The 227,931-nt window shown below is 62.5% G+C and carries 207 protein-coding genes, 1 tRNA gene and 1 pseudogene (1 of these 209 only partly in view); 105 read left to right on the forward strand and 104 right to left on the reverse strand.

Annotated elements, in window-relative coordinates; translation table 11 throughout:
- Positions 1 to 162 precede the first annotated feature (162 nt).
- A complete protein-coding gene (locus tag IC232_RS05570; RefSeq protein WP_190843944.1) occupies positions 163 to 420 on the forward strand; it encodes a hypothetical protein in 258 nt (85 codons plus the stop codon).
- Positions 421 to 753: 333 nt separating this feature from the next.
- Here the strand turns inward: IC232_RS05570 and IC232_RS05575 are convergent, their stop codons facing one another.
- The gene (locus tag IC232_RS05575; RefSeq protein ID WP_190843945.1) at positions 754 to 1,488 is read right to left on the reverse strand and encodes a LuxR C-terminal-related transcriptional regulator; all 735 of its coding nucleotides are present in this window, start codon (positions 1,486 to 1,488) and stop codon (positions 754 to 756) included.
- Positions 1,489 to 2,106: 618 nt separating this feature from the next.
- On the opposite strand from IC232_RS05575, the gene rnhA reads away from it, so the two are divergent.
- Positions 2,107 to 2,547 carry a ribonuclease HI gene (gene rnhA, locus IC232_RS05580; RefSeq protein WP_190843946.1) on the forward strand — a complete coding sequence of 147 codons (441 nt, stop codon included), beginning with the start codon at positions 2,107 to 2,109 and terminating at the stop codon, positions 2,545 to 2,547.
- 848 nt (positions 2,548 to 3,395) lie between these two features.
- Here rnhA and IC232_RS05585 read toward each other — a convergent pair.
- The 3 genes from IC232_RS05585 to IC232_RS05595 form a co-directional block, all read right to left on the reverse strand.
- Positions 3,396 to 3,911 carry a hypothetical protein gene (locus tag IC232_RS05585; RefSeq protein ID WP_190843947.1) on the reverse strand — a complete coding sequence of 172 codons (516 nt, stop codon included), beginning with the start codon at positions 3,909 to 3,911 and terminating at the stop codon, positions 3,396 to 3,398.
- Positions 3,912 to 4,791: 880 nt separating this feature from the next.
- Positions 4,792 to 5,052, reverse strand: a complete 261-nt coding sequence (locus tag IC232_RS05590) for an HNH endonuclease signature motif containing protein (RefSeq protein WP_190843948.1) — start codon at positions 5,050 to 5,052, stop codon at positions 4,792 to 4,794.
- 409 nt (positions 5,053 to 5,461) lie between these two features.
- The gene (locus IC232_RS05595; RefSeq protein ID WP_190843949.1) at positions 5,462 to 5,815 is read right to left on the reverse strand and encodes a hypothetical protein; all 354 of its coding nucleotides are present in this window, start codon (positions 5,813 to 5,815) and stop codon (positions 5,462 to 5,464) included.
- Positions 5,816 to 6,008: 193 nt separating this feature from the next.
- Here IC232_RS05595 and IC232_RS05600 point away from each other — a divergent pair, with 193 nt between their 5' ends.
- Complete coding sequence (locus IC232_RS05600; protein ID WP_190843950.1) at positions 6,009 to 6,485, forward strand: MarR family winged helix-turn-helix transcriptional regulator; 477 nt, start codon at positions 6,009 to 6,011, stop codon at positions 6,483 to 6,485.
- 540 nt (positions 6,486 to 7,025) lie between these two features.
- The gene (locus tag IC232_RS05605) at positions 7,026 to 7,178 is read left to right on the forward strand and encodes a hypothetical protein (protein ID WP_190843951.1); all 153 of its coding nucleotides are present in this window, start codon (positions 7,026 to 7,028) and stop codon (positions 7,176 to 7,178) included.
- Positions 7,179 to 7,246: 68 nt separating this feature from the next.
- On the opposite strand, the gene IC232_RS05610 is transcribed toward IC232_RS05605, so the two are convergent.
- A complete protein-coding gene (locus IC232_RS05610; protein WP_190843952.1) occupies positions 7,247 to 7,423 on the reverse strand; it encodes a hypothetical protein in 177 nt (58 codons plus the stop codon).
- A 164-nt stretch (positions 7,424 to 7,587) separates the two neighbouring features.
- Between IC232_RS05610 and IC232_RS05615 the strand changes: the two genes are divergently transcribed.
- Positions 7,588 to 8,391, forward strand: a complete 804-nt coding sequence (locus IC232_RS05615) for a TrmH family RNA methyltransferase (RefSeq protein ID WP_190843953.1) — start codon at positions 7,588 to 7,590, stop codon at positions 8,389 to 8,391.
- A gap of 92 nt (positions 8,392 to 8,483) precedes the next feature.
- Positions 8,484 to 9,470 (forward strand): MBL fold metallo-hydrolase, encoded by a 987-nt coding sequence (locus IC232_RS05620; RefSeq protein ID WP_190843954.1) that lies wholly within the window; start codon positions 8,484 to 8,486, stop codon positions 9,468 to 9,470.
- Here the strand turns inward: IC232_RS05620 and cutA are convergent.
- Positions 9,467 to 9,796 (reverse strand): divalent-cation tolerance protein CutA, encoded by a 330-nt coding sequence (gene cutA / locus IC232_RS05625; RefSeq protein WP_190843955.1) that lies wholly within the window; start codon positions 9,794 to 9,796, stop codon positions 9,467 to 9,469. The genes IC232_RS05620 and cutA overlap by 4 nt on opposite strands.
- Before the next feature lie 49 nt (positions 9,797 to 9,845).
- On the opposite strand from cutA, the gene IC232_RS05630 reads away from it, so the two are divergent.
- Genes IC232_RS05630 through IC232_RS05640 form a run of 3 tightly spaced genes read left to right on the forward strand, consistent with a single transcriptional unit; the run spans position 9,846 to position 12,026 of the window.
- Positions 9,846 to 10,619 carry an NAD kinase gene (locus tag IC232_RS05630; RefSeq protein WP_190843956.1) on the forward strand — a complete coding sequence of 258 codons (774 nt, stop codon included), beginning with the start codon at positions 9,846 to 9,848 and terminating at the stop codon, positions 10,617 to 10,619.
- Between the two features lie 55 nt (positions 10,620 to 10,674).
- The gene (locus IC232_RS05635; RefSeq protein ID WP_190843957.1) at positions 10,675 to 11,154 is read left to right on the forward strand and encodes a MaoC family dehydratase; all 480 of its coding nucleotides are present in this window, start codon (positions 10,675 to 10,677) and stop codon (positions 11,152 to 11,154) included.
- On the forward strand, positions 11,154 to 12,026 hold the full coding sequence (locus IC232_RS05640) for an HpcH/HpaI aldolase/citrate lyase family protein (protein WP_190843958.1): 873 nt from the start codon (positions 11,154 to 11,156) through the stop codon (positions 12,024 to 12,026). Before IC232_RS05635 ends, IC232_RS05640 begins: the two co-directional genes overlap by 1 nt.
- A gap of 918 nt (positions 12,027 to 12,944) precedes the next feature.
- Here the strand turns inward: IC232_RS05640 and IC232_RS05645 are convergent.
- Both IC232_RS05645 and IC232_RS05650 read right to left on the reverse strand, forming a co-directional pair.
- Positions 12,945 to 13,553 (reverse strand): flavin reductase family protein, encoded by a 609-nt coding sequence (locus IC232_RS05645; RefSeq protein WP_190843959.1) that lies wholly within the window; start codon positions 13,551 to 13,553, stop codon positions 12,945 to 12,947.
- 4 nt (positions 13,554 to 13,557) lie between these two features.
- Positions 13,558 to 14,121: a nitroreductase gene (locus IC232_RS05650; RefSeq protein WP_190843960.1), complete on the reverse strand. Its 564-nt coding sequence runs from the start codon at positions 14,119 to 14,121 to the stop codon at positions 13,558 to 13,560.
- Positions 14,122 to 14,413: 292 nt separating this feature from the next.
- Here IC232_RS05650 and IC232_RS05655 point away from each other — a divergent pair, with 292 nt between their 5' ends.
- The 3 genes from IC232_RS05655 (at position 14,414) to IC232_RS32245 (ending at position 19,248) form a co-directional block, all read left to right on the forward strand.
- Positions 14,414 to 16,858, forward strand: coding sequence for a YfhO family protein (locus IC232_RS05655; protein ID WP_190843961.1), 2,445 nt, complete (start codon positions 14,414 to 14,416; stop codon positions 16,856 to 16,858).
- A 31-nt stretch (positions 16,859 to 16,889) separates the two neighbouring features.
- Entirely contained in the window at positions 16,890 to 17,759 is an 870-nt protein-coding gene (locus IC232_RS05660) for a hypothetical protein (protein ID WP_312895111.1), read from the forward strand.
- A 106-nt stretch (positions 17,760 to 17,865) separates the two neighbouring features.
- Entirely contained in the window at positions 17,866 to 19,248 is a 1,383-nt protein-coding gene (locus tag IC232_RS32245) for a CBS domain-containing protein (RefSeq protein ID WP_246812061.1), read from the forward strand.
- A 104-nt stretch (positions 19,249 to 19,352) separates the two neighbouring features.
- Here the strand turns inward: IC232_RS32245 and thrS are convergent, their stop codons facing one another.
- The 3 genes from thrS to IC232_RS05685 all read right to left on the reverse strand — a co-directional run bounded on the left by thrS (position 19,353) and on the right by IC232_RS05685 (position 22,253).
- Entirely contained in the window at positions 19,353 to 21,398 is a 2,046-nt protein-coding gene (gene thrS / locus IC232_RS05675) for a threonine--tRNA ligase (RefSeq protein ID WP_190843963.1), read from the reverse strand.
- 78 nt (positions 21,399 to 21,476) lie between these two features.
- Positions 21,477 to 21,806, reverse strand: coding sequence for a membrane protein insertion efficiency factor YidD (gene yidD / locus IC232_RS05680; protein ID WP_190843964.1), 330 nt, complete (start codon positions 21,804 to 21,806; stop codon positions 21,477 to 21,479).
- On the reverse strand, positions 21,807 to 22,253 hold the full coding sequence (locus tag IC232_RS05685; protein WP_190843965.1) for an iron-sulfur cluster assembly scaffold protein: 447 nt from the start codon (positions 22,251 to 22,253) through the stop codon (positions 21,807 to 21,809).
- A 194-nt stretch (positions 22,254 to 22,447) separates the two neighbouring features.
- Between IC232_RS05685 and folE the strand changes: the two genes are divergently transcribed.
- The 4 genes from folE to IC232_RS05705 all read left to right on the forward strand — a co-directional run bounded on the left by folE (position 22,448) and on the right by IC232_RS05705 (position 25,839).
- Complete coding sequence (gene folE, locus IC232_RS05690; RefSeq protein WP_190843966.1) at positions 22,448 to 23,083, forward strand: GTP cyclohydrolase I FolE; 636 nt, start codon at positions 22,448 to 22,450, stop codon at positions 23,081 to 23,083.
- A gap of 10 nt (positions 23,084 to 23,093) precedes the next feature.
- A complete protein-coding gene (hisI, locus tag IC232_RS05695) occupies positions 23,094 to 23,504 on the forward strand; it encodes a phosphoribosyl-AMP cyclohydrolase (RefSeq protein ID WP_190843967.1) in 411 nt (136 codons plus the stop codon).
- A gap of 83 nt (positions 23,505 to 23,587) precedes the next feature.
- Positions 23,588 to 24,742 carry an MFS transporter gene (locus IC232_RS05700; protein WP_190843968.1) on the forward strand — a complete coding sequence of 385 codons (1,155 nt, stop codon included), beginning with the start codon at positions 23,588 to 23,590 and terminating at the stop codon, positions 24,740 to 24,742.
- An 86-nt stretch (positions 24,743 to 24,828) separates the two neighbouring features.
- The gene (locus IC232_RS05705; protein WP_190843969.1) at positions 24,829 to 25,839 is read left to right on the forward strand and encodes a patatin-like phospholipase family protein; all 1,011 of its coding nucleotides are present in this window, start codon (positions 24,829 to 24,831) and stop codon (positions 25,837 to 25,839) included.
- Here the strand turns inward: IC232_RS05705 and IC232_RS05710 are convergent, their stop codons facing one another.
- Both IC232_RS05710 and IC232_RS05715 read right to left on the reverse strand, forming a co-directional pair.
- On the reverse strand, positions 25,840 to 26,271 hold the full coding sequence (locus IC232_RS05710; RefSeq protein WP_190843970.1) for a CBS domain-containing protein: 432 nt from the start codon (positions 26,269 to 26,271) through the stop codon (positions 25,840 to 25,842).
- A 137-nt stretch (positions 26,272 to 26,408) separates the two neighbouring features.
- Positions 26,409 to 27,224 carry a rhomboid family intramembrane serine protease gene (locus IC232_RS05715; RefSeq protein WP_190843971.1) on the reverse strand — a complete coding sequence of 272 codons (816 nt, stop codon included), beginning with the start codon at positions 27,222 to 27,224 and terminating at the stop codon, positions 26,409 to 26,411.
- A 283-nt stretch (positions 27,225 to 27,507) separates the two neighbouring features.
- Here IC232_RS05715 and IC232_RS05720 point away from each other — a divergent pair, with 283 nt between their 5' ends.
- Positions 27,508 to 28,191, forward strand: a complete 684-nt coding sequence (locus IC232_RS05720) for a transglutaminase-like cysteine peptidase (RefSeq protein WP_190843972.1) — start codon at positions 27,508 to 27,510, stop codon at positions 28,189 to 28,191.
- Positions 28,192 to 28,265: 74 nt separating this feature from the next.
- On the opposite strand, the gene IC232_RS05725 is transcribed toward IC232_RS05720, so the two are convergent.
- The 3 genes from IC232_RS05725 to cysE form a co-directional block, all read right to left on the reverse strand.
- Positions 28,266 to 28,796 (reverse strand): gamma carbonic anhydrase family protein, encoded by a 531-nt coding sequence (locus IC232_RS05725; RefSeq protein WP_190843973.1) that lies wholly within the window; start codon positions 28,794 to 28,796, stop codon positions 28,266 to 28,268.
- A 59-nt stretch (positions 28,797 to 28,855) separates the two neighbouring features.
- The gene (locus tag IC232_RS05730) at positions 28,856 to 29,068 is read right to left on the reverse strand and encodes a DUF3126 family protein (RefSeq protein ID WP_190843974.1); all 213 of its coding nucleotides are present in this window, start codon (positions 29,066 to 29,068) and stop codon (positions 28,856 to 28,858) included.
- Between the two features lie 90 nt (positions 29,069 to 29,158).
- On the reverse strand, positions 29,159 to 29,995 hold the full coding sequence (cysE, locus tag IC232_RS05735; RefSeq protein ID WP_190843975.1) for a serine O-acetyltransferase: 837 nt from the start codon (positions 29,993 to 29,995) through the stop codon (positions 29,159 to 29,161).
- A 124-nt stretch (positions 29,996 to 30,119) separates the two neighbouring features.
- On the opposite strand from cysE, the gene IC232_RS05740 reads away from it, so the two are divergent.
- The gene (locus IC232_RS05740; RefSeq protein WP_190843976.1) at positions 30,120 to 30,920 is read left to right on the forward strand and encodes an enoyl-CoA hydratase; all 801 of its coding nucleotides are present in this window, start codon (positions 30,120 to 30,122) and stop codon (positions 30,918 to 30,920) included.
- Between the two features lie 2 nt (positions 30,921 to 30,922).
- Here IC232_RS05740 and IC232_RS05745 read toward each other — a convergent pair whose 3' ends face one another.
- The gene (locus tag IC232_RS05745; RefSeq protein WP_190843977.1) at positions 30,923 to 31,414 is read right to left on the reverse strand and encodes a class I SAM-dependent methyltransferase; all 492 of its coding nucleotides are present in this window, start codon (positions 31,412 to 31,414) and stop codon (positions 30,923 to 30,925) included.
- A gap of 59 nt (positions 31,415 to 31,473) precedes the next feature.
- A complete protein-coding gene (locus IC232_RS05750; protein WP_190843978.1) occupies positions 31,474 to 32,238 on the reverse strand; it encodes an alpha/beta fold hydrolase in 765 nt (254 codons plus the stop codon).
- A gap of 148 nt (positions 32,239 to 32,386) precedes the next feature.
- On the opposite strand from IC232_RS05750, the gene IC232_RS05755 reads away from it, so the two are divergent.
- From IC232_RS05755 to IC232_RS05770, 4 genes are all read left to right on the forward strand, one after another.
- Positions 32,387 to 32,650, forward strand: coding sequence for a zinc-finger domain-containing protein (locus IC232_RS05755; RefSeq protein ID WP_190843979.1), 264 nt, complete (start codon positions 32,387 to 32,389; stop codon positions 32,648 to 32,650).
- Complete coding sequence (locus IC232_RS05760; protein ID WP_190843980.1) at positions 32,651 to 33,838, forward strand: FAD-dependent oxidoreductase; 1,188 nt, start codon at positions 32,651 to 32,653, stop codon at positions 33,836 to 33,838.
- A gap of 66 nt (positions 33,839 to 33,904) precedes the next feature.
- A tRNA-Leu gene (locus IC232_RS05765) sits at positions 33,905 to 33,990 on the forward strand.
- 204 nt (positions 33,991 to 34,194) lie between these two features.
- Positions 34,195 to 35,322, forward strand: a complete 1,128-nt coding sequence (locus tag IC232_RS05770) for a calcium-binding protein (RefSeq protein ID WP_190843981.1) — start codon at positions 34,195 to 34,197, stop codon at positions 35,320 to 35,322.
- Between the two features lie 508 nt (positions 35,323 to 35,830).
- Here IC232_RS05770 and IC232_RS05775 read toward each other — a convergent pair.
- A complete protein-coding gene (locus IC232_RS05775; protein ID WP_190843982.1) occupies positions 35,831 to 35,998 on the reverse strand; it encodes a hypothetical protein in 168 nt (55 codons plus the stop codon).
- Between the two features lie 252 nt (positions 35,999 to 36,250).
- Between IC232_RS05775 and IC232_RS05780 the strand changes: the two genes are divergently transcribed.
- Positions 36,251 to 36,475, forward strand: a complete 225-nt coding sequence (locus IC232_RS05780) for a NepR family anti-sigma factor (RefSeq protein ID WP_190843983.1) — start codon at positions 36,251 to 36,253, stop codon at positions 36,473 to 36,475.
- Between the two features lie 45 nt (positions 36,476 to 36,520).
- Here the strand turns inward: IC232_RS05780 and IC232_RS05785 are convergent, their stop codons facing one another.
- Entirely contained in the window at positions 36,521 to 36,895 is a 375-nt protein-coding gene (locus IC232_RS05785; protein ID WP_190843984.1) for a hypothetical protein, read from the reverse strand.
- A gap of 101 nt (positions 36,896 to 36,996) precedes the next feature.
- A complete protein-coding gene (locus IC232_RS05790) occupies positions 36,997 to 37,392 on the reverse strand; it encodes a response regulator (protein ID WP_190843985.1) in 396 nt (131 codons plus the stop codon).
- A gap of 428 nt (positions 37,393 to 37,820) precedes the next feature.
- On the opposite strand from IC232_RS05790, the gene IC232_RS05795 reads away from it, so the two are divergent.
- Together IC232_RS05795 and IC232_RS05800 are read left to right on the forward strand one after the other, a co-directional pair.
- Entirely contained in the window at positions 37,821 to 38,009 is a 189-nt protein-coding gene (locus IC232_RS05795) for a hypothetical protein (protein WP_190843986.1), read from the forward strand.
- 101 nt (positions 38,010 to 38,110) lie between these two features.
- The gene (locus IC232_RS05800) at positions 38,111 to 38,263 is read left to right on the forward strand and encodes a hypothetical protein (RefSeq protein WP_190843987.1); all 153 of its coding nucleotides are present in this window, start codon (positions 38,111 to 38,113) and stop codon (positions 38,261 to 38,263) included.
- 649 nt (positions 38,264 to 38,912) lie between these two features.
- On the opposite strand, the gene IC232_RS05805 is transcribed toward IC232_RS05800, so the two are convergent.
- From IC232_RS05805 to IC232_RS05825, 5 genes are all read right to left on the reverse strand, one after another.
- Entirely contained in the window at positions 38,913 to 40,142 is a 1,230-nt protein-coding gene (locus IC232_RS05805; protein WP_190843988.1) for a porin, read from the reverse strand.
- A gap of 204 nt (positions 40,143 to 40,346) precedes the next feature.
- A complete protein-coding gene (locus IC232_RS05810; RefSeq protein WP_190843989.1) occupies positions 40,347 to 40,640 on the reverse strand; it encodes a hypothetical protein in 294 nt (97 codons plus the stop codon).
- A 110-nt stretch (positions 40,641 to 40,750) separates the two neighbouring features.
- Positions 40,751 to 42,307, reverse strand: coding sequence for an AMP-binding protein (locus IC232_RS05815; RefSeq protein ID WP_190843990.1), 1,557 nt, complete (start codon positions 42,305 to 42,307; stop codon positions 40,751 to 40,753).
- Positions 42,308 to 42,325: 18 nt separating this feature from the next.
- Complete coding sequence (gpt, locus tag IC232_RS05820) at positions 42,326 to 42,832, reverse strand: xanthine phosphoribosyltransferase (RefSeq protein WP_190843991.1); 507 nt, start codon at positions 42,830 to 42,832, stop codon at positions 42,326 to 42,328.
- 37 nt (positions 42,833 to 42,869) lie between these two features.
- Positions 42,870 to 43,616 carry a competence/damage-inducible protein A gene (locus IC232_RS05825; RefSeq protein WP_190843992.1) on the reverse strand — a complete coding sequence of 249 codons (747 nt, stop codon included), beginning with the start codon at positions 43,614 to 43,616 and terminating at the stop codon, positions 42,870 to 42,872.
- A gap of 962 nt (positions 43,617 to 44,578) precedes the next feature.
- Between IC232_RS05825 and sfsA the strand changes: the two genes are divergently transcribed.
- On the forward strand, positions 44,579 to 45,298 hold the full coding sequence (gene sfsA / locus IC232_RS05830; protein ID WP_190843993.1) for a DNA/RNA nuclease SfsA: 720 nt from the start codon (positions 44,579 to 44,581) through the stop codon (positions 45,296 to 45,298).
- 158 nt (positions 45,299 to 45,456) lie between these two features.
- On the opposite strand, the gene IC232_RS05835 is transcribed toward sfsA, so the two are convergent.
- Positions 45,457 to 46,287, reverse strand: a complete 831-nt coding sequence (locus tag IC232_RS05835; protein ID WP_190843994.1) for an FkbM family methyltransferase — start codon at positions 46,285 to 46,287, stop codon at positions 45,457 to 45,459.
- Between the two features lie 244 nt (positions 46,288 to 46,531).
- Here IC232_RS05835 and map point away from each other — a divergent pair, with 244 nt between their 5' ends.
- The 3 genes from map (at position 46,532) to IC232_RS05850 (ending at position 48,669) form a co-directional block, all read left to right on the forward strand.
- Complete coding sequence (gene map, locus IC232_RS05840) at positions 46,532 to 47,341, forward strand: type I methionyl aminopeptidase (RefSeq protein WP_190843995.1); 810 nt, start codon at positions 46,532 to 46,534, stop codon at positions 47,339 to 47,341.
- 104 nt (positions 47,342 to 47,445) lie between these two features.
- Positions 47,446 to 48,129 (forward strand): RadC family protein, encoded by a 684-nt coding sequence (gene radC / locus IC232_RS05845; protein ID WP_190843996.1) that lies wholly within the window; start codon positions 47,446 to 47,448, stop codon positions 48,127 to 48,129.
- A gap of 69 nt (positions 48,130 to 48,198) precedes the next feature.
- Entirely contained in the window at positions 48,199 to 48,669 is a 471-nt protein-coding gene (locus tag IC232_RS05850; protein ID WP_190843997.1) for a PRC-barrel domain-containing protein, read from the forward strand.
- A gap of 45 nt (positions 48,670 to 48,714) precedes the next feature.
- Here the strand turns inward: IC232_RS05850 and IC232_RS05855 are convergent, their stop codons facing one another.
- Both IC232_RS05855 and IC232_RS05860 read right to left on the reverse strand, forming a co-directional pair.
- Positions 48,715 to 49,311: an exopolysaccharide biosynthesis protein gene (locus IC232_RS05855; RefSeq protein WP_190843998.1), complete on the reverse strand. Its 597-nt coding sequence runs from the start codon at positions 49,309 to 49,311 to the stop codon at positions 48,715 to 48,717.
- Positions 49,312 to 49,381: 70 nt separating this feature from the next.
- Positions 49,382 to 49,651: an usg protein gene (locus tag IC232_RS05860; protein WP_190843999.1), complete on the reverse strand. Its 270-nt coding sequence runs from the start codon at positions 49,649 to 49,651 to the stop codon at positions 49,382 to 49,384.
- 334 nt (positions 49,652 to 49,985) lie between these two features.
- Here IC232_RS05860 and IC232_RS05865 point away from each other — a divergent pair, with 334 nt between their 5' ends.
- Complete coding sequence (locus IC232_RS05865; RefSeq protein WP_190844000.1) at positions 49,986 to 50,834, forward strand: methionyl-tRNA formyltransferase; 849 nt, start codon at positions 49,986 to 49,988, stop codon at positions 50,832 to 50,834.
- Between the two features lie 173 nt (positions 50,835 to 51,007).
- Here the strand turns inward: IC232_RS05865 and IC232_RS05870 are convergent, their stop codons facing one another.
- Together IC232_RS05870 and IC232_RS05875 are read right to left on the reverse strand one after the other, a co-directional pair.
- Positions 51,008 to 52,483 carry a sensor histidine kinase gene (locus tag IC232_RS05870; RefSeq protein WP_190844001.1) on the reverse strand — a complete coding sequence of 492 codons (1,476 nt, stop codon included), beginning with the start codon at positions 52,481 to 52,483 and terminating at the stop codon, positions 51,008 to 51,010.
- A 1,134-nt stretch (positions 52,484 to 53,617) separates the two neighbouring features.
- Positions 53,618 to 54,136 carry a flavin reductase family protein gene (locus IC232_RS05875; RefSeq protein ID WP_210335235.1) on the reverse strand — a complete coding sequence of 173 codons (519 nt, stop codon included), beginning with the start codon at positions 54,134 to 54,136 and terminating at the stop codon, positions 53,618 to 53,620.
- Between the two features lie 298 nt (positions 54,137 to 54,434).
- Here IC232_RS05875 and IC232_RS05880 point away from each other — a divergent pair, with 298 nt between their 5' ends.
- The 7 genes from IC232_RS05880 to IC232_RS05910 all read left to right on the forward strand — a co-directional run bounded on the left by IC232_RS05880 (position 54,435) and on the right by IC232_RS05910 (position 60,487).
- Complete coding sequence (locus IC232_RS05880; protein WP_190844002.1) at positions 54,435 to 55,355, forward strand: branched-chain amino acid ABC transporter permease; 921 nt, start codon at positions 54,435 to 54,437, stop codon at positions 55,353 to 55,355.
- A gap of 14 nt (positions 55,356 to 55,369) precedes the next feature.
- Complete coding sequence (gene livM / locus IC232_RS05885; protein WP_210335236.1) at positions 55,370 to 56,782, forward strand: high-affinity branched-chain amino acid ABC transporter permease LivM; 1,413 nt, start codon at positions 55,370 to 55,372, stop codon at positions 56,780 to 56,782.
- Positions 56,782 to 57,624, forward strand: coding sequence for an ABC transporter ATP-binding protein (locus tag IC232_RS05890; RefSeq protein WP_190844003.1), 843 nt, complete (start codon positions 56,782 to 56,784; stop codon positions 57,622 to 57,624). Before livM ends, IC232_RS05890 begins: the two co-directional genes overlap by 1 nt.
- On the forward strand, positions 57,621 to 58,397 hold the full coding sequence (locus tag IC232_RS05895; protein ID WP_409564866.1) for an ABC transporter ATP-binding protein: 777 nt from the start codon (positions 57,621 to 57,623) through the stop codon (positions 58,395 to 58,397). The genes IC232_RS05890 and IC232_RS05895 overlap by 4 nt, the downstream gene beginning before the upstream one ends.
- Complete coding sequence (locus IC232_RS05900; protein WP_190844004.1) at positions 58,397 to 58,759, forward strand: DUF6867 family protein; 363 nt, start codon at positions 58,397 to 58,399, stop codon at positions 58,757 to 58,759. Before IC232_RS05895 ends, IC232_RS05900 begins: the two co-directional genes overlap by 1 nt.
- 127 nt (positions 58,760 to 58,886) lie before the next feature.
- The gene (locus IC232_RS05905) at positions 58,887 to 60,014 is read left to right on the forward strand and encodes a branched-chain amino acid ABC transporter substrate-binding protein (RefSeq protein ID WP_190844005.1); all 1,128 of its coding nucleotides are present in this window, start codon (positions 58,887 to 58,889) and stop codon (positions 60,012 to 60,014) included.
- Positions 60,015 to 60,106: 92 nt separating this feature from the next.
- Positions 60,107 to 60,487 (forward strand): ACT domain-containing protein, encoded by a 381-nt coding sequence (locus tag IC232_RS05910; RefSeq protein ID WP_312895112.1) that lies wholly within the window; start codon positions 60,107 to 60,109, stop codon positions 60,485 to 60,487.
- Positions 60,488 to 60,489: 2 nt separating this feature from the next.
- Here IC232_RS05910 and IC232_RS05915 read toward each other — a convergent pair whose 3' ends face one another.
- Both IC232_RS05915 and IC232_RS05920 read right to left on the reverse strand, forming a co-directional pair.
- Positions 60,490 to 60,957, reverse strand: coding sequence for a DUF1203 domain-containing protein (locus tag IC232_RS05915; RefSeq protein WP_190844007.1), 468 nt, complete (start codon positions 60,955 to 60,957; stop codon positions 60,490 to 60,492).
- Positions 60,958 to 61,504: 547 nt separating this feature from the next.
- The gene (locus tag IC232_RS05920; protein WP_190844008.1) at positions 61,505 to 62,233 is read right to left on the reverse strand and encodes a cytochrome c biogenesis CcdA family protein; all 729 of its coding nucleotides are present in this window, start codon (positions 62,231 to 62,233) and stop codon (positions 61,505 to 61,507) included.
- Positions 62,234 to 62,330: 97 nt separating this feature from the next.
- Between IC232_RS05920 and IC232_RS05925 the strand changes: the two genes are divergently transcribed.
- On the forward strand, positions 62,331 to 63,341 hold the full coding sequence (locus IC232_RS05925) for a P1 family peptidase (RefSeq protein ID WP_190844009.1): 1,011 nt from the start codon (positions 62,331 to 62,333) through the stop codon (positions 63,339 to 63,341).
- Here IC232_RS05925 and IC232_RS05930 read toward each other — a convergent pair.
- Entirely contained in the window at positions 63,338 to 63,976 is a 639-nt protein-coding gene (locus tag IC232_RS05930; protein WP_190844010.1) for a hypothetical protein, read from the reverse strand. The two genes, IC232_RS05925 and IC232_RS05930, sit on opposite strands and share 4 nt — an antisense overlap.
- A 496-nt stretch (positions 63,977 to 64,472) precedes the next feature.
- On the opposite strand from IC232_RS05930, the pseudogene IC232_RS05935 reads away from it, so the two are divergent.
- Positions 64,473 to 65,665, forward strand: a pseudogene (locus IC232_RS05935) (IS256 family transposase).
- A gap of 38 nt (positions 65,666 to 65,703) precedes the next feature.
- On the opposite strand, the gene IC232_RS05940 reads toward IC232_RS05935, so the two are convergent.
- Together IC232_RS05940 and IC232_RS05945 are read right to left on the reverse strand one after the other, a co-directional pair.
- The gene (locus IC232_RS05940; protein WP_190844011.1) at positions 65,704 to 65,889 is read right to left on the reverse strand and encodes a hypothetical protein; all 186 of its coding nucleotides are present in this window, start codon (positions 65,887 to 65,889) and stop codon (positions 65,704 to 65,706) included.
- Positions 65,890 to 66,018: 129 nt separating this feature from the next.
- Positions 66,019 to 67,260, reverse strand: a complete 1,242-nt coding sequence (locus IC232_RS05945; protein WP_190844012.1) for an NAD(P)/FAD-dependent oxidoreductase — start codon at positions 67,258 to 67,260, stop codon at positions 66,019 to 66,021.
- Positions 67,261 to 67,473: 213 nt separating this feature from the next.
- Between IC232_RS05945 and rpe the strand changes: the two genes are divergently transcribed.
- Positions 67,474 to 68,145 carry a ribulose-phosphate 3-epimerase gene (gene rpe, locus IC232_RS05950; RefSeq protein WP_190844013.1) on the forward strand — a complete coding sequence of 224 codons (672 nt, stop codon included), beginning with the start codon at positions 67,474 to 67,476 and terminating at the stop codon, positions 68,143 to 68,145.
- A gap of 22 nt (positions 68,146 to 68,167) precedes the next feature.
- Here rpe and IC232_RS05955 read toward each other — a convergent pair whose 3' ends face one another.
- Positions 68,168 to 69,748: a calcium-binding protein gene (locus IC232_RS05955; protein WP_190844014.1), complete on the reverse strand. Its 1,581-nt coding sequence runs from the start codon at positions 69,746 to 69,748 to the stop codon at positions 68,168 to 68,170.
- A gap of 257 nt (positions 69,749 to 70,005) precedes the next feature.
- Here IC232_RS05955 and purB point away from each other — a divergent pair, with 257 nt between their 5' ends.
- From purB to IC232_RS05970, 3 genes are all read left to right on the forward strand, one after another.
- Positions 70,006 to 71,319, forward strand: coding sequence for an adenylosuccinate lyase (gene purB / locus IC232_RS05960; protein WP_190844015.1), 1,314 nt, complete (start codon positions 70,006 to 70,008; stop codon positions 71,317 to 71,319).
- 43 nt (positions 71,320 to 71,362) lie between these two features.
- Positions 71,363 to 71,914, forward strand: coding sequence for an RBBP9/YdeN family alpha/beta hydrolase (locus IC232_RS05965; protein ID WP_190844016.1), 552 nt, complete (start codon positions 71,363 to 71,365; stop codon positions 71,912 to 71,914).
- A 281-nt stretch (positions 71,915 to 72,195) separates the two neighbouring features.
- Entirely contained in the window at positions 72,196 to 72,798 is a 603-nt protein-coding gene (locus tag IC232_RS05970; RefSeq protein WP_190844017.1) for a Spy/CpxP family protein refolding chaperone, read from the forward strand.
- A gap of 64 nt (positions 72,799 to 72,862) precedes the next feature.
- Here the strand turns inward: IC232_RS05970 and rpsD are convergent, their stop codons facing one another.
- The 5 genes from rpsD to IC232_RS05995 all read right to left on the reverse strand — a co-directional run bounded on the left by rpsD (position 72,863) and on the right by IC232_RS05995 (position 77,206).
- The gene (gene rpsD / locus IC232_RS05975; RefSeq protein ID WP_190844018.1) at positions 72,863 to 73,480 is read right to left on the reverse strand and encodes a 30S ribosomal protein S4; all 618 of its coding nucleotides are present in this window, start codon (positions 73,478 to 73,480) and stop codon (positions 72,863 to 72,865) included.
- 405 nt (positions 73,481 to 73,885) lie between these two features.
- Positions 73,886 to 74,758, reverse strand: coding sequence for a glutamate racemase (gene murI, locus IC232_RS05980; protein ID WP_190844019.1), 873 nt, complete (start codon positions 74,756 to 74,758; stop codon positions 73,886 to 73,888).
- Between the two features lie 9 nt (positions 74,759 to 74,767).
- A complete protein-coding gene (locus IC232_RS05985) occupies positions 74,768 to 75,970 on the reverse strand; it encodes a chlorophyllase/cutinase-like alpha/beta fold protein (protein ID WP_190844020.1) in 1,203 nt (400 codons plus the stop codon).
- Positions 75,971 to 76,034: 64 nt separating this feature from the next.
- The gene (locus tag IC232_RS05990; RefSeq protein ID WP_190844021.1) at positions 76,035 to 76,769 is read right to left on the reverse strand and encodes an RNA methyltransferase; all 735 of its coding nucleotides are present in this window, start codon (positions 76,767 to 76,769) and stop codon (positions 76,035 to 76,037) included.
- A gap of 149 nt (positions 76,770 to 76,918) precedes the next feature.
- Complete coding sequence (locus tag IC232_RS05995; protein ID WP_190844022.1) at positions 76,919 to 77,206, reverse strand: hypothetical protein; 288 nt, start codon at positions 77,204 to 77,206, stop codon at positions 76,919 to 76,921.
- Positions 77,207 to 77,453: 247 nt separating this feature from the next.
- Between IC232_RS05995 and IC232_RS06000 the strand changes: the two genes are divergently transcribed.
- The 5 genes from IC232_RS06000 (at position 77,454) to IC232_RS06020 (ending at position 81,578) form a co-directional block, all read left to right on the forward strand.
- Complete coding sequence (locus tag IC232_RS06000; protein ID WP_210335238.1) at positions 77,454 to 77,837, forward strand: phospholipase A2 family protein; 384 nt, start codon at positions 77,454 to 77,456, stop codon at positions 77,835 to 77,837.
- 107 nt (positions 77,838 to 77,944) lie between these two features.
- On the forward strand, positions 77,945 to 79,159 hold the full coding sequence (locus IC232_RS06005; protein ID WP_190844023.1) for an NADP-dependent isocitrate dehydrogenase: 1,215 nt from the start codon (positions 77,945 to 77,947) through the stop codon (positions 79,157 to 79,159).
- 65 nt (positions 79,160 to 79,224) lie between these two features.
- Positions 79,225 to 79,689, forward strand: a complete 465-nt coding sequence (locus IC232_RS06010) for a GFA family protein (protein WP_190844024.1) — start codon at positions 79,225 to 79,227, stop codon at positions 79,687 to 79,689.
- Between the two features lie 177 nt (positions 79,690 to 79,866).
- Entirely contained in the window at positions 79,867 to 80,298 is a 432-nt protein-coding gene (locus tag IC232_RS06015; protein ID WP_312895113.1) for a DUF2231 domain-containing protein, read from the forward strand.
- Positions 80,295 to 81,578 (forward strand): PQQ-dependent sugar dehydrogenase, encoded by a 1,284-nt coding sequence (locus tag IC232_RS06020; RefSeq protein WP_190844026.1) that lies wholly within the window; start codon positions 80,295 to 80,297, stop codon positions 81,576 to 81,578. The genes IC232_RS06015 and IC232_RS06020 overlap by 4 nt, the downstream gene beginning before the upstream one ends.
- A gap of 59 nt (positions 81,579 to 81,637) precedes the next feature.
- Here IC232_RS06020 and alaS read toward each other — a convergent pair whose 3' ends face one another.
- From alaS to cckA, 3 genes are all read right to left on the reverse strand, one after another.
- Entirely contained in the window at positions 81,638 to 84,304 is a 2,667-nt protein-coding gene (gene alaS / locus IC232_RS06025) for an alanine--tRNA ligase (RefSeq protein WP_190844027.1), read from the reverse strand.
- Between the two features lie 192 nt (positions 84,305 to 84,496).
- Positions 84,497 to 85,591: a recombinase RecA gene (recA, locus tag IC232_RS06030; RefSeq protein ID WP_190844028.1), complete on the reverse strand. Its 1,095-nt coding sequence runs from the start codon at positions 85,589 to 85,591 to the stop codon at positions 84,497 to 84,499.
- Between the two features lie 171 nt (positions 85,592 to 85,762).
- Positions 85,763 to 88,294 (reverse strand): cell cycle histidine kinase CckA, encoded by a 2,532-nt coding sequence (gene cckA / locus IC232_RS06035; RefSeq protein ID WP_190844029.1) that lies wholly within the window; start codon positions 88,292 to 88,294, stop codon positions 85,763 to 85,765.
- 388 nt (positions 88,295 to 88,682) lie between these two features.
- On the opposite strand from cckA, the gene IC232_RS06040 reads away from it, so the two are divergent.
- Positions 88,683 to 89,930, forward strand: a complete 1,248-nt coding sequence (locus tag IC232_RS06040; RefSeq protein WP_190844030.1) for a hypothetical protein — start codon at positions 88,683 to 88,685, stop codon at positions 89,928 to 89,930.
- 79 nt (positions 89,931 to 90,009) lie between these two features.
- Here the strand turns inward: IC232_RS06040 and dksA are convergent, their stop codons facing one another.
- From dksA to IC232_RS06075, 7 genes are all read right to left on the reverse strand, one after another.
- The gene (gene dksA, locus IC232_RS06045) at positions 90,010 to 90,429 is read right to left on the reverse strand and encodes an RNA polymerase-binding protein DksA (protein WP_036350657.1); all 420 of its coding nucleotides are present in this window, start codon (positions 90,427 to 90,429) and stop codon (positions 90,010 to 90,012) included.
- 151 nt (positions 90,430 to 90,580) lie between these two features.
- Positions 90,581 to 91,570 carry a YcjF family protein gene (locus tag IC232_RS06050; RefSeq protein WP_190844031.1) on the reverse strand — a complete coding sequence of 330 codons (990 nt, stop codon included), beginning with the start codon at positions 91,568 to 91,570 and terminating at the stop codon, positions 90,581 to 90,583.
- Positions 91,567 to 93,015, reverse strand: a complete 1,449-nt coding sequence (locus tag IC232_RS06055) for a YcjX family protein (protein WP_190844032.1) — start codon at positions 93,013 to 93,015, stop codon at positions 91,567 to 91,569. The genes IC232_RS06050 and IC232_RS06055 overlap by 4 nt, the downstream gene beginning before the upstream one ends.
- A 157-nt stretch (positions 93,016 to 93,172) precedes the next feature.
- A complete protein-coding gene (locus tag IC232_RS32040) occupies positions 93,173 to 95,041 on the reverse strand; it encodes a M10 family metallopeptidase C-terminal domain-containing protein (RefSeq protein WP_210335239.1) in 1,869 nt (622 codons plus the stop codon).
- Positions 95,042 to 95,442: 401 nt separating this feature from the next.
- A complete protein-coding gene (locus tag IC232_RS32835; protein ID WP_190844033.1) occupies positions 95,443 to 96,795 on the reverse strand; it encodes a calcium-binding protein in 1,353 nt (450 codons plus the stop codon).
- Complete coding sequence (locus tag IC232_RS06070) at positions 96,792 to 97,691, reverse strand: hypothetical protein (RefSeq protein ID WP_190844034.1); 900 nt, start codon at positions 97,689 to 97,691, stop codon at positions 96,792 to 96,794. The genes IC232_RS32835 and IC232_RS06070 overlap by 4 nt, the downstream gene beginning before the upstream one ends.
- Positions 97,692 to 97,922: 231 nt before the next feature.
- A complete protein-coding gene (locus IC232_RS06075) occupies positions 97,923 to 98,951 on the reverse strand; it encodes a hypothetical protein (RefSeq protein ID WP_190844035.1) in 1,029 nt (342 codons plus the stop codon).
- 149 nt (positions 98,952 to 99,100) lie between these two features.
- On the opposite strand from IC232_RS06075, the gene IC232_RS06080 reads away from it, so the two are divergent.
- Positions 99,101 to 99,622 carry a GNAT family N-acetyltransferase gene (locus IC232_RS06080; protein ID WP_190844036.1) on the forward strand — a complete coding sequence of 174 codons (522 nt, stop codon included), beginning with the start codon at positions 99,101 to 99,103 and terminating at the stop codon, positions 99,620 to 99,622.
- Here IC232_RS06080 and IC232_RS06085 read toward each other — a convergent pair.
- Positions 99,619 to 100,143: a SixA phosphatase family protein gene (locus IC232_RS06085; protein ID WP_190844037.1), complete on the reverse strand. Its 525-nt coding sequence runs from the start codon at positions 100,141 to 100,143 to the stop codon at positions 99,619 to 99,621. The genes IC232_RS06080 and IC232_RS06085 overlap by 4 nt on opposite strands.
- On the reverse strand, positions 100,143 to 100,991 hold the full coding sequence (locus IC232_RS06090; protein ID WP_190844038.1) for an AAA family ATPase: 849 nt from the start codon (positions 100,989 to 100,991) through the stop codon (positions 100,143 to 100,145). Before IC232_RS06090 ends, IC232_RS06085 begins: the two co-directional genes overlap by 1 nt.
- Before the next feature lie 102 nt (positions 100,992 to 101,093).
- On the opposite strand from IC232_RS06090, the gene IC232_RS06095 reads away from it, so the two are divergent.
- The 4 genes from IC232_RS06095 (at position 101,094) to IC232_RS06110 (ending at position 106,264) form a co-directional block, all read left to right on the forward strand.
- The gene (locus IC232_RS06095) at positions 101,094 to 102,380 is read left to right on the forward strand and encodes a cystathionine gamma-synthase family protein (protein ID WP_190844039.1); all 1,287 of its coding nucleotides are present in this window, start codon (positions 101,094 to 101,096) and stop codon (positions 102,378 to 102,380) included.
- A gap of 226 nt (positions 102,381 to 102,606) precedes the next feature.
- Positions 102,607 to 104,397 (forward strand): cation:proton antiporter, encoded by a 1,791-nt coding sequence (locus IC232_RS06100; RefSeq protein ID WP_190844040.1) that lies wholly within the window; start codon positions 102,607 to 102,609, stop codon positions 104,395 to 104,397.
- Between the two features lie 61 nt (positions 104,398 to 104,458).
- Positions 104,459 to 105,634: a vWA domain-containing protein gene (locus IC232_RS06105; protein WP_190844041.1), complete on the forward strand. Its 1,176-nt coding sequence runs from the start codon at positions 104,459 to 104,461 to the stop codon at positions 105,632 to 105,634.
- A gap of 60 nt (positions 105,635 to 105,694) precedes the next feature.
- A complete protein-coding gene (locus IC232_RS06110) occupies positions 105,695 to 106,264 on the forward strand; it encodes a hypothetical protein (protein WP_190844042.1) in 570 nt (189 codons plus the stop codon).
- Between the two features lie 162 nt (positions 106,265 to 106,426).
- Here the strand turns inward: IC232_RS06110 and IC232_RS06115 are convergent, their stop codons facing one another.
- Complete coding sequence (locus IC232_RS06115) at positions 106,427 to 106,852, reverse strand: universal stress protein (protein ID WP_190844043.1); 426 nt, start codon at positions 106,850 to 106,852, stop codon at positions 106,427 to 106,429.
- A 16-nt stretch (positions 106,853 to 106,868) separates the two neighbouring features.
- On the reverse strand, positions 106,869 to 107,189 hold the full coding sequence (locus tag IC232_RS06120; RefSeq protein ID WP_036350677.1) for a 2Fe-2S iron-sulfur cluster-binding protein: 321 nt from the start codon (positions 107,187 to 107,189) through the stop codon (positions 106,869 to 106,871).
- A 315-nt stretch (positions 107,190 to 107,504) separates the two neighbouring features.
- Between IC232_RS06120 and IC232_RS06125 the strand changes: the two genes are divergently transcribed.
- From IC232_RS06125 to IC232_RS06135, 3 genes are all read left to right on the forward strand, one after another.
- A complete protein-coding gene (locus IC232_RS06125) occupies positions 107,505 to 112,289 on the forward strand; it encodes a hypothetical protein (protein WP_190844044.1) in 4,785 nt (1,594 codons plus the stop codon).
- A 383-nt stretch (positions 112,290 to 112,672) separates the two neighbouring features.
- A complete protein-coding gene (locus IC232_RS06130; RefSeq protein ID WP_190844045.1) occupies positions 112,673 to 115,120 on the forward strand; it encodes a calcium-binding protein in 2,448 nt (815 codons plus the stop codon).
- Entirely contained in the window at positions 115,015 to 115,437 is a 423-nt protein-coding gene (locus IC232_RS06135) for a hypothetical protein (RefSeq protein ID WP_190844046.1), read from the forward strand. The genes IC232_RS06130 and IC232_RS06135 overlap by 106 nt, the downstream gene beginning before the upstream one ends.
- Before the next feature lie 351 nt (positions 115,438 to 115,788).
- On the opposite strand, the gene IC232_RS06140 is transcribed toward IC232_RS06135, so the two are convergent.
- The 4 genes from IC232_RS06140 to IC232_RS06155 are packed head-to-tail and all read right to left on the reverse strand — an operon-like array spanning position 115,789 to position 119,973.
- Complete coding sequence (locus IC232_RS06140) at positions 115,789 to 116,448, reverse strand: ABC-type transport auxiliary lipoprotein family protein (RefSeq protein ID WP_246812063.1); 660 nt, start codon at positions 116,446 to 116,448, stop codon at positions 115,789 to 115,791.
- A 24-nt stretch (positions 116,449 to 116,472) separates the two neighbouring features.
- Positions 116,473 to 118,050, reverse strand: a complete 1,578-nt coding sequence (locus IC232_RS06145; protein ID WP_190844048.1) for an MlaD family protein — start codon at positions 118,048 to 118,050, stop codon at positions 116,473 to 116,475.
- An 8-nt stretch (positions 118,051 to 118,058) separates the two neighbouring features.
- On the reverse strand, positions 118,059 to 118,859 hold the full coding sequence (locus IC232_RS06150; protein WP_409564881.1) for an ABC transporter ATP-binding protein: 801 nt from the start codon (positions 118,857 to 118,859) through the stop codon (positions 118,059 to 118,061).
- 4 nt (positions 118,860 to 118,863) lie between these two features.
- Positions 118,864 to 119,973, reverse strand: coding sequence for an ABC transporter permease (locus IC232_RS06155; RefSeq protein ID WP_190844050.1), 1,110 nt, complete (start codon positions 119,971 to 119,973; stop codon positions 118,864 to 118,866).
- Between the two features lie 141 nt (positions 119,974 to 120,114).
- On the opposite strand from IC232_RS06155, the gene dgcA reads away from it, so the two are divergent.
- Positions 120,115 to 121,098 carry an N-acetyl-D-Glu racemase DgcA gene (gene dgcA, locus IC232_RS06160; protein WP_190844051.1) on the forward strand — a complete coding sequence of 328 codons (984 nt, stop codon included), beginning with the start codon at positions 120,115 to 120,117 and terminating at the stop codon, positions 121,096 to 121,098.
- Here the strand turns inward: dgcA and IC232_RS06165 are convergent.
- Positions 121,068 to 122,249 carry an MFS transporter gene (locus tag IC232_RS06165; RefSeq protein ID WP_190844052.1) on the reverse strand — a complete coding sequence of 394 codons (1,182 nt, stop codon included), beginning with the start codon at positions 122,247 to 122,249 and terminating at the stop codon, positions 121,068 to 121,070. The two genes, dgcA and IC232_RS06165, sit on opposite strands and share 31 nt — an antisense overlap.
- A 113-nt stretch (positions 122,250 to 122,362) precedes the next feature.
- On the opposite strand from IC232_RS06165, the gene IC232_RS06170 reads away from it, so the two are divergent.
- Complete coding sequence (locus IC232_RS06170; RefSeq protein ID WP_190844053.1) at positions 122,363 to 122,896, forward strand: hypothetical protein; 534 nt, start codon at positions 122,363 to 122,365, stop codon at positions 122,894 to 122,896.
- Positions 122,897 to 122,905: 9 nt separating this feature from the next.
- On the opposite strand, the gene IC232_RS06175 is transcribed toward IC232_RS06170, so the two are convergent.
- On the reverse strand, positions 122,906 to 123,910 hold the full coding sequence (locus IC232_RS06175; RefSeq protein WP_281413353.1) for a glycosyltransferase family 1 protein: 1,005 nt from the start codon (positions 123,908 to 123,910) through the stop codon (positions 122,906 to 122,908).
- Positions 123,910 to 124,722 (reverse strand): UDP-2,3-diacylglucosamine diphosphatase, encoded by an 813-nt coding sequence (locus tag IC232_RS06180; RefSeq protein ID WP_190844054.1) that lies wholly within the window; start codon positions 124,720 to 124,722, stop codon positions 123,910 to 123,912. Before IC232_RS06180 ends, IC232_RS06175 begins: the two co-directional genes overlap by 1 nt.
- A gap of 290 nt (positions 124,723 to 125,012) precedes the next feature.
- On the opposite strand from IC232_RS06180, the gene IC232_RS06185 reads away from it, so the two are divergent.
- From IC232_RS06185 to IC232_RS06195, 3 genes are all read left to right on the forward strand, one after another.
- Positions 125,013 to 125,261, forward strand: coding sequence for a CBU_0592 family membrane protein (locus IC232_RS06185; protein WP_190844055.1), 249 nt, complete (start codon positions 125,013 to 125,015; stop codon positions 125,259 to 125,261).
- A 123-nt stretch (positions 125,262 to 125,384) separates the two neighbouring features.
- A complete protein-coding gene (locus IC232_RS06190) occupies positions 125,385 to 126,317 on the forward strand; it encodes a DMT family transporter (protein WP_190844056.1) in 933 nt (310 codons plus the stop codon).
- A 117-nt stretch (positions 126,318 to 126,434) separates the two neighbouring features.
- Positions 126,435 to 127,052, forward strand: coding sequence for a helix-turn-helix domain-containing protein (locus IC232_RS06195; RefSeq protein WP_190844057.1), 618 nt, complete (start codon positions 126,435 to 126,437; stop codon positions 127,050 to 127,052).
- A 32-nt stretch (positions 127,053 to 127,084) separates the two neighbouring features.
- Here IC232_RS06195 and IC232_RS06200 read toward each other — a convergent pair whose 3' ends face one another.
- From IC232_RS06200 to uraH, 6 genes are all read right to left on the reverse strand, one after another.
- The gene (locus tag IC232_RS06200) at positions 127,085 to 128,017 is read right to left on the reverse strand and encodes a c-type cytochrome (RefSeq protein WP_190844058.1); all 933 of its coding nucleotides are present in this window, start codon (positions 128,015 to 128,017) and stop codon (positions 127,085 to 127,087) included.
- 60 nt (positions 128,018 to 128,077) lie between these two features.
- Entirely contained in the window at positions 128,078 to 128,515 is a 438-nt protein-coding gene (locus tag IC232_RS06205; RefSeq protein ID WP_190844059.1) for a c-type cytochrome, read from the reverse strand.
- A gap of 137 nt (positions 128,516 to 128,652) precedes the next feature.
- A complete protein-coding gene (locus tag IC232_RS06210; protein WP_190844060.1) occupies positions 128,653 to 128,970 on the reverse strand; it encodes a rhodanese-like domain-containing protein in 318 nt (105 codons plus the stop codon).
- A gap of 64 nt (positions 128,971 to 129,034) precedes the next feature.
- Positions 129,035 to 129,481 carry a peptidoglycan-binding protein LysM gene (gene lysM / locus IC232_RS06215; RefSeq protein ID WP_190844061.1) on the reverse strand — a complete coding sequence of 149 codons (447 nt, stop codon included), beginning with the start codon at positions 129,479 to 129,481 and terminating at the stop codon, positions 129,035 to 129,037.
- Between the two features lie 78 nt (positions 129,482 to 129,559).
- The gene (puuE, locus tag IC232_RS06220; protein WP_190844062.1) at positions 129,560 to 130,999 is read right to left on the reverse strand and encodes an allantoinase PuuE; all 1,440 of its coding nucleotides are present in this window, start codon (positions 130,997 to 130,999) and stop codon (positions 129,560 to 129,562) included.
- Positions 131,000 to 131,001: 2 nt separating this feature from the next.
- The gene (uraH, locus tag IC232_RS06225) at positions 131,002 to 131,355 is read right to left on the reverse strand and encodes a hydroxyisourate hydrolase (RefSeq protein WP_190844063.1); all 354 of its coding nucleotides are present in this window, start codon (positions 131,353 to 131,355) and stop codon (positions 131,002 to 131,004) included.
- Positions 131,356 to 131,561: 206 nt separating this feature from the next.
- On the opposite strand from uraH, the gene IC232_RS06230 reads away from it, so the two are divergent.
- The 7 genes from IC232_RS06230 (at position 131,562) to ligD (ending at position 140,525) form a co-directional block, all read left to right on the forward strand.
- Positions 131,562 to 132,788: a urate hydroxylase PuuD gene (locus IC232_RS06230; protein WP_190844064.1), complete on the forward strand. Its 1,227-nt coding sequence runs from the start codon at positions 131,562 to 131,564 to the stop codon at positions 132,786 to 132,788.
- A 43-nt stretch (positions 132,789 to 132,831) separates the two neighbouring features.
- A complete protein-coding gene (locus tag IC232_RS06235; RefSeq protein WP_190844065.1) occupies positions 132,832 to 133,266 on the forward strand; it encodes a GlcG/HbpS family heme-binding protein in 435 nt (144 codons plus the stop codon).
- Positions 133,267 to 133,435: 169 nt separating this feature from the next.
- Positions 133,436 to 135,028, forward strand: a complete 1,593-nt coding sequence (locus IC232_RS06240; protein ID WP_190844066.1) for a peptide ABC transporter substrate-binding protein — start codon at positions 133,436 to 133,438, stop codon at positions 135,026 to 135,028.
- 111 nt (positions 135,029 to 135,139) lie between these two features.
- Positions 135,140 to 136,060, forward strand: a complete 921-nt coding sequence (locus IC232_RS06245; protein WP_190844067.1) for an ABC transporter permease subunit — start codon at positions 135,140 to 135,142, stop codon at positions 136,058 to 136,060.
- Between the two features lie 9 nt (positions 136,061 to 136,069).
- Complete coding sequence (locus IC232_RS06250; RefSeq protein WP_190844068.1) at positions 136,070 to 137,212, forward strand: ABC transporter permease subunit; 1,143 nt, start codon at positions 136,070 to 136,072, stop codon at positions 137,210 to 137,212.
- A 1-nt stretch (position 137,213) separates the two neighbouring features.
- Entirely contained in the window at positions 137,214 to 138,848 is a 1,635-nt protein-coding gene (locus tag IC232_RS06255; RefSeq protein WP_190844069.1) for an ABC transporter ATP-binding protein, read from the forward strand.
- A 99-nt stretch (positions 138,849 to 138,947) separates the two neighbouring features.
- On the forward strand, positions 138,948 to 140,525 hold the full coding sequence (ligD, locus tag IC232_RS06260; protein WP_190844070.1) for a non-homologous end-joining DNA ligase: 1,578 nt from the start codon (positions 138,948 to 138,950) through the stop codon (positions 140,523 to 140,525).
- A gap of 3 nt (positions 140,526 to 140,528) precedes the next feature.
- On the opposite strand, the gene IC232_RS06265 is transcribed toward ligD, so the two are convergent.
- Positions 140,529 to 141,164: a glutathione S-transferase family protein gene (locus tag IC232_RS06265; protein WP_190844071.1), complete on the reverse strand. Its 636-nt coding sequence runs from the start codon at positions 141,162 to 141,164 to the stop codon at positions 140,529 to 140,531.
- A gap of 140 nt (positions 141,165 to 141,304) precedes the next feature.
- Between IC232_RS06265 and IC232_RS06270 the strand changes: the two genes are divergently transcribed.
- From IC232_RS06270 to greA, 11 genes are all read left to right on the forward strand, one after another.
- Positions 141,305 to 142,129, forward strand: a complete 825-nt coding sequence (locus IC232_RS06270) for a polyphosphate kinase 2 family protein (RefSeq protein ID WP_210335242.1) — start codon at positions 141,305 to 141,307, stop codon at positions 142,127 to 142,129.
- Between the two features lie 45 nt (positions 142,130 to 142,174).
- Entirely contained in the window at positions 142,175 to 142,978 is an 804-nt protein-coding gene (locus IC232_RS06275) for a GNAT family N-acetyltransferase (protein ID WP_190844073.1), read from the forward strand.
- A gap of 45 nt (positions 142,979 to 143,023) precedes the next feature.
- Complete coding sequence (locus tag IC232_RS06280) at positions 143,024 to 143,860, forward strand: universal stress protein (RefSeq protein WP_190844074.1); 837 nt, start codon at positions 143,024 to 143,026, stop codon at positions 143,858 to 143,860.
- An 18-nt stretch (positions 143,861 to 143,878) separates the two neighbouring features.
- Positions 143,879 to 144,793, forward strand: a complete 915-nt coding sequence (locus tag IC232_RS06285) for an SMP-30/gluconolactonase/LRE family protein (RefSeq protein WP_190844075.1) — start codon at positions 143,879 to 143,881, stop codon at positions 144,791 to 144,793.
- 77 nt (positions 144,794 to 144,870) lie between these two features.
- Complete coding sequence (locus tag IC232_RS06290) at positions 144,871 to 145,806, forward strand: DMT family transporter (RefSeq protein WP_190844076.1); 936 nt, start codon at positions 144,871 to 144,873, stop codon at positions 145,804 to 145,806.
- A 107-nt stretch (positions 145,807 to 145,913) separates the two neighbouring features.
- Positions 145,914 to 147,104 (forward strand): substrate-binding domain-containing protein, encoded by a 1,191-nt coding sequence (locus tag IC232_RS06295; protein WP_190844077.1) that lies wholly within the window; start codon positions 145,914 to 145,916, stop codon positions 147,102 to 147,104.
- An 8-nt stretch (positions 147,105 to 147,112) separates the two neighbouring features.
- Positions 147,113 to 147,892, forward strand: a complete 780-nt coding sequence (locus IC232_RS06300) for an ABC transporter ATP-binding protein (RefSeq protein ID WP_190844078.1) — start codon at positions 147,113 to 147,115, stop codon at positions 147,890 to 147,892.
- A complete protein-coding gene (locus tag IC232_RS06305; protein ID WP_190844079.1) occupies positions 147,885 to 148,610 on the forward strand; it encodes an ABC transporter ATP-binding protein in 726 nt (241 codons plus the stop codon). The genes IC232_RS06300 and IC232_RS06305 overlap by 8 nt, the downstream gene beginning before the upstream one ends.
- The gene (locus tag IC232_RS06310) at positions 148,607 to 149,629 is read left to right on the forward strand and encodes a branched-chain amino acid ABC transporter permease (RefSeq protein ID WP_190844080.1); all 1,023 of its coding nucleotides are present in this window, start codon (positions 148,607 to 148,609) and stop codon (positions 149,627 to 149,629) included. Before IC232_RS06305 ends, IC232_RS06310 begins: the two co-directional genes overlap by 4 nt.
- Entirely contained in the window at positions 149,626 to 150,744 is a 1,119-nt protein-coding gene (locus IC232_RS06315) for a branched-chain amino acid ABC transporter permease (protein ID WP_190844081.1), read from the forward strand. Before IC232_RS06310 ends, IC232_RS06315 begins: the two co-directional genes overlap by 4 nt.
- Before the next feature lie 60 nt (positions 150,745 to 150,804).
- Positions 150,805 to 151,272, forward strand: a complete 468-nt coding sequence (gene greA / locus IC232_RS06320) for a transcription elongation factor GreA (RefSeq protein ID WP_190844082.1) — start codon at positions 150,805 to 150,807, stop codon at positions 151,270 to 151,272.
- 17 nt (positions 151,273 to 151,289) lie between these two features.
- On the opposite strand, the gene IC232_RS06325 is transcribed toward greA, so the two are convergent.
- The 8 genes from IC232_RS06325 to IC232_RS06360 all read right to left on the reverse strand — a co-directional run bounded on the left by IC232_RS06325 (position 151,290) and on the right by IC232_RS06360 (position 160,969).
- Positions 151,290 to 153,026, reverse strand: coding sequence for a mechanosensitive ion channel family protein (locus IC232_RS06325; protein ID WP_190844083.1), 1,737 nt, complete (start codon positions 153,024 to 153,026; stop codon positions 151,290 to 151,292).
- Between the two features lie 86 nt (positions 153,027 to 153,112).
- A complete protein-coding gene (locus IC232_RS06330) occupies positions 153,113 to 153,562 on the reverse strand; it encodes a RidA family protein (protein ID WP_190844084.1) in 450 nt (149 codons plus the stop codon).
- A 14-nt stretch (positions 153,563 to 153,576) separates the two neighbouring features.
- The gene (locus tag IC232_RS06335; protein ID WP_190844085.1) at positions 153,577 to 154,761 is read right to left on the reverse strand and encodes an acyl-CoA dehydrogenase family protein; all 1,185 of its coding nucleotides are present in this window, start codon (positions 154,759 to 154,761) and stop codon (positions 153,577 to 153,579) included.
- Position 154,762: 1 nt separating this feature from the next.
- On the reverse strand, positions 154,763 to 155,596 hold the full coding sequence (locus tag IC232_RS06340) for an enoyl-CoA hydratase family protein (protein ID WP_210335264.1): 834 nt from the start codon (positions 155,594 to 155,596) through the stop codon (positions 154,763 to 154,765).
- Positions 155,596 to 156,105 carry a MarR family winged helix-turn-helix transcriptional regulator gene (locus tag IC232_RS06345; RefSeq protein ID WP_190844087.1) on the reverse strand — a complete coding sequence of 170 codons (510 nt, stop codon included), beginning with the start codon at positions 156,103 to 156,105 and terminating at the stop codon, positions 155,596 to 155,598. Before IC232_RS06345 ends, IC232_RS06340 begins: the two co-directional genes overlap by 1 nt.
- Position 156,106: 1 nt before the next feature.
- Positions 156,107 to 156,868 carry an SDR family NAD(P)-dependent oxidoreductase gene (locus IC232_RS06350; RefSeq protein ID WP_190844088.1) on the reverse strand — a complete coding sequence of 254 codons (762 nt, stop codon included), beginning with the start codon at positions 156,866 to 156,868 and terminating at the stop codon, positions 156,107 to 156,109.
- A 7-nt stretch (positions 156,869 to 156,875) separates the two neighbouring features.
- On the reverse strand, positions 156,876 to 159,230 hold the full coding sequence (locus IC232_RS06355) for a bifunctional salicylyl-CoA 5-hydroxylase/oxidoreductase (RefSeq protein ID WP_190844089.1): 2,355 nt from the start codon (positions 159,228 to 159,230) through the stop codon (positions 156,876 to 156,878).
- A gap of 89 nt (positions 159,231 to 159,319) precedes the next feature.
- On the reverse strand, positions 159,320 to 160,969 hold the full coding sequence (locus IC232_RS06360) for a benzoate-CoA ligase family protein (RefSeq protein WP_190844090.1): 1,650 nt from the start codon (positions 160,967 to 160,969) through the stop codon (positions 159,320 to 159,322).
- 379 nt (positions 160,970 to 161,348) lie between these two features.
- Here IC232_RS06360 and IC232_RS06365 point away from each other — a divergent pair, with 379 nt between their 5' ends.
- The 6 genes from IC232_RS06365 to IC232_RS06390 all read left to right on the forward strand — a co-directional run bounded on the left by IC232_RS06365 (position 161,349) and on the right by IC232_RS06390 (position 166,903).
- Complete coding sequence (locus tag IC232_RS06365) at positions 161,349 to 162,524, forward strand: ABC transporter substrate-binding protein (RefSeq protein ID WP_190844091.1); 1,176 nt, start codon at positions 161,349 to 161,351, stop codon at positions 162,522 to 162,524.
- A 137-nt stretch (positions 162,525 to 162,661) separates the two neighbouring features.
- Positions 162,662 to 163,582 (forward strand): branched-chain amino acid ABC transporter permease, encoded by a 921-nt coding sequence (locus IC232_RS06370; protein WP_190844092.1) that lies wholly within the window; start codon positions 162,662 to 162,664, stop codon positions 163,580 to 163,582.
- A gap of 10 nt (positions 163,583 to 163,592) precedes the next feature.
- A complete protein-coding gene (locus tag IC232_RS06375; protein ID WP_190844093.1) occupies positions 163,593 to 164,624 on the forward strand; it encodes a branched-chain amino acid ABC transporter permease in 1,032 nt (343 codons plus the stop codon).
- Positions 164,617 to 165,372 carry an ABC transporter ATP-binding protein gene (locus tag IC232_RS06380; protein ID WP_190844094.1) on the forward strand — a complete coding sequence of 252 codons (756 nt, stop codon included), beginning with the start codon at positions 164,617 to 164,619 and terminating at the stop codon, positions 165,370 to 165,372. Before IC232_RS06375 ends, IC232_RS06380 begins: the two co-directional genes overlap by 8 nt.
- Positions 165,372 to 166,070, forward strand: a complete 699-nt coding sequence (locus tag IC232_RS06385) for an ABC transporter ATP-binding protein (RefSeq protein WP_190844095.1) — start codon at positions 165,372 to 165,374, stop codon at positions 166,068 to 166,070. Before IC232_RS06380 ends, IC232_RS06385 begins: the two co-directional genes overlap by 1 nt.
- 11 nt (positions 166,071 to 166,081) lie before the next feature.
- On the forward strand, positions 166,082 to 166,903 hold the full coding sequence (locus IC232_RS06390) for an alpha/beta hydrolase (protein WP_190844096.1): 822 nt from the start codon (positions 166,082 to 166,084) through the stop codon (positions 166,901 to 166,903).
- A gap of 18 nt (positions 166,904 to 166,921) precedes the next feature.
- Here IC232_RS06390 and IC232_RS06395 read toward each other — a convergent pair whose 3' ends face one another.
- Positions 166,922 to 167,461, reverse strand: coding sequence for a transglutaminase-like cysteine peptidase (locus tag IC232_RS06395; RefSeq protein WP_190844097.1), 540 nt, complete (start codon positions 167,459 to 167,461; stop codon positions 166,922 to 166,924).
- 138 nt (positions 167,462 to 167,599) lie between these two features.
- Between IC232_RS06395 and IC232_RS06400 the strand changes: the two genes are divergently transcribed.
- Positions 167,600 to 168,157: a histidine phosphatase family protein gene (locus tag IC232_RS06400; protein WP_190844098.1), complete on the forward strand. Its 558-nt coding sequence runs from the start codon at positions 167,600 to 167,602 to the stop codon at positions 168,155 to 168,157.
- Positions 168,158 to 168,160: 3 nt separating this feature from the next.
- Here IC232_RS06400 and IC232_RS06405 read toward each other — a convergent pair whose 3' ends face one another.
- Positions 168,161 to 168,388, reverse strand: a complete 228-nt coding sequence (locus IC232_RS06405; RefSeq protein ID WP_190844099.1) for a hypothetical protein — start codon at positions 168,386 to 168,388, stop codon at positions 168,161 to 168,163.
- Positions 168,389 to 168,472: 84 nt separating this feature from the next.
- The gene (locus IC232_RS06410) at positions 168,473 to 171,805 is read right to left on the reverse strand and encodes a DEAD/DEAH box helicase (protein ID WP_190844100.1); all 3,333 of its coding nucleotides are present in this window, start codon (positions 171,803 to 171,805) and stop codon (positions 168,473 to 168,475) included.
- Between the two features lie 359 nt (positions 171,806 to 172,164).
- On the opposite strand from IC232_RS06410, the gene IC232_RS06415 reads away from it, so the two are divergent.
- The gene (locus IC232_RS06415) at positions 172,165 to 173,322 is read left to right on the forward strand and encodes a murein L,D-transpeptidase (protein WP_312895115.1); all 1,158 of its coding nucleotides are present in this window, start codon (positions 172,165 to 172,167) and stop codon (positions 173,320 to 173,322) included.
- Positions 173,323 to 173,350: 28 nt separating this feature from the next.
- Here IC232_RS06415 and IC232_RS06420 read toward each other — a convergent pair whose 3' ends face one another.
- The gene (locus IC232_RS06420) at positions 173,351 to 173,725 is read right to left on the reverse strand and encodes a hypothetical protein (RefSeq protein WP_190844102.1); all 375 of its coding nucleotides are present in this window, start codon (positions 173,723 to 173,725) and stop codon (positions 173,351 to 173,353) included.
- Positions 173,726 to 174,373: 648 nt separating this feature from the next.
- Here IC232_RS06420 and IC232_RS06425 point away from each other — a divergent pair.
- On the forward strand, positions 174,374 to 175,795 hold the full coding sequence (locus IC232_RS06425; protein ID WP_190844103.1) for a protein adenylyltransferase SelO: 1,422 nt from the start codon (positions 174,374 to 174,376) through the stop codon (positions 175,793 to 175,795).
- A gap of 555 nt (positions 175,796 to 176,350) precedes the next feature.
- Positions 176,351 to 176,860 (forward strand): hypothetical protein, encoded by a 510-nt coding sequence (locus tag IC232_RS32265; RefSeq protein ID WP_190844104.1) that lies wholly within the window; start codon positions 176,351 to 176,353, stop codon positions 176,858 to 176,860.
- Positions 176,861 to 177,319: 459 nt separating this feature from the next.
- Here IC232_RS32265 and glgA (IC232_RS06435) read toward each other — a convergent pair whose 3' ends face one another.
- Positions 177,320 to 178,846 carry a glycogen synthase GlgA gene (glgA, locus tag IC232_RS06435; RefSeq protein WP_190844105.1) on the reverse strand — a complete coding sequence of 509 codons (1,527 nt, stop codon included), beginning with the start codon at positions 178,844 to 178,846 and terminating at the stop codon, positions 177,320 to 177,322.
- A 250-nt stretch (positions 178,847 to 179,096) separates the two neighbouring features.
- Here glgA (IC232_RS06435) and treZ point away from each other — a divergent pair, with 250 nt between their 5' ends.
- From treZ to glgX, 3 genes are all read left to right on the forward strand, one after another.
- Entirely contained in the window at positions 179,097 to 180,917 is a 1,821-nt protein-coding gene (gene treZ / locus IC232_RS06440; RefSeq protein ID WP_190844106.1) for a malto-oligosyltrehalose trehalohydrolase, read from the forward strand.
- On the forward strand, positions 180,914 to 185,767 hold the full coding sequence (locus IC232_RS06445) for a malto-oligosyltrehalose synthase (RefSeq protein WP_190844107.1): 4,854 nt from the start codon (positions 180,914 to 180,916) through the stop codon (positions 185,765 to 185,767). Before treZ ends, IC232_RS06445 begins: the two co-directional genes overlap by 4 nt.
- 124 nt (positions 185,768 to 185,891) lie before the next feature.
- A complete protein-coding gene (glgX, locus tag IC232_RS06450; RefSeq protein ID WP_190844108.1) occupies positions 185,892 to 188,099 on the forward strand; it encodes a glycogen debranching protein GlgX in 2,208 nt (735 codons plus the stop codon).
- Positions 188,100 to 188,121: 22 nt separating this feature from the next.
- Here glgX and glgA (IC232_RS06455) read toward each other — a convergent pair whose 3' ends face one another.
- The 4 genes from glgA (IC232_RS06455) to IC232_RS06470 all read right to left on the reverse strand — a co-directional run bounded on the left by glgA (IC232_RS06455) (position 188,122) and on the right by IC232_RS06470 (position 192,126).
- Complete coding sequence (glgA, locus tag IC232_RS06455) at positions 188,122 to 189,570, reverse strand: glycogen synthase GlgA (protein WP_190844109.1); 1,449 nt, start codon at positions 189,568 to 189,570, stop codon at positions 188,122 to 188,124.
- Positions 189,567 to 190,850, reverse strand: a complete 1,284-nt coding sequence (gene glgC, locus IC232_RS06460; RefSeq protein ID WP_190844110.1) for a glucose-1-phosphate adenylyltransferase — start codon at positions 190,848 to 190,850, stop codon at positions 189,567 to 189,569. Before glgC ends, glgA (IC232_RS06455) begins: the two co-directional genes overlap by 4 nt.
- Positions 190,851 to 190,991: 141 nt before the next feature.
- Positions 190,992 to 191,315, reverse strand: a complete 324-nt coding sequence (locus IC232_RS06465; protein WP_190844111.1) for a DUF2934 domain-containing protein — start codon at positions 191,313 to 191,315, stop codon at positions 190,992 to 190,994.
- A gap of 196 nt (positions 191,316 to 191,511) precedes the next feature.
- The gene (locus IC232_RS06470) at positions 191,512 to 192,126 is read right to left on the reverse strand and encodes a DedA family protein (RefSeq protein ID WP_190844112.1); all 615 of its coding nucleotides are present in this window, start codon (positions 192,124 to 192,126) and stop codon (positions 191,512 to 191,514) included.
- A 161-nt stretch (positions 192,127 to 192,287) separates the two neighbouring features.
- Here IC232_RS06470 and IC232_RS06475 point away from each other — a divergent pair, with 161 nt between their 5' ends.
- A complete protein-coding gene (locus IC232_RS06475) occupies positions 192,288 to 193,787 on the forward strand; it encodes a phospholipase D-like domain-containing protein (RefSeq protein ID WP_312895116.1) in 1,500 nt (499 codons plus the stop codon).
- Positions 193,788 to 193,790: 3 nt separating this feature from the next.
- Here IC232_RS06475 and IC232_RS06480 read toward each other — a convergent pair whose 3' ends face one another.
- Both IC232_RS06480 and IC232_RS06485 read right to left on the reverse strand, forming a co-directional pair.
- Entirely contained in the window at positions 193,791 to 194,735 is a 945-nt protein-coding gene (locus tag IC232_RS06480) for a lysylphosphatidylglycerol synthase domain-containing protein (RefSeq protein WP_190844113.1), read from the reverse strand.
- Positions 194,736 to 194,839: 104 nt separating this feature from the next.
- Positions 194,840 to 195,613, reverse strand: coding sequence for an endonuclease/exonuclease/phosphatase family protein (locus tag IC232_RS06485; RefSeq protein ID WP_190844114.1), 774 nt, complete (start codon positions 195,611 to 195,613; stop codon positions 194,840 to 194,842).
- 463 nt (positions 195,614 to 196,076) lie between these two features.
- On the opposite strand from IC232_RS06485, the gene serA reads away from it, so the two are divergent.
- The 3 genes from serA (at position 196,077) to IC232_RS06500 (ending at position 198,878) form a co-directional block, all read left to right on the forward strand.
- Complete coding sequence (gene serA, locus IC232_RS06490) at positions 196,077 to 197,324, forward strand: phosphoglycerate dehydrogenase (protein WP_190844115.1); 1,248 nt, start codon at positions 196,077 to 196,079, stop codon at positions 197,322 to 197,324.
- Between the two features lie 403 nt (positions 197,325 to 197,727).
- Positions 197,728 to 198,033: a hypothetical protein gene (locus IC232_RS06495; protein WP_190844116.1), complete on the forward strand. Its 306-nt coding sequence runs from the start codon at positions 197,728 to 197,730 to the stop codon at positions 198,031 to 198,033.
- Positions 198,034 to 198,230: 197 nt separating this feature from the next.
- Entirely contained in the window at positions 198,231 to 198,878 is a 648-nt protein-coding gene (locus IC232_RS06500; RefSeq protein ID WP_190844117.1) for a hypothetical protein, read from the forward strand.
- On the opposite strand, the gene IC232_RS06505 is transcribed toward IC232_RS06500, so the two are convergent.
- From IC232_RS06505 to IC232_RS06520, 4 genes are read right to left on the reverse strand one after another with little or no spacing between them, the layout of a single operon-like run.
- Positions 198,836 to 199,795: an ornithine cyclodeaminase family protein gene (locus tag IC232_RS06505; RefSeq protein ID WP_190844118.1), complete on the reverse strand. Its 960-nt coding sequence runs from the start codon at positions 199,793 to 199,795 to the stop codon at positions 198,836 to 198,838. The two genes, IC232_RS06500 and IC232_RS06505, sit on opposite strands and share 43 nt — an antisense overlap.
- A gap of 5 nt (positions 199,796 to 199,800) precedes the next feature.
- Positions 199,801 to 200,769 (reverse strand): pyridoxal-phosphate dependent enzyme, encoded by a 969-nt coding sequence (locus tag IC232_RS06510; protein WP_190844119.1) that lies wholly within the window; start codon positions 200,767 to 200,769, stop codon positions 199,801 to 199,803.
- Positions 200,766 to 202,157, reverse strand: a complete 1,392-nt coding sequence (locus IC232_RS06515) for a M20/M25/M40 family metallo-hydrolase (RefSeq protein ID WP_190844120.1) — start codon at positions 202,155 to 202,157, stop codon at positions 200,766 to 200,768. Before IC232_RS06515 ends, IC232_RS06510 begins: the two co-directional genes overlap by 4 nt.
- 15 nt (positions 202,158 to 202,172) lie before the next feature.
- Positions 202,173 to 203,288: an aminotransferase class I/II-fold pyridoxal phosphate-dependent enzyme gene (locus IC232_RS06520; RefSeq protein ID WP_190844121.1), complete on the reverse strand. Its 1,116-nt coding sequence runs from the start codon at positions 203,286 to 203,288 to the stop codon at positions 202,173 to 202,175.
- 155 nt (positions 203,289 to 203,443) lie between these two features.
- On the opposite strand from IC232_RS06520, the gene IC232_RS06525 reads away from it, so the two are divergent.
- Both IC232_RS06525 and IC232_RS06530 read left to right on the forward strand, forming a co-directional pair.
- On the forward strand, positions 203,444 to 204,559 hold the full coding sequence (locus IC232_RS06525) for an aminotransferase class I/II-fold pyridoxal phosphate-dependent enzyme (protein WP_190844122.1): 1,116 nt from the start codon (positions 203,444 to 203,446) through the stop codon (positions 204,557 to 204,559).
- Positions 204,556 to 205,200 carry a transcriptional regulator gene (locus IC232_RS06530; protein WP_190844123.1) on the forward strand — a complete coding sequence of 215 codons (645 nt, stop codon included), beginning with the start codon at positions 204,556 to 204,558 and terminating at the stop codon, positions 205,198 to 205,200. The genes IC232_RS06525 and IC232_RS06530 overlap by 4 nt, the downstream gene beginning before the upstream one ends.
- On the opposite strand, the gene IC232_RS06535 is transcribed toward IC232_RS06530, so the two are convergent.
- The 5 genes from IC232_RS06535 to IC232_RS06555 all read right to left on the reverse strand — a co-directional run bounded on the left by IC232_RS06535 (position 205,191) and on the right by IC232_RS06555 (position 209,851).
- Complete coding sequence (locus IC232_RS06535) at positions 205,191 to 206,024, reverse strand: inositol monophosphatase family protein (RefSeq protein ID WP_190844124.1); 834 nt, start codon at positions 206,022 to 206,024, stop codon at positions 205,191 to 205,193. The two genes, IC232_RS06530 and IC232_RS06535, sit on opposite strands and share 10 nt — an antisense overlap.
- 12 nt (positions 206,025 to 206,036) lie before the next feature.
- Positions 206,037 to 206,873, reverse strand: a complete 837-nt coding sequence (locus IC232_RS06540; RefSeq protein ID WP_190844125.1) for an aldo/keto reductase — start codon at positions 206,871 to 206,873, stop codon at positions 206,037 to 206,039.
- A gap of 96 nt (positions 206,874 to 206,969) precedes the next feature.
- Positions 206,970 to 207,950, reverse strand: coding sequence for a S1C family serine protease (locus IC232_RS06545; protein ID WP_190844126.1), 981 nt, complete (start codon positions 207,948 to 207,950; stop codon positions 206,970 to 206,972).
- Positions 207,951 to 208,144: 194 nt separating this feature from the next.
- Positions 208,145 to 208,357, reverse strand: a complete 213-nt coding sequence (locus IC232_RS06550) for a hypothetical protein (protein WP_190844127.1) — start codon at positions 208,355 to 208,357, stop codon at positions 208,145 to 208,147.
- A gap of 159 nt (positions 208,358 to 208,516) precedes the next feature.
- A complete protein-coding gene (locus tag IC232_RS06555) occupies positions 208,517 to 209,851 on the reverse strand; it encodes a globin-coupled sensor protein (RefSeq protein ID WP_246812065.1) in 1,335 nt (444 codons plus the stop codon).
- Positions 209,852 to 210,025: 174 nt separating this feature from the next.
- Between IC232_RS06555 and IC232_RS06560 the strand changes: the two genes are divergently transcribed.
- Positions 210,026 to 210,325 carry a hypothetical protein gene (locus tag IC232_RS06560; protein ID WP_190844129.1) on the forward strand — a complete coding sequence of 100 codons (300 nt, stop codon included), beginning with the start codon at positions 210,026 to 210,028 and terminating at the stop codon, positions 210,323 to 210,325.
- Positions 210,326 to 210,563: 238 nt separating this feature from the next.
- Positions 210,564 to 210,830, forward strand: coding sequence for a hypothetical protein (locus IC232_RS06565; protein WP_312895117.1), 267 nt, complete (start codon positions 210,564 to 210,566; stop codon positions 210,828 to 210,830).
- 30 nt (positions 210,831 to 210,860) lie between these two features.
- Here IC232_RS06565 and denD read toward each other — a convergent pair whose 3' ends face one another.
- From denD to IC232_RS06585, 4 genes are all read right to left on the reverse strand, one after another.
- Positions 210,861 to 211,844: a D-erythronate dehydrogenase gene (gene denD / locus IC232_RS06570; RefSeq protein WP_190844131.1), complete on the reverse strand. Its 984-nt coding sequence runs from the start codon at positions 211,842 to 211,844 to the stop codon at positions 210,861 to 210,863.
- 109 nt (positions 211,845 to 211,953) lie between these two features.
- Positions 211,954 to 212,964 carry a TRAP transporter substrate-binding protein gene (locus IC232_RS06575; protein WP_190844132.1) on the reverse strand — a complete coding sequence of 337 codons (1,011 nt, stop codon included), beginning with the start codon at positions 212,962 to 212,964 and terminating at the stop codon, positions 211,954 to 211,956.
- A 34-nt stretch (positions 212,965 to 212,998) separates the two neighbouring features.
- Entirely contained in the window at positions 212,999 to 214,282 is a 1,284-nt protein-coding gene (locus IC232_RS06580; protein WP_190844133.1) for a TRAP transporter large permease subunit, read from the reverse strand.
- A complete protein-coding gene (locus IC232_RS06585; protein WP_190844134.1) occupies positions 214,279 to 214,821 on the reverse strand; it encodes a TRAP transporter small permease in 543 nt (180 codons plus the stop codon). The genes IC232_RS06580 and IC232_RS06585 overlap by 4 nt, the downstream gene beginning before the upstream one ends.
- A 331-nt stretch (positions 214,822 to 215,152) precedes the next feature.
- Between IC232_RS06585 and IC232_RS06590 the strand changes: the two genes are divergently transcribed.
- The 3 genes from IC232_RS06590 to IC232_RS06600 are packed head-to-tail and all read left to right on the forward strand — an operon-like array spanning position 215,153 to position 218,566.
- Entirely contained in the window at positions 215,153 to 216,352 is a 1,200-nt protein-coding gene (locus IC232_RS06590) for a mandelate racemase/muconate lactonizing enzyme family protein (RefSeq protein ID WP_190844135.1), read from the forward strand.
- Between the two features lie 39 nt (positions 216,353 to 216,391).
- Positions 216,392 to 217,765, forward strand: a complete 1,374-nt coding sequence (locus IC232_RS06595) for an FAD-binding oxidoreductase (RefSeq protein ID WP_190844341.1) — start codon at positions 216,392 to 216,394, stop codon at positions 217,763 to 217,765.
- A 30-nt stretch (positions 217,766 to 217,795) separates the two neighbouring features.
- Positions 217,796 to 218,566, forward strand: coding sequence for an SDR family oxidoreductase (locus tag IC232_RS06600; RefSeq protein WP_190844136.1), 771 nt, complete (start codon positions 217,796 to 217,798; stop codon positions 218,564 to 218,566).
- Positions 218,567 to 219,102: 536 nt separating this feature from the next.
- On the opposite strand, the gene IC232_RS06605 is transcribed toward IC232_RS06600, so the two are convergent.
- Together IC232_RS06605 and IC232_RS06610 are read right to left on the reverse strand one after the other, a co-directional pair.
- Positions 219,103 to 221,214 (reverse strand): response regulator, encoded by a 2,112-nt coding sequence (locus IC232_RS06605; RefSeq protein WP_190844137.1) that lies wholly within the window; start codon positions 221,212 to 221,214, stop codon positions 219,103 to 219,105.
- A complete protein-coding gene (locus IC232_RS06610; protein WP_190844138.1) occupies positions 221,211 to 227,060 on the reverse strand; it encodes a HAMP domain-containing protein in 5,850 nt (1,949 codons plus the stop codon). Before IC232_RS06610 ends, IC232_RS06605 begins: the two co-directional genes overlap by 4 nt.
- Before the next feature lie 313 nt (positions 227,061 to 227,373).
- Between IC232_RS06610 and IC232_RS06615 the strand changes: the two genes are divergently transcribed.
- Positions 227,374 to 227,931: the 5' portion of a Bug family tripartite tricarboxylate transporter substrate binding protein gene (locus IC232_RS06615; protein WP_190844139.1), read on the forward strand. It continues 444 nt past the right edge of the window; 558 of the gene's 1,002 nt are visible here — the first part of the coding sequence; it begins with the start codon at positions 227,374 to 227,376; its stop codon lies beyond the right edge, outside the window.

The following is a 227,931-nucleotide window of genomic DNA, read 5'->3' on the forward strand; positions in this document are numbered from 1 at the left end:
CTCCCGTTCCAGACAGTGAATCACAGATCGGGCTGGCCCAAAACCCCGGGAGTCAGATTTCCAGTCCGGTGCTCTAGGAAGCCTCTCAAGGGTGCTCGATATTCCAGGAAGGATTGCTGAATACCTAACAACGCCAAGGCGACGAACGACCACAGGCATAAGATGTCACTGGCCTATCTCTGCAACGTGTTCCACAACCCGCTCATCAAAGGCTACTTCGAGGATCGGGGGATCACGGTCTACGAGGAGCTTCATGCCCTATCTGAAATGATCCAGTGGGTGTGGCGCAGTCAGATTAGGGACAGCAAGCCTATCAAGGCCTTCATCCCATCAGAGCGAATGAGGAGCCTGTTCATCAGATGGCTGCACAGCACAAGTGTCTTTGATTTGATTGAACCTGATCATAGGCAAGCAGCCTAAGCGCTCCTCAACCTGCTAACAACTGCCCTCTCGGAGGCTAATCAAGGCAACTGGGAGGGCTTCACCAATCTGCCCATTCCCTAAATGTTCTATAGGTCTGCTCAATTGCTAGATCCGCAAGAACTCAGGGGAACATCAAGCCTGAGGCCAACACACTTGCAACGTAGGAAAAGCCCAGCAGGATTGGAGAAACCAAGGCAGCTTCAAGATGAGATCGCCTCATTGATCCACATCCCAAAGTCCCTCGTGAATCGCTATGCGAAGACACAGGCGCAGCAACGGGGCTTCCACCAGAGAAGCAAGGCGACTTGATCAATGAGAGTCGTGGTGGGGCTAGGGATCTCGCCTCCGTGGCATATGCTCCGTAGCCCACATGGCAGCCTGGGTGCGATTAGCGGCACCGATCTTGCGTAAGATGGCCTTCACATGAACTTTAATCGTTGCCTCGGTAATATCGAGCTTTCTCGCGATGACCTTGTTAGCGTCACCACTCATAAGGGAATGCAAGATAACGGCTTCTCTGGGGGAGAGCTTCGTCACTCTATGGTCGGGTTCTCTCTGCGCAGAGGCTAATGAGGGCTGATGCTCTTGGTTGAGAATAGCTTGGAGCGCTGCTCCAGGCACAAACTTCTCACCCATCATTGTGAGTTCAAGGACGTTGATCAAAACCTCCGGTGCGCTGGTTGCGAGACAGAAGCTATCAACACCTGCCTCGTAACCCAATCGCAGCAAGCTAAGATCAAGCTGATCAACTAAAGCGACGATCCGAGCGCTCGGGCATTGTTGACGGACACTCTGAACAGCTTCGAGGACCTGCATAGGGGACTGAGTTGCATCGACAACAAAGAGGGCAGCGTTCAAAGCCCGAGGCCAATGCCGCTCTGGTGTTAGAACAGAGCCCTCCTCCACAATGGAGAAGTGGGTCCCCTCCAAAGCTCGCCGCAGTCCATTGCGAATGAGAAAGCTGCCACTGATCAAGGCTGTGGCAATGATGGGCTGACAGTTGCTTGAGTGATCACCACTGTGCGATGCCCGGCCGATAATTGCCGGATGAGTTGCTGTAGCCATTTCTGCCCCTGCCTGCCTTCACATCTTAACCAAAGGTAAACAACAAAGGGAATGCTGTCTGTCTGAATCCCGACAGTTTGGACAAATTCTAAAGTTCTAATTAGCACCTACTTCAAAGCTTAGCAGGAAGATCAAGAGCCGTTCCGCTAAGGAACACAGCCTCAACAGATAACGGAATAGCCTCAGCTAACAAAAGAGGCCCCAGAAATGGGACCTCAGTTTACTAAAGGGAGTGACCGATGCCATCGATCAAACCCAGTGTCCGCTCCATAGAACCGCCGGTCAATTCACGTATCGTTACTGATTGTGAGTGGGTCCCTATGGGGCACCCATTGCAGCGGCCACGATAGTGGCTGCATAGTCTGAAACCGTGACGATAGGGCCAAGCACCGCGACTGCCGCAAAGAGGCTAAGGTGGTCTTGAGGGTACGCACCATTAAGCTCCTGTGATGTTCACGGCGAACCTGACCTTGAAGAGTTAACCAAGGGTTAACCCTTGGCAGTACGGGTGGGTGACCTTGAGGTCACTGGATATTAAGCCCTATCCTGCTTTAAGCCCCTCCCCGTTTCGCTCCTCATTGAGCAATCCCATTCCACAACTGACTGATTGAGAATCCTATGTCGAATGAAGCCATGATCTTCACGGACGGCGCTTGCCTGGGCAACCCTGGTCCGGGTGGTTACGCAGCCGTGGTCACCATCGCTGGAGAAGAGCAGATCATCGTGGGACGGGACCGCTCCACCACGAACAACAAGATGGAGATGACAGCTGCCATCAAGGCGCTTGAGGCTGTGCCTCAGGGTCTCCCCATCGTGATCCACAGTGACAGCCAGTACGTGATCAAAGGCGCAACCGAGTGGCTGCGTGGATGGAAGGCCAGAGGGTGGCGCAAGGCAGACGGCAAGCCTGTTCTGAATCAGGATCTATGGATGCAGATGGACGCCGCTATGGTGGGCCGGAAGATCACTTGGAAGTGGGTGAAGGGGCATGCAGGGCACCCTGAGAATGAGCGGGTGGATGGGCTGGCCAACGGTGAGGCTCAGCAAGCAGCCAAGTAGCTCGTGCCATCGTCCACAGGTTCGTTTGCCTAACCGATGACGGCAACTGAGCCGTTCAGATGCCGTTCAAGGGTTTCAGCCGACCCTCCCTGCCGGTGCTGGACGATGCCTGTCGGTGTCGCCAACGTACACAGGGAGGCTCTCATGTTGAGTTGGTCCAAACGAGCAGGTCCCACTGCCGCCTTGATCGCTGTTGCAACACTGCTAGGTGGGTGCGTTACAGGCACGGAGGTTTCCTACAGCGAGTATCAGTATGACCGCTATGGCGGAACTGAGCGCACCTATGAGCGCAACCTCTATGCAGACCCCTCCCGTGGCATTGAGGTTGAGAGATGTAGAACTGTCGCCAGACAGCACATCAACAGGTTTGGCGAGGAGGTTGTCAGACGAGATCGAGTTTGTGGGCCTAGTGGTGAGATAGAAACGGCGGAACCCTGGGAGCGCCGAGCACCTCGCCGGAACCTTTATCCGAGCCCGATTGAGCCGCCCGAGGATGTCCCCTACGTCGAGTGACACACGCATGACCGACTCTACAGTCCCCTCGGAGGCGGCAACAGCAACCGAGGGGGGCCGTGTTCTCAGACAATCCTTTCAACCGACTGCAAGTCTAGGTCACGAGTCAGAACGTTGAATGTGATTTGATACTCACTTACGCCACTGACTGGGAACCCGGTATCTAGAGGAGCATCATCCGCTTCACCGAAGTCAACGGCGTCGTTCAAGGCGTTCAATGCTAAGTACTCAACAAATTCCTGTCTAACTGAGGTAGTCTCAACCTCGAAGTCGAACGCAAACACCCCCGTTTCGGGAGTCGGCTCGAACAGGGCACCGAGTGCTACTATCAGTTCCTACTGGGGCAGGTTCTCAAGCCCATATTGGATGTCGCCCACAACATCCTCAACGGCTGTGATCAGCACCTTGGGTGAGAGTAAATGTAGTTTATCATTGATAGCGAGCCGCCCGATCATCGCGAGGGTTGTGCCGCCAGCATAGGAGCTGGCTTCAGGATCATAACTGGCATCTAGCTTAATGAGCGATTTGACCAAGGATGCGTCTGCTCTAGCCTGTGCTCGGTTATAGGCCTCCCCAACATCGTTGGAGACCACATCGTGCCTGTAGAAGAGGTAGTCTAGGAGGTCTAACGGATCCTGAGCATCAGATCCTACCTTCGTAAGACGCGCTTGACTGAGTGGTTTGCCCGTATAGGTTGTAAGAAGCTTCTCTCCAGAATCCCCAACAGAATAACCGCCACCTCCATAGTTCCCATAGGTTGGCAGGTCTAAGGCCTCCTCCGTGCCGACCGGCAGGACCTCGCCTGTTGAAGGGTCTACGGGAAACGTCCTCTCCCAATTGATTAAAGCCATCGTACCCTCTCATGAAAAGTATCACGTGCACTACGGGGACAGCACAGCGGAGCAATATGGCTCGACCGTGTCAGCTTGGGTGGAGGAGCGGCGGGGCATAGGTAGCAACCCTGCCGAGGTGCACCTGTGCCTGTGAACAGGATTTTAACCTTGGCTGTTTGATAAGAGAATGATCGGGCGCGTTGTGTATCAGCCCGTGCCAGTGTCTGAGACACTTCAGCGCCCTAGCCGAGGATAGCCCCCTCCCCAGCTGGGGCGTTTGCTTTTGGGAACAGACCGAAGCCAACCAATGCCCTCCTGTCGTGTGGGAGCGCACTTCAACAGCAAGGCTCCGAGTCCATCTTGCTTTACTCTGCACTATCTCACCGTGGGCTTTGCCCAGACATGCTCGCTAACGAGGGTCGCAATGAAATCGGTGAAGGTGATCTACTCTGCCATTGCTCTTGTGAGCATGAGTTCCAGTGCATTGGCCCAGAGCAACCCTCTGACCCTACGGATGTCCTGCAATGGGGCGCGAGCACTGGTAGCCACCCAGGGTGCTATCGTCCTCAACACTGGTCCCACAACATACGACCGCTACGTCGCTGGCTATGGCCGGTGTGTCTTGGGTGAGGTACCAGATCCTGCTTGGGTGCCAACATCAGACAACCCTCAGTGCCCTATCGGGTACCGCTGCGTGGAACGCACAAGACCATCAGGACGCTGAGGCCAAAGCTTTTTTGCCGTCGCTAGTGGCTATCGAGGCGCTTGAGACGGTCGCCCGGGCGAAGATGACCCAGCCCATGTCTTTAGGCTCTTTATTGATGTCCAATCCCGCGAACTGACCCGATGATGACCCCGGCGAGCACGAACTTGCCGGGGCCTCTTTCATGGAGATTGATTAGGCTCGGCTCAGGATACCGCCAAGAATGCCGCCCATCGTGGAGTTAGCGCGGTGATGGAGAGGCCGAAGGTTTGAGAGAAGGCCGCTACCGCCGAGGGCTTTGGGGTGTCTGTGGTCGATCTCCCATCCATAGGGAGACTGGCGATTACCGTAGTCGGAAAACCGGATCAGGTTTCCGAACTCATCATGACGCCACTCGTTTTTATCGAGGCCAAACACTTCGATACCATGCATCCAGACAAAGAACTTATCAGCCATAATCTTCTGTACTCCTAAGTTACTATCAGCCGAATTTGAAAAACTGATTCGACCAACAACAATTCTACTTTTGTTCTCCCTAGGAATCAATAGCTTGGCTTTAGGAATCCTCGCTTTTGACAAGGACTTAGATGGTTAAATAAAGCCCCATAACCTAGAAGCCTCTGGACGGCTTGACGTTCTCACACGGAAGTCTCACGCATTGAGAGGCAAGACGCTTTCTAAGTCATTGTTTCTGAAAGATCATGCTTGTCGAGCGGAGTTTTCGATCCTCTCCACCGGCACCATTCCTTCCGCGTCGAAGGCAGAAATCCGGGATAAGGCAATCAGCCGACGGCCGGCCCGCTTTCACGGACGAGACGCGCACCCCCCCGACACCAATCGTAGCTCCCCTGCAGGGCTTCGCCGATCACTGCAAGCTGGTCAGCCGTGTGTAGGCCGAGAGCACAAGCTCTACAGCGGCATCGAGCTCGTCTTCATCGAACTCATAGCAGCCGCAATAAGCGACGACCGAGCTGCTCTCAGGAGAGTAGAGCTCCACCCACAATGGTGGGAAAGTCGGCAAGTCGAAATTCTGGAGATGCTCTGTCAGTCGTACATCAAGAGTGCCGACACGCATGATAGTGATGGTCCGAGAACCGGTGCCCTGCTCGGGGGCAAACATGAGCCGTACGTAGGCACGGATAATCTTTTGTTCAACGGAATCGCGACAGGGGGTCGTTTGCGCTTCGGCATCGCCAAGCGCCGTACAAGGCTGCGACATAATATTCTCCATGATCCAAATGGCGCCCTGTGGTCCCGGTTCATGTCATGAGAGCTTCGGGAGAGCGGCGGTCTAAAACTGACGCAACCAACATCACCTTGATAGCCGACAATTATATTGTGCACAATACAACTATTGAACAATTATTTTGCACACAATATAAGATCGGTAACGCTGCGATGTGAGAATTGTCATGACAACAGAGATCCCGCCGGTCCCTGAGCCGGCTACGATTCTAGAGCTTTCAAGCCAGTTGTGCTTCGCCACCTATGCGACGGCCCACGCCTTCAACCGTGTCTATAAACCTTTGCTTGATCCTCTTGGGTTGACCTACCCGCAGTATCTTGTGCTGCTTGTCCTTTGGCAGGGAGACAACATAACAGTCAAAGAAATTGGTCAGCACCTTCACCTCGATTCTGGAACGCTCACTCCGTTGCTAAAGAGGCTGGAGAGCGCCGGGATCGTCCGGAGAACACGCGACTCCCATGATGAGCGACAGGTCCGGGTAAGCCTAACCAAACAAGGGAATGATCTTAAGGCGCCTGCGCTGAAAGTCTGGAATGAGGTCGTCTGCGCAACTGGCCTGGAGACTGAAAAGTTTCGGTACCTTATGGATCAACTCAACACGCTTCGCGAAAGTCTCAACGCCTATCCCGAACAGCGGAAGTGATCGCCCCCTTGTTGGGCAAGCGCTTTCTTAAAGGGCAGGATCGCACCTGGGCCTCTCGCACTTCGGCCGATTTCGCCCCACGTTCGCGACGATCTCAAAGAAACTAGCTATGACCAATAAGGACTTCTACATCATCTGAAGCATCCACTTCAGCTTGATGAGCGTCGCCTGGAGCAATTCAGGGACGCTTGTCTGTTCGACGCGACATAAACAGCTTCATTCACGAAGTTAGCCCTAAGCTTCTATTACATAGTGCATGCTTTGAAAAAGCCCCGGCCGGCTGCCGGGGCTTTTTCCTTCATCGAAGATCAAGTCCTGCTCAGCCGCCGCTGCCGGAGCCACTTGAGGAGCCGCCACTGCTTCCACGGGATCCGCTCCCCTGTCCGCCGGTGGTTCCCGTTGTATTAGGCTGCGGAAGGTTGGTGCTCGGTTGACCGATCCTTGTGAGACACCAAGTGCCCGCCGGGGTAGTCCGTCTTCTCATGCGGCGTTTTTCGTAGCCAAACCTAAGCTGCCTCTCGAACATGGCTGGAGGCATTCATGGAGATGGTCCTGCTGAACCTGATGGGCTCGGCGGCAGTCGCCTCTGGGGTGCTTGTCGGAATCATCACGACGCGGCTGTCACGGGAGATCGCGCAAGGATCCGACAGCCGTCTGGAGCATCCTGGGTCGAACCAAAACGCAAACGATTGAACAGCACACCGCCCCCGTGCGCCGAGGCAGCACTGGCTGGAGCGTCATACTTGTTGAGGCTCCGGTCTCTAGCGGATCTGCTCCTTGCCCCAGTTCTTGTGCGCAACCTCGTCGGATACCTTCTGCTCGGTTCGGCTAAGTCTGCGGCGTCGGCTGCTGGCAACGGCCATGAAGATGCCGATCAGCAACGGGCCGCCGATGATCACCAATCCCCAGACCCAACCATCGGCTATATCCCACATCATCCTGCTCCTTGCGAAAAGCCGCCTAAAACGGACTCGACTGTCCTTGCAGGGCTAACCGGCATGCAAAGTCGTTGTTCCGCTCGAACACCATGCATAGGCAAAGCCACGATCCGGCATTAGACAGGCAGAATGCTGAAAACACCTGGAAGCCTCGATTCACGCCCATGCTGATTGCCATCTCGGACCCAGACGACGCGCGGATCGAAGCCTACCGGGCCGTGAAGGAGCGGGATCTCCTGGGGCGCCAGCACCGCTTCATCGCGGAAGGCGAAGTCGTCCTACGGGTGCTGCTGAAGCAGCCACGCTTTGAGATCGAATCGGTTTTGTTGGGCGAAGGACGCGCGGAGGGCCTGAACGATGCACTCCGCCTCTTGCCATCCGAGGTGCCTGTCTATGTGGCAAACCGACCGGTGATGGATGCGATTGTCGGCTTTCCGATCCACCGGGGCATTCTCGCCGTCGCCCGACGTCCGATGCTGCCCCCGGTGGACGCCCTCTTGGCCAACTTGCCGGAGGCTGCCCTTGTGGTTGGGCTGATCGGCCTTGCCAACCACGACAATGTCGGCGGGATCTTCAGAAATGCGGCCGCCTTCGGGGCGAGTGTGGTTCTGCTCGATCATGAGACCTGCGATCCGCTCTACCGCAAAGCGATCCGCGTTTCGGTCGGCGGGGCTTTGGTCGTCCCCTTCACGCGAGCTCCATCAGCCGATGCCTTGGTGCAGGCGCTGGCGGAAGCCTCCTTCGACGTGATCACCCTCTCCCCATCCGGAGCGGAAACGCTCTCAAGGGTCCAGCCCTCCCGGCGCACGGCCTTGCTCCTGGGAGCGGAGGGGCCCGGCCTGCCGACGGAACTGCTGGCGCGGACCCGCAACGTATCCATTCCGATGAGCGGCGGGTTCGATTCCCTCAATGTCGCCACCACCAGCGGCATCGCCCTGCATCACCTCACCCAGGTAAATAAGGGTTGAAGCCCCGTCCCGCTCGCTGACTTGTGAAAGCCTGTGCCCTTGCATGCAAGCGAGGCCGTTCTAGGGTCTTGCTCTCAAGCCTGGAGACGCTCATGCCCATCACACGCCGCACCATTCTTGCCAGCACCGCTCTTGCCGCCACTCCGATCGTCGGGCCTGCCCTGGCTCAGACCGCTCCTTCCGCGACAGCTCCCGCTCAAGGAGCAGGCTCGCGCCAAGCTCCGGGCTTCTATCGCTACAAGGTCGGCGACATCGAGGTAACGGCGATCAATGACGGCTTTGCCCAGCGCCCCCTCGAAGGCTTCGTCCGCAATGCGGAGCTGTCACAGGTGCAGCAGGCGATGCAGGAGGCTTTCCTCCCTGGCAACGCGCTGCCGATCACCTTCAACACGCTTGTGCTCAACAATGGCGGGCGCCTGACCCTGATCGACACGGGCAACGGCGACATGGGAGCACCGACCTCCGGCCGCTGGATGGCGAATTTCCGCGCCGCCGGCTTCGACCCGGCCCAGGTGAACACGGTCGTAATCAGTCACTTCCACGGCGACCACATCAATGGCCTGCGCCTGAAGGACGGCACCGCCGTCTTCCCGAACGCCGAGGTGATGGTTCCGTCCGCCGAGTGGACCTTCTGGATGGACGATGCGCGCATGAACCAGGCGCCCGAGGGCATGAAGGGTGCCTTCCAGGGCGTTCGCCGCGTCTTCGGCCCCATCGCCAACAACGTGAAGCGCTACGAGATGGACAAGGAAGTCGTACCGGGCCTGACGGCCGTGGCAGCCCCGGGTCACACGCCCGGCCACACGGTCTACATGCTCTCTTCCGGCAACGGCAAGCTGATGATCATGTCGGACACGACGAACCACCCGGCCCTGTTCGTGCGCAATCCCGATTGGTCAGCAGTGTTCGACATGGATGCGGACCAGGCCCGCGCCACCCGCCGCCGGTTGCTGGACATGGCCGCCTCCGAGCGGGCGCAGGTTGCCTTCTACCACGCCCCCTTCCCGGGCACGGGTCACATCGCCAAGGAAGGCAACGGCTTCCGCTTTGTGCCGGTTCAGTGGAATCCGGCCGTCTAAGGCTGTCCGCCAGCGGTCTCCGAAACGAGCCACTCCAGGGTGGCCACGTCCCCGCCGGTCGGCTCGATGAAGAGAACGACCGGCGTCTCATAAGGATGGCGCTCCTTAAGCGCCCGATGCACCGCATCCTGAAGGCCTTTGCAGGTCTTCAGGATGGCAACGGCCTCTTGGCTCCGCTCGACGGACCCTTTCCAGGCATAGACGGACCGCATCCCCGGCAACACGTTGATGCAGGCGATCAGCCGGTCGCGAACAAGCCCCTCCCCGATCGACAAGGCGATGTCCACATCGGGAAAGGTCGTATAGACGAGAAGCGGGCGATCCATGCTATGCCTTTCCTCCGCATCCGATTGGACGCAGCGAGGGTAACTGGGCATGGCCCGTCGTTTCAACAACATCGCATTCGTAGCCAGTGCTGCGCCCGACGCGCAGACCGCGCTCAAGATTCTGCAGGATCGTTACACCAACGTTGCGCCCGAGCAGGCCGACGTCATCGTGGCCCTCGGTGGCGACGGCCTGATGCTGCAGAGCCTCCACCAGTTCATGGGCACCGCCAAGCCCATCTACGGCATGAACAAGGGTACCGTCGGCTTCCTGATGAACGACTTCAAGGAGGAGGACCTGTTCGACCGTCTCGAAGCAGCCGGACGGAGTGTGGTCCACCCGCTTCTGATGGTAGCCTGGGACGTGCACGGAGTGGCCCACACGGCGCGCGCCATCAACGAGGTCTCGATGCTGCGCCAGACCTATCAGGCGGGCAAGCTGCGGGTGAGCGTCGACAACCGGGTGCGCATTCCCGAACTCAGTGCCGACGGCATCCTGGTGGCGACACCGGCCGGCTCGACTGCCTACAACCTTTCTGTGGGCGGGCCCATTCTGCCGCTGAATGCCCCCTTGCTCGCTCTCACGCCGATTTCCGCCTTCCGCCCGCGCCGCTGGCGCGGCGCCCTGCTGCCGGATTATGCCAAGATTCAGATCGAGGTTCTGGAGCCCGGAAACCGGCCCGTGAGCGCGGTCGCCGACCACACCGAGTTCCGCAATGTCTCCCGGGTGGATGTATCCATGGACCGCAGCGTGGATCTGGTGATGCTGCACGATCCGGGCCACAGTCTGGACGAGCGCATCCTGCGGGAGCAGTTCGGCTATTGACGACGAAGGAAGGCACAAGCTTCAACGTGCCAGCTGAGAATCAGAGGTCACCATCATGAACGATGAAAGCAGGCACCCGCGGGGCGGCCTCTATTTCGAGGATTTCACGGTCGGCACCACCATCCATCATCGCCTGACCCGGACGGTGACGCAGATGGACAACATGCTGTTCTCCAACATGACCCTGAACCCGCAGCCGCTGCACATCGATGCGCATTTCTGCGCCACCGAGACGGAATGGGGCAAGCCGCTCATGAACTCCCTGTTCACGCTCGGTCTGCTCATCGGTATCTCCGTCAACGACACGACGGTGGGCACGACCATCGCCAATCTCGGCATGACGGACGTGAAATTCCCGGCGCCGCTCTTCGAGGGCGACACGATCAACGCCACAACGGAGATCGTGGCCAAGCGCGAGTCAAAATCGCGTTCTGACGCCGGAATAGTGGAGTTCATCCACCGCGCCTACAAGCAGGATGGCACTCTCGTAGCCGAATGCCGCCGGCAGGCCTTCATGCGCAAGAGGAGCGCCTGATGCGCTCCCTGCTCTTCGTGCCGGGCGACAGCGCCAGGAAGCTCGAAAAAGGCCTGACCTCCGGAGCCGATGTCCTTCTCATCGATCTCGAGGATTCGGTGGCTCTCTCCGCCAAGGAAGAGGCACGACGCGCCACGGCGGAGTTTCTGAACCAGCAGCGCACGAAGGCCGATCGCCCGCGCCTCTTCGTGCGCGTCAACGGATTGACCACAGGCCTCATTGATGCGGACCTCGACGGCGTGATGCAGGCAGGCCCCGATGGAGTCGTGCTGCCGAAGACGGTCGGCGGCACCGACGTGGCGCATCTCGGCGCCAAGCTCGCCGTGCGCGAGGCGGAGTTCGGCCTTGAGGATGGCGCCACCCGTATCCTTGCAATCACCACGGAGAACGCCGCCGGCGTCTTTGCGCTCGGCACCTTCGCAGGCGCAAGTCATCGCCTTATGGGCATGACGTGGGGCGGCGAGGATCTGTCGGCCGATCTGGGCGCCGAGACGAACCGCGGCCCTGATGGCGGCTACACGGACCCTTACCGGCTCGCCCGCTCTCTGACCCTGCTGGGCGCTACGGCCGCTGGTGTGGATGCGGTGGATTCCGTTTTCACCAACTTCCGCGACATGGCGGGCTTGGAGGCAGAATGCCGTGAGGCTCGGCGTGACGGCTTCGTGGCCAAGATGGCGATCCATCCGGCTCAGGTGCTGATCATCAACGAAGCCTTCACTCCATCGCAGGAGGCAATCGAAAAGGCTCAAGCGGTGATTGACGCCTTTAAAGCCAATCCAGGAGCCGGCGTCGTCGGCGTCAACGGAGAAATGCTGGATCGACCACACCTTTTGCGAGCCGAACGGCTCCTGAGGCGCACCGGCAAAAACTAACGAGCCTTGCCCGGTTGCTTCGATAATCACGCATAATCACTTTACTACTTATAAGAATACATAAGCGCACATTCAACCTATAGTTAAATAATCACAAATTGTTCTGCAGTATAGGAAGCCGATATGGCGCCACCCTCTTTAAACGGATAGTCGACAACTATCCCATTCCCCAGCGATATGAGGGGGGTCTTCACTCCTCAGCTACATCGCCGACGGCCAGCGAGCGGACTGTTCCTGACATCCCCACGGGATGCGACGCGCAGACAGGCATAGGGATTTGTGATGTCCGATGCGAATGTTGCAGCTTTCAATGATGCAGCCACATGGGACGAAGTCTTGGCCCCCATCACAGACAATGCTGCGGTACTGCTCGATGAGACTCGAAGCGAGAGACTCGCTTTCCTGCAGGACGATGCAGATCGCGAGCTGGCAACGACACGCTATGGGGCGAAAAGGGCAAAGACGTCTTCGTCTTCGACTCGGAGCTTGGCACGTCGAGCACAGACCGCAAGGTCAACTTCGACACGATCAAGGACTTCTCGGTCAAGGACGACAGCGTCTATCTGGATAACGCCATCTTCAATAAGCTTGGCTCAGGTACGCCCACGAGCCCCAAGCAGCTGAGCAAGTCCTTCTTCACAATTGGCGACAAGGCCAAAGACAAGAATGACTACGTCATCTACAACGACAAGACGGGCGTGCTGTCCTACGATGCGGACGGTTCGGGCAGAGGCAAGGCGATTGAGTTCGCTCAGCTCTCCAAGAAGCTCGCCATGACCCACAAGGACTTCTTCGTCATCTAAGCTTCGATGACGAGCGAAACCTAAAATGAACCGGCCCGCGATGGGAAACCATCGCGGGCCGTTTTCTTGTTACCGACCTTGATTCCGTCGGCTCTGAAGCCTCTGGTCGGATGCGTCAGCCTCCAGGTCTCGTGATCGAGAATTTCGTTTCCGGGGTGGCCACGAAGTAGTCGCGGTAGCCGGAGCGGGCGATGGGGCGCATGGCGGCCGTGTCGACGAGGCCGTCGATGATGTAGCGGTCGTCGATGTGGATCCCGACCACCTGGCCGATCACGAGATGGTAGGATGGATCACCTCCGCCCAAGGGCTTGAGCGGCACGGTCTGGAGCCACCTGCATTCGAGCGCCGCCGGAGCCTCGGCGACCCGGGGCGGCCTCACCAGCCGGGACGGCGCGGCCCTGAGGCCCGCATGCTCCATCTCGTTCTCGCCGCGAGGGAGGGGCGCCGAGGTGAGGTTCATCTTGTCCCGCAGGTCATAGGTCGCGAGGCTGCAGACAAACTCACCCGTCTCCTCAATGAAGGTGAGCGCATCCTTTTTGCCGGCCGAGGAGAAGGCCACCATGGGCGGGCGCTCGGACACGGCGTTAAAGAACGAATAGGGTGAGAGGTTCACCTCCCCCTTTGCGCTCATGGCAGTAATCCAGCCGATGGGCCGGGGCGTGACGATGGCCTTGAAAGGGTCGTGTGGCAGGCCGTGGGCGTTGGTCGAGGTTTCGTAGAACATCACATTAGAACCGCGTCACGATGTCGTTGAGGCTGGGCCGGTCCCGGTCACCCGGCGTTTCCTTGGCCGTGCCGATATGGATGAAGCCGGCAATCCGCTCCTCGGGCTTCAGCCCCAGCGCGTCGAGCACCCGCCTGTCGAATGCGGCCCAGCCGGTGAGCCAGGAGGCACCGTAGCCGAGCGCGGTGGCGGCGTTGAGCAGGTTCATGCAGACCGCACCCGCCGAGAGAACCTGCTCCCACTCCGGGATTTTCACATGCGGCACCACGCGAGACACCACCGCGACGACCAGGGGTGCCTGGGAAAAGCGCTCCCGTTCGGTGGCGACTTTGTCCGCTCCGGCTTCGGGATTGTCCGCCTGGAAGGCCACCGCCAACACCTGCCCAATGCGCTGACGGGCCTCACTCTGGATGAGGATGAAGCGCCAGGGAACCAGCTTGCCATGATCCGGCACCCGGGACGCTACCCTCAGGAGGGTCTCGACGTCCTGCTCGCTCGGCCCTGGTTCGCCCAGCCAGCGCGGCGGGACGGAGCGGCGTTGCAGAAGGCGGGAAAGGCTATCGTTCATGGGCTCTTCATCCGGCGTGGATAATGTGGAACAATGAAGGCGGATGCTCACGAAGGCTGCGAGCAGGATGGGGCTTGAGCCCGCCATCGTCTCGCCGTCTTGATGCGCTTGAGAAGCGCGGGCGTCCCAAGGGCGGGCCGCTGCCACAGAAGAAACAGCAGCGGATGTATAGGGGGAGTGCGGTCAGACGCCAAGCAGGTTTCAACCCTGGCGGACCCGGCAGCCTGCGCAAGCAGGCTTAAAGGGCAGCGCCGGAGGGTGAGGTAGGCCGGCGGGACGCCGCTGATGAGCAATGCAGACATCCATTTTCGGATCCGAGAGTTCCGCTTCCCCCGTCGCTTGGTCGAGGCGCGAGACGCTCATCGCCTTCGGCCTCATCCTGGCCGCATGGGCGCTCGCCGTCTCGGTCTGGCCCCTGACCGGAACGGTCGTTCCGTGGGACTCCAAGAACCAGTTCTACCCGACCCTGCGTTACCTGGGCACCGCCCTGGCCCATGGGGAACTGCCCCTCTGGAACCCCTACCATTTCGGCGGCCACCCATCGGCGGCGGACCCTCAGTCCCTTCTCTTCACGCCCACCATGCTGCTGTTCGGATGGCTCGTGCCCGAGCCCTCCATGCAGCTCTTCGACGTGGTGGTGTTCGCCCACTTCCTCCCCGGTGCCCTCGCCTTCGTGCCGATCTTCCGCCGGCGCGGCTGGCACTCGGCTGGCGCCGTGGTGGCCGCGCTCGTCTTCATGCTCGGAGGTTCCGCCACGGCGCGGCTCCAGCATACGGGCATGATCTTCAGCTACGGGTTCTTCCCCCTGGCCTTCTGGCTCCTGGAGGAGGCGCTCGACCGCCGCTCCTACCGCTATGGCGTGCTGTTCGCCTTGAGCGCGGTCCTGATGGTCATCGGGCGGGATCAGGTCGCTTTCCTGTGTGCCTTGACCCTCATTGCCGTCGCCGTTCACCGCGTCTGGACCTCTCCACGTCCCCTCGCCTATCTCCGGTCCCGCCTGGGGCTCATGATGGCCATGGGCGCCATCGGCGCCGCGCTTCTGGCGGTGCCGATCGTCCTGACGATGCAGTTCCTCGCCACCTCGACGCGCCCCTCCTTCGGCTTCGGCGTGGCCGCCATGGGGTCCCTGCCGCCGGAAAGCCTGGCGACAGTGCTCTTCGGCAACGTCTTCGGCTCCCTGCGCTGGACCTACGATTACTGGGGGCCCGACTGGCACAGCCTCGCGGAAGGAACCTGGACCGATCGGGCCACGAACTACCTGTTCATCGGCACGATCCCGGCTCTCCTGATGATCTGGCACGGCATTGCCGGCGGGCGCCTGTTCGCCCGCGAGTTCCGGTTCTTCCTCGTGCTCGGCATCGCCGCCCTGCTCTACGCCCTTGGACGCTACACTCCCGGCTTCGAGGTGATCTTCGACCACATGCCGGGCGTGAACCTCTACCGCAGGCCGGCGGACGCCACGTTCCTCATCAACATCGCTCTCGCCTTTGCAGCCGGTTACCTCGTGCACCGCTATGCGGCAGAGGGTCTCCCGAATTGGAACCGCGCCTCCCTTGGCCGCTTCTGGGCCTTCCAACCGCTGCTCGCCCTGGGCCTCGCGATCGCGGCCATTGCCAGCGCTCTGTCCTTTGCGGTCAAGGGTGGGCACGTCTCCCCGGCGCTCATCGAAATCGGCATGAGCCTGGCTGCAGCGGCTGCAGCGGTTCTGGTCATTGCAAAGGTGAGCGGCACTCCGCGCTGGCGTGGGGCCATGGCGCTTGTGCTGGTGACGCTCACGGGCGCCGAGCTGATCGGCCGCCATGCGGCCTCGGCTCTCAACGCGGAGCCCGCCGAGCGCTACACGGTCTTCACCAAGCTGCCGCCCGAGCAACTGCAGGGTCTCCAGATACTCAAGCGGGAACTCGCCGAGCGGAATGCCCGCGGTGAGTATCCGCGCGTCGAGATTCTCGGCTTGAAGGGCGCATGGCAGAACGCCTCCATGGTGCTCGGAATCGAGGATATCATCGGCTACAACCCCTTGCGTCTCGCCGACTACGAGCGGGCCATCGGTCCTGGGGAGAATGCGGAAGACCCGAACCTGCGCCAGTTCCCAACCAGCTTCCGCGGTTATGAATGCGAACTCGCGAGCCTGTTGGGGCTCGACTACATCGTCCTCGACCGCCCTGCCGACAAGCTGCCGCGTCACTTTCCACGCCTGACCGATGCCGAGGTCGTCTACGGCACCGGGCGGATGTGGATCTACCGCCTGAACACCTCCGGACCCCGCGCCTATGTGGCGCATCATGTAAGCCCGGTGGATTCCGAGGCCGTGCTCGGGGAGGAAGAACTGCCGGAGTTCAACCGCGAAACGGAGGCCCTGATCGATCATGAGAGCCTGCCGCTCCTCAAGGCTCGGTACTCCCCGGCTGGATCGAAGCCGGAGCAGGCAAAAGGTGAGGCCCGGATCATCAGCTATCAGCGGAATTCGGTCACGATCGAGGTTGAAAGCAGCGCCAATGGCGTGCTGGTGCTGCACGACATCTATTATCCGGGCTGGGAAGCCTGGGTGGACGGCGAGCGCCGTCCGATCCTGAGGACCAACCTCCTGTTCCGCGGGGTCGAGGTCGGTCCGGGGCGGCACCGGATCGAGTTCCAGTTCCGCCCCATGTCCCTGGAAAATCTTGTTGCAGCCGCCTCCGATATCGTGAAGAGCGAGGACGAGCCGATTCAAACGGCCATTGCCACTCCGCTTCGGTAACGGGCGCTATTTCAAGACGATGCTTCTTTTCGTGAACCCACGCTCTTCCCTCTTCGGTATTCTGGCTCTCCTGGCGGCGTGCCCGGCTTCGGCTCAGTCTCCCGCCGTGCCGTCCATGTCGCAGAACCAGCCTCCGATCTCCATCGGACAGGTGACGGTGAATGCGGGCGCAACCTTTGCCGGAGGCAACGAGCCGATCCGGTCAGGCCTCGTCTGGCGGATCTACGAGGATCGCGGAGACGCCTCCCAGCCGGTGATCGTCGCCCGCTCCACCAGCCCGGCGCCGAGCTTCACCCTCTCGCCCGGCAACTACATCATCCATGTGGCCTATGGGTTTGCGAGCGCCTCAAAACGCATCAGCGTGCAGCGCGGCAACCTGAACGAGCGTCTCGCGATCAATGCGGGCGCCCTTCAGCTCAAAGGGGCGGTCAGCGGGAGCCCCATCCCGGCGAACCGCCTCACCTTCTCGGTCTATGTGCCGGAGGCGCAGAACTCGGAAGGAAGGCTCGTAATCGCCGAGGCCAAGGCGAACGACATGATCCGCCTGCCCGAAGGCACCTACCATATCGTGTCCACCTACGGCGACGCCAACGCCATCATGCGCAGCGACCTGAAGGTGGAATCGGGCCGCGTCACCGAGGCGACCCTCAACCACCGGGCCGCGACCGTGACCATGAAGCTGGTTGCATCCGCAGGCGGAGAAGCCTTTGCCGGCACGGCCTTCAGCGTGCTCACCCCCGGCGGCGACGTGATCCGCGAGGCCATCGGGGCATTCCCGTCCGTGACGCTGGCCGAGGGCGAATATGTCTTGATCGCCCGCCATGAGGGCAAGGTCTACACCCGCGAGTTCAAGATCGAGAGCGGACTCGACCGCGATATCGAGGTTCTCGCCAAACCCTGACGTCCTGAACCTTTCCGGCCCCGCGGCATTGACCGAACACCAAGGACAGGTCGCGCCGCGCATGAGCCCGCACTCCCAAGGCGTGACCTTGCAGGAGAAAAAGCCCATGAAAGTCGCAGAGATCATGACCCGCAACGTGCGCGTGGTGAGTCCGGACCGGACCATCCAGGAAGCGGCACGGCTCATGGATGAAATGAATGTCGGCGTCCTGCCCGTCTGTGACGGGCGGCGGCTGCGCGGCATGGTGACGGACCGCGACATCACCGTCCGGGCAACCGCAGCCGGCCTCGCACCCGACACCACCCGCGTGCGGGACATCATGTCCGACAATGTATGGTGGTGCTTCGACGATGACGACGTGAACCACATCGTTCAGCTGATGAGCGACCACCAGATCCGCCGCCTGCCCGTAGTCGACCACGACAAGCACCTGGTCGGCATCGTGGCGCTCGGCGATCTGGCGACCGACGCCGAGGGCGAGGCCACCCGCGCCCTGCATCGCATTTCCACCCCGTCCGAACCTGACCGCTCCGGCACGCCATCGAGCGCCCGCGCCGACCAGACGCGGGGCGGCGGACAGGCTCGCCTGACGGCCGATGAGCGCCGTGAGCTGGAGCGGCGCATGAACGACGCCAGCCGCGACGACACTTACCGGCACCGCCCCAACGATTACCACGACAAGGGCAATCGTGGATCGGCGGACAACACCCGCAGGCCGGGACGCGATCAGTTCCGGTTCCGCGAAGAGGACGACGTGCGCGCCGCCTTCGGCAGCTTCGGCTATCCCGGCCAGGAAGGCGCCCGCAACTCCCGCATGCGTGGCGGCTTTGGCGGCGACGGCTATCAGAGCTACGGCGACGAGTTAGCAGGCCGCGGCTCCGCCGGCAGAGGCTTTCACCCACCGCGCTATGGCGCCTCCACCATCACGGGTGAGCGTGCGCGTCCAGGTGACGACAGCAGCGATGATGATCGCCGCATGCAGGATCGCGAGCGCACCTGGAGCCTCGTGAATGAACGGCGCGACCACAGCAATTACGGCATGGGCCCCGGAAACACCCGCTTCGGAAACGATGCCACGGCCAGCCGTGGCGAGGTCCGCCGGGGCGAGCACCAGGGCCGTGGCCCGAAAGGCTACCAGCGCTCGGACGAGCGGATCCGCGAGGACATCAGCGAACGCCTGATGGATGACGCGATGATCGACGCCTCCGAGATCGAGGTGCAGGTCCAGAACCGCGAGGTGACCCTCACCGGAACGGTGCGCGGCCGCAACGAGCGGCGCCGGGCTGAAGACCTTGCGGAGTCCGTGTCCGGTGTGACCCATGTGCAGAACAACCTGCGGGTCGGACAGCGCCAGGGCACGCACGCCACCGGCACCGAAGCCGGCGATGCGGGGGCTGCCACGGGCAATCCCGGCAGCGGAACAGCGGGAACGACAGCCGACGCCGCAGCTGGTGGCCGAACCGGCGGACGGCAGCGCCAGACGAGCTGAGGCTCCTTCTTCTAACTCCGTCCTCAGAATGAGTTTGAGTTCATAAAAATAGGAAAGGCGGTGCTTCCAAAAGAAAGCACCGCCTTCATCCATTCAGATGAAGTTTAAGCGACCGTCCGCTCGACCACGTGATGCCCGTCGAGGGTTGCATGACCTTCCGGCTCGGATGTCACCTTCGCCGGAGGCCTGCGATCCGGCGTCACGGCCTCGGCGGCGAGCGCCTTCAAGGCTTCGTCGAGGGTCATGGTCTTCTGCTCGGGGCTGCCCAGCCGGCGGATGGAGACCGTCCGTTCCGCCGCCTCCTTGCGGCCCACCACGAGAAGAACCGGCACCTTCACGAGCGAGTGCTCGCGGACCTTATAGTTGATCTTCTCGTTGCGCAGGTCGGCCTCGACGCGAAGGCCTGCGGCCTCAGCGGCGCGCACCACTTCCATCGCGTATTCATCGCCCTCGGACGTGATGGTGGCAACCACCGCCTGTGTTGGCGCGAGCCAGAGCGGGAAGTGACCGGCGAAGTGCTCGATCAGGATGCCCGTGAAGCGCTCCATGGAGCCGCAGATCGCGCGGTGGACCATGACGGGTGTCTTCTTCTGGCCATCGGCATCGACATAGAACGCGCCGAACCGCTCCGGCAGGTTGAAGTCCACCTGCGTGGTGCCACACTGCCAGTCACGGCCGATGGCATCGCGCAGCACGTACTCGAACTTGGGCCCATAGAAAGCGCCCTCGCCCGGGTTGATCGCAGTCTTGATGCGCCCGCCAGACTGATCCTCGATTTGCTTGAGCACGTGGGTCATCACGTCCTCCGCATGATCCCACATCTCGTCCGTGCCGACGCGCTTCTCAGGACGCGTGGAGAGCTTCACGACGATCTCGTCGAAGCCGAAATCACCATAGGTGGAGAGGATCAGATCGTTGATCTTCAAGCACTCGTCGGCGAGTTGATCCTCGGTGCAGAAGATATGCGCGTCATCTTGCGTGAAGCCGCGCACACGCATGAGGCCGTGCAGCGCGCCGGACGGCTCGTAGCGGTGCACGTTGCCGAACTCGGCCAGCCGCAGCGGCAGGTCGCGATAGGACTTCAGCCCGTGCTTGAAGATTTGCACGTGACCCGGGCAGTTCATCGGCTTGAGGGCGAACAGGCGCTGGTCCGCCTCCGGATCGTTCGGCCGCAGGAAAGCCGATGCCGACTTTACGGCGAACATGTTGTCTGAGTACCAGCCCCAGTGACCGGAGGTCTCCCACAAGGCCTTGTCGAGGATCTGCGGCGCATTGACTTCCTGGTACGTGCCCTTCAGGCGGCGGCGCATGTAGGAGATCAGCTCCTGGAACACCGTCCAGCCCTTCGGGTGCCAGAAGACGACGCCCGGCCCCTCTTCCTGGAAGTGGAACAGGTCCATCTCACGGCCCAGGCGGCGATGGTCGCGCTTCTCGGCTTCCTCGAGCTGGCGGATGTAGTTGTCCAGCTCCTCCTGAGAGGCCCAGGCGGTCGCGTAGATGCGCGTCAGCATCGCGTTGTTCGAGTCGCCCCGCCAATAGGCGCCCGCCACCTTCATGAGCTTGAAGGCGTTGCCGATCTTGCCCGTCGAGGTCATGTGCGGACCGCGGCAGAGATCGAACCAGTCGCCCTGGGAGTAGATCTTGAGATCCTGGCCTGCCGGAATCGCATCGACGAGCTCGACCTTGTAGGCTTCGCCCTTGTCGGCAAACACCTGCTTGGCCTTTTCGCGGCTCCACACTTCCTTGGTGAAGGGCTTATCGCGCGCGATGATCTCGCGCATTTTCGCCTCGATGGCCGGGAAGTCCTCCGGGGTGAAGGGCTCGTTGCGGGCGAAGTCGTAATAGAACCCGTTCTCGATCACAGGACCGATGGTCACCTGCGTTCCCGGAAACAGCTCCTGCACGGCTTCCGCGAGCACGTGCGCGCAATCGTGCCGGATCAGCTCCAGGGCGCGCGGGTCCTCACGGTTGAGAAATTCGATCTTGGAATCCCGAGTGATCGGATCGGCGAGATCGGCGACCGTGCCGTCCAGCGCCATGGCGACAGTGCGCTTGGCGAGCGACTTGGCGATGCCTTCCACGATCTCGCGGCCGGTGATGCCGGATTCAAACTGGCGCTGGGCGCCATCGGGGAATGTCAGGGTAATCATGTCAAAATGTCTCCTGGCTCACTCCTGCCAACGGAGCAGGTAAGCGGGGGCCGACGGTTTGCTGGATGGAAGGCGATGTCAGCCGCCGTCAGGTTCGGCTGCCTCGCAGATGATCGGGGGAGAATTGACGCCCCGCCAGCGACCATAAGCCCAGGGCTTATACCAGGAGGCAGCCTCGGGCAACGTCTCAGGCACGAGATCAAGCCCCGAGGTACCGAACGGCCCGCAACGGCAAATCCGCGCGAAGCCCATCCAGCCCCCCGGCCAGAACCCGTGCCGCTGGATCGCTTCATCCGTGTATTCGGAGCACGAGGGCAGATGGCGGCACTGGCGGCCGATAAGTCCGGACAGGCTCAGCTGATAGCCTCGGATGGCCCAGTGAGCGGCCCTCTGGACGGGGCTCGGCATCTATTCCGCACCCTGAGCCCGCCGCGCTTCGATCTGATTGATCGCATCCACGACGGCATCGAAGGTGAGCAGGATGGATGCATGCCGGGCCTTGTAATCCCGCAAGGGCTCCAGGACCTTCAAATCCTCCCACTTGCCCTGAGGCGCCTCGCCGCCAGCTTTGAGCAGGTGCGCTGTTCTCTCGCGAAGGTCACGGAGTTCCTCGACCGTCGAGCCGATAACATGCCGCCCCATGATCGAGGACGACGCCTGACCCAAGGCACAGGCCTTCACGTCATGGGCGAAGGCCGTCACCACGTTTCCGTCGAGCTTCACGTCGACCGTAACCGTCGATCCGCAAAGCTTCGACCGCGCTGTCGCGGATGCGTCGGCATTGGGCAGGCGCCCAAGATGCGGAATATCGGCGGCAAGCTCGAGAATGCGTCGGCTGTAAATCTCGTTAAGCATGGAAGCCTGTGACATTACGTTTGGGAATATACCCTTTAACTCTGCGGAGGTATCTAATACACAAAATGGGTATCTCACCCATATAAGGGTAGCTGACCTCCGGGCGGGCCTCTGACGAGTGGCGTGCGGAGAACAAGCTGAGTTTTAGAACCACGTCGTTTCCTGACTGGAAGAGTGACTATAGGGGCCCCTGCGTGAATGATGTCGTCAAGTCCTTGTCCGCGCGGCTGAATCCAGCCACTGAAAAGCCCGTTGCGGCTCCCACTCGGGAAGAGGCCGAGGCGGCCGTCCGCACACTGCTCCGCTGGGCCGGAGACGACCCGACGCGCGAGGGTCTCCAGGATACGCCCAAGCGTGTGGCCAAGGCCTTCCGGGAACTCTATTCGGGATACGGCCAGGATCCGGCCGAAATCCTCGACAAGGTCTTCAGCGAGGTCGAAGGCTACGACGATATCGTGCTCGTGCGCGACATCCCGTTCTACTCCCATTGCGAGCACCACATGGTGCCGTTCTTCGGCGTGGCGCATGTGGCCTATTATCCCACCAAGGGCGTGGTCGGCCTCTCCAAGCTCGCCCGCCTTGTGGACGCCTATGCGCGCCGCCTGCAGACGCAGGAGACCATGACGGCTCAGATCGCCTCGGCCATGGTCAAGGCGCTCGAGCCGCGCGGCGTGGCGGTGATGATCGAAGCCGAGCACATGTGCATGTCCATGCGCGGCATTCAGAAGGCCGGCGCGCTGACCTTGACGACCCAGTTCACAGGTGTCTTCAAGGAAGACCCGGCCGAACAGGTGCGCTTCCTCACCCTGGTGCGCAACGGCCGGGGCTGAGGCCCCTTGCATGACCGCATCTCTTCCGTTTCCACCTCCCGGCTCCAAGGCTGAGCTCGAGGAAGGCAGCATCCTGTCTCCCCGCTTCGGAGCGGACGGGCTGGTCACCTGCATCACCATGGATGCCGCGACGGGCGACATCCTCATGGTCGCGCACATGAATGCGGAAGCCCTGGCGAAGACCCTGGAGACCGGCGAGGCCTGGTACTGGTCCCGCTCCCGCGGTGAGCTCTGGCACAAGGGTGCGACCAGCGGGCAAGTCCAGACGGTTCTGGAACTACGGGTCGACTGCGATCAGGATGCCCTTCTGCTGAAGGTGACGGTCGCGGGCGACGGTGGGTGCTGCCATACGGGGCGCCGCTCCTGTTTCTACCGGAAGGTCGAACTCTCCAGCGGCGGGCCGCGCCTCATCATAGACTGAGCACACCAGCCCTCCTGGAACGCAGGGCTGCCCTCCGCCAGGAAACGGGTGCACGGTTGCGGCATCCGCGATAGGTACGCCGCATGACACGACGTGATCTTCTCCTCGCGCGGGTGGCGGCGAGCGCCATCTTCTTCGGCAACGGTTTCGGCATCGGCACCTGGGCGGCGCAGCTCCCCCGGTTCAAGGCGTCGCTCGGCTTGTCCGATGGTCAACTCAGCCTCGGGCTTCTGGCCTTCTCGCTCGGCGCCGTCGCCCTCATGCCGGTGATCGGCTGGGCTGTTGCCGTCGTCGGCAGCCGGACGATGAGCCTCGTCGCGGCCTTCTCCTTCGCAGCCGCCCTGCTCCTGCCGGGTCTCGCGCCGAGCCTGCCGCTCTTCGTCGCCGCGTCCCTTGTGGCCGGGGCCTGCAACGGCACCATGGACATCGCCATGAACACCAACGCCACGGTGGTGGAGCGGGCTTGGGGCTCGGCGATCATGTCGTCCTTCCATGCCTTCTTCAGCCTCGGCGGGCTAGCTGGGGCAGCAGCGTCCGGTCTCCTCATCAGGCTCGACGTCGGGATTGTCCCGACTCTGCTGATCTCCTGCTCCGGCATGGGGTTGCTCTTCCTCGCGACGGGCTTCTGGACCATGGGCGAGACGGAGAAAGCGTCGGAGGGCCACGGCTTCGCCTGGCCCCGCGGCCCGGTCGTTCTCCTCGCGGTGCTGGCCATGTTCTGCTTCATCGTCGAGGGCGCCATCGTCGACTGGTCGGCGATTTACCTGCAGACGGTGGCCGGTGCGAGCCTGGAGGCTGCCGTGTCGGGCTTTGCCGCCTTCTCCCTCACCATGACGATCTGCCGGTTCATGGGTGACTTTGCCGTCCGCCATCTCGGCCGCGTGCGCACCCTTCAACTCGGCGGTCTGTTGTCGGCTCTTGGCCTTGCCCTGGCGATGATCCTGCCCTCGCCCCTGCCGGCCTCCATCGGCTTTGCCCTGGTGGGCATCGGCCTGGCCAACACGGTGCCGGTCCTGTTCAGCACGGCCGGCCAGATGAAGGGCATTCCGCCCAGCATGGGCGTCGCCATGGTGGCGACGCTCGGTTATGGCGGGTTGCTGATGGGCCCGCCGCTGATCGGATTCGGCGGCGAACTCCTCGGCCTGCGCGCGATGCTCGGCCTGCTGATCGTCTTCACCTTTGTCATCATCATGATGTCGCAGCGGGCTCTTCAGCGTTCCACTGTTCAGTTTTCATGAACCAGTCCTAATTGAAACTTGAGGGCATGTTCACGCGGGTTTCATGGGAAGCCGGCATAATGGACAAGGTGCCTTGGAGTTGATCAATGTTGTGGGACGGGATTGCCCGGCGCAGCGCCGGTTCAGGGGGCGGAGGCGGAGTGACGGAGATCAAGGCACCTGTCGAGCGCGATCCTCGGGCCAAGACCCGAATCGGCCTGGCACTCGGCGGAGGCGCGGCACGGGGTTGGTCCCATATCGGTGTCCTGCGGGTTCTTGAGGAAGCCGGCATCGTTCCGGACGTGATCGCCGGATGCTCCATCGGCGCGGTGGTCGGCGGCTGCTATGCGGCCGGCAAGCTCGACGAGCTGGAGGCCTTCGCCCTTTCGCTGACCAAGCGGCGCGTCATGGGCCTCCTCGACTTCCATTTCAGCGGCGCCGGCCTCATCGCCGGCGGACGCCTGCAGAGCCTCCTCGACCGGGACCTGACCGACAAACGGGTCGAAGCCCTCCCGATGAAGTTCTGCACTATCGCGACCGAACTCGTGAGTGGCCACGAGATCTGGCTGACGCGCGGCCCCCTCGTCCAGGCCATGCGCGCCTCCTATGCCCTTCCCGGCGTGTTCGATCCGGTTCTGATCGGCGGGCGCTGGCTCATGGACGGCGCTCTGGTCAACCCGATCCCGATCACCGCCGCCCGCGCCCTGGGGGCCGACATCGTCATCTGCGTGAACCTCAACGGCGAGGTTCGCGTGCGCGGCACGGTCATCCAGTCGTACGATGCCGGGTCGAGTGACGAGAAGGAAATCGAAGAGGTGATCGAGGCAGCCCCGCGGCGCTGGGGCATCTTTCCGGGCAGCCGGAGCGAGAAGCAGAGCAAGCCCAATGCGCCCGGGATGGCCACCGTGATGGTGGACGCCTTCAACATCACCCAGGACCGCATCGCCCGCTCACGTTTGGCCGGCGATCCGCCGGACATCATGGTCGCGCCGAAGCTCGCCAAGATGGGGCTGTTCGAGTTCCACAGAGCCCAGGAATGCATCACCCTGGGCCGGCAGGCCACGGAGCGCGCCCTGCCGGATATCCTTGAACTGCTGCAGGAATCGCAGCCGCGTTAACTAGGCCGTGGCGATGTATTCCTTGATCGCCGTCGCCTCTGCCTCGACTTCTTCGAGCCGTTCCTTCACCACGTCGCCGATCGACACGATGCCGACGAGGCGGCCGCCCTCGACGACGGGGACGTGCCGAAACTTCTGCTGGGTCATCAGCTCCATCACGTGGGGGATCGGGGTTTCCCCCGTGCAGGTCAAAACCTTCTCCGTCATGAAGCGGGAGACGGGCTCCTCCAGGGCCTTGGCGCCATGGTTTGCCACCGCCCGCACAATATCCCGTTCGGAAATGATGCCCGCCACGGGCCTTTGACCATCGACGATGAGAAGGGCACCTATCCTGCGCTCGGCAAGAACCTTGGCCGCCTCACTGAGAGTCCGGCTTGGTTCGATGGTCGCAACGTCGCGGCCCTTGAGCGAAAGAATACGATTGACGATCATTGATTCCCTCCCGTTGCGCGAACGGCAAAGGACCGTCAGCCCTCGCATCCGCTAGGCTGAAGTCGGGTTCCGCACCCATGACTTTGGGTGCGAACCCTACGTCAGCTACCGGATGATCAGCGCAAACGGCATCTGTTTCAAGCCGAGATGCGCTTGGCTCGAGCGGGGAGCGGGTCGATCAGAGGGAAAAGGACGAGACCCGCGAGGAAACCGCCAAGATGCGCCTCCCAGGCAATGCTCGCATCCGTGATCCCCAACGGCTGGACGAAGGCGAACACGTAATTGGCCGCGAACCAGATCCCGAGGAAGATCAGAACCTGCCGGTTGCGGACCATGTGCCCCAGGGTTTCCCGGGGCCGCTCGTGGGGCTGCGTCAGGCGCCCCTCCCAATGCCACGAGGCCGGGGCGAACATGAACCAGGAGGCCGCGGCCATGAGACCCGACACGGCTCCGGAGGCGCCGATCATCGGCAGAACCTGCAAGGGGTTCATAACCGCGTAGAGAACCGCTCCAGCGATCGCGGACACGGCCGAGAGGATGAAAAACCGCCCGGCGCCGCAACGGCGGACGATCGGCGTCCCGAAGGCAGCCAGCCAGACGCTGTTGATCAGCACATGGGCCCAGGACCCATGCAGGAAGGCATAGGTCAAAGCCGTCCAGGGCCTGCCCTCCTGGCCTTCGAGAACATACTGCGCCAGGGCCATCAGCGGCGTGATCGTGTCGTCCGCCACGCCCTCCCGCAGGGGCCTCATCACGTCCTCGACCTCAACGCTTCCAAAGGCCGCGGACAAGCGGGCCGGAATCACCGACCAGTCGATGATCAGCATGAAGTCCGATTCGTCGGACAGGAGCAGCCGGACGGCATGGATGCCGATCAGCGCCACGAGGCAGAGACCGATGACGGCAGGGAGGTTGAGGATCGGCTCACGAGCACGGGTCGGGTGTGGAGACATGCAATACTTTTGTACGAGACGGCTGCCGGGGGATTTCCGGAGGGGTGGTGGCGCGACCTAACCTCTATTTGGCCTCTCAGTCGAGAAAAACCAACTACTTAGCGGCAGAAGAGCTTAACGAAGAGGAAGGCTGATTGCCTCCAACCTGTGCCCCTGATAATTTTTATTAACCATAACGGAACCGGTCGAAGCGCGACGCGTTAACTCACCTTTTACTTTCCGCTTGAGCCCCAAATGTAACCATGTCAGTTTGGTTAAAAGAACGTTAACCGGCTGGTGGGGCATGCGGCAGGATTATTTCAAGAACGGCCTTTTCTGTGGCTTAAATGAGAAGTCGGCGTTTTCCGGCACATTCATCAAAACAGTTCTCCTTGGACTTTCCCTCCTGTTTTCCGGTGCTGCCGCTCAGGCCCAAACCCTTGCGTCCCTGCCCGTCAACAGCGCCCCGATCTCGAGCGTCGGCGCTGCCAAGCCGCTCCTCGGCTGGTCCCAGTTTTGCGAGAAGTTCCGTTCCGAATGCACCGTCGATGTGACGGAAGCCGACAGGATCGAGCTGACGCCTCAGGCGTGGAAGACCATCGTGTCGATCAATCAGCGCGTGAACTCGAGCATCAAGGCCGTGACGGACGCGGATCACTTCGGTGTCGTGGACACCTGGGGCTTCCCGGATGACGGCAAGGGCGACTGCGAGGACTTCCAGCTTCTGAAGCGCCGCCTGCTCGTGGAGGCCGGCCTGCCCCGCCGGGCCATGCGCATGACGGTGGTGATCGACGAACTCGGCGAAGGCCATGCGGTGCTGATGGTTCGCACCAACCGCGGCGACTTCGTCCTCGATAACAAGATTTCCTCGGTTCTGCCCTGGCACCGCACCGGCTATGTCTACATCAAGCGCGAGAGCCAGGACGCGACCGGCTGGGTTTCGCTGGGCGGCATCGTCTCGTCGCCGACCACCACGGCAAATCGCTAAGATTTCAAAGCCGGCGTTTTCAAGCGCCGGCTTGTTCATTTCCCCACAATCGATGTCAGAAGACTTCAGGCGGATCAGTCGATCCGCCTTATTTTTTGGGCGAAGCGCTGCCAGTTCTCCACATAGCTCCTGGCAGACGCGCGAAGCCGCTCGATGGCCTCGGCATCCAGCACCCGGATTGCCTTCGCCGGAGCGCCGACAATCAGAGAATTATCGGGAAAGACCTTGCCTTCGGTGACGAGCGCATTGGCACCCACCAGGCAATTGGCGCCGATGCGCGCGTAGTTGAGCACCGTGGCGCCCATGCCGATCAGGGAGTTCTCCCCGAGAGTGCAGCCGTGGAGGATGGCCCTGTGCCCGATGGTACATCCTGCACCGACGCTCAGCGGCGCGCCCATGTCCGTGTGAAGCAGCGCGCCTTCCTGAATGTTGGTCGCCTCGCCGATATCGATAAGCTCGTTGTCGCCCCGCAGCACGGCGCCGAACCAGACGCCGACATCCTGCCCCAGCCGGACCTTGCCGATCACATGGGCATCCGGAGCGATCCAGAAGCGACCGGGTTCAGGAAGGATCGGAGCGGTGTCGTCGAGGCTGTAGATCGGCATCGATGGTCCAGCAGAGAAAAGCAGCAGGACCTCGAGGGAGGCCTGCTGCGAAAAAGCGCCTAATCCTCGAGATCCGTGTCGAGGATCGCCATGGTGAAGTTGAAGGAGCGGTCCCCATCCTCGTCGTCGACGAACAGAACGCCGACGAATTCCTCACCGATGTAAACTTCCGCTGAATCGGCCTTCTTCGGCCGCCCGACGACGCGGATCGAGTGGTTCGCAAAGGTCTGGCGCAGGTAGCGCTCGACTTTAGCCATCTCGGTTTTATCCACTACAGGTCCTTTCTTAACTCTACGGTTGCTGCACTTGCCATGCCCGGCAAACGCGAGCAAGCGGCGTTAGGTCCCGGACGGATCCCGTCCTCAGATTCCGTCGGTGTCGGAGAAACAATGATTCATGGACCGGGCCGGCTCCGCGCATCCGGCTGTACCAACGACCTTGGCGGGAACACCGGCCACCGTGGCATTATGGGGCACGGGCTTGAGCACGACAGAGCCTGCGGCGATTCTCGCGCAATGGCCGACCTCGATATTGCCGAGGATCTTGGCGCCGGCCCCGATGAGCACGCCCTGGCGGATCTTGGGATGACGGTCGCCCCGCTCCTTGCCGGTTCCGCCCAGCGTCACGTCCTGGAGCATCGAGACATTGTCCTCGATGACCGCGGTGGCGCCCACCACGAGCCCCGTCGCGTGATCGAGGAAGATGCCGCGTCCGATGCGGGCTGCCGGATGAATGTCGGTCTGGAAAGCCTCGGACGAGCGGCTCTGAAGGTAGAGGGCGAAATCCTGCCGCCCCCTCTTCCAGAGCCAGTGAGCCAGCCGATGGGTTTGTATGGCGTGGAAACCCTTGAAGTAGAGCACGGGCTCGACGGCCCGGGTGACCACGGGATCCCGGTCGAGCACGGCGCTGATGTCCGCCCTCATGGCCGCCCCGATGCTGCGGTCGTTCTCCACGGCCTCGAGGAAAACCTGCTCGATAATGTCGGACGGCAAAGCCGCATGGCCCAGCCGTGAGGCGACCCGGTGAATCACCGCAGCCTCCAGGCTTGGCTGGTGCAGAATGGCGCTCAGCACGAAGCCAGCCATCGCCGGCTCCGCCTGGACGATGGCCTCGGCCTCGGAGCGGAGACGGTCCCAGACCGGATCGACCTTTCCGGCCACCGCATCGGGGGCTCCCGGCTTCAGGCGGGTTTGTGTCATGATCGTCTCCTGCCGGCTATGCTGGCCCATCCTGCGGAAAACCAGGGCTGGTTTTCCGCAGGATGGGCTATTGCCTCAAACATAGATAAGAAGCCGAGGCCCTTACTACAGATCCAAACGAGCCATGACCTACTCTTTTTCGTCAGCGACATCCAAGCTTGGCGTTTCGCCCAGCGGCGGCATTGCCACCTTGTCCATCGACAACGTTGCTAAGCACAATGCGGTGGACCTGGAGATGTGGAAGGCCTTCCCGTCGCTCATGCAGGCTCTCGACCGGGATCCGGATATCCGGGTGATCATCCTGAGGGGCGCCGGACAAGCCTCCTTCGCCTCTGGTGCCGATATCGCCGAGTTCGCGACGGTGCGCGCTAACGCCGAGGGCGGCCGCCTCTACGAGGCCGCCAACGAGGCGGCCTTCTGGGCCGTCGCCCACTGCTCCAAACCCGTGATCGCCATGATTCGTGGCTTCTGCCTCGGCGGCGGCTTCGGCCTTGCCCTTTCCTGCGACCTGCGGGTTGCCTCGGAGAGTGCCGTCTTCGGCATTCCGGCCGCACGGCTCGGGGTCGGATATCCTCCCGGTGCCATGAAGCTCGTGACCGCTGCCGTCGGCGCGCCCGCCGCGAAGGACCTGTTCTTCACGGCACGGCGGCTTGACGCCAAAGAGGCACATCGCCTCGGCGTCGTGCAGCGGCTGGTTCAGGATGACGAACTCGAATCGGTCACGCGGGCGCTTGCCGAGGGGATTGCGGAGAACGCGCCCCTGACGATCAGGGCTGCCAAGGCGGCTATCGACGAAGCCGCCGGCGTGGCGCACCCGAATGCCGATTCCGTGGCTCTTGCCGACATATGCTTCGATAGCGCCGATGCCGTGGAGGGCCGCGAGGCCTTCCTGCAAAAGCGCAGGCCGGTCTTCACAGGCCGGTAAGCTCAGGTATTCCGGCGATACACGAAATAACGGCCCTCCGGCACGCTCGTCTGGGACGAGATGTCGGTGCAGGATGGCATCTCGAAGGCACGGTCCGCGATCAGGAGCCCACCGGGCTGGAGCAGGGAATCGAGCAGGGGCGACAGCCGCAGAGCAAGCTGGCGGTTGGCCGTCTCGTCGCCGGTGCCGATATCAGTATGGATCAGCGCCGCCGAGCCCTGTCCCAATCGCTTGATGAAGGCCGGCAAGGTCTCGAAGATGTCCCCAACGATCAGGTAGCCTTCGGGCGGATAGCAATCCGGATGGGCCGCCGGGGAGCGCTCGAAGGCGTAGATCTCACGGCCGGGCAATCTGGTCCGCAGATGATCGTAGGTGCGGCCGTTGCCGAGGCCGAGTTCGAGAACCAGCCCTGTCGGACCGATTTCCTGAGCCGCCCAATTCAGGAGGTCGCGCTGGGCGGTCAGCCGCCGGATGACAGAATCAAGTCGGGTCATTCGTCACTCCTGCCGGGACGGGCTACGGGAAGGTCTTTTTCAAAGGAAAGGCGAGCGCCTCAAGGACGCTGCGCCAAGAAGTCGAGCACGCCCTGCTTGTGCACCTTGTCGCCCACGGCGAGGTTGTGGTCGCGCCCCGGAATGTCGAGTGCAGTCGCGTTCGGGATCAGCCTGGCGAGTTCCGGCCCCGAGCCCGACACATCGTCCTTGGTGCCGACCGAGACCAGGGCCGGCAGCGTGATGGTGGCGACCTCCTCCCGGGTCAGCACCTGCCGCGACCCGCGGATGCAGGCGGCCAAGGCCTTGAGGTCGCTGCCCGTCTGCTCGGCAAAGGCCCGGAACATGCGCTGCATGGGATCGGTGAGGTCGGCGAGGGAGGGCACCTCCATGGCATCGGCGATGCCGAGCGGCAGGCCGACACCCTCAACGAGGTGAATCCCTAAACCACCGAGGAGCATGGAGCGCATCCGCTCCGGGGCGGTGAGCGCCATATGGGCGGTGATCCGCGCGCCCATGGAATAGCCCATCACGTCGGCCCGTTCGATGCCGAGATGATCGAGCAGGCGCAGGCCGTCCTCCGCCATGCGATAGGAATTATAGGCCTCTGGATCGTAGAGCTTCTCGCTCTCCCCATGCCCCCGGTTGTCGAAAGCGACGACCCGGTATCCGGCCCGCGTGAGGGTCTTCACCCAGAGGGTGTTGACCCAGTTCACCGCATGGTTCGACGCGAAGCCGTGGATGAGCAGGATCGGATCGCCCTGCCCCTCATGAGGCGGAACGTCGACATAGGCGATGCTGACGCCGTTGGAATTGAAGTAGCGCATCGGACCGGTGGGTGTTGGAACCTGAGGAGGAAGCTCGGCGCACCCTAAGCACCCCCGGCGTCGGACGCAACGCTTGGAAATTTGCTCTAGGCGCATGGCCGATCGGCCATTATGGTGCGCCAAATTTCAACGCTTCAGGGCAACGGCAATGGCTGACAAAGGCACTCCCCACTTCCACAACGATCCGGGCGTTCCCGTCATTCACGTGGGCTCGAAGGAGTTCATGTGCATCGGAGCGACGCCTCCTTTCGATCATCCCCATGTGTTCATCGACATGGGCTATGACACAGAGACGATCTGCTCCTACTGCTCGACCCTGTTCAAATACGATCCCTCTCTGAAGTTTGACGAGGCCCGCCCGGCCGAATGCGTCTGGGAGCCCGATTTCGCCGGCTCGGCCGCTTCGCGCTAAGTGCAGCATCTCTCGATTGCGGTCGTCGGCGCCGGCATCGGCGGCCTGACGGCGGCTCTGGCCTTGGCCCGGCAGGGGCACTCGGTCACGCTCGTCGAACGCAGGACCGGATTCAGCGAGGTCGGAGCCGGCCTTCAGCTGTCACCCAATGCCAGCCGCATCCTCATCAAGCTCGGGCTTGGGCCGGCGCTTCGTCGGGCGGCGACGGAGCCGGAGCGCGTGGTCGTGCGCGCGATCCGCTCGGGCAAGCGCATCGGCGAGGTAGCCCTTGGCGCCTTCATGCGCGAGCGGTTCGAGGCACCCTACTGGGTCGTGCACCGCGCCGATCTCCAGACGATCCTGCTCGATGCCGTCCGCTCCGAATCATCGATCCGGCTTGTCATGGGACGAACGGTGGAGAGCGTCGAGACTGCCTCCTCACAAGCCTCCGTCACCTGGATCTCCGCCGGCGGAGCGCAGGAGACTCTCACGGCCGATCTGATCGTCGGCGCCGATGGCGTCTGGTCGAAGGTCCGCCAGCAACTCGACGACAGGGGGCAGCCCGCCTATCGCGGTTATGTCGCCTGGCGCGCCACCTTTGAGCGCAGCGCTGCTCCCGCCGAACTCGCAGGGGACGAAACGGGCCTCTGGCTCGGGTCACGGGGCCATGTGGTGCATTACCCGATTGCCGCAGGCCGGTTGATCAATGTTGTCGCCATCGAGAGAAGCCCCACGCCGGTGGAGGGCTGGGCCGCTCCAGGCCGGCGGGAGGATCTGCTCGCCCGCTATGCTTCGGCCGCCCCTGCCCTGCGCGACCTTCTCTCACGGCCGCAAGAATGGCTGCGCTGGTCGCTCTTCGATCATCCGGCCGGGCGCCTTGCCAAGGGCCGGACCGGCCTTCTCGGCGATGCCGCCCACCCGGTTCTGCCGTTCCTCGCCCAGGGAGCCGCAATGGCGATCGAAGAGGCGGCGACTCTTGCCTCTATGCTGCGCGAGAGCCCGACCGATATACCGCAGGCTCTCTCGGCTTATGAGAAGCAGCGCCTCGGGCGCGCCACCCGTGTCCAGAAGGAGGCCTACACCAACGGGCGCATCTACCATGCGGGTGCCCTGATTGCCTTCGGGCGTGATCAGGTCATGCGCCGTCTCGGCGCTGAGGGCATGACGAAGCGCTACGACTGGCTCTACGGCTTCCGCACCCCGGACTGAGGAAGATCCGGCGCGCACGGTTGGGCTTGCGCTCAAGCCCGCAGCCCGATAACCCTCTTCCCCGAAGCGGACGTGGCGAAACCGGTAGACGCAAGGGACTTAAAATCCCTCGGGCTATGCCCGTGCGGGTTCGACCCCCGCCGTCCGCACCAAATACATGATCCCACTCATTACCGGCACCATCTTAAGCGGCGCAGATTCCGAGAGCCGACCTTTGCCTGCGCTAAATTCAGGCGGCTGCGACAATCAAAACGCCGAATTCCAAGGATTTTGCCGGAACGGCAAAGCCATCAGCAAAGTCTCTCAAGGAGAAATGAAGTGCCCGGGGCGACCCGAGCCATTGTAGGAGTCTGCCCATGCCCACCGTGATTGCCATCGAGGCCAAGCCCGTTGAATTCGAGGGAATCGATAGCGGCTTCGTCCACCTCTACCTCGTCAAGACCGTCACGGATGAACAGGGACGTGTCATCTCGGAGAAGGTGATCCGAGGCACCGCGGGGTCGAACGGCGACCTTGAGACTCTGGTCGATGCCAATCTGGCGACCTCCGTCGACAGGAGAGGCTCGGACACCCCCGAGGAGAGGCACCGCGAAGTTCTCGATCTCGGCACCAGAGACGCCAACGATGTCTGGAAGGTCATGGTCCAGCATGCCAACAACATCGAGAAAGCGGATCTGGACTACAGCATCGACATCTTTCGCGAAGCTCCCGGAGGAGACCTGAACAGCAATTCCGTTGTCGCATCGGTGCTCCATTCGGTCGGCCTGAACTTGACCACGAGCTTTCCGGATAGTGTCAGCAGGTCCGATGCCCCTCTCTATGGGCAACTCCAGTATATGGACGTGGACGATGCCCTCTTTGGAACGGATAACACTGACCGGATCATGGGTGGTATTGGGAGCGACCGGATCATCGGCGGAAGGGAGAATGACCGTCTCTACGGGGAACCCGGAAATGACCGGATGAGTGGTAGTTCCGGTAATGATGTTTTGTTTGGTGGCGATGGCAACGATATGTTGACCGGCGCATCCGGCAGCGATGCTCTCAATGGCGATAGTGGCAACGACACTTTGGACAGCGGCTCCGGCACTGATGCTCTCAATGGCGGTAGCGGTGACGATCGTCTTTATTGCCAATCGGGCGCGGACATTCTTCGGAGCGGCTCGGGAATGGACGTCTTCGTCTATCATGCAGTCCCGAAAGGCTTGCCAGACGTAGATAATATTCGGGACTTCTCGGTCGCCGGGGATACATTCTTGCTGAACGACAAGGCGTTTACAGGTCTAGGACGTGAGGGTCAGTTGAGGTCTTCGGCTTTCTGGACTGGAACGGAAGCACATGACGCGAGCGATCGTATTATCTATGATCGGACCAATGGTTTTCTCTATTATGATCAGGACGGCACCGGCGCGACTGAACAGGTTGCGTTCGCGAAACTCGCGGTGGGACTGAGAATGACATCGCTGGATTTCCAGGTGTTCTAGTAAAAACCTCATCGAATCCAGGGAACACCGGTGCTGTGATCGCAAGCGCTTGGTGTGCATGCCAGCACACCAAGCGATGCAGCCATTAGATATGGTCAAACGCGCCTCCGATCAGCACTTCTGGAGATGAACGATGCTCCCCGGCTCCTTCTTGCCTCGTTGGATCAACGCAGCGGCTATTTTGCTTTTTGTATCGGCGAGTGCCGATGCATGGGCGCAGAGCCGCCCGCTGACCCTGAGAATGTCCTGTGCTCAGGCGCAGGGCCTTGTCGCCTCGCAGAGAGCCATTGTTCTTAGCACAGGGCCTTTCACCTATGATCGCTATGTCGGGTCCTCTGGATCCTGCGCCATCGGCGAGACCCTGGATCCGGCATGGGTGCCCACGGCCGATTCAGCTCAATGTCCCATCGGGTATCGTTGTACCCCGCGTTCTTCACTCTCACGCAATTAGCTATCTTCCGGGTCCTCAGGACACCCCTGTCTGCGGTACCCATACATCGCGTGAATCTTAGCGGCTGTGCCAGGCCCGAAGGGCCAGCAGCGGCGTCAGAATTGGCCAGCCGAACCCGGCGATCAGGATGTGATCGAGGCCAATATCTTCCTCGTCATTGATCATGGTCGACACTGCGAGAAGCAGAATCACGCCGCACAGATAGATCATCAGAACTTCACGCATCCCGCAGCCCCCAGCCACCTCGAAGCTGAGCTTTGACGTATGACCGAGTTCAAGCCAATGCGACCGGCAGTCGCCTGCCCTTGGGAGAAGCCCACACAAAGGTAGTCCGGAAGCCATAGGGCATCAGCCCCGGAGTAGACACAGAAATCTGGGTGGCATTGAAAAACTATTCTTTGTCAGAAACTTAGCCGCAACCCAACTGACACTTGCCCGTTCTTCGGTCATGATGGACAAAGGCCAGGGAGGTCATCAATGCCGAAACCGCACCACCCTTATGCCGCAGCAGGCAACACGGGCTGGAGCATCGGTTCCAATGGCCTGACGGCAACTGGGCAATCCGATCTGTTGAAGGATCTTGGGCATCACCTTCAGCACAGTTATCAGAGCATCCTGAAGGAGCCTGCTCCGGATCGTATCAGGCAGTTACTGGAGAGGCTTGAAAGAGCGCATTTGCGCGAAGGAAATGAAAACCACTGAGCCGCATCGGCTCAGTGGTTCATATCTCTCAAAAGGTGCTTAGCCTCAGCGCCTGCGACGGTTTCGCGGTTGCGGATGACTCGACGAGGCCGCCTCCTTCGGAACGAGGCTGTAGATCAGAAACCCTGCCAGAATTCCGGCTCCGAGCAGAACGAAAGGATAGGACTTGGCAGTCTGGACGACCCCGGAGGCCGTCTGACGCACGGCGTAGAGCGGCATGGAAGCGTCGTGGATCAGGCGCTCGGCCCGTCTGACGTTCTCCTGTCGCGTGTGGATCTCCAGGTCATAGCCTTCATCATCATCGTGGCGATGAAGCTCGATACTGTTGCGAGCGAACCCGGCCGAGACAAGGCGCTGGACCGCTTGATTGGCCTCACTGCGGGACTGGAAAGATCCGGTGGCGATAGACGTGTTCGGCATTAGTCAATCCTTTTCGAACTGCTGACGCCAATTCCCGGCAAGCGCCTAGGTTCCACGCCGCCCTGCCACACCATGTGGAAAGGCTATCAAGCCGGCCGCCGTCAGTTTCTCCGATACGTTTGGGAAGCTCTCTCCGCTTCCATCAAAACCTCAAGCGCTCTCCAGGGCTTGGGCATGAACCGGACGTCGCGGGGAACATCACCGGTCTCATCGTCCAAAGGCCTGCCGGAGGTCAGCACCGTGCGGACCCAGGGCCATTTAAGCCGCACGGTTCGCACCAGATCCATTCCATCCATCAGGCAAGGGAGGCGAAGATCGGCAAAAAGGAAGGCCACTTCCTCGGAGTGGCGGGTCAAATAATCCAGCGCCTCCTCGGCGCTGGAGGTTTCGACGACCTTGAGATCCGTTTCCTCGAGAAGAGCTGCCGCCAAGCCCCTGACTTCGAAATCATCCTCGACGATCAAGGCCACGCGATGAGGCTCAATTCTCTGTCCCATAAGTCGTCTCCTCTTCCAGTCTGAGTGTGCTGAAGCCCAGTGATGAGGGATCAACAACCCTCAGGCTTTCTGTTGGATGGGAAAAATCCGGCTCCGGAAACGCCATGCGGACAGCCGGTACGATACAGCCAGAACTCAGCATGCGGTCGGAAGCGGCAAGGCTTTCGAGCGCATCCTCTACAGGGCTGCGAATAATCAACGTGCCCGAGCGCAGGGCGCGATCAGGCGAATACCCTCATCACAGAACGGTGAACACAGGCGTCTGTTTCAGCTTGGCTTTAGAGAATTTTTCTCATATGGCTTTATTGCCCTAGAGGAACCGCCTTCCAGGCTGTAGCTTAAGCTTGAACCGACTGTTCTCACGTGAGATCCCCGCCGTGTTCAAGGAGACCCAGCTTCACCAGGAATTTCTGGACTTGGAGCATCACATGCGGCTTCTCGACCGCAAGCTGGCTGATGCTCTGCACAGGATCCGGCATGGCTCCTCGCAGGAAGCGGTCGAGGAGGCCCGCCGGGACGAGAAGCTGCTCCTCTCCGAACTGGACCGCCTGATGACAAGGATGCGGGCGATCGAAGGGCAACTCCTCCAAATCCAGAAGAGTGCGACGCGCCACTGACTCTTCCGACGATGGCTTGTGTGAAACCGCACGTCGAAAGCGCCGAACTGGGCTCATTGTGCCTGACCTAACGCAAGGTAAGCCCAAGGAGCGAACGGGGGATGACCTTCAGGAACTCTTATTCGGAGCCGGACGTCGAAGATGGGGGCAGCGCTGGAGTCTTGCGCAGGCGGTACATTCCGCTGTTCACGGTCTTGATCGGCCTCTTGGCCACCATGAATGTCGTGTCAGTCGTGTTCGTTCTTCTGGAGTGAACGGCTGACCTGCCGTTAGGTCAGTGACATCATTGCACGTGACCTGACATGAGGAGAACTGCAGGACAGCGCATGGCATGCGAAACTCTGTCCTGCAGGTTCAAAATTCGACTTCAGCGCAGTCCGAGGAACGACAGAATCGCGAGGACCACAACGATTGCACCGATAAGCCAGATGATGTTGTTCATGAGGATTTTCTCCCGAAGTGGAATTGACCTCATGCCAACGGTCAAGGTGAAGGTTCGTTCCTTCGGTCCGCGCACTCGGCTAGTTGGACCGGCAGGCTCTCAGATCGGCTTCCGTGACTTCCCCCGATGCAGCAATCTGCCGTCTGCGCACGCTCGTACAGGCCTCATGCGTGAGGCCCTGGGATGCATCGACCTGAATCCGGTTTCCCTGCGCGCGTGAGGTCTCATAGCCAGGGCCTGATTGGTACTCCCAGGTGGAGATCCCGGCCGCACCAACGCATCCGCAAAGCCCAACCACAAGCGATGCGGCAATGAAGGTTCTGAGCATTGTCGGCATTGTCTCTTCCATTGGCTGCGGAGCCCGTTTTGAACGGCGGAAGGAGCCTTCACAAGGAAGATGACCAGAATGAGAAAACCCCGGTGTCGCCACCGGGGTTTTCCACAAAACCGGAGTAAACCGATCAGAAGTCGCGCTGAATGCGCAGACGGCCTTCCCAAGCATCATCGTCATCTTCGCCGAGAATGCCGCGCGGGTTGAGGTTCGAGTAGAGAGCCTCCACACCGATATCGAGGCCGGAAACCGGCGACCAGATCAGGTTCGAACCGACGCGCCACTCGGTAAAGTCGGCCGACGGAGCAGTTGTGCCGTACTCGACCCGAGCGTAGGAGCCGAACAGGCTCTGACGGATGGTCGGCGTCCAGTAGTGGTTCAGGCCAGCGGCGAGCGACCAGCCGCGACCGGTCTCGATCTCACCATCGGGGCCGATATATGCGTCGAAGACGGTTCCCGAAGCACTGCCGACCGCGACATCCGGATCGAAGCCGAGATAGCCGAGGGCACCGTCGGCATAGGTCGCGGCAAGCCACAGGGCATCGCCCTCAGCCAGCATCGGCAGGTTCACGTTGACCATGCCCGACACGGCCCAGCCGAGTTCGCTGTCAACGTATTCGCCGCCGACGATTGCGTTGCTGCGGGACTGGTGCAGAGCGCCGGAGAGCTGAGCCGAACCCCAGGTGCCGGAATACTTCACGTTGCCGACAAGATCGGGCAGCCTCTGGCCGCCAGCAAGCGTAACGGGGAGGCCTGTGACCGGATTGATGACCTCTCGGGTGAGTTCGTTGGTGGCAAACGAGCCCTCTTCCAGCGACAGGGTGGCCGAGAAGCCGTTGCCGAAGGAGAAGGTGTAGGCCAGCAGGTTCACATCCGGATAGTCGTAGAAGCGGAGCGTACCCCAGTTCTCGTTCGCAATGTCCCCGTTGGTGAAGAACGAGGTCGTGCGACCGGCTGTCAGGCCGCCGAACTGGATGTAGGCTTGAGCGATGTTCGTCGAGGTGCCGGTGCCGTACACGCCGGACCGACGGTCCATCTCCATACGCACGAAGGCGCGGAGCAGGCCATAAGCGGTGGCGGTGCGGGCGTCGAGCTGAACGCGGCCACGAGCGAGGAAGCCTATCGAGGCATCCTCTCGGGCCTGCGGCTCGAGGTATTGGTACTCGGCGCGGACGCGGCCACCAACCCGGAGGCAGGTTTCCGTGCCCGGGATGTAGAAGAAGCCTGAGCCGTAGGTGGAGCAGACGCGAACATATTCGACAGCAGCAGACTTGGCAACCGGCAGGTCGGCGGCTTGTGCCCCCGCGACAGCCGCAAGCCCTGCGACCGTTCCAAGAAAGAGGCTCTTAGCGAGCTTCATGGGTTTCTCCAAAGAAGTCTGGGTCCGAGACCCATTTACAAACGTGACCATACTCACGCTCACGTCCTGCGCAATACGGACTCGCTTCAGATCCGCTCACGCGACGGGCAATCTGCTGAAAAGATAAGCATTCCAGGCAGGCCGGCACGCATATTTTCAGGGGTGTGGCCCAAACTCAACATATGGACACACTCATCCACCGCGTCAGTCTCCGAAGAAATCCAGTTCGAACTCACGGCACGTATACCCGACCGGGCATTGGAGCGTGTCCCGGGTCGGCACGAAAGCCGGTTCGATCATCTCGTTGCGCAGGCAGAACCGCCTGTCGGCGACGTAGCGATCGTAGGTATGGGTGCCGGTCCCGAGAACGACCTGACCCCGCGAGAGGACGAGACCGCGGGCCTGGCTGCAGGTCAGGCTGGGAGTCAGCGGCCGGGGCTGGGCCTGGACACTCGATGCCATGACCAGGAGGGCCAGAACACAAGCAATCTTCTGCATCGTCATAACCTTCATAAGGGGCGTTCCAGGGGAACACATCCCGAGAATGACAACGCCTCAAGCGGAGCTTTGTTACCGTGAGCCCCCGGCCCAAAGGAGGCCTGAAGCCGCTAAAGCATGGGCTGCAGGCGCTTCGCCAGGTCGACCGCGGCACTGTAATCGGTTTTCCCCGAGCCCAGCACGGGAATGCTCGACACGAGGATCGAGCGGGGCACCCAAAGCTCGGGAAAACCATGGTCCTTGGCATGGGCCAGGAGCACGTCGCGATCAGCGTCCGGCCTGTCGGTGATGAGGACGATCTGCTCGCCCTTGCGCGGGTCCGGGATCGCCACCACCACATGATTGCTGTCGGGCCAGAGAGACTGGACGGTTGCCTCGATGGCCGCGAGCGACACCATCTCGCCGGCGATTTTGGCAAAGCGCTTCGCCCGCCCCCGGATCGTCACGATCCCGTCATCGACGGTGACGATATCGCCGGTGTCGTGCCAGCCCTCGACCGGCGTCAGGATGCCGCCCGGCGCGGCCGGGTCGAGATAGCCCCTCATCACGTTCGGACCGCGCACATGCAGGCGTCCGCCCTCGTGAATTCCTTCGACAGGCTCAAGCCGCCATTCGATGCCCGGCAGCACGTGCCCCACCGTGCCCGGATGATTGCTATCGGGAAGGTTGCAGGCGATCACCGGCGAGCATTCGGTGGCGCCGTATCCTTCCACGATGACGGTGCCGTGCCGGTCCCAGAGCCGGCGCGTCTCGTCCTTCACCCGCTCGGCGCCTGCAATCACGAAGCGCACACTCGCCAGATCGTTCTCGCCGGCCGCGCGGGCATAGCCCTGAAGGAAAGTATCGGTGGCGAGCATCACCGTGGCGCGCGTTCCCGCCACGAGCTTCGGGATCTGCCGGTAGTGCAGCGGGCTCGGATAGAGCACCGACTTCATGCCGTTGAGCACGGCCGTCAGCAGACCGGCCGAAAGGCCGAAGGAATGGAAGATCGGCAGCGGATCGAAGAAGACGTCGTCGTCCCTCAGCACGTCGCCCGCCAGGGCCTTGACCTGGTAGGCATTCGCCACGAGGTTCGCGTTCGAGAGAACCACTCCCTTCGGCACGCCTTCCGACCCGGAGGTGAAGAGCAGCACGGCCGGATCGTCGGGCTGGATGTTCGCACCGGCATGGACCCGCCGCGCCATCCATGAATCCACGAGCCCGCGCATCTTGTCGAAGCTGGTGAGCTCGGCGCGGACGTCCTCGAGCCAGAGGATCCTGCGCCCTTCTCCCAGAGCCTCGATGATGTCGTCGAGCTTGCCCTGCTCGATGAAGCGGCGGGAGGTGACGATGGTCCCGATGCCGGCCAATTCACAGGCGGCTTTCAGGTTCTTGAGGCCGGCCGTGAAGTTCAGGAAGGCCGGGACACGCCCGACAGCATTGAGCCCGAACAGGGTGACGGCGATGGCCTGCACGTTCGGCAGCAGCACGCCGACGTTCTCGCGCTCTTTCGTCAGGCTCGCGAGCTTGCGCCCGAGCACCAGCGAGCCCAGAACGAGGCGGCCGAAGGTGATCGGCTGGCGCTCCAGATCCTCGAGGGCGACCTTGTTGCGGCCAAAGCGATCCCTCGCGTCGAGGAGCGCTCCGAACAGGGTCTTGCGCGTCCGCGCGATGTCGAACTCAGCCACGGGCGCGCTCCTGACAGGTTAACCGGCCGAGCCTTCGCGGATCGGCGCCTGGTAGGCCAGGCCCATATCCCAGGGGAAGTAGATCCAGGTGTCCTGGCTGACTTCCGTCACGAAGGTGTCGATGAGCGGGCGTCCGGCGGGCTTGGCATAGACGGCGGCGAAATGCGCGTTGGGGAGCATGTCGCGCACGATCTTCGCCGTCTTGCCGGTATCGGTCAGGTCGTCGATCACGAGCACGCCCTTGCCCGTCCCATCGCCCAGCGCCTTGATGGCAGGCGCGATGTCCTTGAGCACCTGAAGCTCGCCCTGGTTCTTGTAGTCGTGATAGCTCGCGATGCAGACGCTCTCGATGAGGCGGACATCGAGTTCGCGCGCCACGATGGCGGCCGGCACCAAGCCGCCGCGGGTGATGCAGACGATCGCCTCGAACGGGCCAGCCGCGGCCAGGCGCCAGGCAAGGGCGCGGCAATCGCGGTGGAACTGGTCCCAGGAGACAGGGAAGGCTTTGGGAGAGGTCGGGGACATCGGTTGGCTCTTTGTGACGGTGGTGGCGAGGTAACTCTTAAAGGGGGGCTTGGTCGCCCTTCAGGCGTCCGAGATGATCGCGCACGGCAGCGGCCGCCTGAGCGACTGTCTCAGGCTCCTTGCCCCGCACGACGATCTGGTTGCGGAAGCCGCTGTTGGAAAACGACGGATACGACCCGATCGAGACGCTCGGGAACGACGAGGCGATCTGGCTCAAGCCATCGGCATAGATGCCCTCGGCCAGCCCTTCCGCCTCGATGGTCTCGATGATCATGCGCGCGCCTGTCTCCAGGGCCGGGGCGATGTTGTCGAGCATCGCCTGCATGATCGACGGCACGCCCGCCATGACGAAGACATTGCCGATGCGGAAGCCCGGCGCCTTGGAAATCGGGTTCTCGATCAGGCTGGCCCCATCGGGGATCCGGGCCATGCGCATCCGGGCTTCATTGAGCTCTTCGGGGGTGTAGCGCTCCCGCAGCATCGCGACGGCTCTGGGATCATGGTCGATCCCGACGCCGAAGGCCTTGGCGATGCAGTCGGCCGTGATGTCGTCGTGGGTGGGGCCGATGCCGCCGGTGGTGAAGAGGTAGGTGTAGCGGCTGCGGAGCGCATTGACCGCCGCCACGATCTCCTCCTCCACGTCCGGCACGACGCGAACCTCGCGCAGGTCCACGCCGATCCCGGTCAGGTACTCGGCGATATAGCCGATGTTCTTGTCCTTGGTACGGCCCGTGAGGATCTCATCGCCGATGATGAGAAGGGCGGCTGTAACGGAGACGGCCATGCGCAGCGATCCTTTTGTGGGCGTTTAGCCTTACAAGCGGCAATTCTCAAGCGCAGGCAAGAGTTCACCCCCAGGGTCTTTCCTGGGCGCCCCGTGACGGCATGCTGACGGGCGGTTCTTCGGCTGTCAAAGAGCCAGCACCTTCAGGCTCGCAGCGTGAGCTGCGAGCCTGAAGGTTGATCGAGGGTGGCGCGAATGGCAGCCCGGCTCGATGATGGATGGTGAAAGGGAAGAGCCGAACTGTCTCTTCGCGCACGGCTTCTTTAGGCGTTCACACGGTGCCAGCCCGGTGACCGCCTCAGGCGGGGTCCGCCTGCTCGGCGGGGGCCTTGAACCGATTCCGACCACCGGCACACAGCGTGGGCCTCCTGTCGGTGCCGCTTGCGAGGCTGCACCACAGGACCGTGCCTGCTCCCACACTGCGACGCCTCGCGAGCGCGCGCCTCGACAGGAGCAGGTCTACACAACGATATAGCCGAGCTTAGAGCAATTGTCAAGAACAAAATAGGAACAGACGCCTTACCACCCCTGTCATTCCGGGGCGCCGAAGGCGAGCCCGGAATCCATAACCGCTAACGTTGTGGAAGGAGGCGCAACGCCGCTCGTCCTTTATTGAGACGTTGTGTTTATGGATTCCGGGCTCCGCTGCGCGGCCCCGGAATGACAGCGCGTGTCATTCCCGCGCCGTCATGGCCGGGCTCATCCTGGCCATCCACGTCTGCAAGCGCCACGAAGACGTGGATCCCCGGAACAAGTCCGGGGATGACGTGGAGGGTAGCAGGACGGGCGTGTCATTCCCGGCCGGAGCGCAGCGGAGGGGAAGGGAGTCCATAGCGCTGAGCGTGTGAGTAGATCCCCTTCCCTCGCCTGCGGCTCACCGGGGATGACACCAGGCGGCATGGGTTGAACACCGGTCCTCTCCCCTGCTACCAGAGGTTTTTACAGCCGAATGTTGGTTTTGGATGCGTTTTCAGGAAACCCTGCTCGAGGGTCGTCTCATCGAGCGTTACAAGCGATTTCTGGCGGACGTGGAGCTCGACACGGGCGAGATGGTCACCGCCCATTGCGCCAACCCGGGGGCCATGATGGGCCTCAAAGAGCCCGGCAGCCGGGTTTATTTGTCTCGGGCCGCGAACCCCAACCGCAAGCTCAAGTACAACTGGGAGTTTGTGGAGGTGTCGGCCGGCGGCGGGCCGCTCCAGCTCATCGGGATCAACACCTCCCGGCCCAACCTGCTGGTGGCCGAGGCCCTGCGGGAGGGGCGGCTCGCGCCGTTTGCCCGCTATGATCGGGTGCGGCCCGAGGTGAAGTACGGCAAGAACAGCCGGGTGGATTTCCTGCTGGAGAAGGACGGCGAGCCGCCCTGCTACCTGGAGGTCAAGAACTGCCACCTCATGCGGGAGGCGGGCTTTGCCGAGTTCCCGGATTGCGTCGCCGCCCGCAGCGCCAAGCACCTCTACGAGCTGGCCGACATGAAGGCGCAAGGAGCGAGGGCCGCCCTCGTCTACGTCATCCAGATGGATGCCGAGCGCTTCGACGTCGCCCGCGACATCGACCCGGCCTATGACAAGGCCTTCCGGCACGCCCTCGCGGCGGGGGTGGAATCCTACGCCTATGTCTGCCGCATCACCCCGCAGGAGGTGACCATCGACCGGCCGGTGGAGATCGTGACGCCGCGGTAACGCGCCCCGCTGTCAGCCCCGCGAAGGCGGGGATCCATAACCACTACGTTGCAGAATGAGGAACTGAAGCTGCAGTGCTCTGACGAACAGCGACGTGTTTATGGATTCCGGGCTCGGCTGCGCCGCCCCGGAATGACAGTGAGCGAGAGCGAGCGGGTTCAGACTCGCTCGAAAACCAGGTTCATCTTGGTTTCGAGAATCGGCCGGTAGCCCTTGCCCTTGAGGAGCCCGATCACATCGGCCTGCCAGCGCTCCGGCACGTTCGCCACGATGAAGATGGCCGGGTAAAGCGAGGCTGGCGCGTCCCGGAAGAACGGCCCGAGGACCAGGTCCTCTGCCCCCTCCACATCGAGCTTGATGGCGTCGACGCGGGTGAGGCCCTCCCGGCTCAGGAGATCGAGCAGGGTCACGGCCGGGACGCGGATCGCATCCGTCTGGCTCGAGTTCACGATCTTGAGGCTGGCCTCGCCCCGGTTGTGTGGGTCGAGGAACAGGGTGAGTTCGCCCGTCTTGTCCGCCACGGCGCAATCGACGGCCTTGATGGTGCAGGCGGGGTTCTGGCGGATGTTGTAGATCAGCCGGTCGAAAATCTCCGGCTGCGGCTCCACGGCCAGGATGCGGGTGGAGACGGCGGTGCCGGCCTCGCGCGCCAGGAACAGGGCATACCAGCCCACATTCGAGCCCACATCGATGAAGGTGAAGCCGTCCTTGATGCGCGAAGCCAGGATCTTGAGCTCATCGGCATCGAAATATTGCGGCGTGAACAGGAGCCGGCGCTCACAGACGTTTTTGTATGGGTAAAGCCGCATCCTGACGCCGAAGGTCTCGAGGTCGAGCGGCGGACCTTTGAGCATCTTCATGGCCAGATGACGCAGCATCAGGGCGAGCCTGCGGCCCGCCCAGCCTTCGGGCAACCCGCGCGTGCGGTCAATCACCCAGCGGGTGAGACCTGAAGGCGCAAAGTCCCCGAAGGGGCGGGCATCATTCATTACCGAGAAATCCAAAGCCGCGAACTGGATGAACAGGGTTGCTCATGACACCCTCACGCGCCAATCGCAAGCGGGGCACGGGGACATTAGCGCATGCGCGGCCCATTCTGGGCCGCGCATGCGCTCGTTCACGGAGAAGCATCGGACGGATCCCAAAAGTGCAAATCCACTTTTGGATCCGATGCTTTAGCTTGCTTCGCGCGTGGCGATCCTTACATTCCGGGCAGCAGATCAAGGATTGAGAATGACCGAGACCGATGTTGTGGAGCGCAGGCGCGCGCCCGAGATCCCGCTCCACGGCCCTGCGGACTTCGAAGGAATGCGCCGCGCCGGCCGCATGGTGGCCGAGTGCCTGGACATGCTCTCGGAGCACGTGAAGCCCGGCGTCACGACCGAGTTCCTGGACAAGCTGGCCTTCGACTTCATCCGCCAGCATGGCGCCTTGCCGGCCTGCCTGCACTACCGCGGCTACACCAAGACGATCTGCACCTCGATCAACCACGTGGTCTGCCACGGCATCCCCAACGACAAGCCCCTGCGCGACGGGGACATCATGAATGTCGACGTGACCCTGATCCTCGACGGATGGCACGGGGATTCGAGCCGCATGTACTATGTGGGCGAGGTGCCGCGCCGGGCGCAGCGGCTCTGCGAAATCACCTATGAGTGCCTCCTGCGCGGCATCGCGGTGGTCAAGCCGGGCGCCACCACCAACGACATCGGCGCGGCGATCCAGTCCTATGCGGAAGCCGAGCGCTGCTCCGTGGTGCGCGACTTCTGCGGCCACGGCATCGGCAAGGTCTTCCACGACTCGCCCACGATCCTCCACTATGTGGAGCCGGCCTACAACGTGGAGCTGAAGGCCGGCATGTTCTTCACCATCGAGCCCATGATCAATCTCGGGCGGCCGCAGGTGAAGGTCCTGGCCGACGGCTGGACCGCCGTGACCCGCGACCGCTCCCTCTCGGCCCAGTTCGAGCATATGGTGGGCGTGACCGAGACAGGCGCGGAGGTCTTCACTTACTCGCCGAAGGGTCTGGACAAGCCGTCTTAAAGATAGCTCGACACTAGCCTGCCGCATCGCTTCTGGCCTACAAGGTAACAATGATGCTTCGGAAACCTGCCGAAGTCTCTTGAGGGCACGCAGCGACAGCCGGCGTGAGCGACGACCGTCCCCATTATCACGGCCATCGCGACCGGTTGCGCGCCCGCTTCATGGAGGTGGGCGGCGATGCGGTGCCGGATTACGAGCTTTTGGAACTCGTGCTCTTCCGCTCGATCCCGCGCCGGGACGTGAAGCCCGTCGCCAAGGAGCTGCTCAAGCGCTTCGGCTCCTTCGCCGAGGTGCTGGCCGCCGCCCCTGCCCGGCTCATGGAAGTGGACGGGATCGGCGAGAGCGTGGTCACGGATCTGAAGATTGTGGAGGCCTCCGCCCGCCGGCTCGCCAAGGGCGAGGTGGCGAAGCGCCCCGTCCTGTCCTCCTGGACCTCCGTCATCGATTATTGCCGCACCGCCATGGCGCTCATGGACAAGGAGCAGTTCCGCCTGCTTTTCCTCGACAAGCGCAACGCGCTCATCGCCGACGAGGTGCAGCAATCGGGCACGGTCGACCACACGCCGGTTTATCCGCGCGAGGTGGTCAAGCGCGCCCTCGAACTCTCGGCGTCAGCCCTGATCCTCGTGCACAACCACCCCTCGGGAGACCCAACCCCGTCCTCCGCCGACGTCACGATGACCCGCGAGATCATCGAGGTGGCGAAGCCCTTAGGCATCACCGTTCACGACCACATCATCGTGGGCCGCGAGGGCCATGCCAGCCTCAAGGGACTGCGCCTGATCTGAGCTTGGCCACAGAACCAACCCCTCCCGACAGCGTTACACCACCACGAACAACGCTCATGGGAGATGATGATGAAAAAGCTTCTGCTGACGGCCGGCCTGCTCGGCTCCACCCTCCTGGCCCCGGCCGCCATGGCCCAGTCCACCCCCGCCCAGCCCTCCTCCGGCGCCACGGCTCCCGCAGGCGTGAACTTCATGACGCGCCTTGAGGCCGGCCAGATGCTTGCCTCCAAGATCATGGATGAAGACGTGGTCGGCGCCGACAACAAGGACATCGGCGACATCGAAGATCTGGTGCTCGACCGCAGCGGCAAGGTTGTCGCCGTTGTCGTCGAGGTGGATGCGGGCCTTGGCGACCGCACCGTGGCCCTGCCCCTGAGCGCAGTCCAGATGAATGCCGCGGACGCGGCGACCACCGGCTCCGTTCAGGGCTCCGGACAGACGGGTTCGACCACGACCCGCAGCAGTGACGACATGCGGATCGTCGTGAACATGCCTCTCGATCAGCTCAAGTCGGCTCCCGAGTTCGAGGAAGACGACTAAGCAATTCCGATCCTGCGGCCGCCCTCCGGGTGGCCGCAGGCCCTTTCAGATCAGCGTGTCGATCCCGGTGAAGATCGCGTAGACGAAGCCGAGGCTCAGGGTCAGGCCGATGGAGCCGATCAGGAGCCCGCCCACCACGACGAAGCCATCCCGCTCCACGAGCCCCAGGCCGACGAGGCAAACAGCAAGGCCCAGCGGGATCTGCCCCACGAACGGGGGCGCAAAAAGAAGCCCCACCGACAGGATCAGGATGACCGCGCCCATGAGGCGCATGGCGAAGGGCGTGTCCAGGAATGTCATGCGGGGGCGGGAAATGCGTTCGAGCCGGCGAAACACCGGGACCGCACGCCCGACGGCCCGCTCCACGTCGCTGCGGGCCATGGAGCGATTCAGGAGCTGACGCGGAAGCCAGGGCGCCTCGCGTCCGAAAACGATCTGAACGGCGACGAGCGCCAGCAGCAGGCCGCAGACCAGGGGAATCGGCGGCGGCATGGGAAGGCAGTTGGGCAGGCCCAGAAGAACGATCAGCAGCGCGAAGGCCCTGTCCTGGAGCACGGCCATGATCTCGCGCACGGTAAGGCGCTCGCCCGGCTGGGACGCGAGGGCGAGCAGAATTTGGGACGTGCGCGCGTTGGAAAACAAGGAGCCCTGACAGGTTCGGGGATGCTCAGGGCGCCTCTCTACCTGACTTAAGGTCCGGGGCCAAGGCGTATCAATGAATGTTGATCTCTCCCTCGACTGCCCGGAACTCGGCGGGACGGATCAGTTGCGAATGGGTAACGGTGACGGAGTGCAGCGGCCCTGCGAGTTCCCGCTTCCAGAAATCGAGGAAGTCGATGAGCACGGGAAACCGGGGAGCCAGATCATATTCCTGCCAGACGTAAGTTTGAAGGAAGGACGGGTGATCCGGCATGCGGTACAGGATCTTGGCGGTCGTCAGCCCGTAGCCTTCCATCTGGCGAATGAAATCTTTTGAGACCATGCGAACTCCTTCTCAAGCCCGAACGAGCCTTTGCGACAGGAATCCACCCGGAAAGCGCAGGCGGTCTCCTGCCCTATGCTCAAGGCTAAATCTTGAGTGCGTTTCTCGGTTCCCGCAAGCGCATCGGACCCAAAAGTGGAAGGCACTTTTGGGATCCATCCGATGCGCATTCCTCTAAACGCATCGTTCGACGCGGAAAACCGGAGCCACTTTTCACAAACGTGGCCCTTCGGGTCCGCACGATGCGCAAACGGGCTTGCACATCCACGCGATCTTGCGTTGAGTGCTCGGGCCAGAGCCTGAACGGAAGCATTGGGGAAGGAGATCACCGGGAATGCGCTTCGCCTTCGCGGGAATCGATTTTCTGGGGGATGTTTTCGAGGCGCTCCTCGCCAGAGGCTTGGAGCCCGTCAAACTCTTCAGCCGCCCGTGCGACAGCATCTACGACTTCAACGATGTGACCCTGTCCCGCGCCCGCTCGTTGCGCCTGCCGGTGCAGATGTCACGCATTCTCCCGGCCGATCTCGCCGGGCTCAAGGCCATGGGCTGCGAAGCCCTGGTGGTCGCAGGCTATCCGTGGCTGATCACCGGCTGGGAGCAGCACATCCCCTATGCCGTCAACTTCCACCCCTCACCCCTGCCTTTGGGCCGAGGGCCATATCCGCTCTTCCAGGCGATCCTCGACGGATTGTCCGAGTGGGGCATGACGGTCCACGCCCTGGAGCCTGCCTTCGACACCGGCGCCATCGTGGCGCAGAAGCGCTTTACCTTAAGCGGCGGGGAATCTCACGACACCCTGCTGTCCAAATGCCAGATCGCCGCAAAGGAGCTTGCGGCGGACGTGGCCTCAGACCTGCCCCGTCTCTGGACTGAGGCCAAGCCACAGGGTCCGGGAACCTATTGGCCCCGTGTCACCCAGGCGCAGAGAACCGTCTCCTGGAACGGCGGTGTGCAGTACGCGCTGCGCACCATCCGCGCCTTCGGGTCCATCGAAGCCTTTGCCCAGATCGATTCCCGCTACGTCTACGTGTGGGAGGCCTCGGGTTGGGAGGAGCCGCACCGTTACCGGCCCGGCACCCTCGTCCATCGCCATCGCAAACAGATGGTGGTCGCCGTCCGCGATGGCTTCGTGCAGATCAGCGGATGGAGCCCCTACGCGCCGGGGCCCGCGAGACAAGGGTAGACGGCCGACGTTTAGCGCCGGCGCTTGATCATCTTCCAGGCCTGACGGAGGACGAAAAGATTGCGAAGAAGCTTGAACATCGGATCACCTTTGAAAAACCACGTGCTGGTCAAGGGTCTTTCCGGTGTATGGTTCCAATCCGGCCACAGGCTTAGGGTCGTATAGCAAACGCGCTATGCCAGCGGGGCATCCACGGTGCACAGGACCCCGTCGGGGTGGAATGTGATCTGGACGTCGCCATTGAGCTCGCGTGCGAGGCTGCGTTCGATGAGCCGGGAGCCGAAGCCCTGCCGTGTCGGCGGCTGGACCGGCGGTCCGCCGCTCTCCTGCCATCGCAGGTGAAGCCGGCTGCCGGGCTCCGCTCGTGAAACGTCCCAGGCGATATCGACCTTTCCGGTCGCATTCGACAGGGCGCCATGCTTTACGGCATTCGTGGTCAGTTCTTGGAGCGCCATGGACAGGGCCAAGGCGATGCGGGGCGACAGGCGAACCTCGGGGCCTTCGATCGTCAGCCGATCCTCACTGAGCGACCTGTAGGGCGCCACGGCTTGAGCCACGATGTTCCTGAGCTCAGCCCCTTCCCAGTTCTCCGTCGTCAAAACGTCGTGGGCGCGCGCCAGGGCCATCAGGCGGCCCTCGAAAGCCTCCTTGGCCTCGGGCATCGTCGTGGCATTGCGCAGGGTCTGAGAAGCGATCGACTGCACCGTGGCCAGGGTGTTCTTCACCCGGTGATTCAGCTCGTTGATCAGGAGCGTGCGCTGCTCCTCGGCCCTTTTGCGCTCGGTGATGTCGCGCTGGATCGCCCAGAGCCGCTTCAGCTGCCCATCCTCGATGACCGGGATCATGCTGTTGTCGAAATACTTGAAACTGCCAGCAGCATCCTGCTCGACGGATTCAACGCCGCTGACGCTGTAAGCGGAATGAACGATTCCGGTCAGATAGGCTCTGGCCTCGGGGTCGGATGATGGCAGCGGGAAATCCAGAGTTTTGCCGATCAGGTCCTCGGCCCGGTCAAGCCCATACATGCGCGCCATGGCGTCGTTGCAGTCCACGAAGCGGCCGTTGCGGTAGGCCAGCTCGAGCTGATCCGCCACGGGCAACGTCGTGTCGAGCGGGGGCACGAACTCCAGGAGCCAGATGCCCTCGGAACTATGAGCAATGAACGAGCGATAGCGTTCCTCGCTTTCGCGCAGAGCCGCCTCGGCCCCCTTAGCGGCGGTGATATCCCACTGAGCGCCAAGGGAGCGGATGAAGCGTCCCTCCGGGTCCCGGATCAGCTTGGTGCGCGCCGTGACCCACCGCATCTCACCGGTATCGGCGCGGATGATCCGAAAATCGTATTCGATCTGGTCACAGGCGGGGTCGGTGACCGCTCTGTGCGTTTCGGCCTCGATCCATGATCGATCCTCGGGATGCACGAGGCTGAACCATTGCTCATACGAGAAGCTGTCGGAACGATCACCCGGCAGTCCATACAGCTCCAGATACTCAGGTGACGCGATGGCTTTGCCCGTTATGCGATCGAATTCGAAGCTGCCGATTCGAGCCGCTTGCTTCACCTGCCTGAGCCGCTCCTCCATCGGCGCGCGACTGGTCGCTTCGTTTCCCGCGCAGTAGAACCCCGCGACCTTGCCCGTTTCATCCCTCACGGGCATCCAAGCGAATGTGAGCCCCCCAATCGACGAGCCCAGCTGCCCGGTCGGCGAAGCCGGATTTTCGGCGTCATCCTGCGCCTTCCCCGACAAGGTCGATTCGATGATCGTTCGCTGCCGGTCCCAGGTCTCGGGCCACACCTCGCGGAAAGGCTTGCCGAGCGCTGCGGGATGCCTTGGGCCGAGGAGTGTCCCGGGCTGTCGTTGTAGAGAAGCGTGAGATCGGGTCCCCAGAGGACGAAGACCGGTTGCGGGGAGTTGAGCATTAGATCGGCAATGGTGCGAAGGCACTGGGGCCATGACGGCAGAGGACCAAGCGCGGTTGCCGCCCAATCATGAGCCCGGATGCGCCTGCACATCTCGCCCCTGCCCTGCAGCCAGGAAGCAGCACCGGAGTCCGCAGGAACTCTGAGGTCATCGGGCGTGGGGAGCGGGGGCGATTGCCCTTCCAAAAGCCCCTCGCTCATGGAGGTGCCATTCCAAGTGCCCGCCTGCAGGGTGTTTTGGCCGCAGCAAGATGGGATGTGTTCCAGGTGCTCAACATCCCTTGCTCACGGCCCTGCGGATCTTGGTTGCGATGTGACAAAGGGACATAAGCTCCGGGGGCTCTGGTTCAAGGGATGCCGCGAGATCTGCACAGGCTTGATCTGAGCTTTGAAGGCATCGGGTTCTGGGCCCATCCTTCATGATCGGACAACCAGCCTGCCTGATGACGGAAATTACCCGGAACCAAGCTTCCGTAAGGGCATTGCCTCTCCACGAAGGCCAAGTGCCCCCAGGTCTTCGAGACCCTCAAAGCCCTTCACGCTCCCCCCGTGAGGGGCTTACCTTTAAATATTCCCAGATTTTCTGGTGCAGCGGCGAACCACGCACACCTCTTTAGGGTTACCCCTATGGAGGTACTGTTCACCTACAGCCCTTCAGAACTCAGGGCCGCTCCGCTTAATCCCGGCAGGCAGGCCCTCTTTTTTGGTCATCGCGCCTTCTCACCGAAGTTTCCTGCGAGGCTGAAACCGCATCCTGGTCAGATCATTGAAGCCGTGAGGGCTCCTGGAGCCTTCGGGACCGGGAGGCCTCCTCAGTTGCCGGCAACGGCGGGTGGGGAGGCCTTTTTCCATTGCCCCAGAGGGCTCAAAGCTCGTGATAGTGCCGTCCCTGATAGACGAGGGGCGGCCTCTGCTCGCCTAGCCTGATGCCGATGATCTCGCCGATGATCACGTGGTGGGTGGCCACCACCCTGGCATCGCTGATCCGGCAGTCGAAGGAAGCGAGGCTCGTCGTCAGGGCGGGGGATCCCGTCTCCAGGGCCTCCCAGTTCCCTCTGCTGAAACGCTCCGGGCCCTGCAGGCCGGCGCGACCGGCGAAGATGTCCGCCAGTTCTACGTCAGCCGCCGCGAGGGTGTTCACGCAGAAGACCCGGTTCGACAGCAGACACTGAGCCGACCGGGAGCCCGTGTTGACGCAGACCAGGAGCGAGGCGGGGCTGTCGGTGACGGGCGTCACGGCCGTGGCCGTGAACCCTCCGCGCCCGGAAGTGCCGTCCGTCGTGACCACATGGACGGCACCGGCGACCCGACTCATGCCCTCGCGAAAGAGCAGGGCGTCCGAGCCGGAGGTGGAATGCACAGAGGCTTGTGTCTTCAAGATCATGATCCAAGCAAGCCTCTTCCACTCTTTTGGGCTGAGCACAAGGCCGTTAAAGCCATATGGTCTCTCCGCCCCGGCAAGGGAAGCGGCCGCCATTCGGGCGCCGTGCCGCACATTCAGTCAGGGTCTGGCACGATTTCCATCATTTAGCGTGATAGGAATCTTAACAGTACGTTGTGGAATGAAAATCGTTTTGCTAGAGACACCCGCACCTTACGTCAGGCTTGGCGATGTTAACGCATCGTGCTTTCCTGCATCGTTTCCCAACAATGACCCCGTTCCAGAGGGGCAAGGGTAGGACATGGAAATCTTTGTGCAGCAGCTCATCAACGGGCTGACTCTCGGGTCGATCTACGGCCTCATCGCCATCGGCTACACGATGGTCTTCGGCATCATCGGCATGGTGAACTTCGCCCACGGCGACGTCTTCATGCTCTCCGCTTTCATCTCGCTCATCTTCTTCCTGATCCTGACTACGTGGCTCGGGATATCCTCCATCGCCCTGGCGCTGCTCATCGTGCTGGTGATCGCGATGGTGCTCACCTCCCTGTGGGGCTGGGCCATCGAGCGGATCGCCTACCGGCCCCTGCGCGGCTCCTTCCGCCTCGCACCGCTGATCTCGGCCATCGGCGTGTCGATCTTCCTGTCCAACTTCGTTCAGGTCGCTCAGGGCGCGCGCAACAAGCCCACGCCTCCCATGGTCCAGGACGTGGTCGTCCTGTTCCAGGGTGAAAGCGGCTACAATGTTGCCCTCTCCTACAAGCAGATCATCATCATGGTCGTGACGGCCGTTCTGCTGACGATCTTCTGGTACCTGGTCCAGAAGACCTCCCTCGGGCGCGCCCAGCGCGCCTGCGAGCAGGACCGGAAGATGGCGGCGCTCCTCGGGATCAACGTCGACCGGACGATCTCGCTGACCTTCGTCATCGGCGCGGCCCTCGCGTCGGTCGCCGGCACCATGTACCTGCTGTATTATGGCGTCGTGAGCTTCAACGACGGCTTCGTGCCGGGCGTGAAGGCCTTCACGGCGGCGGTTCTGGGCGGCATCGGCTCGCTTCCGGGCGCCGTTCTGGGCGGGCTGATCATCGGCCTCATCGAGACCTTCTGGTCTGCCTATTTCTCGATCGAGTACAAGGATGTGGCCGCGTTCTCGATCCTCGCCATCGTGTTGATCTTCATGCCCTCCGGCATTCTCGGACGGCCTGAAGTCGAGAAGGTCTAAGGAGCTTAAACAGCATGACCGCTCCTGCCATCACAACCACGGCTCAGACCCAGGCCGTGACGCGAAGCTTCGACTTCAGCGCCGCTCTTAAGGACGCCCTCAAGACGGCCCTGATCACCCTGGGTCTCTCGATCCCGATCCTGTCCTACAAGACGGATCAATCCGGCGCCGACCTGTTCCTCACGCCTCGCTGGGGACTGGTGGCGATCGTCTGCGCCATCGTTTTCGGGCTTCGCCTCGTGCTGCATGCCTATACGGCGTCGCGGAACTACGCCAAGGCAACCCCGAGCCCCCGCCAGGCCACTGAACTGGTTCACGCGGAGCCGAGCGCCTTCCAGAAGGCATCCCGTTTCGGCGTGCCCTTCTTCCTCGGCGTGGCGCTGACCTTTCCGATCCTGATCTACCTGATCCAGGGCGGATTGAACGAGTCGCGCTACTGGGTGGATCTGGGCATCCTGATCCTCACCTACGTGATGCTCGGCTGGGGACTGAACATCGTGGTGGGCCTCGCCGGCCTTCTCGATCTCGGCTACGTCGCCTTCTACGCGGTCGGTGCCTATTCCTACGCCCTGCTCTCGACCACCTTCGGCCTGTCGTTCTGGATCTGCCTGCCGCTGGCCGGCATCCTGGCAGCCTTCTGGGGCATGATCCTCGGCTTCCCGGTGCTGCGCCTCCGGGGCGACTATCTCGCGATCGTGACCCTCGCCTTCGGTGAGATCATCCGCCTCGTGCTCATCAACTGGGTGGACCTGACCAACGGCGGCGCCGGCATCTCGTCGATCCCGCGGGCGACCTTCTTCGGCCTGCCCTTCACGGCGGGAGAAGGCGGGTTTGCTGCGACCTTCGGGCTCGAGTTCCACGGCATGCACCGGATGATCTTCCTCTATTACCTCATCCTGGCGCTGGCTCTGCTCACCAACTTCGTGACCATGCGCCTGCGCAAGCTGCCCGTCGGCCGCGCCTGGGAAGCCCTGCGTGAGGACGAGATCGCCTGCCGGTCGCTCGGCATCAACACCACCAACACGAAGCTCACGGCCTTCTCCATCGGCGCCATGTTCGGCGGCTTTGCCGGCTCGTTCTTCGCGGTCCGCCAGGGCTTCGTCTCTCCGGAAAGCTTCAACTTCCTGGAATCGGCGATCATCCTGGCCATCGTGGTGCTCGGCGGCATGGGCTCGCAGATCGGCGTGGCGATTGCCGCCATCGTGCTGGTCGGCGGCCCCGAGGTGCTGCGCAACCTGACCTTCCTCCAGTCCATCTTCGGTGCGGGCTTCGACCCGAACGAATACCGCCTGCTGCTGTTCGGCGTGGGCATGGTGGCCATGATGGTCTGGCGCCCGCGCGGCCTGATTTCGGAACGTGAACCCTCGGTGATCTTGAAAGAGCGCAAGGCCATCTCCGGCTCGCTCGTGAAGGAAGGACACGGCTAATGCGCTGGCTGCAGGATCCCATCCTCGACGTACAGCATCTCACGATGCGCTTCGGCGGCCTCGTGGCCGTCAACGACCTTTCCTTTAAGGCCGGGCGCGGCGACATCACGGCGCTCATCGGCCCCAACGGTGCGGGCAAGACCACGGTCTTCAACTGCATCACCGGCTTCTACAAGCCGACGGAAGGCATGGTGGCATTGCGCAAGCCCGACGGCTCGCACCTCCTGCTGGAGCGGCTGCCGGGCTTCGACATCAACTGGAAGGGCAAGGTTGCCCGTACCTTCCAGAACATCCGCCTGTTCTCCGGCATGACCCTGCTCGAGAACCTGCTGGTGGCCCAGCACAACCCGCTGATGATCGCCTCGGGCTTCACCTTCATGGGCGTCCTCGGCATCGGCGGCTATCGCAAGGCCGAGAAGGAGGCCATCGAGAAGGCCAAGTTCTGGCTGGAGAAGACCCGTCTGATCCACCGGGCCGACGAACCCGCCGGCGACCTGCCCTACGGCGATCAGCGTCGTCTGGAGATCGCCCGCGCCATGTGCACGGATCCGCTCCTGCTCTGCCTCGACGAGCCGGCGGCCGGCCTCAACCCGCGCGAGTCCCTGGAGCTCAACCAGCTCCTGCTGTCGATCCGCAAGGATCACGGCACCTCCATCCTGCTGATCGAGCACGACATGTCGGTGGTGATGGAGATCTCGGACCACGTGGTGGTGCTGGATTACGGCGTCAAGATTTCGGACGGCTCGCCCTCCGAAGTGAGAAACGATCCCAAGGTCATCGCCGCCTACCTCGGCGTGGCCGACGATGAGATCGAGAAGGTCGAAGCGGAGATCGGCGCATGAGCACCGCTGGAGCAAACATCGCGATGCAGAGCCCCCAAGCTGCCGCTTCCCGCCAGCCGCTTCTCAGCGTGCGCGGCGTGAAGACCTATTACGGCAACATCATCGCCCTCAAGGGCGTGGACATGGACGTCAACGAGGGCGAGATCGTCACGCTGATCGGCGCCAACGGCGCCGGCAAGTCGACGCTGATGATGACGATCTTCGGCAACCCGCGGTGCCGCGAGGGCACGATCACCTATTCGGGTCAGGACATCACCAAGATGCCCACCCATGAGATCGCCCGCATGTCGATCGCCCAGTCCCCCGAGGGCCGGCGCATCTTCCCGCGCATGACCGTCTACGAGAACCTCCAGATGGGGGCCTCGATGAACGGGCTCGCCCATTTCGACCAGGATCTGGAGCGGGTCTGCACCCTGTTCCCGCGCCTGAAGGAGCGCCTGCAGCAGCGCGGCGGCACCCTGTCGGGCGGCGAGCAGCAGATGCTGGCCATCGCTCGCGCGCTCATGAGCCGCCCGAAGCTCCTCCTCCTGGATGAGCCTTCCCTGGGCCTCGCCCCCCTGATCGTGAAGCAGATCTTCGAGATCATCAAAGAGCTCAACGAGAAGGACGGCATGACCGTCTTCCTCGTGGAGCAGAACGCCTACCACGCCCTCAAGCTGGCCCATCGCGGCTACGTGATGGTGACGGGCAACATCACCATGAGCGGCACCGGCAAGGATCTCCTCAACGATCCGCAGGTCAGGGCAGCCTATCTCGAAGGGGGACATCACTGATGCAGGGCATCCTCTACGAAGAGCCGTCCTTCTGGCTCTTCCTTCTCATCACTGTGATCATGGGCGGCTGGGCGGCGTGGATGACCGGCCGGGCCATTGCGCTCACCTGGCGCCCCTTCTGGACACTGATCCTCTACCTGTTCATCCTGGGCGCGGCGGTGCGGTTCATCCACTTCGCCCTGTTCGGCGGAACCCTGCTGTCGATCCACTACTATGCGGTCGACACGATCGTGCTGCTGATCATCGGAGCCCTGGGTTTCCAGTACCGCCGGGCCCGCATGATGACCACGCAGTACCGCTGGCTCTACGAGCGCACCGGGCCGTTTTCCTGGCGGGAAAAGGCTTCTGCTACCAAGGGCTAAGCTAAAAAGATTCCCAGGTGACATCCGCTGAAAAACCAGCATGATGCTACCCGGATGGTGGGGAGAACCCGCCAAACCGGCCCCACGAGGAAGAGGGGCCTATAAAACCACCCAGAGGAGTGACCTCATGAAGAAATTGCTGTTGACCGGCGTGGCGCTTGGTCTTGGCCTCGCCTTCTCCAGCGCTGCCAGCGCCCAGATCAAGATCGGCGTTGCTGGCCCCATCACCGGCCCGAACGCGGCCTTCGGCGCCCAGCTGAAGAACGGCGTCGAGCAGGCTGTCGAGGACATCAATGCCGCTGGCGGCATCAATGGCCAGAAGCTGCAGATCGTCGTCGGCGACGACGTCTCCGACCCCAAGCAGGGCGTGTCGGTGGCCAACAAGTTCGCCGCTGAAGGCGTGAAGTTCGTCGTCGGCCACTTCAACTCCGGCGTGTCGATCCCGGCCTCGCAGGTCTACGAGGAAGCCGGCATCGTCCAGGTCACCCCGGCCTCGACGAACCCGCAGTTCACCGAGCGCGGCATGTGGAACACCTTCCGCACCTGCGGTCGTGACGACCAGCAGGGCCTCGTTGCCGGCGGCTACCTCGCCGACAAGTTCAAGGGCAAGAAGGTTGCCGTCGTTCACGACAAGACCCCGTACGGAAAGGGCCTTGCCGACGAGACCCAGAAGGCCATGAACGCAAAGGGCCTGAAGGAAGTCGTCTATGAAGGCGTGAACCCGGGCGAGAAGGACTACTCCGCGCTCGTGTCGAAGCTGAAGCAGGCTGGCGTGGACGTGGTTTACTTCGGTGGCCTCCACACGGAAGCCGGCCTCATCATCCGCCAGATGCGCGACCAGGGCCTCCAGGCCCCGATGATGTCGGGCGACGGCATCGTGTCGGCCGAGTTCACCTCGATCGCCGGCCCGGGCGCCGAAGGCACCCTGATGACCTTCTCGCCGGATCCGCGCAAGAACCCGAACGCGAAGGACGTCGTGGCCAAGTTCAAGGCCAAGAACTTCGAGCCGGAAGCCTACACCCTGTACTCCTACGCTGCGGCCCAGATCCTGGCCGAAGCTGCGAAGCAGGCTGGCGGCACCGATGGCAAGAAGGTCTCGGATGCCATGAAGTCCGGCAAGCCGTTCAAGACCGTCATCGGCGACATCTCTTTCGACAAGAAGGGCGACATCACCCGTCCGGACTACATCATGTACGTCTGGAAGAAGGGCGCCGACGGCAAGATCGACTACTCCGGCAACGAGCTCGGCATGTAATCGACCGGCCTAAAAGCCAAACGATCGGAAACCCGCCCTGGCAACAGGGCGGGTTTTCTTATGAATGCCCCCTTCTCTCAATGGTCTGGATCGTGCCCACACTCACCCTCTCATTGCTTGCAGACGTTTACGCCGTCTGCCGCCTCCCAGCCGGTACGCCCGCCGGCTCCCCGAAGCCGGGTGCCTTTTCGCTCCTGGTGCAGGCTGTCGAGGAAACGACACTCGTCTGCCCTCTCCAGCAGGCACCATCCGACGCGGAAATCGATGCGGGCTGGCGATGCTTTCGGATTATGCAGAACTTCGATTTCAGTGTGCCTGGGATCCTCGCCTCCGTGCTCGAACCCCTGGCCAAGGCGGGCATCGGCATCTTCGCCACCTCGACCTTCAGCACCGACTATGTGCTGGTGAAGGAGCAGGACGCGGCTCACGCGATGGCGGCCCTGCGGTCAGCAGGGCACCAGGTCGACCTCTGACGTCAGGCCCGCTCGATCCGCGCCGCGAAGCATCCGCGTCGGGCAAAGTGGGCGTCCACATGCGCAACTTCCGGGTTGGCGAGGAAGCGCTCGATCAGGCTCACCACCTCCCCGCCCTCGGCCACCTCGGCATCGACGATGAAGGCATTGGCATCATAGGCCCGCAGGGACAGAAGCCGGTCCCGCAGCATCGGCGGCAGCTCGCCCTGGTAGCTGCCGGTCGCAGCGGAGCGGCTGACGAAAATCGGTCCGGCCGAGCGATACGGCGAGCCCGGATTGGTCTGGTGGGCATGGTTGAGCAGCAGAAGCTCCTCGCCCTCTGCGACACGCTTCAAGGCGATCCGGCAGGGATACATGTCAGGGGCATCGGCGACGACCCGCTTGGCCCCGAGGTCCGTGAGGGTGGCCTCGTCGAGCTGGAAGAGCTTTGCGAAGGGTTCGGCATCAAGGCCGCGGATGTGAAACGTCATGGGTGATCTCCTGTAAGAGATCGCCAGAATGATGGGCCAAGCCTAGGCGGACGACCCGATTCCTGTGAACGTCTAAGTTCGTGCTACTATGTACCAAACGCATGGTGCATCACATGAAGAAAATATGGGCTTCGATTGCGCTCCTCGCTTTCGCGATTTTACTCTCCACAGCTACTCAAGACGTCATCGCCCGTACAAAAACAGCAAACATCGTAGGGTGTTGGGAAAGGACAACCGCTCCTCCAAGTGCTCTGTGGCCCTCGTCGATCCAGTCCGTATGTTTCAAACGAGACGGCGACGTGCATGGTGTTTACATTGATGCAGGGCATGGAGCGGATTGGGGAGCAAGATGGCGCTACAAGCAGGCTGGCAGAGTATCCCTCTTGTTCTATTCTGAAGAGAGTCAGCAGCAGCAGCTTGTCTGCTCATTTTGGGTCGATGACCCTAAAAACATCCTGGTCACGAGCGGGTGCGACGATTCGGATTGGAATGGTGTTTGGCACCGGGACCGGAGCGTGGACCGTGCTGTAAAACCTTAGTGCCTATCTTAGCCTAGCCGTCCCAGTGCCGGGAACGTCTCCAGCAGCCAGAACGACATGTTGGTGATCCAGCCGGTGAGGAACGCGATGCCGGTCAGGACGAGGAGGACGCCCATGGTCTTCTCGATCAGAGCGAAGCGGGAGCGTACGCGCTTGAGAAGCGCCACGAAGGGCTTCATGGCGAAGGCCGCGAGCAGGAACGGAATGCCTAAGCCCGCCGAATAGGCGGCCAGCAGCAGGGCGCCCTGGGACACGCTGTCCTCCGAGCCTGCAACGGTGAGGATCGCCGCCAGCACCGGACCGATGCAGGGCGTCCAGCCGAAGGCGAAGGCCAATCCCATCAGATAGGCGCCCCAGAGCCCGACAGGCCTGTTCACGCTGAACCGCGCCTCCCGGTAGAACAGGCCGATCCGGAACAGCCCAAGGAAGTGCATGCCCATGACGATGATGGCAATGCCTGCCACGGTGCTCAGGACATCGAGGTATTGCCGGATCACCTGACCGAGAGCCGAGGCCGTGGCGCCGAGCAGCACGAACACGGTCGAGAAGCCCGCTACGAACAGCAGCGCCGCCAGAACTGCCCTCCTCCGCACGGCGCGATCATCGCCCGCACTCAGCTGGTCGAACGTGGTGCCGGCGAGAAACGACAGGTAAGGCGGCACCAGCGGCAGCACGCAGGGACTCAAGAAACTGATGAGGCCCCCAAGGGCCGCGGCCGGAAAGGAAACGCTGAGCATGACGAGCCTTCTATCCCGTCGCCCTCGTCTTAGAAAGCCGCTGAAACGCCGCTTCGCCAGCTTGTGAAGAGACCCGGTTTCCGGTTTGCTTACGGCCATGACCCAAACCCGCAATCTCATCACCGATGTGGCAGGCCTTCGCGTCGGCAATGCCCATGACGCGGCTCTCGGCTCCGGCGTCACGGTGGCGCTCTTCGACGAGCCTGCCGTCGCCTCCTGCTTTGCCATGGGCGGGGCGCCCGCCACCCGTGAGACCGATCTGCTCGATCCCGACAAGATGGTGCCCAGCATCCACGGAGTCGTGCTCTCCGGCGGCTCCGCCTTCGGGCTCGATGCCGCGAGCGGTGTTCAGGCGTACTTAAGAGAACGGGAAATCGGCTTCGCGATCCGCGAGGCCCTCGTGCCCATCGTCTGCCAAGCCTCCAGCTTCGATCTCCTGAACGGCGGCAACAAGGATTGGGGTCGCTATCCGCCCTATCGGGACCTCGGCTTCCAGGCAGCGGAGCAGGCCAGCCTCAACTTCGACCTCGGCACCGCAGGGGGCGGCTATGGCGCGACCACGGCCAACCTGAAGGGCGGGCTCGGCTCGACGAGTGCGACCACATCGTCAGGTCACAGGGTTGGCGCGCTCGTGATCGTGAATGCCATCGCTTCTGCCGTGATCGGCGACGGTCCCCATTTCTGGGCCGGAGCTTATGAGGAGGGCAGCGAGTTCGGCGGGCTGGGACTTCCCTCGCAGGTCAGCCCGAAGATGCGGTCGCTCGTCTGGAAGGGCGGACCCCAGCTGGCCACCACCATTGCCCTGGTTGCCACCGATGCGGTGCTGACGAAGGCGCAGGCCAGGCGCCTCGCCATCGCGTCCCATGCGGGCCTCGCTCGGGCCTTACGCTTCTCGCATGCCCTGTTCGACGGGGACACGATCTTCGCAGCAGCCACGGGCCGCAAACCGCTTCGGGACGAGGCGGCGGAGTTCACGGAAATTACGGCTCTGGCCGCCGACTGCCTGACCCGCGCCATCGCCCGCGGCGTCTACGAGGCCACAGCCCTGCCTTATCCGGGTGCGCAGCCGGCTTGGCGGGACCTGTTCGGGGAAATTGCCCGAGACTAGTGCAGCACCGCTCGCCCTGCGGCGGAGCCATATTCAGGATCGTCGCTGAGCCGCTGCAGGAAACCCGCCATGCGGGCTTCGAGACCGTTCTGGGCTCTCCCGAGCGTACGATCAAAAACGGCCTGAACGTTCTCGGCTGAAGCCAGAAGAGCGGCAGCCAAGCGCGGAGATGCGGCTGCGACGAGCCTTGTCCAATGCTGAGCCTCGCCGGCATCGATAGCGAACCGGGTCCGCACCAGATCCATCAGCCTGTTGTCGGAAGGAGCCGGCTGGATCATGAGCAACGTGCTGTTGCAGCCGAACAGATCCTGAGCCGCGCCACGCATCGGAATCAGATAAGCGACTGCTGGCCCCTGTTCACTCGTGGCCGGGAGAGGGATCGGGCCGCGGAGCTGATCGAACAGGCCGGCCGTGATGCGTTCAAGGCTCTCGCTCAAGGCTTGGTGTGCGTGCCGGTCCGTGAAGACAATCCGATCGCCCGCTCTGACGCCGACCTGGGTCAGCCGGGTCTCCATGGCCGCATTGCAGGCCAGGAGTTTGCCGCTTTGGGTAACCACGGCTGCCGGAACTTTCATGAACTGCAAGGCCGATACCGTTGACCGCGCCTGTCTCAATCCGAGGTTCGTGAGAAGCATGGCCGAGCGTGCCAAGTGAGGGCGGAGCCGGTTCAGTCTGACCCTCAGTGCCTGGTCCATTGGACCGTCATGGTAGGGACGCTCGAAACGGAAGGAAACGATGCCGCTCCCCGGAAGCTGCATGAGGGCGCCGGCAGACCAACCACCGCCCCGTGGACGGATGAAATCCCGGTACATCGGGATCGATTCGAGTTCGGCGGGCGCGAACAGATCCGTCTCGCTGATGAATTGACGATGTTTCTTCTGACTGGCCCGTTCAGCCCAGGTATTCCGAAGGTGCCAGCCTTCGGCATACCATTCTCCCAGGATCGAGTGGCAGCGCCCCGAAGCAAGCCAGGGGATAGGTCCCAGTGCGTGGTGTAGCTCGACGGGAGCCCAGCGGTCGGCCCGCGCGCCCTCAGTAGCGCCGTAGCGGGCCGGGCGCTGGGCAGGTGGTCATCGGCGATTTCCGGTTAGGGTTGGGTTGCGACATCCACCTGCAACCGAGAGACCCCCGATGACCAACCCCATGATGGACCTCAAGAGCCTGGTCGAGAAGACCCCGGACGCCGATCTGCTGCGCGAGATGGTCAGCTTCGCGGCCGAGCGGCTGATGGAGCTGGAGGTCGGTGCCCTCACCGGCGCTGCCTATGGCGAGAAGAGCCCGGAGCGCCTGGCCCAGCGCAACGGCTACCGCGAACGCGACTGGCACACCCGTGCCGGCACGGTGGAACTGCGCATCCCGAAGCTGCGCACCGGCTCCTACTTTCCGGGCTTTCTCGAGCCCCGCCGCATGGCCGAGAAGGCGCTCACGGCTGTGATCCACGAGGCCTACATCCAGGGCATCTCCACCCGCTCAGTCGACGATCTCGTCAAGGCGCTGGGCATGACCGGCATCTCCAAAAGCCAGGTGAGCCGCCTGTGCGAGGAGATCGACGACCGGGTGAACGCCTTCCTGGAACGGCCGATCGAGGGTGAGTGGCCCTACCTGTGGGTCGATGCCACCTACGTGAAGGTGCGCCAGAACGGCCGCATCGTCTCGGTGGCGGTGATTGTGGCGGTGGGCGTCAACAGCGATGGCCGGCGCGAGGTGCTGGGCCTGGACATCGGCCCCTCGGAGGCGGAGCCGTTCTGGACGGCTTTCCTGCGCCAACTCACCCGGCGGGGTTTGCGCGGCGTGAAGCTGGTGATCTCGGACGCGCATGAGGGGATCAAGGCCGCCGTGTCCAAGGTGCTCTGTGCCACCTGGCAGAGGTGTCGGGTGCACTTCATGAGGAATGCCCTGGCGCATGCCGGCAAGAATGGCCGGCGTCAGCCTTCATGGCCACGGCTTTTGCCCAGAACACGCCCGAGGCGGCTCGCCAGCAGTGGCGGCAAGTCGCCGACCAACTGCGTCCTAAGCTGCCGAAGCTGTCCGCCCTGATGGATGAGGCCGAGACAGATGTGCTGGCCTACATGGGCTTTCCGGCTCCGCACCGGACCAAGCTGCATTCGACCAATCCTCTGGAGCGGCTCAATGGCGAGATCAAGCGCCGGACGGATGTGGTGGGCATCTTTCCGAACGAGGCGGCGATCCGGCGGCTGGTGGGCGCGATCCTTTTGGAGCAGAACGACGAATGGGTGGTGCAGCGGGCCCGCTATCTGACGCTGGAAACCATGGCGCCGATGAGCGATGATCTCTTGGTCAGCTTGCCTGCCGTGGCGATCTGATCATTCCGGCTCTGGCCGGTGATCGTGGTGATCCGCCGTCAGTTACACCACGCCAAGGGACACGATCCAAGCCAGGACCTCTCGCCTTCTCCCAGGATGGTGGTCATGGAGCCACCATCCTTCCCTGCAAAGCCGGAAATCTGCTCCAGAACCTTCAGCCATCTCTCCGGAATGACCGCAGCTTCATAGACTTGGTTGATTAAGGCCCGGTCGTCCCCCAGCATCCACTTCCCCTGCAACGCTGGGGTGGATCATAAACGCTCCAACATCTCATTCAAGAATTTTCCCCTCTAAACGGATAGTATTGCACTCTACCTTAGAAGGGCACGATCAGCGCGGCAGGCAGAGGCAGTCTAAAACCGATCCGCCCGATAAGGATTCGGATCAACGGCAGGCGTCTCGCCCGTGATCATCTCGGCGAGCAGCCGGCCCGTGACCGGACCCAGGGTCAGGCCGTGATGGGCATGGCCGAAGCCGAACCAGAGGTTCTTGTGCTTGGGTGCCGGGCCGATGATCGGCATCATGTCCGGCGTGCAGGGGCGCATGCCCATCCAGGGCTCCGGATCGACCCGCTCGCCCAGGGGGAAGAACTCCTTGGCGATCGGCTCGGCGCGCCCGAGCTGCACGGGGGTCTTGGGCGCATCGCGGTGGGCGAATTCCGCCCCTGTCGTGAGGCGGATGCCTTTCGACATCGGCGCAAGGAAATAGCCGCGGTCGAAGTCGAGGGTCGGGCGGTTGAGCACCGCATTGCCCTGCGGCTTGTAGTGCATGTGGTAGCCGCGCTTGACCGCCAGCGGCAGGTTATAGCCGAGCTGCCTCGTGACCACATCGGCCCAGGCACCGAGCGCCACCACGACATCGCCGGCCTCCACCGGCCCCCTCTCGGTCTGGACGCGCCAGCCAGTCTGGGTTTCCTCCAGCGTCCTGGCATCGGCCGCCGCCAGTTCGCCGCCGAGGCGCTCGAACAGGCTCACATAGCCCATGGTGAGCAGGTGAGGGTCCGACACGGAAGCCGGATCGGTCCAGTGGATGCCGCCCTTCGTCTCCACCTTCAGGTGCGGCTCACGCTCGGCCACGGCTCTGGTGTCGAGGGCATCGAAGTTGACGCCGAAATCGCGCCTCACCTCTTCCGCGTCGCGAAACTGCTCGTCGCGGCTCTTCTCGTCGCGAAAAACCTTCATCCAGCCGGTCGGGCGGATCAGGTGCGTGGAGCCGGATTCCTCGGCCAGCGCCATGTGCTCGGTGACGCTGCGCTCGATCAGGGGCGCGTACATCCGGGCGATCGCCTTGTGCTGGGCGGGGCGCGAATGCATCCAGTACTGCCACAGGAAGGGCGCGAGCCTTGGGATCGCGGCCCAATGGTAGTGGGCGTCGATGGTGTTGTTCAGCGCATAGCGCAGGAGCGCGCCGAAATCGTGCGGGAAGCCGTAAGGATAGACGCCCTCGCGCTGGATCAGGCCGGCATTGCCGAAGGACGTCTCCTCGCCGGGCTTGCGCTTGTCGACCAGCAGCACCGACCGCCCGCGCTTCTGAAGGTGCACGGCAATGGACACGCCGACGATTCCGGCCCCGAGAACAACCACATCCTTACGCATGAAGGCCCTGCCCCATCTCAGCCGCCCCTCGAGGACGAAAGGCGCGCTCGTATCGTTCAAACGAGGCCTTCTTTACTCCTGTTGGATCGAGCCCGTCCACGGATTTCCTGCGGCAGACGGGCCTCTCCCCAGGTGAGTGGTATTGGATTGGTTCATGCCTTGAGCGCCAACGTCCCGTTGCCGTGCGGGCAGGCTCGTGCTACCGGCGCGGCCATGACACGTCCCCTGCTCATCGCCCCCTCCATCCTGGCCGCCGATTTTTCCAAACTCGGCGAGGAGATCCGCGCCGTCGACGCCGCCGGCGCCGACTGGATCCACATCGACGTGATGGACGGCCACTTCGTGCCGAACATCACCATCGGACCCGACGTGGTGAAGGCCCTGCGCCCCCACACCCAAAAGGTCTTCGACGTGCACCTGATGATCGCGCCGGTCGATCCGTATTTGAAAGCCTTCGCCAAGGCAGGCGCGGACATCATCAGCATCCATGCGGAAGCAGGCCCGCACCTGCACCGGTCACTTCAGACGATCCGGGCGCTCGGCAAGAAGGCCGGCGTGGTGCTCAATCCGGGCACCCATGAGTCCGCCATCGAGCCCGTGCTCGACATGGTCGATCTCGTCCTGCTGATGACCGTCAATCCCGGGTTCGGCGGGCAAGCCTTCATCGGGTCGGTCTGCGACAAGGTCCGCCGGATCAAGGCCATGATCGGCGACCGCGACATCGACATCGAGATCGACGGCGGCGTGACGACAGAGACGGCCCCTCTCGTGGCTGCCGCCGGCGCCAACGCGCTGGTCGCCGGCTCCGCCACCTTCAAGGGCGGGCCTTCCGCTTATGCCGCCAACATGGCGGCCATTCGCGAGGCGGCGGCAAAGGCCCGTTGAGCACTCTGCCGCCGCGGCAATGCTAGTACACGCTGAAATCGCTATGCGTCATCTTCAGGTTTTTCGTGAGGGTGGCGAATTTGATCTGCGCCCCTGAGCCGGTGCCATCCGCGTCATAGTAAAGGGCGCCGGCCTTCTTATCGTAGATGATGCGGTCGCTCTTATCCTGGGCCTTTGACCCGGTGTGGAAAGCAGAGGCCGAAAGCCAACCGCGCTTGAGCTTCACGAAAGCCGCATCATCCAGATAGATGGTGTCGTTCTTGACCGAGTAATCCATGATCCGGTCGACATTGGTTTTCTTGTTCGGCGCCGCGTCGAAAACGAAACCGTCCCGTCCGGTACCGCCTGTCAGCCTGTCGTTTCCGTCTCCGCCATAGAGCCAGTCGTTACCGCCGCGTGCATTCAGCACATCGGACCCGAGATTGCCCCGCAGCGTGTTGGTCACGGCGCTTCCATCGATCCTGTCGCCGAACTGGCCGCCAGAGACGCTCTCGATGTCCGTGAAGCGGTCGGTGGTTCCGCATCCGTCCCGGGCCACACCGCTGACGAGATCGATCGTCACGCCGCCGAGGCCGCCGCGGGTCTTGTCGACTGAATACGAAATGGTGTCCGTGCCGGCTCCCCCGGCGATGATGTCGTCACCGCCCATGCCTTGGAAGTTCTCATCACGGGATGAACCGGTGAGGGTGTTGGCATTGCCCGTTCCACGGATTCCTTCGACATTGATGACGACGTCCGTCCGACCCCAGGGATCCCTGACCCATTCCGCCGAGAGGTCTGCGACGATCCCGCCCGGCCCGGCATAATCGACATAGGTGAGCGTATCGAAACCCTCTCCGCCGTCCAGGGTGTCGGCCCCCTCGCCACCGGAGAGGAAGTCGTTGCCGCCAAGCCCGGAGATCCTGTCATTTCCCCTCAGGCCATAGAGCGTGTTGTCGAAGTTGTTGCCGGTCAGGGTGTCCGCATAAGAGGTGCCCTCAAGCCCCTCGACGGAGATCAAACGATCAACACCGCCCCAAGGATCGGCAACACTTCCCTGACGGAGGTCGATGACGGCTCCCAGACTGTTCTCGTCCCCACCGGCAATCTCGTAGTTCCAATAGGAAACGAGATCGAAACCGGCCCCGCCATCGATCACGTCGCTGCCGGAGCCCGGCGTCACGTCGTCGTCTCCGGCGCCGCTGGTGACGGTGTCGTTCCCGTCATAGCCATAAAACGAGTCCCGGCTGGCGCTGCCGATCAGCACATCCGAGCCGCTGAACAGATGGCTGACCAGGCCGATCTCGCTGTACATGTCGACGCCGAACTTGGGGCCGACCTCGCTCAGGGCGATGTTCAACCCGCTGATTTCCGCGACCTTTTTATCGTATGCGGAATCCCACAGAGCGATGCTCGTGATCGTGCCGCCCATCCAGGGATTGTCCTGGCTGCGGTCATATTGAAAACCGTAACCTGTCAGGACGACGCGGTTCAGATCCGACGTTCCGAGTACGATGACGGTCGGCGACGTATAGCGGACCGATCCCTGCCCGACCCCGTTGAAGAAGGAGTTGATACGGAAAGTCTCCTCCGGGTAGTTCGGGGTCGTTGTCAGCACGCTCATGGGATCCACTCGTATTTTATATCATTTCAATTATTGCCTTTCCGGAAACGGTTGTCCAGCTACAATGTGGAGTTGTCTTTACTGTTTTGAGGGTCCTGATGGGATCTTGGCTTGCGTTGGAACCGGTCATCCAATAGCGATCACCGCACTGTTTTCAGACAAATCCCGCAGACCTGCGTGACAGGCGTGTCCGCTCGCCCCGAGCCAACAGGTCCATGGGAACTTGGCGGCTCGTGCCGCTTGCAGGAGAGACCAACGTGATCCCTCGCTACAGCCGTCCCGAGATGGTGGCCATCTGGTCGCCGGAAACCAAGTTCCGCATCTGGTTCGAGATCGAGGCCCATGCCACCACGGCGCTCGCCAATCTCGGCGTCGTGCCCAAGGAAGCAGCGGAGACGGTGTGGGAGAAGGGCTCGAAGGCCACCTTCGACGTGGAGCGGATCGACGCCATTGAGCGTGAGGTCAAGCATGACGTCATCGCCTTCCTCACGCACCTCTCCGAGATCGTCGGCCCCGAAGCGCGCTTCGTCCACCAGGGCATGACCTCGTCCGACGTGCTCGACACCACCTTCAACGTGCAGCTCGCCCGCGCCACCGACATCCTGCTGCGCGACATGGACGAGCTGCTCGCGGCCATCAAGCGCCGCGCCCTCGAGCACAAGATGACGCCGACCATCGGCCGCTCGCACGGCATCCATGCGGAGCCCACCACCTTCGGCCTCAAGCTCGCCCAGGCTTATGCGGAGTTCGAGCGCTGCAAGCTGCGGCTCATCGAAGCCCAGCGGGAGATCTCCACCTGCGCCATTTCCGGCGCCGTCGGCACCTTCGCCAACATCGATCCTTCCGTCGAGGACTACGTGGCCGAGCAGATGGGTCTGTCGGTCGAGCCGGTCTCGACCCAGGTCATCCCCCGCGACCGGCACGCCATGTATTTCGCGACGCTCGGCGTCATCGCCTCCTCCATCGAGCGGCTGGCGACGGAAGTGCGCCACCTGCAGCGCAGCGAGGTTCTGGAGGCGGAAGAGTTCTTCTCGGCGGGCCAGAAGGGCTCGTCCGCCATGCCGCACAAGCGCAACCCGGTGCTCACCGAGAACCTGACCGGCCTCGCCCGCATGGTGCGCGCCTATGCGATGCCGGCCATGGAGAACGTGGCCCTTTGGCACGAGCGGGACATCTCCCACTCGTCCGTCGAGCGCATGATCGGGCCGGACGCCACCGTGACCCTGGACTTCGCGCTCGCGCGCCTCACCAACGTGATCGACAAGCTCGTGGTCTATCCGGAGAACATGCAGAAGAACCTGGACCGCCTCGGCGGCCTCGTGCATTCGCAGCGCGTTCTCCTGGCGCTCACCCAGAAGGGCGCCTCCCGTGAGGACGCCTACCGGCTCGTCCAGCGCAACGCCATGCCGGTCTGGCGCGGCGAAGGCGACTTCCTCACCCTGCTGAAGGGTGATGCCGACGTGACGAAGTACCTGTCGGCAGAGGAAATCGAGACCTGCTTCGATCTCGGCTACCACTTCAAGCATGTGGATACGATCTTCACGCGGGTCTTTGGCGCTGGTGGCGCATAGCTGAGCGCTTGAACGGGGCTTGAGCCGTCTTTATCTCCGGAGCATGAAAAGCTCCGATTGCGACATCCTCATCGTCCCAGGCTACACGAATTCTGGCGCGGACCATTGGCAGAGCCGCTGGGAGCGCCAGCTCTCGACCGCGTGGCGGGTCGAGCAGGAGAACTGGGACGCTCCCAGCAAGGACGCCTGGGTCGAGCGCATCGCCCAGGACGTGAAGCGCGCCAAAAAGCCCGTCGTGCTGGTCGGCCACAGCCTCGGCGTGCTTGCCATTGCCCATGCGGCCCCGCTCTTGGCAGGGGGCAAGGTGCAGGGCGCCTTCCTGGTCAGCATGCCGGACGTGGAGCGGCCCGACTTCATTCCGGCCATCGACCGCGCCTTCGCGCCGATTCCGCGCGATCCCTTCCCGTTTCCGTCGATCCTGGTTGCGAGCCGCACCGATCCGCATTGCGACTACGCCAAGGCGGAGGACGTCGCCTATGCCTGGGGCGCGGCCGTGGTCGATGCGGGCGATGCCGGCCACCTCAACACGGAAAGCGGCCATGGCCCCTGGCCCGAGGGGCTCATGCGGTTCGCGGGATTTTTGAAGCGGTTGTGAGGGGCTTGCCTCTGCCGATGTCATTCCGAGGCCGCGCAGCGGAGCCCGGAATCCATAACCGCTAACGTTGCAAGAAGAGGCTAAACGCTGCTCACCTTTCTAGATACGTGGTGTTTATGGATTCCGGGCTCGCCTCCGGCGCCCCGGAATGGCAGTGAGCGGCAAGGATTGGTGTTGTGCCACCCCTTCATCGACATGACGAAAAGTTCATGCGGCAGCCACTTCGGGGTGAACAGGATGGGAGCAATCTTGTCCTTATCGTCACCACGGAGGATGTCCGCATGAAAACAACCGCCACCCTCGCCCTCGCAGCCCTGCTGGCCGGCTCCGGCACCTATGCCCTGGCGCAGCCGGCGCCCGCACCGGATGCGCCGGCGGCCGCGCAGGATCAGGGCCGGCAGGATCGCCGTCCGCGCCTGAGCCAGGACGATTACAACCGCCTCGTCGATGCCCGCATCGCCTCGATCAAGGCCGGACTGAAGCTCACCCCCGATCAGGAGCGGCTCTGGGCGCCTGCGGAGACCGCCATCCGCACGTCAGCCGGCGAGCGTTTCACCCGCATGCAGGAGCGTCCCGACCGCGACGAACGCCGGTCGATGGATTTCATGCAGCGCCTCGAGCGGCGTAGCGCCATGGCCTCGGAACGGGCGCAGCGCTCGACGGCCGTCGCAACGGCTCTTCGCCCGCTCTGGGATACGCTCAGCGAGGACCAGAAGCGGATCGCTCCCCGCCTCCTGCGCGAGGCTGTCGACGACGACGGCCCGCGCTGGCATGAGCGCGGCGGACGCCGCGGACGCGGCGACCATCACCGCATGGGCATGATGGAGCACGGTCACGGCGGGATGGGTCATGGAGGCCCCCGCGCTCCGGCTCAGCAGCAGTAAGCCCAACAGCAAAAAGGCCGCCCACTGGGCGGCCTTCCTGTTTTCGAAACCGGCTGTTCGCGGATTAGCGCGAATAGAACTCGATCACGAGGTTCGGTTCCATCTGGACCGGGTACGGCACTTCCGACAGGGTCGGGATGCGCGTGACGCGGGCCGTCATCTTGGAGTGATCGACCTCGATGTAGTCCGGAACGTCGCGCTCGGCGAGCTGGCTCGCCACCACGACGACTTCGAGCTGCTTCGACTTGTCCTTCACCTCGATCACGTCACCCGCCTTCACGAGGAAGCTCGGGATGTTCACGCGGCGGCCGTTGACCTTCACGTGACCATGGTTGACGAACTGACGGGCGGCGAAGGGGGTCGCGACGAACTTCGCGCGGTACACGACCGCGTCGAGACGGCGCTCGAGCAGGCCGACCAGGTTCTCACCGGAGTCGCCCTTCTGGCGGATCGCCTCTGCGTAGTAGCGGCGGAACTGCTTCTCGGTGATGTTCGCGTAGTAGCCCTTGAGCTTCTGCTTGGCGCGCAGCTGCGTGCCGAAGTCGGACATCTTGCCCTTGCGGCGCTGGCCGTGCTGGCCGGGGCCATATTCGCGGCGGTTCACAGGGCTCTTCGGGCGGCCCCAGATATTCTGACCCATACGGCGGTCAAGCTTATGCTTGGCCTGGATGCGCTTCGACATCGCTGTTCCTCTTTGTTGTCGAATTTGCGAGGAACGCGCCCTCCTCTTCCCCTCATGCCGAGAAGCCAAAAGGCTGTCTCGGGGGACGGGACGACAGGCCGACTGAGAGCCGGGCCACGGGAGCGTAAAAAGTTACGCGGCCCCGTTAAGGACCGCGCGAACGGGTGGGTTTTAGGCGGAAAGGGCGGGAAAGTCAATCGATGTTGGGCGCTGTCCGGCATCAAAACATACAATAGACGACAACACGCGAGTCAATATCAGGATTGGCTCGTTCCCTCCCCCTTGTGGGGAGGGATTAAGGGTGGGGGTGTCAGCGCCTGACCTTCATAGGCTATCGCTCACACCCCCACCTCCAACTCCTCCCCACAAGGGGGAGGAGGGCTAGAATATGCACTTAAACAAACTCTACCCCACCAGCAGCGGCATGTCCTCGATGGCCACAGCCGGCAGGCCCTTATCCTGCAAAGCACCCCGCAGGGCAGCGCTGATCCCGGCCCCGCTGGTGAACACCGCCACGGCTTCGTTCTCATCCGCTTCGTGGCCGGGCACCGGCTGCCCGATGAGCTGGGTCACCCGGCGGGCGATGGCCGGCGCCGGGTCGATCCAGGTGACGGGCCAAGGCGCCAGGGCCTCGAAGCGCGGCAGGAGCAGCGGGTAATGGGTGCATGCCAGGGCCACCACGTCGGTGCGCCCACCCTCGTCCGCGACGAAGCAGGGCTGCAGTTCGGCGAGCACTTCATCATCGGAAACCGGTTCGCCGGCCATCTCGGCCTCGGCAATGCCCGCAAGACGGCGGGATCCCACCAGGTTGACCTTGCAGCCTGCCGCATAGGTTTCGATGAGGTCGCGGGTATAGTCCCGCGCCACAGTACCGGGGGTCGCGAGCACCGTGACGTAGCCTGTCTGCGTTGTCCGAGCAGCCGGTTTGATCGCCGGAACGGTGCCCACGAAGGGCACGGAAAAGCGCTCGCGCAGATGCGGCAGCACGATTGTGGACGCCGTGTTGCAGGCCACCACCACAAGGTCCGGATCGTGCAGGGCGATCAGCCGTTCCATGACGCTCACGACCCGCTCCGCCAGCACCGCCTCGCTCAAGCGCCCGTAGGGAAAGCCCGCATCGTCGGCCGCATAGACATAGCGGGCATCCGGACGGACCTTCAGGACCTCCGAGAAGACCGTGAGGCCGCCGAGGCCTGAATCGAAGACGAGGATGGTGGGAACGGGAGACGGCATGACGGCAGGATTATAGGTCGCCCCTGCCAGAAGATCGACACGCATGACACACCCTTACGAACGCAACTTACCGATGAAGTCCGACAACCCCTGCTGGGTTTCCGAAGGCGCCATGTTCAGCCGGCGGCGCGGCCCCGGCTCTTCCTTCTTCTCCTGCCCCTCGGCCTTGGGCATCTGCGCGGAGAGGCGCCGCACCGGCCAGCCGTCGCTCCAGGTGCCCATGTCGACGAATTTCGGGTCGCGGGTGAGAGCCGCGGCGTCCTTGCCGGCGAATGCCGCCTCAAGGGCGATGTCGAAGGTCTTCCAGTAGGCGAGGTAGTCGATGGTGTCGGTGCCGTTGCTGCCGAGCTGCTGGGTCAGGATGGTCTGCGGACCGGAGAGCGCCATGTCGGCGCTCCAGCGCCAGGTGTTCTTCTGCTTCGGGTCGCGGGGCGGATCGGGCGGCATCTTGATGGCGGCGGCATCGTAGTCGGCCTTGGGCGCGCCCGGAGAGGCGAGCGTTGCGGTGATCGCCGGGAAGCCGTGATCGTCCGAACCGGCCCGCATGAAAAGCTTGCGGTTAATTGGTACGGCGCTGGCCTGCTGAAGAATGAGTTTCGAGGCGCGGTCGGCAGGCAGGTAGTCCCGGTCGCCGCTCATGGTGATGATCAGGGTCTGCGGATCAACCGTCGAGAGGTCTCGCAGGACAATGCCGCGCTCCTTCTCGTTGGCGGCGATCCCGCCCGGCATCAGGCCGAAGATCAGCTTCGGAGCTGGCACCTTGCCCGCGCCAGCGCCGGCCGCGAGGTTGAGCGCGAGCGGCACGCCCGCCGAGTGGCCGATGAGGGCGACCCGTTCCCGGTCCGGCTTGGCATTCGGATCATTGGCCAGCTCCGCCAAGGCGGCTTCGATCAGGGTCTCGGCCAGGTTCGTGGCATCTGCCGGCCGTGAGCGGTTGACCTCTTGGAAGCGTGGGAAGAGCACGAGATGGCCCTTGCGGGCGAGATGGTCGATCCAGCCGCCGTAAAGAGCCGGGTTCACGGCCCCCCAGGAATGGAGAAAGATCACGACCGGGCGCGGTTTTGCCGGGGTATCGCTGCCGTGGAACACGAAGGTCCCGGCGCTTGCGGTGCCGACCGCGCGCTTGACGACGTCGGTCACCTTATAGTCGCGCCCGCCCGGCCCCTGCTCGGGCTGCTGCGGCGGGGTGGCCGCCTGCGCCCAGGGGCTAGCCAGGGAGACGCCAAGGACCAGAACAGGCAGCAGGAAGCGGCTCATCGTCGTCTCGAACTTAAATACACTCGGGCAGATAGAGCCCGGGCGTTATAAAGCCACGATTTGCTTAAGGTTTTCTCAACCTGCGACCTTCCGCAAGGGCACGAATCGCCCCACGCAGGGTGCGCACCTCCTGCTCGGTCATCTCAAGGCGATGGAAGATGTCCCGCATGTTGCGGGTCATGATCGGCTTCTTGTCCTCGGGATAGAAGTTCACCGCGTCGAGCTCGGCCTCGATGTAGTCGAAGAACGACGTCACCGACTCCCGGGTTGCCGGCCGAGAAATTCGGCCGCCCTTGAAGGGCAACGCACCGCCGGTGGCGAGCTTGTACCATTCGTACGAGACGAGAAGGACCGCCTGCGCCAGGTTGAGCGAGGAGAATTTCGGGTCCACCGGAAAGGTGATGATGGCATCGGCCAGCGACACCTCGTCGTTCTCGAGCCCGGTGCGCTCGCGCCCGAACAGGATGCCGATCCCCTGCCCTGTGCCCAATCGCCCCTGCGCCTCCTTCATGGCGTCGTCGGGCGCGAAAACCCGCTTCATCTGCCCCCGCTCGCGGGCCGTGGTGGCGAAGACGAAGTTCAGATCGGCGATGGCCTCCCGGACCGTGTCGTAGAGCCTGGCGCCCTCGAGCACATGGGTTGCGCCGGAGGCCGCGGAATGCGCGCCCTTCTTCGGCCAGCCGTTGCGCGGCGAGACCAGGCGCAGTTCCGCCAAGCCGAAATTGGCCATAGCCCGCGCCACCATGCCGATGTTTTCGGCGAGCTGCGGTTCCACGAGGATGATGATCGGTCGGGTCATGGGGTTCGGGAGAAGCCAATCGATGTCAGTTGCCCTCCCATACAGCGAAAGGCGCTCCCGCGCCTAGGCGTGCCACCACGATGCCCTCACACAAAGCAAAAGCCTCCCCGACATGGTCGAGGAGGCCCTGCACACGCGGGATAGACGGCCTACCAGCAGCCCCAGCCGCAATAGTAGCTCGGGCGGGCCACTGCGGCGCCGAGCACGGCACCGCCGACGACGCCGACGGCCGCGCCGGCCGCAGCCTGGTTGGCGGCGGCGTTCGACTGGGCGACGTTGTTGCGGTAGCCCGCATTCACGCAGCGGGTGTAGGTGGCAGTCCCGGGCTTCAGCCCCGTTTCCCGGCAGACGGATTCGGCACTGCTCATGGATTGTTCGGCCGTCTGGCAGCCGGCCAGAACCAAGGCCGTCGCTCCGAGAATAATTGCAAGACGCATGTCAGCTCCCTTTGTATTGAACCATGTCTCCGACGGCATTGTGGTTTCGGCTTTGCACCGGATGCCCCTGAGAAACCCGTCGGAACGGAATGATCTGAACTACGGTTAAGCTTGGCTTTCCGTGCGGCAGCACACGCGGCGCGGCAAATCTTCTTCCTGCGGGAACTTGAACCCACAGATATCTCTTAATTCCTGCATGCATTACGTTAGTTCATCACATCGCCAGCCCAGACCTCGGGGCCATCAGGTGCCGCTTACGCGTCTCCTTGCCCTGATCTGCCTGATGCTCTGGTCGGCGGGCCCGGCCGCGGCGACACCTCTGGGTGCCGGATCGTCGGGGGCTCCTACGCCCCTGTTCCATGGGAACTGGTGCGGCGCGGGCGACGTGAACCGGGCCTCTCCCGTCGATGCTCTCGACGCAGCCTGCCGCGCCCACGATCTCTGCTATGAGCGGGTCGGCCGCGGGGCCTGCCAATGCGACAAGGCCCTCCTCCGGGCGACCGCTGCCCTGGTCAAAAGCTCCAGAACGCCCGAGATGGTCCGCAGCAAGGCCGCCACCGTGAATTCGCTCTTCAGCGCGACGCTCTGCACCGAACCCGAGAAAATGCCACGCCGGGCGGGACAGGGCTGAATCCTTTAATCGCCCCACCTTCCCCCCCGGCCTCAACCGCGCTATAGCCCCGGCAACAGCCTGCCACAGGGCAGGTCCGTTCCAGCCCTTTAGCGCAAGGTGAGATCATGGCGAAGATCAAGGTTGCCAATCCGGTCGTCGAACTCGACGGCGACGAGATGACCCGCATCATTTGGCAGTTCATCAAGGACAAGCTGATCCACCCCTACCTCGACATCGACCTGAAGTACTATGACCTGGGCGTCGAGCACCGCGACGCTACCAATGACAAGGTCACGGTCGAGGCCGCCGAGGCGATCAAGAAGTACGGCGTCGGCGTGAAGTGCGCCACCATCACGCCGGACGAGGCCCGCGTCGAGGAGTTCAAGCTCAAGGAGATGTGGAAGTCGCCCAACGGCACGATCCGCAACATCCTCGGCGGCGTGATCTTCCGCGAGCCCATCATCTGCAAGAACGTTCCGCGCCTCGTGCCCGGCTGGACCCAGCCGATCATCGTCGGCCGCCACGCCTTCGGCGACCAGTACAAGGCCACGGATTTCAAGGTGCCCGGCAAGGGCCGCCTGACGATCAAGTTCGAGGGCGAGGACGGCACGGTGATCGAGAAGGAAATCTTCAAGTTCCCGGACGCCGGCGTCGCCATGGGCATGTACAACCTGGACGAGTCGATCCGCGACTTCGCCCGCGCCTCGCTGAACTACGGCCTGAACCGCAAGTACCCGGTCTATCTCTCCACGAAGAACACGATCCTCAAGGCCTATGACGGCCGCTTCAAGGACATCTTCCAGGAGATCTACGACAACGAGTTCAAGGCGAAGTTCGACGCCGCCGGCATCCACTACGAGCACCGTCTCATCGACGACATGGTGGCCTCGGCCCTCAAGTGGTCGGGCGGCTATGTGTGGGCGTGCAAGAACTACGACGGCGACGTGCAGTCCGACACGGTGGCCCAAGGCTTCGGCTCGCTCGGCCTCATGACCTCCGTGCTGATGACGCCGGACGGCCAGACCGTCGAGGCGGAAGCCGCCCACGGCACCGTGACACGCCACTACCGCGAGCACCAGAAGGGCAAGGAGACCTCGACGAACTCCATCGCGTCGATCTTCGCCTGGACCCGCGGCCTTAGCCACCGCGCCAAGCTCGACAGCAACGAGGACCTCGCCCGCTTCGCCCAGACCCTCGAGAAGGTCTGCGTCGACACGGTCGAGGCCGGCTACATGACCAAGGACCTCGCACTCCTCGTCGGCGCCGAGCAGAAGTGGCTCTCCACCACCGGCTTCCTCGACAAGATCGACGAGAACCTCAAGAAGGCGATGGCGGCTTAATCGAAGCTCCCTTTATCGCTAAGATGAGAGCCCGGCCCTGTGCCGGGCTTTTTCTTGGAGGGAGCATGACTGAAGAACGGAAATCCACGATGACCGGCGGCTGCCAGTGCGGCTCGGTGCGGTATGCGCTTATGTCCGAGCCGACCCATGCCAGCATCTGCCATTGCCGCATGTGCCAGAAGGCGTTCGGCAATTACTTCGCCCCGCTCACCGGTGTGCCGCGCGAGGATCTGGTCTGGACGAAGGGTCAGCCCGGCATCTTCAAGAGTTCGGAGGCGGTGGAGCGCGGGTTCTGCCGGGATTGCGGCACGCCGCTGACCTTCGCTTACGTGGAGCGCGACCGGATCACCGTCTCCATCGGAAGCCTCGACGAGCCGGGCCGGATCACGCCCGAGATTCAGTATGGCATCGAGAGCAGGCTTCCATTCTTCGAGATGCTTCACACCCTGCCGGGCAAGCGGACGGAGGATGACGCCTCGCCGGAGGAGCTGAGGAAGATGGCCTCGCGGCAGCACCCGGACCACGATTGAGGACTTGTGGCCCCATATAGCTCGGGTGCAGGCCTCCAGAGCAGCCAGCGAACGATCCCGTAGACCACATCAGGAGGATCAGGACTCTTTTCGCAACCGAGTGACCGCTCATGCATTGATCCATCGAACCTTTGCAGGACGCGCACGCGGCCGGGTTCAGGCATGGGAGGAGACGCTGTGGTTGCCCTATCCCACCCGGGTGGTCTGAGGCCCCTCCACCCCCTTCACGCCATCCTTCTCGCCTTTCCGCTGCCTCTGTTTGCAGGCGCGCTGGCGAGCGACTTCGCCTATCGGGCGAGCTTCCACATCCAATGGGCCAATTTCTCGTCCTGGCTCATTGCCGGCGGGCTGCTCGTTGGCGGCTTCGCCCTTCTCTGGGCGCTGATCAACCTGTTCCGCCGAGGCCCCGCCAGCAAAGGCCGGCTCGCGATCTACTTTGTCGTCCTGCTCATCATGTGGGGCCTCGGCTTCGTCAATGCCCTCGTCCATGCCAAGGACGCCTGGGCGACCATGCCGGAGGGCCTTTATCTCTCGGCAATCACCACGCTGCTCGCCCTCGTGGCCGCCTGGATCGGCTATTCCGGATTTCGCACGGGAGATGTGAGATGATCCGCTCGACCCTCCTGATCGGCACCCTGGCGCTCGCGCTGTCTGCTTGCAACAGCGAGCCCGAGGCACCGAAATACGGCGCCAACCCGAACCTGCCCGAGCCGCAGCGCGGCCTGCTGCCCTCCATGAAGATTCCGAGGCCGTCCCAATGGGGCAGCGATCTCCCGAAGGTGCCGGAGGGGTACAAGATTCAGCCCATCGCCACGGATCTGAAGATACCCCGCCAGACCATCGTTCTTCCCAACGGTGACATTCTGGTGGCCGAAGGATCCGGCGGCGGCGCGCCGACGCTGCGCCCCAAGGACTTGATTGCAGGCTTCATCAAGAGCCTCGGCAAGAGTTCCGTGAAAGGCGGCAATCGCCTGACCCTGCTGCGCGATGCAGACGGCGACGGCACCTACGAGATGCAGGGCGTCTTCGCCGACAAGCTCAACGCTCCCTATGGCCTCGCCCTGGTCAACGGCTCGATCTATGTGGCCAACCAGGATGCCCTTGTGCGCTTCGCCTATCAGGACGGCCAGACCCAGGCGAGCGGGCCGCCCGTGACGGTGACCGATCTGCCCGCAGTGATCAACCATCATTGGACGAAGGCCATGACCGCCAGTGCGGACGGGCGCTTCCTCTATGTGGGCATCGGCTCCAACAGCAACATCACCGAACGCGGAATGGACGCCGAGGAAGACCGGGCGATGGTCTGGCAGATCGACGCCCAGACGGGCGCGCACAAGCCTTACGCAACAGGTCTTCGCAATCCCACGGCCCTCACGGTTCAGCCGGGTTCGGGCCAGATCTGGGCGGTGGTGAACGAGCGCGACGAGATCGGCCCCAACCTCGTTCCGGATTACCTGACATCGGTGCAGGAGGGCGGCTTCTACGGCTGGCCCTACAGCTATTGGGGCCAGAACGTCGATCCGCGGGCGCAGCCGCAAGACCCTGAGAAAGTCGCCGCGGCCATCCGGCCCGACTACGCCCTGGGATCGCACGTGGCAGCGCTCGGCGTGGCCTTCTCGACGCCGGCCATGGGGCCGGATTTCGCTGATGGCGTGTTCGTCGGCGAACATGGCAGCTGGAACCGCAGCAAGCCGGTCGGCTACCGGGTGATCTTCGTGCCGTTCCGCAACGGCCGGCCCGCCGGCGACCCGATCGACTTCGTGTCCGGCTTCCTCGTCGATGATGGCAACACCCGGGGACGCCCGGTCGGGGTCACGGTGGATCCACGCGGCGCCTTAATCGTGGCCGACGACCTGTCGAACACGATCTGGCGCGTGACGAAGAACTAAGCGCCTTTATCGTCAGGCGATCCCGGATCGGCTTTCGCCGTCCGGGATGAGGCATGTTCTCAAGCAGCGGCCAGCGCCGCCTCGATGGCGGCAAGCGCTGCTTCCGCCTGCGTGCCGTCGGGGCCGCCGGCCTGGGCCATGTCGCGGCGTCCGCCGCCGCCCTTGCCACCGAGCTTTTCGGAACCCACGCGTACGAGGCTGACCGCATCGACCTTGTCGGTCAGGTCTTCGGTGACGCCCACCACGATACCAGCCTTGCCGTCGTCGCCGACGCCGATGATGGCGACGACGCCCGAGCCGAGACGCTTCTTGCCCTCGTCGGCGAGGCTCTTGAGGTCCTTCATCTCGACGCCCGTGACCGCACGGGCCATGAGCTTGATGCCGGCCACGTCCTTGACCGGATCGCCGCCGGACGCGCCGCCGCCCATGGCGAGCTTGCGCCGAGCCTCGGCCAGCTCACGCTCCAGCTTCCGGCGCTCTTCGAGGAGCGCGGACAGGCGGGCCGAGACTTCGTCCACCGGGGTCTTGAGGAGGCTGGCGACCTCGCGCAGCTTGCGGCTCTCCTCGGCGAGGTAGCGGCGGGCGGCATCGCCCGTCATGGCCTCGAGACGACGGACGCCGGCCGCGACCGCGCTTTCGCCCACGATGGTGACCACGCCGATATCGCCGGTGCGATTCACGTGGGTGCCGCCGCAGAGCTCGATGGAGAAGGTCTTAGCATCGCCGGCCTTGCCCATGGAGACGACGCGGACCTCGTCACCGTACTTCTCGCCGAAGAGCGCGCGGGCGCCGGATTCGATCGCCTCGTCCACCGCCATGAGCTTGGTGACCACCGGCTCGTTCTGGAGCAGCACCCGGTTGGCGATCTCCTCGACCTTGGCGAGTTCCGCATCCTCAATGGGCTTGGGGTGGCTGAAGTCGAAGCGCAGGCGGTCGGGCGCCACCAGCGAGCCCTTCTGGGCCACGTGATCGCCGAGCACCTGGCGCAGGGCCTCGTGCAGGAGATGGGTGGCAGAGTGGTTCGACCGCACGGCCGAGCGGCGCCCGTGATCGACGGCCAGTTCCAGGGATTGGTTCTGCTTGAGGGAGCCGTGCTCCACGGTGACGTGATGCACGAACAGGTCGCCGAGCTTCTTCTCGGTGCCGGTCACGAACACGCGGGCGCCCTCGCCCTGCATCACGCCGGTGTCGCCGACCTGACCGCCGGACTCGCCGTAGAACGGGGTCTGGTTGAGCACCACGAGGCCGCTCTCGCCGGCCTTCAGCTCGGAGACTTCCTGGCCGTCCTTGAGCAGGGCCAGGACGATGCCCTCGGCGGTCTCGGTGTCATAGCCCAGGAACTCGGTCGCGCCGGTGCGCTCCTTGACCGAGAACCATACGGTTTCCGTCGCCGCCTCGCCGGAACCGGACCAGGCCGCGCGAGCCTTCTCGCGCTGGCGCTGCATGGCGGCGTTGAACGCCTCCGTGTCGACGCCGATGCCGCGGGGCTTCAGAGCGTCCTGCGTGAGATCGAGCGGGAAGCCGTAGGTGTCGTAGAGCGTGAAGGCCGTGTCGCCGGAGAGGTTCTGCCCCTCGCCGAGATTGCGGGTCTCCTCGTCGAGGATGGTGAGGCCGCGCTCCAGGGTCTTGCGGAAGCGGGTTTCTTCCAGCCGCAGGGTCTCGACGATCAGCGCCTCCGCGCGGATCAGCTCAGGGTAAGCCAGCCCCATCTCGCGCACGAGAGCCGGCACGAGGCGGTACATGATCGGATCGCGCGCGCCGAGCAGCTGCGCATGGCGCATGGCGCGGCGCATGATGCGGCGGAGCACGTAGCCGCGGCCCTCGTTCGACGGCAGCACGCCGTCGGCCACCAGGAAGCAGGAGGTGCGCAGGTGATCGGCGATCACTCGATGCGAGACCTTGCGGTCGCCCTCCGGCACCACGCCGGTGGCATGGGCCACCGCGTCGATGAGGGTGCGGAACAGATCCGTGTCGTAGTTCGAGTGCACGCCCTGCATAATCGCCGCAATGCGCTCCAAGCCCATGCCGGTGTCGATGGAGGGCTTCGGGAGAGCGATGCGGTTGCCGGGCTCGATCTGCTCGTACTGCATGAACACGAGGTTCCAGAACTCGAGGAACCGGTCGCCGTCCTCCTCAGGGCTGCCGGGAGGGCCGCCCCAGAGCTTGTCGCCCTGGTCGATGAAGATCTCCGAGCACGGACCGCAGGGGCCGGTATCGCCCATCTGCCAGAAGTTGTCCGAGGTCGGGATGCGGATGATCTTGGAATCCGAGAAGCCGGCGATCTTCTTCCACAGGTCGGCCGCCTCGTCGTCCGTGTGGTAGACGGTGACGAGGAGCTTGTCCTTCGGCAGGTCGAACTCCTTGGTGATCAGGTTCCAGGCGAGCTCGATCGCCCGCTCCTTGAAATAGTCGCCGAAGGAGAAGTTGCCGAGCATCTCGAAGAAGGTGTGGTGGCGCGCCGTGTAGCCCACATTGTCGAGATCGTTGTGCTTGCCGCCGGCGCGCACGCATTTCTGCGAGGTCGCCGCCGTGCTGTAGGGGCGCTTCTCGACACCCGTGAAGACGTTCTTGAACTGCACCATGCCGGCATTCGTGAACATCAGGGTCGGGTCGTTGCGCGGCACGAGCGGGCTCGACGCCACGACCTCATGGCCGTTCTTGGCAAAGTAATCGAGGAAGGTCGACCGGATTGCGTTGATGGACCGAAGTTCGTTGGCGCCGCTCATGGGTTCTCAAGCTTAAGGTAAGGGCTTTTCAGGGCCCGAAAGGTATGGTGGTGGCCGGTTTTAGCTGCCTACGCCTGCGCTGTCGAGGCGGCGTTTCGAACAGGCTGGCCATTGTCTTTGCCATCCTCCAAACGAAAAGACCGCCGCGATCTCTCGCGACGGCCTTTCTTTGCCCTTGAAGGAGAGCAAAACTTATTCGGCTGAACCCTCGTCCAGATCCTCGGCCGTTGGGGTTGCCTGGTCCAGGATGCGGTCTGCGAGCAGGCCGGCATTCTGGCGGATGAGACCTTCGATCTTGTCGGCGACCTCGGGGTTGTCGCGCAGGAACTGCTTCGAGTTCTCGCGGCCCTGGCCCAGGCGCTGGCTGTCGTAGGAGAACCAGGCGCCGGACTTCTCGACGATGCCAGCCTTGACGCCGAGATCGATGAGCTCGCCCACCTTGGAGACGCCCTCGCCGAACATGATGTCGAACTCGACCTGCTTGAAGGGCGGAGCGACCTTGTTCTTGACGACCTTGACGCGCACCGAGTTTCCGATCGGATCGTCGCGATCCTTCAGGGTCGAGACGCGGCGGATGTCGAGGCGCACGGAGGCGTAGAACTTCAGGGCGTTGCCGCCCGTGGTCGTCTCCGGCGAGCCGTACATGACGCCGATCTTCATGCGGATCTGGTTGATGAAGACCACCATGGTCTTCGACCGGGAGATGGAGCCGGTGAGCTTGCGCAGGGCCTGGCTCATGAGACGGGCCTGAAGACCCGGCTGCACGTCGCCCATCTCGCCGTCGAGCTCGGCCTTCGGAGTCAGTGCCGCCACCGAGTCGATGACGAGCACGTCGATGGCACCGGAACGAACCAGCGTATCGCAGATCTCAAGCGCCTGCTCGCCCGTGTCGGGCTGCGAGATCAGGAGATCGTCCAGATTGACACCAAGCTTGCGGGCATAGACCGGATCGAGCGCGTGCTCCGCGTCGACAAAGGCGCAGACGCCGCCCTTCTTCTGGGCTTCGGCGATCGTGTGCAGAGCCAGCGTGGTCTTGCCCGACGATTCCGGCCCGTAGATCTCGATAATGCGGCCGCGGGGCAGACCGCCGACGCCGAGCGCGATATCGAGGCCGAGCGAACCCGTCGAAACGGTTTCGATCTCCACCGGCTGCTGGCCCTTGCCGAGCCGCATGATCGAGCCCTTGCCGAAGGCGCGCTCGATCTGGGAGAGCGCCGCGTCGAGAGCTTTGGTTTTTTCTTTATCCATTGATGAGCTTTCCACCAGTCTCAAGGAGGACTGTGACATGACCTAACATCCTTATGGCAGGAGGAAGAGTGAATCTCAACGCGGTGTTGAGAGAATATATGTACTCACTTTGTTCCTGCTTACAAGTTCTTTTTTCGTTCTCATTCGGGAATTCACAGCTCCTGCGCGGGGCACGATGTCGCAGGGTTAAAGATGAGTTAAAACAGCAACTTAACGATCTATGACCTGCTTCACGGTCTCAACCAGCTGGCGCAGGCTGAAGGGCTTGGGCAGGAAGTTGAATTCTTCGCCCTCGGGCAGGTTCTTGCGGAAGGCTTCCTCGGCATAACCGGAGACGAAGATCACCTTGAGGTCCGGGTAGAGCTTGCGCAGTTCCCCCAGCAGGGTCGGGCCGTCCATCTCCGGCATCACCACGTCGGAGACCACGAGATCGACCGGCGCGCCGCGCTGCTCGATGATCTCCATGGCTTCGACGCCGGAGGCCGCCTCCAGCACCGTATAGCCACGGGCGGAAAGTGCCCGGGCGTTCACGGCCCGCACAGGGTCCTCGTCCTCCACCAGGAGGATCGTGCCCTGCCCGGTCATGTCGGCGGCCGGCTTCTTGGCGACCTCGGGCTTCACCTCCTCGGGAGCTTCCTGCACGGCCGGTATGTGCCGCGGCAGGTAGATGCGGAAGGTCGTGCCCTCCCCCGGAGTCGAGTCCACGTCGATATAGCCGCCCGACTGCTTGACGATGCCGAACACGGTGGACAGCCCCAGGCCGGTGCCCTTGCCCACCTCCTTGGTGGTGAAGAACGGCTCGAAGATCTTCTCGATGATTTCCGGCGTCATGCCCGAGCCGCTATCGGACACTTCGACCATCACGTAATCGGCCGGCGGCATGGCGCTCACAGCGAGCCGCTCAGCCTCGGCCGCCGTGACATTCGCAGTCCGGATCGCGAGCTTGCCGCCACCCGGCATCGCATCGCGGGCATTCACCGCGAGGTTCACCACCACCTGCTCGAACTGGTTCACGTCCGCCTTCACGAACCACAGATCGCGGCCGTGATTGAGATCCAGCGCCACGCGCTCGCCGAGAAGGCGCTTGAGCAGCATGGAGAGATCGTAGAGCTGGTCGTTGAGGTTCAGCACCTCCGGCCGCAGGGTCTGGCGGCGCGAGAAGGCGAGCAGCTGGCGCACGAGGCCCGCGGCCCGGTTCGCGTTCTGCTTGATCTGCATGATGTCCTGGAAGGACGGATCCGTCGGCCTGTGATTGGCGAGCAGCAGATCGCTGTAGCCGATGATGGCTTGGAGCACGTTGTTGAAATCGTGCGCCACGCCGCCGGCGAGCTGACCCACCGCGTTCATCTTCTGGGCCTGCGCGAGCTGCTCTTCCACTTTCCGGAAATCGGTGGTGTCGAGCGCGTAGAGGATCGCCGTCTCTCCGTCCGCACCGGTATCGCCCACAGGCGTCACCCAAACACGAACCGAGCCGTCGCCTTCGGCCACCGTCTGCAGCTCAAGGGGCGCGATGTCGCCCTTGTTCTCGGCTGCCGATTTGAGGGCCGCCTCAATGGCGTCACGTTCGCGGAAGGCATCGGGAATCGACGGTCCGTCCGCGCCGTTTTCGCCCGTGCGCGGCAGCGCGCCGAAGAGCCTGGAGAACGGCGCATTGGCATGCACGATGCGGCCTGCACGATCAACGGTCGCGATGGCGATGGGCGTGTTGTTGAAGAAGCGTGCGAAGCGCACTTCCGCCGCGCGCTGCCCCTCGTCGATCTCTCCTCCGGCCGAGCGATTGAGAACGAGCGTGCGCGATGCGCCCATGCGGCCGTCCTGGCCGAACGCGATGCGGTGGTAGAGGCGCACCGGCAGGAACTGGCCGTTGCGCCGGCGCAGGTCCAGATCGAAGGTCTCGGTGCGCACGCTGCCCGGCTCGCCGGAGAACGACGTCATCATCGACGCCACGTCGCCCGGGACGATCTCAGTGAGCTTCAAGCCGCCGGAGCCGACCTGCGCGAGATCGTAGTCGAGCCAGGACGCCAGCGTCGCATTCAGATAGACGATGGAGCCGCCGGGGTCGACGGACAGGAACCCCGCAGGAGCGTGATCGAGATAATCGATGGCATGCTGCAGCTCCTGGAAGACGTTCTCCTGGCGCTCGCGTTCATGGGTCACTTCGGAAATGGCCCAGAGTGCCGCCTGGCGTCCCTTGGGCCGGGGCACGGGCCGCACGCGCACGCGATACCAGCCGAATTCCCGTGCACCATTGAGCGATGGCGACAGGCGGATCTCCTCCGTGCCCGTGCGATGCTCGCGCGCCGCCTGCGCGAGCCGATAAATCGCCTCCGACACTTCAGGCGCGCCGATGAACAGGCGCTCGACCGGCATCACCTCGCCGCCCTGCAATCCGGCGAAGGCGAGATAGGCCTCATTGGCATAGGTGATGCGCCCGTCATCCTCGACCACCACGAGGCCGTCGCCCGAGGTGTCGGCCATCAGCTTGGTGATATCGTTGCGGGCTGTCTGGCCGGAGAACTGAACGACGCCGATCGCCATCGCAAACAGGAAGAAGACGCCCGCCATGGCGAAGAACGCCAGAAGTCCGAGGATCAGGGGTTGGGCCTGCTCGATGCCGAGGAAGCGAAGGCTCAGCGTCGCGCCGACAAGAAGGCCGGCCAGAAGCAGCACCCAACCGATATGGCCGTGACGGTCGGAGCGGTCGATGGCCGAACCCTTTGGCGTGTCGCCTTCGTAAGCCATGAAATGTCTACATCCTCAACGGAGGCGGATGTGCCTCACGGCACCGGCTGCAGGGTTGCGGCCATCCGCTCGATCTTTTCCGATCATATTACACGGTATTTATTGATCGACCTCTAAGGCGGCAGCCCCGGCGAATGCAAGGGCTGGCTCGTTCTGCGCAGGCGTCGCTGGTGAGGGACGTCACAGGAAATCCTTATTTTCCTTGATGTAACGGCATTGAGCACCATCTTGGACGGATCACAGAGAGCCTTTCCTGTGTTCTCGGCCCTATGCCGAAGCGGGGCTTGCGTTAACCATCTGTTAACCTTGCCGGTGGCTTTGGCGGTCAATGTGGTACAACCAACACAGAAGTGGCCTGCGAAGGCCAGTCAACGTTTGAGAGTTCATCGTGTCATCTCTTTTCGGTCTCGAAGCACCGCGGGCAGTTCAATTTGCAATCGCCTTCGCGATCATTCTGATCCTGCTCGTGCTCTTAGGACTCGTGTTGCGCAAGGTCTGGGGCGGACGCCTGATCATGCCAGGCAGCGACCGCGGCGGCCGCAGCCGCCAACCGCGACTGGGCATCGTGGATGTGTATGATCTCGACCGGCAGCGTCAGCTCCTTCTGCTGCGCCGGGACAATGTCGAGCACCTCCTTCTCATCGGCGGTCCCAACGACGTGGTGATCGAGACCAACATCGTCCGCGTTGCCGGCGCACGCGTTCCCGCCCCTCCGGTCGATATGGGTGCAGAGCGCTTCGAGCCCTCGCTGGATCATCAAGCGCCTCGCGCGCCCCAGGTCGAGTCCAACGGCCGGCCTTCCATCGAGAGCCAGCTCGCCGCCCAGCTCGGGTCCTTCGTGCGCCGTCCGTCGGAGGAATCCGACGCCGAGGAGGAGCTCTCCCCGGTGGCGACCGTCAGTGCGCCGGTCCCGGCCCATCCCGAACCGGTCCTGAAGCCCGATGCGGTCGCGGTCTCCGCAGCTCCCGCCATCCAGCGCCTGCGCGCCGAGGCAAGGGCGCCAGCTTTCCAGAACGCGCACCCTGCTCCGCCCGCACCACCCCTGGTGGAGCGCCCGGAGCCGCGCCCCCAGTTCACCCCTCCGCCGTTCCAGTCGCGGGCAACGCCCGTGCCGCCGGCTCCACCGGTGCAGCCCCCCGAGCCCGTTCGGCCGCCCGAGCCAGCAGCGAGCGAGCGAACCGCTCCCGACGCCACCCTGCTGTCGGATATGGCCAAGCAGCTCGAAGAAGCCCTGAAGCGCCCGGCGAGCCCGGTTTCTCCCCCGCCGGTGATTGCTCCGCCGGGTCCGGTCACCGTGGCCTCTCCGGCTGTGTATGAAGACATCAGCGACGAGGAGGACGCCCCTCTCGAGCCGCTCCCGGCCGATGAGGAGGAGCCCGTCGCGTCCTATGACGAGCCTGCGGAGGAAGAGGATCGCGCCGAGGAGCCCGAAGCCCCCGCTCCGGTCCAGCCCGCACCGTCCATCGAGCCGATCCGGACCGCTCCGCCTCAGCCCGCGCCGGCTCCGCTTCCGCCCCAGGCCAAGGAACCTGCCTCGGGGGAGCAGAAAGCCGCCGACCCGTTCTCGGTGGAAGATATCGAAGCGGAGTTCGCCCGGCTGCTGGGCCGGCCTCTCGATCCGAACAAGAAGGGGTAGGGGTAAAACCCCTCCCCTGACGGCCAAAGAGAAAGGGCTCCGCATGCGGAGCCCTTTCTCGTACGTATAGCAGGAAGGATCAGTCGTCCCGGTAGACCCGCTCGTTGCGCTCGTGGCGCTCCTGCGCCTCGAGGGAGAGCGTCGCGATGGGGCGGGCCTCCAGGCGCTTGAGGGAGATCGGGTCGCCGGTCTCCTCGCAATAGCCGTAAGAGCCGTCCTCGATCCGCGCGAGCGCGGCGTCGATCTTGGCGATCAGCTTGCGCTGACGATCCCTGGCGCGAAGCTCGATGGCGCGGTCCGTTTCCGACGAGGCACGATCCGCAAGGTCAGGGTGATTCTCGTTTTCGCTCTGCAGCGTCGCGAGGGTTTCCTGAGCCTCTTTGAGGATGTCGTGCTTCCAGCGGATCAGCTTGCGCCTGAAATACTCCCTCTGCCGCTCATTCATGAAAGGCTCGTCTTCTGTCGGACGGTAGCCTTCATCAATCACGCTATCTGTCATGTTCAGCCGTTCTTCCCCGATGAACCGTGGCGCCCCTATATAGGCAAGGAGGGACCGCGACAACGAGATTAAGCGTCATCGATTTGTCTAATTGCCCCCGGCACCCCTTAAGAGCCTGGGAAGGGCCTGCGGCGAACGATATGTCGCACCATCAGGAGGAGGCGGCTGCCTCCGCCCGGCTGATGAGTTCCCCGGCCACATCGCCGATCTTGGGTGCCTCCTCACGGATGAAGGGGAGCGGCCGGCAGACCGACAGGGCAGCCAGGCCGAACCGGGCAGTCATCAGCCCGTTCAGCACCCCCTCGCCAAGCTTGGCCGATATCCGGGCCGCGAGCCCCAGTCCCAGCACCTGCTGCATGAGGCTGTCGCCGACTGCCACGCCTCCCGTGACCGCAAGGTGGTTGAAGGCTGCCCTGGCAAGCCGCAGGAAGCCGAGGAAGCCGGGCCTGCCGCCATAGATCCGGGCCAGGGTCCGCAGGAGACGCACAGCCGCGAAGATCACGAAGGCCACATCGACGATGGCCCGGGGGCTCACGGCCGTCACGAGCGAGACCTGCTTGGCCGCTCCGGCGATCGCGCGCTTGGCCTGCATGTCGAGGGGTGCGAGCAGCTCGCGCTCAGCAATGGCCAGGCGGTCATCCGCGTCGATGATCTCGTCGGTGAGGCCCTTGAGGCGGGCGCTCCCCTGCGCGGCCGCAGCCCGGCTGCCATAGAGGCCGATGAGATCCTGCACGATTCCCTTGGCGGCCTTGTGATCCTTGACGGCCAGCGCATCGACCGCCGCCTCGCGCAGGCTCTCGATCTTCTGCTCGCGCCAGATCCCCGACACCTCCCGCCCGATGATGGCCAGGAAGGCCAGAACGGCGAGCACGGCAAAGACCAAGGCCAGCCAGCCCAGCCACGGGGCGACACGGTAGAGATCGACGATCAGGTTCTCGATTGCGAGGCCCAAAGCGAGCAGAAGAAGCCCTGACAAAGCGGACAGCAGAATGCCGAGCCAGGGCGCCCGGCGCTTCGTCCCCATCGGCACCACGACGCCGTCGGCGGCCTCGATAGCGTCGAAGGGCTCCTCCGTCACCTGCACGGCGCCGGCGGTGATGTTCGGATCATCCAGGCGATAGGCGCGAGGTTGGCGGCTCATGTGAAGCGATCCCCCAGGAGGAATTCAAGGGCCCGGTCCAGGCGGATGTGGGGCATCTTGGCCATGCGGCCCGCCGCATCGACGGGAAGCTTCGGCGGCCGGAAGCGCGGAAACCGGAACGAGCCGGGCGGCACCGCCCCCTGAAACACCGCCTCGGCGCTCTCGGGCAGCTCGCCCGGAAAGATCGCGGCCTCCGCCTCGCCGTCGAAGATGTCGTCGCCGACCCGCTCGCCTGCCTCCGGAACGCCCGCGACGGCCCGCAGGGTCTCGCGTCCCTCGCGGATGGTGGTCTCCCGCGTGGCACGCAGGGAGGCGAGCGCCACGGTGCCCACCCGCGCACCGGCGGCCTCGGTGCGGCGCGAGGCCCGGTTCACGAGCAGGCGCAGGATGGCATCAAGCCGGTCGTGATCCGTGTGATGGACGTGGTCGGCCTTGGTGGCGGCGAACAGCACCCGGTCGGCCCGGGGCGAGAACAGGCGGGACAGGAGCGTGTTGCGCCCGGTCCGGAAGGCCATGAGCACCTGATCCAGCGCCTCCTCCAGCTCGGCGAGCGCCACGGGGCCCGCATCGATGGCGGCGAGCACGTCCACCAGCACGATCTGGCGGTCGATGCGCTGGAAATGATCGCGGAAGAACGGCCGGACCACATGGGTCTTGTAAGCCTCGAAGCGCCGCTCCATAAGAGCCGCGAAGCTCCCCGCCGGGATCGGCTGGCCTTCAGGCAGATCGAGCGGCGCGAAGGTGAGCGCCGGCGAGCCGGCAAGGTCGCCCGGCATGAGGAACCGCCCCGGCGGGGTCGTCGCTACTGCTTCGGATCCCGCGCGCAGGGCCGTGAGATACTCCTTGAAGGCCTCGCTTGCTCTCAACGCGAGCAGCTCGTCGGACGCGCCGGATGGATCGAGGGTTTTCAAGGTCTCATGCCAGCGCCCCGCCACCGGCAGACGGTCGCGCTTGCGGCTCGCCTCAATGGTCTGGCGGGACCATTCCGCATAGCCCGCATCGAGAAGCGCGAGATCCAGCAGCCATTCGCCCGGATAATCGACGATGTCGAGGGCGAGCGAGGCCGGCCCGGTGCGCCAGCCGCCTTTCCGCTCGTAGTCGACATCCACCCGCAGCTCGCTGATCCGGTTGGTGGATTGCGGCCAGCGGCGGCTCTCGGTGAGTGCCGCCATGTGCTCCTCGTAAGGAAAGCGCGGCACCGCATCGTCCGGCTGATGCGCCAGCTGCGCCCGCCGGATCCGCCCCTCGGCGGAAGCCCGGAAGGCCGGCAGGTTCGTGCCGCGGATCAGGTGATGCACGAGGGCCGTGGTGAAGACGGTCTTGCCGGAGCGGGCGAGCCCGGTGACGCCAAGGCGGAGGGACGGCTGGACGAGCTGGCCGGAGACCTCCCAGAGCGATTGCGCAGCAGACCCGGCGCGGGAGGCAAGATCAGACAGGATAGGCACGAGACCCCGGACATTGTGAGCGTTCGGGTTCACATGGGGTCGGATGCAGCAATTGCCAAGTATAACGGCTCGCCGGAGCTGGACACGGGTCTCACCGTCCGCAGGAGACACCTGCCGGTGGGAATGGTATCGGCGGGTGTCCCTGTCAGACCGGCGGTCAGATGACGAAGAAGTCGTGGTGGAAGAGCTTCTCCTTGTTGGAGAGCGTGGCGATCTTCACCTGAGCCGTCTTCCCCGTGCCATCGGCATCGAAATAAAGCGACCCCGTCTTCTTGTCGTAGACGATGCGATCTTCCTTATCCTTGGCCTTCGTGCCCTCGACGAACATGTCCACGCCGAACTTCTTCGGCCCAGATGGATTGCCCGAACCAAGCTTGGCGAAGACATTGTTGTCGAGATGGATGCTATCGTCCTTGGACTTGAAGTCGAGGATTTTGTCGACGTTCGTGCTCTTGTTGGGTTTGGCATCGAACACGAACACGTCGCGCCCGGAGCCGCCGGTCATCTGATCGTTACCGAGCCCGCCACCGAGGAAATCGTCGCCCTCGAGCCCGGCAAGGATGTTGTTCTTCCCATTGCCGCTGATGGCGTTGGCAAGGCTGTTGCCGCTGCCTTGAACGGCGTTGCCCGTCAGAATCAGGTTTGCGCCGCCGTTGGACAGAACCACATCGCTTTCGGCGACAATGGTCACGACATCGGTACCGGACAGTTTGACCGAGCCGAGCGCTTTGTATTGAGCGGCCGACAGGGCAAGCTTGTTGTCCGTGGCGTCGATGACGGTGACACCCTTGGATGACAGAGCGGTGATTTCGGCAGCCGTGAGAGCAGCCATTGCCTGTCCAAGGTCCTTAAGGGTCAGATCGTCGACGCCGTTTGCCTTCGCTTCAACCGATTGCGCAACGGTCAACGCCCGCACCTCAGCGGCAGACAACGACACTGTGACCGCGTCCGAGGCGGCAAAGGTCATGCCGTTCGTGGCTTTGTACTGCGCGTAGGTGAGAGACAGGGCATTGTCGCTGGCATCGAGAACGTCCGCGCCCTTGGTCCTCAAAGCCTCGATCTGTTGGACGGTCAGGGCGGACAGGGCGCTGCCCGTCTCCTTGATGGACAAGACATCAATGCCCCTTTCCGCCATCTTCACAAGCTCTGCCGCACCGAGGCCCACCAACTCGGCGGCACGCAGTTCCACGGTGACCTTGTCGAAGGGATCGAACACAACCGCCTCGGGCCATCCAGGGAGGGGGTCAGGGAGGGGGTTGGCTATTTCGAGAGCCCTGTACTGGTCGAATGAAAGAGTCAGTACGTTTTCCAACGCATCGAGGGCGAAGGGAAATCTGAGCGCGAGCTTGGCAAGCTCAGATGGCGATAACCGGGTGAGGTCCTGTCCATCGTCCGCAAGGATCCTGAAGGCGCTACCGCCGATTGAAATACCCGTAGCGGCCAGTGCCTTGGCCTGAACAGCACCGAGCTTAAGCGGGAAGAAGTCCTCCATGCTGTTAAAGCTGATAGAATCGATGCCTTTGCTCCCAAGGCTCATGATTTCCGGAGCCGAGAAGAACGAGAAGAAGCTGGAATTGAAAGTGCCAGTAGTATCTAAAACAGCGATATCTTTCGAGGCATCGAAGGTGAGATTGGTTGCAAGGAGCGCTCTTGCGACTTCCACGCTGATGCCAACAAAAGGTCCATCGACATCAATGACGCTGAAGCCTTTCTGGCTCAGAGCCTGAACCACGCTAGCGGTCAGCCTGATTTGAAGCGGAAACTGCGAATCCCGGAGGGTCAGTTTGTCCTCAGCGCTGAAGCCGACAGTTCCGAGCGCTTGGAGCTGGTCAAGACTAAAAGTCATGGCGCCGTCGGTCGCGTTGAGCAGGGTGACGCCCTTGCCGGCCAAGCCCTCGATGTCATCTACAGTCAGCTGCGCGATGGCGCCTGAGCTGTCGAAGATTTCGATTTTGTCCCCATTGGGCAGAGGCAGCTCCTCGAAACGAGCGCGATACTCGGCTACAGTCAAATTTTGAACGGCCATCAGAATCCCCCTGCCACAGAACGAGAGCACCGCTTTCAGATCACTTGCGCGACACAAGAGAATCTAAAGCAACGATCTCATGTTATATGGAGTGGGCAGTGCAGTATATTCCTAAAAAGAGGATCTGAAGAATTGAAGCCTGAGCAGTCCCAGGCGGCTGAAGTCTTCCCGATCTCGTCTTATGCTTGTGGTCCCGACGGGATTTGTCCTGAGAGGCGGCCTCATGAAAGACCGGCAGCCCGCCTCACGAGGTCATCAGCCTTGTGCCGATGATCTCAATGGCTTGGAGCGCCGTGCCCTTCAGCATCGGAATGGCCGAGACCGATCCCCGGATCACGTCCGGGGACGGCCATGTCAAAAGCCGAGGCGCGTTCCTCTTTACGAGCCAGCCTCTGCTTAGATCAGATGACGAAGAAGTCGTGGTAGTAGAGCTTGGTCTTGTTGCTGATGGTGGCGATCTTCACCTGGGCCGAGCCGCCGGTGCCGTCCTTGTCGTAGTGCAGCGCACCCGTCTTCTTGTCGTAGACGATCCGGTTGGCCCGGCTGCCCTCCACGAACATGTCGCTCTTGAAGCGCACCCCTGCCGCAGAGCCACGGCCGAGCTTGGTGAAGATCGCGTTGTAGAGGTGGAGGCTGTCGTCCGCCGACTTGAAGTCCAGCACCTTGTCCACGTTCGTGCTCTTGTTCGTGCGCGTGTCGAACACGAACACGTCCCGGCCGCTCTCGCCCTTGAGCTGGTCGTTGCCCACGCCGCCGGAGAGACGATCATTACCCGTGCCGCCATACAGCCGGTCGTTGCCTACAATACCCGTGAGCACATCATTGTCGGCCTTGCCCCAGAGCTGGTTGTTGAAGCCGTTGCCGCTGATGGCGTTGGCAACGTCCGAGCCGGTGATGTTGAGCGCTCCGGCACCGGCCATCAGGGTCTCCACCTCGGCGCCAGCGCCGAGCACGTAGGCGGCGGTGTTGACCATCACCGTGTCGAGGCCTTGGCTGGCCGCCTCGACCACCACGTCGCCGGCATCGTCGACATAGAGAGTGTCGTTGCCCAAGCCGCCCGTCATGGTGTCGGCACCGGCCCCGCCAACGACCAGGTCGTTGCCGGCCTGCCCGTCGAGATTGTTGGCGTCCCCATTGCCGGTGAGCAGGTTGTCGAGCTCGTTGCCCAGCAGCCTGACCGTGGCCGTGGTCAAGAGCACGATGTTCTCGATGACGGCACCGGGCGAGAGGGTGAAGTCCGTGGTGACATAGACTGTGTCGATGCCCTGGCCTGCTCCCTCAATGATCGTGTCCGATGCATCCACATAGTAGACGTCGTCACCGGCGCCGCCAACCAGCGTGTCGGCTCCGGCGCCGCCGGTGAGCGAGTCGTTGCCGTCGCCGGCTTCCGGACGGTCGTTGCCGGCATCGCCGTTCAAATGGTCATTAGAAGCGGAGCCGACATAGAAATCGTCTCTGGACGTGCCCGTGAGGCTGACGCCCGCGCCGCGTGGATCAACGATCTGCGCGCGAATGTCGGCTTTAGGATGATCGGGATCCTCACCTATCCAGTTGATCCATGTGACGAGAAGCCGGCCATCGGCGAGCGTCGTGACAGTCGCATCAGAAGCGTTGCTATCCGTAAGGATGGTCTCTCCACGGGCCGTTCCATGGCTGTCGAAAGTGGCGATGCGGATGTCTTCGTATGCTCCGTTAACTGGATCTGGCATGTTGTAATACGTGACGGCAAAACCACCATCCTCCAGTGCCGTCAATTGAGGACTCTCCTGATCTCCTTGCGTCGTAACATTGATCTGAAACTCTTGTCCGAGCGTCCAATCTTTCGGATCAACGATGCGCCCCTGAGAGAAGATCCGGATTTGTCTCCAGTCGCTTCATCCATATGCTGCCAAACAACGGCGATGCGCCCATCATTCAGCCGGACGGCACCAGGAGACCACTGCGATCCTTTGACAGTGGCCGGCACGCGAAACTCGGGCACAATCTCATCACCGGCTACGGAGAGCACCCGGCAGCGGATGCCGCCATCCGGATCGTCGGCATACCCCTCCCCTTCGAAGAAGACGGCGAACCGGCCATTGTTCAGTTCAACGATCTGGGGCTCGTAACCAGCCTTGCCCGATGGTCCATTAACCCTGACATTCGAGGCAATGGGCGCTCCGTTTGCCGCGAACGAATAGGCATGGATATTCGATGAGGAGAAGGGACTGGCCGAAGATGCGTAGGAGACTACGAAGCCGTCGCCTAATGCCGAAACCGAAAGCGATGGTGCTCCAATGAAGCCGGTCTCACCGACATACAGATCATCGCCTCCATGCCCGTTCTGGTCGACAATGCGGGCCCGCACTCCAGGGTTATCGGCTCCGTTGGAGCTACTCCAAGCCACAACGTATCTACCATCGCTCAGGATCGCTGCCTGCGGCATGCTTTGCTGCCCGTCCAAGGAGTGGGTGACGTGGAAGGCATCCCCTTTTTGCGTCCCATCGGCCGAGAAGAACTGACCGACAATGTCGCCGCCAACCTTGTAGTCGACCCACACTGCAAGGAAGCTGCCATCGGCAAAGGCGATTATCGACGTATCACTTTGCACGCCATCCGTTTGCTTGAGATCGACGGAAAATTCGGAGCCCCAGAGGACAGGTGCGGCCATGGCGTAATCCTGCAATTGCATAAAGGAATGTGTCTGTTTCAAGAGACATCATGCCCCAACGCAACTCTCCGAACGGAGAGGTACGGCAGGATCGCACGGGCAGCCGCAGCGAGGGCTGCAGATGATGTAGAAGGCGTGGTTTATCCATCTCGACGGTCTTCGAGACGGCGGCGCGCTTGCAAAATCTTCTGGTCAGACGAGCGGATGCTGAATCTGCACCGTCTTTATCATTCAAGGTTCAACACCCTTCGCCAGCGCAATCCGCTCCGCCATCCGACGCACCGCGCCTTCCACGAGGTCCGGATTAGCCCGCAAGGTCCCCAGCTCAAACGCTGACATGGCGAGCATCACATGGGCGAGGTTCGGCTGCGGGGTGCCGTCCTCCGCGAACAATTTCAGGTCGTCCGCCGGCCCCAGGCCCAATCCCTCGACCATACGGCCCGCATAGTTGCGGTGGCGTTGTTCCTCCGAGGGGCAGGCCGTAGCCACCTGCACCTTCGGGACAGGCTTCGGTGCCGCAGAGGCGGTGGTCGCTGGCTCCTTCGCGGGCTTGCGGCGGGCGGCTACCAGAGGCTCCGCCGGCTTGGCGGGCTTCGGCTTCTCGCCCATGCCGGCCGCGATGCTCGGAACCCGGAACTGGGGCGTCTTCGAGGCCATGGGGATCACCATGGACACCCGGCCCGGCTTGCCGCCCGGACCTGCTTTGGCCGTGTAGCGCACCGCACCGCCCTTCTTCCGGCGCGAGGCGAGGTATTGCGCCCGGACCGTGCCGCCGATCCCCCGCACGGCCAGCATCGCTATGCCGCCGATGCCGGTTGCCACATTGCACTCCGCCGGGGCCCAGCGGCGCACGATGTCGAGGGCGGATTTGCGGTTGTACTCCATGTAGTAGCGCCGGAGCAGGTTGGCGGCGGCATCGGCGCTGTGATCGGCCGAGACGAAGCCCACATGGCCCTCGCTGTCGGTGGCGAGTTCGCCGTTCCAGCGCGCGCTCTTGATGCACCAGTAATTGTTGAGCTTCACGCAGCGGGTCACGAAGGGGCGCTCGGCCCGGAAGACGGCAGCCATGGCCACCACAGGCTTCGGCTCCAGGGCGTCCATGGCCTCGGAGCGCCAGTTGGTGACCTCGCGACTGGCAGGCTCGTACCGGGCCGCGACAGCTTGCGGCTCCGGCTGCGAAGCATCGCCGCCGGTCTCAAACTCGCCGGGCACGAGGGCGCGAGCCGCAAGGACGAGCGCGTAAAAGGTCTGAGGCACCATATGAAGATCAGCCCCTGCTTCGAATGAAAACAATCAGGAGGGTTTCAGGCCAAACGATGGTGGGGCGGATAGGTTCATCCTCAAGTCCCGATCTTGACCGCCGTGACGGCGCGTTCCACGAATACGGCTGTCACCGGCAGCAGGCATTCATGACCTCCGACATCCTGATCCGTACTCTCGAACCATCGGACGCCGAAGGGTTTCGCAGCCTGCGGCTTGAAGCGCTCACCGTTTCGCCCGAAGCCTTCGGCGCGAGCTACGAGGAAGACGCATCGGTATCGATGGAGACGATGCGAGCGCGCCTGTCCGCAAGGCCGAACGTGGTCTTAGGGGCCTTCGCCGATCAGGCCCTCATCGGCATGGCGGGCTTTGCCGTCTATGACCGGGTGAAGGCCCGCCACAAGGGCGTCCTGTGGGGCGTCTACGTGAAGGCCGAATGGCGCGGGCATCAGGTGGGCAAAAGGCTGGTCCAGCACGTGATCGACCATGCCTCCCGGCATGTGATGATGCTGGAGGCGACAGTTGGGCTCACGAATGATGGTGCCCGGCGCACCTATCATGGGCTCGGCTTCAAGCCCTATGGGATCCAGCGCAAGGCCCTTCGGGTTGGAGACACGTTCTACGACGAAGAGCTCCTGTATCTCGACCTGCCGCAGCCGGGAGACGCCTAATCGTCCTCGCCATTCCCTAAGGATTTCGGCGTCACGAAGCGCTCGAGCTGACCGGTTTTCTTGGCCACATCTCCCCAGCTCTCCAGCTCGAAATCGATGACGGCGAGACCGGCAGATGGGTATTTTTGGCCGAGCCGCAGGATGCTGTCCATGTCGCCCTCGCCGATGAGGAGCTTGGCCAATTCCTCGAAGCCGGGATTGTGACCGACGAGCAGAAGAGTGCCGATCTTAGGCTCCACCTCGCGCACGATCTCCAGCAGCCGTCCGACGGGCGCCTCGTAGATCCGCCCATCCTGACGCATTTCGATCTCGCCGAGGATCGGCTGGACCCGCTCCCAGGTCTCCTGCGTGCGCCGTGCCGGTGAGACGATGGCGAGATCCGGCTCAAGCCGTTCCCGCTTCAGGTAATCGCCCATGACAAGCGCCGCCTCCTGACCCCGCTGCGCGAGGGGGCGGTCGACGTCGAGGATGCCGGGCGGCCAACCGGACTTGGCATGGCGGAGGAGCAGAAGGCGGAGCATCAGCGTCCTTCCCGTCTGGCGATGAAGGCCAGCTTCTCGAACAGGCTCACATCCTGCTCGTTCTTGAGGAGCGCCCCGTGGAGCGGCGGAATCAGCTTGCGGGTGTCGCGCTCGCGTAAGCTTTCGGGTCCGATATCCTCGGAGAGCAGGAGCTTGAGCCAGTCGAGCAGCTCCGAGGTGGAGGGCTTTTTCCTTAAGCCCGGCACCTCGCGCACCTCGAAGAAGATCTTGAGCGCCTCCTCGACCAGCCGGTGCTTGATGCCGGGGTAATGCACCTCGACGATGCGGGCCATGGTCTCCGGCTCAGGGAACTTGATGTAGTGGAAGAAGCAGCGGCGGAGGAACGCGTCCGGCAGCTCCTTCTCGTTGTTGGAGGTGATGATCACGATCGGGCGCTGCGCTGCCCGTATGGTCTCGCCGGTCTCGTAGACAAAGAACTCCATGCGGTCGAGTTCGAGCAGGAGGTCGTTCGGGAACTCGATATCGGCCTTGTCGATCTCGTCGATGAGCAGCACCGGCCGCTCGTCCGAGGCAAAGGCTTCCCACAGCTTGCCGCGCTTGATGTAGTGACGAATATCGGAGACGCGCGGGTCGCCGAGCTGGCTGTCCCGCAGCCGGGAGACGGCATCGTACTCGTAGAGGCCCTGCTGGGCCTTGGTGGTGGACTTGATGTGCCAGGTCAGGAGTGGGGCGTTCAGGCTCCTGGCGATCTCCTCCGCCAGCACCGACTTGCCAGTTCCGGGCTCGCCCTTCACCAGGAGCGGACGCTCGAGGGTAATCGCGGCATTGACCGCAACCGTGAGGTCTTCCGTGGCCACATAGGATTCAGTTCCGGCAAAACGCGCCATTCCACACTTCCTCGCTTTAATCAGACCCTAAGTCCTGCCCCGGCCTTTCGGCAATCGCCCTCATAGGCTAAGCCGATGACAAACAAATGGGAGACATGACCTATGGCTGCGAACCGCTATCACAAGGACCGCATCGGCAATCATAAGCTCAAGCCCGAGACCCTGATGCTGGGCTACGGCTATGATCCGACCCTGTCGGAAGGCGCGGTGAAGCCCCCGGTCTTCCTCACCTCGACCTTCGTGTTCAACAGCGCCGAGCACGGCAAGGAGTTCTTCGACTACGTGGCGGGCCGGCGCGAGCCGCCGAAGGGAGAGGCCGCCGGCCTCGTCTATTCCCGCTTCAACCACCCGAATTCCGAGATCGTCGAGGACCGGCTCGCCATCTTCGAGGAGGCGGAGGCCGGCCTCCTGTTCTCCTCCGGCATGTCTGCCATCGCCACCACGATCCTGGCCTTTGCCCGCCCCGGCGACGTGATCCTGCACTCGCAGCCGCTCTATGGCGGCACCGAGACCCTGATCGCCAAGACGCTCGCCAACATGGGCATCGGGGCCGTTGGCTTCGGCGACGGCGTCGACGAGGCGGGCATCCGGGCCGCCGCCAAGGAGGCGATGGCCAAGGGCCGCGTTTCCGTGATCAAGATCGAGACCCCGTCCAACCCCATGAACACCCTCGTGGACATCGCCCTCATCCGCACCGTGGCGGAGGAGATCGGCGCGGTTCAGGGGCACCGCCCGGTGATCGTGTGCGACAACACCCTGCTCGGACCCGTCTTCCAGAAGCCCCTGAAGAACGGCGCCGACATCTCGGTCTATTCGCTGACGAAATACGTGGGCGGCCATTCGGACCTGATCGCCGGCGCGGCGCTCGGCTCCAAGGAACTGATGAAGACGGTGCGCCTGCTGCGCTCCTCCATCGGCACCCAGCTCGACCCGCATTCCTGCTGGATGCTCGGTCGCTCGCTGGAGACCCTGGCGCTGCGCATGAATGCGGCGAACCGCAACGGCGAGATCGTGGCCCAGTTCCTGCACGAGCATCCGAGAGTGGTGAAGGTCCACCACCTCGCCTATCTGCCCGAGGGATCCCGCGCCCGTCAGGTCTACGAGGAGCAGTGCGACGCCCCCGGCTCCACCTTCTCCTTCGACGTGAAGGGCGGCGAGGCGGAGGCCTTCCGAGTGCTCAACGCGCTCCAGGTATTCAAGCTCGCCGTCAGCCTGGGCGGCACCGAATCGCTCATCTCGCACCCGGCCTCCACCACCCATTCCGGCGTGCCGAAGGCAACCCGCGACCGCCTCGGCGTCAGCGACGCCACGATCCGCGTCTCCATCGGCATCGAGCACCCGGACGATCTCGTGGCCGACCTAGCGCAGGCGCTGTCGACGCTGGGGTGAGCTCTACCCGTCATCCCGGGGCCGCGCAGCGGAACCCGGGATCGCATGACGAGAAGAGCGCCTGATCCCGATAAAGATCCCGGATTGCCTTGCGGCGTCCGGGATGACGCATGGGGAGCAGCGGCTCCATGCCTTCTTGTCGCGCCCGCCATCCACCTCAAGCAGCATTAACCTCTTGCGCATCCCTCGCGGCTAGAACGACAATGTCCTCGACCGGAAGGAAGCAATGGCCGCTGCGATAGACCTGTACGCTTATCAGGAACCGATCCTCTTCCTGGCAACGGCCGCTGTCGTCGTCCCTCTCTTCCACAGGCTGCGGATCAGCCCGGTGCTGGGGTTCCTGGCGGCCGGCGCGTTGCTGGGACCCTTCGGCCTTGGGCGTCTCATTCCCGAATACCCCTGGGTCGACTGGCTCACCTTTACGAATCCGGAGGGCACGTCCCGGCTCGCCGAGTTCGGCGTGGTCTTCCTGCTCTTCACCATCGGCATCGAGCTGTCCTGGCAGCGCCTGCGCATCCTGCGCCGGCTGGTCTTCGGCTTCGGCACCTTGCAGGTCGTGCTCTGCACCCTGGCCCTGAGCCTCTTCGCCTACAAGACCGTGAACACCGTCACGGCGGCTGTGCTCATCGGCATTGCCCTGGCGTTATCCTCGACGGCCATCGTTCTACCCGTGCTGGCGGAGCAGAAACGCCTGAATGCCTCAGCGGGACGTGCCAGTTTTTCCGCTCTGCTCTTTCAGGACCTCGCGGTCGCGCCGATCCTGTTCACCATCGCGGTGCTCGACACCAGCAAGCCCGATGTCACCCTGTCCTCCTTCGCCTTTCTGCTCCTGCAGGCAATCCTCGCGCTGGTCGTGATCATCGGCCTCGGCCGCGTGATCCTGCGCCCCTTCTTTCAGCTCGTCTCGGCCACGAGGAGCCCGGAGCTTTTCATGGCAGCCTGCCTGCTCGTGGTGATGGTCACGAGCTTGATCGCGGCTGTCAGCGGACTCTCCATGGCGCTCGGCGCCTTCATCGCCGGCATTCTTCTTTCGGAAACCGAATACCGGCGGGCTGTCGACACGACGATCCAGCCCTTCAAAGGGTTGCTGCTCGGCGTCTTCTTCGTTTCGGTGGGCATGAGCCTCGACGTCTTCCATCTGCTGGAAGCACCTCTGACGATTCTGGCTGTGGCCACTCTCGTGATCGCGGTCAAAAGCGTGATCATCTTCTGGCTGAGCCGTCCGTTCGGCCTGAATGCGGGCGAAGCCGCCGAGACGGGCCTGCTGCTCGGGCCCGGCGGCGAATTCGCTCTCGTCATTCTCGGCAGCGCCATGGTGGCAGGCCTCGTCCCTGTCACGGTCGGACAGAATCTCCTGCTGGTCACCACGCTCACCATGGTGGCGATCCCGTTCTTCGCACGCCTCGGACGCCGCCTGAGCCGCCGGCTCGAGAAGAAGCGCCCCGTCGATCCAGCCATTGCCGTCCTCCCCCCGCCTGAGGAGCCCGGGCGCGTCATCGTGGCGGGCTATGGCCGCGTCGGCCAGCTCGTGGGCGACATGCTCCGGCGCCACAAGGTGCCGTATCTCGCCATCGATATGGACCCGGCCCGCGTGGCCGAGCAGCGCAGGGCCGGAAAGCCGGTCTATTTCGGCGACGGCTCCCATCCGGAATTCCTGCGCGCCTGTGGCATCGAGCAGGCCCGGGCCCTTGTCATCACGCTCGATACGCCGAGCTCGATCGGGGCTGTCGTGGCGGCGGCCCGGCAGGAGCGGTCCGACATCACCATCGTGTCCCGCGCCCGCGACGACAAGCATGCGGCCCAGCTCTACGACATGGGCGTGGACGATGCGGTGCCCGAGACCATCGAGGCCTCCCTGCAGTTGAGCGAGGCGGTGCTGGCGGATATCGGCGTGCCCATGGGCCTCGTGATCGCGTCGATCCATGAGCGGCGGGACGAGTTCCGGGAAGTTCTGAGGAAGAACAATCGCAAGCCCGAACGCGCAGAGTTCCGGGCGCGTCGGACGGTTGGAAAATGAAGGCCGCGGCGGGCGCTCGATTGGTGCTTGACCTTCCCGCCCCCTGCCCGACATTGGCCGGATGTTCCTGACCTTCTTCACAGAGCTGCGCGCGGCCAAGGTGCCGGTCTCCTTCCGGGAGTACCTGGCCCTGCTGGAGGCGCTCGATCGGGATCTCGCCGACAAGAGCGTGGAGGAGTTCTACTACCTCTCCCGCGTCTGCCTGGTGAAGGACGAGCGGCATTTCGACAAGTTCGACCGGGTCTTCGCCCATGTGTTCAAGGGCCTCGAGAGCATGGGCCGTGCCGTCGAGGAGGCCGGCATCCCGGAGGAATGGCTGCGCAAGCTCGCGGAGCGCTACCTCACCGACGAGGAGAAGCGCCAGATCGAGGCCATGGGCTGGGACAAGCTCTGGGAGAACCTGAAGAAGCGCCTTGAGGAGCAGAAGGGCCGCCACCAGGGCGGCAACAAGTGGATCGGCACCGCCGGCACCTCGCCCTACGGCGCCTACGGCTACAACCCGGAAGGCGTGCGCATCGGCCAGGACAAGAACCGCAACTTCCACGCCGTGAAGGTGTGGGACAAGCGCGAGTTCAAGGATTTCGACGACAGCGTCGAACTCGGCGTGCGCAACATGCGCATTGCGCTCAGGCGTCTGCGCCGCTTCGCCCGCACCGGCTCGGCGGAAGAACTCGACCTCGACGAGACGATCCACGAGACCGCCCACAAGGGTTATCTCGACGTGCGCCTGCGGCCCGAGCGCCGCAACGCCGTGAAGGTGCTGCTCTTCCTAGATGTGGGCGGCTCAATGGACTGGCACATCGAGATCGCCGAGGAGCTGTTCTCGGCCGCACGGCTCGAATTCAAGCATTTCGAGCACTTCTACTTCCACAACTGCGTCTATGAGAACGTGTGGAAGGAGAACCGCCGGCGCTTCGACGAGAAGATCCCCACCCTCGACGTGATCCGCACCTATCCGTCGGATTACCGTGTGGTCTTCGTGGGCGATGCCTCCATGAGCCCGTACGAGGTCACCCATCCCGGCGGCTCCGTGGAGCACTGGAACGAGGAGTCGGGACAGGTCTGGCTGCGGCGGATCCTCGACCACTTCCCCAAGGCCGTGTGGCTGAACCCGGTGCCGCAGCCGCATTGGGGTTATACGCATTCGATCAACCTGATCCGCCAGACCTTCGGTGAGCGCATGTATCCGCTCAATCTCGAAGGCATAGACCACGCCATGCGCGAACTGGTGCGGTAGGGATCGTCCCACGATCCGGAAGCGGTTTGCCGGAATGACGGCGCCCGGTTAAGAAGCCTCATGACCCAGACCTACAGCCACAACCCCAAGCCCTTCAGCGGACCGATCGCTTTCACCCTCAAGGGCAGCACGCTCACGGTGGATTCGGGCCGCAAGGTGCACGAGGTCCAGCTCGGCGCAGTGGACACCGTGCGCATGACCTTCGAGCCAGGACGGCTGGCCCAAAGGTCCTTTCGCACGAAGGTCATCATGAAGGACGGCAAGTCCTTCACCTTCAACTCCCTGGACTGGAAGAGCCTCGTGGAAGCCCAGGAGCTGACCCGGGAATACCGCGCCTTCGTGAAAGCCCTGTGCGACGCCATCATCCGGGCCAATCCGCAGGCCCGGCTCATAGCCGGCAAGCCCATAGGCCTGTGGCTGCCGAGTTCGGCGCTCGCCGTCGCGTCACTCCTGGCCATGGCCTACCTGGTCTGGCAGGCGTTCCAGATGGGGGCGACCTCCGTTGCGCTCCTGGGGATTCTGCTTGCCATCGTGGGCTACTGGCAAATCGAGCCGATGATCCGGCTCAACAAGCCCCGCCCCTTCCGCTCGGAAGCGCTGCCGGAAGAATTGCTGCCGAAGGCGTCGTAATCTCCGCACCTGTCATTCCGGGGCCGCGCAGCGGAGCCCGGAATCCATAACCGCTAACAGCGCAAGAAGAAGTGCGACTCTGACCACCCTTTTCTGACGTGTCCTGTTTATGGATTCCGGGCTCGACCTATGGTCACCCCGGAATGACAGCGGAGTTTTACCCTAAGCCCTCACCACCAGCACCGAGCAGCGGGCGTGGCGCACGATGGTGGAGGCGTTGGAGCCGAGCAGATAGGTGGCCATGGTCGGCCGGTGCGAGCCCACTACGATGAGATCGGCGCCTGTCTTCTCGGCCTCGTCGAGAATCTCGGCGTAGACGGAGCCGAGGCGAACCGCCGCCGAGACCCGCTCGGCCGGCAGCGCAACGCCGGCCGCCACCTCGGCGAGCCTGGCCTCAGCCTCTCCCTGCTGCTCCTCGTCGAAAGCGGGCGGCATGAACTCCATGTAGGTGACGGGCACGATGGCCCGCACATAGATGAGGCGTAAGGCTCCGCCGGAGTTGCCAGCAAGTTCGACCGCCTTGTCGATGGCCGGCTTGGCCGCTTCGACCTCGCCCAGATCGACAGGAACGAGAATGGTCTTGAACATGGATCTGCCTCCGGGTTCAGCCCTGCCGGGTGGGTGTGTGAACGACGAGACCGTCGAGCTCCGGCCGCACCCGGATCTGGCACGAGAGCCGCGAATTGGGGCGCACATCGAAGGCGAAGTCGAGCATGTCCTCCTCCATGGGCTGAGGCTGGCCCGTGGCGGCTTCCCATTCCTCAGCCACATAGACATGGCATGTGGCGCAGGAGCAGGCCCCGCCGCACTCGGCTTCGATGCCGGGAACGCCATTGCGGATGGCGGTTTCCATGACGGTTGCGCCCTCCTCCGCCTCAACGGTGCGGGAGGTTCCCTCGGTATCGATGAACGTGATCTGGATCATTGCGGACCTCTGCTTGCTGGCGCATACTTATGACAGACTGCGCCGGAAGACGAGAGACAGGCCCGACGCATGCCGTCTTTTTGCCGCATTGTGCCCCGTAGTGCGGGTTACTAAGCCGTTAACGACGTTCACAAGTGACAGGGGACAATTGGTTTCCTTGTTTCAGATCGGCCGCTAGACTTGCTTGGTAAATGACAGATTACCGTGCGGAAGCCCCTCCAAGGGTGTCCGTAGCGGCTGAGGCCATGCATTCACCTTGCTTTTCGTGAACAGAGTGCGGCTTCAGAATCATCAGTTGCGTCACGAGGGCGGATCATGGCGACCGAGAACAAGAAGATGAAGGACCCGGCTGAAGCAGCCCTGACGGCTGTTGAGCAGGCACTCAACCTTGACGAGACTTTCGTGATCCACACCCCGTCGCGGCCGGGTGACAAGCCTTTCGGCGATGAGCCCAAGCTGCCCGACATCGACGACCACGACTTTACCAGAGGCCCCTTCGGCCTTGGCTCCGACTCCCTCTCAGCGCACGCCGACGATCATGATCCTCGGCTCGACGGCATGGCCCGCTCCGGTTTCGTCGCCCCCGACCGGAATGCCGTGGCCAACGACGACCGCCAGAATGTCGGCGTGATGCTGCAGGCCCTTCAGGTTCGCCCTTCCCGCCGGGCCTACTGGATGGCCACCCTCCTGTCCCTGCTCTGGCTCGGCGGCATCGGCGCCCTCGTCTACACCCAGGGCATCACCACGCCCGAGCAGTTGCTCGCCACGTTCTCGACCTCTCAGCTGGCGCTCGGCGCCGTGGGTCTCGTCGGGCCGGTCTTCCTGTTCTTCATTGCCGCCATGCTCACCGTCCGCTCGCAGGAGATGAAGCTGGTGGCCCGCGCAATCGGCGAAGTGGCCACACGCCTTGCCCAGCCCGAGAGCTTCTCCACCGACGCGGTCCTCTCCGTCTCGCAGGCCGTGCGCCGTGAAGTGGCGGCCGTCGGCGACGGCGTCGAGCGGGCGCTCGCCCGCGCCGGCGAACTCGAGACCCTCGTGCGCAGCGAAATCTCGACCCTCGAGCGCGCCTATTCCGACAACGAGATCCGCATCCGCTCGCTCATCGACGAGCTGGTGGCGCAGCGCGAGGCCATCGTGTCGAACGCGGAGCGCGTGCGCGGCTCGATCACCGGCGTGCACCAGAACCTGATGCAGGATCTCGACGGCGCCAGCGAGCGCGTCGTGTCCGCCGTCAGCGGCGCGGGCGACAAGGTCACCGCTTCGCTTGAGAAGCAGGGCGACCACATCACCCAGGCTCTCGGTCGCGCCGGCGAACGCGTCGTCGAGGAGATGGCGAGCCGCGGCGTCGAGTTGGTCGATCGCCTCGCGGGCTCCAGCGACGAGATCAAGAACGGCATCTCGGAGGTAGGCGTCACCATCACGACCGCCCTTGAGAGCAAGGCCCAGGACATCACCGGCGCCTTCGAGCGCACCGGCGACCTGCTGACCCGCCACCTGCAGGAAGGCGCAAGCCAGGTCACCCGCACCCTGGCTGAGACCGGCCGCGGCGTGATCGACGCCCTCGCCCAGCAGGGGAACGACGTGCGCGAAGCCTTCGAGCAGACCGCCCGCACCCTCGAAGACAGCTTCACCCAGCGCGGAGCCGAGATCACCGAGAAGCTCGCGGCCACCGGCGGCGTGATCGCCGACGACATCTCCGCCCGCACCGCCGAAATGCGCGACCAGATCGCGGCTGCCGGCACCTCCGTGAGCGAAGAGATCGTGACCCGCGGCACCCAGATGCGCGAGCAGCTCTCCGAGACCGGCGCATCGCTCGTTCAGGCGCTGACCACCAGCAGCGGCACCGTGCGCGAGGAATTCGCCCTCACGGCCTCGTCTCTCATCGAAGAGCTTGCCACCCGTGGGGGCTCCCTGCGCGAGCAGCTTGCCAGCACGGGCACCGGCGTCGTCGACGAGATCGTGCTGCGGGGCAACGCGTTCCGCGAGAGCCTGGCAGCCACGGCGGGCGATGTCACCCGCGAGATCAGCCAGCGCGGCACCGAGGTGCGCGAGCACCTGGAGAGCGCCGTGCGCCTTGCCGACGAGTCCATCGGCACCCGCGTCGAGGATCTCGCCAGCCGGCTTGAGAGCGCCAGCCTGCGCGTCAGCGAATCCGTCACCGTTCAGGGTCAGGCCCTCGAGACCAGCCTCACCCAGGCCGGCGAGCGCCTCTCGACCCTTATGGGCGCCCAGGTCGAGGAATTCCGCTCCGCCTTTGAGACCCGCGGCCAGGAGTTCTCCGACACCCTGTCCCTCCATACCGAGGACGCGCAGACCCGCCTCGCCAGCACGGCGAAGGACATCGTGCTCGCCATCGCCAGCCAGGGCTCGCGCGTCAACGAGGCCCTCAACCGCACGTCCGAGACCCTGTCCACCACCGTCGACACCCGCACCCGCGAGATGGAGGAGACCCTCGTGGCGCGGCTCACGGCCCTGGAGGACGTCACCACCCGCGGCAGCGAAGTGGCCGAGCGCATCTCCCGCGATGTGGGCAGCATTACGGAGACCATCACCGGCCGCCTCGAAGAGATGGACCGCCTGATCACCGTGCAGGGCCGCACCGTGGCCGAGTCCTTCACCGAGCGTGCCCGCGAGGCAACCACCGCCATCGAGACGCAGCTTTCGGCTCTCGAAGAGCATGCTTCTCGCCGCACCACGGAGATCACGGCCAACTTCGACACCATCGTCGAGCGGGTCGACAGCGTGCTCGGCACTCGCTCCACGGCCCTCAACGAGGCCCTCGTGGTGCGCACCGGCGAGATGGCTCGCGTCATGGCCGAAGGCGGCCGCGACGTGGCCACGGCCCTGCAAGCCCGCGTGGACGAGATCAGCCAGGCGATCACGGCCAAGACCAACGCCATTGCCGACACCCTGTCGTCCAAGGCGGAGCAGATCGGCCAGTCTCTCGACAGCCGGATCGCCTCGATCAACGAGGTTCTGGGCAGCCGTGCCGACGAGATCGCCGAGACCCTCGGGACCCGTGCCTTCGAGATCAACCAGACCCTGGGCAGCCGCGCGGAAGAGATCGCCGCGACGCTGGGCAGCCGCACCGAGGAGCTGGCTTCCGCTCTCAACCAGAGCGTCACGATGCTCGAGGACAGCGTCGTCAACCGCCTGACCGGCGCTGCCGAGACCATCGACGAGCGCGGCCAGGCCGTTCTCGGCTCCCTCACCGGCCGCATCGGCGAGATCCGCTCGATCTTCGACACGCAAGGCGCCTCGCTGGTCGAGGCCCTGGGCAGCCGCGGCGAGTTCATCGGCCGCGAGGTCGCGGCCATCAGCGACACGACCCTGCGCAGCCTCGAGGAGCGCAGCAATGCCGTCATCGAGAGCCTGCAGGACCGCAGCACCACCCTCCTCTCGTCGCTCCAGGAGCGCACGATGGAGCTCACCGCCTCCTACCTGCAGTCGACGGAGGCCGTGCGGGCTTCCCTCACCGAGGGAACCGAGCAGACGGTGGAGGCTCTCACGGGCGCCAACGAGCGCCTGCGCGGCGAACTCACCGACGTGCTCGGCCGCCTGACCGACGCCAACCGCATGCTCCAGCAGGTGGCGGCTTCCGCCAGCAGCAATCTCGGTGCCGTCGAGGACGGACTGGCCGGACGCGTTCAGCACATCGAGACGCTCCTGTCGGAGATCGCCACCCAGACTGGCCGCGCCTCCGACCAGGTGGCCGAGCAGGTCGACGAACTGCGCAACGTGTCGTCCGGTGCCATTCAGCAGGCCCTGGAGCTGGCCCGCAGCCTCGAGGAGCGCGGACAGGCGCTCACCAGCACCACCGGTGAGCAGATGCGCACCCTCACCGAGGCGGCCTCTGCCCTGGAGCGTGTGGAAGCGCGCATGAACGAGGCGCTCTCCAGCCGCCAGCAGGCCCTGGACGAGCTCCTGACCCGGATCGGCGAACGCTCGCAGGATCTCGAATCCGTCACCCGCTCCTTCACCACCCTCCTGGAGGGCTCCCTCCAGAACGCCGAGGCCAAGGCGCGCCAGATCGGCTCCGTCCTGTCCTCGGCGGCCGACACCACCACGGCGGCCATCGGCGAGCAGTTCAAGCGCATCCGCGCCACCACGGGCCAGGAGAGCGAGCGGACGGCGGAAGCCCTGCGCGCCAGCTACGAGCAGGCCACGGCCGAGATGGCCGAAGCCCTGGGCAGCGCCACAGCGAAGTTCCGCGATGCGATGGGCGAGCTGCGCGGCATGACGGGCAACATCCAGCGCGAGCTGGAGGCCACCCGCGCCGAACTCCGCCGCGGCGTCGTCGAGCTGCCGCAGGAGACCCAGGAGACCACCGCCAACATGCGCCGCGTGGTCGCCGACCAGATCAAGGCCCTGAACGAGCTGTCGGCTCTCGTGTCCCGCTCGAACCGCCTGGTCGATGCGGCGCCTGCCGCCCAGCCGCGCAAGGCGGCGGTCAACGAGACCCCGGTCGCCGCGACCATGGCGGCGGTCGCAGCCGCCGTCGAGCAGCGGATCGCCCAGACACCGGCACCCGCCCCTGCTCCGGCACCGGTGGCGCGTCAGGCGGAACCGAAGCCTGCGCCCGTGCGCCAGGTTCAGCCGGCGGCCGAGCGTCCGGCTCCCCGTCGTCAGGAGGCTCCTGCCCCTGAGGCCGGTGCCCGTGGCGGCTGGCTGTCCGACCTCCTGAACCGCGCCTCGCGTGAGGAAGCGGTGGAGCCGGCCCGCAGCAATGCAGGCCGTCCCGACCGCACCCGCACCAACAGCCTTGAATCCCTGGACTCGATCTCGGTCGACATCGCCCGCATGATCGACCACGACGCGGCCGTGGAGCTGTGGGACCGCTACCGCCGCGGTGAGAGCAACGTGTTCACCCGCCGGCTCTATACCCTGCAGGGTCAGCAGACCTTCGAGGAGATCCGCCGCAAGTACGGCCGTGACGATGAGTTCCGGCAGACGGTGGACCGGTATGTGGAAGAGTTCGAGCGCCTGCTCGCCGAAGTCTCCCGCGACGACCGCGACTCCATGCTGACGAAGACCTACCTCACGTCGGAGACCGGCAAGGTCTACACGATGCTGGCCCATGCGAGCGGCCGGTTCGACTGAGCCGTCTCCCCTCGCTGAATACAAAAACGCGGCCTCCGGGCCGCGTTTTTCGTTTGGGGGCAATGCAAGCTGAGCTGGATCGCAGCTACCTTTGCCCAGGGCGGCCGGACGCGACAGACCCAGATCCTCGCTGTTGCAACATGCAGCCGATCCCTCGTCACCGAACGCCACGGTTGCGCTTTACCAAACAGCATGTAGTGTCGAACGGTATATCTTTGCGATACCTCACGCCGTCCTTCAGTGCGCTGGTGGCCGATACCGTGCAGGCTGAGAGCGGGGGGAATGATGCCAATCTACAGGTTCACGACCGCCGACCGTATCAACACCCTTACGGCCGGGAACCAGCATTCCCAGCAGGTGACGGCCTTGGGGGCAGCTGGCTTGTGACATGGACGTCAGCCGGCCAGGATGGCAGCGGCGCCGGCGTCTACCAGCAGCTCTATGCCGCCACCGGCACCAAGATCGGCGTCGAGACCCAGGTCAACACCTACACGATATCGGATCAGAGCTCTCCGAGCGTGACAGCTATGAGCGGCGGCGGCTGGGTAGTCACCTGGGAATCATTGGGCCAGGACAGCAGCAGCAGCAGGGGCGTGTATCAGCAGCTCTATGCAGCCGACGGCAGCAAGATCGGAGGCGAGATACGGGTCAACTCCCACACGGCCGGGGACCAGCACATCAAGCAGGTGACGGCCGTGGGCAACGGCTGGGTGGTCACTTGGCGATCGGAGGGCCAGGATGGCAGCGGCGCCGGTGTCTACCAGCGCTACTACGAGAATATCCCTGCCCTTACGGCAGGCACCGAGTACGCCGCCGGCACGACCGTCGACGACACGTTCAACGTGCAGGCCGGCGGACTTACGGCAGAGGATACGATTAATGGCGGCACTGGCGTCGACACGTTGCGCCTAAGCGTAAGTGGAGCGCTCAACATCGCAGCCCCAGCCGTGTTCGGAGGAATCGAGAAGTTGCAGGGCACAGCGGGGGCCGACACGATCACGGTGTCGGCTGCACGGCTGGCGAACCTCACCTCCATCGACGGCGGGCCCGGTGCGGATGCGCTTCTTCTCGCATCGACCGGCATCTACAATCTGGCTGCCATCCAAAGCCTCATCGGGTTTGAGACGATCACGGGCTCGGGGAGTGCGGATACCATCCTCCTCACGGCGGCGCAGTTCCTCAGCGTCGCGACCATTCAGGGCCAGGGCGGCGTCGACGCTCTGAACTTCGCGTCCGCGGGCAGCTACGACCTTACCGCGCTAGCGGGCTTGTCCGGCATCGAGACGATCCAGGGCTCGTCCGGTAACGATACCTTCGTTGTGAGCACCGCACGCCTTGCCGGTGTCTACGCCTTACAGGGTGAGCTCGGTTTCGACGTGCTGCGGATGGCCGCGAGCGGCACGCTCGATCTGTCGGGCCTCACCAGCACGACCGGCTTCGAGGCCTTCGAGGGCACGGGTGCGTCCGATACCCTGATCCTCACGGGTGCGCAGCTCTCTCAATTTGAGCAGATCAAGGGAATGGGCGGTGCCGATACCCTTCAGCTGGCATCCGCCGGCCCGCTCGACATTTCGGCATTGGAGACCTTCAGCAGCTTCACGACGCTCAAAGGGTCGTCCGGCGCCGACACGATCCGGTTCCGCGACATCCCGATGGGCAACCTTCATCTCGATGGCGGCCTGGGTAATGACACGTTCAGCCTGGTCGCTGGGGGCGCGTACGATCTCACCACCCTTGCGTCGTTGACAGGTATCGAAACCATCGAGGGCACAGACAGCAACGACGTCATCGTCACGAATGCCGCGCGCCTTGGAGGCCTTGGCGTCATCGACGGCGGCACGGGCACGGGCGACGTGCTGGAGCTCAGGGCAGATCTCTACGACCTGTCGGCCCTCGACATCCTCAACGTGGAAACCATCCGCCTCAGCGGCGATGCAGACGTGACGTTCCACGACAAGGCGACGGCGCTTCTCGCCCGCACCACCTCCGTGGAGGCGAGCGTAACGCTGAACGGCGCCACGTTCACGAGTGCGGAGCTCGGCCAGCTCTTCCGCCAAGGCCTGCGAACCATCACCACGATTTCGAACGACGTCACGCAGTCCACCGCCTATGTGGAGCCCGTCATTGCCGGCTCACTCAGCAACAGGACGGTGGAGATGACACAGACCGCCACGCCCTTCGCGAGCGTGGATCTGGACGCAACGCCCGGCCTTCAGGTCACCGCCACGGTCACCTACGACAAGGATCGCGGCGTCCTGCGCGACAAGGACGGTGCGGTTCATGTGACCGGCACCTACGCGGTCACGGGTACGGTCGCGGAGGTGGAGATGGCCTTGCGCGCGCTCGGCTTCGACCCAACCGACCGGGCAGATGTGATCGGGGCGAGGCAGGACACACTGTTCACCCTCACCCTCAACGACACGGTGACCACCTCGCAACCTGCACGGGTGACGGTGACCTCCACGGCCACGAACCTGAAGCCGGGCGAGCCCTCCTTGAGCCGCGCCGCCGTGCAGGAGAACGCCAAGGCCGCCACAGTGGTGGGCGAGGTGCTGGTGGTCGATCCCAACCCGCAGGATGGGCTCACCGTCAGCCTCACCAACAATGCGGGCGGTTCAAACTCGACGGCGGCAAGCTCGTGGTGGAGGCGGGTGCGGTGCTCGACTTCGAAAAAGCGCGCTTCCATGACATCGCCATCAAGGTGGCCGATGCAGGCGGGCTCACGGTGGAGAAGACGCTGCGCATCGATGTGGCCGATGTGCTCCTGGAGCAGATCCGCGGCACCGCCGGGCGCAACGTGCTCAAGGGCGGCCTTGGCCAGGATGCGTTAGTGTTCAACGTGAAGCCGACCAAGCGCAACGTGGACAAGATCGAGAGCTTCACGGTCAAGGATGACTGCGTGTGGCTGGAGAACGCGATCTACAAGGGACTGGGCCGGAAGGGCTCGCTCGACAAGCCTCTGGTGCTCAAGAAGGATGCCTTCTTCACCGGCACCAAGGCGGGGGATGCGGAGGATCGCATCATCTACGACCGGAAGTCCGGCAAGCTCTGGTATGACGAGGACGGCAGGGGCGAGAAAACCCAGGTGCTGATCGCGCAGATGCAGAAGAACCTGCGACTCACCGAGAAGGACTTCTTCGCCATCTGAGCAGCACATGGCCTCTCCCCCTGGAGGGAGGCGGCCGGTTCGAAGAGGCGCTCTCGCCTCTTCGGTGACATGCGATGAACGCGGCCTCCGGGCCGCGTTTTTGTTGTGCAACCTCACTGTCATTCCGGGGCGGCTCATCAGAGCCGAGCCCAGGATCCATAACCGCTAACGGTTAGAACAGGGTGCGCTGGATCCGCAGCGCCCCTACGAATAGAGCGTCGTGGATATGGATCCCGGGCTCCGCTGCGCGGCCCCGGAATGACAGTGGCAATGAGCAAATACACGAATGCCCGGGACAAGCCCGGGCATGACGATTCACTGGAACTATGGGTGGGTGAATTGGCCGGCTCTTTAAGCCGGCGCCTTGTCTTCGCCCGCCGCAGCGGCGGCTGGATCCTCGCGACGCGGCAGCTGGCTGCCGCTGACCCAGCGGACGATGTCGAGCATGACCACGGACAGCGCTTCGTCGAGCGCTCGGGCTGCGTTCGGAGCATCGACGGCGCTGGTCGGGACGCTGGTGCGGAAGATCCTGCCGTTGACGATGCGCCCGTCGCGGTCGCTGACGATCTTTACGGAAATCTCGGCGACCGCCTGGTTGTCCGGGGTCGCGATCTCGAAGCGCCGCAGCTCGGAGATGAGCTGGACGTCCGCCACCGCGCCGCTGCTCGGGCGCGAGACGCCGCGCAGCTGGGAGGCGTTCTCGAAGGTGTTGATCAGGCGGGTCTGAACCAGACGGGGCAGGTTGTCGGCCCACTGCCCTCCCCCGATGAACGATACGGAGCCGCTGGCATCCTTCACCAGGATCTGCTGGGTCGAAAGCTGCTGCAGGGCTGCAGGCTCGTTCACCAGAACCTGAACGCCGGCGGCTCCCCGGATCCGTGCGGACGGCGCCGAGAGGTCGAAGGTGGCCGGAGGAGGCCCCGACGAGCAGGCACCCGTCAGGGCAGCCAGCAGCGCCACCGGGGCAAGACGCCGGAGCAGGCAGGCTCGTACAGTCGGGGGAGTTACCAAGGAGGATCCACGCATACAGGTTACTTAACGGCGTCCATTGTACTCGGGGAGGTTCGAACGGCCACCGAAAAGAAACTGCTGTGGATTACGTTCGATGCTGCGCACCGCTCGGCTGATGTCGCCCAGGGTCCGACGCCCCTCGACGGCCAGTGCCTCGTATTCCCGCAGGCCCGAATCCGTGAAGCGGCCTACGCCGGACAGAACGCCCTTGATGCCTTCGGTCCGGGCGTTGAGGTCGTTGGCAAGCTCCCGCACGGAAACGGCGGCGGCACGGATCTCGTCGAAGGCGCCCTTGCCGGACTCACCGGAGGCTGAGCCCAGGAACTTTTCGGCACCCGCCAGGACGCCATCGATGCGATCGGCCGACTTGTTCAGCTTCTCGGTGATCGAGCGCGCCTCCTGGATCGCCTTGTCCACGTCGGGACTGCGGCGGCTCAGGGTCTGGGTGAACGTGTCGATGTTGTCGACCGTACGTCCGACCTTGGCCGGATCGACCGCCTGGGCGAGTTCGGCGATTTCACTCACAGCCCTGTCCAGCTTGGGCGCGGTGACATTGAGAGACGCAATCAGGCTCGCGGCATCCCGGAGAGCATTGTTGATGGTCTCGCGGTTTTCACCGAGAGCCCTGGTGAAGTTGTCCGTATTCTCGACGATCCGGGAAACCCGCTGCCCATCGATCGAGCTTGCAACCTCTTCGACCTTGTCGACGGTGCGGCCGACCTTGGCCGGGTCGATGGCCTTCGCGATGTTCGAAATGTCGCCGACGGCGCTGTCGAGCTTCGGAGCGGTCTCGTTGAGGCGAGCCACGAGGCTGTCGGCGTTGCGCAGGGTGTTCTCGACCGCCTGACGGCTTTCGCCCAGGGCCTGGGTAAAGCCTTCCACGTTCTCGACGATGCGCGTCACGCGCTGCGGATCGACCGCACGCACCACCTCGTCCACGTTGGTGGCGAGCGTCTCGAGCTTTTCGGCCAGGGGTCCGACCTTCTCGGCCGCCTGCCCCACCTGGGCCAGGAAGCGGTCGATGCCCTCGGCGTTCTCGCCGAGAGCCTGGGAGAAGCGCTCCACGTTCTGGATCGTCCGGCTGATGGCGCCTTCGTTGTCCGTGACCACGCGGCCCACCCGCTCCAGCACGTCATCGGCCCGGCGGGCGATGTTGCGGGCGCTTTCGATGAGATCCTGGAAATCGGAGCGGTCGGCGAAGATCGTCGGCATGGGCTGGCCAGGGCCTGCCACCAGCGGAGGCGCTCCCGCCTCGCCGCCGGTGAGGCCTACATTCGCGACGCCGGTCAGGCCCTGGTATTCCAGGCGGGCGCGGGTGTCGGCCCTGATCGGCGTGCTGCTGTTGACCGACGCGATGGCCACCACCCGGCGCGGGTCCTCCGGCAGAAGCTCGAGCGTCGTGACATCGCCGACCCGCAGGCCGTTGAAGGACACGCTCGACCCTTGCGAAAGACCTGAGACCGATCCGGAAAACACGATGCGGATCGTCTGCCGCGCCTGCCCCCGCTCGCCACCGGAGAACCAGTAGACGAAGCCGAAGGCCGCCGCGATCACCGCCAGGGTGAAGAGACCGATCAAGGCGTAGTTTGCACGCGTTTCCATCGTTACCCTTACGCGCCGCCGGTCATGACCGCGCGTGCCCTTTTTCCATGAAAATAAGAGCGAAGCCACGGATGGTCCGAGGCGAGCATCGCCTCAATAGGACCTTCCGCGAGAATTTTCCCCTCGCCCAGAGCCGCTATCCGGTCGCAGACCGAGTAAAGGCTGTCCAGGTCATGGGTTACCATGAATACGGTCAGGCCTAAAGTCCGCTGTAACGTCGCAATCAGGTCGTCGAACTCGCCGGCGCCGATGGGGTCGAGGCCGGAGGTCGGCTCGTCCAGGAAGACAATTTCCGGGTCGAGAGCCAGCGCCCGCGCCAAGGCCGCACGCTTGATCATGCCGCCTGACAGCTCTGATGGCAGCTTGTCGGCGGCATCCGGGTTCAGCCCCACCATCTCGATCTTTAGCATGGCCAACTCGTCGAGCAGCCGGTCCGACAGGCGCAGGTATTCGCGCATCGGCACCTGGATGTTCTGCTTGACGGTCAGGGCCGAGAAGAGCGCGCCCTGCTGGAACAGCACGCCCCAATGGCGCTCCAACTGCCGGCGCTCATCCGGCGACAGCTCGTCGAGGTTCTGGCCCAGCACCTCGATGGTGCCGGCCCGTTTGGAGACAAGCCCGAGGATGGCCCGGGTCAGGACCGACTTGCCCTGGCCCGAGCCTCCGACGAAGCCTAAGATCTCGCCGCGATAGACATCGAGATCGAGCCCCTTGAGGATGGTCCGGTCCCCGAAGCCGACCTCCACGTCGCGGGCGCGGATGATCACCTCGCGGTCCTTCGTGGGGTCGGGATGGTGGCGCTCGAGCATCATCTCAGTAATTGATCGCTGCAAAGAACATGGCAAAGAGGCCATCGAGCACGATGACCATGAAAATGGCCTTCACCACCGAGGAGGTGACGTGGCGGCCGAGCGACTCCGCGGAGCCTGCGACCGCCATGCCTTCCAGGGTCGCGATGATTCCGATGACCACCGCCATGAAGGGCGCCTTGATGAGACCGACCAGGAAGGTGTTGAGGCTCACGGCAGCCCTGAGACGGTCGAGGAAGATGTCGGGGCTGATGCCGCCATAGACCCAGGTGGTCAGGCCGCCGCCCACGAGGGCCGCGATAGACGCGATGAAGGTGAGGAGCGGCAGGCCGATGATGAGGGCCAGGATGCGCGGGACGATCAGGACCTCGATGGGGTCGAGGCCCATGACCCGCAGGGCATCGATTTCCTCGCGCATCTTCATGGACCCGATCTCGGCCGTGAACGCCGAACCGGAACGGCCCGCAACCATGATCGAGGTCAGCAGCACGCCCAGCTCGCGCAGAACCAGGATGCCGATGAGGTCAATGACGAAGGGCGTCGCGCCGAACTTGATCAGCTGGAAGATGCCCTGCTGGGACACGATGCAGCCGACCAGGAACGAGATCAGCACGATGATGGGCACGCCGCGATAGGCGATCTGCTCCAGCTGGTTGATCACCGCGACACCCCGGAAGCGGCGGGGATGGATGACCACGCGCACCATCGCGGCAACGAGTTCGCCCAGGAAGCGGACGCCGCCGACCAGATCCTTGCCGGCCCCGGCCACGCTCTGGCCCACATCGACCAGGAAATCGACCGACCGGGCCTGGCGGGGCTTCGGCTTGCCCTCGAAGTCGCGGTAGGCCGCCTCCTCCAGGAGGATCTTCTGTTCCGGCGAGGCGTTGGCGAAATCCGCCTGTCCCTTGGCCGACAGCTCATGGCGGGTCCGGTCAAGCGTCCAGGCGCCGAGGGTGTCGAGACGCTCGACGCCGCTGAGATCGAAGAGCACGGGGAAGTTTTGGGCCTCCGCCTCGATCTCGCCGACAAGGGCCTCGACGCGCTGGGCATGCGGCGCCGTCCAGGGACCGGACAGACGCACAATCGTCTGCCCGCCTGCGCGGTCGATCGTCATGTCCGGCTCTTGAGCCAGGGTGCCCTGCGCCACGATTGTCCCTTCGGCATTGATTCCGCTTGGTGATAGCGTGTCATTGCGCCACAAGTCGAGACGAACTTCATCACGAGCAGCCAAGAGTCATCACGAGAAGTCACGAGAATGCGTCAGCTCACCGTTTCCATCGACCGTTTTCCCATTGCCGGAAAGTTCACGATCGCCAGAGGCTCCCGCACGGAGGCTGTTGTGGTGACCGCCACGATCACCGAGGGTGGAGCCGTCGGGCATGGGGAATGCGTGCCCTACCCGCGCTATGGTGAGACGGTCGAGGGCGTGGCAGCGGCCATCGAGGCCATCCGCCCCCGGATCGAGGAAGTCCTGACCCGCGAGGCGCTCCAGAGCCTGATGCCGGCCGGCGCGGCCCGGAACGCGGTCGATTGCGCTCTCTGGGATCTCGACGCCAAGCGCTCCGGCATCCGCGCCCATGTGACCGCAGGCCTCACCCGCTGGCCGCCGGTGACCACCGCCTACACGATCAGCCTCGACACCCCTGAAGGCATGGCCGAGGCCGCCGCAAAGGCGTCTGAGCGACCGATCCTCAAGGTGAAGTTCGGCGCTCCCGCCGGCGATATCGAGCGGATCAAGGCGGTACGCCGCGCGGCTCCCCAGGCGACGCTCATCGCCGACGCCAACGAGGGCTGGACCGAAGCGAACATCGAACAGCACCTCGCAGCCTGCGCGGAGGCAGGCTATGCCCTGGTGGAGCAGCCACTGCCGGCCAAAGAAGACGGTTATTTGAGCCGGATCTCGCGTCCCGTGCCGATCCTGGCGGACGAGAGCGTGCACGACCGGGCTAGCCTCGACCGGCTTGTGGGCCTTTACGACCTCGTCAACATCAAGCTCGACAAGACCGGTGGCCTCACGGAGGCACTGGCTCTCGCCGATGCGGCGGAGGCCAAGGGTTTTTCCATCATGATCGGCTGCATGGTCGGCACCTCACTTGCGATGGCCCCGGCCCTGGTGCTGGCGCCTCGCTCCCGCTTCGTCGATCTCGACGGTCCGCTCCTGTTGGCCAAGGACCGGGAGCCCGGCCTGCGCTACGAGGGCAGCATCGTCTACCCGCCGGAGCCCGCCCTCTGGGGCTGATTCCTCTGCATCCTTACGACAACCAGCATCAGCAGAACCCCGATGGCGCCCAAAGGAGCCATCGCGGCAAAGACGCCCGCTCCCACTTCGCTGTAGATCATGCCGCTGACCACGGTTGAGGCGGCCGTCGTCAGAGCCGCGAGCGATCCGTAGATACCCTGCGCCCTGCCTCTGGCCTGCATGGGAGCAAGCGCCGTCAGGGCCGCCATGGTGCCGATATGGGTCGCGGCGAACGACAGGGCGTGCATGGCCTGAAGGACGAACATGACCTCCACGCCGGGCTGGAGCGACATGATCGTGAAGCGGATCGCCGCCGCGGCCGATCCGATCAGGATGAGCCCGACGCCGGATCCACGCCCGACGGCCCGGCCGAGGAAGATAAAGACCAAAATCTCGGTGATCACGCCGGCGGCCCAGAAATAGCCGATGACCTCGTCGGAGAAGCCGATGGAGCGCCAGTAAATGCTGGCAAAGGCATTGAGCGCGCCGTGGCTGCCCTGGGTCGCAGCACCCGCAATCAGCACGATCCACAGGATGAGCGACAGCTTCGGAGGGGCTTGGTCCTTTCTGGGCTCATCCTCGGTCGAGGACTCAGGGACATCGTGAGGCACCACCATGAGGGTGGCGACGATGCCAAGGATGGGGATGATCGTCAGGGCGACGATCACGGCATCCGCGCCGAACGCCCCCACCAGATAGCCGCCGATGATGTTGGTGATGAAGAAGGCCACCGAGCCGGCACCCCGGATCCGGCCGTAGTTGAGGCCTGAGTGCTTCTGAACCGCATTGGTGGAGACGAGGTCGTTGCCCGGAATGATGCAGGACTGCGCAATGGCCACGAGGGCCACGAGGGCGATGATTGCAATGTTGCTGTCGCTGAGCAGGAACAGGGGAAAGCCGATCAGCTGACCCAGGTGGCTTGCCAGAAGGAGCCGCCGCGCCCCGAAGGAGCGATCCGCGAGGCTCATGAGCGGCGCGGTCGCCAGGATGCGCACGACGATGGGGATCGCGACGACGAACCCGATCAGCGTCGGCGACAGATCCTTGCTCTGCAGCCAGAGCGGGAAGAACGGCAGGTACATCCCGTGGCTGGTGAAGCTGGCGGCCTGAAGGGCGCCCAGCCGAAGTTCGAGAGCAGTGAGCGGGCGCATCGCGTGCAGGGTCTTCCGGGGCCAAAATGGCTTAAATCAACAAGAATACGGTGCAAGACACCCTCTCTAAAGCGTTAGAGGGGTTGAGCGAGCAGCCGCTTTGGACCCATCTGATGGGAGAGTGGAATCAAACCCTGGCGCAGATGGATCCCGGCACCATGCCCGATGAAGAGACAGACGTCACGCTCAGTGACCTGGATTTCGACACCATCGAAGCCGCCGTCATGGAAACCGCCCGCGGCCGCTGGTTCCTGAAGGAATATGCCAGGCGCAACCGCCACGCCGATACCCAGGCCGTGCTCGAGGCCTTGGATCGCCTGAAGGACAGGCCGCTCGACGCCGGCACAGTCGCTCCCCTCAAAGCCTACCTGGAAGAGTTGGCCGCCACGATCCGGCGGACCATGGAGGAGGTGCGATCTTTCCCGGCAAGCGAGACGGCCGATTTGTCGGAGGCGGAGCTTCAGCAGGCTGCCGAACAGCGCATCCGGCAGATGATCCGGACTCTCCTCTATCTCGAAGGGCGAATCCAGCACATGATCGACGTCAACAAGGTCGAGATCGAGCGCACCGACGTCTCGCTGGAAGCCGGCCCTTTCGACGGTGAGAAGGCCCGGGATCTCCATCCTCACCCTGCCTTCCTGATGTAGAGACGGCCGCTACCCTGCGTGTGCGGTCTCGATATTCGAGAAGAACTGCCGGGCGCTCTCCTGCCAGGTGAAGGTCTCTCCATAGGCCCGGCAGCTTTCATGAGGGATGTCGAGCGCCTCGAGGGCTGCCTGCCGCAGATCCCCATTGAGGATGCCGCAGCCAGACGCGCCGATCACATCCATGGGACCCGTCACCGGGAAAGCCGCGATGGGCAGTCCCGAGGCGAGCGCCTCGAGCAGGACGATGCCGAAGGTGTCGGTGAGGCTCGGGAAGACGAACACATCCGCCGAGGCATAGACACGCGCGAGATCCTCGCCCGTGAGCGGGCCGAGGAAGCGAACCGCAGGGTATTTCACCGCCAGCTCAAGCCGCGAAGGGCCATCGCCGACGATGACCTTGGTGCCGGGAAGATCGAGGCCAAGGAAAGCCTCCAGGTTCTTCTCAACGGCGACGCGTCCCACATAGAGGAAGACGGGCGCCGCCGCGTCCAGAACCCGCTCCTTGCGCGGCCGGAACAAGGTTGTGTCGACGCCACGCGTCCAGCGCATGATGTTCCTGAAGCCACGTCTCGTCAGTTCTCGCTCGAGGGAGGGTGTGCTCACCATCATGGCGCGGGCGCTCTGATGAAAGCGCAGGAGCGCCCTGTAGGACCAGGATTCGGGGATCGGCGTACGGGCGGCAACATATTCGGGAAAGCGCGTGTGGTAGCTGGTGGTGAAGGCCCGTCGCTGCCGCGAGCAGGCGAGGCGCATGGCCAGACCGATCGGCCCCTCGGTCGCGATGTGGACGTGGGTGGGACTCACCTCGTCGAGGTGGCTAGCAATGCTCCCCGGCGTTGCCAGGGAGAGACGGATTTCCGGATAGGTCGGCATGGGAAAGGAGCGGAAGCGCTCCGGCGTGAGGAAGACGATTTCGGCGCCGAAGCGCGGCGCTTCCTCGGCCATGTGCTCCAGCGAGCGCACCACGCCGTTGATCTGGGGACGCCATGCATCGGTGGCGATCAGCACGCGCATCAGGCTGCCCGCTCGCTGAGCTTCGGAACATCGGCGCTCTGTTCCGCGGCCTTTTCCAGCTGAACGTCCGTCCAGCGGACGAGCTGGAAGGAGCCGTCGTAATGCTCGACCACGGCGGTGCAGGATTCGACCCAGTCACCCGTGTTTACATAAGCCACCCCGAACTGGTCGTGCATGACCGCATGATGGATGTGGCCGCAGATCACGCCGTCGGCCTCATGGCGCGCGGCCTCGGCAGCGAGCAGTTCCTCGAACCGGCTGATGTAGTTGACCGCGTTCTTGACCCTCAGCTTGGCCCAGGACGAGAGGGACCAGTAGGTCAGCCCGAGGCGCCGCCGGATCATGTTGAGATGGGTGTTGATGAAGAGAGCGGCCGTATAGGCCCCGTCCCCGAGGAGCGCCAGCCACCGGGCGTGCCGGACCACGAGATCGAACTGGTCCCCATGGATCACGAGGTAGCGCTTGCCGTCGGCGGCCTCGTGCAGGGCATAATCCGCCAGCTCGATGCCTCCGAGATTGACCCCGAGATAATCGCGCAGGAACTCGTCATGATTGCCGGGGAGGTAGATGAGGCGGGCCCCTTTCCGCACCTTGCGCAGGAGCTTCTGCACCACATCGTTATGCGTCTGCGGCCAGTACCAGCCCGATTTCAGCTTCCATCCGTCGACGATGTCGCCGACGAGATAGATGGTGTCAGCGTCATAAGCCTTGAGGAAGTCGAGCAACGCGTCTGCCTGGCACCCCCTGGTGCCGAGATGGAGGTCAGACAGAAACAGCGTTCGCACGCGAATGGGATCTGCGTCCTGAGCCATGGGCCTCCCCGACGAGCTTGCGGAACCGAGACAATCGGATTCGCATCTCGTCCCCATGACGGTTTGCCTGCAGATTTGTGACGGTCCGTGAAGACAATTCCAAGATGGCGTAGGTTGCCCTAAAGCATCGGACCCAAAAGTGGATTTGCACTTTTGGGATTGATCCGATGCTTCTTCCTTGATTGAGAGCATCGTGTGACCGGAAAACCGGGTCCACTTTTCGCTAGAGCGGCCCGCTGGGTCCGCACGATGCTCTAGAGGGTCCCCTGCGGATCAGACGGAGACCATGGATGAGCGTGCCTGACATCATAGGGCTGGCCGGAGTTGTGGCCTATCTGTCGGCCTACGGCCTGTTGCAGCTGGGAATCCTGAAGGCGGAGGATCTGCGCTATGCACTCCTCAATGCGGTCGGGGCGCTCCTGATCCTCTATTCGCTGATCTTCGATTTCAACCTGGCGTCCTTCGTGACGCAAGCGGCGTGGCTTGTTCTGACTCCCCTGGGCTACATTCGCTCACGCATGAAAGGCCGGACGACCTGAACCCGGACCAATCCCATGCACCCGGCGCAGGGGCTTTCGACCCGAATGAGGCTTCACGCAGCCGCCTGAACGTGGTTGTCTGCCTCCCCTCGCCAGCGACCCACCCGTGACGATGCGCCTCCTGTGAAACCTCTCCTAGGGATATCCCTCAAAGTCTTGTCCGCCCTCGTCTTCACGATGATGTCGGCGACGCTCAAGACGATGATGGTCCGCTACCCGATCGGAGAAGTCGTGTTCTTCCGCTCGGCCTTTGCGCTGCTGCCGCTTCTGGTGTGGCTCAAATGGCAGGGGGATCTCATCAACGCGGTCAGGACGAGGAACGTCGTCGGGCATTTCAAGCGCGGCCTGATCGGCACGAGCGGCATGTATCTTGGCTTTGCGGCCCTGTCCTACCTGCCACTCCACGATGCCATCGCCATCGGCTATGCCTCGCCGCTGATCGTCGTGATCCTGGCGGCGCTGCTTCTCAACGAGAAGGTCCGGGCCTACCGCTGGACGGCCGTCGGTATTGGGTTCGCGGGCGTTCTGATCATGCTCTCCCCCTATCTGAAGCTCGAGACCTTCTCAGGCGGTCTGGCTGCCGGCCCGACCCTGGGCGCCCTGTGCGCCTTCGCCGGCGCCTTCTGCTCCGCGGGCGCCATGATCCAGGTGCGCCGCCTGACGGCGACCGAGAAGACGGGCGCCATCGTGTTCTATTTCTTCATCCTGGCGTCAGTCCTTTCCCTCTGCACGATCTTGCTCGGCTGGCGCATGCCGGATGCCCAGGACTGGGCCCTGTTCGTGGTTGCCGGGATCCTGGGCGGGATCGGGCAGATCCTGCTCACCCAGAGCTACCGTTTCGCCGACACGTCCGTCATCGCTCCCTTCGAGTACACCACGATGATCTGGGCGCTGCTGTTCGGCTGGTTCGTGTTCGGGGACCTGCCCACCGCGACCGTGCTCACCGGCGCCACCATCGTGGCGGTAACCGGCCTGTTCATCGTCTGGCGCGAGCACCAGCTCGGCTTGCTGCGCACCAAGGAGTTCCAGGCTGCACCCCAGCGGCCGGGGGTCTGAAACGCCCTCAGGGGGATAAAGAAAGACCACGGCAGCTCCGACGCTTGACCCGCCCTGCCGATTACCCCACAACCGTTTTGAGGAACGAGCGTACGGTTTTTCAGAACAGAGGCAGCGATGGGCGTCGAGGGCAAAGAGCGGAACCGGGAGCTGGAAACGGGCGCGCAGGTTCTGTCCGGCAACATGGGCAAGACGATCCAGCGCCTGCGCAAGGCCTACAACCTGTCCCTGTCGGAGCTTGCCGAGCAATCCGGGGTCGCCAAGTCGATCATCAGCCAGATCGAGCGCAACGAGACCAACCCGACGCTCGCCACCATCTGGCGGCTGAGCCAGGCTCTCGACGTGTCTATCGAGCGGGTGCTCGCCTCAGGGGATGAGGAGCCCTTCATCGAGAAGTCGTCCAAGGCCGACACGCCGATCCTCGTCTCCGAGGACGGCAAGATGCGGCTTGCCATCATCGGCTGGCTCAAGACCATCGAGTGGCTGCAATGGTACGACGTGCAGTCGGAGCCCGGCGGCGTGCTCGACTCCGACAGCCACCAGCGCGGCTCGGTGGAATGCCTGTCGGTTCTCGAGGGCGAGTTCGAGGTCGAGGTGGGCGGCGTCGTCCAGCAGGCGAAGGCCGGCGAAAGCCTGCGCTACCGCTGCGACCGCCCCCACTCCGTGCGCTGCATCGGCGACAAGCCCGGACGCGCCACCATGGTCTGCATCCTCAAGGCCGCCGTCATGGATTGAGGCCTGTCCTCAATCCCGGATCTTCCACGCCTTTATTCCGGTCCCTTGAAGCCCTGCCTCGGCGGCAGGGACAGAAGGTACTCCGCCATGGCCTGCCGGTCCGCATCGGGCAGTTGGGCGGTGTTGGCCACAACAGCGCCCATCGGTCCGCCGACCGTATCGAACAGCGGCGTCTCGCCGGTCTTCAGCAATGTGGCCAATTCCTCGGGCGACCAGCCGCCGATGCCGCTTTGGTGCGGCGTGATGTTGGGAACGATGCCCCTGCCCTCCGGATCGGGACCACCCGCGAAGCGGCGCTCATCGATGATGGCGCCGGCAACATTGCGCTCGCTGTGGCACTCCACGCAGTGGCCCGGCCCTTCCACTAGGTAGGCTCCCCGGTTGAGGCTCGCCGACTTCGACGCATCCGGTTTGAAGACCTCTCCATCGAGGAAGGCCAGCTTCCAGAGGCCCACGCCGCGGCGGATGTTGAACGGGAATGGCAGTTCATGGTCCCGCGCACGGCCCTCGACGGCGGGCAGCGTCTGCATGAAGGCGAAGAGATCGGAGAGATCCTCAGCGCTCATGCGCTGATAGGACGTATAGGGAAACGCCGGATAGTAGTGGCGCCCATCCGGGGATACGCCATCGCGCATGGCGCGGATGAAGTCGGCCGTCGTCCACGAGCCGATGCCGTCCTGCTTGTGGGATGAGATATTCGGGACGTGAAACGTGCCGAACGGGGATTTCAGGGCATAGCCGCCCCCGAGACGCAGCTTGTCGTCGTTGTTGGGCACTGCGTGGCAGGAGGTGCAGCCTCCGGCGAAGAACAGGACGCGGCCGTTCTCGACGTTCGGGGGCCGGTTGGCATCCGGGGCGGACGCCTCGGCGCGGATGAGGCGATAGGCCGAAGGCGATGTGAGGGCTAGGAAGCCGATCACGCCGAGAATGACCAGGGCGATGAGCCCTACGAGCGCTTTACGCATCGCCTCTTCTCCAAATGAAATAGGCGGCCCAAAGGCCGCCCATTGCTCAGCATCGTCCGATCAAGAGGTCTTCTTGCGGAACTCGTTATGGCAGGCACCGCAGTTCTGGAGCACCTTCGGCATCTCGGTCTTGAAGGAAGCCTCATCCTTGATGGTGGCCAAGGCGGTCTGGGCGTCCTGGCTCATCTTGTTGCCGAGAGACTCGAACTTGGCCTTATTCTCCCAGATCGTCGGCAAAGCCTCGGTCTTCTCGGCGTTCTTCGAGCTTTCCGGGAACAAGGTGACGAACTTCTTGGGGTTCTCGGCAAACACCTTCAGGCCGGCCTGAGCCTTGGCAAGATCGAAGGGTTCCTGGCCGCGCATCATGGCGCCGATCGGACGGGTCTGGGCGCCGATCTCTTTCATCAGAGCCTGACGCTGCTCGACCACATTGCTCTGGGCAATGGCGGCGGTCACCCCAATCGCCAGGAGGCTGGCGACGAACATTGTACGCTTCATTTATATGTTTCCCTCGTGGGCACGACAGACGGTTTTCCTACGAACCGTCCTCGGCGGGGCAACATTAGCGCACAACTCCCCAAGCTTGAGCACTCTACTTTAGAACACATCTATGTGATCGTTCGAGAAACGGAGCCTCACTCCACCGACTCACCCGCGGCTGCCCAGTCCTTGAAGCCGCCCTTGTAGTGCTCGCGGATATCGCGGCGGGCTGCCTGAGCAAACTCGATGGCCCTGACGGACCGGACGCCTGCCGCACAGGAAAAGACGATTCGCTTCCCCTCGGGCAGCGTTGTGGGATCGAACATCGACAGCGGATGGGAGACGGAGCCTGGAATATGGCCGGCGGCGAACTCATGCGGCTCGCGGACGTCGACCAGGAGAAGGGAGCCTTCGCGTAGCCCCTGCTTGATGGCCTCACGGTCGAGATCGATAACCTGCGGCGCTTCGCTCATGAAAACTCCTCCCTGCTGTGTCTGCCACATATCGGCATCGCAGGGAGGAGCGCAATCCGAGCCTCTACGAAAGCGGCGGAATCCGCAGGACCCAGCCCGGCTGGATCATGTCGGGATCCTTGACCGGGGGCGAATTGGCTTTGACGATCTCGGTGTGCTTCGCGCCCTTGCCTTTGCCGTAGTGCTTCTCGGCGATCTCCCAGAGGGTATCCCCCTTCTGGACCGTGTACATCGTTGACTGGGCCGACGGCTGCTGGACCTGGAGATCGGAGGTATCGACCTCGGCGACGCCATAGGTGTTGCCGAGGGACAGGATGATCTTCTCGGCTTCCTCCTGGTTCATGGCTTGGCCCGACAGCTTGACCTTGTCGCCTTCGACCTGGATTCCGAGCTTGCTGGCGTCGAACCCGTGCCCCTGGACCTCCTGCTGCAGCTTCTCCGGCGTGGCAGCGGCGGCGCTTCCGCCGAAGATCTTGGCCCCGGCCTCCTTGATGAACTTGAACAGGCCCATGTCGTCCTCCTCTCACTATGCTCAGCTCAAGACAGCCAAGCTCAGACGATGACGCGCAGGGACCCGAACGGTTCCGCGTTAAGCCAGGCTCGAGAACACGTCTGCCAGCGACGGCAACCGATCCTTGAGCCGCAGAAGGGCGATCAGCTCGATCTGCACGATGGCCGTCGCGAACTCCTGCTCCGGATCATGCTCAAGCCGCTCCTCGAAGGCCGTGAGGATCTCGTCCTTGGAGCGTCCCTTCACCGCCATGATGAACGGGAAGCCGAATTTTTCCTTGTAGAGATCGTTGAGGGCCAGGAAGCGGTCGCGCTCCTCCTCCGTCAGGCTGTTGAGCCCGGCAGACGACTGCTCGTTGCGGGAGTCGGCCGTCAAATCGGCGAGCTTGAGGCGCCCGGCAAGATCGGGATGGGCGTTGATCAGCGCCAGCTTCTGCCCGTGGCTTGCCCCCGAGAGCACATGCACCATGGCGGCATGAAGCCCCTCGGCCGTGTCCTGGCCGGTGGTGAGGCCGGCGTCAAAAGCCCGCTCGGCGATCCAGGGCGAATGCTCGAAGATGTCGCCGAAGGCCTCCACGAAGAGCGCGCGGCTCATGGTGCTGGGCTTCAGGCCCACCGGGCGGTGCTGCCGGAGCCAGTGGCGTGCGATGTCGATGCGACGGGCTACCCAGACATCTTCATGGGATGCGACATAGTCCAGAAAGCGCGCCAGCGCGGCGGCCCGCCCGGGGCGGCCCACGAGTCGGCAATGGAGACCAACTGAGAGCATCTTCGGCGCAGTCTCGCCTTCGGCATAAAGGTTGTCGAACGAGTCCTTCAGATAGGCGAAGAACTGGTCGCCCGCATTGAAGCCCTGCGGGGTGGCAAAGCGCATGTCGTTGGCGTCCAGCGTATAGGGCACGATGAGCTGCTGCCTGTCCCCATGCTGCTCCCAATAGGGCAGCTCGTCGGCATAGGAGTCGGCGCTGTAGAGGAAGCCGCCCTCCTCCGCCACGAGGCGGTTGGTGTGCTCCGAGGTGCGGCCCGTATACCAGCCGAGCGGCCGTTCGCCCGTCACCTCGGTGTGGATGCGGATCGCCTCCTTCATATGCGCCCGCTCCTCTTCCGAGGAGAAGTCGCGATAGTCGATCCACTTGAGCCCATGGCTCGCGATCTCCCAGTTGGCTTCCTTCATGGCCGCGACCGCTTCCGGATTGCGCATGAGGGCTGTGGCGACGCCGTAGACCGTCACCGGCATGCCGCGTTCGGTGAACATCCGCCACAGGCGCCAGAAGCCGGCGCGGGAGCCGTATTCGTAGATCGACTCCATGCTCATATGCCGCTGGCCGGGCCATGCCTGGGCGCCCACGATCTCCGACAGGAAGGCCTCGGAGGCGCGATCGCCGTGGAGAATGTTGTTCTCGCCGCCCTCCTCGTAGTTGATCACGAACTGCACGCAGATCCGTGCGCCGTTCGGCCAGCGCGGATGCGGCGGGTTGCGGCCATAGCCGACGAGGTCGCGGGGATAGGAGGCGGGCATGGTCAGCTTCCTCGATAGGTGGAATAGCTCCAGGGGGAGGCGAGGAGCGGAACATGGTAATGCCCGTCGGGCTCGGCGATGGTGAATCGGATCGGCACGATGTCCAGGAACGGCGGATCGGCCATGGCCGTGCCGAGCGCCTTGAAATAGGCCCCGATCTCGAAGACGAGTTCGTAGGTTCCGATGCGGAAGGCTTCACCGATCATCAGCGGCGCATCCGTGCGCCCGTCCGCGTTGGTGACGGTGCGCAGGACGGAGCGGCGCCCCTCGCCCTCGATGGCAAACAGTTCGATGACGACGCCGCGGGCGGGCTTGCCGTTGACGGTGTCCAGAACGTGGGTGGACAGGCGACCCATGAAACCTCGCGGATGGGAGAAAGGGCAGATCGAACCCGGGATTCTTTCGGACCCGCGCGTTCCGCGTCAAGCCACATCCATCGAACCTGTTGTGAAAAGGCAGGTTTGACGGGAAACGGTTCCTGTTGAAAAAGCTTAAGCCACGGCCTATCGCAATCACGACCGCCGCCCTAGGCTAAGCATCCGTTCAATTTATCAGTGACTGCATGATCGACCCGCAAATTTCCGAATGGATCAGCCAGATCATCCGCTGGGTCCATGTGATCACGGCCATCGCCTGGATCGGCTCCTCATTCTACTTCATCCATCTCGACCTCAGCCTGAAGAAGCGGGAAGGTTTGCCTGAAGGCGTTGGCGGCGAGGCCTGGCAGGTCCATGGCGGCGGGTTCTACAACATGCGCAAGTATCTCGTTGCGCCGCCCGAACTGCCCAAGGAGCTGACCTGGTTCAAATGGGAGAGCTATTCCACCTGGATCAGCGGGTTCTTCCTCATCGTCTGGGTTTATTATCTCCAGGCCGACCTCTACACCATCGACCCAGCCGTCCGAGCCCTTGAGACCTGGCAGGCCGCCGCCATCGGCATCGGCGGAATCGCCCTGAGCTGGCTCGTCTATGAGGGTCTGTGCCGGTCACCGCTGGGCCGGAACGGGCTCCTGCTCGGTGCCGTTCTCTTCGCCTATATCCTGGTGGCAGCCTACGCCTTCACCCAGGTCTTCAATGGCCGCGCCGCCTTCCTGCATACGGGCGCGATGATCGCCACCTGGATGTCGGCGAGCGTGTTCTTCGTGATCATTCCGAACCAGAAGAAAGTGGTGGCCACCCTCCTGGCCGGGCAGATTCCCGACCCGAAGCTCGGCAAGGAAGCGAAGCTCCGGTCGACCCACAACAACTACCTGACGCTGCCCGTCATCTTCCTGATGCTGTCGAACCACTACCCGCTGGCATGGTCGTCCGCCTATTCGGTCGGCATCGTCGGACTGATCGTGATCGCGGGTGCCGTCATCCGGCACTTCTTCAACTCGCAGCATGCCGGCAACGGCTCACCCTGGTGGACCTGGGCTCTGGCGGCGCTCTGTATCTGGGCAGCGATCTGGCTCTCGATCATCGGCAGGCCCGGCAACGCCAACATGGCCCAGGCGCCCTCCACCGCGACGCCTGAGGTCATCACGGCCTCCTTCGACGAGGCGGTGCTGGCGATCCAATCCCGCTGCTCCATGTGCCACGCGGCCGAACCCGTCTGGGACGGGATCACCATTGCGCCAAAGGGGGTTCGCCTCGACACGCCCGAGGAGATCCAACGCCATCGGGAGATGATCCGGGTGCAAAGCGTGCTGACTCACGCCATGCCGCCCAACAACATCACCGAGATGACCCTCGACGAGCGCAGGGCCGTGGCAACCTGGCTGGCCGCACGGGACACGGCCACCCGCTGAATTCCGCATCCTGCGGCCCATAACCCTATGATGGAGAAACCGAGTGACCGAACTCACCTTGGAAGCGGCTCAGACGATCGCCACCACGGCTCTCAAAACCGCCCGGGAGAAATCCTTCAAGCCTCTCGCGGTGGTGGTTTATGACGCCCGCGGGGCGCTCAAAGCCCTCCTCTCCGAAGACGGCACCAGCATCAAGCGCGCCGAGATCGCCATGGGCAAGGCCTATGGCGCCCTGGCGCTCGGCGTCGGCTCGCGCGCCCTGCACAAGATGGCAACAGACCGTCCCTACTTCATCGCTTCGGCCACCCATGCGGTCGGCGGGCAACTCGTCCCGGTTCCGGGCGGAGTGCTGATCAAGGACGGGCAAGGGCGCGTCCTGGGATCCGTCGGCGTCTCCGGCGATACCTCCGACAACGACGAAATCGCCGCCGCGGCCGGCATCGAGGCGGTCGGAATGGTCTTCGACACGGGCGCCTGAGCTGTCTCCACAGGCCCAACCCATTGTTATCCCAGTATTTCCTTAATTTTTTGGATAGTACTGGACATAAACAGTTGATTGATCAACAAATAGGACAAGGTTACTGCCTTACCGGCTCTGACCGAAACATTCAAAAAACCCTGAGATAATCAGAAAGGGAACGCGTCCAATGTCATCATGGTTGAAACGTACCGCTCTGGCGGCTGCCGCAACGGTAGCCTTTTCGAGCTTCGCGGTCGCACAAGTCGTCTACCACCGTGGCAACGACGGCGAGCCGGAAACGCTCGATGCCCACAAGACCTCCACCGTTGGCGAGTCCCACGTTCTGCGTGACCTCTACGAAGGTCTCGTGATCAAGAACAACAAGGGCGAAGTGGTGCCCGGCGTTGCCGAGAAGTGGGAGATGGCCGACGACGGCAAGACCTACCGTTTCACGCTGCGCGCCAATGCAAAGTGGTCCAATGGCGACCCGCTGAAGGCACCGGATTTCGTGTTCGCCTACCGCCGGATCATGAACCCGGAAACCGGCGCCAAGTACGCCAACATCCTCTATCCGATCCTGAATGCCGAAAAGGTGAACAAGGGTCAGGCCAAGCCTGAGGAGCTCGGTGTGAAGGCGGTCGACGACCGCACGCTCGAGATCCGCCTCGAGCAGCCGACCCCCTACTTCATCGAGCAGCTGACCCACCAGACGGGTCTGCCCATCCACCAAGCTTCCGTCGAGAAGTTCGGCAAGGATTACGTGAAGCCTGGCAACCTGGTGTCCAACGGCGCCTATACGCTGGCCGAGTTCGTGCCGAACTCGCACATCAAGGTCGTGAAGAATCCGAACTTCCATGATGCTGCGAACGTCAAGATCGACCAGGTGATGTTCTACCCGATCTCCGATCTTGCTGCGGCCGTCCGCCGCTTCCAGGCCGGCGAGCTTCACTCCACCCCGGATATTCCGGCCGACCAGGTGAAGGCCCTCAAGGAGCGCTTCGGCAAGCAGGTCGTGATCGGCCCGTATCTCGGCGTGTACGCCCTGCCGGTGAACTCGTCGAAGCCCCCGTTCGATGACGTGCGCGTCCGCAAGGCCCTCTCCATGGCCATCGACCGTGAGTTCATCGCGGAGCAGATCTGGGGCGGCACCATGCTGCCGGCCTATTCCTTCGTGCCTCCGGGCATCGGCAACTACGGCAAGCCGGCCCAGGCCGAATACGCCTCCATGTCGCCGATCGACCGGGAAGACAAGGCGAAGGCCATGCTCAAGGAAGCCGGCTACGGCCCCGGCGGCAAGCCGCTGAAGGTTGAGGTCCGCTACAACACCACGGACAACAACCGTAACACGGTTGTGGCGATTGCCGACCAGTGGAAGGCTCTCGGCGTCGAGACCTCCTTCATCAACACCGACTCCAAGACGCACTTCGCGCATCTGCGTGACGGCGGCGACTTCGACGTTGCCCGCTACGGCTGGATCGGCGACTACTCGGATCCGCAGAACTTCCTGTTCCTGCTTGAGAGCGACAACAAGGGCTTCAACTACGGCAAGTGGAAGAACGCCCAGTTCGACGACCTCATGAAGAACAAGGCTGCCAAGGAGGGCGATCTCAAGAAGCGCGCCGAGTACCTGCTGCAGGCCGAGCAGATCTTCATGAAGGAAGAGCCGTGGATTCCGCTGCTCCACTACAGCACCAAGAACCTGATCTCGGACAAGCTCGTCGGCTTCAACCAGAACATTTCTGGCGTGTACCCGAGCCGCTTCCTCTCCCTGAAGCAGTAAGCATCCTCGATCCTGCCGGGCGGTCTTACGACCGCTCGGCTCACAAACAACACGTCGGCCGCCAAGGCTGCCTCCCTCGCTGAGGGGTTGTTATCGAGCGGAGTCGATACCGTGATCCCCTTCGTTTTCCGCCGACTTCTCTCGGCGATTCCCACCCTTTTCATCATCATCACAATTTCGTTCTTTCTGATCCGGCTGGCGCCAGGCGGCCCCTTTGACCTGGAGCGCCCGCTCGAGGCCAAGGTCATGGAGAACCTGCAGAAGATTTACGGCCTCGACCGTCCGCTCTTCGAGCAGTACCTGCGCTATCTTGCGGCCGTCGTGCAGGGCGATTTCGGCCCCTCCTTCATCATGCGCGATTTCAGCGTCGCCGAGCTCTTCGCCAACGGTCTCCCCGTCTCGATGCGGATCGGTGGGCTCGCGCTCGGCCTCGCCATCATCGTCGGCGGCACGCTCGGCTCCATTGCGGCGTTTCGCCAGAACAGCATGATCGACTACATGGTGAGCGGCCTCGGCACGTTCGGTCTGACGATCCCCACCTTCGTGATTGCCCCGGTGCTTCAGATCGTGTTCGGCCTCGCCTTGGCGCTGCTGCCCGTTGCGGGCTGGGCGGGCGGTGCTCCCCGCAATCTGATCCTGCCGGTCATCACCCTCGCGCTGCCGCAGATTGCCATCATCGCACGCATGACCCGTGCGGCCATGATCGAGAACCTGCGCTCGAACCATATCCGCACACTGCGTTCGCTCGGTTTGCCCCGTTGGGTCATCGTGCGGCACGCCCTGCGTGGCGCGGCCCTGCCGGTGGTGTCGTACCTTGGACCGGCCGCCGCTGCCCTGCTTACAGGCTCGGTCGTGGTGGAGACCATCTTCGCCCTGCCGGGAGTCGGCCGTTACTTCGTCGAAGCTGCGCTGAACCGCGATTACACCCTCGTGATGGGCACCGTCGTGGTGGTGGCGGTATTCGTGCTCATCTTCAATTTGATCGTCGACATCCTCTATGCGGTGATCGACCCCCGCGTCCGTTACGACTGAGGCACCGCCATGGCTGAAGGCGCCGTCATATCCGATATTCCCGTCACTGGTCCCGTCACCGGTCGTTCACTCTGGGCCGATGCGAGAGCCCGCCTCCTGCGCAACAAGGCCTCCGTAGCCAGCATGATCATCCTAACGCTGATCGCGCTCGCGTGCATTTTTGGGCCATTCTTCACCGGTCATCCCTTCGACCGGGTTTATCCCGACTACGTGCGCGCGCCGGCGAGCCTGACCGCCTATCCCAAGGCCGAACAGATCATTCCGCAGGCCGAGCGCATCGGTTCGCGTGTCAGGGCGAAGCCCGAGAACATCGAGATCACCGGCGACGCGGTGCGCATGGCTCTCGTCAGCACCAGCACGCGGCCCGTCGACGAGCGGCTGCTGGCCTATTTCGAGCGCTCGGATCTCTTCGGCACAGCGCAGGTGGTGGAGCGGCAGGACGAGGGACGCCGCCTCATAGTCGATGTCCCCATCGAGAAGCAGTACTTCTTCTTCGGCACCGAAGCCAATGGACGCGATCTCCTCACCCGCACCATGAAGGCCGGGCAGGTCTCGCTGGCCATCGGACTTCTGGCGACCCTTGTGGCGATCGTGATCGGCGTCGTCTATGGGGCCACATCCGGCTACCTCGGAGGACGCACCGACCTCGTGATGATGCGTATCGTCGACGTCCTCTACTCGCTGCCATTCATCTTCTTCGTCATCATGCTGGTCGTGTTCTTCGGCCGCAACTTTGTGCTGGTGTTCCTCGCCGTGGGCGCCGTCGAGTGGCTCGACATGGCCCGCATCGTCCGTGGCCAGACGCTCTCGATCAAGCGGCAGGAATATGTCCAGGCCGCGGAGGCGCTCGGGGTTGAAACGAAAGGCATTATCCGCCGTCACGTGATCCCGAACACCCTCGGGCCTGTGGTGGTCTATATGACCCTGATGGTGCCGCGGGTGATCCTGCTCGAAAGCTTCCTGTCCTTCCTCGGCCTTGGTGTCCAGGAGCCCTATACCAGCCTCGGCGTATTGATCTCCGAAGGCGCCAAGAGCATCCAGGACTCCACTTGGATGCTGATCTATCCCGCACTGACGCTTGTCGCGATCCTGTTCTGCCTCAACTTCATCGGCGACGGCTTGCGCGATGCTCTCGATCCGAAGGACCGCTGACATGGCCGAACCTGTTCTCTCGGTCCGAAACCTCAACGTCCGCTTCCGCACCGGCGACGGCATTCTCCATGCGGTGAAGGGCATCGATCTCGACATCAATGCAGGCGAGACCGTCGCCATCGTGGGCGAGTCCGGCTCGGGCAAGAGCCAGACCATGATGTCCGTGATGGGCCTGCTCGCCTCGAACGGCTGGGCCGAAGGCTCGGTCAAGTACCGTGGTGAGGAGCTGGTGGGCCTTTCTCCCGGCAGGCTCAATCACTATCGCGGCTCCAAGCTCACCATGATCTTCCAGGAGCCGATGACGTCGCTCGACCCGCTCTACCGGATCGGCGATCAGCTCAGCCTCCCGCTCACCACCCACGGTGGCATGAGCAAGGCGGCTGCACGCAAGCGCGCCATCGAGCTGCTGGAGCTAGTCCGCATCCCGGATCCGGCCCGGCGCATCGATGCCTATCCGCACGAGATGTCCGGCGGCCAGCGTCAGCGCGTGATGATCGCCATGGCACTCGCCAACAACCCGGACGTGCTCATCGCCGACGAGCCGACCACAGCTCTCGACGTGACGGTGCAGGCTCAGATTCTCGAACTGCTCCGGGACCTGCAGAAGCGGCTCGGCATGTCCATCGTGTTCATCACCCACGATCTCGGCGTCGTTCGCCGCTTCGCCGACCGCACCTATGTGATGAAGCGCGGCGAGGTGGTCGAAAGCGGCCGCACGGCCGACATCTTCGCAGCCCCGAAGCATCCCTATACCCAGATGCTCATCGACGCCGAACCGACCGGACGCAAGGAACCTGTTGCGGCGAGCGCTCCGGTGATCCTGGACGCGCAGAACATCTCGGTTCAGTTCACCCTGGAGAAGAGCTTCTTCGGCAAGTCGACCCATGTGCTTCGTGCCGTCGACGACGTGAGCCTCAGGGTTCGCGCCGGCGAGACGATAGGCGTCGTTGGCGAATCCGGCTCCGGCAAGTCGACGCTGGGCCGCGCCATCCTGCGCCTGCAGCCGGCCTCCGGTCTCATCAGGTTCGAGGACCGCAACCTCACGCCCCTCGACCGCCGTGGCATGCAGCCCCTGAGGCGCCACCTGCAGCTCGTGTTCCAGGATCCCTTCGGCTCCCTCTCTCCGCGCATGACGGCAGGTGAAATCGTGACCGAGGGCCTCCTCGTCCATGAGCCGAGCATCTCCCGCAAGGAACGCGACCGGCGGGCCGCCCAGGCCTTCGAGGAGGTGCAGCTCGATCCTGCTTGGCGCAACCGCTTCCCGCACGAGTTCTCCGGCGGCCAGCGCCAGCGCATCGCCATCGCCCGCGCGATCATTCTGCATCCCAAGCTGGTGGTTCTCGACGAGCCCACATCGGCGCTCGATCGTTCGGTGCAGAAGGAAATCGTCGAGCTGCTGCGCAACCTGCAGAAGGCCCATGGCCTCGCCTATGTGTTCATCAGCCACGACCTCGCCGTCGTGCGGGCGCTCTCGGACGAGATCATGGTCATGAAGAGCGGCAAGGTGGTGGAGCGCGGCAATGCCGAGGAGATCTTCGACAAGCCGAACGAGGAATACACCCGCGACCTGATTGCGGCCGCCTTCCTCACCAAAGGCGACAAGACCGAGGCGGCCGTCCAGCCCCTGGCCTCCTGAGGGTTGGAACCGGAGACCATGGCGCGGATTTGATCTTTAGTTTGCCGCATGATCGTGCGGTGAACCGGTATCCACTTCACCGGATCATGCTCTGGCACCATGGCAAAGCTCGCAGCCTATCGCGCCAAGCGCGACTTCACGAAAACTTCGGAGCCGGCAGGCAAGGCCTCCCGGCGCCCCGGCGCATCCTTCGTCGTGCAGAAGCACGATGCCTCCCGCCTGCACTACGACTTCCGGCTCGAACTCGACGGCGTGCTGAAGAGCTGGGCGGTGGCCAAGGGGCCCAGCCTTGTCAAAGGCGAGAAGCGTCTGGCGGTCGAAGTCGAGGATCATCCGCTGGACTACGGCAGTTTCGAAGGCACCATCCCCGACGGCCAGTATGGCGGCGGCACAGTTCTGGTGTGGGATCGGGGAACCTGGGAGCCGGAGGGCGATCCTCAGGAGGCTTACGAGAAGGGCCGCCTCACCTTTCGTCTCGACGGCGAGAAGCTGAAAGGCACGTGGCATCTCGTGCGCATGGCGAAGCGACCGCGCGAGCGTCAGCCGTCCTGGCTACTGATCAAAGCCGACGATGCACAGGCAAGGACCGAGGACGACCCGGACATTCTCGAAGAGGCACCGCTGTCTGTGAAGACCGGACGCTCGCTTGAGGAGATCGCACCCAGACGCTCCGGCAAGGCTCCTGCGAAACGGAAAGCGGCCCCGAAGAGCGCCTCATCGGCAAAACACGCAAAGCCTGCGAAGGGCGCCTCAAGCGCCAAGAAAGCGACGGCCGGCGACATTCAGGTGGCGGGTGTGCCTCTCACCCATCCGGATCGCGTGCTATGGGAGGATCAGGGGCTCACCAAGCAGGAATTGGCGGAGTTCTATCTCGACATCGGGGAGTGGCTCCTGCCGCATCTCGCCAATCGCCCCCTCACCCTCATCCGCTGCCCCGGAGGCGCGGAGAAGAAGTGCTTCGTCCAGCGGCATTCCTGGGCCGGCATGAGCGACTTCATCCATCGCACCACGATTCCGGACAACAGCGGCACACAGGAGGCTCTGACCGTCACCGACATTCAAGGCGTGATCGCCCTTGTGCAGTCGGGTGTCCTGGAGATGCATGTCTGGGGCGCGACCCTTGCCGATCTGGAACGCCCCGACCGCCTCATCTTCGACCTCGATCCCGGCGAAGGCTTGGATTGGCCGCGCGTGATCGAGGGCGCTCTTGCAGTTCGCGAGAGGCTGAACGCCCTGGGACTGGAGAGCTTCGTCAAGACCACGGGTGGCAAGGGCCTGCACGTAGTTGTTCCCCTGAAGCCGAAATCGCTCTGGAATGAGGCCCTCGCCTTCTCGCGCGGGATCGCCGAGGCGATGGCGGCCGACGAGCCGGATCGCTACACCATCACCTCCGTCAAGCAGGAACGTGAGGGCCGCATCTTCATCGACTACCTGCGCAACAACCGCGAGGCCTCGGCTGTCGCGCCCTATTCCACCCGCTCCCGGCCCGGTGCGCCCGTGGCGACACCGGTGGCTTGGAAAGAGCTTTCGCCCGAGCTCAGGCCCAACGGCTTCACCGTCGAGAACCTGGGCAAACGCCTCTCGTCGCTCAAGAAGGATCCTTGGGCGGATATCGGAAAGGTCGATCAGGTTTTGCCTCCGGCAAAGCCCGCAAAACGCACGCCGCGGAGAAAGTAGCGCTCAGAAGACCGGAGCCTTGATGCCTTCAGCTTCGAGCGCCTGCTGCACTGCGGGCCGGGCAAGGACTCGCTCGGCCAGGGCGTTCAGGTTCGGAAGGCTGCGCGGCGGGCGCGGCATGCCCCGGCCCCAACGGATCAGCATGAACAGGAAGAGGTCGGCGGCAGAGAACCGATCGCCGAGAAGCCATGTCTTGTCGCCGAGTTGCTCGGAGATCACGTCGAACATGCGGGTGAGGCGCTCATTGGCCGCCTGCTTCACCGCCGGTGAGGCAGACTCTTCGCTCACATGCTCATTGGGGTAGAACCAAGCCCGGTATTCCGCCTGCGGGGTGTTCGTCAGGTGAAACATCCACTTGTAGAACTCAGCCCGCTCCGCGGTTCCGACGGCAGGCGCGAGACCCGTCTGCGGGAATTTGTCGGCCAGATGCATGGCAATCGCGGCCGTCTCGAACAGCACGAGGTCGCCATCGACCAGAACCGGGATACGGCCATTGGGGTTGAGCCTGAGATACTCGGCGCTCTTCTGAGCATTCTGCCCACGGTCCACAAGGCGCAGGTCGAACTCGGCTCCGATCTCGCGCAGCATCATGTGCGGCAAAAGGCTGGCATTGCCGGGATAGTAGTAGAGAGCGAGCATCGTGAGCCCCTGGGAGGTTATGATCGGCTCCGTCTTGGTAGATGGCGCCGTATGCTGCGTAAAGAGCAGCCTGCCGACGATCCCAATCTTCCTTTCACGCCTGCATGCCCTATCGTCCTGAAGACGAACAGGAGATGACATTGACGGATCTGGCCAAGACTTTGATCGAGAAGCTGCGGGTCAGCCCCGACAGAAAAGCTCGTCTTCGGGATCGAGACCCGCGTGACAAATCCCTCTTTGGTGATGAGCAGCAGACCAAAGCCAACACGGCGTCTCTCGCCAAGGAGATCGATGCCTTGCAGGATCGGCTCTATGCCGATGGCTCGCGGGCGCTCCTCGTGATCCTTCAGGGCACCGATACCTCCGGCAAGGACGGCACGATCCGCAGCGTCTTCAACGCGACAGGTCCCCTGGGCGTCTCGGTTCATGCCTTCGGGCCGCCCACGAAGCTCGAACTGGAGCATGACTATCTCTGGCGCGTGCACGCCGTCTGCCCCCGGCGGGGGACCATCGGCATTTTCAACCGCTCTCATTACGAAGACGTCCTGATCGGCAAGGTGCGGAAATTCGCGCCCGCGGCGGCGATCGAGCAGCGCTATGAGCAGATCAACGCTTTTGAGAAGATGCTGGTCGAGAACGGCACCACGATCCTCAAGTTCATGCTCCACATCTCGAAGGACGAGCAGAAGGAGCGCCTCCAGGCCCGCCTCGACGATCCCACCAAGCATTGGAAGTTCAATCCCGGCGATCTGGAGGACAGGGAGCACTGGGACGATTACCAGGAGGCTTACGAGACGATGCTCCATCGCTGCTCGACCTCGTGGGCGCCCTGGCACATTATCCCGGCCGACCGCAAATGGGTGCGCAACGCTGCCATTGCGAACATCGTCAAGGCAACGCTCGAGGAGATGAACCCGCAATACCCGCAGGTCTCCTGGAATCCTGGTGACTTCTCAGTCGTCTGAGCTCTGATATATTGAAGCGCATCTATTCCTGTGCTTCCTAGGCCTATGCAAAAGCTCCTTGATCTTTATGACACCGAAGTCCGTGGCTCGCTTGTGGCTCCTGCGCCGGGTTATCGCGCCGAGCGTGACGGGTCGGTTGTGCGTCTCGTCGGGCCGAGCCCAGACCCCAACGACAACGCCGTCACCCTCACCCAGCTCACGGAGGCTACTGCGGACCGGGAGATTGCCCGGCAGATCAGTTTCTTCGGCGCACTCGGGCATGCTTTCGAGTGGAAGCATTTCAGCCACGATCAGCCGGCGAGCCTGCCGGACAAGCTGCGCGCTGCAGGCTTCGAGGCTCAGGAATCCGAGACTCTCGTGGTCCTGGATGCCAATCAGAACTTTGCCGATGCCGATCTTCAGGATGGCATCAGGATCAAAGAATTGAAGGACCCTGCCGCCCTGGAAGCCATTGGTGTGGTGAACACCGCCGTTTACGGAAACCCTCGGCATTCGGAGTGGCTGGTTGCCTCGATCGCGACGGAAAAGCAATCGGATCCCGCCTCGATCAGGATCTATGCGGCCTTTGCGGGAGACCGGCCCGTCAGCGTCGGCTGGGTCCGTCACAAGCGGGGGGAAACTTTCGGCAGCCTCTGGGGCGGCTCAACCTTGAAGGAATGGCGCGGCAAGGGCGTCTACTCGGCGCTGGTTGCCGTCCGGGCGCGTGCGGCGCGACAGCAGGGCTGCAAATGGCTGACGGTGGATTGCAGCCCGATGAGCCTGCCGATCCTGGAACGGCGGGGGTTCCAACGCCTCAGCACCACGACACCCTTTGTCTGGTCGCCAAAGGCCTTCAACAGGGAGACCTGAGGAGCCCTCTTGCCGACGAGCGGCTAAAGCGCGACAATAATTCTTATGAAAAGCATTCTTGTCCCGATTGAAGACCACGGCGTCATCGAGCCTCAGCTGGAGGCTGCGCTGCAGCTGGCCCAGCTGTTCGACAGCTATATCGAGGGGATTGCGATCACGCCGGATTATCCGGTGGTCCTGCCGGTGGATATCGCCATCGGCGTTCCCTCCCCCATCACCCCCGAGAACCGCCTCGAGATGGCCCGCGCCTGCCGCGAACGCTTCGAGGCCTTCATGACCGAAAAGCAGATTTCACGCGCCGCTGCCGGGATGGCGGGCTTGAGCTCCGGCTGGCGGCAGGATGGCTTGATGGAGGATGCCTTCCTGGGGGCCTATGGACGGGTTTTCGACCTGATCGTCGTGGGACGCCCCGATGGCTCGAACGGGCAGACCCGCCTGTCCACCGCAGAAGCCGCCCTCTTCGAGGCCGGACGGCCGGTGCTGATCGCTCCGCCTGTTCCAACCCGCAGCTTCGGTGAAACGGCTGTTATTGCGTGGAACCGGAGCACGGAAACAGCCCGTGCGGTGCTGGACTCGATGCCGCTGCTCCGCAAAGCCAAGCGGATCGTCGTTCTTGAGCTCGACGACTGGGGTGTTCCCGGGCCTTCCGGCTCGGAGCTTGCCCGCCACCTTCGGATGCATGATCTGCCGGCAGAAGCCATCACGGCGGCGGATCCCTCAAACCGGCCTGGCGAAGCAATCCTGAAGGAGGCTGCTGCCCTTGGCTGCGACCTGCTGGTGAAAGGCGCTTATACCCAGAGCCGCCTGCGGCAGATGTTCTTCGGCGGCGCCACCAGCCATATCCTGGGCAACACGACTATGCCTGTCCTGATGGCTCACTGACGTTAGGTGTCGGGCTCCATGTTCCGGGATGTTGCCGTCGTCCTCGATGATCGTTTCCAGCGCCTGCACATCGGATCCGCACGGCTGGAGAAGCTGGCAGAGGGATGCCGCTGGGCGGAGGGCCCGGCCTATTTTCCGGCGGGCCGCTACCTGATCTGGAGCGATGTGCCCAACGACCGGATGATGCGCTTCGACGAGACGTCCGGCACTGTGAGCGTCTTTCGCCCTTCGTCAGGCTACTCCAACGGCAACACCGTCGACCGGCAGGGCCGCCTCGTCACCTGCGAGCATGGCAACCGACGTGTGACGCGCACCGAGCATGACGGCTCCATCACGGTGCTCGCCAGCCAACACCAGGGCCGGCGTTTCAACAGCCCCAACGACGTGGTGGTGAAGTCCGATGGATCGATCTGGTTCACGGATCCGGCCTACGGGATCGATTCCGACTACGAGGGGCACAAGGCGGAGAGCGAGATCGGCGCTTGTCACGTGTACTGCATCGACCCGCACACGGGCGATGTCCGCAGCGTCGCCGACGATTTCGTGCGCCCGAACGGAATCGCCTTCTCGCCCGACGAGCGGCGCCTCTATGTGGCCGACACCGGCGCCACCCATGTGAAGGACGGGCCGCGGCACATCCGGGTTTTCGATGTCAGCGACAGCGGAAACCTCTCGGGTGGCAGCGTTTTCGCCACCTGCACGCAGGGCTTGTTCGACGGCTTCAGGCTGGATGAGGCCGGGCGGATCTGGACGAGCGCCGGCGATGGCGTTCACTGCTACGAGAGCGACGGCACGCTGATCGGCAAGATCCTGGTTCCGGAAGCGGTCGCCAACGTGGTGTTCGGGGGGCCGAAGCGGAATCGTCTCTACATCTGCGCCACGACATCGCTCTATGCCATCATGCTGCCGGTCAACGGCGCCAAGACCTTCTAGCGTCTCCAGGGCCTTCAACCTCAATCAACGCGCATTGGGCTAGGAATCAAGCCCATTTTCTCGCATTGATCCTTCCCATGTCTCAATCCGGTTCCTCCCCAGCCCACAAGGTTCGGTCAGGCGTCCTTGTCGGCATCGGCCTGATGCTGCTCGGCGTCTTCATGTTCGCCATGAACGACGTGATGGGCAAATGGCTCGTCGCCACCTATTCCGTCGGGCAGGTCCTGCTCCTGCGCAGCGTCGCGGCCCTCATGGTCCTTCTGCCCCTCATGCGCCGGCAGAAGGTTCCGTTCGAGATCCCGCCGCAGCCGGGCTTGCATCTGGTGCGCATCACCCTCTCGACCCTGGAGGTCGCCTGCTTCTACTGGGCCGTCACCTATCTGCCCCTGGCCGACGTGATGACCTATTACCTGGCCGGGCCGATCTATGTGGCGGCCTTCGCGGCCTTCTGGCTTGGGGAGAAGATCGACAAGCGGCGCATGCTCGCGATTGCCTGCGGCTTCGTCGGCGTGCTGATCGCCCTGCGCCCGTCAAGCGCCACCCTGTCCCTGCCAGCGCTCATCGCGCTCGCGGGAAGCCTGTTCTACTCTCTCCTCATGATCACGACGCGCAAGCTGCGGGAGACCCACGACGCCACCCTCGTGCTTGGTCAGATCCTCGGAGCCCTGATCTTCGGCCTCGCCGCGGCGCCGCTCGCCTGGGTCACGCCGGGTCCGCTCGATCTCGCAGGCCTGTTCCTGCTCGGCATCGTGTCCATGGCAGCGCATGTGTGCGTGAACAGGTCCCTGAAGATTGCGCCTGCATCTGTCGTCGCCCCCTATCAGTACACCCTCATCGTCTGGGCGATCGTGCTCGGCTATCTGTTCTTCGGCGATGTCGTGGGATTCTGGACGCTCGTTGGTGCCGCCGTGATCTGCGGCGCAGGGCTGGTCCTCCTGCTGCTTGAGCGTGAGGCAGCCCGGCGAGGGCGCGAGGCGAAAGACATCGAGACGCCGGTGCTGCCGGAGGCTTGAGCCTTGTCCGTTCCATCATCCTTTCTGACTAGGGACGGCGCCGGACGCGCGCTTGACATGCTGCACTGCAAGGTCGTCAATGGCGCAATAACAATACGGGGAGACCGATGCGCCTGGGACTTAAAATCGCTGCCGCTACGGCAGGAATTTTCTTTGCATCTTCAGCTTTTGCTCAAGACATAAAGATCGCACTGATCGCTGGCAAGACCGGTCCGCTCGAGGCGTATGCCAAGCAGACCGAAGCCGGCTTCATGATGGGCCTCGAGTATCTCACCAAGGGCACGATGGCCATCAACGGCCGCAAGATCAACGTGATCGTCAAGGACGATCAGCTCAAGGCGGATCTCTCCAAGACGCTGCTGGAGCAGGCCTATAATGACGACAAGGTCGATCTTGCTGTTGGCACCACTTCGTCCGCTGCCGCTCTTGCCATGCTTCCCGTCGCCGAGGAGAACGGCAAGGTTCTGATTGTGGAGCCCGCCGTCGCCGATGCGATCACCGGCGAGAAGTGGAACCGCTTCATCTTCCGCACTGCCCGCAACTCGACGCAGGATGCCTATGGCGCGGCCGCGGCCGTTCCGGCCAGCGGTGACGTGTCGATTGCAACCCTTGCGCAGGATTATGCCTTCGGCAAGGACGGTGTTGCGGCCCTGAAGAACGCGCTCGCTCAGATCCGCCCGAATGCAAAGGTGGTGTTTGAGGAATATGCTCCGCAGAACGCCACCGACTTCACCGCCTCCGCTCAGCGCATCTTCGACGCGCTGAAGGACAAGCCGGGCAAGAAGATCATCAACATCATCTGGGCCGGCCAGCACCCGCTGCCGAAGATCGCCGACCTGAAGCCCGAGCGCTTCGGCATCGAGATCGCGCCCGGCGGCAACATCCTGCCCGCCATGCAGATCTACAAGAACTATCCCGGCATGGAAGGCGCGGTGTATTACTACTACGCGTTCCCCAAGAACGCGATGAACGACTGGCTCCTGTCTGAGCACCAGAAGCGCTTCAACGCGCCGCCCGACTTCTTCACCGCGGGCGGCTTCGCTGCGGCCTCCGCTGCCGTCACGGCCATCCAGAAGGCCGGCGGCACCGACACCGAGAAGCTGATCACGGCCATGGAAGGCATGACCTTCGAGACGCCGAAGGGTCCGATGACCTTCCGCAAGGAAGATCACCAGGCCATGCAGGAGATGTATCACTTCAAGGTCAAGGCGAACGGCAAGGACGCGAACGACCTGCTCGATCTCGTCGCCACCATCCCGGCCGACAAGATGCCGGTCCCGGTTCGGAACAAGCGCTAAACAGACCAGTGACCCTATCCGCGACAACGACGCCCGCGCTTGAAACGCGCGGGCTTACTATTCGCTTCGGCGGCCATGTGGCCGTCAACCACGTATCGTGCCGCTTCACCCCCGGCACGCTCACGGCCATTGTCGGCCCCAACGGCGCCGGCAAGACTACCTACTTCAACCTGATCTCCGGCCAGTTGCGCGCCACATCGGGCCAGGTGATCGTCGGCGGCGAGGACATCACGGGCCTTGCGCCATCGGCCCGCACTAAGCGCGGGCTCGGACGCGCCTTTCAGCTCACCAATCTTTTTCCGCAGCTCACCGCGCTTGAGAATGTGCGCCTTGCAGTGCAGAGCCGCGCCGATGCAGGCTGGTCGCTCCTCAAGGTGTGGAACACGCGCCGCGACCTGATCGAGCAGGCGGAGGCCGTCTTGGAGCGGGTGCGCCTGGCCGACAAGCGCCACATCGCCCCGAAGGCTCTCTCGCACGGGGATCAGCGCAAGCTCGAAGTCGCTCTTCTCATCGCCATGGAGCCCAAGGTCTTCATGTTCGACGAGCCGACCGCCGGCATGAGCGTCGACGAGGTGCCGACCATTCTCGAACTCATCCACGACATCAAGCAGCGGAGTGATGCCACCGTGCTCCTCGTGGAGCACAAAATGGACGTGGTGCGCTCGCTCTCCGACCGCATCATCGTGCTGCACAACGGCGTCCTCGTGGCCGACGGGGATCCCGCAGAGGTCATCGCGTCGCCGGTGGTGCAGGAAGCCTATCTCGGCGTGGAGGTCGCCCGTGACTGAGCCCCTCCTGCAGCTTTCCGGCGTTCACACGCATATCGGTCCCTATCACATTCTTCATGGCGTGGACTTCGCTGTTCCGGCCGGCGAACTGACGATGCTGCTCGGCCGCAACGGCGCCGGCAAGACGACGACACTTCGCACCATCATGGGACTGTGGCAGGCCTCTTCGGGCCGTATCCGCTTCGACGGCAGCGACATCACCACAAAGTCCACGCCGGACATCGCCCGCGCTGGCATCGCCTATGTGCCGGAAGCCATGGGCATCTTCACGGATCTGACAGTGCGTGAAAACATCGTGCTCGCGGCTCGCAGCGGTCCCGTCGACAAGAATCGGCTCGATTGGATCCTCGGGCTGTTTCCCGCCCTCAAGCGCTTCTGGAACCTGCCCGCCGGCAATCTCTCCGGCGGGCAGAAGCAGATGCTGGCCATCGCCCGTGCCATCGCCGAGCCACGCCGCCTGCTGCTCATCGATGAGCCCACCAAGGGCTTAGCCCCAGTGATGGTGCGCAGCATGATCGAGGCTTTCAGGGCCCTGAAGGCGTCCGGCGAGACGATCCTGCTCGTGGAACAGAACTTCTATGCCGCTTCGGCGCTCGGCGACAATGTGGTCGTGATGGACGACGGGCGCATCGTGCATTCCGGCCCCATGAGCGACCTCGTGGCGGACAAAGACATGCAGCAGCGCCTGCTCGGCCTCTCTCTGGATGCTCACCAATGAGTGACATGGCTGCCCAATCCTCGGCTCCCGCCGAGCTCCCCCGCGCCAAGACGGATTGGCTACCGCTCCTGCTCATTCCGGCGCTCGCCCTTCTGGCGCTGCCCTTCGTCGGCAATCCTTCGACCTGGGTGACGCTCACGGTAGCGGGGCTCGCCATGGGCATGATGATCTTCCTGATGGCCTCGGGGCTCACCCTCGTGTTCGGCCTCATGGACATCATCAATTTCGGCCACGGCGTCTTCATCTCGCTCGGCGCCTACGCCACGCTCCTCGTGCTGGGCCCCTTGGCCGGATGGGCGCTGTCGGACTCCATCGGGTTGAACCTGGCACTCTTGGGATTATGCATCCTGGTCGCCATGGCCGTCACAGCTCTTGCCGGTGCCGTCTTCGAGCGCGTGATCGTCCGTCCCGTCTATGGCAGCCATCTGAAGCAGATCCTGGTCACCATGGGCGGCCTGATCGTCACCGAGCAGCTGATCCATGCCATCTGGGGCGCCTCGCCCATCCCGATCCCGTTGCCGCAATCCCTGCGCGGTGCCTTCGTGCTCGGCGACATCGTCATGGAGCGCTACCGGGTCATCGCGGTCGTCATCGGCCTTGTGGTCTTCCTCGGCATGCAGCTGATCCTCAACCGCACCCGGATCGGCCTGCTCATCCGCGCCGGCGTCGAGAACCCGGAGATGGTCGAGGCGCTCGGCTACCGGATCCGCCGGCTCTTCGTGAGCGTGTTCATCGCCGGTTCGGCGCTCGCCGGCCTCGGAGGTGTCATGTGGGCATTCTACCGCCAGACCCTCACCGCCGGCATGGGCATGGAGGTGATGGTGCTGGTGTTCATCGTCATCATCATCGGCGGCCTCGGCTCCGTCGGCGGCTGCTTCGTGGGCTCCATCCTTGTTGCTCTCGTGGCCAACTATGTCGGCTTCATCGAGCCGAAGCTGGCGCTGATCTCCAACATCCTCGTCATGGCCCTCGTCCTGATCTGGCGCCCCCAGGGCCTGTTTCCGGTAGCACGCCGATGAGCACCTCCCCCGCCCTCCCCCTGGCCTTCGACGAAACCCGCCGGCGCGGCGGGATCCTCACCGGGCTCCTGTCCTCCGACCTGCCCCGTTCCCGCGCACTCAGCTTCATCCTGCTTGCCATCTTCGTGCTTTTGGCCGCGACCCCGTTCCTGTTCTCGGGTAGCCAGCCTGTGGGCACGGCGGCGAAGATCTGCGTGTTCATCGTGCTGGTCGCAAGCTACGACCTGCTGCTCGGCTATTCCGGCATCGTCTCCTTCGCCCACACCATGTTCTACGGCATCGGCGGCTACGGCATCGCCATTGCGCTCGAGCGCATCAGCCCCACTTGGAGTTCGGTCGCCATCGGCCTGGTGGCGGCGCTTGCCCTATCAGCCGTTCTGGCAATTGCTATCGGTTTGCTGTCACTTCGAGTGCGCGCCATCTTCTTCTCGATGATCACCCTGGCGGTGGCGACCGCGGCGGCTGTTCTGGCCTCCCAGCTGTCCGAGATCACAGGGGGTGAGGATGGCCTGTCGTTCCAGCTGCCTCCGGCGCTTCGCCCGGCCTTCCGGCTCCTCTCGGAGCCGGTCTTCGGCACCATGATCAACGGGCGCCTGCTCGCTTATTATCTGGTCTTCACTGTCTCGCTCATCGTTTTCCTCGCCCTGCTACGCATCGTGAACTCGCCCTTCGGCCGTGTGCTGCAGGCGATCCGCGAGAACGAGTTCCGGGCCGAGGCCCTGGGCTACCGCGTTGTTGCCTACCGCACGGCTGCCTCCGTCATCTCGGCTCTTGCCGCGACGATTGCCGGTGCCCTCATGGCTTTGTGGCTGCGCTACAACGGACCGGACACGACCCTGTCCTTCTCGATCATGATCGACATCCTGCTCATGGTCGTGATCGGCGGCATGGGCACCATGTACGGCGCCGTCATCGGGGCAGCCCTGTTCGTGCTGGCCCAGAGCTACCTGCAGGTGCTCATGGGGGCCGGAAACGCTGCCCTCGCGGGCATCCCGCTCCTGCCCAACCTCATCCACCCGGACCGCTGGCTCCTGTGGCTCGGCGCCTTGTTCATCATCAGCGTCTATGCCTTTCCCGGCGGCATCGTCGGTCGCCTGAGGCAAGGGAAACCCTAAAGGCCTAGCGGGGAAACTTAGCCGGTTTCGAACGTTTTCCTCCCAGGCGGAGGAAGCGCCATGAGTCGTGCCTTTGTTCGTGAAGCTGAGGGCGGAGAAGCCTTCGAGGACCTGCCTGACCGGTCGATCAGTCCTCACCATCTCGTCACACCGGCAGGTCTGGCCCGCATGGATGCTGAAATCGCGTCGCTTGAGAAGCGCCTGACGGACGCCCAGGTCAGGGACGACAAGGCTGAGGTCGCCCGTCTCTCCCGCGATCTGCGCTATTGGTCGGCCCGCAGGGTCTCAGCCGAGGTGGTGCCTCCGCCCACGGACACGTCTCATGTCCGCTTCGGAGCCGAAGTCACCTTCAAGCGCGAGGACGGACGACGACAGACCTACCGCATCGTCGGTGAGGATGAGGCCGATCCGGCCAAAGGCAGCCTCTCTTACATCTCACCCTTGGCTCAGGCCCTCATGGGCACGGAGGTCGGAGATACGGTTGCCGTCGGGCAAGGTCAGGCCGAGATCGTCTCAATCGCCATCTGAGATCCGCACGCCTCAGCTCATGCAGGATCCTTGAGCGGCACGACATTGTCCGTCGCGCCGGAGGTTGCATCGTTTGCGGCCGCAGAGGCCAGCATCCTGTCGCGCAGCATGAGGTCGAGCTCCTGCTGGATCTGCAAAAAGTCGCTCCATTTCGAGGTCGTAATCAGAGCGCAGATCTCGACCTTCGGCTTCTCCTCATGCCCTTCCCGCAGCCTCGCCTGGACGGAGCCGCGCTCGATTCTCGGGTGTTCCGCCACAAGGGCAGCAACGGCCTCGATCTCGTGGCGGATCGCTGCCGTATCTGTAGCGAGCAGCCCGATGACCCGGTCGTAAGGCATTCGATCCCGGTTCGTCAGGTTGATGATGTTCATGTTCACGAAGGTGGCGTTCGGGATCGTGATCAGGGTGCGGTCGAGGCCCCTGATCCGGGTGGAGCGGATGCCGATTTCCTCGACGCGGCCTTCGAGAGTGCCGAACCGGCACAGATCCCCCACTCTAACCGGCCGATCTGCATACAGGATCAAACCTCCTATGAAGTTCTCCAGAGTCGGCTTGGCCGCAAGAGCAACTGCCAGACCACCAACCCCCAAACCGGCCAGGAGACCGGCGAGCGGAATGCCGAGATGGGAGGCGCCGTAGATGAGAAGGGTAACGGCGGCGGCAAGGCCGGCAACCCGAACCGCAGCCCGTGCCAGATGAGCATCGATGCTCTTCGTCGCCGTCAGGTAGAGCCTTCCGGCAACGGCGTTGGAGAACGCAATGACGGCCCAGATCATGGCGATATAGGCGATGCCTTCGGCAACCTCCTCCACGAAGTTGTTGACCCGGCCTGTCAGGTTGATCTGGTTGTCGCTCATATAGCGCACGAACAAAGCCGCCACTGCGACGGCACCAGGCACAATCACACCCGCCAAGACCTGCACTATTCCGCTTTGCGAGGCGTCCGCATCGCGCGCCAGCAAGCGCACTCCGAGGACGGCTACGGCAGCGAGACCTGTCAGGAGCAAGAACGCGATCCATTGCCAGACTGCCTGCCCCTCGATCTCTACCTTCAGGGATGCCGGCAGGGCTTCGATCACGCCAAACCATTTCGGCGGCAGCAGATGGCCGGGCGACTGGCTGAAGAAGTCATAGAAATCGGTCTTTGCGCCGCTCAGGTTGGGCTCGCTGCGGATCATGCGATAGAAGCTCTCGAGTCCCAGCACGGTCCCGCCGGAGAAGAGGTACTCCCCGGCCCTCGCGCCATCTGCCACGCGCACGATCCGAAGATCCGTTCCGGGCACATTCCAGCTTGCCGGCGGCTTTGCCGCGACCTCATCGTCACCCGGGATCGTGCCTGAGCCCGGCAATGGGACACGATCGAGGATCTCTTTCAGGAGAATGACGGATTCAAGCCGCCGGTGCTCCAGTTCAACCGGAGGGATATCCCGCAGGTCTAGGGTCTGGGAGGCCCTGGCCAGCAGGGCCTCGGCCTCAGCGGCTTTCCGGGTGGCGCTCTCGCTCAAGGACAGGCCGGGTTCGGACCTGCTCTCCCGATAAGCCTCCATGAGCAGAGCCGTTGCCCGCGATGCGTCGGCGCGGAAGCTTTCCAGGGTTGCCCTGGGGCTCGATGTCTGCGCCGGAGAGAGGAAGCCGAGACCGCCGAGTGCCTGAGGTGTCCCTAGAACCTGCAAGGCGATGAACAGGGCCAACAGAAGCGCGCCGACCAGCGGGATTGCCATCTCGCGTAGTGCTCGTCGCAGGGAGGTCATCATGGCGCGTCCCCGGCCGTGGGATCCAAGGACCGCCATCCTAGTCCATCAGAAGGGACCTTCCAACCGACGCCAGCCTTCATTCCCGCTCAGGGTGCCGCCCGATGGGGAACAATGGCGGTCGCTTCAATTTCGATCCGAGCGGCCTTTTCCACGAGGCGCACGACCTGGACGAGCGCCATGGCAGGGTAATGGGTGCCAAACACGTCCCGATAGGCGCGGCCGAGTTCGCGCAGATTTGTAAGATAATCTTCGATATCGACCACATACCAGGTCAGCCGCACCAGATGCCGCGGCTCCGCACCACCCTCGGCCAGGATCGCCCGGACATTCTCGAAGATCTGGCGCGCCTGCGCGACGAAGCCATCGGCGAAAACACCTTTCTCGTCCCATCCGACGATACCGCCGGTGACGACGACCCTGCCCTCCGCCATCATGCCGTTGGCATAGCCCTTCGGGGTCGGCCAGTGCTTCGGGTTGAGAACTTCGGGCCCATCATCAGCGACGGGCAAGGGAGCCCCTCCAACAGCGGCTGTCATCGGCATTCTCTCTCTCAATGCTTGGATTGCTGTGCGTGCATCTTCAGGAGCTCCCGTGCAATCACGATCTTCTGCACTTCAGTCGCTCCCTCGTAAATCCTCAAGGCTCTGATCTCACGATAGAGCTCCTCAACCTTCACGCCCTTGGTCACGCCGAGACCGCCGAAGATCTGCACTGCTTTGTCGATCACGCGCTGCGCCTCTTCCGTGGCGTGCATCTTCGCCATGGCGGCTTCGCGGGTGACGCGCTCCGCCCCCAGATCTTTGGTCCACGCCGCGCGGTAGACGAGGAGCGCAGCCGTATCGACACCGGTGGCCATGTCGGCCAGTGAGGCTTGCGTCAACTGAAGTTCTCCCAAAGGAGCCCCGAAGAGCTTGCGGAAGGAAGCGTGCTGCAGCGCCTCGTCGAGGGCGCGACGGGCTAGCCCGAGTGCCGCTGCTCCCACGGTCGAGCGAAAGACATCGAGCGTCGCCATGGCCACCCTGAACCCATCTCCCGGACCTCCGATGCGATGCGAAAGCGGCACGCGGCATCCCTCAAATCGAAGTGTCGCGAGAGGATGAGGCGCTATGACATCGATCCGGTTCTCGATCGTCAGCCCCGGTGTCTGCGCATCGACCACATAGGTCGACAGACCCTTTGCTCCAGGAGCCTCGTCCGACCTGGCGAAGACCACGTAATGGTCCGCAATGCCGCCATTCGAAATCCACGTCTTCACGCCGTCGAGGCGCACATGATCCGGCCCGTCGGGCGTCGCCGTCATGCTCATGGCGGCCACATCCGATCCGGCCTCCGGCTCCGACAATGCAAAGGCTGCAATGGACTCGCCACGGGCAACCGGCGGCAGGTACCGATCCTTCAGCGCTTCCGAGCCGAACAGGGTGATCGGGCCCGTTCCGAGACCCTGCATGGCGAAGGCGAAATCCGCCAGCCCGTCCTGACAGGCCAACGTCTCGCGGGCAAGGCACAGGGTGCGGACATCGAAGGTCGGTGTCAGGCCACCATAGGCCTGAGGCACGACCGCCTTGAGCCATCCGCCTTCGCCGAGGCGGCGTACGAGATTGCGGCAGGACGCGTCCACGTCATGGTGATCGACAAGAGGACGGATCTCCCGTGCAGCCCAGTCGCGCAAACCCTCGGCAAACTGCCGATGGCGGGCCTCAAAGAAGGGCCAGGAGAGAAAGCTCGAATCGACCACGTCAATCTCCCTTGAAGACCGGTTTTTCCTTCGCCGCGAAGGCGCGATAGGCGCGGGCGAAGTCCTCGGTCGTCATGCACAGGGCCTGGGCCACCGCCTCGGCTTCGATGGCCTCTTCGACCGACATGGCCCATTCCATCGCGAGCATGCGCTTCGTCATCGTGTTGGCGTAGGTCGGCCCGGTGCCGATCATCTGGGCCAGATTACGCGCTTCGCCCAGAAGCTCACCGGAATCGACAACGCGACTGAAGAAGCCCCACCGCTCGCCTTCTTCGGCACTCATGAAGCGACCGGTATAGAGCAGCTCCGAGGCGCGTCCCTGACCGATGATGCGAGGGAGAATGGCACAGGCGCCCATGTCGCAGCCTGCAAGGCCCACCTTGTTGAACAGGAATGCCACCTTTGCGCCGGGGGCCGCCAGACGGATGTCGGAGGCCATGGCCACGATCGCGCCTGCGCCGGCGCAGATGCCCTCGACGGCCGCGATGATCGGCTGAGGCGCCGCCCGCATTGCCTTCACGAGTTCTCCGGTCATGCGAGTGAAGGCGGTAAGGTCTTTCGTATTCATCTCGACCAGCGGACCGATGATCTCGAAGACATCGCCGCCGGACGAGAAGTTGCCACCGGCACCGGTCACAACAATAACCTTGACGTCCTCGTCCTTCGCACAGGCATGAAAGAAATCCGCCAGCTCGCGATAGCTCTCAAAGGTGAGCGGGTTCTTCTTCTCCGGACGATTGAGCGTGACCGTTGCAACAGGTCCGTCAACGGTCAGGAGAAAATGACGTGGCTCATACGTTGCGAGCGGCAGCGTAACGGAATTGGCAAACTGCATCACTGGCCTTCTCCCTGGATGGCACGCCGTGCCGACAGCTTGGTTTTTCCAAGAAGTCGCATGAGCTCGCCCCGTTCCTTCTCCGTCAGATCACCGAACAGCTCCGCAATCCAGTGCTCGTGCTCCGCCGCCATGGCGCGAAACTCGACGCGTCCGCTCTGCGTCAGGCTGATCACCGACGCTCTGCGATCCGTCGGAGAAGCAGTGCGCACGATATGACCGGAGGCGACCAACCGGTCGACGAGACCAGTGAGATTGCCGTTCGAGACCATCATGCGCTTGGAGAGGTCGGACAAGGTCATGCCATCGGGTGCCTTGTCGAGTTGAGCCATCAGGTCGAAACGGGGCAAAGTCACGTCGAACTGTTCTCGCAGGCGACGGCGCACCTCGCCTTCGATGAGGGTGGTGCAGGTGAGAAGGCGCAGCCAGAGGCGCAGTTCCTCCCGGTGATCCTCCGGCATCTCGACGGCCTTGGTTTCGGCGTCGAGCGGAATGGCCTGATCGTCCATCCTAGATCTCCCCCCCGGCCACGACGACGGCCTGCCCCGTCACGGAGCGTGCTTCCTCGCTGCAGAGCCAAAGCACTGCACCGGCCACTTCCGACGGGTCAATCAATCGGCCCTGAGGATTGTGCTTCACAAGCTCTCCAAGGGCTTCCTCTCGTGTCCTGCCGGTCTTTGCCATGATCGTCCCGAGACTCTCTGCCACGAGATCGGTGTCGGTAAAACCCGGACAGACGGCATTCACCGTCACGCCGGTTCTGGCGGTCTCGAGCGCCAGGGCGCGAACGAAGCCGATCACGGCGTGCTTGGCGGCGCAGTAAGCGCTCACATAAGGATAGCCCTTCAGACCCGCAGTCGAAGCGACGGCAACAATGCGTCCGAAACCTCGTTGGGTCATGGAATGCAGCACCGCCTGAGCCACGTTCGTGACGCCGAGCAGGTTCACATCCAGCATCTGCCGAAAGACCTCTGGGCCGGATTTCATGAAAGGTGCGGAAGCCGCCCCGCCGGCATTGGCGATCATCAGATCGACAGGGCCGTAGCGCGAGACCGATTCCTCCACGGCGGCCTGCACTCTTTCAGCATCCGAGACATCAGCCACGGCCGCCGCGTGAGCATCGCCATGCATGATGGCCTGCTCGAGCGTCGCAGGGTTGCGCCCCACGATAGTCACAGTCGCCCCGGTTTTTACGAGAGAGGCTGCGATGGCCCTTCCGATTCCGCGGCCGCCGCCCGTGACCAGTGCATGCCGGCCTTTGAGAGTTGTCATGATCGTCTCACTCTGCCGCCAGAGGCTTCTCACCGGCCTCCATCTTCAGCTCAGCGCGGGTCTTAGGCTTGGCCTTGATCTTGAGCTCCTCCAGATCCTGCCGGTCGCGCACGGAATTGCGGAAGATCTGATCCCGGCCGGCATGATACTGCGGCGGACAGTGAATGCCGGCCGCGCCGTACCAGGCCGCAGCCTTCATGGTGAAGAACGGATCGACGAGGTGCGGACGTCCGAGCGCCACGAGATCCGCACGGCCCGCAGCCAGGATCGTGTTCACCTGGTCGGCCGTCGTGATGTTGCCGACGCACATGGTGGCGACACGGGCCTCGTTGCGAACCTGATCCGAGAACGGCGTCTGGAACATGCGCCCATAGATCGGCCGTGCCTCGCGCACGGTCTGCCCGGTCGAAACATCAACGAGATCGACTCCATGCTCTGCGAAGGCGCGGGCAACCTCGACCGCTTCTTCACCAGTGACGCCTCCCTCGGCCCAATCGGTCGCAGAAATGCGAACCGACATGGGCTTGTGCGCAGGCCAGACCTCACGCATGGCCTCGAAAACCTCCAGCGGATAGCGCAGGCGGTTTTCGAGGGATCCTCCATATTCGTCCGTGCGCCGGTTGGTGAGCGGCGAGATGAAGCTCGCCAGCAGGTACCCGTGCGCGCAGTGGAGTTCGAGCATGTCGAAGCCGGCGCGCTCGCCACGGATGGCAGCCTCGACGAACTGCACCTTGATGGTGTCGAGTTCCGCCCGGGTCACCTCGCGAGGCATCTGGCTGTCCGGGAAGTAGGGAATGGGCGATGCGGAGCAGATGTCCCAGGCACCCTCCTCCAGCGGCCGGTCGATGCCCTCCCACATCAGCTTGGTGGCGCCCTTACGGCCTGCATGGCCGAGCTGCAGGCAGATCTTCGTCTCCGAGTTCGCATGAACGAAGTCGACGATGCGCTTCCAGGCGGCCTCCTGTTCGTCGTTCCATAGTCCCGTGCAGCCTAGCGTGATGCGGGATTCCGGCGAGACGCAGGTCATCTCCGTGAACACGAGCCCCGCCCCGCCTGTGGCACGGGAGCCGTAATGCACAAGATGAAAGTCGTTCGGCACGCCGTCCTTCGCCGAATACATGTCCATGGGCGACACCACCACCCGGTTGGCGACCGTCATCTCGCGCAGGCGGTAGGGCTGGAACATGGGGACCGTGGGGTTCTCGACCGCAACGTCGAAGCCCTGCCGGCGCACCTGTTTGGCAAAGGTCTGATCGACGGCCGCGACGAAATCGGGCGCCCGCAGACGCAGGTTGTCGTAGGTGATCGCTTTGGCGCGGGTCATCACACCGAAAGCAAACTGCACCGGGTCGAAGTCCCAGAAGCGGGCCACATGCTCGAACCACACGAGCGACACGTCAGCCGCGTGCTGGGTTTTCTCCACCTCCTCGCGCCGTCCCGTCTCGTAGAGCGCCAAGGCCCCTTCCACGCTCCGCTCGCGGCGGATAGCTTCATAGAGCGCGATGGCATCCTCCATGGCGAGCTTCGTGCCCGAGCCGATGGAAAAATGCGCCGAGGCCTTGGCGTCGCCAAGCAGCACCCTGTTGCCCATGACCCAGCGCTTGTTGCGGATCATCGGGAAATTGCGCCAGATCGAACGGTTGGTGAGAACGCGGTGCCCGCCGAGGAACCAGCCGAAGATCTGCTCCATGAGCGCGGCGGATTCTGCCTCGTTCTTGTCCTTCAGCCCGGCTCTCTCGAAGGTCTCCGGGTCGGTCTCGAACACCCAGGTCGAGCGGTTCGCCTCGTACTGATAGGCATGGGCGATGAAGGGCCCCCACTCGGTCTCCTGGAAGATGAAGGTGAAGGCGTCGAGCGGCTTGGTCGAACCCATCCAGGTGAACTTGTTGGGCCTCAGGTCGACCTCGGGCTGGAAGTGATCCGCATAGCGCTCCCGGAAGCGGCTGTTGATGCCATCGGCCACCACGACCAGATCCGCATCAGCGAACAGGCTCTCGTCGTCGACATCCGCTTCGTAGCGCAACGTGACGCCGAGTTCCTCCGCCCGATCCTGCAGGATCAGGAGCAGCGTGCGCCGCGAGCATCCGCAGAAGCCGTTACCCCCGATCCGGTGCTCGGTGTCCCTGAAATGAATGGCGATGTCGTCCCAATAGGCGAACTCCCGGACGATCCGCTGGTAGCTTGGCAGATCGTATTTTTCGAAATTGTCGAGTGTCGCATCGGAAAAAACGACCCCGAAGCCGAAGGTCTCGTCAGCCCGGTTACGCTCATAGACCGTGATGCTGGATTCCGGCCGAAGCTTCTTCAGCAGAATTGCAAAATACAGCCCAGCAGGGCCGCCGCCGATGATCGCCGTTTTCATGGGATCCTGTCCGAGTTACACGTTTATTTTAAGCTTAAAGCAATTTCCGATCAACCTGAAAGCCCGTTGCCAGGCTTCCGGCCTTATCGTCAGGCACTCATCGCCTCCTGCGGCTTGGACACGTCCTGCGCGATGCGCCGCAATTCGAAACGCTGGAGCTTGCCAGTCTGAGTCCGGGGCAACGCGTCCACAAATTCAATCAGGCGTGGATATTTATATGGAGCGATTTCCTGCTTCACGTGATCCTGCAGCGCCTTCATCAGCTCGGCGCTTGGAACATGATCCGGACGAAGGACCACGTAAGCTTTGACCACGGTGCCCCGGCCATCGTCCGGCGCGCCAACGACGCCGCATTCCGCGACAGCCGGGTGGGTAAGGAGCGCCGCCTCGACCTCAGGACCAGCAATGTTATATCCAGCGGAGATGATCATGTCGTCGGAGCGCGCCTGATACCAGAAGTATCCATCCTCATCCATGAGGTAGGTGTCCCCGGTGACGTTCCAGCCATTCTGCACGTATTTGCCCTGCCGTTCGTCGGCGAGATAGCGACATCCTGTTGGCCCACGGACAGCGAGACGGCCGACACTTCCGAGCGGAAGATCCCGCCCCTCTTCGTCGATGACCTTCGCCTCATAACCGGGAACGGGTTTGCCGGTGGCACCGGGGCGGATCTCCTCTTCCCTGGCAGCGATGAAGATGTGCAGCATTTCCGTCGCGCCGATGCCGTCCATCAGCCGGATGTTCGTTGCATCCCTCCACGCCTCGAACGTGCCCTTCGGCAGCGGCTCGCCGGCAGAGACGCACTTGCGCAGGGACGAGATGTCGTAGCCTTCCAGCTTCGACAACATAGCGCGATAGGCGGTCGGTGCCGTGAAGCAGATCGTGGCTTTATACTGCATGATCGCCGGGAGAAGATCGTCAGGACCGGCCTTCTCCAGCAGCACGGTCGAGGCTCCCACGCTCATGGGGAACAGCACGATGCCGCCAAGCCCGAATGTGAAGGCGAGCGGCGGGGAGCCGATGAAGCGGTCGCTCGGCTCGGGCCGCAGCACGTTGCGGGAATAGGCATCGCAGATCGCGAGCATGTCGCGATGGAAATGCATGGTGCCCTTCGGCTCGCCCGTCGTGCCCGAGGTGAAGCCCATCAGGCACACATCGTTCGCGGCCGTATCGACGGCCTCGAACTCGGCTGAAGCCCCGCTGATCAAGCTCTCCAGGCTGTCCGGTTTGCCCGGGCCCCAATACACCACGTGCTGCAGATCAGGCGCCAAAGCCTTGGCGCGCTCCATCTCCTCCGCGAGGCGATGATCGCAAAGCGCAATCGTGATGCGGGCCTTGTTCAGCGGATAGGCGATCTCCCTGGCCCGCAGTAGCGGCATGGTAGCGACGACGACACCGCCGGCCTTCAGCACCGCCAGGTAGGCCGCGACCATCATCGGGTTGTTGGCGGATCGCAGAAGGACCCGGTTGCCAGGCACGAAACCGAGCCTCTGGACCAGCACGTTGCAGATCCGGTTCACCCGGTCCTGAAGTTCGCGGTAGGTGAGCGTCTCGGCCGGGCTGATGAGGCAGGGCTCGTCACCCCTGCCCGCCTCGACCCACCTGTCGAGGAATGCCGCGGCGCAGTTCAGCCGCTCGGGATACTGCAGTTCGGGTCGGTTGAAGATGAATGCCGGCCATTGATCCCGGGGCGGAAGGTTGTCTCTCGCGAAGGTATCCACATGCGCCGTGTTCGCCATCGTCCGCTCCTCCGTTCGGTTGTGGAGCAGGAGAGCAATGCCGCGCGGGCCTGGGAAGCCGGGACCTGATGCGCCGAGGGCCGCAAACGCGCTCCTCAGGCTCCCTCGTCCCGCCTCTCACGCAGCCGTCATCCCACCAACCTTCCCCAGCGAAACAATCCACTTGAAGAAGGCAGAAATTATTTTAAACTTAAAACAATACTTGGCAATCCCAAATTTGGGGATGCCGGTGCGAGGGCTCCGATAAAGGGAGTGTTCGCAAGCAACGTTTTGCGGCAGATTAGCGCCGCCCCTTCCGTCGAGGCGCCTTACGTCCCGCCGGGAACAATCACGCAAGCACGGCAAACGTGCGCAGGGAACAGCCACTCGGGAGACTATGATGAACGCAACAATCAAAACGCTTGGCCTTGCAGCGGCCGTGACTCTGACTGCCGCGCCTGCCATGGCGCAGGAGAAGCTGAAGGTCGGCCTTCTCCTCACCCTCTCCGGCCCATCGGCCGTTCTCGGCCAGCATGCGCGGGACGGCTTCCAACTCGCCATGAAGGATCTGGGCGGCAAACTCGGTGGACGCGACGTCGAAGTGATCGTCGTCGATGACGAACTGAAGCCCGATGTTGCCGTGACGAAGGTCAAAGGCCTCATCGAACGCGACAAGGTCGACTTCGTTGTCGGCCCGATCTTTTCGAACGTGGCGGTCGCCACCCACAAGCCGATCGTCGACTCCAAGACCTTCTACATCAGCGTGAATGCCGGCCCCTCGAACCTCGCCGGCAAGAGCTGCAATCCGTACTTCTTCGCCACCTCGTACCAAAACGACCAGAACCATGAGGTTCTCGGCAAGGTGGCGCAGGACCGCGGTTACAAGAAGGTCTATCTGCTGGCCCCGAACTATCAGGCCGGCAAGGATGCTCTGGCGGGCTTCAAGCGGCACTACAAGGGTGAGATCGTCGAGGAATCCTACACACCTCTCAATACCCTCGACTTCCAGTCCGAGCTTGCGAAAATCGCCTCCATGCAGCCGGACGCCATCTTCACGTTCATGCCGGGCGGCATGGGCGTGAACCTCGTCAAGCAGTACCGCGCGGCAGGCCTTGCAGACCGCATCCCATTCCTCTCCGCCTTCACGGTGGACGAGACGAACCTGCCGGCGCAGCAGGATGCCGCCATCGGCATGCTCAGCGGCTCGAATTGGGCCCCGAACATGGATACGCCGGAGAACAAGAAGTTTGTCGCTGCATACGAGGCCGCCTACAACACGGTGCCTGCCTCCTACGCGATGCACTCCTATGACGCGGCTCTCCTGATCGATGCCGCTCTCAAGGCAACGGGCGGCAAGACCGACAACAAGGACGCCGTGCGCGCGGCCATCCAGAAGGCCGAGTTCAAGTCCCTACGCGGCGACTTCAAGTTCGGCGCCAACGGCTTCCCGGTCCAGGACTTTTATCTGGTGAAGGCGGCCAAGCGTTCCGACGGCAAGCTGCAGACGGAAATCGCCGAGAAGGTGTTCGACAACTATGCGGACGCCTATGCCAAGGAATGCGCACCGACGAACTAAGCTCATTGAGCTGACCCGGCCTGTCTCGGAGACCTCTGAGACAGGCCGTCTCTTTCAGTGCACCTTTTGATGCCCTCGCCTGAGGGCATGCGAGCGGAGGCTCGGTTGATGCAGGGCCAGCAGCCAGTGACGCGCCAATGACAGCAACCCTCTTTTTCGTCCAGGCTCTGAACGGCCTTCAGTTCGGCCTCATCCTCTTCCTCATCGCCGCGGGCCTAACGCTGGTCTTCGGGGTGATGGACTTCATCAACCTGGCGCACGGCGTGCAGTACATGGTCGGCGCCTATCTGGTCGCGGCGTTCAGCACCTGGACTGGAAGCTTCGGCTGGGCGCTGCTCCTCGCCCTTCCCTCGGCGCTGGCCTTCGGCCTCCTCCTGGAAGCGCTCGTGTTCCGCCACCTCTACGACCGTGATCATCTCGACCAGGTGCTGGCGACCTTCGGGGTGATCCTGTTCCTGAACCAGGGTGTGAAGTTCGTCTGGGGCGCGGCACCTTTAAGCGTTCCCGTGCCCGAACTGCTCTCGGGATCGGTTGAGATCGCTAACGGGCTCCTCTACCCGGTCTACCGGCTCGCCATCATCGCCGCCGGTCTCGTCATCGCGGCCCTGCTTTACGTTCTGGTCAATCACACCCGCGTCGGCATGCTGGTGCGCGCGGGCGCCAGCAACGCGGCGATGGTCTCGGCGCTCGGCGTCAACATCCAGCGGCTGTTCATGGTGGTGTTCGGGTTCGGCGCCATGCTGGCGGGCTTTGCCGGCGCCATGGTCGCGCCAATCCTTTCTGTCGAGCCGGGCATGGGCGACAACATCCTCATCCTGGCCTTTGTGGTGATCGTCATCGGCGGCATCGGCTCGATTCGTGGTGCTTTCCTCGCCGCACTCCTGATCGGCCTCGTGGATACGGTCGGCCGCTCTTTCGCGCCCAACCTGCTGCGCCTCGTCCTCGATCCCGCAGCCGCGAGCCAGACCGGGCGCGCCATCGCACCGATGCTGATCTACATCTTCATGGCTGCCGTGCTGTTCTTCCGTCCCTCCGGCCTGTTTCCTGTCAAGCGTTAAGGGCGGAGCCATGACCGAGATCGCCGAAACCCACTCCGCTCCCGCCCCGTCTCTCACGACGCGGCTGGAGATCGTCCCCTTGGTACTCTTCACCGCCTTTGCGGCGGCACCGCTTCTCGCCGCCTACTCCGGTGCGGAAGGCTATGTCCTGTCCCTGCTCACGCGGGTGATGATCTTCGGCATCGCCGCCATGGCGCTCGATCTCATCCTCGGCTATGGCGCTCTCGTGAGTTTTGGCCATGCAGCCTTTCTCGGCCTTGGCGGCTATGCGGTCGGCATCCTGGCGAGCCACGGCTTCGAGGATGCTCTCATTCAGGTCCCCGTCGCGCTCCTTGCCTCTGCTGCCTTCGCTTTCGTCACGGGTGCCATTTCCCTGCGGACGAAGGGCGTCTACTTCATCATGATCACCCTCGCCTTCGGGCAGATGCTGTACTTCCTTGCGACTTCGCTTGCGCCTTATGGCGGGGACGATGGCATGACGCTCGCATCCCGTAGCCTCGTTGCCGGGACCGACTGGCTGGAGAACGATTTCACCTTCTACTGGGTGTGCCTGCTCTGCCTGTTTGGAGTCTATGCCCTCTCCCGCTCGATCGCCGCCTCGCGGTTCGGCCGCGTCCTGCGCGGCACCCGGGAAAATGCCATTCGCATGGAAGCCATTGGCTTCCGGCCCTTCCGCTTTCAGCTCGCGGCCTATGTGATCAGCGGCATGATGGCAGGCCTCGCCGGATGCCTCCTGGCCAATCAGGCGGAATTCGTCAGTCCGTCCTTCATGACATGGCAGCGTTCAGGCGAGTTGATCTTCATGGTGGTGCTCGGCGGGCTCGGCTCCCTGCACGGAGCAATCATCGGAGCCGCCGCCTTCCTGCTGCTGGAGGAGTTTCTGCCTGAGATCCTCCATACTTTGAGCTTCTTTCTGAGCGAAGAGACACGGTCGCATCTTGCCGAGAACTGGAAAATGGTGTTCGGCCCCCTGCTCATCCTGATCGTGCTGTTCGTCAGGGGCGGGATCATGGGTCTGCTGCGGAGGCCGCATCATGGCTGAGGCGCTGCTCGAACTCCGCAACCTGCGGAAGAACTACGGCGCGCTCGTCGTAACCGATGATGTCAGCCTCTCGGTTGAGCCCGGCGAGTTGCATGCCATCATCGGCCCCAACGGCGCGGGCAAGACGACCCTCATTCACCAGATCTCAGGGATGCTGCCGTCCAACTCAGGACAGGTCCTGTTCGCCGGCGAGGACATCACGCATCTCGCCATGCCGCGGAGGGTGGAACGCGGGCTGGCACGCTCGTTCCAGATCACGTCGATCTTGCCCGGTTTCTCCGCGTTGGAGAATGTGGCACTAGCGGTGCAGGCCCGCTCCGGCTCGAGTTTTCGCTTCCTCGGCAATGCATCGCAGGAGAAAGACCTGAACGGCACGGCGTTGGAATGCCTCGGCGAGGTCGGCCTCGGCGCACGCGCCCACATCCCGGCCGGGCTTCTGTCCTATGGCGAGAAGCGCCAGCTGGAGCTTGCCATTGGCCTTGCGACGGCGCCGAAGCTGCTCCTTCTCGACGAGCCGCTTGCAGGAACGGGCCACGACGAGTCTCAACGCGTGGTCGAGACCCTGCGCCGCCTGAAGAACCGTTTGACCATCGTTCTCATCGAGCACGACATGGAGGCAGTCTTCTCCCTGGCCGACCGCGTCTCGGTTCTCGTCTATGGGCGCGTCATCGCTACCGACACGCCGGAGCGGATCAGAGCCAACCCCGAAGTGCGTGCTGCATACCTTGGCGACGAGGAGATGGTCTGATGCTCTCCGTCCGACATCTCCAGGCCTCTTACGGCGCAGCCCAGGTTCTGTTCGACATCTCTCTCGACGTCGGCGCCGGCGAGGTGGTGACGCTGCTCGGGCGCAACGGCATGGGCAAGACCACCACGGTGCGCTCCATCATGGGCCTCCTGCGCCCGCGTGGCGGCGAAGTCCACTTTGAGGGCAGTGTCGTCACAGGGCTCGCACCCTATCGCATCGCCCAGACCGGCATCGGCCTCGTGCCGGAAGGGCGCCAGATCTTCCCGACCCTGACGGTCGAAGAGAACCTCGTCGCCACCGCATCCACACGAACTGGCTCGCGCCGCTGGACCCTGGATGCGGTGTACGACCTGTTTCCGCGCCTGAAGGAGCGTCGGAGCAATCTCGGGACGCAGCTCTCAGGCGGCGAGCAGCAGATGCTCGCCATTGGTCGCGCCCTGATGACGAACCCAAAATTGCTCATTCTGGATGAAGCGACGGAGGGCTTGGCTCCATTGATCCGCGCCGAGATCTGGACCTGCCTCAAGCGTCTCAAGGGTGAGCGCCAATCGATTCTGGTCATCGACAAGAACGTGGGTGTGCTGGCCACCTTCGCCGATCGCCATGTGATCATCGAGAAGGGCCGCTCGGTCTGGACGGGAACCAGTGACGAGCTGATGACTGACGCCAGCCTCAAGGACCGGTATCTGCACGTCTAAGGACACACGCCATGGCATCCGATGACCTCGATTTCGAGGCTGAATACAACAATCGGGCGCGAGTGCCGGACCATCCCGTTCATATTGCCGGCTGGCAGCGGGATGCCGCCGCTTATCGCGAGACGGCTCGCGGCGAGTTCGATCTAACCTATGGTCCTGGCGAGCGGCACCGGCTCGACCTCTTCTTCCCGGAGAACGGCGATGGCGCCGGTCCCGTCGTGCTGTTCATCCATGGGGGCTACTGGCAAGCCTTCGATAAATCCTCCTCCAGCCATCTCGCCCGTGGCGCCAACATGCGTGGGCTGACGGTGGCGGTGCCGAGCTACACCCTCGCGCCTGCAGCCACACTCGCCGAGATCATCACTGAGATCGAAGCCGCAGCGGACTTTATCATGCAGCGGACAGGCCGCTCCATTGTTGCCACAGGTCACTCGGCCGGCGGGCACTTGGCCGCCTGCCTCATGGCACGGTCAGCTCCGTCGCAGCGCCCCGTCCGGGCAGCCATGCCGATTTCCGGCCTGTTCGATCTTCCGCCTCTGGTAGGAACCTCGATCAACAAGGCACTCGGGCTCACGGTCGAGGAGGCGCACCGCCTCAGCCCTCTTGAATGGACGTCGCCAAGCCGCGGAAATCTTGTCGCCGTTGTCGGCGGGGCGGAAAGCAGCGAGTTCCTGCGCCAATCCCGCGTCATCGTGGACACATGGAGAAGAGCCGGAGTGACGACCCGCTATCACGAAGTGCCAGGCGCCCACCATTTTGACGTGATCGCCGGCCTTGCGGATTCGGCGGATCCGCTCGTTGACATCCTGGTCGAGCTCGCCGCAGAGGCCTGATCCTGCAGCGCAGTGAAATCAGCCTCGCGTGCGGCGAGAGATTACCTGAGCGACCGGAAGATCCGCAACGGGCTCGCTGGTCCTCTGTCCGGAGGCCGAGATCCATGCGCGACCCGACTGCCGCGAATGGAACACATGGCCTGTCCTCTCCGGGCTAAGGATCGACGAGGTGAGATTGTCGAGAATGTATTGTCCCTGGGCTGTCGAGACCAGAAGCACCGCATGAGCTTCACCCTGCGCGGTGGCGCCGACCGTGATCGAGAGGGCCGACGAGGGCCAGCCGCGCTCGATCAGCATCTTGCGCTTCAGCATCGCGAAATCCTCGCAATCACCCTTACCGCTGGTGGGGAGCGCCCACACGTCCTCACGGCCATATTGCTCCAAGTCCGAGACCTCACGGATGGTGCTGTTCACATGACTGTTGATCTGCTGCATCTGCGACATCCGATCGGCTGTCAGGATGAATGAGCTGCCGGGTTTCGCCTGGACGGAGGCGACTGGCAGAACCATAAGGCCGGCAGCAACGCCGAGCGCAGCCTTCCGTGCGATGAAAATCATTGAACATGCCCCCTGTGCCACTTGTCGGCATCTGCCGAAGCTGTAGATCCGCTTCGGTCTGCTTTATCTTGCTGACATGTAGAGCTGCTTTATGAGACAACATTGAGGCAGCTTGACCGTTCGACGCGGGAGCTTTTCATGCGCTGGCCTGTGGGTCTGGTGATCATCATGCTGACGGGCTGGGCCAACGCCGCTTGGGCATCCGATGAGGCTTGGCAGGCTTTGCAGCAGGGAGGCACGGTGGCCCTGTTTCGCCACGCTCGTGCGCCGGGGACGGGCGACCCGGCCAACTTCAGGCTGGACGACTGCTCGACGCAGCGAAATCTCTCTGATGAGGGCCGCCAACAGGCGCAACGCATCGGGGATCAGTTCAGGACCCGAAGTGTTCCTGTTGAGCGGGTGCTGTCGAGCCGCTGGTGCCGTGCTCTGGAGACCGCCCGCCTGGCCTTCGGCGGCTTGGCACAGCCATCGGCGCCGCTGGACTCGTTCTTCTCGGGGCGCGAGCAGGAACCTGCCCAAACGCAGGCCGTGCGCCGGATTATAGAGGAATGGCGCTCGACCGGCGTTCTCGTACTGGTGACCCATCAGGTCAATATTACGGCGTTGACCGGGATCTTTCCAAGCGAAGGCGAAATGCTCGTCCTCAGGCTACGGGCAGGTTCAGGGTTCGATATTGTCGGACGAGCAGGCCTCTAGGATCTAGTCTTCGGCTCTGAGCTGATCGACAACGCCCTGGCTCATATAAGGATGGCCCGCTTCGTTCAGAGCGCGGTCGAGAGCCTCGATTGCGACAAGGATCTTCGTCAGCTCCTCGGCCATCTCGACCGACGGAAGAGGTGCCTCGGACAGCTGCCTGGCCATTTCCCTGCGGCGCTTCACGAGGCTCTCCCGTGCTGCATTCAACTCTTTAATCTCTTCCGAGGTCATCGGCTCCTCACGCTGATTACCACTTCCAAGGATAAGTCTTACAGACGCAATCCGTTCGCGCATGAACGGACTAGCATGCTTGTCTCATTGTTCGAGCCGGACCAGGAGGTCACGGATACACTTCTCCCTCTCATCGGCGTGCTCCTCCGCGATTGCGAAGACGAGCCGCTCCCCACTCCAGCGAAGCGCTCCCTGGTTCTCCGAGATGACGTCCTGCACAGGTAGTTTCTCCGCAGCTCCCGGCCTGAAGCTCAGGGCGATCGCTTGAGGGCCCGCATCGATGCGAGCAATGCCCATTCGACGGCAGATCTGTCTCATGTCCGTGAGGCGCAGAAGATGCCCCAAGGATTCCGGAAGCGGTCCAAAACGATCCTCGATTTCCTCCTCAATGTCGTCAATGGACTCGGAGATGTCTATGCGCGCAATGCGAGCATAGAGGTTGATTCGCACCTCGGGCTCGTGAACGTACTCGGCCGGAATCGAGCCTGTCAGGCCAATGTTGAGTTCAGGGGTCCAATCGTCTGCGTAAGTCTGGCCGCGTAGGGCACGCTTGAGCAGGTGCTGGTACAAATCCGCTCCGATAAGCTTCATATGCCCCGCCTGCTCTTCCCCAAGAAGAGCACCGGCTCCACGCTGATCGAGATCCTGCGCGCTGATGGCAAACCCAGCTCCAAGCCGGTCGAGCGCTTCCAGCGTGCGCAGGCGCTTCTCCGTCGCTTTTGGCAGTTGCTGCCCTGGCTCCGTCAGTAGATATGTGGTGCCGCGGATGCGACCGCGCCCGACGCGCCCGCGAAGCTGATGAAGCTGAGACAGGCCAAAGCGATCAGCCCGCCACACCAGCATGGTGTTGGCGCGAGGAACATCCAGACCGCTTTCGATGATGTTGGTGGCGAGCAGGACGTCGCCCTCGCCATCAGCGAAGCGCACCATTACATCGTCGGTTTCGGCCGGCGGCATCTGGCCGTGCGCAACAAGGACCTTCAGTTCAGGTACGAGCTTTGCAAGCTGCTCGCGCATTGGCTCGATGTCCTCCACACGAGAGCAGACCACGAAGCTCTGCCCACGACGGCGGCGTTCGCGCATGAGAGCCTGCCGAGCGGTCGCAGGGTCAAACTCCGTCAGGAAGGTGCGGATGGGCTGTCGCCGGGCTGGAGGCGTCGCAATGATGCTCAGCTCCTGTAAACCCACCAGGGCCGATTGCAAGGTGCGCGGAATTGGCGTTGCAGTCAGCGTCAACACGTGCCCGCGTGAGGCTATCGCCCGGAGCTTTGACTTATGGGCAGCCCCGAACCTCTGCTCCTCATCAATGATGACGAGACCAAGATCCTTAAAGGCGACGCCTTTGGCAGCCAAGGCGTGCGTGCCGATCACGATCCGAACCGACCCGTCGGCCAAGCCATTCTTCACGGAACGCGCTTCGGATGCCGTCACCAGGCGAGATAGATGGACGACCTCAAGGCCTAAGCCCGCAAAGCGCCTTTGGAAGCTGCGCACATGCTGACGCGCCAGCACTGTTGTGGGCGCGATCACGGCGACCTGCTTGCCCGAAAGCGCCACAGCTGCCGCGGCACGCAGGGCGACCTCCGTCTTGCCGAATCCGACATCTCCGCAAATCAACCGGTCCATAGGGTGTCCGGACGCCAAGTCTTCGAGAACATCTTCTATGGCACGAAGCTGATCTGGCGTTTCCGAGAAGGGAAAGCGCGCAACGAAACGTTCGTACTCGCGTGATGGAGGAATGATCGGCTCGAGCTTCACTGCCTCACGTTCTTTGACCAGCTTGCTCAAACGTAGGGCCGCTTCGCGGGTTTCTGCCTCAATGGCTGCAAGTTTCGCAATCCAGGTATCGCTCTTCAACTTATCGAGCTGCAGCGACTCGGACATGCGTCCATAGCGCCACACACGGCCCATATCAGTTGCTGGGATCATGAGGGTTGTGTCGCCTGCATAAACGAGCCGGACGGTATCGCTTATGCCCCCCTCACCTGCGCTGATGGTTTCGGTTCCTTCCAGAAGTCCGAGCCCATGATCGACATGAATAACTGTATCGCCGATCTGAAACTGCATGTCGGTGAATTGGCGAGCCGTCGACCTGACTTCCTGGGCATACCCGCTCGATGCGCGGCTCCCCAGAACATCAGCCGCTGTGACAACAGCAATGCCATGACGGTCGTCGATGAACCCGCTCCTGATCTCAGCTTGAAGGGCGAAGATGCCTTTCGGCGGCCCAGCAACGGCGTCGCTCCAGCGCTCGATCATGATTGGGTTGAGTTGCAGGGACTGAACCCGGCGTCTTATGCGGTTCAGGTCGTCCTCCGTGGCAGCCACCAGAACGAGCTTGCGATCAAGGCCTTGCTGTGCTTGAACGAAACTTGCAAGCGCATGCGCCGTCCTCGCGGCCGCAGCAAAGCGCGGAACAGCGCTCTGCTCGGCCTCCTCCTCTGATGGAGCATGGATGAGAGTCAGACGGCGCTCACACAAAATCTTCCGCCACTCGTCATCTCTGATGAATAGACGCTCCGTTGCCATGGCAGAATTAGCGCCACTCCCCTCCGCTCGCAGCGACATACGGCTTTCGTAAGCGTCGGCGACCTGTTCCATCACCAACTGACGCCGCTCCTCCGCTCCGGAGGCAATAACGATCGGAGCATCCGGCCAATAATCGAAGATTGTCTCAAGAGACCCATAATGCTCCGGCAGCCGATGCTCGATTCCGTCGAAGCGTTCCGGCAGCGACCGATCGTCTGATCTGTCGAGCAGAACTTCGGAAGCGGGATCGAGGAGAAGGCGTTCAATTTCTGTCTCGGTGCGCTGCGAAACGGGATCATAGGTGCGGATGGCACCTATGATCTGTCCATCATGCTCAATTCGATAGGGCAAGGAGCTGCTTGCAGGAAAGATATCGACGACCTGTCCGCGGATGGCAGCTTCGCCAGGCTCGTCCACCCTCTCATCCAGGATATACCCAGCGCGATGGAGGTAGAATTCCAGTTCATCCTGCGAGAAGGCTTCGCCTGTCGCGAGTTGGAGGCAGGCCTGTTTCCAGATGCTCCGCGGAGGCACACGTTGGATAGCGGCAGCGCTGCTCGTGATCAGCAACTGCCTCCACTCCCCCGGCTCACTCATGCGCCGGAGGATGGACATGCGCCGTCCCATCGCCTCCCGTGAGGGCGAAGTGCTGTCATAGGGAAGACAATCCCACGGTGGAAAGAGGTAAACATCCAAGTCCGGGGCCAGTCCCTTCAGAGCTTGAGCGATCTGCTCGGCCCTGTTCTCGCCCCCTGACAGATAGACGAGCTGCCTATGCCCCCCGTTAAAAGCCTGCTCGATCAGGTGTGCCGCATGAAGCCCTATGGACGGCGGCAAGATCAGGTCGATACGCCGGATATCCTGGGAAGGAGCAGGCTTCATGTGCATGAAGGAACTCGTGCGGCGAGAGGGCTGAGGCGGGGACAACGCTCTGGCCCTGAGACCAGTTGCAGACAGCCATGGCCCTCTCCTGGAGCAGCACTTTGTAAACCATCCTCGGCCATAGTTTCCCTATGACCTATCGGAATGCGACACGCCTCACCGTCAGCCTGAGCATGATCTTTCTCTCATGCTCGACACTCAGCAGCCTGAACAAAACGTGGGCGGCCTCCGAACCGGTGTCCACAGCCGTTCCGGCGCGCCAACCGTCAGGCCCTGTTGCGCCCTCCTCAGAACCTGAGCTGCGACAGAAAGCTGCAGTTCCGGCTGACCCCAAACCCAACCCACCGGCACCCTCAAAGCTTCCGGTGGCGGCGATTTCGCAGGATACCCGCCCGACTCTGGATGCCAGCACCTTCATCAACACGATGCGGGCTGCCTGGACCTACAAGCGGATTGCCGAAGCCGGAGGTTGGCCTTCGCTCCCTGACGGGACAATCATGAAGGCAGGCGACAAGGGACCACTCGTTCCGGTTCTCAGGAAACGCCTCATCGCCGAAGGAGATCTCTCGCCCGAACTCGCGAGCGGCACGACCTTCGACGCTGCTCTCATCGGCGCGGTCAAGCAGTTCCAGGCACGACATGGCCTGCCGGAAACTGGTGCCGTGCGCGCAAGGACACTTGAGGCGCTCAACATCCCCGCGGCAACGCGCCATCGCCAGCTCACCGCATCCGCACAACGGCTGGCGAGTTCCACCTTCTCATTCGGCAGCCGATATGTCGTGGTCAACATTCCCTCGGCTGCCGTGGAGGCTATCGAGCAGGGCCAGGTTGCCCGGCGTTATGTCGCCATCGTCGGCAAGGCCGACAGACCCTCGCCCAGTGTTGAAACCCGCGTCACGGCCATCAATCTCAATCCGACGTGGACGGTGCCGGTCTCCTTGATCAAGAAGGACATCATTCCCCATGTTCGTAAGGATGCGGATTATCTGCAGAAGATGAAGATCCGCATCCTGGATGCGAAGGGGCAGGAGGTCGACCCGAAAGCGATCGATTGGTCGACGCAGAACGCCATCAACTACACACTCCGGCAGGATCCGGGTGCAATCAATTCGCTCGGTCAGATTCGCATCGACATGCCGAACAAGCATGCCGTTTATATGCATGACACGCCCAAGAAGCAGCTTTTCGCACAGGACATACGCTTCCATTCCTCAGGCTGCGTCCGTGTTGCCGATGTGGGTGACTTCGCCGAGTGGCTGCTGCGTGGCACCGCCGGACCTTCAGGAGCGTGGACGAAGGAAGGCATTGACACAGCCATCGTCAGCACGGCGCGCCAGGACATTCGTCTCGACAAGCCTGTTCCGGTCGCGTGGGTTTATCTGACGGGGTATGCAACAGCCGACGGCATGGTGCATTTCCGGAACGATGTGTATGGACTCGATATGCCGAAGAATGAGCCTGCGCCCGAACCGGAGGCCATCGACGTGCCGGCGACCGCATCCATCAAAACCAAACGGCTTTGAAACCTTCGAAGCGCAGAACGCCTGACTCTCACAAACTCTTTCTGCGTAGCAGCCGCCCTGACGACGGCACCGTCATGCGAGCCTTGCGCCATTCGAATACCACATCCTGAAGCATGTCGATGGCAGCCATGGCTTGGGCGCGAGAAGCCGCGATCGCAGCTGGATCGCGAAGAGCGAAACGGTCTGTGTCCTGAGCAAGCCGCCTGCAGCGATCTTCCACGAGGTGCCTCGCCTCCTGCAAGCGCGGATGCGGCGTAACGATGCCCGTCATCTCGTCGCAGAAGCGCAGGACTTCGCGCTCGAGATTTTCGCCTGAATACAAGCCTGAATAGCTATCGATCATGCTGCGGATATAACCGAGCGAACAACGAATTTCTTGCCTCAGTATCGTATCGCTGCTCATCGCGCGTCCCCGGATATGGAACTGCATTCCCGCCTGAATGGGCGATGAAGTGGGTTATACCCCACCGACTTCTAAAAAGGCGTTAGCCTGGCTTTCCCGCCTGCCGTTCAGAAGGAGTGTCGGATGGAGGCAACGCGGGCTGAACATTGCGCTCCGTCACCGAAAGCGGGGAAAACAGAATTTTCTCAAGCACGGGACCTGCAACGATCCCGGCTACGAACATGAATGCAGCGACGACCAAGCCTACTCGGCCACAAAGGCTCAGCACATTTCTCAATGCCATGGACCCGCCTCCCGCTTGCTTCGTCGGATGAAAGCTTAGGAGACGAAACCGCCGCCGCCAATAGGCTAAAGCACAAGATCGCGCGGCCATCGATTGCCGCTGCTTGAGCAATTCTCCTGAAAGTCCCACAACCAAAGCAGTTTCGGACTCAGACAATCAGCAAAAAAATTATGAATTCTGGTACGAACAGTCCCTCCGCTCGCACCGGATGAAACATTGTACTAACGAATTTCCATGCAGATTCGGACCCGTGGCTCCTATGACCTTCTCACCCATGCAGGCATGCTGCGCATCGTCAAATCGGCTGATTGGGTGAACAATTCAGCCTTGTTGGACTTGATCATTGATTGAACGGGATTGCTCGAATGCCCTACTCGCCTTCCTTTATCGCTGCAAAGAATCACGAGGAACTTGGCCCGTCTTTCTTCGATATTGTCGAGCCCGCGAGCTTTCCGCAGCATATCCTGCGCTACCGCAACCAGCGATGGGCAGAGCGGGTTGGTCTCGGCCTTCTAACGGATCAGGAATGGATCGAACATTTCGGCCGCTTCAAACCATTGCCTGGAAGCTTCGAGCAACCGCTGGCCCTGCGCTACCATGGCCATCAGTTCAGGACCTACAATCCTCATCTCGGCGATGGGCGCGGATTTCTCTTCGCCCAGCTTAAAGATGCCGAGAATCGACGGCTTCTCGACCTTGGAACCAAGGGAAGCGGGCAGACACCCTGGTCACGCCATGCAGACGGGAGGCTCACGCTCAAGGGCGGCGTGCGGGAGATCCTAGCAACTGAAATGCTGGAGGCGCTCGGAGTCGAGACTTCCAAATCCTTCAGCCTGATCGAGACTGGCGAGGAACTTGAGAGAGGAGACGAACCGTCCCCCACCCGGTCGGCGGTTCTGGTTCGCCTCAACCACTCCCACATCCGCATTGGAACGTTTCAGCGTTTTCTTTATCTCAACGAACCCGACAATCTCCGCAAGCTGCTCGACTACAGTGTTCGAACTTACCTGCCCGAGACTTGGCGCGATGAGGAGCCGGCCCGTGCGGCCGCCTTTCTCGAGCATGTCAGCCAGCGCGTCGCCCGCATGGGCGCGCAGTGGATGGCCGCGGGCTTCGTGCACGGCGTTCTCAACACCGACAATATTAATGTTACGGGAGAAAGCTTCGACTACGGACCATGGCGCTTTCTGCCCCATTACGATCCAGGCTTCACGGCAGCCTACTTCGACGAGACGGGCCTCTACGCATTCGGACGACAGCCTGACGCGCTGCTCTGGAACCTCTACCGCTTGGCTGAGTGCCTGCTCCCTCTGGCACCGCAGGACTTGCTTGAGCAAGCGCTCGCCTCTTTCGAGCCCGCCCTTCATTATGAGTTCGCACAGGCAATCCTGCGTCGCCTCGGGCTCCAATCCAGAGGCTACGAGCACGACGGGGCTTTGGCCAAGGCTCTATGGACTTTCCTTCACGAGACTCACGCTCCGTTCGAGCAGACGTTCTTTGACTGGTACGGAGGCACCCTGAGCGCCAAGCGTGCAGAGACGAGCAAGTCTGCAAGCCTCTATGAGCATGATTCCTTTCAGGCTTTCGGAAGCACCCTTAGCGGCTTCTCACCCTCCCCTCACATCAACCACAGACACCCATACTTCGAGCGGCCTACGCCCTGCACCATGCTCATCGATGACGTCGAAGCCATATGGGCCCCGATTGCCGCTGAAGACGACTGGTCGCTCCTTGCCGCCAAGCTCGACGATATTCGAGCGATGGCAGAAGCGTACCGGATCCAATGAGCTTCTGCAGACTATTATCCTGCACACTCAGTCATAGTAGCAATGGCCAAGCTAGAATGAGGCATAACTTAGCTATAATGTTGTCAAACCAAGCCATTTAAGTCTAGCATAGCGTATGCCTCAGGAAAGTTCCCCTCGGATAACGATTAGATTTTTATCATAAGCCAGGAACGTTATTCATATACATGCGCCTGTTAGCCAAGCACGCTGTCTTAAAGCAGCTACACATCACAATTGGCTAATTATGTAGGTGAACACATGAAGCGCTCACACGCTCTTGCTTTGTCTGGCGCAGCCCTCTTCCTTGCAATTGGCTCCCCGGCCTCTGCGCAAAGTTTCAGGTCCGGGCCACAGTGCATTCCGGCTGTTGCCAATCCCTCCATGTACCACAACTGCCGGCTTCAAATCGTGCAAGGTCAGGAACTCTGCCGTTGCGCCATCCGCCCTCAGGCCCTGCGCAGGATGGACGATCGTACCAGTGAACGGAGTCAGACCGACGCTGTGACCGGCTCGGTTGGCCGTAATCAGACCGTTGTTCCCGGCGCTGGAAATCCTGTGGTTGGCTCACCCGGCAACGTCAATGACGGACGGGGCCCCAGCCGTGGTGGTGGCGCTGTTGCAGATCGCGGCAACTCGGGAACCGGTGGTACGGGCAGCAATGGCGGCACCGGCAGCAATGGCGGCACGGGCGGAACCGGCAGCAATGGTGGCACCGGCAATGACGGTGGCACGGGCGGTACAGGCGGCAACGGCGGCACGGGCGGCAATGGCGGCACGGGCGGCAATGGCGGCACCGGGGGTAACGGTGGCAATGGCGGCAACGGAAACGGTGGCACCGGGGGTAATAATGGCGGCGGCAATGGTGTAGATAATGCTCCCGGCAACTCAGGCGGCACACCAGGCAACAACGCTAACGGCTCTCACTCCAACGGTCCCGGCAACTCAGATGGCGGGAACGGCGGCAAAGGTAACAACGGCAACAATGGTGGTGGCAACGGCAACAATGGCTATGGAAATGGTGGCGGTGACGGCAGCCCGAATGGCAAGGACGATACGAACCGCTAAGTCAGAACCCTAAGATCATGCAACACAACCCCTCGGTAGCAGATGCCACCGAGGGGTTGTGCGTTATAAGAGGGTGTCCCGGAAAGACGTATCTATAGAGCCTATGAAGGGGCTAAGCCCGCTGGGTCAGTGGAGGTGCGCATTTCAGAAATGTCCGCATTCTCAACACGGGTGCTGCAGCGTTGAATCACGCTGGCCGTGCGCCTGTCCATAGCATATGGCAGCCGTAGGATCGGCTGCATGGGAATTGTAAACTCTCCAATGCCGTATGGCAGTGTTGATGGATGGTTTACAAAGAAATTTTCAAGCGAGCCCTGGAGCGATCAACCCGGCGATCCATGCAGAAGGCACAGGCTCAATAACTAGGCCACAGTAACTTACCATTGCAGACCAACCGAAGAGCGCTGTCAACAAACCGGGCTGAGACCCGTTCAGCCCGGTTATGAAATGCTTTAGCGGTCACGCAGCAGCCGCTTGGCAGGCGCGCTCATACACATCCTGATACCGTGAGGCGGAACGATCCCAACCGTGAGGCCTGTTCATCGCAGCGCGACGCATGGCCGTGAGACGAGACCTCGAACGGAAGGTCTCAAGGCCTCGCCTGATCGCATCCTTGAACCGGTTGAGCGAAGGTTCGCCAAACAGGAACCCAGTGACACCATCCTCGATCGTGTCGGCCAACCCGCCGGTCCTGTGCGCGATGGGCAGGGAGCCGAAGCGCTGCGCATACATCTGGCTGAGGCCACAAGGCTCGAACCGGGAAGGCATGAGCAGAAAATCGCTGCCTGCATACATGCGACGGGCATCGCCCTCGTCATATCCGATCCTGACGCCGACGGAACCGGGATGGCGGCTCGACAGAGCTTTCAGTTCCGCCTCGAACCGAGCCTCACCCTGTCCGATTACCGCGATCTGTCCCCCTTGGGAGACGATCGTTTCCGCCGCCGAGATGGCGAGGTCGACGCCTTTCTGATGAACGAGGCGCGACACCACCGCAAACAGAGGCCCAGAGGATACGTCGAGTCCGAAGTTTTTGCGCACAATATTGGCGTTTGCACGCTTGCCTCGGAAGTTCTCGGCCGTAAATCGGCTGACCAAATAAGGGTCGGTGCTCGGATCCCAGCTCGCATCAATGCCGTTGATGATGCCGTCGAGACGCCCCTCTTCGGCGCGGGTCCGCAGAAGGCCATCGAGACCACACCCGAATTCCGGGCGTGTGATCTCCTGGGCATAGGTGGAGCTGACGGTCGTGATATGTGACGAGTAGTATATGCCTGCCTTCAGGAACGAGAGCTTGCCGTAAAATTCGACGCCGTTCATCTGAAAGGCTGCATCGGGAATGCCCAAATGGGATAAGCGATTCCGGTCGAAGTTTCCCTGATAGGCGAGGTTGTGGATCGTCAGGATCGTCGGAATGCGCTGCCCGCGCCAAGCAAGATAGGCTGCCGCAAGTCCTGATGGCCAATCGTTAAGGTGCAGAAGATCGGCACGCCACAAGGAATCGCCATTGCCGCAGGCGATGTCGGCCGCCGCCAGGCCAAGGCGCGCGAAGCGGATGTCGTTATCGCTCCAGTCATTTCCGAAGTTGTCGACATAGGGCGATCCGTCACGGTCGTAGAGTTCCGGGCACAGAAGCACGTAAACCGTCAGGCCGTCCTGGGTTGTTCCGCGTCCAAGGCCGCAGGCCGGTATGCCGAAGGACGCCGGCAGCCGGGCTATTTCCTCCACATCGCCGATCTGCGACAGAACTTGGCGATAGCCCGGGATGAGAATTCGTACATCGTAGTGATGGCGGAGCGCGCGGGGCAATGCCGCCGACACTTCACCGAGGCCACCAGCCTTGATGTAATCAGCGATCTCGGATGTAACGAAAAGAATCGATTGACGGCGCTTAATGGAAACGGAAGCCTGGGCACTACTTAGAAGTTCGGCATGCGCCAAGGTCGAGACACCTGAAACAGTGTCCAGTTGAGATGAATCCAGCATGTTAGCTCAGAGGCGCGATCCCCATCGACTCCCCCGCGCCATAGGCAGTCGGGCTTTTAACTCACTCAGCCAGGATGTGGTTCCACAGAATTTTCATGAAATTTTTGATTAACCCTTTCGGCCAGCTTGGCTGATCAACGCGCGCAATGCACGACTTACAGAAATCAGCTTGGCCGTTTTTCGTTTTGCTCCGGAACATTGCCCTGCAATGTTCGTTCGCAAGTGCCTTCCCCTGCTTTCCGGAGTTCAGATGCGGCGCGTTCACTCCATGCCCTTCGGGGCTGAGATAACCCCCGATGGTATTCGCTTTGCCCTATGGGCTCCCACGGCCAAGGATGTGCGGCTCGTGCTCGATACGGCCGAGCTTCCAATTGTGGCCGATGACGATGGTTGGTATCGCCACGTTTCACAGGATGCTCATGCGGGCAGCCGCTACGGCTATAAAATTGATGGCAGCCTCGTGGTGCCCGATCCAGCTTCCAGATTTCAGCCTGATGATGTCCACGGCCTGAGCCTCGTTGTGGATCCCGGAGCATATCATTGGTCTGACACAGCTTGGACGGGACGTTCCTGGGAAGAGACCGTCCTCTATGAAGTGCATGTGGGCACTGCCACCCCAGAGGGCACCTACGCAGGCCTGGTGACCAAGTTGGAGGACCTGCGCGATCTCGGCATCACGGCCGTCGAACTCATGCCCATCGGCGAGTTCCCGGGACGGCGCAACTGGGGCTATGACGGCGTTCTCCCCTACGCGCCGGATGCAGCCTATGGCAGCCCCGACGACCTGAAGCGCCTCGTGGAACGCGCACATGCCCTCGGCATCATGGTCTTCCTCGACGTGGTCTACAATCACTTCGGCCCGTCAGGCAATTATCTCCACGCCTATGCAACGACCTTCTTCACGGAGCGTCACCCGACGCCCTGGGGCGCGGGCATCAACGTGGATGGGGAAGGCAGCCGCAACGTGCGCGACTTCTTCTTTCACAACGCGCTCTACTGGCTGGAGGAATTCCATATCGATGGCCTTCGATTCGATGCCGTGCATGCGATTGTGGACGACGGCAAGCCGCATTTCATTGAGGAGCTGGCAAACAGAATCCGTGAAGCCATTCCCGATCGCCACGTTCACCTGGTGCTCGAAAATGAAGCCAACCAGGCGCGCTGGCTAGGCCGCGAAGCTGATGGGCAACCAAAGCTCCACACGGCACAATGGGCCGATGACATCCACAACGCGTGGCATGCGCTTCTGACCGGCGAGAACGAAGGCTATTACGAAGATTATGCCAACCGACCGCTCGAGCACCTCGGACGAGCGCTGGCGGAAGGTTTCGCCTATCAGGGCGACCCGTCTCCGCATAAGGACGGCGTCACCCGCGGCGAGCCCTCGGGCCATCTGACACCAACAGCCTTCGTGTCCTTTCTTCAGAACCACGATCAGGTGGGCAATCGCGCCTTCGGTGAACGCCTTTCGCATCTGATCTCACCCGAGCGCCTCGCTCTCGCACAAGGCGTCTTCCTCCTGTCGCCGCACATCCCGCTGATTTTCATGGGCGAGGAGTGGGCCGCCTCGACGCCATTCCAGTTCTTCGTCGATTTCGAGAGCGAGCCGGATCTGGCCAAAGCCGTACGCGAGGGACGACGCGGCGAGTTCAAGCGCTTCAAGGCTTTCACGGATCCGGAGATGTCGCAGCGCATTCCCGATCCGACCGACCGCGCGACCTTCGAGCGATCCAGGATCGATTGGTCAGAGCCTCGGCAATCGCCTCATCGAGAGTTTCACGCGCAGACCCGTCACCTGCTTGACCTTCGACAGACGGAGATTGTGCCTCTTCTAAAGAGCCAGTATCGCGGCTCGCGCTATACGATCTCACCCGAAAGAGCTCTCGCCGTGAACTGGACCTTTTCAGCTGGCACGCTTCGCCTGCTGGCCAATTTCGGAGACAGGACCGTGAGTGCGGCGACGGACGAAAATTTTCGCGTGCTCTGGTCCAACGGGAACGCCGAGAATGCGGATCAAAGCGTTCAGCTTCCGCCTTGGTCGGCAATCGTCATGAAGGGAGCATCCGCATGAGCAAGCTGGATGCTCTGCTTGAGCGGGTGTCCGCGCTTGTCGGCATTTCCCCAGACTACAGCGATGCCTTCGGGAAACGCGTTGAGACGAGTTCCGAGACGCGCAAAGCCCTGCTCTCCGCTCTCGGGCTCGACGTCTCATCCGAGAAAGGCGCACAGGAGAGTCTGAAGCGCCTTGAGCGACTGAAAGCAGGCTCAGTGCCCGCTGTTATAACGGTCGAAGCCGGAGCACCCGGGAAGATCAAGCTGCGTGGGGCAGCTGATGCCTCGACCTGGACGCTGACGGAGGAAGACGGAACCACCCATGATGGCCGGCTTACCAAGGCCAGCCGCACTCTCGACCTGCCCTCCCTTCCAATGGGCTATCACCAACTTCAGTTGGGTGACCGAGCGGCAACCATCATCGCCGCTCCTGAGAGGTGTTGGGAGCCCGAAGCTCTGAAGGGTGACGCGAGATTGTGGGGGTTGACGGCACAGGTCTATTCCCTGCGCTCAGAGCGTGATCTCGGGATCGGCGACTACTCGGACGTGGGGCTCGCCGCAGAGGGTGTCGGTCGTGTTGGCGGCGCGTTCCTGGGCCTGAGCCCGGTCCACGCACTTTTCGCGGCGGATCGTTCGAAGATATCCCCCTATTCTCCATCCTCGCGCCTGTTCCTCGAATCCCTCTACATTGACCCGACGATTGTCGAAGGTTTCATTGAGAGTGGCGCGCAGAAACTCCTTGAGGCACCAGACGTGCAAAAGCGCCTCGCCAAGCTGCGAGATGCTTCACTGATCGATTATGCCGAGGTCTGGGCCATCAAGATCCCGATCCTGGATGCTCTGTGGACCTGGTTCCAAGCCTCGGGTGATCATAGTGCTCTCGACGCTTTCCGCCGACAGGGCGGCGAAGCTCTGGAGGCGCACGCGACCTTCGAGGCGCTCTCCGACCATTTCCGGGCGCAAGGTCGCTTCTGGACCGGCGAGTGGCCCGACTCCTTCCGGTCAGTCCGTTCTGACGAGGTCGGGCGCTTCCGGTTGGAGAAGCCAGAGCGTGTCGCCTTCCATGCCTGGCTGCAATGGTTGGCAGACCGGCAGTTGGGGCAGGCCGCCCAGCGGGCCCGCGCCGCCGGACTTCCCATCGGACTTTATCGCGATCTTGCCGTTGGGTCAGATGGCGGCGGATCTGAGATCTGGTCGACGCCCGAGCGCTATGCTCCCGGGTTATCCATCGGCGCGCCGCCGGATCCGCTCGGCCCGCAGGGGCAGGATTGGGGTCTGCCGCCCTTCAACCCGCTCACCCTGGAAGAGCAGGGTCTTGCTGCCTTCCGCAATCTCGTCTCGGCCAACATGCGCCATGCCGGCGCGATCCGCATCGACCACGCCTTCCAGCTTCAGCGTCTCTTCCTGATTCCGTCCGGTGCTCCGGCCTCGCAGGGGGCCTATGTGGATTACCCGTTCGAGGCCATGCTGGCGGTGCTGCGCATCGAGAGCCACCGCGCGCGTTGTCTCGTGATTGCGGAAGACCTCGGAACCGCGCCTGAAGGCTTCTCCGATGCGATCATGGAATCGGGTGTTCTCAGCTACCGGGTCCTCCCCTTCGAGCGCGAGGGCTCGGCCTTCAAGAAACCGGCCCAATACCCACGTTCGGCCCTTGCCGTGATCACCACCCACGACCTGCCGACCTTCACAGGATGGTGGCGCGGCCTCGATGTTGACCTGCGCCAGACCCTCGGCATCTTTAACCCGAAGACCTCTGACCAAGAGCGTGTCGCACGCAAGGCTGACAAGGTTCATTACACCAAGGCGCTTGCGGCAGAGGGTCTTCTAGCCTCGATGCAGGCACCGGAAGAGCCGCCGCTGGAAGCAACCATCCGTTACCTCGCCCGCACGTCCTCAGTGCTCACAGCCGTGCAGATCGAGGATGCATCCGGCGAGCTGAACCAGCCGAATATGCCGGGCATGGACGTTGGTCACCCCAACTGGCGCCGCAGGCTGTCGAACACGGTCGAGGACATTGCCGCTCCGGGCAGTCTGCTGGCGAAGCTCGCCGTCGCCCTCACCGAAGAGGGCCGGGACATTCGCGCCCGCAGGAGCAGCCTTGCCTCGCCGCCACCGCGCGCCACCTACCGCGTGCAATTTCACAAGGATTTCACGTTCGACGATGCCGTGAAGATTGTGCCTTATCTGGCAAGGCTCGGCATCAGCCATGTCTATTCCTCGCCCATCCAGGCGGCCGCGCCGGGATCCACCCACGGCTACGACATCGTCGATCATTCCGTGATCAATCCGGAGTTCGGTGGCGAGGAAGGGTTCCGCCGTTTCTCTAAGGCTCTGAAGGAGCACGGCCTCAAACTCGTGCTCGACATTGTACCGAACCACATGGGCGTCGGCGGAGAATCCAACGGCTGGTGGCTCTCCGTGCTGGAATGGGGGCGCCTCTCCCCCGTGGCCGATGCTTTCGACATCGACTGGGAGCGTCCCGGAGCAGAGGGAAAGCTGATCATCCCATCCCTGGGTGGCCTTTATGGCGAGGTTCTCGAAAGAGGTGAACTGCAGCTGAAATTCGATCCCGAGAACGGCTCCTTCAGCGTGTGGCATTGGGAGCATCGTTTCCCGGTTTGTCCGACAACTTACCCCGAGATCCTCGATCGCGCTTTGGTGTCCCTGAGCAATCCCGAAAAAGCCGGGAAGCTGCGAAACGTCACCGAACGCTTGCACGCCATGAGAGAGCAGGCCACCAGCGGGAGTTCCTCTTCTCTTCCAGTAGAGGCGGAGGGGCTGAAGCATGATCTCGCACAGGCTGTTGCTGGCTCTGCGGACATGCGGAAAGCCATCGATAGAGCCGTTGCGGCCTTTAACGGAAACCCGGATGATGCGGGAAGCTTCGAGGCCCTGCACCGCCTGCTGGAGGCGCAGGTCTACCGTCTTGCCTTCTGGCGGGTGGCATCGAGCGATATCAACTACCGCCGGTTCTTCGACATCAATACCCTGGCCGGCATCCGCGTCGAGATCCCGCACGTCTTCGACAAGACTCATGAGCTGATCCTCCGCCTCGTGAACGAGGGTCTCGTTCACGGCCTCAGGATTGACCACATCGATGGCCTCGCCGACCCGGAGGGCTATGCCCGCACCCTTCAAGAGAAGGTTGGCCCCGGTTTCTACGTGGTGGTCGAGAAGATCCTTGAGCCCGGCGAGGAACTGCCCCCCTGGCCCGTGGCAGGAACGTCGGGATACGACACACTCAACGTGATCGACGGCGTGCTGGTGGACGGACGAGCGAGCGATGATTTCGAGCGGATCTACCGCGAGGGATCGGGTCTCCAGGGCTCCTACGGGGATCTCCTTAAGGAAGCCAAGGTCGAGATCATGGAGAAGAACTTCGCCAGCGAACTCGGGGTTCTGGTCTCCGACATCAAGGTCATCGCCGATGCCAACCGCCGCACACGCGACTATACCACATTCGCCCTGCGCCAAGCCTTGGTAGAGATCGTTGCCGCGTTCCCCGTCTACCGCAGCTATCTGAAAGAAGGTGAGCCTGCAGCCGAGGACGTGCGGCTGATCGAGGAAACGATCGCGGCTGCCAAAACCTCCAGCGCTCTTCCCGATCAAACCGTGCATGGCTTCATCGCCTCGGCCCTTCTCGGCCGAACGCAGTCCGGCGACGCTGACAACGTGCGCCGCTTCCGCCGCCGGTTCCAGCAGCTCACAGGGCCTGTCATGGCCAAGAGCCTGGAGGACACGCTCTTCTACCGGTATGGCCGCCTGATTGCCCTGAACGAAGTAGGCGGTGATCCCGGTCATTTCGGCCTGTCACCAGAGGGCTTCCATCGGTTAAACGAAGATCGTGCGCAAAACTGGCCTCACGCCATGATCGCCACCGCAACGCACGACACCAAGCGCGGCGAAGATGCGCGCGCCCGGCTTCTTGCACTCTCCGAAATGCCAGAAGAATGGGCGGAGGCCCTCGAGCTCTGGAAGGAGCTGGCATCCCCTCACCTGTCACAGATCGACGGGGTTCCGGCGCCTGATGACAACGATCAGGTCATCCTGCTCCAGGCCCTCCTTGGCGCGTGGCCCTTGGAACTTCTGGAGAAGGCTGATTGCAAGAAATTGGCCTCGTTTCAGGAGCGGATGGAGGGCTATCTCACGAAGGCGCTCCGTGAAGCCAAGCGACACACGAGCTGGGTTGCCCCGCATGAAGCCTATGAGGAGGCCGCTCTCGGGCTTCTCAGAGCCGTGCTCGATCCGAAGGCCTCATTCCTGGAACGCTTCGGTGATCTGAACCGGCGCCTGTCTGTATTGGGCATGCTGAACGGATTGACCCGCACAGCCCTCAAGCTGACATTGCCCGGTGTGCCTGACATCTATCAAGGTACGGAGTTCTGGGATTTCTCCCTGGTCGATCCCGACAACCGGCGTCCGGTGGATTACGCAGCTCGTTCCATTGCGCTGGAGAAAGATGACGCTCTCACCTCTCTGATGAGGGCTTGGACTGATGGGCGGATCAAGCAGAGGATCATCGCCGCTCTGTTGCGAGACCGGGCCCAATCACCTGCACTCTATGCGGAAGGCAACTATCAGACGCTGAAAGCCGAAGGTGACCGTGCGGACCATCTTCTGGCTTATGTCAGGCGGCATGGGGCCGATTCGCTTGCCATCGTCGTTCCGCGTCTGTGGGCAGGATTGATGAAGAGCGATAACCCATCCATCGATGCTGCAATTTGGGGGGACACAAGCATTGAGCTTGCACAGGGTCGTTGGCTGAACGTGATAACAGGCAATGAAGTGCTTGTTGACGGGAGTCGGGCAAAAGTGTCTGGCCTGATGGGGGACGTTCCTTTCGCCGTTCTCAGGCTGAGGCCCTCATAGGCAAATGCAAGTCGTCTGCGAGAATGGAGAGCCGAACTTATAGTTCAGCTTAGCGGGGACTTCCTGCAGGCTTGCGCGTTGACGAGCACAGACATTTTGCCTCGCTTGGCTTCCGAGATTTCCAATGAATGACAAAGTAGATACCCGTGAGCAGTCGCAGCCTCAGATCGTCGCCCCGAACGTGCGGCGCACGTCCCGCGTCCGGGAAGGACTTCCCTACCCACTTGGAGCCACATGGGATGGGCTAGGCGTCAATTTTGCAATCTTCTCCGCGAATGCCACGAAGGTTGAGCTTTGCCTGTTCGACGAAGACGGCGAGCGGGAAATCGAGCGGATCGAGCTTCCAGAATACACGGATGAGGTCTGGCATGGTTACCTGCCGGATGCGCGGCCAGGCACAACCTACGGCTACCGGGTTCATGGCCCCTACGAGCCCATGGCCGGCCACCGCTTCAACCCCAACAAGCTCCTGCTCGATCCTTACGCCAAGCAGCTCATCGGCGACCTGAAGTGGAACCCGGCACTGTTCGGATACACCCTCGGATCGCCCGATGCCGACCTTTCCTTCGACAAGCGCGACAGCGCGTCGTTCATGCAAAAATGCCGGGTCGTGGAGTCGGCTTTTACCTGGGCGCGGGCGCGGCGGCCGCAGATCCCGTGGGAACGGTCCATCATCTACGAGACTCATCTGCGCGGCTTCACCATGCAGCATCCGGCAGTGCCGAAGGAGTTTCGCGGCACGTTCTCAGGGCTCATGCAGCATGAGGTGATCGAGTACATCAGGAGTCTCGGCGTCACAGCGGTCGAGCTGCTGCCGATTCATGCTTTCGTGGATGACAGCTATCTGGTCGAGAAAAAGCTGAAGAACTACTGGGGCTACAATTCGATCGGCTTTTTCGCGCCACAACCGCGCTACCTCGCAACGCCCTTCATCAACGAGGTGAAGGAGATGGTGAGCCATCTCCACGATGCCGGAATCGAGGTGATCCTGGATGTGGTTTACAACCACACGGCCGAAGGCAACGAACTGGGGCCGACCCTCTCCTTCCGGGGCATCGACAACGCTTCCTATTACCGGCTTGCGCCCGATCCCCGCTACTACATCAACGACACGGGTACCGGAAACACGGTAAACCTCAGCCACTCCCGTGTGCTCCAGATGGTCACGGATTCATTGCGCTATTGGGCGCAGGAGGTTCAGATCGACGGCTTCCGCTTCGATCTCGCGACGATCCTGGGCCGTGAGCCGCATGGTTTCGAGGAAGATGGCCGCTTCCTTGATGCCTGTCGCCAGGATCCTGCGCTCAGCCAAGTCAAGCTGATTGCTGAACCATGGGATTGCGGACCGGGAGGCTATCAGGTCGGGCGCTTCTCGCCCGGCTGGGCCGAGTGGAACGACCGCTATCGCGATACGGTGCGTGCCTACTGGAAGGGTGAAGAGGGAAAGCTGCCGGAGCTTGCAGCCCGCCTCACGGCATCAGCGGACATCTTCAACAAGCGCGGGCGTCGACCCTGGTCTTCCGTGAATTTCATCACCGCCCATGACGGCTTCACGCTAAACGATCTCGTCTCCTACAACGAGAAGCACAACGAGGCGAACGGAGAGGACAACAAGGACGGCCACGATCATAACCTCTCCTTCAACTATGGCGTTGAAGGACCGACGGATGATCCGGAGATACGCTCGCTGCGCCTGCGCCAGATCCGCAACATGCTGGCCACCCTGCTCTTCTCGCAAGGAACGCCGATGCTGCTGGCCGGTGACGAGTTCGCCCGTACCCAGCAGGGCAACAACAACGCCTATTGTCAGGATAACGAGGTCTCCTGGATCGATTGGGAAGGAATCGACGAGGACGGAGTTGACCTTCTCGAGTTCACCCGCAAGCTGATCCAGCTGCGTCAGAACCTGCCGATCCTGCGGCGCATGCGCTTTCTTTCCGGCATCTATAACGAGGAGCTCGACGTCAAGGACGTGACATGGCTCACTCCCGCAGGCGATGAGATGACGCCTGAGAACTGGGAGGATCCCAATGCCCGCTGCATCAGCATCCTGCTGGATGGACGTGCGCAGCCGACCGGCATCCGCAGGCGAGGCACGGACGTGACTCTCCTCATGATCCTGAATGCTCACAGCGATGTGGTGAAGTGCACCTTGCCGGAGGTGATCGGCGGAGAGGCCTGGATGTGTCACATCGACACCAACCAGCCTGATTTGGACACTCCGGCGGAATTCGGTTTCGGCAAGGTCTATACAGTCACGGCTCATTCCCTGCTTTTGTTCCAGCTGAAGCCAGCCAAGCAGCCGAAGCCTGAAAAAAGGAAGAGCGCCTGATACGGCGCTTTTACCATCGATCTTACGTGGGCAGGCAGGAGCGGTAGAGGTCGGCATATTGCTTTGCGGGGCGACGCCAACTCACATCCGCACTCATGCCGTTGTCCTGTAGGCGCCGCCATGCCTGCCTGTCGCGCCAAAGGGCTTTCGCTCGGTCAATGGCATCCGTAAGCGGCGAGACTGCAACAGGTCCGAATTGGAAACCTGTGGCGGCGCCGGCAGCGACTGCCATTTCATTGGCATCGATCACCGTATCGGCCAATCCGCCAACCCGGGACACGATGGGCACGCTCCCGTAGCGCATGGCGCACAACTGCGTCAGGCCACAGGGTTCAAACCGTGACGGCACAAGTAGGGCGTCGCTGCCGCCCTGGATCAGGTGGGCGAGCCCTTCGTCATAGCCGAAGAAACATCCGACTTGGCCAGGATGAACAATGCTGGCGGTCCTGAAGCTTTCCTCGAGGCCCCTCTCTCCGGAGCCCAGGAGCGCCAGTTGTGCGCCGCCTGCAAGCAGCCTCGACAAGCTGGCAAGCACGAGGTCGAGACCTTTCTGCTCGGACAGGCGGCTGACGGCGCCGAAGAGCATGACGTCAGGATCCTGACTCAAGCCCAAGCGCTTCTGCAGGCCCTCCTTGTTGGCGATCCGGGCATCGATATTGTCACGGTCGTATGTCTGCATGAGGTTGGTGTCCGCAGAAGGATCCCAGACCTTGTCATCGACTCCGTTGAGAATGCCGGACACGGCAATGGCGCGAACCCGAAGCAATCCATCGAGACCCATTCCGCCCTCTCGCGTCTGGATTTCCTTGGCATAGGTCGGTGAAACGGTCGTGATCCGATCCGCGTGTTGCAAGCCGGCCTTCAGGAATCCGATCTGCCCATAGTATTCAACGCCGTCGATGGTGAAGGTGCTGGCCGGCAATCCCAGTTCGAACAACAGGTATGGTGGAAAGACGCCCTGAAAGGCGATGTTGTGTATCGTCATTACCGTTGCGGGACGCGGGCCCTCCGCGAGGCTCAGGTAGATCGGCACGAGCCCGGCCTGCCAATCATGGGCATGAACCACGTCGGGTACGAATCCTGGCGCCAGTCCTTGTCCGATGTCGGCCGCCGCCCGGGCGAGGGCCGCGAAGCGCTGCGCATTGTCGGGCCAGTCCCGGCCATCGGGCGCGAGGTAGGGAGAACCGGGCCTGTCGAAGAGATGCGGGGCGTCGATGACGAAAAGGTCCAGATCCCCTGCTCTTCCTGACAGCAGGCTTGCCGTTCCGCCGAAGAGGCCGGGATAACGATGGACGACGTTCGAGCTCTCAAGAGTCCCCAGAACGGCAGGATACCCCGGAACGAGCGTGATGACCTTCACGCCTTCCGCGGCAAGGGCGGATGGAAGGGCTCCGGCGACATCGGCCAATCCACCTGTCTTGATGATGGGAAAGATCTCTGACGTGACGGATAGAACGTTCAGAGGCCTCATCCAGTCAGTCTCTCGATCATCGGCTTTGTGATGAGGCTGATGCCCTTCTCAGTGCGGCGGAACCGCTGCGCGTCGAGTTCTGGATCCTCGCCGACCACAAGCCCGTCGGGGATGCGTACGCCCCGGTCGACAACAACGTTCTTGAGGCGCGCACCTCTTCCGACATCTGCATAGGGAAGAATGACGGCTCCCTCGACAGAGGCATAGGAATGGAGATGCACGCCCGTAAAAACGAGCGACTGGCGCAGCGCCGCTCCCGACACGATGCAGCCGCTGGAAACGAGCGAGTTGATGGCGTGACCGCGGCGACCCTCCTGATCGTGAACGAACTTCGCCGGCGGCCATGTTTCCGTGAAGGTGGAGATTGGCCAGTCGTGGTCATAAAGATCGAGGGAGGGCACGATCGCCGTCAGATCGATGTTAGCCTCCCAGTACGCATCCACGGTCCCGACGTCCCGCCAATAGGCCTCTGCGTCGCTTCCACCGGCCTCAGCTCCGGAGCGGACGCAGGAGAGGGTGAACCGGTGTGCTACGGCTTTGCCGTGCTGGACCAGATAGGGGATGATGTCCTTTCCGAAATCCCGGTTCGAGCCGGGTGTCTCCGCATCGCGCCTCAGCTGATCGAACAGGAACCGGGTGTTGAAGACATAGATGCCCATGCTCGCCAGGGCCTTGTCCGGGTTGTCCGGCATTCCGGGCGGGTCGGCAGGCTTTTCGAGAAAGGAGACGATGCGATCCGTCTCATCAACGGCCATCACCCCGAAGCCGGTCGCCTCCATGCGCGGCACCTCGAGGCAGCCAACGGTCACATCAGCCCCCATGTCCACGTGCTGCCGCAACATGAGTTCGTAATCCATTTTGTAGATATGATCACCCGCAAGGATGATGATGTACTCGGGATCGATGCTCGCGATGATGTCGATGTTCTGATACACCGCATCGGCCGTGCCCTCGTACCACATGGTTTCCGAGACACGCTGGCTGGCTGGCAGGATATCGAAGCTCTCGTTCCGCTCGGCCCGGAAGTAGTTCCAGCCCCGCTGCAGATGCCGGATCAGGCTGTGGGCCTTGTACTGTGTTGCCACTCCGATGCGTCTGATGCCGGAGTTCAAGGCGTTCGAGAGTGCAAAATCGATAATCCTAGTGTTGCCCCCGAAATAGACCGCGGGCTTGGCGCGAATGTCAGTCAATTCCATTAACCGGCTGCCACGTCCTCCGGCGAGAACATACGCCATGGCGTGACGGGCGAGAGGCGCGTAGGGAACGCTGGAATTCGGCAAGGCCAGGTCCTCACATCAATGGCAGTCACCTGATTATATAGGGGCCGAGATGGCTGCTGGTACTTATTGCGTGATCGACTTCAAGGGAGTACCGCCCGGGAGCCTCCGACCGAATGCCGAAGGCTTGTATGCCGATCGTGCTTAGGTCACCCGCGTCGTCCGCCTGCGCTTCGGCGTTGCGGCAGGAGCCTCCCTGCTTTCCTCCACGGGAGCCGGAGCAGGACTGCGCTTCTTGCGGGTCTTCTGGGCAACTGGGGGAGCCTCATCGGCCGTCATGCTGGTCATGCCCAGGGGAGCGGGATCGATGAGGGATGGAGGCTGGACACCCGATCCTTCACTGCTTTCGCCGAGAATCTCGCGTTCGGCCTGATACCAATATTCGTCCGCTCGATCAGGGAGAGCCCCGTGCCGCATCCAGAGCTCGTAAGCCCGGTCGCGGATTTTGCTTTCAAGTTCCTTATCCATGGTCGCCCTTCAGTCCTGATGTCATGCCCCAACCCGATAAAGCGCAAAGGCAAGACAGCCGGACCATCCTGCCGCTTTTGGCGCGCTCACCGTGCGAACTGTGTAAATTATTAGGCGCTTCGCCGGATTGGCAACGGCACGGACCTGAATCTGCTGCAAATGCCTGCTCAGAAATCAGCCCGGCCCCGATGAAATTTCAGGCGCCTTCAATGGCCTCAGGCGCCTTGAAGCGAATGACCCTATACACATACCAAATTACCAGACCCGCAATCACGACATTTGAGACAGGGTTCAGCCATTCCGAGACCCTCTCGTACTGGCTCTCAAGGAGATACCCGGCGCCCGCGAGCAAAACCGTCCAGAGGGCCGTTCCGAGGGAGCTCCACAGCAGGAAGGTGGAAATCGGGATGCAATTCACACCTGCTGGGACGGAGATCAGAGAGCGGATCGTTGGGATCAGGCGCCCGAGGAACAAGGCAAGACCCTGATGGCGGGAAAAGAAGGCCCTGGCTTGGTCCACCTCATCGGGATGCATAGTCAGCCATCGCCCATGCCTGGCGGCGAACTGCTTCAGACGCTTCGGACCGATCCAGCGGCCGATCAGGAACCAGAAATAGGCGCCTGCGAGGGAGCCTATCGTCCCCGCAAGAACGACGCCTGTGAAGCTGAGCGTCCCCTTGGCGGCAGAAAAGCCCGCCAGGGGCATGATGAGTTCCGAAGGAATGGGCGGGAAAACATTCTCCAGCAGCATGAGCAGGGCAATGCCGAGATATCCGGCCTTGTCGATGAGGCTGACAATCCAATCGAACACGCTGTTCCATCCCTTGTGAATCAATCCGGAAATTTGCCGATGCAGGCTTGGTCCGCAAGCCTAATCGCCCTGGGCAACGATTTAGGAGCTCTGTGTTTCCACCCGGAACCTCGGCCTCGGTTCCCGAGTTGGCAGAGGACTGCGTTTAGGATCTTAGTCGCGTGCAGCTTCTGGAAGAAACGACGAGCCGGCATGAACTTCAGCTTGCCCAGGCAGCCCTTCGGCTGCCCGAGGGATCGATCGTGCGCCCTGACCGGAATTGCTGGCGCGTCGCCGAGGCCGATCGTGCGTCGGTTCTGATCGACGGCGCTGCCTACTTCGCTTGGCTCGAAGCGGCCCTGCGCCGTGCCCGACGCTCCATTCTCATCATCGGCTGGGACTTCGACGGCAGCATCCGCCTGCGCCCGGATGTGAGCGCGGAGGATTCCCCGCCGCTCGGTCCCCTGCTCCGCTCCCTCGTGGAGGCCAGACCGGACCTTGAGGTCCGGATTCTGGTGTGGAGCGTTGCCGTCGTGCATGCCCCCGGCGCTCCCGGCCCGCTCATCTTCGGCGCTGAGTGGCAGGACCACCCGCGCCTGCAACTCAAGCTCGACACCCATCACCCACTTTATGCCGCCCACCACCAGAAGATCGTCTGCATCGACGATGCACTGGCATTCGTCGGCGGCATGGACCTGACGGTCGAGCGCTGGGACACGCAGCGCCATGCCTGCGACGATCCTCTCCGGCTGAAGGATGATGGGAGCATCTACGAACCGGTCCACGATCTTCAGATGGCCGTCGACGGCGAAGCCGCACGATCCATTGCGGAGGTAGGCTATGGCCGCTGGAAATTTGCGACGGGCGAGAAGCTGAGCCCAGCCTTATCGGATGAGGCCGATCCGTGGCCGGAGGATCTTTCCGTCGATTTCGCCAACGTGCCGATCGCCATCGCCCGCACCTACCCGGCCTGGGGAGACCAGCCTGCCGCGCAGGAGGCGGCGGCTCTGACTCTGGACGCGCTGTCCGCCGCGAGGAAGAACATCTACATCGAAGCGCAATACATGACGGCTCCCTCGATCGGCGACGTCCTCGAGCGTCAGCTGGCCGATCCGGGCGGGCCCGAGATTGTCGTGATCCAGACGCACGAATCCCATGGCTGGGCGGAAGAACTGGTCATGGGCACGAACCGGGACAGGCTGATCCGGCGTCTGCGCAAATGCGATCACTACAACCGCCTGCGTGTCTATTACCCGGTCATCCCCAATGGAGCGGGCGGGGAATGCCAAGTGCTTATCCATTCCAAACTCATCATCGTCGATGACGTGTTCCTGCGCATCGGCTCCTCGAACCTGAACAACCGCTCCATGGGCCTCGACAGCGAATGCGACCTCGCCATCGAGGCGATGACCGAAGAAGAGCGTCGGACCATTGCTCATCTGAGAGACCAATTGATCGCAGAGCATCTCGATACACAGCCGGAGACATTCGCCGAGGCTCTTGCGGGAACAGGCGGGTCCGTCATCCGGGCGATCGACCAGCTCAACACCGGAGACCGCGGCCTGCGTGCCTTCGGGGCCATGGCCGATATCGGGCCCGATGCACCGGCACCGGGGACCAGCCTTTTGGACCCGCCGGAGCCTTTCGAGCCGCTCGCCCTGTTTCGCCGCCGCAAGGACTGACGTTTAGGCTTTCACGGGAGCGGGAGCGTCTCCGTGGGCGTCCGAACCCCGATGCCGCAGGACCAGTTCAGTCGCGGCAAACAGGATGCCCCCTAAACCAAGCGGCGCGAGGAAATAGACGAACCGGAACACCAGAAGCGGCCCGATCAGGTTCTCCTGGGGTAGAAGGTACATGACGACGCTCTCGATGACGCCAAGGCCTCCAGGCACATGGCTCACGAGCGCCGTCGCATTGGCGATCACATAGACCGATGCCACGCCAAGATAGGCAACGTCTGCCACGGCCGCGAGGGTCTGATGAAGGCAGGCAGCCACAAAAGCGAAGTTGATGGATCCAATCAGAACCTGCCCGATGGCGAGCCGGAATCCCGGAACCTCAAGCGACCAGCACCGGATCCGCAGCGGCCGGTGCACGAAGAAGGACAGGGTCAGATATATTGCCGGGACGGCAAGGCAGGCTATGCCCAGGGCAACGATGATCGGATGGGTCAGCCCTGTAATCTCCACGGCTAGCCTCGATCGCAGGAGCAAGGCTGCTCCGCCCAGTGTCGTCAGGCCGAGCCCGACGGTGACGCCGCAGAAGACGATGACCTTCGCCACCTCGCCCGCGGCAAGCCCCCAGCGGCTGTAGAAGCGATAGCGCACAGCACCGCTGCTTAAGGCGGCCAATCCGAGGTTATGGCCGAGGGAAAGGGCCGTGAAGGAGGCCAGGGCCGCCTTTGGATACGGCAGCGGCCGGCCGACATAGCGCAAGGCCAGATGGTCGAAGAAGGTCAAGGACACATAGCTCGCTGCAGCAAATCCTGCAGCAGCCAGGAGGCTTGGCACGGGAACGGCCGTGACGGCGGCGATCAACTCGTTCAGGCTGTAGCGGCTGAGCGTGCGGTACAGCAGAAAAGCTGCCAGACCGACGGCAGCCGCAGCGATCAGGTACTTCCAGTTACGCATTCCTTCTCCTCAACCGCGTTGCAACCGCACACGAAACGACTCTGCTCTCAAAAGTTCAACGCAAAGGCGGAGCCTGCGATCCGTAATGTGATCTTGTAAGCCCCCTATCCATGCATGTGGGCCATGCTGGTCTGGTGCGCCTTGCCGCGAACGATGTGGAATTCGACAAGAAGCGGGAGATGATCCGAGGCAATGCGGGCTAAAGGATTCCTCACCGCTTCCACCCGCTGCACCGCAATCCCGCGGCTGACGAACACATGGTCGATGCGGAATATCGGCAGGCGCGACGGGAACGTCGCCCTGGGCTTGGGAAGCCTCCCCAACGCCTGCACATCCCAGAGGTGCGAGGTCAAACGCTGATAGGCCCGCGACCGCGGCGTGGCGTTGAAGTCCCCTAGCAGGATCACCGGCCCCCGGCAGGCCTGATGGCCAAGCCAATGCGGACCCAGCAGGGCATTCACCTGCGCCAATCTTTCGTGGCGGCGCAGGCCCAGGTGGGTGTTGATGACCTGGACATCGGCGCCTCCGAGGTTGACCGAGGCCCAAAGAGCGCCTCTCGGCTCCAGGCGCGGCTTTCCGGCGAGACCCGGAAGAGCCTCAGCCTTGACAAGCTTCGAGGGCCTGTGGGTCAGGATCGCGTTGCCGTATTCCTCCTCCAGCACCCGCATGCTGGCATGGAAATGCACATGCATTCCGAGCGCCTGGGCAATCGCATGAGCTTGATCGACACCCCCGGTCCTGGTCCGTCCTACGTCGAGCTCCTGCAGCGCCACGACGTCCGGCTCATAGGCTGCAATCACATCGGCGATGCGCGCAGGGGAGAGCCGTCCGTCCGTGCCGAGGCAGCGGTGTACGTTATAGGTCAGGATTCGTGGCACTTCGCCCCCTGTTGGCAGACCTCCGGAGGGAGCGCCCTGCCCACCGGCTGGTTCCTATGCAGATGGAACCAGAACTCCCATCGATGGAGCCCGGATCCATTGAAGCTCGGCTTTTTGACAGGCTTGAGGCCGCACATCCCGGCGATGCTGGGCGGTTCCACCACTCAACCCGAGGGGTCCGAGGGATGTGAGTTGGGAAATGGAACGGGGACCGTGCGTACATCCGGCACCGGTCCCCGCCTTCTCGACCGGCTGCAGCAGCAACCGGATTCAGCCATCATAGACCAGACGCGGGAGGCCAGATCAGAGAATAGGAGGTAGGAGGCCTTACCCTGTCGGGGGTCGGATGTCCGAAAGGGTGCCGGAAGCCCCGTCCATGGAAGCGCAACTATGCAAGAAAAAGAGGTTCCCGCCCCTGCCCCGGCGCGCTATGGCATGCCTATGGAAGGCAGTTGGAGCTGACATGTCCGAGATGTTCTCTCTTCAGAAAGACAAGATCCGTGTTCTCCTGCTCGAGGGGGTGAACCAGAGCGCGGTCGATCTGATTAAGGCGGCGGGCTACACCAACCTGACTCACCTCAAGACCGCCCTCGACGAGGACGAACTCATTGAAGCCCTGCAGGGGGTCCACCTCCTGGGCATCCGCTCCCGCACTCAGCTGACGAGTAGGGTTCTGCAATCCGCCAACCGGCTGATCGCTGCCGGCTGCTTCAGCGTCGGGACGAACCAAGTCGACCTGGAGGCTGCCCGCCAGGCCGGCATTCCGATTTTCAACGCTCCGTTCTCCAACACCAGGAGCGTGGCCGAGTTGGTGATTGGCGAGATTGTCATGCTCCTGCGACGCACCTTTCACAAGGCCAGCGCAGCGCATAGAGGCCAGTGGGACAAGTCCGCGACAGACAGCCACGAGGTGCGTGGCAAGACGCTCGGCATCGTAGGCTATGGCAATATCGGCTCGCAACTCTCCTACTTGGCGGAAGCCATGGGCATGCGCGTCATCTTCTTCGATCAGACCGACAAGCTCCGCCACGGAAATACGGAGCCTGCCGATAGCCTGCACGCCCTGCTGAGCCAGAGCGACATCGTCAGCCTGCATGTGCCGGAGACCCCGGCAACGCACGGAATGATCGGCAAAGACGAGATCGCCGCCATGAAGAAGGGCGCCTATCTCATCAACAACAGCCGCGGCACGGTGGTCGACCTCGACGCCTTGGCCGAGGGGTTGAGGAGCGGTCATCTGCGGGGAGCCGCAGTCGATGTGTTTCCCATTGAGCCTGCATCCAACAAGGAGCCTTTCGTCACCCCGCTGCAGGGCCTCGATAACGTTATTCTGACACCTCACATCGGTGGATCGACGGAGGAGGCGCAGGAGCGCATCGGCGCAGAGGTCGCCAAGAAGCTGACCGATTACTCCGACGTGGGCACGACGGTCGGAGCCGTGAACTTTCCTCAGGTGCAGCTGCCATCCAGGACGACCGGCACCCGCTACATCCATGTGCACAGAAACGTGCCCGGAATGCTCGGGCGCCTGAACAACGCCTTCTCCCAACGGGGCCTCAACATCACAGCCCAGCATCTGCAGACCGATGGCGAACTCGGTTATGTGGTGATCGAGGTGGAAGGTCGGCCCGAGCAGAGCCGGGACACGCTGCAAGAGATCCGCGCGCTTGAAGGGACTATTCGCGCCCGGCTGCTCTATGCCCGCGGATGATCCTCAGATGCGGGACGCCTGACGTGTCGGACGACCTTCATCGAGCATTTGTGCTGAAGTCATGATACCGTCGATGACGCTCTCTCCTCCGTGAAGGCGACGGCGCGCTCGTCCAAGCGAAAGCAGGAATGTGATTGCCGGTACTCATATGAAGTTACGTCATTTCATGCATCAGGCAGCGGCCGGGCTCGCCCGCATGATAGGGTTTCCTCGTATCGTTGCGGACAAGGCGGAACCAGTGCCTGGAGAGGCTTTCCTCTCGAACGCAGAACACAAGCAGACTGGAGATGATCGTCTCTCAGGCTCATCTCCCGAAAAGCGCCGATCTCTCGTTCCTCCGCAACTCGACGATCAGGAGGAAGCCCCTTCGTCCATTCATGCCCAATTGGAACGCTTCAGCCATATGAACACGTCCGTAGACACCCTGGCCGAGCAGATGCTGACCCTCGTCGAGATCGTGTCTGCTCAGGAGCGAGACATCAAAGCGCTCAAAGAGCAGTGCCGCGTCCTGGAGGAACATGACCAAGCGATTGCGGTTGCATTCTCGACCTTTTTCCACGTTCTCTCCGCCGGGCGCGTTGCGAAACTGAGTGAGATTGGCACCATCCTGAACGACATCATCAAGGTCGCGGAGCAGGAAGGACGTCCGGCCGCATCCATCAAGTTCCTCCGGGACCTGGCCGGCATGCTCCCTGAGGATCAGCGCTGAGACCGTCCTCATCTCTACTTATAAGAGATTGTATGCGTAATCTTCGAGGAAGGATGCCGGATTTAAGCATCTGTTAACCCTGCTGTTTCACACTTCGTGAAGTGCCGCGATGGCGCCACGAGCGTGTCTGCCCAAGCCTGGGTCCATCGCCCTGCTGTCTTCGACTGCCGGCAGGCCAGAGGCGAAGGAAGCTGGTAATGGCGACAGACAGGGCGGAAGCGACAATCGAAGCGGCGATTGCAGGGCATGTCGCCAGGGTTTTTGAGCATGGTCGCCAAGTGACAGCCGTGGCCCAGATCCGCAACCGCATCACCGATCACTTCGAACCAAATGCACGACAAACAGAGCAGGACAATCAACCTCCGGCACCTATCGCCCTGCACCGCAGGGTTGCTGCAGCCTTTATTCCCCTTGAACGAGTCTACGACACTCCTGATCGCGTTTCTGATCTCGCGGAACTCAGAGGAAGCCTCGAGCGGCAGCTCAGCCCCCAACAGGGAACTGAGCGGAAACTCCTGCTCGGATATGCCAAGAGCCAGCTCCTCATCGAGCGGCAGCAGCTCTTCATGAAAAACGAATTCACCGAAGGCTTCGGACGCATCGAAGCATGGGTTCTGTCAATTGTGTTCCTCACCCTGGTGCTTTTGAATGTCGTCAGCATTCTCTGGGCGCTGCCTCTCCTCGGTTTGAGCATCTGCAGAGCTTGGTATCTCGACAGGCAATGCAAGCGCCGCCTCGGAAAGATCGCGGAGATCGACTCCCTGATCGCGCGGATTGAGCATGCCCCTTCAGGGCAGCGTCATCACGAACGGTCGAGAACGGCTGAGGCGATTGCGATATCCTGAACAGCGAGCCCCGAGAACGTCGACACCGTCACCTGTTCGGCTGCCGTTCGACCGTTGACCATTCCCGAAACGACTTCGCCTATCTCGACGATGCGGCTCATGCCTGCATCATCAGCCCGATAGGCGTGCCAGAGTTCACCCCGTGACCGGCCTTGTGCCCTGCTGTCTGTGACGACGAGGTCAGCCCGCTGGATGATCGCCGGATCCAGCTCCTGCTTGTCGGCACTGTCGGCGCCGATCGCCGTGATATGGGTGCCGGGCTGAATGTCGGACCATCGCAGGAGCGGTTCCCGGCTCGCCGTCGCGGTGACGATCAGGCGGCAACGGACCGCGACCTCGGCGGGCGAATGCGCAGCCTCGACGAGGAAGCCCTTGTCCCGCATTTTCTCAGCATAACCATCTCCACGCTCCGGATTACGCCCCCAGAAGATGATGTTCCGGCATGGCCGAACGGCTTGGAGGAGTTGAACCTGCAGTTCGGCCTGAATGCCTGTCCCGAGCACGCCGACAGCCCCGATCTTCTCAGGCGCGAGGTACTTGGCCGCGGCAGCTCCGGCCGCTGCCGTGCGCAGATCGGTCAGACGCCCGCGATCGTTGAGCACGGCTGCCAGTTCGCCTGTGTCTTTCTTAAAAACAAGAAGAAGCCCGTCGCTGCTGTTCAAGCCGTGTGCGGGATTGTTCCAGAAGCCGGATGCAATTTTGACTACATAGGTGTCGCCTGCCTTCAGGTAGCCGTACTTGATGTGGACCTCTCCCGGTGGATCCTCGAACAGGAGTTCACCTGGCGGCGGAACCACGGCCTCGCCGCGAGAGAAAGCTGCGAAAGCCTGCTCCATCAGGCGCACAAGATCGACGCCCTTCAATCGCTGCTCGATCTGCGAGGGATTGAGAAAGGTGATCGGACCTGCGGCAGCCATGGTTCTTACCCTTGACCGTTCAGGATGGAAAAGACTTTGTCTATGTCGAAGTTCGCTCCACACAATACGACGACGTTCTTCTGACCTCTGCAGCGGTCTGCCACTTTAAGAAACCCGGCTAAGGCAAGAGCCGCCGCACCCTCCACGATCTGGTTTTCCTTGAAAGCCATGTCCTTAAGCGCATGTGCGATCTCGACCTCTGTGCAGGTGACGACTTCATCGACGACCGAGACAGCGAGTGGCAGCGTGATGCTGTCATTATCCATGCCCCCTGCAACGCCATCCGCGAGCGTGTCGCGATGCTCGGTCTCGACAACACGTCCGGCCGTCATGGAGGCCGCAAGAGCAGCCGAATTCTGCGCCGCTACGCCATAAATGCGCGTCCTGGGGCTGAAGCTCTTAAGCACCGAGCCAATGCCGCCGATCAGCCCACCGCCGCCCATGGCGATGAAGACATTGTCGATGTCGTCCGCCTGTTCGAGCAGCTCCAGCCCGATGGTCCCCTGGCCGGCGATGATTTCGGGATCATTGTACGGAGACACATAGACCAGACCTCGCGACGCCGCTTCTTGCTGGGCGTGAAGCTCAGCCAGGCCGCTCTCAGCGCCGTGCAGAACGACATTGACGTTGAAGCTGCGAATTCGCTCGAGCTTGGCCTGTGCTACCGTTTCAGGCAGCACCACGGTCAGTGCCTGACCGATCGATGCAGCCGCCTGCGCTGACGCGATCCCATGGTTGCCGGATGATGCCGTAATGACTTCGCGGTCGACGCCGAGCGACGTCATCTTGCTGGCTGCCCCACGGATCTTGAAGGATCCGGTGAGCTGAAAATTCTCGGCTTTGAACAAGAGCGACGAGCCGGTTTCCCGGCTGATCTGCCGCGATGGGAGCAAGGGTGTCTCGTAGATGTGGCTGCGGATCCTCCGGCGCGCCTGCACCGATCGGGCGGCAGCCTCAAGAACGATGCTGATCATGGCGTTTCTCCGTCTGGCAGCTGCTCAGGGTTCGATCGCCCTTTCATCCGGATTGCTCTTTGTGAGAGCCTTGCCAGGATTGCGGCAGAGCATTCAATCATCCTGGCGAACTGGTCAATGATGATGTTCTCATCGGGCGAGTGGAGCATGGCTCCATGGTGAGTGATACCAAGGCCGACGATCTCGGCACCCAGCTGTTCCACGAAGGGATAGGCTGTGCCCGAGGCCGGCGAGCTCGGCTGCACAATGGCCGATTTGCCGAAATGCGCCTCCAGAAGCTCCTTCGCGTCCTGAACGAACCAGTGGTCGGTCGATGCTCGGACCGGCTTCACATTGGCATCGTGAACGATGAGTTCGATGTCCTCGAAACCATGCCTGTCGAGATGCCCGCGCAGAAGTGCAACGATATGCTGCGGATCCTGATCAGGCACAAGGCGGAAATCGATCTTGACCGCACCCTCCCCAGGCAGAACGGTCTTGGCGCCCTCGCCCGCATAGCCGCCTGAGAAGCCATTCACATTCATGCAGGGTTCGAAATTGATGGCATTGTAGAAGTTCTCGGCATCAACTCCGTCGAGAAGCCGCTGCGCGCCCGTCGCCTCTACCAGGCTATCTAGGGAGTAAGGAGGAGCCGCGGCCAGTTCCCTATCGCTGAGGGAAGCCTGACGCACGGCGTCGTAAAAACCTTCAACGAGGATGCGTCCTGAATTGTCGCGGAGAGACGCCGTTGCGGCTGCGAGCCGCCACAGTGGGTTGTCGAAGACGGCGCCAAGGCTCGAATGCAGATCCGCTCTTGCCGTTCTGTCGCGCAGTTCAACCGCCATCACACCCTTGAAGCCGCAAAGGATGATTGGGCGACCGCTCGCATCGATCTCGCCATATTCCCACCAGCAGATATCGACGGCTTCACCTTCAAAGCGTCGTTTCAGGAAGGCTTCGAGCGACGGACTGCCGATCTCTTCCTCGCCATCGACAAGCCAGATGAGCTTGAACGGCAAGGGCCCAGGATGCTGCTCCCGGAACAAGCGCCAGCCTGCGAGTCGGCTGATGAACTCTCCCTTGTCGTCTGCGACGCCACGCCCGTACCAGCGACCGTCGCGCTCGGACATTTCGAACGGGGGAAAGTGCCACAGCGACACCGGGTCTTCGGGCTGAACGTCGTAATGGTTGTAGATCATGACCGTGAGCGGGCCGCTGCCGATCTCGCCCACGACGAACGGACCCACTTCTCCCGGTTGTATTTCTGTATTGAAACCCGCCTCGACCAGCAGATCACGAACCGCCTCGGCGCACTCGACAAGCTTTTCGCCTCGCGCGCTGACCGATGGAATGGCCACGAGACGGCGGAGCTCTTCGCGTGCCTTCGGCATATGATCGTGCGGCAGCATTGGGTTGATCTCGCTTCAGACCAAGCCGCGGCGGGCAAGGAAGGTGTCGAGGCGGGCGAGCCCCTCTATGAGGTGGTCGGGCTTCACGCCAATGCCGATCCGGATGTGGTTCTCGATCCCGAACCAGCTTCCGGCCACGACGAACACACTTTCCTCTTCCCGGAACGCATTGGACAAAGCCTCTGACGGCATATCGAAGTCATAATGCAGGAAGGCCATGCCACCGGCCGCGGGACGCTGCCAGGACCATCGATTCCGCTTCTCGATCCAGCGCTGGACGATGTCCGCGTTCTCGCGCAACAGAGCCCGCCCCCGTGCCAGAATGCGCTCGCGGTTCTCCGGTGCCATCACGGCGGCGCCGACGATCTGGCTCAGGATCCCGCTGCCGATTGTGGTATAGTCCTGCCGCTTGGCAGCCTCCTCGACGACCACTTCCGGCCCGACGATCCAGCCGAGACGCAGGCCCGGACAAGCGAATGACTTTGACAGGCTGCTGGTAACGATGACGCGGTCGTAGCTTCCGTAGAAGGTTGCCGTCTCAGCCCCGTCGATCTCGCCGCCGCGATAGATCTCGTCGACCATGAGCCATGCCCCTGCCCTACGGGCGGTCTCCAGCAGAACCTCGCGGCTGCGGAGCGAGAGAACGGCGCCGGTCGGGTTACCGGGATTGGTAACGGCAATCAGCTTCACGCCGCCGTCCACGGCCTGCGCAAGCGCATCCGGATCGATCTGCCATCCCTGGTCTGGCACGAGAGGCAGCCGCTGAACATTCATGCCGAGAGCGCGTCCAAGGCCATCGACCTGCATGAAGTTGGGAACCGCGAAGAGAACCTTGTCGCCGGGGTCCGCCATGGCCATCAGGGCGATCATCGTCGCCTCCGAGGAGCCGTTGGTGACCAGCACATTGGAAGCCGATGCGCCCGGATACCAGCTTGCGATCGCTGACCGCAGATCCGGTCGACCATCGGTCCAGCCGTAGCCGAGCGGAAGCCGCAGGAGCGCCTGCGCGGCATCCGACGGCATGATCTCCTCAATGGTGCAGGGATGCACGCCGCTTTCGGTCAGGTTGATCTCGACGCCGTTCTCGAAGAGCGTCTGGTTCCGTTCCATGAGAAAGGTATCGAACTGCACGGTTGCTCCAATGCGGGAATGACAGCGCTCCGGCGCTGAATGAACCCGGACCATGGCAGGAGAGATTTTGAACCGTCAAGTCCAATTTGGACTTTCTTGTCCAAATCCATGATGCTACAGAGCCGAAACATCTCGCTCAGCCTCACGGGGATCCCATGAAAATCGAAGAGTTCACGCTGGAGCGCATTCAGTCGCTGTATGAGAATACGGTCGAGTACAACCTGTCCGACAGTGGTGTGCATCCCTACTCCCTGCGTGAGCTCCTGACTCCGGAGCAGCAGAACCAGTTGCTCGATGTGGAGCTGGGCTACGGCTGGACGAACGGGCGCGTGGAACTGCGGCAGGCCATCGCCAAGTTGCACACGAAGCGTACGGCTGACGAGGTGATCGTCACCAACGGATCGGCCGAGGCAAACTTCCTGCTCGTGATGTCCCTGCTGGAACCGGGCGACGAGCTTGTCGTGTTCGTTCCGAACTACCTGCAGATCTGGGGCTGGGCTCGCGCCATCGGTGTAACGGTGAAAGAGGTTCTTCTGCGGGAGGAGCTGGGATGGACGCCGGATCTTGCGGATGTGCGCAAGGCCGTGTCGGCCCGCACGAAGATGATGACGATCTGCAATCCGAACAATCCGACAGGCAGCGTCCTGTCGCGCGAAACAATGGACGGGCTCGTAGCGATTGCGCGCGAGCACGGGATCTACCTTCACGCGGACGAAGTCTACAAGGGCGCGGAGCTGGAGCAGGACGAGCCCCCAAGCTTTGCCGATCTCTACGAGAAGGCCATCATCACCAGCGGCCTCTCGAAGGCCATGGCGCTGCCCGGCCTACGCATCGGCTGGCTCGTCGGGCCCGCACAGGAAATCTATGCCTCCTGGCAGCGCAAGGACTACACCTCGATCACGACCGGCGCCGTCAGCGAGTTCGTGGCCGAGATTGTCGTGGAGCCTGCAAAGCGGCAGGAAATCCTGTCGCGCAGCAAGCGCATCCTGCGCGAGAATCTCGCTCTCCTACAGCGCTGGGTCGATGAGAACAGCGACTTGTTCTCGTTCGTGCCGCCCAAGGCCGGTGGCATGGCGTTTCTCCGCTACGCGATGTCGATGAATTCGACGGAGCTGGTACATCGCCTGCGTGAAGAGCGCGGCATCATGCTGCTGCCGGGCGATGTCTATGGCATGGATCACTATATCAGGATCGGCATCGGCGCTCCTGCCCATCACCTGGAAGCGGGTCTTCAGCGCCTTGCAGCATTCGTGCGCGCGGAACTCACATGACACAGGCGCAGAAGGCGTCTCCTGTAGCGGACCTTACCCCGGAGCTGGCGGCCTATGCGCCGGTCTGTGATGCCATTGCTCTGCTGTTCCAGCCCTATGCGGAGGTGGTCCTGCACGATCTATCGACAGAGACGGTGGTCCATCTGTCGAACCCGTTCTCCAAGCGGGAGCTCGGCGAGCCGTCTCTCCTGCATGAGATCGATTTCAAGCCATCCGACGTCATCATCGGCCCTTACGAAAAGGTGAACTGGGACGGGCGGCGCATCAAATCGGTCAGCGCTGTCCTCCGCGCGGGTTCCAAGGGGATCGGCATTCTCTGCATCAACGTCGATGTGTCCCATTTTCATGCCGTGATGCAGACACTGACGGCCTTGGTTGCCGTTCCCCAATCTGCCGAGAAGCCAGCTTCCTTGTTCAAGGAGGATTGGCACGAGCGCATCAATGAGTACATCCAGAGCTGGACCCGTGAACGCGGGCTCTCCATTGCGGAAATGACCCGCCTGCAGAAGCAGCAGCTTGTCGCCGACTTGGCGGGAGACGGCGCGTTCGGCGGGCGCAATGCGGCGGCCTACATCTCTCGGATCCTCGGCTTGGGCCGTGCCACCGTCTACAACTACCTTCGCAAGAAGGATCAGGCCTGAGAGGGAAGGAGCGCGTCGCGCACGGCCCGCCAGCTCGTCTCGTCGGGCGCGCTGATGAGGCCCCCGCTCCGGTTGGCCGGGCGGTAGGGGGAGCCGTCGAAATGCGCCGTGCAGCCGCCAGCCTCACGATGGATCAGCCAGCCGGCCGCGTGGTCCCAGGGCATGACGCTCGATGAGAACGAGAAGTGCAGATGACCTGCGGCGATGAGCCGATAGGTATGAGCCGAGCAACGGAGATCGGCCGCCATGGCGACCTTCGGCAGGTTGCTGGTCACTAGGGGCCGCAGGTTCTCGGGAAGGTAGCGCCAGGAGACATTGCCTGCCATCTCGGCGAGCGGAACGGCGGCTGCGACACCAAGGGGAGCGGTGCTGCCGTCGGGGCGCTGGATCCAGGCTCCCTCGCCACGAACAGCCATGGCCCAATCGTCCGAGATTGGATCAAGGATCACGCCGCAGACCACTTCTCCTTTCATCACCACGGCCGCCATGACACCGAACAGGGGAAGCCCGGAGGCAAAGTTGAGTGTGCCGTCGACGGGATCGAGGATGAAGGCGAGCTCAGCATCGTCCAGTCCGTCGAGCAGCCGCGGATTACGGCTTACGCCCTCTTCTCCAACCACCAGTGCAGCAGGGAAGAGACGCTGAAGCTCCGCCTCGATCATCCGTTCGGCCGCTTCGTCCGCGTCCGTGACGAGGTCGAGATGCGAGGTCTTGGTCCGGACGGCACCAGCGGAAAGATTTCGGAATCGTGGCAGGATCTCCGCCTGCGCCGCTACCCTGAGAAGTTCCGCCACGGTCATGGCGTCGGATCGGGAGAAATTCATGAGACTGGTCACCTAAATCATCTCGAGCGGACGCTTGCGTTTCGGCGCCGGGAACTCGGCATCGATGGCCGCCAAGTCCTCCGGAGTCAACCGGATCTCCAAGGCCGCATGGTTCTCCCGCACATGCTTGGCGCTCGACGCCTTCGGGATGGAAATCACCCCTGGCCTGTTCAGCAGCCATGCCAGAGCGATTTGGAATGGGCTTGCCTCATGTCGTCGCGCGATGGCTTGCAGCGCACCACCTTGAGGAAGCCTTCCTTGCTCGATCGGGCTGTAGGCCATCAACGGCATGCGGCGCGCTGCCATCCATGGAATGAGGTCGAACTCGGGGCCACGTCGCGTCACATTGTAGAGAATCTGATTGATTGCACAGTTCTCTCCCGCCGACACGCCGAGCAGTTCTTCCATGTCGTCAACATCGAAGTTGCTGACGCCCCAGTGGCGGATCTTGCCGGATCGGCGAAGGTTCTCGAAACCAGCGACAGTCTCCTCCAGCGGAACGCTTCCGCGCCAATGCAGAAGGTAGAGATCGAGGCGATCCGTCTTCAGCCGCCGAAGGCTTCGCTCGCAGGCCTCGACGACACCCTGCCGGCTTGCATTGTGAGGGTAGACTTTGCTGACGAGGAAAACGCGGTTCCGTTCCGGAGCCAGAGCCTCAGCCACCAGTTCCTCGGCGGCTCCCTCACCGTACATTTCAGCCGTGTCAATGAGGGTCAGTCCGAGTTCCACCCCGAGGCGCAAAGCCTCGATCTCTTGTTTCCGGCGGTCAGCCTTCTCGGCCATCTGCCAGGTACCCTGCCCGAGCGCCGGAACGTTTTCACCATTCGGCAACGTGACAGTCAGGCTCATCGCAACTCTCCTTGAGCAATCGCCTTGCCAGTCCAATTCGGAAGCGGCCGCACCCACTCAAGCCGGCGCTCCTAGAAGATTCTCCGGACACAAGTGCTATTGCAGGCGGGGTGTTTTCATGAAGCGGCCCCGGTCCGCCGACCGTATCGTCACATCGAACCTGTCGCCTTCCCGCTCAAGGGTGAGCGGAACATCAACACCGGCCGGACCGAGCGCCCAGATAGCCCGGTAGAACTCTGCCAGCGAGGCCACGCTCTGCTCCGCAACGGCATGGATCTGATCACCGGCGCGCAGGCCCGCTCGCTGGGCCGGGGCATCCCCCGCGAGGCCGATGATCGTGAGCTCGTCATCCTCAGCTTCCGCAACATAAAATCCCAGCCAGGGTCGCGGCTCGTGCTTGACGCGGCCAGACGTCAGCAGATCATCAAGGATGGGTTTCAGAAGGTCGATCGGCACACTCATGTTGAGAGGCACGACAGTTCCGCCGGAGGCCTGGTGCTGGAGCTGGAGGGAGCCGATACCCATGAGATCACCGCGCGGACCGATCAACGCCGTTCCGCCCCAGTTGGGATGAGCCGGCGCGGTGAAGATGGCCCCATCGATCAGATACTCCCAATAGCCTGCAAATTCCTGGCAGGCGACGACCTGTGCGGCCAGGGAATGGATCTGCCCTCCGCTTCCGCCGACGACGACCTGATCTCCAGGCTTCAGGCGCCGGGAATCCCCCAGGGCCAGCACAGGCACGCCAAGAGGCTCAAGCGCCTGCACCAAGCCAAAGCCGCTCTCATAATCATAGGCGATCACATGCGCCTCTACGACCCGCCCCCGGTTGGTGGTGAGCCAGACCTCTTCGGCTTCGGCAATGAGATACCCGATCGTCACGACAAGGCCGTCATCCCGGATGACCACGCCCTGCCCCGCCCGCTCCACCCCAAGGGTCTCGGCAGTGAACGCATCCTCGGGAACACGCGCCCGCAGGGAAACCACGGCCGACAGGGCGTTTTTCAGATCGTAGTCGAGAAGCCTGGGATCAGGCTGGAACTCAGGAGGGATTTCCCATTCGTCGGGTGGCTGCATGAAAAACTCCCCGGTCTCTCCGCCGAGAGCCTGCACCCTTTCAACATGGCAGGAAAAACGATCCCTTCAACAGCCCTCCTCCTTTTTGACGCACAAAAAGCCGTGTTCTCGGGACAAGTTGACTTGAGTTCATGACGCCGCTTCGATCCCGGAACAAAGGTTTGGGCAGACCCAAGGAGAGGATCGGAATTGCCTTAGGCAGTTTCCAGGATTCTGACGGGAGTTACCTCGAGTTCGACCCTGTGAACCTGCTCCTGGCGCTTCTCCACCATGCTGATGGCTTGCCTAGCATAGAGGCGAAACTCATGCTTCAGGCTCCGGGAAGCGTTCTCCCAAGCTTCCGTCTCGTGCCAAGCGGCAAAGAACGCTCGGGCAATATGCTCGACCTCAAGATCCACCTGATCCACCTTTGCCCCCACGGAGAAACTGTTGCGTCTCTCACGGCACGCGGAACGATGCCGCTGCGTCAACAGCCAAGGTGTCTGATTTGCGGGGATGTGTCTGTATCAAAAAAGACACTGCCGGAGGGCTTTAGCGGAGGCAGGAATGCAGTCCCGTCGACGCGCCTATGCGGCCTGAGCCTTTGCGAGGAAGTGATCGATGTCCTCCTTCAGTCGCTGCAACTGCTGATCCAAGGTCTGCTTGGCATTCGACACCTGATAAGCCGCCGATGCGGCGGAAGCTGTCGACCCTGACAGGGCTTCGATGCTGCGCACCACCGCATGGGTATGATCGGTGGTCTGGTTGACGTTTACAGCAATCTCCGACGTGACCGCAGCCTGCTCCTCGACCGCGGCCGCAATAGCCGTTGCGATGCCGCTCAGGTCATCCATGATGCGCCCGATGTCATCGATGTCAGAGACGCTTCGCCGGGTTGCTTCCTGAATGGCGCCGATGCGGGAGCCAATCTCGGTCGTGGCCTTGGCAGTCTGGTTCGCCAAGGTCTTGACCTCCTGAGCCACCACGGCGAACCCCTTGCCCATCTCACCGGCTCGGGCTGCCTCGATCGTGGCATTCAGGGCAAGCAGATTGGTTTGAGCAGCAATTCTCTCAATCAGGTCGACCACATCTCCGATCTCCCTGGCCTGCTCGGCCAGCCCATTGACGGTGTCCTTCGTCCGCCGGGAACTCTGCAGCGCATGTTGGGCAACATCGGCGGACCGACTGGCCTGCTGCCCGATCTCGCGAACGGATGAAGCAAGCTGTTCAGTGGCCGCCGCACCGGACTGCATGTTGGATGCGCTCTGCTCCGCGGCGCTCGTCACCTGATTGGCAAGGCTGCTGGCATTGGCCGTGGCGGCATCGAGATCCGCTGCACTTTTAGAAAGAGCTCCACTTGCCAGACCTGAAATTTGCAGGCTTTCCTGAACAGCGCTTGAGAACGAAGCAACAGCCTGCGCCAGCATCTCGCCCTTCTTCTGCCGTTCCTGAACGAAAGCGTCCTGGTACACGGAGATCGCAAAATCCATGTCCAGCATGACGGCGCGGTTTACGACCGTGAGCTTACGAGCCAGCCGGGATCCGTTGAAGCGATGCTTCTTGCCGAGAGCGGTGACCAGTTCGTTCAGAACGAATGCATAACCTCCAATGTACCACCGCGGCTCAAGGCCGATCTTGTTATGGATCAGGCCGATGCGGTGAATGCCCTCTACATAGGCGGCATCGAAGCTGCCGCTGAAAAGACGTCCCCAATGTTGCAGCTGAGCCGACACAAGACGTGACTGCTGCGTGCCAATCAGCTTGGACAGATGCGGCTGCCGGTGCATGTGGTCGTAAAACCTGGACAGGATCTCAGGCAGAACAGAGTGAATATCCTGCCAGACAGAGCGTAACTCCTGGCGGACGCTGTCATCGATGCCGATAAATGTCAGCCGGTCTGCAATCGCTATATCGTTGTGCAATGCACATACTCCAATCGTTGGAGAAGATTTAGCCATTCAGGCTTGATTGAAGCTTGCAAACCCGCCCCTGCGCGCTTCCCCAGTGAGCATGCGGCCTAGCTTCATGGCCCGCCCTGTCAGATCTGAAACCAAGCCCGGCATGCCGCGTTGTTCAAGTATCTGAGGGGCTACAACATGATCACCCAGGCAACAAAGTATCTTCACACGCTCAAAGCAGGCAGATCCGCACCGCGTTACCGCGGCAACAGCCCCTCGCTTCCAGCCAACATCCAGGATCATCTGGGCCAACTGCTGAGAGCAGAGTATTATGAACGCGGAGACAAGCCGCGCTTCCTGGGCGACCCTGCGCTTCCGCTGGAGTTCGACCCCTATCTTCAGCGTCTCGACCAGAAGGAAAGAGATCTGAGATCTTCGATGATCGCCGAGAAGGGTCGGCACGCGGTTGCTGCTGCGCTCTTGGGAGTCCATGCTTAAGAGCCGGGTTTTAGGACTGCCAACCTCACCACGCGGCATGTCCTTAGCGTCACCCTTATCATTCGCTTCCCGCAGCCAGCTTTCCTGCCGCTTGATCTCAGGCGCTTGTATCAGGGCTAAATGTGAGAGTTTGGAATGGTTGTGGAACTCTCTGCATGAATGAGCACTTCTGGAAATCATGAGAGCCATTAGCGGCAGAGCTGTTCTGAGACAGGCGTTCAGGCACCTGGAGCATGAAGTGCCTGGCAGAGTCGCGCGGGTTCTGCGCAACCTTCGGCACCCGGCGGCCAAGTGGATCAGGCTGCCCGTCGGCGTTCTCTTCGTCATCGGAGGAATCTTCTCAATCCTGCCGGTCTTCGGACTATGGATGCTGCCGCTGGGTCTGTTGCTGATGGCTTATGACATCCCTTTCCTGCGGAAGCCCGTCGGCCGCTTTACGATCTGGGCTGTTCGAAAATGGGCCAGGCTCAGGCAGCATTTCTTTCCAGAGCGTCCTCACCGATAGCAAGACCGACAAAGACCCCGGTCCGAGGCGCTACTGGTCTGGCAGAACGCCTCCTAGCTCGTCTTCGATGTAAATCGAGATGATGTCGTCAAAGCTTTTCTCCGCCTGGAAGCCCAGACTTTCAGCTCTGCGAGCATCGAAGCGCTTGGGCCAGCCTTCGACAAAGCGCACGATAGTCGGGTCAATCTCGTGCCTGATCCGGCCGACGCAACGTTCGCCGGCGATACGCCTGAGTGCATCGATCTGCTCCGCCACCGTCACCGACACGCTCGGCATCGTTAGATTGCGGCGGGGGCCGACCTGGGAGAGGTCGAGGGTTGCCGCATGGATCAGGAAATTCACGGCCGATCGGGGCGAGGCGTGGGAATGGCGCACGTCCAAAGGCACCGGCAGGATAGCCTCCTGCCCGCTCAAGGGCTCACGGATAATGCCCGAGAAGAACCCTGAAGCAGCCTTGTTGGGCTTGCCGGGGCGCACGCAGATGGTCGGAAGCCGAATCCCGATCCCGTCAAAGAACCCCCGTCGCGAGTAGTCGGCCAGCAGCAGCTCGCCGATGGCCTTCTGGGTTCCATAACTCGTGAGCGGAGTTAGGAAGAACTCGTCGCCGATCGCCTCCGGGAACGGCGCTCCGAATACGGCGATGGATGAGGTAAACACCAGCCGCGGCCGGTACCCGTTTCCGATGTGGCGGATGGCATCGAAGAGGAACCGGGTGCCGTCCAGATTGATCCGATAGCCCTTCTCCAGATCGGCTTCGGCTTCGCCGGAAACGATAGCGGCCAAGTGAAAGATGACGTCCGGACGGGCTGCCACCAGACGCTCCGCCTCTCCCGGAGTCGAGAAGTCAGACGTCAGAGTGTCGACTGCAAACGGCGCCTCAGGCCGCTCTGGCTCGACCACATCATGCAGGACGAGACGAGAAATCTCCTGTCCGCCGAGATGCCGCTCTTTCACCAGACGCTCGACAAGCTTGCGGCCGACCATTCCGGCGGCTCCGAGAATGAGGATCTGCATCGGTCAAAATCCCTTCTTCAGGAAAGCCGCGGCGGGCTACCCAAGCCCAAATTCAATAAACGTGTGTGGCGCCGCTGCCGAGCGGCGCCACTCTATCTAAAGGCGGGAATTACTTGCCCCGAACTTTGGTCAGTTCGTCCTGCATCATCTTCACGGTTTCCGGACCAATCGTCGCCGCATGCTTTTCCCAGACGCTCTTGGCCTGCTCACGCATGCGATTGGCCTCCTGAGCATTCAGCTCGTTGACGACGGTGCCTTCGCCCTTGATCTTGTTGAGCGAGGCTTGAGACAGTTCTCGGGATACTTTGCGCTGCTCGTCACGAGCCGTGACCGCACAATCTCGCAAAGCCGCCTGTTCATCCTTCGACAACCCGTCCCACAGCTTCTTGGAGTAGAGAACGAGGAACGGCGTATAGGCATGGCGGGTCACCGACAGGTACTTCTGCACCTCATAGAACTTGGAGGTGTCGATGGTCACGAAGGGATTCTCCTGACCGTCAATGGCCTTGGTTTCCAGGGCTGTGAACACCTCACCGAATGCCATTGGGACGGCATTGGCGCCGAGGGTCTTGAAGGTGTCGAGGAACACGTTGTTCTGCATGACGCGGACCTTGAGGCCCTTGAAGTCTTCCCACTTCTCAACCGGACGGCGCGAATTTGTGAGATTGCGGAACCCGTTCTCCCAGTAGGCCAGATTGACGAGCCCGACGGACTCGAGCTTCGTGTCGATGTGCTTGCCGAAGCTGCCGTCGAGAACCGCATCAGCCTCCTTCTCGTTGGCGAAGAGGAACGGCAGGTCGAACACGCCGAGATCCGGCAGGATGCCGATCAGCGGGGAGCTTGAGGTGACGACCATTTCCTGCGTGCCGGAGCGAAGGGCCTGAGTAGCCTGCAGATCGCCTCCGAGAGCATTGCCCCAGAAGCCCTGGACCTTCAGCTTCCCGCCTGACTTGTCGGTCAAGCATGCTCTGAACTTGTCGACTCCCTTGCCATTGGGGTGATCCTCGTTCACGCCATTGGAAATGCGAATATTGCGCTCCGTGAACTGCGCATAGGCCGGAACAGCCGCAAGGATCGTCGCCGCAACACCTGCAGCAAGGGTAAATTTGAAAGCCTTCATGATTGTTTCCTCTCTTTGATTGACTTCAACCGACTTAGCGACCCCGCAACCAAGCGAGGGGCACCGTTACCAGCTCGGGAATTAGGATGAGCAGGACCAGCACGATGAGCTGAGCGATCAAGAACGGGTTGACGCCCCGGATCACGGCTCCCATCGGCACGCGGGCAACACCGCTCACCACGTTGAGCACAATTCCCACCGGGGGCGTGATCAAACCGATCGCATTGTTGATGATGAACAGAACGCCGAAATAAACCGGGTCGATGCCCGCCTGCTTGACGATAGGCATGAGAACCGGCGTCAGGATCAGAACGGTCGGGGAGAAATCCAGCGCCGTTCCAACGATGACCACGAGAAACATCAGGGCGAACATGAGCAGGGTTTTGTTGTCCATCAGGGGCTGGATGAGCCCGCTGATCTCGCCCGGGATGTTCGCCTGAGTGATCAGCCAGGCGGAGACCAGAGCGGCCGCCACGAGGAACATCACCACGGCGGTCGTTTTGGCGGCTGTCAGAAAGACCCCGTACAGCATCGAGGGCTTCAGCTCGCGATAGACGAACATGCCGATCAAGAGTGCGTAAACGGCGGCCAAGACTGCGGCTTCTGTCGGCGTGACGATGCCCCACTTGATTCCACCTAGGATCATCACCGGCATCAGAAGTGCATAGAATCCGTCCACGAACGCCTTGCCGCGCTCCCGCATGGTGGTGCGTGGGAACGTTTGCATCTTGTCCCGTCTGCTGACAATTGCCCACGCCACGACCAGCGAGATGCCCATCATCAGGCCGGGCACGACCCCGGCCAGAAACAGCTGCGAGATGGAGACGTTAGCCGCAACGCCAAAGATGATGAAGCCGATGGAAGGAGGGATGACCGGCGCGATGATGCCGCCCGCCGCGATGAGCCCCGCGGCCCGGGGGATATCGTACCCCGCGTTCCGCATCATCGGGATGAGAATAGCCGCCAGAGCAGCCGTGTCAGCCGCAGCGGATCCGGAAAGGGCGGCAAGGATGAGAGCCGCGACGATGGCGACATAGCCAAGGCCGCCGTGGATGTGCCCCAGGCAGGCAAGAGCAAAGTTGACGATGCGCTTCGACAACCCTCCCACATTCATCAGTTCGCCAGCCAGCAGGAAGAACGGGACGGCGAGGAGCTGGAAGTTATCAGCTCCAATGATCATGTTCTGCGCCACGATCTGGCTGTCGAAGTTGCCGAGCCAGAGCATAAGCGCCAGCGCGCAGACGATGAGCGCGAAAGCGATCGGCATCCCTAAGGCCATGGCCCCCAGAAGCGAAGCAAGGAATACGACAATCGTCACTCGAGGTGCCCTCTCAGATCATTCGCTTCATCGTCACTGTAGTCCCCCGCGAAAGCCCGTAGTTCCTGACCGCTGAGGCGCCCGGTGAGAACCCGCAGGATGCGGAGAGCAGCCATGAGGCCCAGGCCTATGCTCGCGAAGAAGCCGACACCGTAGACCCACAGCATCGAGATCTCCGTGATGGGTGCATAATTTGTGGCGTTGATTTCTGCCTGCTGCCAAGTCCCCCAGAAGAAGACGACGCAGCAACCGATCACGAAAAGGTCCGATAGAACCATGCAGAACTTACGCCCTCGGTCTCCAAGGCGGGACACCAGGGTCTCCACACCAAGGTGCGCGTTCTGCCGCCCTACGACAACGGCTCCGATGAATGTCAACCACACAAAGAAGTAGCGGGAGAGTTCTTCGGATACGTCAATTCCGGTATCGAAGAGGTAGCGCAGCACGACATTGCCGAAGACCATGACGACCATGGCGGCGAGCAGCAAGACCAAGAGCCCCTCTAGGCCCTTGAAGAAGAAGGATACAGCCCTGTTCACCGTTGCTCCCTGCCTCCTGTCCCTGCCCACATTATTCTGTTCGCCTCAGGTGACTGTTCAAGGTCCCTGAGGGGCAAAGTTTCACTGATCTAAGGCCCAGCCTTGACGAGTGTCAATTCGGTGCGGAACAGGCTTTCAGTCCCAGATGCTTAAACTACTGCCAGCCATAAGGAAGTGTTCTATTGTTTCGAATTATACTTATGAATACCGTGATGTGAACTCATTCCGGTGGATATTGCATTTTGCTCACCATCGTCTAGGTCGCTTGCTGTAACTGTTGTTCTCTTTTGTCTTTCGTGCCCAGATGGGCCGCAGCCATGACGAGACCTCAATGAAGATTACCCATGTCGAGACAGTTCGCCTCCAGGAATTTGCGAACATCATATGGGTTCGCCTTCACACCGATGAGGGCCTTGTTGGTCTGGGCGAAACCTTCATGGGCGCCGCGGCTGTGGAAGCCTATATCCACGAGACCGTGGCAGCCAAGCTGATCGGGCGCGACCCTCTTCAGATCGAGGCCATCAACCGCGATCTCCAGAACTATCTCGGCTGGAGATCGGCCGGGGTGGAAACACGGGGCAACTCGGCTGTCGACATTGCGCTCTGGGATCTGTTCGGCAAGGCTCATGGCAAACCCATCTGCGACATGCTGGGAGGGCGCTCACGGGACAAAATCCGAGTCTACAATACCTGTGCCGGATATCGGTATATCCGCGACAGCCGTGCGCAGAAGGTGGCGAACTGGGGCGTCGGCAGTGCTGAAGGAGCATACGAGGATCTGGAGGCATTCCTGCACAATGCCGACGATTTAGCCCATTCGTTGCTGGAGCAGGGCATCACCGGCATGAAGATCTGGCCGTTCGATGTCGCAGCCGAGCGCAGCCACGGCTATGACATATCCTCTGCCGAACTAAAGGAAGCCCTTGAGCCGTTCGCCAAGATCCGCAAGGCCGTCGGCGACAAGATGGACATCATGGTCGAGTTCCACTCTCTGTGGAGCCTCCCGATGGCGAAGAAGCTTGCCGCGAGTCTCACCGAGTTCGACACCTACTGGCATGAAGACCCATTTCGCCTCGACAACATTGGCGATCTCAAGGCCTACGCCCAGCACTCCAAGGCATGGGTTTGCGCATCCGAGACCCTTTCCTACACGCACGCCTTCCGGGAATATCTTGAAACCGGCGTCGCCGGAGTGGTCATGCTCGATCTGTCCTGGTGCGGCGGGCTTACGGAGGCTCGCAAGATCGCCGCCCTGGCGGAGGCGTGGCATGTGCCAGTTGCACCCCATGACTGCACGGGACCGGTGGTTTACGCAGCCTCCTGCCACTTCTCCCTGCATGCACGGAACGCGCTGATCCAGGAAAGCGTTCGGGCGTTCTACACCGGGTGGTACACGGAATTGGTGACGGAATTGCCGACGGTCATTAACGGAGAGGTCACGGTCAACATGAAGCCGGGCCTCGGGCTGGAACTGCTGCCGGATCTATGTGAGAGGCCGGATGCAATCGTCAGAATATCCCAGAGTTCATAGTCAAAACCGAACGACCATTTGAAGACGTGGAATGCCATGATTGATTTGATCGAGGCCCTTAAAGCCGCCCTTGGATCTAAGGTTAGAACAGGATCCGACATCCCTTTGCGCAATCATGCCGATGCCAGCGGCCTCTCGCCTACGCCGCCCAAAGCTTTGATCCTGCCGCAGACGACGGAGGATGTCGCCACAGCTCTTCGGATCTGCCACGAGCATAACCACGCCGTCGTCACCCAGGGTGGCCTGACGGGCTTGGCAGGCGGCGCGCACCCTCAAGCGGGAGAAATCGCCCTCTCGTTAGAGCGCATGAGCGGTATCGAAGAAATCGATGCAGCCAGTGCGACGCTCACGGCTCTTGCAGGCACGCCGCTGGCAGCGGTGCAGCAGGCTGCCGACGAGGCTGGATATCTCTGCGGGATTGATCTTGGTGCGCGAGGCACTTGCACCATCGGCGGCAATGCCGCCACCAATGCCGGCGGCAATCAGGTTCTGCGTTACGGCATGGCCCGCCGCAACATCCTTGGGCTGGAAGTTGTTCTTGCGGACGGCACCGTTGTCCGCTCGCTGAACAAGATGCTGAAGAACAATGCCGGTTATGACTGGACGCAGCTGTTCATCGGGAGCGAAGGAACTCTCGGCGTCATCACGCGAGTGGTGATCGGACTGCACCCGAAGCCTCAAGGCCTTCAGACAGCCCTCTGCGCCGTCGAGAGCTTCGAGGATGGTCTGCTGGTGCTGCGCCAGTTCCAGCAGGCTCACCCAGGGCGCCTGCTCGTGTTCGAGGCCATGTGGCGGGAGTTCATGGCCGTCGCCACTCAGGTCTGCGGCCTCCCGAACGCCTTTGAAGCCGAGCATGACATTACGCTCCTGATCGAAGCGGATATGGGAGAGGATCCGGCGGGCACGGAAACGTTCTCGCTTGTCCTGAGTGACCTCTATGAGCAGGGCCTGATCAAAGACGCTTTGGTTGCGCAATCCCGCACGGACCGAAACCGGTTCTGGGCCTATCGAGAAACACCTTATGAGTATGGACGCTTCCTTCCCGAGGAGATCCGCTTCGATGTCAGCATCCCGCTCGACCGGATGACGAAGGCCGTGGCACACCTGCGCGAGGAGATGCCCAAGACTTGGCCGGAGGCCATCTGGGTCGTTTTCGGCCATGTTGCAGACAGCAACATCCATATCAATGTGGCCATCCGGGATATGACCGACGAGACCAAGAAAGGTGTTCAGGGACTTGTCTATGATCTCGTCTCAAACCTCGGCGGCTCGGTGTCGGCCGAGCATGGCATCGGGCGCATCAAGAGACCTTATCTCCCGCTGAGCCGGTCCGAACCTGAACTCGCCTTGATGGCGAAGATGAAACACACCCTGGACCCGGCCGGCATTCTCAATCCTGGCCGTGTGCTCTAAGCGCGGTCAGTTGTTCTAAGGCGCCCGACGATGAATGTTGCAAGTCTTTTCAACCTCTCCGGGCGTGTTGCTCTGGTGACAGGATCAAGCGCAGGTATTGGCTTTGCTCTCGCCCATGGCTTGGGAGGAGCAGGAGCAAAGGTTGTTCTCAATGGACGCGAGTCGGGAAAGCTTGCGCTGGCTGCCGAACGGCTCCGCCGGGAAGGTCTGTCGGTGCATGAGATGGCCTTCGATGTCACTGATAGCAGCGCCGTCAGGCCAGCCATCGAACGAATCGAAGATGCGATCGGCCCCATCGACATCCTGGTCAACAACGCCGGCATGCAATTTCGTGCGCCCCTCGAAGATTACCCGGACGATGCTTGGCATGCCCTGATGAAGACGAATGTCGACAGCGTCTTCTACGTTGGGCAAGCGGTTGCAAAGCGCATGATACCCCGCGGCCGAGGCAAGATCATCAACATCTGTTCGGTCCAGAGCGAACTCGGTCGTCCCTCCATTGCTCCCTATGCAGCCACCAAAGGAGCGGTGAAGATGCTCACCAAAGGCATGGCGATCGACTGGGGGAAGCACGGGCTCCAGGTCAACGGTCTGGGCCCAGGCTATTTCAAGACAGAGCTCAACCGGGCACTCGTGGAGGACAAGGCTTTCTCCGATTGGCTGATCGGCCGCACTCCCTCACGCCGCTGGGGGGAGCTTGAGGATCTCATCGGCGCCATGGTTTTCCTCGCCTCGGATGCCTCGAACTTCGTGAACGGACAGATCATCTATGTTGATGGAGGAGTGACAGCCTCGCTCTGAGACATTGCAGATAAAAGAGCCCTCCTCAGTGTTCGGAATAGAGTCCCAATATTTGCACTCAGCACGAGCAGACGAAACTCACCATTAACGTTTCACGCGTATAGGAGCGGCTATTGGCGGTTGCATTCTCATCGCAGGATGGTTAGCAACAGCCCTGTTACTTGCCGGACAAGCTACTTGGGAGGATCCTGATGGCCCACGGAGCGTACTGCGTTGTGTTCAAGCATAATCGCTGGACGGTTTCACGGTCCGGGAGAGATCTGGGCTCGTTCTATTTCCGCGCTAAGGCTTTGAAATTCGCAGTCGAGTCGGCATGCTGGTCGGCTATGTCGAACTGCCCGACTGTCTTTGTTCTTGATCGGACCGGCGATTTCTACACGGCATGGCAGGGTGACAGAGACACACTCACTGCGGCCTTGTAGCAAACTCTTGCATCCCTCGCCCGGCGAGACCCTACCCCCTGTAAAAGCGGAGATTAGGTCAGACGTATCGCTGTCTGCCCGGCGAGCCAGTCTGGCCATAAGATGCTTGCGAAATCACGCGACGGCAGCTGTCTGCCGCGACGATGTATCCTCCAGCTCAACGGCCTCCGGCAGCTTCATTAAATCCTGGATCTTCTCGGCCAGATCGGTTGCGCGATAGGGCTTGTAGAGGAGATGAAGGTCGTTGAGCGTCTCTTCACCATCGAAGTAGCCGGTTGTCAGGAGAACTTGAATCTCCGGATGCTCTCGTTGGATAAGACGGGCGAGATCAACGCCACTTAGCTCTCCAGGCATCCGAACGTCGGAGAGCACAAGCGATATGTCCCTCTTTTTCTTCTTCAGGATTCGAGCAGCCTCGTCGCCGCTCTCCGCCTCATGGACCGTGAAGCCGAGAGAGCGAAGTGTGGATGTGGCGACCTGACGGACGGCAGGATTGTCCTCGACCACCAGAATCGTTCGCCCCTCGCCAAAAGGCGTGGCAACGCGTGCGTGGTTTTGGGGACTATCTTCGGCGCTCTCATGTGACCGAGGGAGGAAGATGCGGATTGTCGTGCCGACGTTCTGCGCACTTTCCACTTCAACCCGGCCGTGGCACTGCTGAACGAAGCCATAGACCATGCTGAGGCCGAGGCCCGTGCCTTTGCCACTCTCCTTTGTCGTGAAGAACGGCTCAAAGACTTTCGCGAGCACTTCAGGCGACATGCCGATACCGGTGTCCCGAACGGCAATCTCCACATAGTCGCCCTTTGGAAGAGGCTTCCCTTCTTCGACCATCTGGTTTGCAACGGTGATTGTCAGATCACCACCATCCGGCATGGCGTCGCGGGCATTCACGGCAAGGTTCAGCAGAGCCGCCTCGAATTGGGCCCGATCAACCTGGATTGGCCAAACGTTTTCATCTGCGCGAACGCTGGCGTTGATGTTTTCACCCAGTGTCCTGCGCATGAGTTCCAGGAGACTCGGCATCAGGCTCATCACGTCGATGGTCGACACCTGCAGCGCCTGACGGCGGGAGAAGGTCAGGAGTCGATAGGTGAGGTCTGCGCAGTGCTGCGCGCTCTCCATGGCCATTCGAACCCGCCGCTCCGCCTTCTCGTTGCCTTGTATGGACTTCTTGAGAAGGTCGAGATTGCCGATGACGACGCTCAGCATGTTGTTGAAGTCGTGAGCGATGCCACCCGTGAGACGGCCAACGGCCTCGAGCTTGCTGGCATGAAGCAGGTTCTGCTCCATCTGCTTGCGTTCGGTGATGTCGAACCACATGCCGAAGAACTCGCGGGGGCGTCCTTCGTCATCCCGCATGAGGACTGTCTGATCGAGGAAGTATCGTTCGATGCCATCTGCGCAAAGCCAGCGATATTCGAGGCTGACGGATCCGTCTTCTTCCAGGCGCTTGAGTTCGTTCAAGACCCTGTCTCGATCCTCGTCGTTGATCCGGGAGGACCAGAAATCCGAACGTTCGAGAAAGGCCCCAGGCCGGAAGCCGGTGATCCGTTCAATGCTTTCGTTGGTGAAGTGAAGCTGCCGGTGGTCCTCCTGGACGGAAGCCGTATAGAGCGCAATCGGCAGCGACTGCAGGACGATGGCCTGGTGCTCCTCACGCCGACGCAAGGCCTGCTCGGCCTTCAGCTTTTCGCTGCGGACCCGCAGGTTGTCCATGAGCAGATGCCGCTCCTGCTCCGCCTGACGGCGGATTTCCTCCGTCTTGCGGTAGAGATCGACGAAGATGTCCACCTTAGACTTGAGGATCAGGGGCTCGATAGGCTTGAAGACATAGTCGACTGCGCCTGCCGAGTACCCCTTGAAGACATGCATGTCGTCTTTGTTGAAGGCCGTCAGGAACAGGATCGGCACTCGCGATGAGCGGGGTCGGTTCCGGATCAGGCTGGCAACCTCGTAGCCGTCCATGCGGGGCATCTGCACATCGAGAAGGATGGCGGCGAAATCGTCCTGGAGAACACGACGCAAGGCGGACTCGCCCGAGTCGGCGGTGACGATCTCCACACCGGGAGATCGCAACACCTCTTCGACGGCGATCAGATTCCTGGGGTCGTCATCGACCACCAGGATCTTGGCCAGGATGGGATCCGCCAAGGGACGAGCCGAGACCAGATGAAACTCATCCGTGCCTAGGCCCGCATCCACCCGCCCAGCGTCTTCGATCATGAGTTCAACCCGACCCCTGCTGCGCCATTGGGAGCAGTCTTCCCTTCAGGGATATAGGTGCTCCGGCTCAGTTGGACGCGCAGGACGGCTAGAAGCTGATCGATATCCACAGGTTTCGACACATAATCCGTCGCACCTGCTTCGATGCACTTCTCACGATCGCCTTTCATCGCCTTGGCGGTCACGGCAACCAACGGCAGATCACGGTACTGCGGAATGTTCCGGATCTCGCGCATGGTTTCGTAGCCGTCCATTTCCGGCATCATGATGTCGACCAGGGCAACATCGATACCGGGGTTGGCCTGCAGCTTCTCGATGCCTTCCAGACCGTTCTCCGCGAAGATGACGGACAACCCATGCTGCTCAAGCGCGCTCGTCAGCGAGAAGATGTTGCGCATGTCATCATCGATGATGAGCACCTTGCGGCCATCGAGCGATCCATCGGCGCGATGTTCGACGATGATGTGCTTATCCTCCGGAATGGCGCTGATCGCCCGGTGAAGGAACAATGCCGTATCGTTGAGAAGCCGCTCGGACGAGCCCTCGCCTTTGACGACGATCGTCGCGGCGATGCTCTGCAAGCGACGCTCTTCCTCCCTGGTCAGATCCTGACCAGTGTAGATGACAATCGGCAGCTCTTCTCCGCCCTGGGTCTTGCGGATACGCTCGATCAGCTCGGCACCAGGCAGATCCGGCAAGCCGAGGTCCACGATGGCACAATCGAAGGGTCGCACCTGGATGACCTCCAGAGCACCCTCGGCCGTCCCCACTGCGGTGACGTCGACCTGCTCGCTCTTCATGAGCTCGGACAAGCTCATGCGCTGATTGTCATCGTCCTCGACGAGGAGAAGCTTCTTCACCGGCCGATCGATGAACTCCTTCGTGCGATTGAGCGCTCCCATGAGAGCCTCACGGTCGACAGGCTTCTCGAGGAAGCCGAAGGCGCCAGCCTTGAGGCCGCGCTTCTTCTGATCGTCAACAGAGATCACGTGAATGGGGACGTGTCGCGTTCTTGGGTCATGCTTCAGGAGGTCGAGGAGCGCCCACCCGTCCATATCGGGCAAGCCGATGTCGAGGGTGATCGCATGCGGCTTGTAGCGATGGGCCAGGGCAAGAGCCGAAGCGCCGTCCATGGCGATGAGGCCCTTGAAGCCCTCTTCCCGCGCGAGTTCCAGCAGCACCGAGGCGAACATCGCATCGTCTTCAATGATCAGGACGATGCGGTCGCCCACGGTGATCGCATGTCGATCGTCGAGGGACGCTGAAAGCGCCATGGCCGCGGAAGGCTGCCGGATCATCGCTCCGGATGAATCCTCGGAAGGCGTGTAGGATCCATTCCCGTCGCTATTCGATCGCGCTGCGAAGCCCATGCCGAGCGCACCATGGCTTGACGGGGGCTCTACAGGAACGAAGAGCGTGAAGGTCGATCCGCTTCCCGGCGTGCTCGACACCACGATTTCGCCGCCGAGGAGGCGCGCGATCTCGCGGCTGATCGATAGGCCGAGACCGGTTCCGCCGTACTTCCGGCTCGTGGTCCCGTCCGCCTGCTGGAACGCCTCGAAAATGATCCGCTGCTTGTCCTCCGGAATACCGATGCCGGTATCCGTGACGGACATGGCGATCCACTGGCTCCCAGCCCGCAACGGCGAGCCCTCGGCGGATCCGATCTGAAGCGTCACGCCTCCGCGTTCCGTAAACTTGAAGGCATTCGACAGCAGATTGCGCAGCACCTGCTGCAGGCGCTTCGAATCCGTTCTGATGGCCAGTGGGAGCTTCGGGTCGACCTCAACCTGGAAGTTGAGTTTCCTCTCCTCTGCCACCTGGCGGAAGGTTCGGTCCATGTTCTCGACCAGATCCTTGAAGGCCACGTTGGAGACCTCAAGGCTGACCGTCCCGGATTCGATTTTGGACAGGTCCAGGATGTCGTTGATCAGGGACAGGAGATCCGAACCGGCCGCGTGGATCGTCTTGGAAAACTCCTTCTGCTTTTCCGTAAGATTTCCTTCGGAGTTCTCGGTCAGCAACTTCGATAGGATGAGGAGCGAATTGAGAGGCGTTCTCAGCTCATGGCTCATGTTGGCCAGGAACTGCGACTTGTAGCGCGAGGTCAGGGAGAGCTGCTCGGCCTTTTCCTCCAGGGCGGTCTTGGCAATCGAGACTTCCTGGTTCTTTGTCTCCACTTCCCGCTTCTGAATCTCGAGCAGGCGGGCCTTGTCCTCAAGCTCCTCGTTGGTCTTCTGGAGCACTTCCTGCTGCTGCCGCAGAAGCTCCTCGGACTGGCGCAGCGTGGCTGCCTGCTGTTCCAGGCGGTCGTTGGTGTTACGCAACTCCTCCTGCTGGCTCTGAAGCTCGGTGGTCAGAAGCTGAGACTGCTTCAGGAGACCTTCCGTCCGCATATTGGCCGCGATCGTGTTGAGAACGATACCGATCGATTCCGTCAGCTGGTCCAAGAAGGACTGGTGGGTTTCGGAGAAGCGGTTGAAGGAGGCCAGCTCGATCACCGCCTTCACTTCCTGCTCGAACAGAACGGGCAGGACAATGATGTTGAGCGGCGCGGCCTCGCCAAGTGCCGAACCGATCTTGATGTAATCGTTCGGTGCATTGGTGAGAAGAATACGCTTCTTCTCGTAGGCCACCTGTCCAACGAGCCCCTCCCGCAGGCGGAAGCGGTTTCCGAGGTGCTTCCTCTCCGTGAAGGCATAGGAAGCAACAAGCTCCAGGGACGGCTCGTCGCCGCGGTTCTCGACCGTGTAGAAGACGCCCTGCTGCGCGTTCACCAGCGGCGCAATCTCCGACAGGATCATGTTGGAGACGGTGGCGAGATCGCGCTCGCCCTGCAGCATACGGGTGAACTTGGCGAGGTTGGTCTTCAGCCAATCCTGCTCCGCGTTCTTGAGCGTCGTATCGCGCAAGTTGCGGATCATCTCGTTGATGTTGTCCTTCAGCGCCGCAAGCTCGCCGAGGGCTTCCGCGGTAATCGACCGGGTCAGGTCGCCGCGCGTCACGGCCGTGGCCACTTCCGCGATGGCTCGCACCTGATTGGTCAGGTTGGCGGCAAGTTGGTTCACGTTGTCGGTCAAATCGCGCCACAGGCCCGAAACGCCCTCCACGCGAGCCTGACCACCCAGCTTGCCTTCCGTACCCACTTCCTTCGCGACGCGAGTCACTTCCGAGGCAAACGAGTTCAGCTGATCCACCATCGTGTTGATGGTGTTCTTCAGCTCCAGCATCTCGCCTTTGACATCGACGGTGATCTTCTTCGACAGATTGCCATTCGCCACCGCAGTGGTGACATCGGCGATGTTACGCACCTGGCCCGTGAGGTTGGCCGCCATCATATTCACGTTGTCCGTGAGATCCTTCCACGTGCCGCCGACACCCCGAACCTGCGCCTGTCCGCCGAGCTTGCCCTCCGTGCCCACCTCGCGGGCCACGCGCGTCACCTCGGAGGCGAACGAGTTCAGCTGGTCCACCATGGTGTTGATGGTGTTCTTCAGCTCCAGCATCTCGCCTTTGACGTCGACGGTGATCTTCTTGGAGAGGTCGCCATTCGCCACCGCAGTCGTCACATCGGCGATGTTACGCACCTGGCCCGTGAGGTTCGCAGCCATCATGTTCACGTTATCGGTCAGGTCCTTCCAGGTGCCGGCAACACCCTTCACCTGGGCCTGTCCGCCGAGTTTACCCTCGGAGCCCACCTCGCGCGCCACGCGGGTCACCTCGGACGCGAAGGAGTTCAGCTGATCCACCATGGTGTTGATGGTCGATTTCAGCTCCAGCATCTCACCTTCGACCACGACGGTGATCTTCTTCGACAGGTCGCCTGTTGCAACCGCGGTCACGACCTCGGCGATGCCGCGCACCTGGCCGGTGAGGTTGGCCGCCATGAGGTTCACGTTATCGGTGAGGCCCTTCCAGACGCCGCCGACGCCCTTCACCTGTGCCTGACCGCCGAGCTTACCCTCGGAGCCCACTTCCTTCGCCACGCGGGTCACTTCCGAGGCAAACGAGTTCAGCTGGTCCACCATCGTGTTGATGGTGTTCTTCAACTCCAACAGCTCGCCACGAACGTCGACAGTGATCTTCTTGGACAGGTCGCCGTTTGCCACAGCCGTCGTGACATCCGCGATGTTACGCACTTGGCCGGTCAAGTTCGCGGCCATCATGTTCACGTTGTCCGTGAGGCCTTTCCAAACGCCGCCGACGCCTTCCACGCGGGCTTGGCCGCCGAGTTTACCCTCGGTGCCCACCTCTTTCGCAACACGCGTCACCTCGGAGGCAAAGGAGTTGAGCTGATCCACCATCGTGTTGATGGTGTTCTTCAGCTCCAACAGCTCACCGCGAACATCGACGGTGATCTTCTTGGACAGGTCGCCGTTCGCCACAGCCGTCGTGACATCCGCGATGTTACGCACCTGACCGGTGAGGTTTGCGGCCATCATGTTCACGTTGTCGGTCAGGTCCTTCCAGGTGCCGCCAACACCGCGGACCTGCGCCTGGCCACCGAGCTTGCCTTCGGTGCCCACCTCGCGGGCCACGCGGGTCACTTCGGACGCGAAGGAGTTCAGCTGGTCCACCATGGTGTTGATGGTGTTCTTCAGCTCCAGCATCTCGCCTTTGACATCGACGGTGATCTTCTTGGAGAGGTCGCCGTTCGCCACCGCGGTGGTGACATCGGCGATGTTACGCACCTGGCCGGTGAGGTTGGCCGCCATCATGTTCACGTTGTCGGTGAGATCGCGCCACAGGCCGGCGGCGCCGGGCACGAGGGCCTGTCCGCCGAGCTTGCCTTCGATACCCACCTCGCGCGCCACGTTCGTCACCTGATCGGCGAAGGTGGCCAGTGTATCGATCATGCCGTTGATGGTGTCGGCCAGAGCAGCGATCTCGCCCTTGGCGTCCACGGTCAGCTTGCGCGTGAGATTGCCGACAGCGACGGCGGTCACGACCTCCGCGATGCCGCGCACTTGGCCAGTGAGGTTCGCGGCCATCATGTTCACGTTATCGGTGAGATCCTTCCAGGTGCCACCGACACCCTTCACCTGCGCCTGGCCGCCGAGCTTGCCTTCCGTACCCACTTCCTTCGCGACGCGGGTCACTTCCGAGGCAAACGAGTTCAGCTGGTCCACCATGGTGTTGATGGTGTTCTTCAGCTCCAGCATCTCGCCTTTGACGTCGACGGTGATCTTCTTCGACAAATTGCCATTCGCCACCGCAGTGGTGACCTCGGCGATGTTACGCACTTGGCCGGTGAGGTTCGCGGCCATCATGTTCACGTTATCGGTCAGGTCCTTCCAAGTGCCGGCAACGCCCTTCACCTGGGCCTGTCCGCCGAGCTTGCCTTCGGTGCCCACCTCTTTTGCCACGCGGGTCACTTCCGAGGCAAACGAGCTTAGCTGGCCCACCATGGTGTTGACCACCTTGCCGATGCGCAGGAACTCGCCGCGCAGGGGGCGGCCTTCGATCTCGAGCTGCATGCTCTGGCTGAGATCGCCCTTAGCCACCGCGCCGATCACGCGGGCTACTTCGGTCGTCGGCTGGACAAGGTCGCCGATCATGGAGTTGACCGAGTCGACACACTCGCTCCAGCACCCGGTTGCAGCCGAAAGACGCCCGCGTTCGCCGATCCGCCCTTCCTTGCCGACCACCTTGGCCACCCGGTCCAGCTCCTGGGCAAGCCCCTTGTTCAGGTCAGCGATGTCGTTGAAGGCCTCAGCGATTTCACCATCGATGCCGGTCAGATCGGATGGGAGGCGCACGGAGAAGTCGCCTCTCCGGAATGCGCGCAGCGTCTTGAGCAGCAGCTTGGGATCAAGCTGCGAAATGGCGGTTTCGACTTGTGACATAAGGCCCCCTGTTACGCTGTTCCAGGCCTACTTGCGCCTGGATCCCCATATGCCGACGTCCCAAAAGCTACTTTGTTCGTCTTCGGATGGAATTCGACCCTGCGTAACGCATTTCAAGGGATCATAGTTCCCTGAATTCCGAAAAAATTTTAGCCCCTCGCAATCTGAAACCTAGTTTCAGCTGAAGAAGGACTGCATGGCCTTCAACCGGCTCCTGACGCCCATTGCCCTGGATCGTAGGTTGCGCTCACATGGGGAGCTGCCGTTCCGGAAGAACCGTGTGGTCAACAACACTAAACCCTAGGGAGCCGCCATGTCACCCTCTTCATACTCCAGTCGCCGACGCATCCTTGGCCTTCTGCTCGGAGCCGGGGCCTCCCTGGTCTCGGGAGCCGTGCTTGCCCAATCGTCAACCTATCCAACCCGGCCAGTCCGCGTCATCGTGCCGTTCACGCCGGGCGGCACCACGGACATCTTCGCCCGGCTCGTGGGCGAGAAGCTGTCTCAGTCCTTAGGCCAGCAGTTCGTCATCGAAAACCGCGGCGGCGCGGGCGGCAATATTGGGGCGGATGCGGTCGCGAAGGCAGAGCCGGACGGGTACATGCTGGTCATGGGCACGGTGGGCACCCACGCGATCAATCCGAGCCTCTACGCCAAGATGCCCTATGATGCCCTTACGGATTTCGCACCCGTTGCCTATGTGGCCGGCGTGCCGAACCTGATGGTGGTCAGCCCCAAGAAGGTGAAGGCCACCACCGTGCAGGAATTCATCGCCGAGGCGAAGGCGACTCCCGGCAAGTTCACCATGGCCTCGTCGGGGAACGGCACCTCGATCCATCTCTCCGGCGAGCTCTTCAAGCAGATAACGGGC

Origin of the sequence: Microvirga sp. (assembly GCF_014699075.1) — a bacterium.
Lineage (GTDB): Bacteria > Pseudomonadota > Alphaproteobacteria > Rhizobiales > Beijerinckiaceae > Microvirga.

What these genes read in the sequence shown, in the direction of transcription:
- IC232_RS05800 (WP_190843987.1), top strand. Translation starts at nt 38,111, where the DNA reads ATGACCTTCAGGAACTCTTATTCGGAGCCGGACGTCGAAGATGGGGGC.
- IC232_RS05650 (WP_190843960.1), bottom strand. Translation starts at nt 14,121, where the DNA reads ATGAACGATAGCCTTTCCCGCCTTCTGCAACGCCGCTCCGTCCCGCCG.
- IC232_RS06535 (WP_190844124.1), bottom strand. Translation starts at nt 206,024, where the DNA reads ATGAATTTCTCCCGATCCGACGCCATGACCGTGGCGGAACTTCTCAGG.
- IC232_RS06165 (WP_190844052.1), bottom strand. Translation starts at nt 122,249, where the DNA reads ATGCGCCCGCTCACTGCTCTCGAACTTCGGCTGGGCGCCCTTCAGGCC.
- IC232_RS06420 (WP_190844102.1), bottom strand. Translation starts at nt 173,725, where the DNA reads ATGAGCAGCGATACGATACTGAGGCAAGAAATTCGTTGTTCGCTCGGT.
- sfsA (WP_190843993.1), top strand. Translation starts at nt 44,579, where the DNA reads ATGCGTTTTCAGGAAACCCTGCTCGAGGGTCGTCTCATCGAGCGTTAC.
- IC232_RS06095 (WP_190844039.1), top strand. Translation starts at nt 101,094, where the DNA reads ATGGCTGCGAACCGCTATCACAAGGACCGCATCGGCAATCATAAGCTC.
- IC232_RS05990 (WP_190844021.1), bottom strand. Translation starts at nt 76,769, where the DNA reads ATGACCCGACCGATCATCATCCTCGTGGAACCGCAGCTCGCCGAAAAC.
- IC232_RS06530 (WP_190844123.1), top strand. Translation starts at nt 204,556, where the DNA reads ATGACACAGGCGCAGAAGGCGTCTCCTGTAGCGGACCTTACCCCGGAG.
- IC232_RS06080 (WP_190844036.1), top strand. Translation starts at nt 99,101, where the DNA reads ATGACCTCCGACATCCTGATCCGTACTCTCGAACCATCGGACGCCGAA.
- IC232_RS05880 (WP_190844002.1), top strand. Translation starts at nt 54,435, where the DNA reads ATGGAAATCTTTGTGCAGCAGCTCATCAACGGGCTGACTCTCGGGTCG.
- IC232_RS06240 (WP_190844066.1), top strand. Translation starts at nt 133,436, where the DNA reads ATGTCATCATGGTTGAAACGTACCGCTCTGGCGGCTGCCGCAACGGTA.
- IC232_RS06575 (WP_190844132.1), bottom strand. Translation starts at nt 212,964, where the DNA reads ATGAAGGCTTTCAAATTTACCCTTGCTGCAGGTGTTGCGGCGACGATC.
- serA (WP_190844115.1), top strand. Translation starts at nt 196,077, where the DNA reads ATGTCCGAGATGTTCTCTCTTCAGAAAGACAAGATCCGTGTTCTCCTG.
- IC232_RS06340 (WP_210335264.1), bottom strand. Translation starts at nt 155,596, where the DNA reads ATGCAGTTTGCCAATTCCGTTACGCTGCCGCTCGCAACGTATGAGCCA.
- IC232_RS05700 (WP_190843968.1), top strand. Translation starts at nt 23,588, where the DNA reads ATGACACGACGTGATCTTCTCCTCGCGCGGGTGGCGGCGAGCGCCATC.
- rpe (WP_190844013.1), top strand. Translation starts at nt 67,474, where the DNA reads ATGACACGTCCCCTGCTCATCGCCCCCTCCATCCTGGCCGCCGATTTT.
- IC232_RS05715 (WP_190843971.1), bottom strand. Translation starts at nt 27,224, where the DNA reads ATGTCTCCACACCCGACCCGTGCTCGTGAGCCGATCCTCAACCTCCCT.
- IC232_RS05905 (WP_190844005.1), top strand. Translation starts at nt 58,887, where the DNA reads ATGAAGAAATTGCTGTTGACCGGCGTGGCGCTTGGTCTTGGCCTCGCC.
- hisI (WP_190843967.1), top strand. Translation starts at nt 23,094, where the DNA reads ATGACCGCATCTCTTCCGTTTCCACCTCCCGGCTCCAAGGCTGAGCTC.
- IC232_RS05900 (WP_190844004.1), top strand. Translation starts at nt 58,397, where the DNA reads ATGCAGGGCATCCTCTACGAAGAGCCGTCCTTCTGGCTCTTCCTTCTC.
- cysE (WP_190843975.1), bottom strand. Translation starts at nt 29,995, where the DNA reads ATGACACAAACCCGCCTGAAGCCGGGAGCCCCCGATGCGGTGGCCGGA.
- IC232_RS05875 (WP_210335235.1), bottom strand. Translation starts at nt 54,136, where the DNA reads ATGATCTTGAAGACACAAGCCTCTGTGCATTCCACCTCCGGCTCGGAC.
- IC232_RS06410 (WP_190844100.1), bottom strand. Translation starts at nt 171,805, where the DNA reads ATGCACATGAAGCCTGCTCCTTCCCAGGATATCCGGCGTATCGACCTG.
- IC232_RS06100 (WP_190844040.1), top strand. Translation starts at nt 102,607, where the DNA reads ATGGCCGCTGCGATAGACCTGTACGCTTATCAGGAACCGATCCTCTTC.
- IC232_RS06610 (WP_190844138.1), bottom strand. Translation starts at nt 227,060, where the DNA reads ATGTCACAAGTCGAAACCGCCATTTCGCAGCTTGATCCCAAGCTGCTG.
- IC232_RS06145 (WP_190844048.1), bottom strand. Translation starts at nt 118,050, where the DNA reads ATGGAAACGCGTGCAAACTACGCCTTGATCGGTCTCTTCACCCTGGCG.
- dgcA (WP_190844051.1), top strand. Translation starts at nt 120,115, where the DNA reads ATGCGTCAGCTCACCGTTTCCATCGACCGTTTTCCCATTGCCGGAAAG.
- IC232_RS32245 (WP_246812061.1), top strand. Translation starts at nt 17,866, where the DNA reads ATGAAAGTCGCAGAGATCATGACCCGCAACGTGCGCGTGGTGAGTCCG.
- IC232_RS05590 (WP_190843948.1), bottom strand. Translation starts at nt 5,052, where the DNA reads ATGGCTGATAAGTTCTTTGTCTGGATGCATGGTATCGAAGTGTTTGGC.
- IC232_RS05895 (WP_409564866.1), top strand. Translation starts at nt 57,621, where the DNA reads ATGAGCACCGCTGGAGCAAACATCGCGATGCAGAGCCCCCAAGCTGCC.
- greA (WP_190844082.1), top strand. Translation starts at nt 150,805, where the DNA reads ATGAGTCGTGCCTTTGTTCGTGAAGCTGAGGGCGGAGAAGCCTTCGAG.
- IC232_RS06545 (WP_190844126.1), bottom strand. Translation starts at nt 207,950, where the DNA reads ATGCAGCCACCCGACGAATGGGAAATCCCTCCTGAGTTCCAGCCTGAT.
- IC232_RS06210 (WP_190844060.1), bottom strand. Translation starts at nt 128,970, where the DNA reads ATGAGCGAAGCGCCGCAGGTTATCGATCTCGACCGTGAGGCCATCAAG.
- IC232_RS06310 (WP_190844080.1), top strand. Translation starts at nt 148,607, where the DNA reads ATGAGTGACATGGCTGCCCAATCCTCGGCTCCCGCCGAGCTCCCCCGC.
- IC232_RS05940 (WP_190844011.1), bottom strand. Translation starts at nt 65,889, where the DNA reads ATGCTGGGGGACGACCGGGCCTTAATCAACCAAGTCTATGAAGCTGCG.
- IC232_RS05810 (WP_190843989.1), bottom strand. Translation starts at nt 40,640, where the DNA reads ATGCAGAAGATTGCTTGTGTTCTGGCCCTCCTGGTCATGGCATCGAGT.
- thrS (WP_190843963.1), bottom strand. Translation starts at nt 21,398, where the DNA reads ATGATTACCCTGACATTCCCCGATGGCGCCCAGCGCCAGTTTGAATCC.
- IC232_RS05710 (WP_190843970.1), bottom strand. Translation starts at nt 26,271, where the DNA reads ATGATCGTCAATCGTATTCTTTCGCTCAAGGGCCGCGACGTTGCGACC.
- dksA (WP_036350657.1), bottom strand. Translation starts at nt 90,429, where the DNA reads ATGACAGATAGCGTGATTGATGAAGGCTACCGTCCGACAGAAGACGAG.
- IC232_RS06370 (WP_190844092.1), top strand. Translation starts at nt 162,662, where the DNA reads ATGACAGCAACCCTCTTTTTCGTCCAGGCTCTGAACGGCCTTCAGTTC.
- IC232_RS05850 (WP_190843997.1), top strand. Translation starts at nt 48,199, where the DNA reads ATGAAAAAGCTTCTGCTGACGGCCGGCCTGCTCGGCTCCACCCTCCTG.
- IC232_RS05585 (WP_190843947.1), bottom strand. Translation starts at nt 3,911, where the DNA reads ATGGCTTTAATCAATTGGGAGAGGACGTTTCCCGTAGACCCTTCAACA.
- rpsD (WP_190844018.1), bottom strand. Translation starts at nt 73,480, where the DNA reads ATGTCGAAGCGCATCCAGGCCAAGCATAAGCTTGACCGCCGTATGGGT.
- IC232_RS05825 (WP_190843992.1), bottom strand. Translation starts at nt 43,616, where the DNA reads ATGGCCGTCTCCGTTACAGCCGCCCTTCTCATCATCGGCGATGAGATC.
- IC232_RS06285 (WP_190844075.1), top strand. Translation starts at nt 143,879, where the DNA reads ATGTTCCGGGATGTTGCCGTCGTCCTCGATGATCGTTTCCAGCGCCTG.
- IC232_RS06295 (WP_190844077.1), top strand. Translation starts at nt 145,914, where the DNA reads ATGCGCCTGGGACTTAAAATCGCTGCCGCTACGGCAGGAATTTTCTTT.
- recA (WP_190844028.1), bottom strand. Translation starts at nt 85,591, where the DNA reads ATGTCACAGTCCTCCTTGAGACTGGTGGAAAGCTCATCAATGGATAAA.
- IC232_RS05890 (WP_190844003.1), top strand. Translation starts at nt 56,782, where the DNA reads ATGCGCTGGCTGCAGGATCCCATCCTCGACGTACAGCATCTCACGATG.
- IC232_RS06605 (WP_190844137.1), bottom strand. Translation starts at nt 221,214, where the DNA reads ATGATCGAAGACGCTGGGCGGGTGGATGCGGGCCTAGGCACGGATGAG.
- IC232_RS06195 (WP_190844057.1), top strand. Translation starts at nt 126,435, where the DNA reads ATGGGCGTCGAGGGCAAAGAGCGGAACCGGGAGCTGGAAACGGGCGCG.
- IC232_RS05570 (WP_190843944.1), top strand. Translation starts at nt 163, where the DNA reads ATGTCACTGGCCTATCTCTGCAACGTGTTCCACAACCCGCTCATCAAA.
- IC232_RS05770 (WP_190843981.1), top strand. Translation starts at nt 34,195, where the DNA reads ATGCCCACCGTGATTGCCATCGAGGCCAAGCCCGTTGAATTCGAGGGA.
- IC232_RS05920 (WP_190844008.1), bottom strand. Translation starts at nt 62,233, where the DNA reads ATGCTCAGCGTTTCCTTTCCGGCCGCGGCCCTTGGGGGCCTCATCAGT.
- IC232_RS06150 (WP_409564881.1), bottom strand. Translation starts at nt 118,859, where the DNA reads ATGCTCGAGCGCCACCATCCCGACCCCACGAAGGACCGCGAGGTGATC.
- IC232_RS05620 (WP_190843954.1), top strand. Translation starts at nt 8,484, where the DNA reads ATGCCCATCACACGCCGCACCATTCTTGCCAGCACCGCTCTTGCCGCC.
- IC232_RS06510 (WP_190844119.1), bottom strand. Translation starts at nt 200,769, where the DNA reads ATGATCAGCATCGTTCTTGAGGCTGCCGCCCGATCGGTGCAGGCGCGC.
- IC232_RS05955 (WP_190844014.1), bottom strand. Translation starts at nt 69,748, where the DNA reads ATGAGCGTGCTGACAACGACCCCGAACTACCCGGAGGAGACTTTCCGT.
- puuE (WP_190844062.1), bottom strand. Translation starts at nt 130,999, where the DNA reads ATGCCCGCCTCCTATCCCCGCGACCTCGTCGGCTATGGCCGCAACCCG.
- IC232_RS06390 (WP_190844096.1), top strand. Translation starts at nt 166,082, where the DNA reads ATGGCATCCGATGACCTCGATTTCGAGGCTGAATACAACAATCGGGCG.
- IC232_RS06465 (WP_190844111.1), bottom strand. Translation starts at nt 191,315, where the DNA reads ATGGATAAGGAACTTGAAAGCAAAATCCGCGACCGGGCTTACGAGCTC.
- IC232_RS06445 (WP_190844107.1), top strand. Translation starts at nt 180,914, where the DNA reads ATGAGCAAGCTGGATGCTCTGCTTGAGCGGGTGTCCGCGCTTGTCGGC.
- IC232_RS05635 (WP_190843957.1), top strand. Translation starts at nt 10,675, where the DNA reads ATGAACGATGAAAGCAGGCACCCGCGGGGCGGCCTCTATTTCGAGGAT.
- IC232_RS05610 (WP_190843952.1), bottom strand. Translation starts at nt 7,423, where the DNA reads ATGATGTGGGATATAGCCGATGGTTGGGTCTGGGGATTGGTGATCATC.
- IC232_RS05785 (WP_190843984.1), bottom strand. Translation starts at nt 36,895, where the DNA reads ATGCCGAACACGTCTATCGCCACCGGATCTTTCCAGTCCCGCAGTGAG.
- IC232_RS05795 (WP_190843986.1), top strand. Translation starts at nt 37,821, where the DNA reads ATGCGGCTTCTCGACCGCAAGCTGGCTGATGCTCTGCACAGGATCCGG.
- IC232_RS05630 (WP_190843956.1), top strand. Translation starts at nt 9,846, where the DNA reads ATGGCCCGTCGTTTCAACAACATCGCATTCGTAGCCAGTGCTGCGCCC.
- IC232_RS06400 (WP_190844098.1), top strand. Translation starts at nt 167,600, where the DNA reads ATGCGCTGGCCTGTGGGTCTGGTGATCATCATGCTGACGGGCTGGGCC.
- IC232_RS05790 (WP_190843985.1), bottom strand. Translation starts at nt 37,392, where the DNA reads ATGGGACAGAGAATTGAGCCTCATCGCGTGGCCTTGATCGTCGAGGAT.
- IC232_RS05970 (WP_190844017.1), top strand. Translation starts at nt 72,196, where the DNA reads ATGAAAACAACCGCCACCCTCGCCCTCGCAGCCCTGCTGGCCGGCTCC.
- cutA (WP_190843955.1), bottom strand. Translation starts at nt 9,796, where the DNA reads ATGGATCGCCCGCTTCTCGTCTATACGACCTTTCCCGATGTGGACATC.
- IC232_RS06330 (WP_190844084.1), bottom strand. Translation starts at nt 153,562, where the DNA reads ATGACAGCCGCTGTTGGAGGGGCTCCCTTGCCCGTCGCTGATGATGGG.
- IC232_RS06380 (WP_190844094.1), top strand. Translation starts at nt 164,617, where the DNA reads ATGGCTGAGGCGCTGCTCGAACTCCGCAACCTGCGGAAGAACTACGGC.
- IC232_RS05655 (WP_190843961.1), top strand. Translation starts at nt 14,414, where the DNA reads ATGCAGACATCCATTTTCGGATCCGAGAGTTCCGCTTCCCCCGTCGCT.
- IC232_RS06315 (WP_190844081.1), top strand. Translation starts at nt 149,626, where the DNA reads ATGAGCACCTCCCCCGCCCTCCCCCTGGCCTTCGACGAAACCCGCCGG.
- livM (WP_210335236.1), top strand. Translation starts at nt 55,370, where the DNA reads ATGACCGCTCCTGCCATCACAACCACGGCTCAGACCCAGGCCGTGACG.
- IC232_RS06280 (WP_190844074.1), top strand. Translation starts at nt 143,024, where the DNA reads ATGAAAAGCATTCTTGTCCCGATTGAAGACCACGGCGTCATCGAGCCT.
- IC232_RS05605 (WP_190843951.1), top strand. Translation starts at nt 7,026, where the DNA reads ATGGAGATGGTCCTGCTGAACCTGATGGGCTCGGCGGCAGTCGCCTCT.
- IC232_RS06125 (WP_190844044.1), top strand. Translation starts at nt 107,505, where the DNA reads ATGGCGACCGAGAACAAGAAGATGAAGGACCCGGCTGAAGCAGCCCTG.
- IC232_RS06090 (WP_190844038.1), bottom strand. Translation starts at nt 100,991, where the DNA reads ATGGCGCGTTTTGCCGGAACTGAATCCTATGTGGCCACGGAAGACCTC.
- IC232_RS06050 (WP_190844031.1), bottom strand. Translation starts at nt 91,570, where the DNA reads ATGAGCCGCCAACCTCGCGCCTATCGCCTGGATGATCCGAACATCACC.
- IC232_RS05745 (WP_190843977.1), bottom strand. Translation starts at nt 31,414, where the DNA reads ATGACCCGACTTGATTCTGTCATCCGGCGGCTGACCGCCCAGCGCGAC.
- IC232_RS06005 (WP_190844023.1), top strand. Translation starts at nt 77,945, where the DNA reads ATGGCGAAGATCAAGGTTGCCAATCCGGTCGTCGAACTCGACGGCGAC.
- IC232_RS06075 (WP_190844035.1), bottom strand. Translation starts at nt 98,951, where the DNA reads ATGGTGCCTCAGACCTTTTACGCGCTCGTCCTTGCGGCTCGCGCCCTC.
- IC232_RS06110 (WP_190844042.1), top strand. Translation starts at nt 105,695, where the DNA reads ATGACCCAGACCTACAGCCACAACCCCAAGCCCTTCAGCGGACCGATC.
- IC232_RS05705 (WP_190843969.1), top strand. Translation starts at nt 24,829, where the DNA reads ATGTTGTGGGACGGGATTGCCCGGCGCAGCGCCGGTTCAGGGGGCGGA.
- ligD (WP_190844070.1), top strand. Translation starts at nt 138,948, where the DNA reads ATGGCAAAGCTCGCAGCCTATCGCGCCAAGCGCGACTTCACGAAAACT.
- uraH (WP_190844063.1), bottom strand. Translation starts at nt 131,355, where the DNA reads ATGGGTCGCCTGTCCACCCACGTTCTGGACACCGTCAACGGCAAGCCC.
- alaS (WP_190844027.1), bottom strand. Translation starts at nt 84,304, where the DNA reads ATGAGCGGCGCCAACGAACTTCGGTCCATCAACGCAATCCGGTCGACC.
- map (WP_190843995.1), top strand. Translation starts at nt 46,532, where the DNA reads ATGACCGAGACCGATGTTGTGGAGCGCAGGCGCGCGCCCGAGATCCCG.
- IC232_RS05685 (WP_190843965.1), bottom strand. Translation starts at nt 22,253, where the DNA reads ATGCTTAACGAGATTTACAGCCGACGCATTCTCGAGCTTGCCGCCGAT.
- IC232_RS06085 (WP_190844037.1), bottom strand. Translation starts at nt 100,143, where the DNA reads ATGCTCCGCCTTCTGCTCCTCCGCCATGCCAAGTCCGGTTGGCCGCCC.
- rnhA (WP_190843946.1), top strand. Translation starts at nt 2,107, where the DNA reads ATGTCGAATGAAGCCATGATCTTCACGGACGGCGCTTGCCTGGGCAAC.
- IC232_RS06180 (WP_190844054.1), bottom strand. Translation starts at nt 124,722, where the DNA reads ATGGCTCAGGACGCAGATCCCATTCGCGTGCGAACGCTGTTTCTGTCT.
- IC232_RS05805 (WP_190843988.1), bottom strand. Translation starts at nt 40,142, where the DNA reads ATGAAGCTCGCTAAGAGCCTCTTTCTTGGAACGGTCGCAGGGCTTGCG.
- IC232_RS05755 (WP_190843979.1), top strand. Translation starts at nt 32,387, where the DNA reads ATGGCTGACAAAGGCACTCCCCACTTCCACAACGATCCGGGCGTTCCC.
- IC232_RS06170 (WP_190844053.1), top strand. Translation starts at nt 122,363, where the DNA reads ATGGGAGAGTGGAATCAAACCCTGGCGCAGATGGATCCCGGCACCATG.
- IC232_RS06290 (WP_190844076.1), top strand. Translation starts at nt 144,871, where the DNA reads ATGTCTCAATCCGGTTCCTCCCCAGCCCACAAGGTTCGGTCAGGCGTC.
- IC232_RS06600 (WP_190844136.1), top strand. Translation starts at nt 217,796, where the DNA reads ATGAATGTTGCAAGTCTTTTCAACCTCTCCGGGCGTGTTGCTCTGGTG.
- IC232_RS06345 (WP_190844087.1), bottom strand. Translation starts at nt 156,105, where the DNA reads ATGGACGATCAGGCCATTCCGCTCGACGCCGAAACCAAGGCCGTCGAG.
- IC232_RS06375 (WP_190844093.1), top strand. Translation starts at nt 163,593, where the DNA reads ATGACCGAGATCGCCGAAACCCACTCCGCTCCCGCCCCGTCTCTCACG.
- glgX (WP_190844108.1), top strand. Translation starts at nt 185,892, where the DNA reads ATGAATGACAAAGTAGATACCCGTGAGCAGTCGCAGCCTCAGATCGTC.
- IC232_RS05915 (WP_190844007.1), bottom strand. Translation starts at nt 60,957, where the DNA reads ATGACGTTTCACATCCGCGGCCTTGATGCCGAACCCTTCGCAAAGCTC.
- IC232_RS05930 (WP_190844010.1), bottom strand. Translation starts at nt 63,976, where the DNA reads ATGCTTCTCACGAACCTCGGATTGAGACAGGCGCGGTCAACGGTATCG.
- IC232_RS05965 (WP_190844016.1), top strand. Translation starts at nt 71,363, where the DNA reads ATGAAAAGCTCCGATTGCGACATCCTCATCGTCCCAGGCTACACGAAT.
- IC232_RS05945 (WP_190844012.1), bottom strand. Translation starts at nt 67,260, where the DNA reads ATGCGTAAGGATGTGGTTGTTCTCGGGGCCGGAATCGTCGGCGTGTCC.
- denD (WP_190844131.1), bottom strand. Translation starts at nt 211,844, where the DNA reads ATGCAGATCCTCATTCTCGGAGCCGCCGGAATGGTCGGCCGCAAGCTT.
- IC232_RS06185 (WP_190844055.1), top strand. Translation starts at nt 125,013, where the DNA reads ATGAGCGTGCCTGACATCATAGGGCTGGCCGGAGTTGTGGCCTATCTG.
- IC232_RS06500 (WP_190844117.1), top strand. Translation starts at nt 198,231, where the DNA reads ATGGCGACAGACAGGGCGGAAGCGACAATCGAAGCGGCGATTGCAGGG.
- IC232_RS06365 (WP_190844091.1), top strand. Translation starts at nt 161,349, where the DNA reads ATGAACGCAACAATCAAAACGCTTGGCCTTGCAGCGGCCGTGACTCTG.
- IC232_RS06515 (WP_190844120.1), bottom strand. Translation starts at nt 202,157, where the DNA reads ATGCTGCCGCACGATCATATGCCGAAGGCACGCGAAGAGCTCCGCCGT.
- IC232_RS05750 (WP_190843978.1), bottom strand. Translation starts at nt 32,238, where the DNA reads ATGCGCTACTTCAATTCCAACGGCGTCAGCATCGCCTATGTCGACGTT.
- IC232_RS05995 (WP_190844022.1), bottom strand. Translation starts at nt 77,206, where the DNA reads ATGCGTCTTGCAATTATTCTCGGAGCGACGGCCTTGGTTCTGGCCGGC.
- IC232_RS05865 (WP_190844000.1), top strand. Translation starts at nt 49,986, where the DNA reads ATGCGCTTCGCCTTCGCGGGAATCGATTTTCTGGGGGATGTTTTCGAG.
- IC232_RS05740 (WP_190843976.1), top strand. Translation starts at nt 30,120, where the DNA reads ATGACCTACTCTTTTTCGTCAGCGACATCCAAGCTTGGCGTTTCGCCC.
- IC232_RS05775 (WP_190843982.1), bottom strand. Translation starts at nt 35,998, where the DNA reads ATGCGTGAAGTTCTGATGATCTATCTGTGCGGCGTGATTCTGCTTCTC.
- IC232_RS06360 (WP_190844090.1), bottom strand. Translation starts at nt 160,969, where the DNA reads ATGGCGAACACGGCGCATGTGGATACCTTCGCGAGAGACAACCTTCCG.
- IC232_RS05645 (WP_190843959.1), bottom strand. Translation starts at nt 13,553, where the DNA reads ATGTTCTACGAAACCTCGACCAACGCCCACGGCCTGCCACACGACCCT.
- IC232_RS06120 (WP_036350677.1), bottom strand. Translation starts at nt 107,189, where the DNA reads ATGATCCAGATCACGTTCATCGATACCGAGGGAACCTCCCGCACCGTT.
- IC232_RS06480 (WP_190844113.1), bottom strand. Translation starts at nt 194,735, where the DNA reads ATGCGTAACTGGAAGTACCTGATCGCTGCGGCTGCCGTCGGTCTGGCA.
- IC232_RS06275 (WP_190844073.1), top strand. Translation starts at nt 142,175, where the DNA reads ATGCAAAAGCTCCTTGATCTTTATGACACCGAAGTCCGTGGCTCGCTT.
- glgA (WP_190844105.1), bottom strand. Translation starts at nt 178,846, where the DNA reads ATGCTGGATTCATCTCAACTGGACACTGTTTCAGGTGTCTCGACCTTG.
- IC232_RS05720 (WP_190843972.1), top strand. Translation starts at nt 27,508, where the DNA reads ATGCGGCAGGATTATTTCAAGAACGGCCTTTTCTGTGGCTTAAATGAG.
- IC232_RS06425 (WP_190844103.1), top strand. Translation starts at nt 174,374, where the DNA reads ATGCCCTACTCGCCTTCCTTTATCGCTGCAAAGAATCACGAGGAACTT.
- IC232_RS06385 (WP_190844095.1), top strand. Translation starts at nt 165,372, where the DNA reads ATGCTCTCCGTCCGACATCTCCAGGCCTCTTACGGCGCAGCCCAGGTT.
- yidD (WP_190843964.1), bottom strand. Translation starts at nt 21,806, where the DNA reads ATGCCGAGCCCCGTCCAGAGGGCCGCTCACTGGGCCATCCGAGGCTAT.
- IC232_RS06495 (WP_190844116.1), top strand. Translation starts at nt 197,728, where the DNA reads ATGAACACGTCCGTAGACACCCTGGCCGAGCAGATGCTGACCCTCGTC.
- IC232_RS06405 (WP_190844099.1), bottom strand. Translation starts at nt 168,388, where the DNA reads ATGACCTCGGAAGAGATTAAAGAGTTGAATGCAGCACGGGAGAGCCTC.
- IC232_RS06105 (WP_190844041.1), top strand. Translation starts at nt 104,459, where the DNA reads ATGTTCCTGACCTTCTTCACAGAGCTGCGCGCGGCCAAGGTGCCGGTC.
- lysM (WP_190844061.1), bottom strand. Translation starts at nt 129,481, where the DNA reads ATGGGCCTGTTCAAGTTCATCAAGGAGGCCGGGGCCAAGATCTTCGGC.
- IC232_RS06200 (WP_190844058.1), bottom strand. Translation starts at nt 128,017, where the DNA reads ATGCGTAAAGCGCTCGTAGGGCTCATCGCCCTGGTCATTCTCGGCGTG.
- IC232_RS05575 (WP_190843945.1), bottom strand. Translation starts at nt 1,488, where the DNA reads ATGGCTACAGCAACTCATCCGGCAATTATCGGCCGGGCATCGCACAGT.
- IC232_RS06010 (WP_190844024.1), top strand. Translation starts at nt 79,225, where the DNA reads ATGACTGAAGAACGGAAATCCACGATGACCGGCGGCTGCCAGTGCGGC.
- cckA (WP_190844029.1), bottom strand. Translation starts at nt 88,294, where the DNA reads ATGGCTTACGAAGGCGACACGCCAAAGGGTTCGGCCATCGACCGCTCC.
- IC232_RS06525 (WP_190844122.1), top strand. Translation starts at nt 203,444, where the DNA reads ATGAAAATCGAAGAGTTCACGCTGGAGCGCATTCAGTCGCTGTATGAG.
- IC232_RS06255 (WP_190844069.1), top strand. Translation starts at nt 137,214, where the DNA reads ATGGCCGAACCTGTTCTCTCGGTCCGAAACCTCAACGTCCGCTTCCGC.
- IC232_RS05600 (WP_190843950.1), top strand. Translation starts at nt 6,009, where the DNA reads ATGACAACAGAGATCCCGCCGGTCCCTGAGCCGGCTACGATTCTAGAG.
- IC232_RS06560 (WP_190844129.1), top strand. Translation starts at nt 210,026, where the DNA reads ATGATCACCCAGGCAACAAAGTATCTTCACACGCTCAAAGCAGGCAGA.
- IC232_RS05835 (WP_190843994.1), bottom strand. Translation starts at nt 46,287, where the DNA reads ATGAATGATGCCCGCCCCTTCGGGGACTTTGCGCCTTCAGGTCTCACC.
- IC232_RS05925 (WP_190844009.1), top strand. Translation starts at nt 62,331, where the DNA reads ATGACCCAAACCCGCAATCTCATCACCGATGTGGCAGGCCTTCGCGTC.
- IC232_RS06395 (WP_190844097.1), bottom strand. Translation starts at nt 167,461, where the DNA reads ATGATTTTCATCGCACGGAAGGCTGCGCTCGGCGTTGCTGCCGGCCTT.
- IC232_RS06070 (WP_190844034.1), bottom strand. Translation starts at nt 97,691, where the DNA reads ATGGCCGCACCTGTCCTCTGGGGCTCCGAATTTTCCGTCGATCTCAAG.
- IC232_RS05860 (WP_190843999.1), bottom strand. Translation starts at nt 49,651, where the DNA reads ATGGTCTCAAAAGATTTCATTCGCCAGATGGAAGGCTACGGGCTGACG.
- IC232_RS32040 (WP_210335239.1), bottom strand. Translation starts at nt 95,041, where the DNA reads ATGGCCGTTCAAAATTTGACTGTAGCCGAGTATCGCGCTCGTTTCGAG.
- IC232_RS05780 (WP_190843983.1), top strand. Translation starts at nt 36,251, where the DNA reads ATGCCGAAACCGCACCACCCTTATGCCGCAGCAGGCAACACGGGCTGG.
- IC232_RS05595 (WP_190843949.1), bottom strand. Translation starts at nt 5,815, where the DNA reads ATGTCGCAGCCTTGTACGGCGCTTGGCGATGCCGAAGCGCAAACGACC.
- IC232_RS05985 (WP_190844020.1), bottom strand. Translation starts at nt 75,970, where the DNA reads ATGAGCCGCTTCCTGCTGCCTGTTCTGGTCCTTGGCGTCTCCCTGGCT.
- IC232_RS06155 (WP_190844050.1), bottom strand. Translation starts at nt 119,973, where the DNA reads ATGACGATCGACCGCGCAGGCGGGCAGACGATTGTGCGTCTGTCCGGT.
- IC232_RS06175 (WP_281413353.1), bottom strand. Translation starts at nt 123,910, where the DNA reads ATGCGCGTGCTGATCGCCACCGATGCATGGCGTCCCCAGATCAACGGC.
- IC232_RS06020 (WP_190844026.1), top strand. Translation starts at nt 80,295, where the DNA reads ATGATCCGCTCGACCCTCCTGATCGGCACCCTGGCGCTCGCGCTGTCT.
- IC232_RS06350 (WP_190844088.1), bottom strand. Translation starts at nt 156,868, where the DNA reads ATGACAACTCTCAAAGGCCGGCATGCACTGGTCACGGGCGGCGGCCGC.
- IC232_RS06505 (WP_190844118.1), bottom strand. Translation starts at nt 199,795, where the DNA reads ATGGCTGCCGCAGGTCCGATCACCTTTCTCAATCCCTCGCAGATCGAG.
- glgA (WP_190844109.1), bottom strand. Translation starts at nt 189,570, where the DNA reads ATGAGGCCTCTGAACGTTCTATCCGTCACGTCAGAGATCTTTCCCATC.
- IC232_RS06250 (WP_190844068.1), top strand. Translation starts at nt 136,070, where the DNA reads ATGGCTGAAGGCGCCGTCATATCCGATATTCCCGTCACTGGTCCCGTC.
- murI (WP_190844019.1), bottom strand. Translation starts at nt 74,758, where the DNA reads ATGCGTGTCGATCTTCTGGCAGGGGCGACCTATAATCCTGCCGTCATG.
- IC232_RS06115 (WP_190844043.1), bottom strand. Translation starts at nt 106,852, where the DNA reads ATGTTCAAGACCATTCTCGTTCCTGTCGATCTGGGCGAGGTCGAAGCG.
- IC232_RS06265 (WP_190844071.1), bottom strand. Translation starts at nt 141,164, where the DNA reads ATGCTCGCTCTCTACTACTATCCCGGCAATGCCAGCCTTTTGCCGCAC.
- IC232_RS06325 (WP_190844083.1), bottom strand. Translation starts at nt 153,026, where the DNA reads ATGATGACCTCCCTGCGACGAGCACTACGCGAGATGGCAATCCCGCTG.
- IC232_RS06540 (WP_190844125.1), bottom strand. Translation starts at nt 206,873, where the DNA reads ATGAGCCTGACTGTCACGTTGCCGAATGGTGAAAACGTTCCGGCGCTC.
- IC232_RS06590 (WP_190844135.1), top strand. Translation starts at nt 215,153, where the DNA reads ATGAAGATTACCCATGTCGAGACAGTTCGCCTCCAGGAATTTGCGAAC.
- treZ (WP_190844106.1), top strand. Translation starts at nt 179,097, where the DNA reads ATGCGGCGCGTTCACTCCATGCCCTTCGGGGCTGAGATAACCCCCGAT.
- gpt (WP_190843991.1), bottom strand. Translation starts at nt 42,832, where the DNA reads ATGTCCCCGACCTCTCCCAAAGCCTTCCCTGTCTCCTGGGACCAGTTC.
- IC232_RS06205 (WP_190844059.1), bottom strand. Translation starts at nt 128,515, where the DNA reads ATGAAGCGTACAATGTTCGTCGCCAGCCTCCTGGCGATTGGGGTGACC.
- IC232_RS06355 (WP_190844089.1), bottom strand. Translation starts at nt 159,230, where the DNA reads ATGAAAACGGCGATCATCGGCGGCGGCCCTGCTGGGCTGTATTTTGCA.
- IC232_RS05640 (WP_190843958.1), top strand. Translation starts at nt 11,154, where the DNA reads ATGCGCTCCCTGCTCTTCGTGCCGGGCGACAGCGCCAGGAAGCTCGAA.
- IC232_RS05725 (WP_190843973.1), bottom strand. Translation starts at nt 28,796, where the DNA reads ATGCCGATCTACAGCCTCGACGACACCGCTCCGATCCTTCCTGAACCC.
- IC232_RS05615 (WP_190843953.1), top strand. Translation starts at nt 7,588, where the DNA reads ATGCTGATTGCCATCTCGGACCCAGACGACGCGCGGATCGAAGCCTAC.
- IC232_RS06230 (WP_190844064.1), top strand. Translation starts at nt 131,562, where the DNA reads ATGATCGACCCGCAAATTTCCGAATGGATCAGCCAGATCATCCGCTGG.